Origin of the sequence: Pseudomonas sp. FP2338 (assembly GCF_030687515.1) — a bacterium.
Classification (GTDB): Bacteria; Pseudomonadota; Gammaproteobacteria; order Pseudomonadales; family Pseudomonadaceae; genus Aquipseudomonas; species Aquipseudomonas salomonii.
Genome location: NZ_CP117436.1, coordinates 1,903,097 through 2,130,522, shown reverse-complemented (window position 1 = coordinate 2,130,522; position 227,426 = coordinate 1,903,097). Strand labels below are relative to the sequence as shown.

204 protein-coding genes, 8 tRNA genes and 7 pseudogenes (2 of these 219 running past the window's edge) are annotated in these 227,426 nt (G+C 60.6%); 95 read left to right on the top strand and 124 right to left on the bottom strand.

Going from position 1 to position 227,426, the window contains the following annotated elements:
• The 6 genes and pseudogenes from kdpA to PSH96_RS29545 all read left to right on the top strand — a co-directional run.
• A protein-coding gene (gene kdpA / locus PSH96_RS09765) for a potassium-transporting ATPase subunit KdpA (protein ID WP_305458846.1) crosses the window boundary here: on the top strand, positions 1 to 987 show its 3' portion. It extends 720 nt beyond the left edge of the window; only the last 987 of its 1,707 coding nucleotides appear in the window; its start codon lies beyond the left edge, outside the window; the stop codon is at positions 985 to 987.
• Positions 988 to 997: 10 nt separating this feature from the next.
• Entirely contained in the window at positions 998 to 1,645 is a 648-nt protein-coding gene (gene kdpC, locus PSH96_RS09760) for a K(+)-transporting ATPase subunit C (protein WP_305458844.1), read from the top strand.
• A gap of 12 nt (positions 1,646 to 1,657) precedes the next feature.
• Positions 1,658 to 3,727: a potassium-transporting ATPase subunit KdpB gene (gene kdpB / locus PSH96_RS09755; RefSeq protein ID WP_305458842.1), complete on the top strand. Its 2,070-nt coding sequence runs from the start codon at positions 1,658 to 1,660 to the stop codon at positions 3,725 to 3,727.
• 132 nt (positions 3,728 to 3,859) lie between these two features.
• On the top strand, positions 3,860 to 6,511 hold the full coding sequence (locus PSH96_RS09750; protein ID WP_305458840.1) for a sensor histidine kinase KdpD: 2,652 nt from the start codon (positions 3,860 to 3,862) through the stop codon (positions 6,509 to 6,511).
• The gene (locus PSH96_RS09745) at positions 6,508 to 7,200 is read left to right on the top strand and encodes a response regulator (RefSeq protein ID WP_305458838.1); all 693 of its coding nucleotides are present in this window, start codon (positions 6,508 to 6,510) and stop codon (positions 7,198 to 7,200) included. Before PSH96_RS09750 ends, PSH96_RS09745 begins: the two co-directional genes overlap by 4 nt.
• A gap of 520 nt (positions 7,201 to 7,720) precedes the next feature.
• Positions 7,721 to 8,767: pseudogene (locus tag PSH96_RS29545) on the top strand (M10 family metallopeptidase C-terminal domain-containing protein).
• Positions 8,768 to 8,927: 160 nt separating this feature from the next.
• Here the strand turns inward: PSH96_RS29545 and PSH96_RS09735 are convergent.
• Both PSH96_RS09735 and PSH96_RS09730 read right to left on the bottom strand, forming a co-directional pair.
• A tRNA-Asp gene (locus PSH96_RS09735) sits at positions 8,928 to 9,004 on the bottom strand.
• A gap of 19 nt (positions 9,005 to 9,023) precedes the next feature.
• A tRNA-Val gene (locus PSH96_RS09730) sits at positions 9,024 to 9,099 on the bottom strand.
• A 200-nt stretch (positions 9,100 to 9,299) separates the two neighbouring features.
• Between PSH96_RS09730 and PSH96_RS09725 the strand changes: the two genes are divergently transcribed.
• From PSH96_RS09725 to PSH96_RS09715, 3 genes are all read left to right on the top strand, one after another.
• Complete coding sequence (locus PSH96_RS09725; protein ID WP_305458836.1) at positions 9,300 to 9,818, top strand: sigma-70 family RNA polymerase sigma factor; 519 nt, start codon at positions 9,300 to 9,302, stop codon at positions 9,816 to 9,818.
• A 7-nt stretch (positions 9,819 to 9,825) separates the two neighbouring features.
• Positions 9,826 to 10,809, top strand: a complete 984-nt coding sequence (locus tag PSH96_RS09720; protein ID WP_305458834.1) for a FecR family protein — start codon at positions 9,826 to 9,828, stop codon at positions 10,807 to 10,809.
• A gap of 78 nt (positions 10,810 to 10,887) precedes the next feature.
• Complete coding sequence (locus PSH96_RS09715; protein WP_305458832.1) at positions 10,888 to 13,320, top strand: TonB-dependent siderophore receptor; 2,433 nt, start codon at positions 10,888 to 10,890, stop codon at positions 13,318 to 13,320.
• A gap of 142 nt (positions 13,321 to 13,462) precedes the next feature.
• Here PSH96_RS09715 and PSH96_RS09710 read toward each other — a convergent pair.
• A tRNA-Asp gene (locus PSH96_RS09710) sits at positions 13,463 to 13,539 on the bottom strand.
• Between the two features lie 19 nt (positions 13,540 to 13,558).
• Positions 13,559 to 13,634 (bottom strand) — tRNA-Val (locus tag PSH96_RS09705).
• Between the two features lie 159 nt (positions 13,635 to 13,793).
• Between PSH96_RS09705 and rdgC the strand changes: the two genes are divergently transcribed.
• The 3 genes from rdgC (at position 13,794) to sugE (ending at position 16,267) form a co-directional block, all read left to right on the top strand.
• Positions 13,794 to 14,714, top strand: a complete 921-nt coding sequence (gene rdgC, locus PSH96_RS09700) for a recombination-associated protein RdgC (protein ID WP_003172886.1) — start codon at positions 13,794 to 13,796, stop codon at positions 14,712 to 14,714.
• Positions 14,715 to 14,880: 166 nt separating this feature from the next.
• Positions 14,881 to 15,840, top strand: a complete 960-nt coding sequence (locus tag PSH96_RS09695; protein WP_305458830.1) for a bile acid:sodium symporter family protein — start codon at positions 14,881 to 14,883, stop codon at positions 15,838 to 15,840.
• Between the two features lie 112 nt (positions 15,841 to 15,952).
• A complete protein-coding gene (sugE, locus tag PSH96_RS09690; protein WP_016970241.1) occupies positions 15,953 to 16,267 on the top strand; it encodes a quaternary ammonium compound efflux SMR transporter SugE in 315 nt (104 codons plus the stop codon).
• 107 nt (positions 16,268 to 16,374) lie between these two features.
• Here sugE and PSH96_RS09685 read toward each other — a convergent pair whose 3' ends face one another.
• The 3 genes from PSH96_RS09685 to PSH96_RS09675 all read right to left on the bottom strand — a co-directional run bounded on the left by PSH96_RS09685 (position 16,375) and on the right by PSH96_RS09675 (position 20,778).
• Complete coding sequence (locus PSH96_RS09685) at positions 16,375 to 18,249, bottom strand: MFS transporter (RefSeq protein WP_305458828.1); 1,875 nt, start codon at positions 18,247 to 18,249, stop codon at positions 16,375 to 16,377.
• 65 nt (positions 18,250 to 18,314) lie between these two features.
• Positions 18,315 to 19,478: a TDT family transporter gene (locus PSH96_RS09680; RefSeq protein WP_305458826.1), complete on the bottom strand. Its 1,164-nt coding sequence runs from the start codon at positions 19,476 to 19,478 to the stop codon at positions 18,315 to 18,317.
• Positions 19,479 to 19,587: 109 nt separating this feature from the next.
• The gene (locus tag PSH96_RS09675; protein WP_305458824.1) at positions 19,588 to 20,778 is read right to left on the bottom strand and encodes an MFS transporter; all 1,191 of its coding nucleotides are present in this window, start codon (positions 20,776 to 20,778) and stop codon (positions 19,588 to 19,590) included.
• A 91-nt stretch (positions 20,779 to 20,869) separates the two neighbouring features.
• Here PSH96_RS09675 and PSH96_RS09670 point away from each other — a divergent pair, with 91 nt between their 5' ends.
• Positions 20,870 to 21,409: a TetR/AcrR family transcriptional regulator gene (locus PSH96_RS09670; RefSeq protein ID WP_305458822.1), complete on the top strand. Its 540-nt coding sequence runs from the start codon at positions 20,870 to 20,872 to the stop codon at positions 21,407 to 21,409.
• 133 nt (positions 21,410 to 21,542) lie between these two features.
• Here PSH96_RS09670 and PSH96_RS09665 read toward each other — a convergent pair whose 3' ends face one another.
• The 4 genes from PSH96_RS09665 to PSH96_RS09650 form a co-directional block, all read right to left on the bottom strand.
• Positions 21,543 to 22,322 carry an ABC transporter permease gene (locus tag PSH96_RS09665; protein ID WP_058420148.1) on the bottom strand — a complete coding sequence of 260 codons (780 nt, stop codon included), beginning with the start codon at positions 22,320 to 22,322 and terminating at the stop codon, positions 21,543 to 21,545.
• The gene (locus tag PSH96_RS09660; protein ID WP_056859647.1) at positions 22,319 to 23,251 is read right to left on the bottom strand and encodes an ABC transporter ATP-binding protein; all 933 of its coding nucleotides are present in this window, start codon (positions 23,249 to 23,251) and stop codon (positions 22,319 to 22,321) included. Before PSH96_RS09660 ends, PSH96_RS09665 begins: the two co-directional genes overlap by 4 nt.
• 134 nt (positions 23,252 to 23,385) lie before the next feature.
• Entirely contained in the window at positions 23,386 to 24,003 is a 618-nt protein-coding gene (locus PSH96_RS09655) for a glutathione S-transferase (protein WP_305458820.1), read from the bottom strand.
• A 56-nt stretch (positions 24,004 to 24,059) separates the two neighbouring features.
• Positions 24,060 to 24,731, bottom strand: a complete 672-nt coding sequence (locus tag PSH96_RS09650) for a transglutaminase family protein (protein ID WP_305458818.1) — start codon at positions 24,729 to 24,731, stop codon at positions 24,060 to 24,062.
• 178 nt (positions 24,732 to 24,909) lie between these two features.
• Between PSH96_RS09650 and PSH96_RS09645 the strand changes: the two genes are divergently transcribed.
• Both PSH96_RS09645 and PSH96_RS09640 read left to right on the top strand, forming a co-directional pair.
• Positions 24,910 to 27,357 (top strand): acyl-CoA dehydrogenase, encoded by a 2,448-nt coding sequence (locus tag PSH96_RS09645; protein WP_305458816.1) that lies wholly within the window; start codon positions 24,910 to 24,912, stop codon positions 27,355 to 27,357.
• 75 nt (positions 27,358 to 27,432) lie between these two features.
• The gene (locus tag PSH96_RS09640) at positions 27,433 to 27,840 is read left to right on the top strand and encodes a PA2817 family protein (RefSeq protein WP_305458814.1); all 408 of its coding nucleotides are present in this window, start codon (positions 27,433 to 27,435) and stop codon (positions 27,838 to 27,840) included.
• 111 nt (positions 27,841 to 27,951) lie between these two features.
• Here PSH96_RS09640 and PSH96_RS09635 read toward each other — a convergent pair whose 3' ends face one another.
• Positions 27,952 to 28,884 carry a LysR family transcriptional regulator gene (locus PSH96_RS09635; protein WP_305458812.1) on the bottom strand — a complete coding sequence of 311 codons (933 nt, stop codon included), beginning with the start codon at positions 28,882 to 28,884 and terminating at the stop codon, positions 27,952 to 27,954.
• Between the two features lie 89 nt (positions 28,885 to 28,973).
• On the opposite strand from PSH96_RS09635, the gene PSH96_RS09630 reads away from it, so the two are divergent.
• A complete protein-coding gene (locus PSH96_RS09630; RefSeq protein WP_305458810.1) occupies positions 28,974 to 29,600 on the top strand; it encodes an alanyl-tRNA editing protein in 627 nt (208 codons plus the stop codon).
• On the opposite strand, the gene PSH96_RS09625 is transcribed toward PSH96_RS09630, so the two are convergent.
• Together PSH96_RS09625 and PSH96_RS09620 are read right to left on the bottom strand one after the other, a co-directional pair.
• Positions 29,597 to 31,171 (bottom strand): alkaline phosphatase, encoded by a 1,575-nt coding sequence (locus PSH96_RS09625; RefSeq protein WP_305458808.1) that lies wholly within the window; start codon positions 31,169 to 31,171, stop codon positions 29,597 to 29,599. The two genes, PSH96_RS09630 and PSH96_RS09625, sit on opposite strands and share 4 nt — an antisense overlap.
• Complete coding sequence (locus tag PSH96_RS09620; protein WP_305458806.1) at positions 31,168 to 31,722, bottom strand: GNAT family N-acetyltransferase; 555 nt, start codon at positions 31,720 to 31,722, stop codon at positions 31,168 to 31,170. Before PSH96_RS09620 ends, PSH96_RS09625 begins: the two co-directional genes overlap by 4 nt.
• A gap of 190 nt (positions 31,723 to 31,912) precedes the next feature.
• Here PSH96_RS09620 and PSH96_RS09615 point away from each other — a divergent pair, with 190 nt between their 5' ends.
• The 6 genes from PSH96_RS09615 (at position 31,913) to PSH96_RS09590 (ending at position 39,331) form a co-directional block, all read left to right on the top strand.
• Positions 31,913 to 32,320 carry a biopolymer transporter ExbD gene (locus PSH96_RS09615; RefSeq protein WP_056859640.1) on the top strand — a complete coding sequence of 136 codons (408 nt, stop codon included), beginning with the start codon at positions 31,913 to 31,915 and terminating at the stop codon, positions 32,318 to 32,320.
• A gap of 2 nt (positions 32,321 to 32,322) precedes the next feature.
• Positions 32,323 to 33,066, top strand: a complete 744-nt coding sequence (locus PSH96_RS09610; RefSeq protein WP_305458804.1) for an energy transducer TonB — start codon at positions 32,323 to 32,325, stop codon at positions 33,064 to 33,066.
• 23 nt (positions 33,067 to 33,089) lie between these two features.
• Positions 33,090 to 35,375: a TonB-dependent receptor gene (locus PSH96_RS09605; protein WP_305458802.1), complete on the top strand. Its 2,286-nt coding sequence runs from the start codon at positions 33,090 to 33,092 to the stop codon at positions 35,373 to 35,375.
• 25 nt (positions 35,376 to 35,400) lie between these two features.
• Complete coding sequence (locus tag PSH96_RS09600) at positions 35,401 to 36,048, top strand: MotA/TolQ/ExbB proton channel family protein (RefSeq protein ID WP_069788768.1); 648 nt, start codon at positions 35,401 to 35,403, stop codon at positions 36,046 to 36,048.
• Positions 36,049 to 36,103: 55 nt separating this feature from the next.
• A complete protein-coding gene (locus PSH96_RS09595) occupies positions 36,104 to 37,321 on the top strand; it encodes a phospholipase D-like domain-containing protein (protein ID WP_305458800.1) in 1,218 nt (405 codons plus the stop codon).
• A 270-nt stretch (positions 37,322 to 37,591) separates the two neighbouring features.
• Positions 37,592 to 39,331, top strand: coding sequence for a dipeptidase (locus tag PSH96_RS09590; protein WP_305458798.1), 1,740 nt, complete (start codon positions 37,592 to 37,594; stop codon positions 39,329 to 39,331).
• A gap of 72 nt (positions 39,332 to 39,403) precedes the next feature.
• On the opposite strand, the gene PSH96_RS09585 is transcribed toward PSH96_RS09590, so the two are convergent.
• The 7 genes from PSH96_RS09585 to PSH96_RS09555 all read right to left on the bottom strand — a co-directional run bounded on the left by PSH96_RS09585 (position 39,404) and on the right by PSH96_RS09555 (position 53,111).
• On the bottom strand, positions 39,404 to 39,952 hold the full coding sequence (locus PSH96_RS09585) for a hypothetical protein (RefSeq protein ID WP_305458796.1): 549 nt from the start codon (positions 39,950 to 39,952) through the stop codon (positions 39,404 to 39,406).
• A gap of 20 nt (positions 39,953 to 39,972) precedes the next feature.
• The gene (locus tag PSH96_RS09580; RefSeq protein WP_123718011.1) at positions 39,973 to 40,227 is read right to left on the bottom strand and encodes a hypothetical protein; all 255 of its coding nucleotides are present in this window, start codon (positions 40,225 to 40,227) and stop codon (positions 39,973 to 39,975) included.
• Positions 40,228 to 40,289: 62 nt separating this feature from the next.
• Complete coding sequence (locus PSH96_RS09575) at positions 40,290 to 40,604, bottom strand: hypothetical protein (RefSeq protein ID WP_123718010.1); 315 nt, start codon at positions 40,602 to 40,604, stop codon at positions 40,290 to 40,292.
• An 11-nt stretch (positions 40,605 to 40,615) separates the two neighbouring features.
• A complete protein-coding gene (locus PSH96_RS09570) occupies positions 40,616 to 48,850 on the bottom strand; it encodes a hemagglutinin repeat-containing protein (protein ID WP_305458792.1) in 8,235 nt (2,744 codons plus the stop codon).
• 42 nt (positions 48,851 to 48,892) lie between these two features.
• A complete protein-coding gene (locus PSH96_RS09565; RefSeq protein WP_305458790.1) occupies positions 48,893 to 49,399 on the bottom strand; it encodes a toxin-activating lysine-acyltransferase in 507 nt (168 codons plus the stop codon).
• Positions 49,400 to 49,408: 9 nt separating this feature from the next.
• Positions 49,409 to 51,187, bottom strand: coding sequence for a ShlB/FhaC/HecB family hemolysin secretion/activation protein (locus tag PSH96_RS09560; RefSeq protein WP_305458788.1), 1,779 nt, complete (start codon positions 51,185 to 51,187; stop codon positions 49,409 to 49,411).
• A gap of 262 nt (positions 51,188 to 51,449) precedes the next feature.
• Positions 51,450 to 53,111, bottom strand: coding sequence for an NAD(P)H dependent flavin oxidoreductase family protein (locus tag PSH96_RS09555; protein WP_305458786.1), 1,662 nt, complete (start codon positions 53,109 to 53,111; stop codon positions 51,450 to 51,452).
• 77 nt (positions 53,112 to 53,188) lie between these two features.
• On the opposite strand from PSH96_RS09555, the gene PSH96_RS09550 reads away from it, so the two are divergent.
• The 3 genes from PSH96_RS09550 to PSH96_RS09540 all read left to right on the top strand — a co-directional run bounded on the left by PSH96_RS09550 (position 53,189) and on the right by PSH96_RS09540 (position 56,695).
• On the top strand, positions 53,189 to 54,670 hold the full coding sequence (locus tag PSH96_RS09550) for a PLP-dependent aminotransferase family protein (protein ID WP_305458785.1): 1,482 nt from the start codon (positions 53,189 to 53,191) through the stop codon (positions 54,668 to 54,670).
• Positions 54,671 to 55,550: 880 nt separating this feature from the next.
• Positions 55,551 to 55,844 (top strand): transposase, encoded by a 294-nt coding sequence (locus PSH96_RS09545; RefSeq protein ID WP_167657087.1) that lies wholly within the window; start codon positions 55,551 to 55,553, stop codon positions 55,842 to 55,844.
• On the top strand, positions 55,841 to 56,695 hold the full coding sequence (locus tag PSH96_RS09540) for an IS3 family transposase (RefSeq protein ID WP_305460022.1): 855 nt from the start codon (positions 55,841 to 55,843) through the stop codon (positions 56,693 to 56,695). The genes PSH96_RS09545 and PSH96_RS09540 overlap by 4 nt, the downstream gene beginning before the upstream one ends.
• A gap of 174 nt (positions 56,696 to 56,869) precedes the next feature.
• On the opposite strand, the gene PSH96_RS09535 is transcribed toward PSH96_RS09540, so the two are convergent.
• Complete coding sequence (locus PSH96_RS09535) at positions 56,870 to 57,121, bottom strand: hypothetical protein (protein WP_017136288.1); 252 nt, start codon at positions 57,119 to 57,121, stop codon at positions 56,870 to 56,872.
• A gap of 55 nt (positions 57,122 to 57,176) precedes the next feature.
• The gene (locus tag PSH96_RS09530) at positions 57,177 to 58,280 is read right to left on the bottom strand and encodes a polyamine ABC transporter substrate-binding protein (protein ID WP_305458781.1); all 1,104 of its coding nucleotides are present in this window, start codon (positions 58,278 to 58,280) and stop codon (positions 57,177 to 57,179) included.
• Between the two features lie 138 nt (positions 58,281 to 58,418).
• Between PSH96_RS09530 and PSH96_RS09525 the strand changes: the two genes are divergently transcribed.
• On the top strand, positions 58,419 to 59,210 hold the full coding sequence (locus tag PSH96_RS09525) for a response regulator transcription factor (protein WP_305458779.1): 792 nt from the start codon (positions 58,419 to 58,421) through the stop codon (positions 59,208 to 59,210).
• 116 nt (positions 59,211 to 59,326) lie between these two features.
• Positions 59,327 to 61,546, top strand: coding sequence for a hypothetical protein (locus PSH96_RS09520; protein ID WP_305458777.1), 2,220 nt, complete (start codon positions 59,327 to 59,329; stop codon positions 61,544 to 61,546).
• Here the strand turns inward: PSH96_RS09520 and gltS are convergent.
• Positions 61,503 to 62,714, bottom strand: coding sequence for a sodium/glutamate symporter (gene gltS / locus PSH96_RS09515; protein ID WP_305458775.1), 1,212 nt, complete (start codon positions 62,712 to 62,714; stop codon positions 61,503 to 61,505). The two genes, PSH96_RS09520 and gltS, sit on opposite strands and share 44 nt — an antisense overlap.
• A gap of 133 nt (positions 62,715 to 62,847) precedes the next feature.
• Here gltS and PSH96_RS09510 point away from each other — a divergent pair, with 133 nt between their 5' ends.
• Positions 62,848 to 63,054, top strand: coding sequence for a hypothetical protein (locus PSH96_RS09510; RefSeq protein WP_370694382.1), 207 nt, complete (start codon positions 62,848 to 62,850; stop codon positions 63,052 to 63,054).
• Positions 63,055 to 63,220: 166 nt separating this feature from the next.
• On the opposite strand, the gene PSH96_RS09505 is transcribed toward PSH96_RS09510, so the two are convergent.
• The 4 genes from PSH96_RS09505 to PSH96_RS09490 all read right to left on the bottom strand — a co-directional run bounded on the left by PSH96_RS09505 (position 63,221) and on the right by PSH96_RS09490 (position 63,637).
• Positions 63,221 to 63,296: transfer RNA gene (locus PSH96_RS09505), tRNA-Gly, on the bottom strand.
• Positions 63,297 to 63,300: 4 nt separating this feature from the next.
• Positions 63,301 to 63,376, bottom strand: a tRNA-Glu gene (locus tag PSH96_RS09500).
• A gap of 105 nt (positions 63,377 to 63,481) precedes the next feature.
• Positions 63,482 to 63,557, bottom strand: a tRNA-Gly gene (locus PSH96_RS09495).
• 4 nt (positions 63,558 to 63,561) lie between these two features.
• Positions 63,562 to 63,637: transfer RNA gene (locus PSH96_RS09490), tRNA-Glu, on the bottom strand.
• 383 nt (positions 63,638 to 64,020) lie between these two features.
• Here PSH96_RS09490 and PSH96_RS09485 point away from each other — a divergent pair.
• Together PSH96_RS09485 and PSH96_RS09480 are read left to right on the top strand one after the other, a co-directional pair.
• Entirely contained in the window at positions 64,021 to 64,779 is a 759-nt protein-coding gene (locus PSH96_RS09485) for a hypothetical protein (protein ID WP_305458773.1), read from the top strand.
• A gap of 1,042 nt (positions 64,780 to 65,821) precedes the next feature.
• On the top strand, positions 65,822 to 66,634 hold the full coding sequence (locus PSH96_RS09480) for an alpha/beta fold hydrolase (RefSeq protein WP_305458771.1): 813 nt from the start codon (positions 65,822 to 65,824) through the stop codon (positions 66,632 to 66,634).
• 27 nt (positions 66,635 to 66,661) lie between these two features.
• On the opposite strand, the gene PSH96_RS29540 is transcribed toward PSH96_RS09480, so the two are convergent.
• From PSH96_RS29540 to PSH96_RS09465, 4 genes and pseudogenes are all read right to left on the bottom strand, one after another.
• Positions 66,662 to 67,366 (bottom strand): methyl-accepting chemotaxis protein, encoded by a 705-nt coding sequence (locus PSH96_RS29540; RefSeq protein ID WP_370694357.1) that lies wholly within the window; start codon positions 67,364 to 67,366, stop codon positions 66,662 to 66,664.
• Positions 67,367 to 67,567: 201 nt separating this feature from the next.
• Positions 67,568 to 67,747: pseudogene (locus PSH96_RS29535) on the bottom strand (HAMP domain-containing protein); the annotation flags it as partial.
• Between the two features lie 996 nt (positions 67,748 to 68,743).
• Positions 68,744 to 70,156 (bottom strand): PLP-dependent aminotransferase family protein, encoded by a 1,413-nt coding sequence (locus tag PSH96_RS09470; RefSeq protein ID WP_305458767.1) that lies wholly within the window; start codon positions 70,154 to 70,156, stop codon positions 68,744 to 68,746.
• A 203-nt stretch (positions 70,157 to 70,359) separates the two neighbouring features.
• The gene (locus PSH96_RS09465; RefSeq protein WP_305458765.1) at positions 70,360 to 71,121 is read right to left on the bottom strand and encodes an SDR family oxidoreductase; all 762 of its coding nucleotides are present in this window, start codon (positions 71,119 to 71,121) and stop codon (positions 70,360 to 70,362) included.
• 228 nt (positions 71,122 to 71,349) lie between these two features.
• Here PSH96_RS09465 and PSH96_RS09460 point away from each other — a divergent pair, with 228 nt between their 5' ends.
• Positions 71,350 to 72,357 carry an NADP-dependent oxidoreductase gene (locus tag PSH96_RS09460; RefSeq protein ID WP_058421410.1) on the top strand — a complete coding sequence of 336 codons (1,008 nt, stop codon included), beginning with the start codon at positions 71,350 to 71,352 and terminating at the stop codon, positions 72,355 to 72,357.
• Between the two features lie 123 nt (positions 72,358 to 72,480).
• Here the strand turns inward: PSH96_RS09460 and pyrF are convergent, their stop codons facing one another.
• Positions 72,481 to 73,179 (bottom strand): orotidine-5'-phosphate decarboxylase, encoded by a 699-nt coding sequence (gene pyrF, locus PSH96_RS09455; RefSeq protein WP_056859708.1) that lies wholly within the window; start codon positions 73,177 to 73,179, stop codon positions 72,481 to 72,483.
• A 261-nt stretch (positions 73,180 to 73,440) separates the two neighbouring features.
• Here pyrF and PSH96_RS09450 point away from each other — a divergent pair, with 261 nt between their 5' ends.
• Positions 73,441 to 74,205, top strand: coding sequence for a response regulator (locus tag PSH96_RS09450; RefSeq protein WP_056859738.1), 765 nt, complete (start codon positions 73,441 to 73,443; stop codon positions 74,203 to 74,205).
• Complete coding sequence (locus PSH96_RS09445; protein WP_305458761.1) at positions 74,205 to 75,239, top strand: HAMP domain-containing sensor histidine kinase; 1,035 nt, start codon at positions 74,205 to 74,207, stop codon at positions 75,237 to 75,239. The genes PSH96_RS09450 and PSH96_RS09445 overlap by 1 nt, the downstream gene beginning before the upstream one ends.
• Here PSH96_RS09445 and PSH96_RS09440 read toward each other — a convergent pair.
• From PSH96_RS09440 to PSH96_RS09400, 9 genes are all read right to left on the bottom strand, one after another.
• Positions 75,236 to 76,297, bottom strand: coding sequence for an AI-2E family transporter (locus tag PSH96_RS09440; protein WP_056859710.1), 1,062 nt, complete (start codon positions 76,295 to 76,297; stop codon positions 75,236 to 75,238). The two genes, PSH96_RS09445 and PSH96_RS09440, sit on opposite strands and share 4 nt — an antisense overlap.
• Positions 76,298 to 76,370: 73 nt before the next feature.
• A complete protein-coding gene (locus PSH96_RS09435) occupies positions 76,371 to 77,189 on the bottom strand; it encodes a DUF4892 domain-containing protein (protein ID WP_305458758.1) in 819 nt (272 codons plus the stop codon).
• Positions 77,190 to 77,291: 102 nt separating this feature from the next.
• Positions 77,292 to 78,146: an alpha/beta fold hydrolase gene (locus tag PSH96_RS09430; RefSeq protein WP_305458756.1), complete on the bottom strand. Its 855-nt coding sequence runs from the start codon at positions 78,144 to 78,146 to the stop codon at positions 77,292 to 77,294.
• Entirely contained in the window at positions 78,143 to 78,946 is an 804-nt protein-coding gene (locus tag PSH96_RS09425) for an alpha/beta fold hydrolase (RefSeq protein ID WP_065929511.1), read from the bottom strand. Before PSH96_RS09425 ends, PSH96_RS09430 begins: the two co-directional genes overlap by 4 nt.
• Positions 78,947 to 79,043: 97 nt before the next feature.
• Entirely contained in the window at positions 79,044 to 79,487 is a 444-nt protein-coding gene (locus tag PSH96_RS09420) for a hotdog fold thioesterase (RefSeq protein WP_169985755.1), read from the bottom strand.
• 30 nt (positions 79,488 to 79,517) lie between these two features.
• The gene (locus tag PSH96_RS09415) at positions 79,518 to 81,167 is read right to left on the bottom strand and encodes an AMP-binding protein (RefSeq protein WP_305458753.1); all 1,650 of its coding nucleotides are present in this window, start codon (positions 81,165 to 81,167) and stop codon (positions 79,518 to 79,520) included.
• A gap of 85 nt (positions 81,168 to 81,252) precedes the next feature.
• On the bottom strand, positions 81,253 to 81,702 hold the full coding sequence (gene sixA / locus PSH96_RS09410; protein WP_305458751.1) for a phosphohistidine phosphatase SixA: 450 nt from the start codon (positions 81,700 to 81,702) through the stop codon (positions 81,253 to 81,255).
• Complete coding sequence (locus PSH96_RS09405) at positions 81,699 to 82,046, bottom strand: DUF4389 domain-containing protein (protein WP_058421405.1); 348 nt, start codon at positions 82,044 to 82,046, stop codon at positions 81,699 to 81,701. Before PSH96_RS09405 ends, sixA begins: the two co-directional genes overlap by 4 nt.
• 11 nt (positions 82,047 to 82,057) lie before the next feature.
• The gene (locus PSH96_RS09400) at positions 82,058 to 83,083 is read right to left on the bottom strand and encodes an NAD(P)H-dependent glycerol-3-phosphate dehydrogenase (protein WP_200434258.1); all 1,026 of its coding nucleotides are present in this window, start codon (positions 83,081 to 83,083) and stop codon (positions 82,058 to 82,060) included.
• A 193-nt stretch (positions 83,084 to 83,276) separates the two neighbouring features.
• Here PSH96_RS09400 and PSH96_RS09395 point away from each other — a divergent pair, with 193 nt between their 5' ends.
• From PSH96_RS09395 to fabB, 5 genes are all read left to right on the top strand, one after another.
• Positions 83,277 to 85,397, top strand: coding sequence for a TonB-dependent receptor plug domain-containing protein (locus PSH96_RS09395; RefSeq protein ID WP_370694330.1), 2,121 nt, complete (start codon positions 83,277 to 83,279; stop codon positions 85,395 to 85,397).
• A gap of 1 nt (position 85,398) precedes the next feature.
• Positions 85,399 to 86,328, top strand: a complete 930-nt coding sequence (locus tag PSH96_RS09390) for an ABC transporter substrate-binding protein (RefSeq protein ID WP_305458747.1) — start codon at positions 85,399 to 85,401, stop codon at positions 86,326 to 86,328.
• Positions 86,325 to 88,226, top strand: a complete 1,902-nt coding sequence (locus tag PSH96_RS09385; protein ID WP_305458745.1) for an ATP-binding protein — start codon at positions 86,325 to 86,327, stop codon at positions 88,224 to 88,226. Before PSH96_RS09390 ends, PSH96_RS09385 begins: the two co-directional genes overlap by 4 nt.
• 249 nt (positions 88,227 to 88,475) lie before the next feature.
• A complete protein-coding gene (gene fabA / locus PSH96_RS09380) occupies positions 88,476 to 88,991 on the top strand; it encodes a 3-hydroxyacyl-[acyl-carrier-protein] dehydratase FabA (protein ID WP_003210552.1) in 516 nt (171 codons plus the stop codon).
• An 11-nt stretch (positions 88,992 to 89,002) separates the two neighbouring features.
• On the top strand, positions 89,003 to 90,223 hold the full coding sequence (gene fabB / locus PSH96_RS09375) for a beta-ketoacyl-ACP synthase I (RefSeq protein WP_012723103.1): 1,221 nt from the start codon (positions 89,003 to 89,005) through the stop codon (positions 90,221 to 90,223).
• Between the two features lie 177 nt (positions 90,224 to 90,400).
• Here fabB and PSH96_RS29530 read toward each other — a convergent pair.
• Together PSH96_RS29530 and PSH96_RS29525 are read right to left on the bottom strand one after the other, a co-directional pair.
• Positions 90,401 to 90,997, bottom strand: a pseudogene (locus PSH96_RS29530) (methyl-accepting chemotaxis protein); the annotation flags it as partial.
• Positions 90,998 to 91,303: 306 nt separating this feature from the next.
• A pseudogene (locus PSH96_RS29525) lies at positions 91,304 to 91,963 on the bottom strand (MCP four helix bundle domain-containing protein); the annotation flags it as partial.
• Between the two features lie 268 nt (positions 91,964 to 92,231).
• Between PSH96_RS29525 and PSH96_RS09365 the strand changes: the two are divergent.
• Together PSH96_RS09365 and PSH96_RS09360 are read left to right on the top strand one after the other, a co-directional pair.
• Positions 92,232 to 92,648 carry an OsmC family protein gene (locus tag PSH96_RS09365; RefSeq protein WP_305458734.1) on the top strand — a complete coding sequence of 139 codons (417 nt, stop codon included), beginning with the start codon at positions 92,232 to 92,234 and terminating at the stop codon, positions 92,646 to 92,648.
• A 64-nt stretch (positions 92,649 to 92,712) separates the two neighbouring features.
• Positions 92,713 to 93,579, top strand: a complete 867-nt coding sequence (locus PSH96_RS09360; protein WP_305458733.1) for a pirin family protein — start codon at positions 92,713 to 92,715, stop codon at positions 93,577 to 93,579.
• A gap of 99 nt (positions 93,580 to 93,678) precedes the next feature.
• Here PSH96_RS09360 and PSH96_RS09355 read toward each other — a convergent pair whose 3' ends face one another.
• The 4 genes from PSH96_RS09355 to PSH96_RS09340 all read right to left on the bottom strand — a co-directional run bounded on the left by PSH96_RS09355 (position 93,679) and on the right by PSH96_RS09340 (position 97,393).
• Positions 93,679 to 94,407 (bottom strand): dienelactone hydrolase family protein, encoded by a 729-nt coding sequence (locus PSH96_RS09355; RefSeq protein WP_305458732.1) that lies wholly within the window; start codon positions 94,405 to 94,407, stop codon positions 93,679 to 93,681.
• 66 nt (positions 94,408 to 94,473) lie between these two features.
• On the bottom strand, positions 94,474 to 96,378 hold the full coding sequence (gene htpG, locus PSH96_RS09350) for a molecular chaperone HtpG (RefSeq protein WP_305458731.1): 1,905 nt from the start codon (positions 96,376 to 96,378) through the stop codon (positions 94,474 to 94,476).
• Between the two features lie 89 nt (positions 96,379 to 96,467).
• The gene (locus PSH96_RS09345) at positions 96,468 to 96,920 is read right to left on the bottom strand and encodes a PaaI family thioesterase (protein WP_056859726.1); all 453 of its coding nucleotides are present in this window, start codon (positions 96,918 to 96,920) and stop codon (positions 96,468 to 96,470) included.
• On the bottom strand, positions 96,917 to 97,393 hold the full coding sequence (locus tag PSH96_RS09340) for a PaaI family thioesterase (RefSeq protein WP_305458730.1): 477 nt from the start codon (positions 97,391 to 97,393) through the stop codon (positions 96,917 to 96,919). Before PSH96_RS09340 ends, PSH96_RS09345 begins: the two co-directional genes overlap by 4 nt.
• Positions 97,394 to 97,550: 157 nt before the next feature.
• On the opposite strand from PSH96_RS09340, the gene PSH96_RS09335 reads away from it, so the two are divergent.
• Complete coding sequence (locus PSH96_RS09335) at positions 97,551 to 97,808, top strand: hypothetical protein (RefSeq protein ID WP_056859728.1); 258 nt, start codon at positions 97,551 to 97,553, stop codon at positions 97,806 to 97,808.
• 96 nt (positions 97,809 to 97,904) lie between these two features.
• Here PSH96_RS09335 and PSH96_RS09330 read toward each other — a convergent pair whose 3' ends face one another.
• The 11 genes from PSH96_RS09330 to sdhC form a co-directional block, all read right to left on the bottom strand.
• Complete coding sequence (locus tag PSH96_RS09330) at positions 97,905 to 98,645, bottom strand: DUF599 domain-containing protein (RefSeq protein WP_305458729.1); 741 nt, start codon at positions 98,643 to 98,645, stop codon at positions 97,905 to 97,907.
• A gap of 233 nt (positions 98,646 to 98,878) precedes the next feature.
• The gene (brnQ, locus tag PSH96_RS09325; protein ID WP_305458728.1) at positions 98,879 to 100,192 is read right to left on the bottom strand and encodes a branched-chain amino acid transport system II carrier protein; all 1,314 of its coding nucleotides are present in this window, start codon (positions 100,190 to 100,192) and stop codon (positions 98,879 to 98,881) included.
• A gap of 426 nt (positions 100,193 to 100,618) precedes the next feature.
• A complete protein-coding gene (sucD, locus tag PSH96_RS09320; RefSeq protein WP_056859731.1) occupies positions 100,619 to 101,500 on the bottom strand; it encodes a succinate--CoA ligase subunit alpha in 882 nt (293 codons plus the stop codon).
• On the bottom strand, positions 101,500 to 102,666 hold the full coding sequence (gene sucC, locus PSH96_RS09315; protein ID WP_003210567.1) for an ADP-forming succinate--CoA ligase subunit beta: 1,167 nt from the start codon (positions 102,664 to 102,666) through the stop codon (positions 101,500 to 101,502). The genes sucD and sucC overlap by 1 nt, the downstream gene beginning before the upstream one ends.
• A gap of 204 nt (positions 102,667 to 102,870) precedes the next feature.
• On the bottom strand, positions 102,871 to 104,307 hold the full coding sequence (lpdA, locus tag PSH96_RS09310) for a dihydrolipoyl dehydrogenase (protein WP_056859732.1): 1,437 nt from the start codon (positions 104,305 to 104,307) through the stop codon (positions 102,871 to 102,873).
• Positions 104,308 to 104,406: 99 nt separating this feature from the next.
• Positions 104,407 to 105,636, bottom strand: coding sequence for a 2-oxoglutarate dehydrogenase complex dihydrolipoyllysine-residue succinyltransferase (gene odhB / locus PSH96_RS09305; protein WP_305458727.1), 1,230 nt, complete (start codon positions 105,634 to 105,636; stop codon positions 104,407 to 104,409).
• Positions 105,637 to 105,680: 44 nt separating this feature from the next.
• Positions 105,681 to 108,512, bottom strand: coding sequence for a 2-oxoglutarate dehydrogenase E1 component (locus tag PSH96_RS09300; protein ID WP_017134445.1), 2,832 nt, complete (start codon positions 108,510 to 108,512; stop codon positions 105,681 to 105,683).
• A gap of 261 nt (positions 108,513 to 108,773) precedes the next feature.
• Entirely contained in the window at positions 108,774 to 109,478 is a 705-nt protein-coding gene (locus PSH96_RS09295) for a succinate dehydrogenase iron-sulfur subunit (RefSeq protein ID WP_003172807.1), read from the bottom strand.
• An 11-nt stretch (positions 109,479 to 109,489) separates the two neighbouring features.
• A complete protein-coding gene (gene sdhA, locus PSH96_RS09290) occupies positions 109,490 to 111,262 on the bottom strand; it encodes a succinate dehydrogenase flavoprotein subunit (RefSeq protein ID WP_017134444.1) in 1,773 nt (590 codons plus the stop codon).
• 3 nt (positions 111,263 to 111,265) lie between these two features.
• The gene (gene sdhD / locus PSH96_RS09285; RefSeq protein WP_003172805.1) at positions 111,266 to 111,634 is read right to left on the bottom strand and encodes a succinate dehydrogenase, hydrophobic membrane anchor protein; all 369 of its coding nucleotides are present in this window, start codon (positions 111,632 to 111,634) and stop codon (positions 111,266 to 111,268) included.
• Positions 111,628 to 112,002, bottom strand: a complete 375-nt coding sequence (sdhC, locus tag PSH96_RS09280) for a succinate dehydrogenase, cytochrome b556 subunit (RefSeq protein WP_016979564.1) — start codon at positions 112,000 to 112,002, stop codon at positions 111,628 to 111,630. Before sdhC ends, sdhD begins: the two co-directional genes overlap by 7 nt.
• Before the next feature lie 364 nt (positions 112,003 to 112,366).
• Between sdhC and gltA the strand changes: the two genes are divergently transcribed.
• Entirely contained in the window at positions 112,367 to 113,656 is a 1,290-nt protein-coding gene (gene gltA, locus PSH96_RS09275; RefSeq protein ID WP_003210575.1) for a citrate synthase, read from the top strand.
• A gap of 160 nt (positions 113,657 to 113,816) precedes the next feature.
• On the opposite strand, the gene PSH96_RS09270 is transcribed toward gltA, so the two are convergent.
• From PSH96_RS09270 to PSH96_RS09260, 3 genes are all read right to left on the bottom strand, one after another.
• Entirely contained in the window at positions 113,817 to 115,475 is a 1,659-nt protein-coding gene (locus PSH96_RS09270; RefSeq protein ID WP_219268143.1) for a cation acetate symporter, read from the bottom strand.
• The gene (locus PSH96_RS09265) at positions 115,472 to 115,783 is read right to left on the bottom strand and encodes a DUF485 domain-containing protein (RefSeq protein WP_110624991.1); all 312 of its coding nucleotides are present in this window, start codon (positions 115,781 to 115,783) and stop codon (positions 115,472 to 115,474) included. The genes PSH96_RS09270 and PSH96_RS09265 overlap by 4 nt, the downstream gene beginning before the upstream one ends.
• Positions 115,784 to 116,107: 324 nt before the next feature.
• Positions 116,108 to 116,959, bottom strand: coding sequence for a glycine betaine ABC transporter substrate-binding protein (locus PSH96_RS09260; protein WP_056859736.1), 852 nt, complete (start codon positions 116,957 to 116,959; stop codon positions 116,108 to 116,110).
• A 332-nt stretch (positions 116,960 to 117,291) separates the two neighbouring features.
• Between PSH96_RS09260 and PSH96_RS09255 the strand changes: the two genes are divergently transcribed.
• On the top strand, positions 117,292 to 118,845 hold the full coding sequence (locus tag PSH96_RS09255; protein ID WP_305458726.1) for a glycosyl hydrolase family 17 protein: 1,554 nt from the start codon (positions 117,292 to 117,294) through the stop codon (positions 118,843 to 118,845).
• Between the two features lie 117 nt (positions 118,846 to 118,962).
• Here the strand turns inward: PSH96_RS09255 and PSH96_RS09250 are convergent, their stop codons facing one another.
• On the bottom strand, positions 118,963 to 119,334 hold the full coding sequence (locus tag PSH96_RS09250; RefSeq protein ID WP_305458725.1) for a hypothetical protein: 372 nt from the start codon (positions 119,332 to 119,334) through the stop codon (positions 118,963 to 118,965).
• Between the two features lie 235 nt (positions 119,335 to 119,569).
• Between PSH96_RS09250 and PSH96_RS09245 the strand changes: the two genes are divergently transcribed.
• Positions 119,570 to 120,868, top strand: a complete 1,299-nt coding sequence (locus PSH96_RS09245) for a serine/threonine protein kinase (protein ID WP_056857108.1) — start codon at positions 119,570 to 119,572, stop codon at positions 120,866 to 120,868.
• The gene (locus PSH96_RS09240) at positions 120,861 to 121,649 is read left to right on the top strand and encodes a VacJ family lipoprotein (RefSeq protein ID WP_056857109.1); all 789 of its coding nucleotides are present in this window, start codon (positions 120,861 to 120,863) and stop codon (positions 121,647 to 121,649) included. Before PSH96_RS09245 ends, PSH96_RS09240 begins: the two co-directional genes overlap by 8 nt.
• A 60-nt stretch (positions 121,650 to 121,709) precedes the next feature.
• On the opposite strand, the gene PSH96_RS09235 is transcribed toward PSH96_RS09240, so the two are convergent.
• Positions 121,710 to 122,615: a DUF808 domain-containing protein gene (locus tag PSH96_RS09235; protein ID WP_305458724.1), complete on the bottom strand. Its 906-nt coding sequence runs from the start codon at positions 122,613 to 122,615 to the stop codon at positions 121,710 to 121,712.
• 133 nt (positions 122,616 to 122,748) lie between these two features.
• Between PSH96_RS09235 and PSH96_RS09230 the strand changes: the two genes are divergently transcribed.
• Positions 122,749 to 123,354 (top strand): TetR/AcrR family transcriptional regulator, encoded by a 606-nt coding sequence (locus PSH96_RS09230; protein ID WP_056857111.1) that lies wholly within the window; start codon positions 122,749 to 122,751, stop codon positions 123,352 to 123,354.
• Between the two features lie 135 nt (positions 123,355 to 123,489).
• On the opposite strand, the gene PSH96_RS09225 is transcribed toward PSH96_RS09230, so the two are convergent.
• Positions 123,490 to 124,625 (bottom strand): IS3 family transposase gene (locus PSH96_RS09225; RefSeq protein WP_370694308.1). Its coding sequence is split into 2 segments (ribosomal slippage): positions 123,490 to 124,376 and positions 124,376 to 124,625, totalling 1,137 coding nucleotides; the frame shifts between segments, so codons are not numbered across the junction.
• A gap of 180 nt (positions 124,626 to 124,805) precedes the next feature.
• Between PSH96_RS09225 and PSH96_RS09220 the strand changes: the two genes are divergently transcribed.
• Complete coding sequence (locus PSH96_RS09220; protein WP_305458723.1) at positions 124,806 to 125,264, top strand: transposase; 459 nt, start codon at positions 124,806 to 124,808, stop codon at positions 125,262 to 125,264.
• A 124-nt stretch (positions 125,265 to 125,388) separates the two neighbouring features.
• Here the strand turns inward: PSH96_RS09220 and PSH96_RS09215 are convergent, their stop codons facing one another.
• Positions 125,389 to 125,829: a heme-binding protein gene (locus PSH96_RS09215; RefSeq protein WP_056857113.1), complete on the bottom strand. Its 441-nt coding sequence runs from the start codon at positions 125,827 to 125,829 to the stop codon at positions 125,389 to 125,391.
• A 256-nt stretch (positions 125,830 to 126,085) separates the two neighbouring features.
• Between PSH96_RS09215 and gcl the strand changes: the two genes are divergently transcribed.
• From gcl to PSH96_RS09175, 8 genes are all read left to right on the top strand, one after another.
• Entirely contained in the window at positions 126,086 to 127,861 is a 1,776-nt protein-coding gene (gene gcl / locus PSH96_RS09210) for a glyoxylate carboligase (protein WP_017136240.1), read from the top strand.
• 10 nt (positions 127,862 to 127,871) lie between these two features.
• Positions 127,872 to 128,654, top strand: a complete 783-nt coding sequence (hyi, locus tag PSH96_RS09205) for a hydroxypyruvate isomerase (protein WP_056857114.1) — start codon at positions 127,872 to 127,874, stop codon at positions 128,652 to 128,654.
• Between the two features lie 171 nt (positions 128,655 to 128,825).
• Positions 128,826 to 129,716 (top strand): 2-hydroxy-3-oxopropionate reductase, encoded by an 891-nt coding sequence (locus PSH96_RS09200; RefSeq protein WP_056857631.1) that lies wholly within the window; start codon positions 128,826 to 128,828, stop codon positions 129,714 to 129,716.
• A gap of 168 nt (positions 129,717 to 129,884) precedes the next feature.
• A complete protein-coding gene (locus tag PSH96_RS09195; protein WP_305458722.1) occupies positions 129,885 to 131,165 on the top strand; it encodes a glycerate kinase in 1,281 nt (426 codons plus the stop codon).
• Complete coding sequence (gene pyk / locus PSH96_RS09190) at positions 131,155 to 132,570, top strand: pyruvate kinase (protein ID WP_305458721.1); 1,416 nt, start codon at positions 131,155 to 131,157, stop codon at positions 132,568 to 132,570. The genes PSH96_RS09195 and pyk overlap by 11 nt, the downstream gene beginning before the upstream one ends.
• Before the next feature lie 129 nt (positions 132,571 to 132,699).
• Positions 132,700 to 133,572: an urea transporter gene (locus tag PSH96_RS09185; protein WP_305458720.1), complete on the top strand. Its 873-nt coding sequence runs from the start codon at positions 132,700 to 132,702 to the stop codon at positions 133,570 to 133,572.
• 31 nt (positions 133,573 to 133,603) lie between these two features.
• Entirely contained in the window at positions 133,604 to 134,428 is an 825-nt protein-coding gene (locus PSH96_RS09180) for an ion transporter (RefSeq protein ID WP_305458719.1), read from the top strand.
• 95 nt (positions 134,429 to 134,523) lie between these two features.
• The gene (locus tag PSH96_RS09175; protein ID WP_236371744.1) at positions 134,524 to 135,528 is read left to right on the top strand and encodes a sulfate ABC transporter substrate-binding protein; all 1,005 of its coding nucleotides are present in this window, start codon (positions 134,524 to 134,526) and stop codon (positions 135,526 to 135,528) included.
• A gap of 146 nt (positions 135,529 to 135,674) precedes the next feature.
• Here PSH96_RS09175 and PSH96_RS09170 read toward each other — a convergent pair whose 3' ends face one another.
• On the bottom strand, positions 135,675 to 136,289 hold the full coding sequence (locus PSH96_RS09170) for a DUF5666 domain-containing protein (RefSeq protein WP_138816051.1): 615 nt from the start codon (positions 136,287 to 136,289) through the stop codon (positions 135,675 to 135,677).
• Between the two features lie 178 nt (positions 136,290 to 136,467).
• On the opposite strand from PSH96_RS09170, the gene PSH96_RS09165 reads away from it, so the two are divergent.
• Positions 136,468 to 137,664: an MFS transporter gene (locus PSH96_RS09165; protein WP_305458718.1), complete on the top strand. Its 1,197-nt coding sequence runs from the start codon at positions 136,468 to 136,470 to the stop codon at positions 137,662 to 137,664.
• On the opposite strand, the gene PSH96_RS09160 is transcribed toward PSH96_RS09165, so the two are convergent.
• The 3 genes from PSH96_RS09160 to PSH96_RS09150 form a co-directional block, all read right to left on the bottom strand.
• On the bottom strand, positions 137,661 to 138,065 hold the full coding sequence (locus PSH96_RS09160; protein ID WP_305458717.1) for a type II toxin-antitoxin system HicB family antitoxin: 405 nt from the start codon (positions 138,063 to 138,065) through the stop codon (positions 137,661 to 137,663). The two genes, PSH96_RS09165 and PSH96_RS09160, sit on opposite strands and share 4 nt — an antisense overlap.
• An 11-nt stretch (positions 138,066 to 138,076) precedes the next feature.
• Positions 138,077 to 138,265, bottom strand: coding sequence for a type II toxin-antitoxin system HicA family toxin (locus PSH96_RS09155; RefSeq protein ID WP_305458716.1), 189 nt, complete (start codon positions 138,263 to 138,265; stop codon positions 138,077 to 138,079).
• Between the two features lie 115 nt (positions 138,266 to 138,380).
• Positions 138,381 to 139,502: a cytochrome P450 gene (locus PSH96_RS09150; RefSeq protein WP_305458715.1), complete on the bottom strand. Its 1,122-nt coding sequence runs from the start codon at positions 139,500 to 139,502 to the stop codon at positions 138,381 to 138,383.
• Between the two features lie 74 nt (positions 139,503 to 139,576).
• Between PSH96_RS09150 and PSH96_RS09145 the strand changes: the two genes are divergently transcribed.
• Entirely contained in the window at positions 139,577 to 140,272 is a 696-nt protein-coding gene (locus tag PSH96_RS09145; protein ID WP_305458714.1) for a helix-turn-helix transcriptional regulator, read from the top strand.
• A gap of 767 nt (positions 140,273 to 141,039) precedes the next feature.
• Here the strand turns inward: PSH96_RS09145 and phnP are convergent.
• The 13 genes and pseudogenes from phnP to ccmA all read right to left on the bottom strand — a co-directional run bounded on the left by phnP (position 141,040) and on the right by ccmA (position 150,862).
• Positions 141,040 to 141,789, bottom strand: a complete 750-nt coding sequence (gene phnP / locus PSH96_RS09140; protein WP_305458713.1) for a phosphonate metabolism protein PhnP — start codon at positions 141,787 to 141,789, stop codon at positions 141,040 to 141,042.
• A complete protein-coding gene (gene phnN, locus PSH96_RS09135; RefSeq protein WP_305458712.1) occupies positions 141,780 to 142,352 on the bottom strand; it encodes a phosphonate metabolism protein/1,5-bisphosphokinase (PRPP-forming) PhnN in 573 nt (190 codons plus the stop codon). The genes phnP and phnN overlap by 10 nt, the downstream gene beginning before the upstream one ends.
• A pseudogene (locus tag PSH96_RS09130) lies at positions 142,352 to 142,759 on the bottom strand (amidohydrolase family protein); the annotation flags it as partial. The gene phnN and the pseudogene PSH96_RS09130, both read right to left, overlap by 1 nt.
• Before the next feature lie 748 nt (positions 142,760 to 143,507).
• The gene (locus PSH96_RS09125; RefSeq protein WP_056857144.1) at positions 143,508 to 143,900 is read right to left on the bottom strand and encodes a hypothetical protein; all 393 of its coding nucleotides are present in this window, start codon (positions 143,898 to 143,900) and stop codon (positions 143,508 to 143,510) included.
• A gap of 15 nt (positions 143,901 to 143,915) precedes the next feature.
• Positions 143,916 to 145,100, bottom strand: coding sequence for a c-type cytochrome biogenesis protein CcmI (gene ccmI, locus PSH96_RS09120; RefSeq protein WP_305458711.1), 1,185 nt, complete (start codon positions 145,098 to 145,100; stop codon positions 143,916 to 143,918).
• Positions 145,093 to 145,566: a cytochrome c-type biogenesis protein gene (locus PSH96_RS09115; protein ID WP_017136200.1), complete on the bottom strand. Its 474-nt coding sequence runs from the start codon at positions 145,564 to 145,566 to the stop codon at positions 145,093 to 145,095. Before PSH96_RS09115 ends, ccmI begins: the two co-directional genes overlap by 8 nt.
• Positions 145,563 to 146,099, bottom strand: coding sequence for a DsbE family thiol:disulfide interchange protein (locus PSH96_RS09110; protein ID WP_219268110.1), 537 nt, complete (start codon positions 146,097 to 146,099; stop codon positions 145,563 to 145,565). The genes PSH96_RS09115 and PSH96_RS09110 overlap by 4 nt, the downstream gene beginning before the upstream one ends.
• A complete protein-coding gene (locus PSH96_RS09105; protein WP_305458710.1) occupies positions 146,096 to 148,084 on the bottom strand; it encodes a heme lyase CcmF/NrfE family subunit in 1,989 nt (662 codons plus the stop codon). The genes PSH96_RS09110 and PSH96_RS09105 overlap by 4 nt, the downstream gene beginning before the upstream one ends.
• Before the next feature lie 3 nt (positions 148,085 to 148,087).
• Positions 148,088 to 148,543 (bottom strand): cytochrome c maturation protein CcmE, encoded by a 456-nt coding sequence (gene ccmE / locus PSH96_RS09100; RefSeq protein ID WP_305458709.1) that lies wholly within the window; start codon positions 148,541 to 148,543, stop codon positions 148,088 to 148,090.
• Positions 148,540 to 148,716 carry a heme exporter protein CcmD gene (ccmD, locus tag PSH96_RS09095; protein ID WP_017136196.1) on the bottom strand — a complete coding sequence of 59 codons (177 nt, stop codon included), beginning with the start codon at positions 148,714 to 148,716 and terminating at the stop codon, positions 148,540 to 148,542. The genes ccmE and ccmD overlap by 4 nt, the downstream gene beginning before the upstream one ends.
• Complete coding sequence (locus PSH96_RS09090; protein WP_305458708.1) at positions 148,713 to 149,468, bottom strand: heme ABC transporter permease; 756 nt, start codon at positions 149,466 to 149,468, stop codon at positions 148,713 to 148,715. The genes ccmD and PSH96_RS09090 overlap by 4 nt, the downstream gene beginning before the upstream one ends.
• A gap of 93 nt (positions 149,469 to 149,561) precedes the next feature.
• A complete protein-coding gene (ccmB, locus tag PSH96_RS09085; RefSeq protein WP_014717701.1) occupies positions 149,562 to 150,230 on the bottom strand; it encodes a heme exporter protein CcmB in 669 nt (222 codons plus the stop codon).
• On the bottom strand, positions 150,227 to 150,862 hold the full coding sequence (ccmA, locus tag PSH96_RS09080) for a cytochrome c biogenesis heme-transporting ATPase CcmA (RefSeq protein ID WP_138451781.1): 636 nt from the start codon (positions 150,860 to 150,862) through the stop codon (positions 150,227 to 150,229). Before ccmA ends, ccmB begins: the two co-directional genes overlap by 4 nt.
• A gap of 200 nt (positions 150,863 to 151,062) precedes the next feature.
• Here ccmA and PSH96_RS09075 point away from each other — a divergent pair, with 200 nt between their 5' ends.
• Both PSH96_RS09075 and PSH96_RS09070 read left to right on the top strand, forming a co-directional pair.
• Complete coding sequence (locus PSH96_RS09075) at positions 151,063 to 152,640, top strand: flagellar hook-length control protein FliK (RefSeq protein WP_305458707.1); 1,578 nt, start codon at positions 151,063 to 151,065, stop codon at positions 152,638 to 152,640.
• Entirely contained in the window at positions 152,637 to 152,966 is a 330-nt protein-coding gene (locus PSH96_RS09070; protein ID WP_305458706.1) for an EscU/YscU/HrcU family type III secretion system export apparatus switch protein, read from the top strand. The genes PSH96_RS09075 and PSH96_RS09070 overlap by 4 nt, the downstream gene beginning before the upstream one ends.
• Positions 152,967 to 153,095: 129 nt before the next feature.
• Here the strand turns inward: PSH96_RS09070 and glp are convergent, their stop codons facing one another.
• Both glp and moaB read right to left on the bottom strand, forming a co-directional pair.
• Positions 153,096 to 154,283: a gephyrin-like molybdotransferase Glp gene (gene glp / locus PSH96_RS09065; RefSeq protein ID WP_305460018.1), complete on the bottom strand. Its 1,188-nt coding sequence runs from the start codon at positions 154,281 to 154,283 to the stop codon at positions 153,096 to 153,098.
• A 58-nt stretch (positions 154,284 to 154,341) separates the two neighbouring features.
• Positions 154,342 to 154,881 (bottom strand): molybdenum cofactor biosynthesis protein B, encoded by a 540-nt coding sequence (gene moaB, locus PSH96_RS09060; RefSeq protein ID WP_056857153.1) that lies wholly within the window; start codon positions 154,879 to 154,881, stop codon positions 154,342 to 154,344.
• Between the two features lie 76 nt (positions 154,882 to 154,957).
• Between moaB and mobA the strand changes: the two genes are divergently transcribed.
• On the top strand, positions 154,958 to 155,560 hold the full coding sequence (gene mobA / locus PSH96_RS09055; RefSeq protein WP_305458705.1) for a molybdenum cofactor guanylyltransferase MobA: 603 nt from the start codon (positions 154,958 to 154,960) through the stop codon (positions 155,558 to 155,560).
• A 79-nt stretch (positions 155,561 to 155,639) separates the two neighbouring features.
• The gene (locus PSH96_RS09050) at positions 155,640 to 155,861 is read left to right on the top strand and encodes a YgdI/YgdR family lipoprotein (protein ID WP_017136187.1); all 222 of its coding nucleotides are present in this window, start codon (positions 155,640 to 155,642) and stop codon (positions 155,859 to 155,861) included.
• A gap of 56 nt (positions 155,862 to 155,917) precedes the next feature.
• On the opposite strand, the gene PSH96_RS09045 is transcribed toward PSH96_RS09050, so the two are convergent.
• From PSH96_RS09045 to PSH96_RS09035, 3 genes are all read right to left on the bottom strand, one after another.
• The gene (locus tag PSH96_RS09045; RefSeq protein WP_305458704.1) at positions 155,918 to 156,808 is read right to left on the bottom strand and encodes a pseudouridine synthase; all 891 of its coding nucleotides are present in this window, start codon (positions 156,806 to 156,808) and stop codon (positions 155,918 to 155,920) included.
• 71 nt (positions 156,809 to 156,879) lie between these two features.
• A complete protein-coding gene (locus PSH96_RS09040) occupies positions 156,880 to 157,215 on the bottom strand; it encodes a hypothetical protein (protein WP_003189932.1) in 336 nt (111 codons plus the stop codon).
• 118 nt (positions 157,216 to 157,333) lie between these two features.
• Positions 157,334 to 158,245 carry a LysR family transcriptional regulator gene (locus PSH96_RS09035; protein ID WP_305458703.1) on the bottom strand — a complete coding sequence of 304 codons (912 nt, stop codon included), beginning with the start codon at positions 158,243 to 158,245 and terminating at the stop codon, positions 157,334 to 157,336.
• A 166-nt stretch (positions 158,246 to 158,411) separates the two neighbouring features.
• On the opposite strand from PSH96_RS09035, the gene lysA reads away from it, so the two are divergent.
• On the top strand, positions 158,412 to 159,743 hold the full coding sequence (gene lysA, locus PSH96_RS09030; RefSeq protein WP_305458702.1) for a diaminopimelate decarboxylase: 1,332 nt from the start codon (positions 158,412 to 158,414) through the stop codon (positions 159,741 to 159,743).
• A 40-nt stretch (positions 159,744 to 159,783) separates the two neighbouring features.
• Here lysA and PSH96_RS09025 read toward each other — a convergent pair whose 3' ends face one another.
• Both PSH96_RS09025 and PSH96_RS09020 read right to left on the bottom strand, forming a co-directional pair.
• Positions 159,784 to 160,020, bottom strand: coding sequence for a glutaredoxin family protein (locus PSH96_RS09025; RefSeq protein WP_056857158.1), 237 nt, complete (start codon positions 160,018 to 160,020; stop codon positions 159,784 to 159,786).
• 89 nt (positions 160,021 to 160,109) lie between these two features.
• A complete protein-coding gene (locus PSH96_RS09020; protein ID WP_058422871.1) occupies positions 160,110 to 161,318 on the bottom strand; it encodes an ammonium transporter in 1,209 nt (402 codons plus the stop codon).
• A gap of 374 nt (positions 161,319 to 161,692) precedes the next feature.
• Here PSH96_RS09020 and PSH96_RS09015 point away from each other — a divergent pair, with 374 nt between their 5' ends.
• The 8 genes from PSH96_RS09015 to PSH96_RS08980 all read left to right on the top strand — a co-directional run bounded on the left by PSH96_RS09015 (position 161,693) and on the right by PSH96_RS08980 (position 170,479).
• Positions 161,693 to 162,007 carry a YqjD family protein gene (locus PSH96_RS09015; RefSeq protein ID WP_056857159.1) on the top strand — a complete coding sequence of 105 codons (315 nt, stop codon included), beginning with the start codon at positions 161,693 to 161,695 and terminating at the stop codon, positions 162,005 to 162,007.
• A 5-nt stretch (positions 162,008 to 162,012) separates the two neighbouring features.
• Complete coding sequence (locus PSH96_RS09010; protein WP_017136181.1) at positions 162,013 to 162,402, top strand: phage holin family protein; 390 nt, start codon at positions 162,013 to 162,015, stop codon at positions 162,400 to 162,402.
• Positions 162,399 to 162,731, top strand: coding sequence for a hypothetical protein (locus PSH96_RS09005; RefSeq protein ID WP_017136180.1), 333 nt, complete (start codon positions 162,399 to 162,401; stop codon positions 162,729 to 162,731). Before PSH96_RS09010 ends, PSH96_RS09005 begins: the two co-directional genes overlap by 4 nt.
• A gap of 93 nt (positions 162,732 to 162,824) precedes the next feature.
• On the top strand, positions 162,825 to 163,988 hold the full coding sequence (locus tag PSH96_RS09000) for an EAL domain-containing protein (protein WP_305458701.1): 1,164 nt from the start codon (positions 162,825 to 162,827) through the stop codon (positions 163,986 to 163,988).
• 71 nt (positions 163,989 to 164,059) lie between these two features.
• Positions 164,060 to 165,391, top strand: a complete 1,332-nt coding sequence (locus PSH96_RS08995) for a deoxyguanosinetriphosphate triphosphohydrolase (RefSeq protein ID WP_056857161.1) — start codon at positions 164,060 to 164,062, stop codon at positions 165,389 to 165,391.
• A 165-nt stretch (positions 165,392 to 165,556) separates the two neighbouring features.
• Positions 165,557 to 165,952, top strand: a complete 396-nt coding sequence (locus tag PSH96_RS08990; RefSeq protein WP_305458700.1) for a response regulator — start codon at positions 165,557 to 165,559, stop codon at positions 165,950 to 165,952.
• 256 nt (positions 165,953 to 166,208) lie between these two features.
• Positions 166,209 to 166,835 (top strand): response regulator transcription factor, encoded by a 627-nt coding sequence (locus PSH96_RS08985; protein ID WP_056857163.1) that lies wholly within the window; start codon positions 166,209 to 166,211, stop codon positions 166,833 to 166,835.
• 8 nt (positions 166,836 to 166,843) lie between these two features.
• On the top strand, positions 166,844 to 170,479 hold the full coding sequence (locus PSH96_RS08980; protein ID WP_305458699.1) for a transporter substrate-binding domain-containing protein: 3,636 nt from the start codon (positions 166,844 to 166,846) through the stop codon (positions 170,477 to 170,479).
• A gap of 25 nt (positions 170,480 to 170,504) precedes the next feature.
• On the opposite strand, the gene PSH96_RS08975 is transcribed toward PSH96_RS08980, so the two are convergent.
• Together PSH96_RS08975 and PSH96_RS08970 are read right to left on the bottom strand one after the other, a co-directional pair.
• Entirely contained in the window at positions 170,505 to 170,987 is a 483-nt protein-coding gene (locus tag PSH96_RS08975) for a GAF domain-containing protein (RefSeq protein WP_138816082.1), read from the bottom strand.
• Positions 170,984 to 171,874 (bottom strand): ATP-binding protein, encoded by an 891-nt coding sequence (locus PSH96_RS08970; protein WP_138816083.1) that lies wholly within the window; start codon positions 171,872 to 171,874, stop codon positions 170,984 to 170,986. Before PSH96_RS08970 ends, PSH96_RS08975 begins: the two co-directional genes overlap by 4 nt.
• A gap of 163 nt (positions 171,875 to 172,037) precedes the next feature.
• Between PSH96_RS08970 and PSH96_RS08965 the strand changes: the two genes are divergently transcribed.
• Positions 172,038 to 174,347, top strand: coding sequence for a response regulator (locus PSH96_RS08965; RefSeq protein WP_305458698.1), 2,310 nt, complete (start codon positions 172,038 to 172,040; stop codon positions 174,345 to 174,347).
• On the opposite strand, the gene PSH96_RS08960 is transcribed toward PSH96_RS08965, so the two are convergent.
• From PSH96_RS08960 to msrB, 3 genes are all read right to left on the bottom strand, one after another.
• On the bottom strand, positions 174,301 to 174,792 hold the full coding sequence (locus PSH96_RS08960) for a MarR family winged helix-turn-helix transcriptional regulator (protein WP_305458697.1): 492 nt from the start codon (positions 174,790 to 174,792) through the stop codon (positions 174,301 to 174,303). The two genes, PSH96_RS08965 and PSH96_RS08960, sit on opposite strands and share 47 nt — an antisense overlap.
• Positions 174,789 to 175,274 (bottom strand): glutathione peroxidase, encoded by a 486-nt coding sequence (locus PSH96_RS08955; protein WP_065912391.1) that lies wholly within the window; start codon positions 175,272 to 175,274, stop codon positions 174,789 to 174,791. The genes PSH96_RS08960 and PSH96_RS08955 overlap by 4 nt, the downstream gene beginning before the upstream one ends.
• A 192-nt stretch (positions 175,275 to 175,466) precedes the next feature.
• Positions 175,467 to 175,868, bottom strand: a complete 402-nt coding sequence (msrB, locus tag PSH96_RS08950) for a peptide-methionine (R)-S-oxide reductase MsrB (RefSeq protein WP_305458696.1) — start codon at positions 175,866 to 175,868, stop codon at positions 175,467 to 175,469.
• A 202-nt stretch (positions 175,869 to 176,070) separates the two neighbouring features.
• On the opposite strand from msrB, the gene PSH96_RS08945 reads away from it, so the two are divergent.
• A complete protein-coding gene (locus tag PSH96_RS08945; RefSeq protein WP_017136168.1) occupies positions 176,071 to 177,282 on the top strand; it encodes a pyridoxal phosphate-dependent aminotransferase in 1,212 nt (403 codons plus the stop codon).
• 305 nt (positions 177,283 to 177,587) lie between these two features.
• A complete protein-coding gene (gene htpX, locus PSH96_RS08940; RefSeq protein ID WP_056857171.1) occupies positions 177,588 to 178,475 on the top strand; it encodes a protease HtpX in 888 nt (295 codons plus the stop codon).
• Positions 178,476 to 178,646: 171 nt separating this feature from the next.
• Here htpX and PSH96_RS08935 read toward each other — a convergent pair whose 3' ends face one another.
• Positions 178,647 to 179,303 (bottom strand): thiopurine S-methyltransferase, encoded by a 657-nt coding sequence (locus tag PSH96_RS08935; RefSeq protein WP_305458695.1) that lies wholly within the window; start codon positions 179,301 to 179,303, stop codon positions 178,647 to 178,649.
• Positions 179,304 to 179,406: 103 nt separating this feature from the next.
• Between PSH96_RS08935 and PSH96_RS08930 the strand changes: the two genes are divergently transcribed.
• Entirely contained in the window at positions 179,407 to 180,174 is a 768-nt protein-coding gene (locus tag PSH96_RS08930; protein ID WP_305458694.1) for a class III extradiol ring-cleavage dioxygenase, read from the top strand.
• Positions 180,175 to 180,369: 195 nt separating this feature from the next.
• Here PSH96_RS08930 and PSH96_RS08925 read toward each other — a convergent pair whose 3' ends face one another.
• On the bottom strand, positions 180,370 to 182,043 hold the full coding sequence (locus PSH96_RS08925) for a DEAD/DEAH box helicase (protein ID WP_017136163.1): 1,674 nt from the start codon (positions 182,041 to 182,043) through the stop codon (positions 180,370 to 180,372).
• 424 nt (positions 182,044 to 182,467) lie between these two features.
• Between PSH96_RS08925 and PSH96_RS08920 the strand changes: the two genes are divergently transcribed.
• Positions 182,468 to 183,259 carry a crotonase/enoyl-CoA hydratase family protein gene (locus PSH96_RS08920; protein WP_305458693.1) on the top strand — a complete coding sequence of 264 codons (792 nt, stop codon included), beginning with the start codon at positions 182,468 to 182,470 and terminating at the stop codon, positions 183,257 to 183,259.
• 133 nt (positions 183,260 to 183,392) lie between these two features.
• Here the strand turns inward: PSH96_RS08920 and PSH96_RS08915 are convergent, their stop codons facing one another.
• Complete coding sequence (locus PSH96_RS08915) at positions 183,393 to 184,148, bottom strand: spermidine synthase (RefSeq protein WP_069788700.1); 756 nt, start codon at positions 184,146 to 184,148, stop codon at positions 183,393 to 183,395.
• Positions 184,149 to 184,272: 124 nt separating this feature from the next.
• Between PSH96_RS08915 and PSH96_RS08910 the strand changes: the two genes are divergently transcribed.
• A complete protein-coding gene (locus PSH96_RS08910) occupies positions 184,273 to 185,619 on the top strand; it encodes a class II 3-deoxy-7-phosphoheptulonate synthase (RefSeq protein WP_017136160.1) in 1,347 nt (448 codons plus the stop codon).
• Between the two features lie 96 nt (positions 185,620 to 185,715).
• Here the strand turns inward: PSH96_RS08910 and PSH96_RS08905 are convergent, their stop codons facing one another.
• Complete coding sequence (locus PSH96_RS08905; RefSeq protein WP_305458692.1) at positions 185,716 to 186,945, bottom strand: winged helix-turn-helix domain-containing protein; 1,230 nt, start codon at positions 186,943 to 186,945, stop codon at positions 185,716 to 185,718.
• 45 nt (positions 186,946 to 186,990) lie between these two features.
• Positions 186,991 to 187,197, bottom strand: a complete 207-nt coding sequence (locus PSH96_RS08900) for a DUF1127 domain-containing protein (protein WP_305458691.1) — start codon at positions 187,195 to 187,197, stop codon at positions 186,991 to 186,993.
• 70 nt (positions 187,198 to 187,267) lie between these two features.
• On the opposite strand from PSH96_RS08900, the gene PSH96_RS08895 reads away from it, so the two are divergent.
• Positions 187,268 to 188,149, top strand: a complete 882-nt coding sequence (locus PSH96_RS08895) for a LysR substrate-binding domain-containing protein (protein WP_305458690.1) — start codon at positions 187,268 to 187,270, stop codon at positions 188,147 to 188,149.
• Here PSH96_RS08895 and PSH96_RS08890 read toward each other — a convergent pair.
• On the bottom strand, positions 188,139 to 188,888 hold the full coding sequence (locus tag PSH96_RS08890; RefSeq protein WP_305458689.1) for a sulfite exporter TauE/SafE family protein: 750 nt from the start codon (positions 188,886 to 188,888) through the stop codon (positions 188,139 to 188,141). The genes PSH96_RS08895 and PSH96_RS08890 overlap by 11 nt on opposite strands.
• Before the next feature lie 108 nt (positions 188,889 to 188,996).
• On the opposite strand from PSH96_RS08890, the gene PSH96_RS08885 reads away from it, so the two are divergent.
• From PSH96_RS08885 to PSH96_RS08870, 4 genes are all read left to right on the top strand, one after another.
• Positions 188,997 to 189,947: a LysR family transcriptional regulator gene (locus PSH96_RS08885; protein WP_056857181.1), complete on the top strand. Its 951-nt coding sequence runs from the start codon at positions 188,997 to 188,999 to the stop codon at positions 189,945 to 189,947.
• A 79-nt stretch (positions 189,948 to 190,026) separates the two neighbouring features.
• Positions 190,027 to 190,479 carry a MarR family winged helix-turn-helix transcriptional regulator gene (locus PSH96_RS08880; protein WP_305458688.1) on the top strand — a complete coding sequence of 151 codons (453 nt, stop codon included), beginning with the start codon at positions 190,027 to 190,029 and terminating at the stop codon, positions 190,477 to 190,479.
• Positions 190,480 to 190,593: 114 nt separating this feature from the next.
• Positions 190,594 to 191,729, top strand: a protein-coding gene (locus tag PSH96_RS08875; RefSeq protein WP_370694308.1) for an IS3 family transposase whose coding sequence is annotated in 2 segments (ribosomal slippage) — positions 190,594 to 190,843 and positions 190,843 to 191,729 — 1,137 coding nt in all. Because the reading frame shifts where the segments join, the coding sequence is not laid out codon by codon here.
• A 244-nt stretch (positions 191,730 to 191,973) separates the two neighbouring features.
• Entirely contained in the window at positions 191,974 to 192,393 is a 420-nt protein-coding gene (locus PSH96_RS08870) for an organic hydroperoxide resistance protein (RefSeq protein WP_056857183.1), read from the top strand.
• Positions 192,394 to 192,460: 67 nt separating this feature from the next.
• On the opposite strand, the gene PSH96_RS08865 is transcribed toward PSH96_RS08870, so the two are convergent.
• Together PSH96_RS08865 and earP are read right to left on the bottom strand one after the other, a co-directional pair.
• Positions 192,461 to 193,033, bottom strand: coding sequence for an elongation factor P (locus PSH96_RS08865; RefSeq protein WP_003218698.1), 573 nt, complete (start codon positions 193,031 to 193,033; stop codon positions 192,461 to 192,463).
• A 49-nt stretch (positions 193,034 to 193,082) separates the two neighbouring features.
• Positions 193,083 to 194,216 (bottom strand): elongation factor P maturation arginine rhamnosyltransferase EarP, encoded by a 1,134-nt coding sequence (gene earP / locus PSH96_RS08860; RefSeq protein ID WP_305458687.1) that lies wholly within the window; start codon positions 194,214 to 194,216, stop codon positions 193,083 to 193,085.
• 132 nt (positions 194,217 to 194,348) lie between these two features.
• On the opposite strand from earP, the gene PSH96_RS08855 reads away from it, so the two are divergent.
• Both PSH96_RS08855 and PSH96_RS08850 read left to right on the top strand, forming a co-directional pair.
• A complete protein-coding gene (locus PSH96_RS08855) occupies positions 194,349 to 194,729 on the top strand; it encodes a hypothetical protein (protein ID WP_305458686.1) in 381 nt (126 codons plus the stop codon).
• Between the two features lie 12 nt (positions 194,730 to 194,741).
• On the top strand, positions 194,742 to 195,224 hold the full coding sequence (locus PSH96_RS08850; RefSeq protein ID WP_200432779.1) for a GreA/GreB family elongation factor: 483 nt from the start codon (positions 194,742 to 194,744) through the stop codon (positions 195,222 to 195,224).
• 119 nt (positions 195,225 to 195,343) lie between these two features.
• Here PSH96_RS08850 and cysB read toward each other — a convergent pair whose 3' ends face one another.
• The 5 genes from cysB to PSH96_RS08825 all read right to left on the bottom strand — a co-directional run bounded on the left by cysB (position 195,344) and on the right by PSH96_RS08825 (position 199,241).
• Positions 195,344 to 196,318 carry an HTH-type transcriptional regulator CysB gene (gene cysB / locus PSH96_RS08845; RefSeq protein ID WP_003189876.1) on the bottom strand — a complete coding sequence of 325 codons (975 nt, stop codon included), beginning with the start codon at positions 196,316 to 196,318 and terminating at the stop codon, positions 195,344 to 195,346.
• A 103-nt stretch (positions 196,319 to 196,421) separates the two neighbouring features.
• On the bottom strand, positions 196,422 to 196,922 hold the full coding sequence (locus tag PSH96_RS08840) for a universal stress protein (RefSeq protein WP_305458685.1): 501 nt from the start codon (positions 196,920 to 196,922) through the stop codon (positions 196,422 to 196,424).
• A 48-nt stretch (positions 196,923 to 196,970) separates the two neighbouring features.
• Positions 196,971 to 197,888, bottom strand: a complete 918-nt coding sequence (locus tag PSH96_RS08835) for a 5'-nucleotidase (protein ID WP_056857188.1) — start codon at positions 197,886 to 197,888, stop codon at positions 196,971 to 196,973.
• Positions 197,889 to 197,904: 16 nt separating this feature from the next.
• Positions 197,905 to 198,858, bottom strand: coding sequence for a putative 2-dehydropantoate 2-reductase (locus PSH96_RS08830; protein WP_305458684.1), 954 nt, complete (start codon positions 198,856 to 198,858; stop codon positions 197,905 to 197,907).
• The gene (locus tag PSH96_RS08825; protein WP_065929723.1) at positions 198,855 to 199,241 is read right to left on the bottom strand and encodes a co-chaperone YbbN; all 387 of its coding nucleotides are present in this window, start codon (positions 199,239 to 199,241) and stop codon (positions 198,855 to 198,857) included. The genes PSH96_RS08830 and PSH96_RS08825 overlap by 4 nt, the downstream gene beginning before the upstream one ends.
• Between PSH96_RS08825 and PSH96_RS08820 the strand changes: the two genes are divergently transcribed.
• Positions 199,240 to 199,674, top strand: a complete 435-nt coding sequence (locus tag PSH96_RS08820) for a PilZ domain-containing protein (RefSeq protein WP_058422834.1) — start codon at positions 199,240 to 199,242, stop codon at positions 199,672 to 199,674. The two genes, PSH96_RS08825 and PSH96_RS08820, sit on opposite strands and share 2 nt — an antisense overlap.
• Before the next feature lie 130 nt (positions 199,675 to 199,804).
• A complete protein-coding gene (locus PSH96_RS08815; protein WP_017136144.1) occupies positions 199,805 to 200,881 on the top strand; it encodes a 3-deoxy-7-phosphoheptulonate synthase in 1,077 nt (358 codons plus the stop codon).
• A 149-nt stretch (positions 200,882 to 201,030) separates the two neighbouring features.
• Here the strand turns inward: PSH96_RS08815 and PSH96_RS08810 are convergent, their stop codons facing one another.
• On the bottom strand, positions 201,031 to 201,312 hold the full coding sequence (locus PSH96_RS08810) for a GNAT family N-acetyltransferase (RefSeq protein WP_003189869.1): 282 nt from the start codon (positions 201,310 to 201,312) through the stop codon (positions 201,031 to 201,033).
• Between the two features lie 622 nt (positions 201,313 to 201,934).
• Between PSH96_RS08810 and oprI the strand changes: the two genes are divergently transcribed.
• A complete protein-coding gene (oprI, locus tag PSH96_RS08805) occupies positions 201,935 to 202,186 on the top strand; it encodes an outer membrane lipoprotei OprI (RefSeq protein ID WP_003172710.1) in 252 nt (83 codons plus the stop codon).
• Between the two features lie 135 nt (positions 202,187 to 202,321).
• Here the strand turns inward: oprI and PSH96_RS08800 are convergent, their stop codons facing one another.
• From PSH96_RS08800 to PSH96_RS08790, 3 genes are all read right to left on the bottom strand, one after another.
• Positions 202,322 to 203,293: a L,D-transpeptidase family protein gene (locus tag PSH96_RS08800; RefSeq protein ID WP_219268071.1), complete on the bottom strand. Its 972-nt coding sequence runs from the start codon at positions 203,291 to 203,293 to the stop codon at positions 202,322 to 202,324.
• Between the two features lie 84 nt (positions 203,294 to 203,377).
• Positions 203,378 to 203,668 carry a hypothetical protein gene (locus PSH96_RS08795; protein ID WP_017136142.1) on the bottom strand — a complete coding sequence of 97 codons (291 nt, stop codon included), beginning with the start codon at positions 203,666 to 203,668 and terminating at the stop codon, positions 203,378 to 203,380.
• Positions 203,669 to 203,726: 58 nt separating this feature from the next.
• Positions 203,727 to 204,332 carry an arylesterase gene (locus tag PSH96_RS08790; protein WP_305458683.1) on the bottom strand — a complete coding sequence of 202 codons (606 nt, stop codon included), beginning with the start codon at positions 204,330 to 204,332 and terminating at the stop codon, positions 203,727 to 203,729.
• A gap of 10 nt (positions 204,333 to 204,342) precedes the next feature.
• On the opposite strand from PSH96_RS08790, the gene PSH96_RS08785 reads away from it, so the two are divergent.
• The gene (locus PSH96_RS08785) at positions 204,343 to 205,026 is read left to right on the top strand and encodes an ABC transporter ATP-binding protein (RefSeq protein ID WP_058422833.1); all 684 of its coding nucleotides are present in this window, start codon (positions 204,343 to 204,345) and stop codon (positions 205,024 to 205,026) included.
• The gene (locus PSH96_RS08780) at positions 205,026 to 207,536 is read left to right on the top strand and encodes an ABC transporter permease (protein ID WP_305458682.1); all 2,511 of its coding nucleotides are present in this window, start codon (positions 205,026 to 205,028) and stop codon (positions 207,534 to 207,536) included. The genes PSH96_RS08785 and PSH96_RS08780 overlap by 1 nt, the downstream gene beginning before the upstream one ends.
• A gap of 43 nt (positions 207,537 to 207,579) precedes the next feature.
• Here PSH96_RS08780 and greB read toward each other — a convergent pair whose 3' ends face one another.
• Both greB and PSH96_RS08770 read right to left on the bottom strand, forming a co-directional pair.
• A complete protein-coding gene (gene greB / locus PSH96_RS08775) occupies positions 207,580 to 208,053 on the bottom strand; it encodes a transcription elongation factor GreB (RefSeq protein ID WP_083360479.1) in 474 nt (157 codons plus the stop codon).
• A 126-nt stretch (positions 208,054 to 208,179) separates the two neighbouring features.
• Entirely contained in the window at positions 208,180 to 209,244 is a 1,065-nt protein-coding gene (locus PSH96_RS08770) for a hypothetical protein (RefSeq protein WP_305458681.1), read from the bottom strand.
• A gap of 238 nt (positions 209,245 to 209,482) precedes the next feature.
• On the opposite strand from PSH96_RS08770, the gene PSH96_RS08765 reads away from it, so the two are divergent.
• The 3 genes and pseudogenes from PSH96_RS08765 to PSH96_RS08755 all read left to right on the top strand — a co-directional run bounded on the left by PSH96_RS08765 (position 209,483) and on the right by PSH96_RS08755 (position 212,870).
• Positions 209,483 to 210,409 carry an ABC transporter ATP-binding protein gene (locus tag PSH96_RS08765; RefSeq protein WP_305460016.1) on the top strand — a complete coding sequence of 309 codons (927 nt, stop codon included), beginning with the start codon at positions 209,483 to 209,485 and terminating at the stop codon, positions 210,407 to 210,409.
• Positions 210,406 to 211,131 (top strand): ABC-2 transporter permease, encoded by a 726-nt coding sequence (locus PSH96_RS08760; RefSeq protein WP_305458680.1) that lies wholly within the window; start codon positions 210,406 to 210,408, stop codon positions 211,129 to 211,131. Before PSH96_RS08765 ends, PSH96_RS08760 begins: the two co-directional genes overlap by 4 nt.
• Positions 211,132 to 211,146: 15 nt before the next feature.
• Positions 211,147 to 212,870: pseudogene (locus PSH96_RS08755) on the top strand (Gldg family protein).
• Positions 212,871 to 212,877: 7 nt separating this feature from the next.
• Here the strand turns inward: PSH96_RS08755 and PSH96_RS08750 are convergent.
• From PSH96_RS08750 to PSH96_RS08740, 3 genes are all read right to left on the bottom strand, one after another.
• On the bottom strand, positions 212,878 to 213,186 hold the full coding sequence (locus PSH96_RS08750) for a hypothetical protein (protein ID WP_056857201.1): 309 nt from the start codon (positions 213,184 to 213,186) through the stop codon (positions 212,878 to 212,880).
• Between the two features lie 260 nt (positions 213,187 to 213,446).
• Entirely contained in the window at positions 213,447 to 213,881 is a 435-nt protein-coding gene (locus tag PSH96_RS08745) for a DoxX family protein (protein ID WP_056857202.1), read from the bottom strand.
• A gap of 103 nt (positions 213,882 to 213,984) precedes the next feature.
• Positions 213,985 to 215,406 (bottom strand): transglycosylase SLT domain-containing protein, encoded by a 1,422-nt coding sequence (locus PSH96_RS08740; RefSeq protein ID WP_305458679.1) that lies wholly within the window; start codon positions 215,404 to 215,406, stop codon positions 213,985 to 213,987.
• A gap of 236 nt (positions 215,407 to 215,642) precedes the next feature.
• Between PSH96_RS08740 and PSH96_RS08735 the strand changes: the two genes are divergently transcribed.
• From PSH96_RS08735 to PSH96_RS08725, 3 genes and pseudogenes are all read left to right on the top strand, one after another.
• Positions 215,643 to 216,449: a TatD family hydrolase gene (locus PSH96_RS08735; RefSeq protein ID WP_305458678.1), complete on the top strand. Its 807-nt coding sequence runs from the start codon at positions 215,643 to 215,645 to the stop codon at positions 216,447 to 216,449.
• A gap of 96 nt (positions 216,450 to 216,545) precedes the next feature.
• Entirely contained in the window at positions 216,546 to 218,027 is a 1,482-nt protein-coding gene (locus PSH96_RS08730) for a methyl-accepting chemotaxis protein (RefSeq protein WP_305458677.1), read from the top strand.
• Between the two features lie 109 nt (positions 218,028 to 218,136).
• Positions 218,137 to 218,385: pseudogene (locus PSH96_RS08725) on the top strand (terminase); the annotation flags it as partial.
• 5 nt (positions 218,386 to 218,390) lie between these two features.
• Here the strand turns inward: PSH96_RS08725 and PSH96_RS08720 are convergent.
• From PSH96_RS08720 to PSH96_RS08710, 3 genes are all read right to left on the bottom strand, one after another.
• Positions 218,391 to 219,188 carry an acyl-CoA thioesterase II gene (locus PSH96_RS08720; protein WP_305458676.1) on the bottom strand — a complete coding sequence of 266 codons (798 nt, stop codon included), beginning with the start codon at positions 219,186 to 219,188 and terminating at the stop codon, positions 218,391 to 218,393.
• Between the two features lie 89 nt (positions 219,189 to 219,277).
• Positions 219,278 to 220,039 carry a CHAD domain-containing protein gene (locus PSH96_RS08715; protein WP_305458675.1) on the bottom strand — a complete coding sequence of 254 codons (762 nt, stop codon included), beginning with the start codon at positions 220,037 to 220,039 and terminating at the stop codon, positions 219,278 to 219,280.
• 42 nt (positions 220,040 to 220,081) lie between these two features.
• A complete protein-coding gene (locus tag PSH96_RS08710) occupies positions 220,082 to 220,360 on the bottom strand; it encodes a hypothetical protein (RefSeq protein WP_010176194.1) in 279 nt (92 codons plus the stop codon).
• A 237-nt stretch (positions 220,361 to 220,597) separates the two neighbouring features.
• Here PSH96_RS08710 and PSH96_RS08705 point away from each other — a divergent pair, with 237 nt between their 5' ends.
• Positions 220,598 to 221,635 carry a patatin-like phospholipase family protein gene (locus tag PSH96_RS08705; protein ID WP_099549110.1) on the top strand — a complete coding sequence of 346 codons (1,038 nt, stop codon included), beginning with the start codon at positions 220,598 to 220,600 and terminating at the stop codon, positions 221,633 to 221,635.
• Positions 221,636 to 221,767: 132 nt separating this feature from the next.
• On the opposite strand, the gene PSH96_RS08700 is transcribed toward PSH96_RS08705, so the two are convergent.
• From PSH96_RS08700 to kdpB (PSH96_RS08685), 4 genes are all read right to left on the bottom strand, one after another.
• Positions 221,768 to 222,457, bottom strand: a complete 690-nt coding sequence (locus tag PSH96_RS08700) for a response regulator (protein ID WP_053255124.1) — start codon at positions 222,455 to 222,457, stop codon at positions 221,768 to 221,770.
• Between the two features lie 37 nt (positions 222,458 to 222,494).
• Positions 222,495 to 225,146 (bottom strand): sensor histidine kinase KdpD, encoded by a 2,652-nt coding sequence (locus tag PSH96_RS08695; RefSeq protein WP_305458674.1) that lies wholly within the window; start codon positions 225,144 to 225,146, stop codon positions 222,495 to 222,497.
• 137 nt (positions 225,147 to 225,283) lie between these two features.
• Positions 225,284 to 225,829 carry a potassium-transporting ATPase subunit KdpC gene (gene kdpC / locus PSH96_RS08690; RefSeq protein ID WP_305458673.1) on the bottom strand — a complete coding sequence of 182 codons (546 nt, stop codon included), beginning with the start codon at positions 225,827 to 225,829 and terminating at the stop codon, positions 225,284 to 225,286.
• Between the two features lie 138 nt (positions 225,830 to 225,967).
• Positions 225,968 to 227,426, bottom strand: the 3' portion of a protein-coding gene (kdpB, locus tag PSH96_RS08685) for a potassium-transporting ATPase subunit KdpB (protein ID WP_370694329.1). The gene runs 599 nt beyond the window's last position; 1,459 of the gene's 2,058 nt are visible here — the last part of the coding sequence; the start codon falls outside the window, past its right edge — the gene reads right to left on this strand; it ends in the stop codon at positions 225,968 to 225,970.

Below are 227,426 nucleotides of genomic sequence, written 5' to 3'. Positions count from 1 at the left end.
TTCGAAAACCCGACGCCGCTGACCAACATTTTGCACATCCTCAGCATGTTGCTGATCCCGTCAGCGCTGACCTACACCTTCGGCAGCATGCTGCTGCAACGTCGCCAGGGCTGGGTGTTCTTCGGCACGTTTCTGGTGATGTTCATCGGCTTCCTCGCGCTGGTGTATGGCGCCGAGCAAACCGGCAACCCGCTGCTGACCCAGGCCGGCGCCAACCAGACGCTGTCGATTGAGCAAAGTGGCGGCAACATGGAAGGCAAGGAACTGCGCTTCGGCATCGCCGACAGCAGCTTGTTTATCGCCACCACCACCGCCGCCACTACCGGCTCGGTGAATGCCATGCACGACTCGCTGACGCCCATGGGCGGCTTCGTGCCACTGGCGCAGATGATGCTCAACTGCGTGTTCGGTGGTGACGGCGTGGGCTTTATCAACCTGATCCAGTACGCGCTGCTCACGGTGTTCCTGGTGGGCATGATGATCGGCCGCAGCCCGGAATTTCTCGGCAAGAAAATCGAGGCCCGCGAGATGAAACTGGTGATGCTCTCAGTGCTCGCGCACCCCATCAGCATCCTCGGTTTCACCGCCCTCGCCGCCCTGTGGCCGGACACCCTGGCCAGCCTCAACAACCTGGGCCCCCACGGTTTCAGCGAGGTGCTCTACGCGTACACCTCCGGCACTGCCAACAACGGTTCGGCGTTCGCCGGGCTGAATGCCAACACGCCGTTTTTCAACACCACCATTGGTCTTGCGATGTTGATCGGGCGCTTCTTCACGATGCTGCCGATGCTCGCCGTGGCCGGCTCCCTGGCGATGAAAAAAACCGTGCCGGCCGGCGCCGGCACCATCCCCACTGCCACCCCGCTGTTCATGTTGCTGGTGGTGTTCGTGGTGCTGGTGGTCGGAGGCCTGACCTTCTTGCCCGCGCTCGCGCTTGGCCCGCTGGTGGAGCAACTGCAGTTGCTGTCCGGCCAGACCTACAACTAAGGACATGTTGATGACCACTCAATCGATCTTCAAAGGGCTGCTGCGCCCGGTGCTGGTGTCGGCGGTGTTTTTCATGCTGCTGACCGGGCTGGCTTACCCGGCGTTCACCACCGCGGCCGCGCAATTGCTGTTCCCGTTTCAGGCCCAGGGCTCGCTGATTGAACGCGACGGGTTGGTGATTGGCTCTGCGCTGATCGGCCAGGATTTCACCAAGCCCGCGTACTTCCATGGGCGCCCAAGCATGACCCTCGGCGCCGACCCGCAAGACCCGAGCAAAAGCGTTTCGCAGCCATACAACGCAGGTTCCAGCGGCGCCAGCAACCTGGGCCCGACCAGCCAGAAACTGGTGGACCAGGTGGCGGCACGCGCCAAGGCCTATCGCCAGGACAACGGCCTGGCCGCCGATGCCCCGGTGCCGGTGGACGCGGTCACCGCGTCCGCGTCGGGCCTCGACCCGCACATCTCGGTAGCCAACGCCCGTCTGCAACTGGCGCGGGTCGCACGATTGCGGCATATCCCCGAAACCGACCTGCTGCAACTGCTCAACGACCACACCGCCGCACGCACCCTCGGCCTGCTCGGCGAGCCACGGGTGAATGTGCTGCAACTCAACTTGGCGCTGGATGCACGTCAGCCCTCTATTGCGGTCAGTGAGTAAGAGATTGCCCTCATGAAGAATGCTCGTTTACCCCTGTTTGACCGACGCATCGTGCTGACTGCCGGCGTTGATGCGTTGAAGAAACTGCTGCCCCAGGCCCAATGGAAAAACCCGGTGATGTTCGTGGTGTACCTGGGCAGCATCCTCACTACTTTGCTGTGGTTCCAATCCCTGGGTGGCCAGGGTGAAGCGCCCAGCGGTTTTATCCTCAGCATCACCTTGTGGTTGTGGTTCACCGTGCTGTTCGCCAACTTCGCCGAAGCCCTGGCCGAAGGCCGCAGCCGCGCCCAGGCCGCAAGCCTGCGCGGCATGAAACGCCAGACCCTGGCCAAACTGCTGCAGCAACCGCGCCACGGCGCGGCCTGGCTACCGCTGGAAGCCAGCCTGCTGCGCAAAGACAACGTGGTGTTGATCGAAGCCGGCGACCTGGTGCCGCTGGACGGCGTGGTGATTGAAGGCGTGGCCTCGGTGGATGAGAGCGCGATCACTGGCGAATCGGCGCCGGTGATTCGCGAGGCCGGTGGCGACTTTTCCTCGGTCACCGGCGGCACGCGGGTGCTGTCGGACTGGCTGGTGGTGCGCATCAGCGTCAACCCCGGCGAGTCGTTCCTGGACCGCATGATCTCGATGGTCGAATCGGCCAAACGCCAGAAGACGCCGAATGAAGTCGCGCTGACGATTCTGCTGGTGGGCCTCACGCTGCTGTTCCTGCTGGTGATCGCCACGCTGAGCCCCTACTCGATCTTCGCCGTGGCCATGAGCGGCAGCGGCAGCGTGATCAGCGCCACGGTGTTGGTGGCGTTGCTGGTGTGCCTGATCCCCACCACCATCGGCGGCCTGCTCTCGGCCATCGGCGTGGCAGGCATGAGCCGCATGATGTCGGCCAATGTGATTGCCACCTCCGGCCGTGCCGTCGAGGCGGCGGGTGATGTCGACGTGTTGCTGTTGGACAAGACCGGCACCATCACTTTGGGCAATCGCCAGGCCAGCAGCTTTCTGCCGGCTCCGGGCGTGAAGGAAGCCGAGCTGGCGGACGCCGCGCAGCTTGCCTCACTGGCGGATGAAACCCCGGAAGGCCGCAGCATTGTGGTGCTGGCCAAGCAGAAATTCGATATCCGCGCGCGGGACATCAACGCCCTCGGCGCACGCTTTGTGCACTTCACCGCGCAAACCCGCATGAGCGGCGTCGACCTGGCCGAAGGCCGCGCCATTCGCAAGGGCGCGTCGGATGCGATTCGCAGCCATATCGAAGCCTTGGGCGGGAGTTTCCCGGCGGCGTTGCAGGCCAAAGTCGATGAAGTGTCGCGGCGCGGCAGCACGCCGCTGGTGGTCAGCGACGGTGCCAAGGCCCTGGGCGTGGTTGAGCTGAAAGACGTGGTGAAAGGCGGCATCAAGGAGCGCTTCGCCGAGTTGCGGCGCATGGGCATCAAGACCGTGATGATCACCGGCGACAATCGCCTGACCGCCGCTGCGATTGCGGTGGAAGCCGGGGTGGATGACTTCCTCGCCGAGGCCCGTCCGGAAGACAAGCTGCAACTGATCCGCGACTACCAGGCCCAGGGCAAGCTGGTGGCCATGACCGGCGACGGCACCAACGACGCGCCGGCGCTGGCCCAGGCCGACGTGGCCGTGGCGATGAACAGCGGCACCCAGGCCGCCAAAGAAGCCGGCAACATGGTTGACCTCGACAGCAACCCGACCAAGCTGATCGAAGTGGTCGAGGTCGGCAAACAGATGCTGATGACCCGCGGCGCCCTCACCACGTTCAGCGTGGCCAATGACGTGGCGAAGTACTTCGCAATCATCCCGGCGGCGTTTGTCGCCACCTACCCACAGCTCGGCGCCTTGAACGTGATGCACCTGAGCAGCCCCAACTCGGCGATTTTGAGCGCGGTGATTTTCAACGCGCTGATCATTGTCGCGTTGATTCCGCTGGCGTTGCGCGGCGTGACTTACCGGGCCATCGGCGCGGCGGCGTTGCTCAATCGCAACCTGTTGATCTATGGCCTGGGCGGTGTGTTGGTGCCGTTTGCGGGGATCAAGGTGATCGACATGCTGCTGAGCGGATTGGGCCTGGTGTAGCACCCTAAACCCAATGTGGGAGCTGGCTTGCCTGCGATAACGGTGGGTCAGCCAGGAAGTTTCAACTGACACACCGCCATCGCAGGCAAGCCAGCTCCCACAGTTAATTGTGTTGTATTGATCAGGAAGACTATGCCCGCACTCACTGACAAACGCCCCGACCCCGATGCCCTATTGGCCCGGGTACAGCTGGAAGAACAGGCCGCCTTGCGCGGCAAATTGCGTATCTACTTCGGCTCAAACGCCGGGGTGGGCAAGACCTGTGCGATGCTCGCTGCGGCGCAACGCGAAGTCGCGTTGGGCCGTGACGTGCTCGCTGGCGTCGTGGAAACCCATGGCCGCGCGGAGACCGCCGCGCTGCTCGACGGCCTCGAACAACTGCCCCGCGCCGCCCTGCTGCACCGCGACTTCGCGCTCAGCGAATTCGACCTCGACGCCGCTTTGCACAGGCGCCCTGCCGTGGTGCTGGTGGACGAACTGGCCCACAGCAACGTGCCCGGCTCGCGTCACCCCAAACGCTGGCAAGATGTAGAGGAATTGCTCAGCGCCGGGATCGACGTGTGGACCAGCCTCAACGTCCAGCATCTGGAAAGCCTGAATGATCTGGTCAGTGAAATCATCGGCATCCGCGTGCGCGAAACCGTCCCCGATCACGTCTTCGATAACGCCCACGAAGTGGTGGTGATCGACTTGCCGCCCGATGATCTGCTGCAACGCCTCAAGGACGGCAAGGTCTACCTCGGCCCACACGCCGAACGGGCCTCAAAACATTTCTTCCGCAAGGGCAACCTGCTGGCCTTGCGTGAACTGACGCTGCGGCGCACAGCAGACCGGGTCGACACGCAAATGCGCGTCTACCGCCGCGAACAGTCGATAAAGGCCTTATGGCCGGCGCGCGAACGGCTGCTGGTCGGTGTGGCGGGCGACGCGGGCGATGAGCGCCTGGTGCGCGAAGCTGCACGCCTGGCGCAAAAACTCGAAGCGGACTGGATCGTGGTGCATGTAGCATCAGCTCAGGGCCGCGGCGCCAAGCGCTATCTGAGCGCCATGAAAACCCTGACCCTGGCCAGCGAGTTTGGCGCCGACACGGCAACGCTGCCGGGCATGGACGTCGCCGACGCGCTGGTCGCCTGTGCCCGCGAGCACAACGCCAATCGCCTGGTGCTCGGTCACCATCCGCGCCAGGCGTGGCGGTTCTGGCATCAGTCGGTCAGTGACCGGATCAGCCGCCATCACCCGCAGATTGATCAGATCGTGATAGCCCACGGAGCAGTGCCGGGGCCTGCGCCTGTGATCGAAAAACCGACGCCTGCACCGGGCAGAGCCCTGGCCTATCTGTGGGCCACACTCGCCTGTTTCGCCGCCAGCGCCATTGCGGCATTGCTGCTGCAGGTGTTCGACCTGGCCAACGTCGTCATGCTGTTTTTGCTCACCGTGGTGCTGGTGGCCCTGCGTTACGGACGCGGCCCGGGCGTCTGGGCCGCGATGCTGGCGGTGCTGTGTTTCGACTTCTTTTTCGTGCAGCCGCGCTACTCGTTTACCGTCACTGACACCCAGTATTTCTTCACCTTTGCGCTGATGCTCGGCATCGCCCTGATCACCGGGCAACTCACCGCACGCCTGCGCCACGAAGCACGTACCGCCGCCGCGCGCGAACGGCGCGCCACCTCATTGGCGCGACTGGCTCGCGACCTGTCGGCCGCGCTGACCGTGGAGCAAATCAGTGAAGTCGCGCTGCGCACCTTCAGCGGTGTATTCGAAGCACGCGTCGGCCTGGCGCTGCCGGACGCCGCCGATGGCGTGCACAGCGTCGGCGCGGGCGGGTTGCCGATTGACGAGAGCATCGCCCAATGGACCTACGACCACGGCCAGGCCGCCGGCCACGGCACCGACACCTTGTCGGCGGCCAAAGGGTGCTACTTGCCGCTCAAGGCGCCGATGCGCGTGCGCGGCGTGCTTGTGCTGGAATTGGCCCAGAGCGAACGCTTGAGCGACCCGCAGGAACGCCGTCTGTTGGAAGCCTGCATGAGCCAGCTGGCGATTGCGCTGGAGCGCGTGCACTTCGTCGAAGTCGCGCAAAGCACGCTGGTGCAGATGGAAGGCGAGAAGATGCGCAACACCTTGCTCGCGGCAATATCCCACGACCTGCGCACCCCGTTGACCACCCTGATCGGTGCCGCCGACACCGCCCTGCCCCACGCCCCACCCGGCCCGCTGACCGAGTTGCTGCACGGCATCCATGAACAGGCCACCTCAATGCAGCGGCTGATCGAAAACCTGCTGGACATGGCGCGCATGCAGGAGCGCGGCGTGCGCCTGAACCGGCAGTGGCATTCGCTGGAAGAAGTCGTCGGCAGCGCACTGCGCCAGCTACGTGAACCCCTGGCGCGACACGGCGTGCACACCGCGCTGGACCCGCGCTTGCCGCTGGTGGAAATTGACGCGCTGTTGATCGAACGGGTGCTGGTCAACCTGTTGGACAACGCCGCCAAGTACACCCCGCCAGGCAGCAGCATTACCGTCGCCGCCCGTTCCACGGCGGGCGCCATTGTGCTGGACGTCAGCGACAACGGCCCGGGTCGGGCCCCCGCCAACCTGTTCGAACCCTTCACGCGCGGCCAGCAGGAATCCTCCGTCGCCGGCATCGGCCTGGGCCTGGCACTGGCCAAACGCATCGTCGAAGCCCACGGCGGGCACATCGAAGCCAACGCCGTTGAGGCGTGCGGCATGCACTTCATCATCACTTTACCGGCGGGCACACCCCCGTCCATGGAAGCCTTATGAGCACCGCACGCATTTTGATTGTTGAAGACGAAGCCAATATCCGCCGCTTCGTCGGGATCGCCCTGCAAGATGAAGGTTTTCAGGTGTTCGAGGCCGACAGCGTCAAGCGCGCGCTGATCCATGCGGCCAGCCGTCAACCGGACCTGGTGATCGTCGATCTCGGCCTGCCGGATGGCGATGGCAAACACTTGATCAGCGAACTGCGCGGTTGGTTGGCGGTACCGATTCTGGTGTTGTCGGCGCGTGATCGCGAAGAAGAGAAAGTCGCCGCCCTCGACGCCGGCGCCGATGATTACCTGACCAAGCCGTTTGGTGTGCCCGAGCTGCTCGCACGCATCCGCGCCCAACTGCGCAGGCACGGGCAGACCGGCACCGTGGCAGCCACCAGCAAGGTCGCGTTTGGCGAGATTGAAATCGACCTGTCGACCCACGAGGTATGGCGCCAGGGCCAGCCTGTGCATCTCACGCCCATCGAGTACCGCCTGCTCTGCGCGATGATTCGCGGCCAGAGCCGGGTGCTGACCCATCGGCAATTATTGCTGGAAGTGTGGGGCCTGGATTACGTGGACCGCGCCCACTATTTACGGGTGCACATGGCGCACTTACGGCAAAAGCTGGAAGCGAACCCGGCGCAGCCGCAGCATTTTATTACCGAATTACAGGTGGGGTATCGGTTGATGGGGCTATGAGGAGGTGCAAGCCTGCGCAGGACTTTAACTTTCAATGGCTACTATGAACACGTCAAGCTGAACATAGGAATAACGCCCAATCAGCAGTCTATCGCCAAGTAATTTATTTCGAAAGCACACAACTTTAATCAAGAAATACTTTATTACTCGAGCACCCTTTCATTGTGCAGCGGTTATTTTATATAACTCTGGCCACCTTGAGTTTAATTGATATAAACCCGCGTAGGATAATGACCATGATTGTTGCCACCTCAGCTTCTGTTCCTCTCGCCGCCCCCCCCAACCTGCTAATTCGTCGCCCACCCCAGCTGACACTAATACACCCGCAGCCGCCGACACTTACTACAACGGTGTCGATAACCTGGGCCGCAACCCCGTGCGCTGGATCGACAAGGATGGGAATGGAAAAATAGATATCGAAGTGGATTTTTCCGCAGGCCCTGGCAAGTATTTCAGGAAACTGGGTTTAACAGGATACTCGCAGCTAAGTCCCGAACAAAAGCGAGAACTCCTCGATCAAATGGCGGACCTCAGCTTCGATACAAACCTGGTTTTTCATGAAAAAGGCGCCATAAAGAACCCGGACGGGAAGATAAATTTTGGTAACTATGCTCCCGTGCCATCAAATGGAAAAAACCTGGTACAAGTCAATTTTCCAGACAACACGTCAGACCCACAGAATCCTGACAAGGCAGACGAGCCTGCGGAAGCCTATGTCAGGGGCGATGCCAGCCACTTAAAGGCCAACGCGCGTAATCGGGGTGGTAACGTGCTTGCTCACGCCTTGCTGCATGCGCTGGGTTTGTCTCATACGAACCCTGAGGATAAGAGCAATAGACCCGCGAGTGCCACAGACTCTCTCGGCTACAGTCTTCTCAGTACCCAGTCGGAAACTACAACGGGCCATGATTTTAAAGGCCACTATGTCACACGTGCGCAAATGCATGATCTAGGCTTACTGACTCAACGCTACGGACATAACAGTCAGTACAGTAACGAAACCACTCACGTGGAATACGATTTGAACGGGTTGGACGACGATGACGCGCCCGTCACAGCAAGTATTTCAAGTGTCCGCGCACACGAAACGCTCAATATCGAAGATGACACCCATGATCAAAATATCAACTTGAACCACGGCACGTTCTCCAGCATTGCAGGATTCAAGAATAATATTTCTATTTTGCGAGGCACGCACGTTGAGGACGTTCTAACAGGTTCCGGCACTAATACTGTCATCGCGAACTTCAAGGCCAATAAAATCACCTTGGGCAGTGGTGCCAACACGGTCACGTTCACTAACTCATAGGACTCTACGCCGAAAGAAACCGACCACCTTGTTGGCTTTAAAAGCGGCATCGACAAAATCGATATCAGCGGCTTTTCTCAGAAAACCAATGAAGGCACCTTTCTGGAGGGGAGCCCTCACCTGGATACCCATACGGCACCGGATGGTAAGACCTACGTGAGATATTGGACGTACTTTGATGGTAAAGGTCTTTCAGAGCCCGATTTCTTGTTACGTGCAGATGGAATAAAAATGAGTGACATCATCACACGCACGTAACGTTTTGCAGCGCAGGCGCTGACTTTGAAGTCACCGGCTTACCCTCTGAAGGGAATGGTTAGATGCCGCACCGCGACCTGAATGCTGGGCAAAAAAAAGCCCGCTCAATGAGCGGGCTTCTTGTGGTGACCTGGCGTTCAGTGTTCCAGGTTACCGAATATGGCGCAGCGGACGGGACTCGAACCCGCGACCCCCGGCGTGACAGGCCGGTATTCTAACCGACTGAACTACCGCTGCGCGTAACACTTGAAACGAATGGTGGGTGATGACGGGATCGAACCGCCGACATTCTGCTTGTAAGGCAGACGCTCTCCCAGCTGAGCTAATCACCCTTCGCTTCGGTGTGGGCGGCATAATACACCAAAAATCTGCAATGTCTTGATTTAAATGCAATTTATTTAAAATATTTTCTCCAACGCCCTCCGCGCCCCGAAAAACGGGGCCTCAAGCCCCCAAATGCGAGTCTATTGCGTTTATACGCTGCTTGGCGGCACAATTAAAAACCATTCTCAATAACACCTGAGCCGCGCCTATGTCTGTGGGTGAACCGCCATTCCAACGGGAAATAACCCTGCTTTACAGTGAGCATAACGGCTGGCTGCTCAGTTGGTTGCGGCGCAAACTCGGTTGCCGCCAGAACGCAGCCGATCTGGCGCAGGACACTTTTGCGCGGATTCTCAATGCCCGTGAATCCGTGGCAAGCATTCGTGAGCCGCGTGCTTATTTAAGTACCACGGCTCGACGCCTGCTGATCGATCAGGCGCGGCGTAAACAGATTGAGCAGGCTTACCTGCAAGAGTTGGCGCTAACGGTAGACGCGTTGGAGGGGTTTCAGTCGCCGGAGCAAATCCACACGACCCTCGAAGCGCTCGAGCACATCGCATTTATTCTGGAAGGCATGCACGAATACTCGCGACAAGCGTTTGTGCTGTATTACCTGGAAGAAATGACCCAGCAACAAATCGCTCGGCAGCTCAAGCTGTCGGAACGCACCGTGCGCAAATACCTGATCCAGGCACTGGTGCACTGCAGCCATAGCATGGACACCTGACCCGAGCATGCCTGACACCCACCAACAGATCGAAGAACAAGCCGCTCAATGGCTGCTGCGCCTGCACGAAGGTGAGGTGAGCCAAGCTCAGCGCTTGGCGTTCGAGTGCTGGAAACAACAAGGGCCACAGTACGCCGCGGCCGCTGCGCGCATGGAGGCCGTGATTGCCCGGATGCAGGCCCTGCGTGCGGAAAAATCACCGGCGCGGGCGGCACTCAACGCGGCATTTGCTCAACGAAAACCGCGGCGCGGCAAAAACGCGGTACGCGCCCTGCTGCTCGCGTGCAGCCTGGCGATTCCTGCGGCGGCGCTGCTCGTCAGCCCTTATCCGCAACGGTGGATGGCCGATGTGCGTAACGGCCCCGGCCAGTGGCAAAGCCTGCAGCTGGCGGACGGCTCGACACTCACCCTGAACGGCATCAGCGCGGCGAACGTGCATTTCGATCAGCAGCAACGTCGGATTGAACTGCTGCAAGGCGAGATCCTGGTGGAAGTCGCCCATGACAGCGCACGGCCCTTTATCGTGCAGACCCCGCAAGGCACGCTGCGTGCGCTGGGGACGCGGTTTGTGGTCAAGCGCGAGGGTGACGTGACCGTACTGAGCATGTTGCAGTCGCGCGTGGCGGCGCACAGCACGAATGCCCAGGAGACCGTGGAAGTGGACGCCGGCTCGCAGGCGCTGATGAGCTCGAACGAAGTGCGCCTGAACGGCCGTATCGACCCGGCCAGCGTCAACGAAGCCTGGCGTCGCCATCAGTTGGTGGTGGAAAACCGGCCGTTGCCCGAAGTACTGGATGAAATCGCCCGCCATCGAGCCGGCTTTCTGCAATTTGATCGCGCCGCCCTGCAACACCTGCGGGTATCGGCGGTCGTTCCGCTGGATGACAGCGATCAAGCCCTGCAATTGCTCGCGCAGACCTTGCCGATCAAGGTTCGCCACTACACTGCGTGGCTGATGGTCGTGAGCCCTGAAACAGCGCCCAATAAATAATTATTCGCATTTGCTTCCGGTTTTTTCGGGGTTGCCCGTCAAGCAAGGTAATTCGACACGTAAAGGATTGCCCTGACCATGCACACCCCTTCTAACCCACGCGGGCGCTTTGGCCTGCTGAAAAGTGCGCCGCTGTCCCTGGCGATATTTGCCGCGTCCACCCTGAGTACTCACCTGGCACAGGCGGACACGGTCAACGTCGCCGCCCAAGCCTACGACATTCCCGCCGGGCCGCTGGGCACTTCGCTCAACCGCTTTGCCCAGCAAGCCGCCGTGGCGATTGTGTTCCAGCCCCAGGCACTCGAAGGCCTGCAAAGCCCCGGGTTGAAGGGCACCTTTGCCACCCAGGACGGCTTTGATCGATTGCTGCAAGGCAGTGGCTATCGTGCCGTTAAAGGTGCGCAGGGGTACGCGCTGCAGGCCATTGCGACGGCCAGCAGCGGCACCATGGAGCTAGGCCCCACTGAAGTCACCGCCACCCAGTTGGGTAATGTCACCGAAGGCACCGGCTCCTACACGCCCGGCACGATCGCCACCTCGACGCGGTTGATACTGACGCCCAAACAGACCCCGCAATCGGTGAGCGTGGTCACCCGTCAACACATGGATGACTTTGGCCTGAACAACGTCGACGACGTGATGCGCCATACCCCAGGCATCACCGTGTCGGCCTTCGACACCGAGCGCAGCAACTATTACGCGCGCGGCTTTTCGATCAATAACTTCCAGTACGACGGCATTCCTTCGACCGCGCGCAACGTCGCCTACTCGGCGGGCAACACCCTCAGCGACATGGCGATCTACGACCGCGTAGAAGTGCTCAAAGGCGCCACCGGCCTGCTCACCGGCGCCGGCTCACTGGGAGCGACGATCAACCTGGTGCGCAAGAAACCCACCGCCGATTTCCAGGGCCACGCCACGCTCGGGGCCGGCTCATGGGACAACTACCGCAGCGAACTGGACGTGAGCGGCCCAATGACCGACAGCGGCAATGTGCGCGGCCGAGCGGTTGCGGCCTATCAAGACAAGCGCTCGTTCATGGACCGCTACTCGCGCAAGAGCCCGACGTACTACGGCATCATGGAGTTCGACCTGTCACCCGACACCTTGCTGACCGTGGGCGGCGATTATCAGGACACGTTGCCCACCGCCTCGTCGTGGTCCGGCAGCTTTCCGCTGATCAACTCCCAAGGCGAACGCAACAGCGTCAAGCGCTCGTTCAACAACGCCGCCAACTGGAGCAGTTGGGAGCAATACACCCGCACCGTGTTCGCCATGCTGGAACATGACCTGGGTGATGGCTGGGTCGGCAAGCTGCAACTCGATCACAAGATCAATGGCTACCACGCGCTGATGGGCTCGATCCAGGGTGACCAGCCACAGCCCGACGGCACGGCCAACCTCACCTCCGGCAAATACACCGGTGACACCGTCAGCGACTCGGCCGACCTGTATGTGAGCGGCCCGTTCAGCCTCGGCGGTCGCGAGCATGAGTTGGTACTGGGCGGCTCCATCAGCGCATCGGAGTGGAAAGGCAAGGGTTACTGGAACCTGGCCCCCAATACCGTCGACTTCAACCACTGGCGCGGCCACGCCAAGATCCCGGATTGGGGCAGCGCACAATCACTGATCGACGACACCGTGCGCCAGACCGGCGCCTACGTGACTACACGATTGAACCTCGCCGACGACCTCAAGCTGCTGTTGGGCGGGCGCGTGGTCAACTACCAAGTCACCGGCAACAACCCGAGCTACCGCGAGTCCGGACGATTCGTGCCGTATGTGGGCGCCATTTATGACCTGAACGACACCTACTCGGTCTACGCCAGCTACACCGATATTTTCATGCCGCAGGAAAACTACAACCGCGACCGCGAGAACAAACTGCTTGAACCGGACGAGGGTCAGAACTGGGAATTTGGCCTGAAAGCCGACTTCCTCGACGGCCGCCTCAACGCCAGCGCCGCTTACTTTGAAATCCACGAATCCAACCGCGCGCTCTCCGACGACGAGTACAACAACCAGACGCCGATACCGTCCAACTACGCTTATAAAAGCAGCAAGGCGGTGACCAAGGGCTACGAAGTGGAAGTGTCCGGCGAGATTGCGCCAGGCTGGCAGTTGCAGGCCGGGTACACCCACAAGGTCGTGCGCGATGACAAGGACGTGAAGATCTCCACCTTCGAGCCCGAGGACCAGGTCAAGCTGTACACCACCTATAAACTCAAGGGCGACCTGGACAAGCTCACCGTCGGCGGCGGCGTGCGCTGGCAGAGCGTGGGCTGGCAGGATATCTACAACAACCCGCACAAGGGTTATGAAGAGTTCTCCCAGGACGCTTATTGGCTGGTGGACCTGATGACCCGCTACCAGGTCACCAAGAACCTGTCGGCGACGCTGAACCTCAACAATATCTTCGACAAGTCCTACTACACCAATATCGGTTTCTATAACTCCGCCGCGTATGGCGAGCCGCGCAACGTGATGGTCACCACACGCTGGGATTTCTGATCAGCCCATAAAAAAACGCCGCCGATCATCGGAAATGATCGGCGGCGTTTTTCGGTTTTACAAACCCCGGACAGCAAAAAGCCCGCTCATTGAGCGGGCTTTCTGTGGTGACCTGGCGTTCAGTGTTCCAGGTTACCGAATATGGCGCAGCGGACGGGACTCGAACCCGCGACCCCCGGCGTGACAGGCCGGTATTCTAACCGACTGAACTACCGCTGCGCGTAACACTTGAAACGAATGGTGGGTGATGACGGGATCGAACCGCCGACATTCTGCTTGTAAGGCAGACGCTCTCCCAGCTGAGCTAATCACCCTTCGCTTCGGTGTGGCGCGCATTCTACGGAGCGACCCTACGTCTGGCAAGCACTTTCTTAAATCTTTTTTTTGAGGCCTTCCAATGGCTTAGGCAGGGTTGGCCTCAGCCCTGATCAAGACAATAATGCCCCCCTTTGTATAAAGGAGAGACTCACCCCATGTGGTTCAAGAACCTGCTTATCTATCGCCTGACCCAAGATCTGCCTGTTGATGCCGAGGCGTTGGAAGCGGCCATGGCCACCAAACTGGCGCGCCCGTGTGCAAGCCAGGAGTTGACCACTTACGGTTTCGTCGCGCCTTTTGGTAAAGGTGAAGACGCTCCCCTGGTGCATGTCAGCGGTGACTTCCTGCTGATCGCTGCACGCAAGGAAGAACGCATCCTGCCGGGTAGCGTAGTGCGTGACGCGCTTAAAGAGAAAGTCGAAGAGATCGAGGCCGAGCAAATGCGCAAGGTCTATAAGAAGGAACGCGACCAGATCAAGGATGAAATCATTCAGGCCTTCCTGCCGCGTGCCTTCATCCGTCGCTCGTCGACTTTCGCCGCCATTGCGCCGAAACAGGGCCTCATCCTGGTCAACTCGGCCAGCCCCAAGCGCGCCGAAGACCTGCTGTCGACCCTGCGTGAAGTGATCGGCACCCTGCCGGTACGCCCGCTGACGGTTAAAACCGCACCAACGGCGATCATGACCGACTGGGTCACCACGCAGAAGCCAGCCGATGACTTCTTCGTCCTCGACGAATGCGAACTGCGCGACACCCACGAAGACGGCGGCATCGTGCGCTGCAAGCGCCAGGACCTGACCGGCGAAGAGATCCAGTTGCACCTGACCACCGGCAAAGTCGTGACGCAATTGTCCCTGGCCTGGCAGGACAAGTTGTCCTTCATGCTCGACGACAAAATGACCGTCAAGCGTTTGAAGTTCGAAGACCTGTTGCAAGACCAGGCTGAACAGGACGGCGGCGACGAGGCATTGGGCCAACTGGATGCCAGCTTTACCCTGATGATGCTGACGTTTGGCGAGTTCCTGCCGGCGTTGGTTGAAGCACTGGGCGGCGAAGAGACCCCGCAGGGCATCTAAGCAACACCCGCCATAAAGGGAGCACAGTCAGTGTGGGAGCTGGCTTGCCTGCGATGCAGACACCTCGGTCTATCAGTCATACCGAGTTGATGCTATCGCAGGCAAGCCAGCTCCCACATTTGATTACATTTGCACTTCCGAAATCTGATAACAAGGACATCCCCCCATGCGTGCACTCGCCGCCTTGAGCCGCTTCGTCGGCAATACCTTCGCCTACTGGGTGTTGATTTTCGCGGTGCTCGCCTTCCTTGAGCCCGGCTGGTTCATCGGCCTCAAGGGCGCCATCGTGCCGCTGCTGGGCCTGGTGATGTTCGGCATGGGGCTGACCTTGAAACTTGAAGACTTCGCCGAAGTCGCCCGCCATCCCTGGCGTGTGGCTCTGGGTGTAGTCGCGCATTTTGTGATCATGCCGGGCGTGGCCTGGCTGCTGTGCCAGGCGTTCCACCTGCCGCCGGAAATTGCCGTCGGCGTGATCCTGGTCGGGTGCTGCCCAAGCGGCACGTCGTCCAACGTCATGACCTGGCTGGCCCGGGGCGACCTGGCGCTGTCGGTGGCCATCGCTGCCGTCACCACCCTCCTCGCCCCACTGCTGACGCCCGCGTTGATCTGGCTGCTGGCCTCGGCCTGGCTGCCGGTGTCGTTCATGGAGTTGTTCTGGTCGATCCTGCAAGTGGTGTTACTGCCGATCGTGCTGGGCGTGGTGGCGCAGCGTGTGCTGGGTGAGCGCGTCCGCCATGCGGTAGACGTGCTGCCGTTGGTGTCGGTGGTGAGCATTGTGATCATCGTCGCTGCAGTGGTTGCGGCGAGCCAAGCGAAGATCGCCGAGTCCGGCCTGCTGATCATGGCCGTGGTGATGCTGCACAACAGCTTCGGTTATCTGCTCGGTTACTTCACCGGCCGCCTGTTCAAACTGCCGTTGGCGCAGCGTAAATCCTTGGCGCTGGAAGTGGGCATGCAGAACTCCGGGCTGGGCGCCGCGTTGGCCAGTGCGCACTTTTCGCCGTTGGCGGCGGTGCCGAGCGCGCTGTTCAGCGTGTGGCACAATATTTCCGGTGCACTGCTGTCGACGTACTTTCGCAGAATGAGCGAGAAGCAAGACCGCCGCGCCCTGGAGCGCGCGCCGTAAACTTGATCGTCCGATCAATTTTCGGCACTCTATCAAGCTTCGCGAGGACGACCTCGCGACGCTCTCAAGCGCTTAATCCGGGGACGACCCCAGCTATAAAGGGGAGATCAACATGTCCTGGATCATTCTGTTTTTTGCCGGGCTGTTCGAGGTCGGCTGGGCGGTCGGCCTGAAGTACACCGACGGTTTCAGCAAGCCGCTGCCGACTGCCCTGACGATTGCCGCCATGGCCATCAGCCTCGGCCTGCTGGGCCTGGCCATGAAGGAGCTGCCGTTGGGCACCGCCTATGCCATCTGGACCGGTGTGGGTGCGGTGGGCACGGTGATCGCCGGGATTATTCTGTTTGGCGAGTCCATGGCGTTGTTTCGTTTGGCGAGTGTGGCGTTGATTATTTGCGGGTTGGTTGGGCTCAAGATCAGCACTTAGGTCACTACCGTTATCGCAGGCAAGCCAGCTCCCATATTGGACTGTGTTCACCGTTCAAAGGTGGGAGCTGGCTTGCCTGCGATGAGGCCCTTACGGCCAGCAAATAACTACCTGACACTCCCGCGCAACACGCCTACCCGCACCTGTAACTGCTCAGGCGTCGCGGCCTCCAGTGCAACCGGCTCCCCCGCCACCAGCACCACCCGCGACCAGATCCGATGAAAGATCCCCTTGTTCGGATCGCGACTGAAAAAGCTCCCCCACAACCCTTGCAGCGCCATCGGAATCACCGGCACCGGGGTCTCCTCCAGAATCCGCGTCAACCCGCCACGGAACTCATTCATCTCGCCATTGGCGGTCAGCTTGCCTTCCGGGAAGATACACACCAATTCCCCTTCCTTCAGGTACTGGGCAATCCGTGTGAAGGCCTTTTCGTAGATCTGGATATCTTCGTGACGCCCGGCAATCGGAATCGCCCCGGCCGTACGGAAAACAAAGTTGAGCACGGGCAAACGGTAGATCTTGTAGTACATGACAAAGCGAATCGGCCGACGCACCGCGCCGCCAATCAACAGTGCATCGACAAATGACACGTGGTTGCACACCAGCAACGCCGCGCCTTCATCGGGAATGCGTTCCAGGTTGCGATGCTCCACGCGGTACATGGAATGGCTGAGCAGCCAGATCATGAAACGCATGGTGAACTCGGGGACGATTTTGAAGATGTAGGTGTTGACCGCAATGTTGAGCAGCGACACCACTAGGAACAACTCAGGGATCGACAGCTTGGCCACGCTCAGCAGCAGGATCGAGACGATGGCCGAGACCACCATGAACAACGCATTGAGAATATTGTTGGCCGCGATAACCCGCGCGCGCTCGTTCTCGGCCGTGCGCGACTGGATCAGCGCGTAGAGCGGCACGATATAGAAGCCGCCGAACACACCCAGGCCAAGGATATCGAACAACACCCACCACGCCTGACCGTAGCTGAGTACCGCCAGCCAGCTATGTTCCTCGGCCGATTGCGGGAAACCGCCCGAGTGCCACCACAGCAGCAGGCCGAACACCGTCAGGCCAAACGAGCCAAACGGCACCAGGCCGATCTCGACCTTACGCCCGGAGAGCTTTTCACAGAGCATCGAACCGACGGCGATGCCCACCGAAAACACCGTAAGGATCAGCGTCACCACAGTTTCATCGCCGTACAACCATTCCTTGGCGTAGGCCGGGATCTGCGTCAGGTAGATCGCACCGACAAACCAGAACCACGAGTTGCCGACAATCGAGCGCGACACTGCCGGGGTCTGCCCCAGGCCCAGGCGCAAGGTCGCCCAGGATTGGCTGAAGATATTCCAGTTCAGCCGCAGCTGCGGCGTGGACGCCGCCGCCCGCGGAATGCTGCGGCTGGCCAGGTAGCCGAGCACCGCCACGCCGACAATCGCCACCGCCACCAGGGGCGCGTAATTGCTCGACGACATGATGATTCCGGCGCCAATGGTGCCGGCCAGGATCGCCAGAAACGTGCCCATTTCCACCAGCCCGTTGCCGCCCACCAGCTCATCGTCGTGCAGCGCCTGGGGCATGATCGAGTACTTCACCGGGCCGAACAGCGCCGAATGCGTGCCCATGGCAAACAGCGCCAGCAGCATCAGCTCCAGGTGGTTGAACAGAAAGCCGGTGGCGCCCACGGCCATGATCACGATCTCGCCGATCTTGATCGCGCGGATCAGCGCGTCCTTGTTGAATTTCTCGCCAAACTGCCCGGCCAGCGCCGAGAACAGGAAGAACGGCAGGATAAACAACAAGGCGCACAGGTTGACCCAGATGGAGCGGTCGCCCTCGATGGTGAGCTTGTAGAGAATCGCCAGGATCAGCGATTGCTTGAAGATATTGTCGTTGAACGCGCCCAGTAACTGGGTGATGAAAAACGGCAAAAAGCGCCGTGTGCGCAGCAAGGTGAATTGTGAGGGGTGGCTCATCGTCCGTGTTCCTGCGTGGCCTGAAGGCGTGTAGTTTCTCAGGCCACGACTTTACCTAATCGCGCTTACTTATTCCCTAGTCCTGCAATGCATGGCGAAACAAAAAGCTCACCTTTATAGGCACCCTGCACGGTGCGCTTGGCCACGATCAGCCACATCAGCGCCAATGCCAGCACCAGCACGCTGCCAAAGATACTGAAAAAGCTCAGGTGCAGCAGGCTCGCCAGCTTCAGCGTGGCCAACGCGTAAACCCCCAACGGGAAGGTAAACCCCCACCAGCCGAGGTTGAACGGAATGCCGGCACGCAGGTAACGCAGGGTGATCAGCACCGCGATCAGCATCCACCACAAACCGAAGCCCCACAGGGTGATGCCCGCCACCACGCCCAGGCCATTGGCCATTTCGCCCACACCCGGCAACCCATTGGCGGCGAAGATCGCCGGTGCGTCACCGCCCAACAGCAACATGCCCAGCGCACCGGTGCCGATGGGGCCAAGAGCCAGCCAGCTCGACGCGGCCATATTGGCAGGCGGCAGTTTATGCAGGGCCATGCGCAACATCAGGATGGTCAGGATGCTGAACGCCACCGGCAGGGAAAACGCCCACAACACGTAGCTGGTCACCAGCATCACCAGTTGCGCCTGGGCGTCGGCCAGGTGCGGCGCCAGCAGGCCACCGCTGGCGGCGGCGACTTCGGCGGCAACCACCGGCAACAGCCAGACGGCGGTCATCTGGTCGATGCTGTGTTCCTGGCGGGTGAACATCATGAACGGGATCAGCACGCCGCAGGCCAGGGCCATCGCCACGTCCAACCACCATAAGGCTTCAGCCAGCGGGATCACTTCGCTGCCCCAGCGCGGCAGGCCAAACAGCAGCAAGCCGTTGAGAATGGTGGCCAGGCCCATGGGAATGGTGCCGAAAAACATCGAGACGGTGGAATGCCCGAAGATGCGTCGCGCTTCGTGGAAGAACATCACCCAACGTGCCGCGTACAACAGGCTGAACAGCACAAACAGGCCAATGGTGAACAGCCACAGCCCTTCGGCAATGACGTGCAAACCGGGCAGGCTGAATGGCAGTTGCGCCAGGGCCAGGGCCAGCACGCCGGTGCCCATGGTCGCAGCGAACCAGTTGGGGGTGAACTGGCGAATCACTTCCCGTGGGCGGGTCAGGTGGCTCAAGGGTTTGTAGCTTGGGGCTTTGCAGCTGGGAGTCGTCGAGCAGGTCATGATGGCAATCCTCTTCCTCGCATGAGGTTGAAGCCATCATAGAACCTGATCGAATATCTATATAACGGGTAATATCTCTATCTGTTATCTACTTTACCAATATACGGCATCACTCTATCGCCGCCTTGGCCCGGATCGAGTCCTGCAGAACCAAACCGGCCAACGCACTCAGGGCCAGCACTATCAGCGCGGCCCCATAACCTTCCGTGGTGACGATAAGGCCGTAAACATGGCACAGGTAACCCGCCAACAACGCCGGCAGACAGAACGCCAAGTAGCTCAACACATAGAACGCCGACATCAAACCGGCCCGTTCATGGGGCAACGCCAGCCCGACGATACTGCGCACACTGCCCATGAAGCCGCCGCCAAAACCAAAACCGGCAATCACACTGGCGACAAAGAACAGCCACAAAATACCCATGTGCACGGCCACCAGCAGCAACGCGACGCCCACCGCCAACAGCCCGGCCGACAGCCGCATGATTTTATCGGCCGGGCGCTCGCGCACGCTGTAGATCATCACCGCACCACTCAAGGTCACGACCGCTACGAGGCCGCCGCCGATCAGGTGCGACGTGGAACCGGTGGCAGCCTTGACCAGCGACGGCGCCAGGGATGAGAAGAACCCGCCCAGCGCCCACACCGCCACATTCAGCGGCATCACCAGCCATAAGGCCCGGCGCGCTTGGTGCGGTACATGCAGGGTCGGCGCCAGCGACTTCAAGGCACCCGGAATACGGCTGACGGTTTCCGCCAAGCGCCACACATACGCGGCCTGCAACACCATCAACCCCAACAGCGTGAAGTAAATCAATTGGGTAGGACGCGGCGCGAACTCGACCAACAGGCCGCTGCCCAGCCCGCCACTGGCCATGCCCAACAGGGGCGCCAGGCTATTGAGCATCGGGCCACGCACGCGGTCAGTGTCGAGCAAAGTCGCACTCAGCACCGCCGTGGCCATGCCGGTGGCGAAACCTTGCAGCGCACGAGCGGCAATCAGGTGCGCGGTGCTGTCGGCGTTGATAAACAACAGCATCGCCACAATATTGAGCAGTAATGCGACGAAAATCACCGGCTTGCGCCCCAGATGATCCGACAGTGAACCCACGGTCAGCAACGCCGCCAGCAGGCTGACGGCGTACACGCCGAAAATCACCGTGAGCATCGCTGCGGAGAAGTGCAGGTTTTCCTGGTAAACCTGATACAGCGGCGTCGGCGCGCTGGACGCGGCGAGGAAGGTCAACACGGTGATGACCAGGAACGCCAGGCTGGACCGTTGAGAAATAACGCGAGACATGGGCACACTCCGCTAAAGCTAATACTTTGCTTTTGCGTAGTGTGCTACCGGCGCGCGCTTAAAGCAAATTCTTTGTGTTAAGGTTTTACGCATGGCGATAAAAGAAGGCCTTCGCCCGGGAGGCCGCAGTGCCCGGGTTCAAGAATCAGTGCATTCGGCAGTGCGTGAACTGTTGGAAGCCCATGAGCGCTCCAGCGTTACCGTGCCGATGATTGCGACGCGCGCGGGCGTCACGCCCTCGACCATCTATCGGCGCTGGGGCGACTTATCAGTGCTGTTGGCCGATGTGGCCCTGGCCCGCATGCGCCCCGACAGCGAGCCGGCCAATACCGGCAGCCTGCGCGGCGACCTGCAGGCCTGGGCTGAGCAATACCTGGATGAAATGAACTCGGAACCGGGGCGCAACATGATGCGTGACCTGCAGAGCATGATCACACCGGGTTATTGCGTGAGCATTCTGAGTGGGCAGTTTCAGACGATTATCGACCGTTACCCACAGAGTACGCCGCCGAGCGTGGACCATTTGATCAACCTGCTGGCGGCGCCGACGGTGTTTCGCATTTTGTTCTCGACCGAGCCACTGACGGTGCAAGAGCTGCATGCCTTGTTAGAACTGGCGCTGAAAAAATAAAGGCCTTACACAAAACCAAATGTGGGAGCGGGCTTGCTCGCGAAGGCGGTGTGTCAGTCAACAAATCAGTCGACTGGCATATCGCATTCGCGAGCAAGCCCGCTCCCACATTTTGAACGCGTATGACTGCTGCTTAGGTACGCATCCCGCGCCCACTCACCAGCAACCGAGCACAACCGACATACAGCACCACGGTCGCCACCAGCATAAAGGTGATCGCCACGCTGATCTTGATATCCGACACGCCCAAAATCCCGTAACGGAAGGCGTTAACCATGTGCAACACCGGGTTGGCCAGCGACACGGTCTGCCAGAACGGCGGCAGCAAGGTAATGGAGTAGAACACCCCGCCCAGGTAGGTCAGTGGCGTCAGCACGAACGTCGGGATGATCGAAATATCATCGAAGTTGCGTGCAAACACGGCGTTGATAAAGCCCAGCAGCGAGAAGATCGTCGCCGTCAGTACCACCACCAGAATGGTGACACCCAGGTGGTGCACCTGCAGGTGGGTGAAGAACAGCGACAGCAAGGTCACGATCACCCCGACCATCAAGCCGCGCAGCACGCCGCCCAGGGTGTAGCCGATCAGGATGGTGTGCGGCGACACCGGTGACACCATCAGTTCTTCGATCGAGCGCTGAAACTTGCTGCCGAAAAAGCTCGAGACCACGTTGCCGTAGGAGTTGGTGATCACCGACATCATGATCAGGCCCGGCACGATGTACTCCATGTAGGTGAAGCCACCCATGTCGCCAATCTGGCGGCCGATCAGGTTACCGAAAATCACGAAGTACAAGACCATGGTGATCGCCGGCGGCAGCAGGGTCTGTGGCCAGATCCGGGTAAAGCGCTTCACTTCGCGATAAACGATGGTCTGCAGCGCGACGAGGTTGGGTTGCAGTTCGGAACTCATACCGCCACCTTCGCCAGATTTTTCTCCACCAGGGACACAAACAACTCCTCAAGGCGATTGGTTTTGTTACGCAGGCTCAGTACTTCGATGCTCTGGGCCGCCAACTGGGTGAACAACGCGGTGATGCCCATGGCCTTGTCCACCTGCACTTCCAGGGTGTGGCCATCCACCAGACGGCTTGGGTAGCCGAGCAGTTGCGGCGCCACCGACAGGTTGTTTTTCAGGTCGAGCAGGAAGGTCTCCACATGCAACTGGCCCAGCAGGTTGCGCATGCTGGTGTTCTCGACAATGGTGCCGTGGTCGATGATGCCGATGTTGCGGCACAGCTGCTCAGCCTCTTCCAGGTAATGGGTGGTGAGGATGATGGTGATGCCCTTCTCGTTCAGCTCGGTGAGGAAGGTCCACATCGAACGGCGCAGCTCGATGTCCACACCTGCGGTCGGCTCATCGAGGATCAGCAGGCGCGGTTCATGCACCAGCGCGCGAGCGATCATCAGGCGGCGCTTCATGCCTCCCGACAACGAACGCGACGGCACGTCACGCTTGTCCCACAAGCCCAACTGAGTCAGGTACTGCTCGGCACGCTCCTTGGCGATTTTCGCTGGGATGCCGTAGTAACCAGCTTGGGTCACGACGATGTCGAAGGTCTTTTCAAACTGGTTGAAGTTGAATTCCTGGGGCACCACGCCGATGGAGCGCTTGAGCGCCGCCGGGGATTTGTCCAGGTCATGGCCAAAGATATTCACCGAGCCGCTGGTTTTGTTGACCAGGGTGGAGAGGATGCCAATGGTGGTGGATTTGCCGGCACCGTTGGGGCCGAGCAAGGCGAAGAAGTCACCTTCGGCAACGTCCAGATCGATACCACTCAGGGCCTGGAAACCGTTGCCGTAGGTTTTGGTTAGCTGCCGGATGGACAGAGCGGAACTCATATCGGATTACGCACCAGAGAAGGGAATAGAAAGAGTAGATAAGCGCGCAGCGCACGTAGTTCAACGGCGGCGCATGACAAGCATGGTGCTTGCCCGCGCCGCACAAGTACAGTCACCTGTATTAATAGTCAGTATTAAGTCAACGCGGTCATCACGGCCTTGCGGTAGGCCGGGCGGTCTTTGAGACGCTGGTACCAGGCCTCTAGATGGGGCATTGCCGGGCGTTCGATGGGCATCTCGAACCAGGCGTAGGCAAAGCAACCCAAGGGGATATCGCCCATGCCGAAACGCTCGCCGGACAGGTAGGGTTGCTTGGCGAGGGCCTGGTCGACGGTGTTAAGCGCATCGATACAGGCTTGGCGCCCGGCATTGATGCTGTCCCAGTTCTGTTTTTCTGCCGGGGTGCGCAGGATGCCCCAAAACACCGCCTTGAACGGATCGGCGAGTGTGGACGTGGTCCAGTCCATCCACTTCTCGGCGCTGGCACGGGCTTGCAGGTCATTCGGGTAAAAATCCGACGCGTTCTTGGCGCACAGATAACGCACGATGGTGTTGGATTCCCACAACACAAAGTTGCCATCTTCGATCATCGGCACCCGGCCATTGGGGTTCAACGCCCGGTATTGCGGGGTGTCGACCACACCAAAAGCTCCGCCCGCATCAATTGCCTCATAGTCCAGGCCGAGTTCCTCGGCGCACCACAGTGCCTTCCTGACGTTTGATGAATTTTTACGACCCCAGATTTTCAGCATGACCGCGCCTTATCGTTGATGAACATGGCTTGATGAACGCAGCAGCATACGCCGGTTCACGCGCGGCTTAAATCGCTCTGCATGTCGCCCTGCATGTCCTTGAGCAAGAGCGGCATGTCGTCGGCAAACAGGTGCGGGTAACACTGCTGAATATGCGCGAAGAAAAACGCTTCGGGCACATCGCTGAACTGCCCGTGGTCCAGCACATATTCCATCGAGCGCCGGCCTTGGCGATTGAAGGCGTGAAACACGCTGTCGTTGACCCCATCGAACTCCAACGGCGGCACATCGAACAACTCGCACAGTTGGCTGTTGAACGCTGGCGTGGCCTTGACCCAGCGTCCGTGCAGGTACAACTCGGTATAGCCGTGCATGGCGAACACATCACTTTTGAGCAGCGCAAGCAGGCGCGGTGTCGATAAATGATTGCGCACATCCGCCAGGCCAATGCGCGCCGGGATCCCGCAATGACGGGCACAGGCGGCCAATAAGGTGGCCTTGGGCACGCAATAACTCTCGCCGGTGGCCAGGGCGAAGCTGGCACTGAGGGTGTTCGGATCACGGCTGAAGGTGTACGGGTTGTAGCGAATCGCCTCACGCACGGCCAAGTAGAGACTGACCGCCTGGTCACTTAAATCCGGGCGGGTTCCGCGATGTTTTTCGGCGAACTCCACCACCGCAGGGTGGTCACTATCGATGAAGCGGCTGGGATTCAAGTACGTATCCATGAGCTTTATCTCCAAGGCAAGCCTTGAGTCTAACGACAGGTCGGCCATAGAGATAACGACGATTCGGCCAAATGTCGGCGTGCGCCAGCACAACTCGTTACACCCTCGCCACCGCGCTTTTTCGGATGCCGACTAAGCTCCATGGTGGTTTCGCCCTTGGTTTCACGGAGGATTGAATATGCTGTTGTTGTGGATACTGGTTCTGGTGGTCGGCATTGCCTACCTGGCACACCGCCGCACCGCGCCCCTGCCCGCGCTGGGCGTGGTCGCCGTCTACCTGCTGGCGATGGGCGCCTGGAGCCATGCACCGGGTTGGCTGCTGGTCATCTTCTGGGTGCTGATCGCCGCCGTGGCCGTGCCCCTGTTGCTGCCCGACCTGCGTCGCCAATACTTCACCAAGCCGCTGTTCAGCTGGTTCCAGAAAGTCCTGCCGCCGATGTCCGAGACCGAGCGCGACGCCATCGATGCCGGCACCGTGTGGTGGGACGGCGAACTGTTCAGCGGCCGCCCCGATTGGGACAAGTTGCTGGCCTATCCCAAGGCGCAACTGACCGAAGAAGAACAAGCGTTTATCGACGGCCCTACCGAAGAGCTCTGCGCGATGGTCAGTGACTGGGAAATCGGCCAGGCCATGGACCTGCCGCCCGCCGCCTGGGAGCACATCAAGACCCATGGTTTCTTCGCGCTGATCATCCCCAAGGAATATGGCGGCAAGGGCTTCTCGGCCTATGCTCACTCCCAGGTCGCGATGAAACTCGCCACCCGCAGCGGCGACCTCGCCTCCACCGTGATGGTCCCCAACTCCCTCGGCCCAGCCGAGCTGCTGCTGCATTACGGCACCGACGAACAACGCAACCACTACCTGCCGCGCCTGGCCCGTGGTGACGACATCCCGTGCTTCGCGCTTACCGGCCCACTCGCGGGCTCCGACGCTGGCGCCATGCCCGACACCGGCGTGATCTGCAAAGGTGAATGGGAAGGCAAGGAAACTCTAGGCCTGCGCCTGAACTGGGAAAAACGCTACATCACCCTTGGCCCGGTCGCGACCCTGCTGGGTCTGGCCTTCAAGGCCCATGACCCGGACCACTTGTTGGGTGAGGAAGAAGACCTGGGCATCAGCCTGGCGCTGATCCCCACCGACACGCCCGGCGTCGAAATCGGCCGTCGCCACCTGCCGCTGGGCGCCGCGTTCATGAACGGCCCCAACTCCGGCAAGGACGTGTTCATCCCTCTGGAGTTCCTTATCGGTGGCCAGGAGATGCTCGGCAAGGGCTGGATGATGCTGATGAACTGCCTGTCGGTCGGCCGTTCGATCTCCCTGCCTGCGGTCGGCACCGGCGCGGCCAAGTTCACCAGTCTGGTGACCGGCCAGTACGCCCAGGTGCGCGAGCAGTTCAACGTGCCGCTGTCGGCCTTTGAAGGTATCCAGGAAGCCCTGGCGCGCATCGGCGGCAACGCCTGGCTGATGGACAGCGCGCGCATGCTCACCGCCAATGCCGTCGACCTGGGCGAAAAACCCTCGGTGTTGTCGGCGATCCTCAAGTACCACCTCACCGAGCGCGGCCGCGAATGCATCAGCCACGCTATGGATGTGCATGGCGGCAAGGGCATTATCATGGGCCCCAACAATTACCTGGGCCGCAACTGGCAAGGCGCGCCGATCTTCATCACGGTCGAAGGCGCGAATATCCTGTCGCGCAACCTGATGATCTTTGGCCAGGGCGCAATCCGCTGCCATCCGTTTGTGCTCAAGGAGATGGCGCTGGCCGGCCGTGAAGACCATGACCAGGCGCTCAAGGAGTTTGATGGCCTGCTGATGCAACATATCGGCTTCGCCGTCAGTAACGCTGCCAGCACGTTGGTGTTGAACCTCGGCTTCGGGCACTTTGAAAAAGCCCCGGGAAACCGTTTGAGCCAAGGTTATTTCCGTGCATTGAACCGTCAGGCTGCCGCGTTCGCCCTGCTCGCCGACCTCAGCATGATGTTGCTGGGTGGCGAGCTGAAACGCCGCGAACGCCTGTCGGCGCGCCTGGGTGATGTGCTGAGCCATATGTACCTGGCCTCGGCGGCGCTCAAGCGTTATCACGACCTGGACTCGCCGGATCACCTGGAGCCGCTGTTCGCCTGGGCCATGGAAGAAAGCCTCGGTGAGTCGGAACGTGCCCTGGATGAATTGCTGAGCAACTTCCCGAACAAGGTCCTCGGTTGCCTGCTGCGGGTGATCGTGTTCCCGTTCGGCCGTCGTCATACCGGGCCGTCCGATGCGCTGGACGCCGAAGTGGCTGCGGTGATTGGCCGTGCCAAGGGCGACCCGACCCTGGAAGAGTTGCTGGCGGGTTGCTATCGCCCGCAATCGGCAGAAGACCCGGTGGGTGCCCTGCAACATGCCTACGACCTGCTGGGTGCCAGCCACCCCTTGCAGAAAAAACTCCACACGGCGCTCAAAAGCGGCCAGGTCAAACCGGCCGCCGGCGAACACGCCATCGACGCGGCGTTGCACGCGGGCGTGTTGCAACCGGCCGAAGCGCAAACCCTGCGCGACGCCGAAGCCGCGCGCCGCAAGGTGATCGATGTGGATGATTTCAGCAAGGAAGAACTGACCCAGGCCGAGGGTAAAATCCGCTGAGTCAGGCGGTCATATAAAAACGGGCGCGTGAGCTATATACTCTCGCGCCCGTTTTTGCTTTAGAGGACTTATCTCGTGTCCAACGTCGTTGCCGATCATCTCGTCTTGCTCGACCACTTGCGCAGCATCCTGGTTGCCGTCGGCGAAGCCGAACAGGTGCCCGAGGAAAGCCATACCCTGTTCCTGGAGCGCTTCGACGAATTGCGCGCCCTGCTGCCGATCGACCCGATCGAAAGCCAGTACCTGGGCCAGGACCTGATGAGCCAGGTCATCCTGCGTTACCCGCAAATCGCCCACTTGGTGCCTCGCGACCTGCTGTGGTTCTTCGGCGGTGATTGCCTGCACTTTATGCCCGATGAAGAACTGGACCTGTACCAGGCCCTGGAAGAACGTCGCTTTGAAGCCGAACAGAACGATGAGCCGTTCGACTGGAACCAGGAAAAGCAACTGCTGGCCATGCCGTTGGATCAGAGCAAGCACTGATTTTAAATGTGGGAGCTGGCTTGCCTGCGATGCAGGCGACTCGGTCTGTCAGTTAAACCGAGGCGATACCATCGCAGGCAAGCCAGCTCCCCCATAAGCCAGCGCCCACAATCAGCGGCGGCGCAATGTCGGCTCCTTCGCCATACACTCCACCAGATAATCAATAAACACCCGCAACTTCGGGGGCAGATACCGCGTGGGCGAATGCAGCAACCACGCCTCGCCATGGTAGGACGCAATAAAATCCCACTCGGGCAATACCTGCACCAGGTTCCCCGCCTCCAAGGCGTGGCGTGCCGTGAAGTACGGCAAGCTGCCGATCCCCACATGCTGCAACACCGCATCCAGGCGCACGCCGGTGTGGTTCGCGGCGTAGCGCCCGCGCACGCCCACGGTCACCGCCTTGGCGCCCTGACGAAACTTCCAGCGTGAGTCCCCCGGCGTTTCCCCCAAGTAAATGCAGCTGTGCTCCAGCAAATCATGGGGATGTTCAGGCATACCCTGCGCGGCCAGGTACTGCGGCGTGGCACACAGCAAGTGCTCGATGGGCAACAGTTGGCGGCCGACCAAACCCGGCGGCGGGCTGTCGGTGATGCGGATGCTGAGGTCGACATTGTCGTCGATCAGGTCCACATGCCGGTCTTCCAGGATCAACTGCACATCCACTTTGGGGTAGCGCCGCAAGAACTCCGGCATATGCGGGTGCACCACAAACCGGCCCACCGCCTTGGGCACGCTGACCCGCACCAGGCCTTCGGCTTCATGGGTGAACTGGCCGCTGATTTCCATTACCGAGCGCGCCGCATTGACCATCTCCTGGCAACGCTTGAACACTTCTTCGCCGCCCTCGCTCAAGCGCAATTTACGCGTGGTGCGTTGCAGCAAGCGAGTGGCCAGAGCCTGTTCGAGGCGCGAGATACTGCGGCTCACCGCCGAGGGCGAAACGCTCAGCTGTCGCGCCGCTTCGGAGAAACTGCCGGTCTCCACGACTTTGACGAAAATCGCCATTTCACCCAGCAGTGGCAAGGGAAGATTGATGCTCATCACGCACAGGTCCATTGATAATTGAACGGATTATCACCCATCTGCGCACTATTTATACTGCCCGCAGAACCCTGATGCGGATGTAAATGATGACCGAGCGCCTGTTTTTCACCCACGACCACCTGACCGCCGAGCTTGAAGTGCTGAGCTGCACACCCCACGAAGGCCTGTTCGCGGTCACCCTGCAATCGACGATTTTTCATCCCCAAGGCGGCGGGCAACCCTTTGATACCGGTTGGCTGGGCGACAGCCAGGTGCTGCGCGTGACCCAGGAGGCTGACCGTGTGGTGCATTACGTGGACCAGCCTGTGCAGCCCGGCCCGATCAGCGCACGGGTCGACGAACAACGCCGCGCCCTGTACACGCGCCTGCATTCGGCCGGGCACCTGATCGGCAATGCGGGAGAAAGCTTCGGTTGGATGCCGATCAAAGCCCACCACTGGCCGGGCGAGTGCAAAATCACCTTTATCCGTGGCGAAATGGCCCAGGCCATCGACGCCGAGGCGATCCAGCAACAGGTCAACCAATGGATCGCCGCCGACTACCCGCGCCATATGACCCTGGAAGACGGCGCCCGCGAAGTGGGTTTCGGCGAACTGCCCGCCTACGCCTGCGGCGGCACCCATGTGCAAGCGTTGAGCGAACTGGGCCAGGTGACCATCCTGGCCTTGTCGGAGAAAAAAGGCGCGCTGTCGGTGCGTTATAGCCTCGACTAAACAGCAATCGCCCCCGCCCGCCCCGGCTCCACCACAAACGACTTGAGGGTCGACACCGTGGCGTTGGGATCGCGCGGGTCAGTTATCACCCGAAAGTTCGTCAGCATCTTCTGAGCCGCAAGCTCTACCGACACATACCCACGCTGGCGGCTGTCGAAAAACTTCACATGCGGATTAAGCGGCAGGATCTTGCTGAACGCCTCAAAGGGCGGGCCATCAGAGGTCACCGAACTGCCGACAAACTCAGTGGCGATCACTGGCGAATCCGGGTTGTTGGCATCGGCATGCAGGTCGGTGGTCCAGAACGAGTGGATATCACCGCCCCAGAACACCGGGTTGCTGACCTTGTGACGCTCGATGGACGCGAGCATGCGTGAACGGTTGGCCACGTAGCCGTCCCAACCATCAGTCCAATGGCCTACCTTGTGGCTGGTCAGGTCGCGCTGGAGCAAAGGCGCCACCAGCAAGTCCTGGGCGATCACATTCCACTGTGCTTTTGATTGGGCGAACCCCTGGTCCAGCCAGGCCTCCTGTTGCCAGCCGAGCATGGTGCGACCGAGGTCGCGCAGGTCGCTGCAAGTGTTGGCGGCGATATGCCCCTGATGGCTGCCGTTGGCCTGGATGCAGGGTTGCTCGGAGCGATACTGGCGCCCATCCAACACGTGAAAACGCGCCAGTCGGCCATAGTCCAGCCGCCGATAAATGCGCATGTCCGGCCCCTTCGGCACGCTACTGGCGCGCAGTGGCATGTGCTCGTAAAACGCCTGGTACGCCGCCGCCCGTTGCTGGAGAAATTGCGCCACGGGAATCTTCGGGTCCTGGGACCAGCGGTTGGCGTAGTCATTCTGCACTTCGTGGTCATCCCAGGTTGCCACGCTGGGCGCTGCGGCGTGCAGGGCTTGCAGGTCCGGATCGGTTTTGTACAGCGCGTAGCGGTTGCGGTAGTCGCTCAAGCTCACCGCGTTGCCGCTGCCGTGGGGCCGAAAGACTTTCCCCGAGTCGGCGGCGTAAGAGCTGTCGTAGATGTAGTCCCCGAGAAAAAACACCAGGTCGGGTTGCTCTGCGGCTAAATGGCGATAGGCGCTGAAGTAACCGCGCTCCCAATGCGAGCAGGACACAAACCCCAGCCGAGCCGAGGCCATCGCCTGCCAAGGTGGCGTGGTACGTGCCTGGCCCACCGGGCTCTGGGCGCCGAGGCCTTCGAACTGGTACCAATACGGCCGGCCCGCCGCAAGCCCGGCCACTTCAATATGCACCGAATGGGCGAATCGCTCGGTCGCCAAGACTTCGCCCTGCTTCACGATGCGCGTCATCGCCGCATCACTGGCCACCCGCCAGCGCACCGGCACCGCGCGCTTCAGCCCACCGCTGCCATCGGCTGCATTGAACAACGGCGCCAGGCGCGTCCAGATCACAAAACCATCCGGCAGCGGGTCGCCCGAGGCCACGCCGAGGGTGAACGGGTACTCCACCCCGGCACTGCGCGCAAACGGGCTGAGAATTGAAAACGCGGTAGCGACCGCCAGCCCGGTAAGGACTCGCCGCCTGCCGTGGTCCACTGCCTCACTCACAACGCGCGCTCCCAGTCCTCACGCACGGTGGCAAAGCCCAGCAGGTCTTCGTACACGCCATTTTTGAGAAACGCCTGACGCAGGCAGCCTTCATAGCGCAGGCCGATTTTCTGCATGACCCGCGCCGATTCCTTGTTGCGGCCAAAGCATTGGCTGCCTACCCGCTGCAGCCCAAGCTCGGTGAAGCCAAAGCCCATCATCGCGCTCGCCGCCTCAGCGGCATACCCCAGGTTACGAGCATGCGCCGCGACCCAGCCGCCCAAATGCCCTGCGTGATGACGAGCGTTAAGGCGCAGGCTGACTATGCCAACCAACTCACCGGTTTCACGCACATGCATTCCCAGGTTCAACACCTCGCCCGCCCGATATTTGTCGGCGGCCGCGGCGATAAAACCCTGCGCAGTTTCCAAGGTATAGGGCGACGGAATGTTGGCCGTGTTGTCAGCAATCTTCGGCCCATTGGCGAGCATGAAAAGCACCTCGGCCTGGTCCATTTCCAGTGCGCGCAATAGCAGTCGCGGGGTCGACAATTGAGGCAGTGCAGTGGGCATACGCGGCAGCTCTTCAAGTAAATTCTTCCAGAGTGTACTGCCTTCGTGTCAATTGCATTACGTCATCAAAGTGCCCGGTTAAAACTCTGAAAGACGCGTTCTAGAGCCTTTAAAACGTCAATTAAAGTTAACCATTCGGTCATTTTTGGTTGTTAGCGTGTCGCCCCTAATTCAACGACGGGGTAACAGAATGAGAACCTGGGATGAACCCAAGAAACGCAAGGCACACATTGAGTTGATCCCCATGATCGACGTGATGATGTTCCTCCTGGTGTTTTTCGTACTGGTGAGTTTGAACGTGATTCCGGCGCTCGGCATGAAGACCCAATTGCCCAGCGCCAGCAGTTCGCAACAACTCAAACCGCAGAATAAATTCATTCTGACCCTGGGCCTGCAAGGCCAGCTGCAACTCGACGGCAAGGACCTCACGGTCGACGCTCTGGTGCCGACGCTTAAGGCCGCAGAAAAGCCTGATACCAAGTCGACCATCATCGTCAACAGCGACAAAGGTGTGGAGGTTTCGCGCCTGGTGGAAGTCATGGACACCCTGCGCCTGGGTGGCTTTACCTCCGTGTCCATTGCCACACGTAAGTCTTGATCATGTATGTACTGTTTCGTGCGCGTCAGCTGCTGGGCAGTGTCCCGGCCCTGATCGCCCTGGTGCTGATTGCACTGGGTATCCAGTCCCAACCGTTGAAAATCCAGCCGCAGTACGACGAGTCGGCGGTCGAGCTGGCCCTGGTCGAGCCGGAGCCTGAAGTGGTTCCCGAGCCTGTGGTCGAGCAAGAGCCGCCACCGCCGGTGATCGAGGACGAAGAGGCCGAACCCGCCCCGCCGCCGCCACCGCCCAAGCCCTTGCCAAAACCTGAACCCAAGCCCAAGCCGGTGCCTAAACCCAAGCCCGTGGTGGCCGCCAAACCGACGCCCACGCCAGCGCCAGTCGCACCCGTCGCACCCGTCGCGGCCAAGCCGGTACAGGCCGCCGTTGCGCCGACACCTGCGCCGCCCGCGCCACCGGCACCGCCCAAAGTGGATGGCCAGGCACTGGAAGGCGGTTACCTCAAGGGGCTGCGCAACGAGCTGGACACGTACAAGCAATACCCCACCGGGCGCCAGGCGTCCCTCGAACGCCCCAGTGGCGAGGTGGTGGTGTGGTTGATGGTGGATCGGCAAGGCCGCGTCCTTGATGCCGGGATCCAGACCCCGGCGCCGAGCATGCTGCTCAATCGGGCCGCTACCAATAGCCTGCGCCGCATCAAGCAGGTCAAGCCGTTCCCCGAACAAGCCTTCGGTGGACGTAACGAACAACGCTTCACCGCCACCTTCAACTACAGCGTGCAATAAGCACCGACACCAGGACGACAGTGATGAGGTTCACACGTATTCATCTGGCACTCGTTGCCGCGACGAGCATGACCCACGCAGTGGTCATGGCAGCTACCAACGACAGTGACGTCGGCACGATCGGAGTTCAGGGAGGCAAGGCGACCGCGGGGGGCGGTTACATGGTCCAGGAAGAGAGCGCCAAGGGCCGCTCGACCATCACCAAGGAGGCGCTGGACAAGCAAACCGCCACCGGCAACGCCATCGACAAGCTCAAGTACACGCCGGGCCTGAACATCTCCAGTGAGGACAACACCGGTCTGTCGGGCTTTCGCTTCACTATGCGCGGCATGAACTCAGACCAGGTCGGTATGTCGGTGGATGGCATGCCGATCAATGACTCCGGCAACTACGCGCTGTATTCCAACTTGTTGGGCGATCCGGAAAACATCGACCAGATCTTCGTCACCCAGGGCTCGTCGGAAGCCGACGGCCCGCACATCGGTTCCAGCGGCGGCAACATCGGTATCGTGACGATTCGACCGACCAAGGAAACCGGTGCGTTCGTCAAACAAGTGGTGGGCAGCAACGCCACCCGCAAGACCTTCGCGCGCCTGAACACCGGTGAAGTCAACGGCCTCTCCAACTGGCTGTCGGCCTCCCACACCGAAGGCCAGATGTGGCGCGGCTCGGGCGCGGTGCGTGCGGACAAGGTGGAGTGGAACAGCTTTTTCGACGCCGGCAACGGCAACACCGCCAACCTGATCCTCAAGTACCACGAGCAGGACAACAACAGTTACAGCCAGCTGACCAAGGCGCAGTTCCAGCAGTTCGGCCGCAAGTATGACCCGTACCCGGCCAAGCCGGCGCTGGGCTCCAACGGCAAGATCAGCAGCTACTACGACCTGGCACAGAACCCGTTCCAGACCTTCACCGCCGTGCTCAACACCCAGTACAAGCTGAGCGATAACCTGTCGCTCTCGGTGATCCCGTATTACTACTACGGCAACGGCAGTGGCGTGGGCTCCTCCGCCTATGCGCTCAACAGCGGCTCCAACAAAGGCGGCGTATTCGACCTCGGCAACCTGCCGACGCAGGCCCAATACAATGCCGACGGCTCCGCGACGACGGGCGTCTACTACCGCCCTTCGCGCACCCAGACCTGGCGCCCGGGCATCACCACCAAGCTGAACTGGGACCTGGGCGACCACAGCCTGCAATTCGGCTACTGGTACGAACGCGCCCGCCAAAGCCAGACCCAACCGTTCATTGCCCTCAAGAACAGCGGCAAGCCCAGCGACACCTGGCCGGACGCCAGCTCCGTGGTCGACGCCAACGGCAACACCGTACAAGGTCGCGACCGCTACACCGTGACACCGGCGCAAAAAGTCTGGGCCCAGGACACGTGGTACATCAACTCGGACTGGACCCTGATCGCCGGCCTTGCCTACATGAATGTCGAGCGTGAGGGCACCAACCACGGCAGCCTCACTGAGCAACCGGGCAAGGCCAACCAGACCTACAACAAGTTGCTGCCCAACGCTGGTCTGAAATACCAGCTCGACGAGCGTGACCAGTTGTTCTACAGCCTGTCGCGCAACATGCGTATCCCGCAGAACTACGTGCTGTACGACAAAGGCGTGGGCTCGCTGGATTCCAAGCCGGAACTGAGCTGGAACCAGGAACTGGGCTGGCGTTACACCGGCGAAGACATGACCCTCGCCGCCACCCTGTTCTACATGCAGTTCAAGAACCGCCAGCTCACGTCCCTGGACAGCAACGGCGATTCGGCCGACATCAACGCCGGCACCGTGATCAACAAAGGCCTGGAACTGGAGTGGAGCGGCAAGTTGCCGCACAACTTCAACTACTACACCTCCTACACCTACACCAGCTCCAAGCAGCAGGATGACCTGACCGTCTTCAGCGCCGGCAAACCGATCGTATTGCCCACCAGCGGCAAGCAGTTCGCCAACGTGCCGACCAACATGCTGGCGGCCAACATCGGCTATGACAACGGGCGCTTCTACGGCACCTTCGGCGGCAAGTTCACCAGCAAGCTCTACGGCGACCTGACCAACGACGAGGCCATCTCGGCGCGCACGGTTTTCAACCTCGGCGCCGGTATCTACCTGCCCGTGGACAAGAAAGTGGTCAAGGACGCCACCCTGCGCCTGAACGTCGACAACCTGTTTGACAAGAAGTACCTGGACGGCGTGTACACCACCAAGACCAACGCGGCGAGCTACAGCGGTTTCCGCGATGGCGACCCGGCCTACATCGTCGGCCTGGACCGTACCGTCACGGTTTCCCTGGAAGCGAATTTCTGATTAATCACCTGAGAGGAACACACTCATGGACATGGACCTGCTGCACCAAATCACCTTCTATGTGATGTACGCCGCGATGGCGATCGCGATCTTCATCACCATCGAACGGGGCATCTACTTTGCCTACGTGCGCCGCCAGGCCCGCGCCCTGACCGACGTGCTCGGCGCCAACGTACACAGCGAACGCGACCTGCCGCAAAGCCTCACCCGCCGCGACAGCCTGCCCCTGAACATGGTGCTGCCGATCCTGGCGCAGAAGGCCTCCAACGGCTCGCGCAAGGACCTGGACGATGAAATCGAAACCCAGTACCTCAAGACCCGTGCGCCGCTGTCGCGCAGCCTGTGGATCATCGAGACCATCACCACCGCCGCGCCATTGCTGGGCCTGCTGGGCACCATCCTCGGCATCATCGACACCTTCAAGGCGCTGGCCAGTGCCGGCGTGTCCGACCCGGGCCAGATCTCCGGTGGTATCGGCACGGCCTTGTTCGCCACCGGCCTGGGTATCGCCATTGCGCTGTTCTGCGTGGTGTTCCACAACTTCTTCCAGGACAGCCTGGAGCGCATCAACGACCAGCTGAAAATCCTGCTGATTCGCGCGGCGACCGGCGCCCGTGTTCAGGGTGAAGTGCCGCACCTGGTGCCGACGCCGTTGCACACCCGCACGGCATGACCTTCAGGGCGGGCGCGTGATGCGCCCGCCTTTCTTTTTGCCCGATGAGACGCTTATGTCCCTCTCGATGAAGTTGCGTATCGCAGGCCTGACCGGCCTTCTGTTGAGTCCGCTTGCCCAGGCGGACTTTTCAATTCCAGGGTTTGAACTGGTACACACCGTGCCGGTGGACACCGCGCTGGGCACTGACGACCTGCGCCAGCCGGGGCCAGTGTGGATCGAGTTGTTTGATGGCGCCAAAAGCAGCATTGATATCGGCCAGTTCTACGCGGCCGACCATCCCGGTTCGGTGATGGACAAGGTGATCGAGCACCTGGAAGCTGCCGGCAAACGGGGTGTGAAGATTCGCTTTCTGCTGGAGGAAAAAGGCATTCGCTTATCGCAGGCGTCTACGCTGGAACGCCTGCGCGCGATTCCCAACCTGACCTTTCGCGTGTTGGCCTATGGGCAGTTGAGCGGCGGGATCATCCACGCCAAATACATGGTGGTGGATGGCAAGCAGGCGTTTGTCGGCAGTCAGAATTTCGATTGGCGCTCGCTGGAGCATATCCATGAAACCGGGCTGCGCATCAGCGATGCCAGCGTAGTCAGCCAGGTGCAGGCGATCTTCAACCAGGACTGGCAAGCCCAGGCCGCCTTGGCGGATAAGCAACCGGTGCCACTGCCCGCTGCGGGCCAGGCGCCTGCGCGCACCGGCAACTACCTGGTGGCCAGCCCGCAACGCTACAACCCGCCCGGCGTGGGCGACTCACAACTGGAACTGCCGCGCCTGCTGAGCGAAGCCAAGAAAGAAGTGCGCGTGCAATTGCTCGACTATGCACCGCTGTCCTACGGGCCGGATAAAACCCGCCCCTACTACGCAGTGATCGACAACGCCGTGCGCACCGCCGCTGCTCGGGGTGTGTCGGTCAAGCTGATGGTGTCCAACTGGAACACCGACAAGCTGGAACTGCCCTACCTCAAAAGCCTGGCCGTGCTGCCTAACGTCGAGGTCAAGATCGTCACCTTGCCCACAGCCAAACAAGGGTTTATTCCCTATGCGCGGGTGATCCACAGCAAGACTATGGAGATCGACGGGCAAGTGGCCTGGGTAGGCACCAGCAATTGGCTGGGCGGGTATCTGGATAACTCGCGCAATTTGGAGGTGGTGATGCATGACGCGGCGATGGCCAAGCGCATCGGGCAGTTGCACGAGCAGTTGTGGGATGGGCCGTATGCCAAGGCATTGGACGTGATGGCGCAGTATCCGGAGCCGCATCCGGGTAAGCCTTGAGCGCCCGTTACTTCACTGTAATCCCCTGTGTGTGGGAGCTGGCTTGCCTGCGATGGCGGACTGTCAGTCGACAACTTCATTGCTGATCCACCGCTATCGCAGGCAAGCCAGCTCCCACATTTGGTTACTGGGCATCCCTGATACTTGAGTAGGATATTTCCCTCACCGAGGCTCCCTACCCCGGCCTTGGTGATGGTAGTGTGTGGAAATGTTTCTGACAGATCGATCAGAAACCTCTTACTCACTGCCTGCAAAGGAATGCTTCTAACCATGCACTTTCCACTCAAGAAACGGGTGGCTGCCACCCTGTTCGCCGCCAGCTTCGTGGCCGTCGCCACGCCTGCGTCCGCTACTATCAGCGTCGAACAAAGCACAGCCATCATCAAGCACTTTGGCGAAACCCCGGCCACCGATTTCCGTGGTTTCCTCGCCACTCTGGCCAAGAGCGACCTGGCAAAAACCGACGACGTCGGCCCGGCCATCGAAACCTTCCTCGCCAACAAAACCCTGAGCGCCGACCAGCAGAACGAAATCAATCGCTTGCTGGGGATTTACACCCGCGTGAAGTACGGCAAGGCCGCCCTGGAAACCCTGCGCGAGCTGGTCGAAATCCCGACGTTCAACATCGACGGCCTGCCGCAGTACAAGAACCCGGAATTCCTCAAGATCGCCGATAAGATCCAGGGCCTGGCCAAAGCCTTCAACCTGAACTTCCGTAACGTCGACAACCGCGTCTACGAAATCTCCCTGCAAGGCAGCGGCGATGAAGTCGTCGGCATTCACGCCCACGCCGACGTGGTGCCGGTGACCCCGGAAAACTGGGTGCTCAAGGACGGCACCCAACTTGACCCGTTCAAAGTCACCCTGATCGGCGACCGCATGTACGGCCGTGGCACCGAGGATGACAAGAACGGCATCGTAGTAACGATGTATGCGATGAAGGTCATCAAGGAAGAAAAACTGCCACTGGCGCGCAACTTCAAGCTGCTGGTGGACACCACCGAGGAAACGTCCGGGGACGCCATCCCGTACTACTTCGAGCGTAACCCTACGCCGCACTACAACCTGGCGCTCGATGGCGGCTACCCGGTGGTGATTGCCGAGAAAGGCTACGGCACCGTCATGGCAAGCTTCCCGGTACGCAAAGGTGACGGCAAAGGCGCAGAAATCATCTCGATGACCGGCGGCGCGGCCACCAATCAGATTCCTTCCGTGTCAGTGGCTACTTTAGTCAGTGATAAACCCGCCGAGCTGGCGGCCAGCCTGCAACACGCCGGCGATGAATATGCCAGGCAGCACGGTGGCGACTTCACAGTGGCGGCCAAGGTGGTGGGCACAGAGGTCAAGCTGACGGTCACCGGTGTATCCGCGCACTCGTCCAAGCCGGAAACCGGCGTCAACCCGGTCGCACGCATGCTGGAGCTGATCCACAGCGTCGACGGCAAGATCGCCCTCAGCCACAACCACATCACCGACGCTGCGCAGTACGCCGCCGACAACTGGGGCCTGGATTACCTGGGCGGCAAGCTGGGCGTGGGCTTCTCCGATGCGTTCATGGGGCCGCTGACCACTTCGCTGACCTTTGTCGGCCAAGACGCCAACGCCTTCAAGCTCGCGGTGAACCTGCGCATTCCCAAGGGCAAGTCGCCGGAAAAACTCAAGGCAGAGATCGAAGAGAAAATCAGCGCCTGGGACAAGCGCACCCAGGTGGCCATGAGCGTCACCTACTCGGTAGCCGAGCCGATGTACCGCAACCCGGAAGGTGAGTGGGTCAAAGCGCTGTTGGCCGTGGCCAGCGAAAACCTCGGCATGGAGCACAAATTCGGCGCCTCAGCCGGTGCGACCTCCGTGCATGAGCTGCCCAATGGCGTGCAATTCGGCCTGGCGAAGCCGGGCGTGAAGTACACCGGGCACACCGACGGTGAATTCAAGACCGTCGAGCAGTTCCTGCTGGACCTGCAGATCGTCACGGAAATGATCGGCCGTGTGGGGCAACTGCCGAAGCTCTGACAGGCAAAGGTATAAACCACAACGCCGATCAATCGTGATCGGCGTTGTGGTTAACCAAGTCTTGCTTGCGGCCTAAAACATATCCATCGCATTGCACAGCTTGGCCTTCTGCACCGCCACATTCTCCGGTTTCCCCGTCGGGTTCAGGCGCTGCAACGCAATCAGGCACTGGCCACCGTCCAGCAGGATCAGTTCGTAATCTTGCCCGGCCTTGGGGGTGAAGTGAAAGCTCTGCCTGCAGCTATAGGAGTTGCCGCCAGAAACATAACCCTCACTCTGGAAGTTCATGGCAAAAGGCTTGTTCGCCGGCACCTTCAGTTCGCTACGCGCCGAGCCTTGCGCCTCCACCCGGCGGTTGCTCTCGGGCATGCCCAGGCTGCGGCCATTATTCTGCCCCGCAAAGCCGGACTCGGACACGGCCATCACCCCGGCGCCAGGCACACGCCAGTCGATGCAGTCACGGCCCGGCACGCCGCGCGCCATGCCATTGGTGATCACACGCAAGCGTGCGGTATCCCCGGATGTGGGTTCAACATAGGCCGTATTGTAAGCACGGATATTGGAAATATTGCCGCAGCCACTCACGGCCAGGGCCAGGCCTGCGATCAGAAACGCTCTCATGGAAATCCTTTTTTTGAGGCTTAACGGCAGTGATAAGGGCTTTCGCTGCGCAGTTCCTCGCCGGTGCGGGCATCGCGAATGATGACCGTCGCCCCCGGCGCATTGAGGCAGAACGCATTGCGTATGGGGTAAATGTTATGGCCCTCGGCGGTGAAGGTGCCAAGCTTGGTCAACGGGGCGCCGGAGGCGTCCTGAGCCGTCACGGTGTATTCACCCGACATGGTCAGACAGCCGCTCAGTAACAGCGCCAAGGTGGCGCAGATTGCATATTTCACAGGTGATGTCCCTATCGTGTTGAGTGACGAGCCCTCAAAAAGAAGGCGGTTTTTTTGTGGTTTCATTGCGCCGACTCGCAGGCCTTCAACGGCTCCTTGGGGTGCAATGCACAGATATCGAAACCGTCACGCCGGGTGTAACCCGCGCGCTTCATGCACACAAATCGCTGGGCCATCTCCTGGAAGCTGGCCTTGGGATCAATGCCGGAACCATTCTTTTCACCACACGCCAACATGGACGCAACCACATCCTGGTGGCTGGCGCCGGGCTTCTCCCACAAGTCGGCATCGGCCGTGGGGGGCTGGAATGGCTTGCTAAAGCAAGCGCTGACAAAAGGTGCAATCAACACAATTAACGCCAGACGTTTAAGCTGCATCCTGAATTTCCTTATTTGCGCGGGCTCACCGGCACCAGCACGGGCCGACCCTCGGGCCAGTATCGTGTGCAGGCATTTGGGCCATAGGCGTAACAGCTGTGCATTGTCGTCTCGCCCTTCAATACGTTGATAAGCTCTTTGAACAGGCTACTGCCCTGGGGTATCACCCCGCCGGTGCCTGGGTTATTGCCCATGATGATCCACCTACCTACCGGGTCGTAGTTATGGACCTCGTACTTGAGGACCAGGTTCGCCCGTTCGACGGGGTCGGTGACGGCTGCGCGATTTTGCAAATAGGCCAGCTGTTCATCGGCGCGGTAGACATTGAATGCACCGCCAAAGTCATACACCGTGGTTTTTCTAAGCATGCCTTGGGCATCCGGTAGATTGGCAATGGAATCTCGCGAGTTGCCGCCGGTCATGGTGCCGCGACTGTGCTCGGTCAGGTGCAAACCGGTGGCACCGTACTTTATCTGTAGCTCCCGGGTGGCGGCGGTGTAATTGGTCAAGCCCCAGAAGTCGTTGTCCATTGCCTTCTGATAGCCGGCCACCAGCAGTTCCGACATGGCATTACCCGCCGTCGGAAACCATAGGAAATATTGGGGCCCGGTAGCATCGGGGTCTCGGTGTTGAGCGGCGTATTTCGCCGCGGCTTTTGCGTCGTTGAAAATACCATTGAGGGCCACGTTAACGACGTTGTTAGCGTCGGCTTGCAGGTTATCCCGCTCGGCGCCCACCACCTCTCGGAACAAGGGTTTATCGTCCGGGCCTTCTTTGACATTGCCTTGCTCATCCATGTCCAGCACAAACATCTGGTCGGGTTTTCTGAACATGGTCTGGTACGCATCATCGGTAAACTGCACCCCTTGGCGATAGGCCTCATTCTTGATCGACTGCTCCGCCTCGGCGGTACGCTGCAGTTTGTCCAGGTCCTGGCGCCCGGCGCCGACATGGGAATGGGCAGTGTCACGGTTAAGGCTGGCCACCGTCTGGCTGGCATCACGGCCGGTCAATTGCTGCTGGCGGTAGGCATCGGTAATGAGGATATTGCCGGCACTCACCGCGCTTCGCGTGTTGCCCTCGGACGAGTCCGAAGCCTTGCCTGCATCCAGGTAGTTGCTGAACAAGGCCTTGCTGGCGCCGTACATGCCCTGGCCGACAAAGTCGCTGCTGAGGGTGAGCCCGCTGCTGTCGGCGCTGGCCTTGGCGCTGTTGTGCAAGTCAGCGGTGGTCAATGAGCCGGTACTCAAGCTGTTCTTGCCATCGTCAATCGCCTTGTCGTTGCTGGCGATCACGCCGCCCACCAAGTGGGTGTTGCCCTTGACCCGGATATCAAAACCACCGTCGCCGGCCCGAATGCCGCTCTGCTCAGTGACGCTTTCAAAGTTGGATTTCTGAATGCCTTTGTTCTGACTCAACGTGAAGCTCGATGAGCCGATGCAAAATGGCGGCACGCAAATACTCACGCCCACGCCCAGGCTAGTCTGTTTGGCCTTGTAGGTACTGGTGTCCTGCAGGCTTTCGACGCTGAAATCACCGCCCACATCGGCCGTGACTTGCTTGCCGCCCACCACTGCGCCCTTGAGTCGGGTATCGCCACCGGAATCGAGCGAGACCTTATTACCGGCGTCCACATGGGTATTGCTCCAGACCACATCATCGCCATCGGCCTTGCCACGGCTCTGGGACGCCCCGGCGTTAAAGCTGATGCCGGTGGTCTCGCTGCCGATGGCAATACCGATCCCGAGGCTGGCGTTGCTGCCCTTTTCGGTCGTGCGCTGTTGCACCGTGTTTTGCGCGGCCAGCAAGGCAATAGCGCCGTCGGCCTTGAGGTTAACGTCATGGCCGGCGGTGATCTGGCTGCCCTGTACGGTCAGGTTGCTGTTCTTGCCGGCGCCGGCCGCGGTAATGTTGACATCACCACCGGCCAACACCGACGAGCTGGCGGCCGAATTGGAGGTCTGCTCGGTTTTACTTTCCTTCTTGCTGGAGCCGGCCGAAATGCTGATATTGATGCCGCCGGCCATGGACGGGTCCTTGTCATACTGGATATAGCCGTTGCCCGCCCCCATCAGGGTATTGACCAGCGCCAGGGTTTTGAGGCGGCCATCATCGGTGCGGTCAGACGCGGTTTTCATGCGCTGGGCGGTCTGCACGGCTTCGATCACCGGGTTGGTCACGGTAATCGTGAGGCCGCCTTGCTTGAACTTGGTCTCCTGGGTGATGTGCTGCTGGTCACGGGCCTCAAGGATATCGACCAAGCGCGCGGCAATGTTCACATCGCCCTTGGGCGCCGTCACTTGGCTGCCGACCTGGCGGTAGGCATTGCCGGCCAGGATACTCACGTTGCCATCGGTGGCGCCGATGGTGCTGGCCGCCGCCGTTTCACTGTCGGTACGGTTTTGGTCGCTGCGCTGCTGGCTGCCGATGGTCACCGCGATGGCGCCACCGCTGAACAGCCCGCTTTGCTTGACCTGCTTGAAGTGCTGTTCGCTGAGCTGGTCGGTGGCGGCCACCACATTCACATCGTGCCCGGCCACCAGGGTGGTGCCACTGGTGGAGACCACGTTACTGCCGCGCACATTCAAGTCATTGTCGGCCTTGACCCACGCGGTCTCGCCACTGAGGGTGGTGGCCTGGGCGCGGGTTTCACTCACGGTGTCGCGGGTTGTGGTGGTCTTGCTGGAGAACAGGCTGTTACTGCCGGTGACCTTATGGGCCTCGTCGACAAAGTTGTAGCTCTGGCTGGTGCTTAAATTGACGTCGCGGCCGGTCGAAACGGTGACCCCGCCCTGCTCGCTGACGACCTTGGCGCCTCGGGCATTGAGGTCATTGTCCGCGATCAGGCGTACCTCGCCCTCACCCTGGATAACACTGCCGACATCGGTGCGGCTCGCGTCCTTGCGCCAGTTACTGGCGTTCCATTGCACGCTTTGTTCACGGCTCTGGGTCACCGTGCCCAGGTTGATATCGTGGCCAGCAACCACCGTGGTCTTGCCGTCCTTGCCGGAACTGACGATCTGCGCCGCACTCAGGTTGATATCGCGCGCCGCGTTCACCACCAGTTCGCCCTTGGCATCGGAGACAAACAACCCGGCAACCCGCGAAACACCCGTGGCGGTGCCCTGGGCACTTTCGGTGTTGCGCGTAGTGGACACCAGGTTGATATCGCGACCGGCAACCGTATTCAAGCGCGTGGTGGCATCGATCAACCCGCCGAGGTTGTTCAAGTCAGTGCGGGCCTTGACCTCCACCTCGCCACCGGACAGGCGCCCGCCCAGGTTCTGCAGGTTGTCGGCGGAAATCGCCAGTACACTGCGCCCGGCGATCGTGCCGCGGTTAACCAGGTCGCCTTGTAGCTTGAGGTCGACGACGTTGCCCGCCATCAGTGCACCGGAGCCGTCCAGGTCGCCGTCGCGCACCCGCACATACACCTGCGGCACCAACGCCTGGGTCACGCTGCCGTCGGCAAGGGTCACGTCCTTCTTGACCAGCCAGACGACATCGCTGGTCAACTGGGCCATTTGCTCAGGGCTGAGCGCCACCCCCGGCACCAGGTTCCACTTGCCGGCGTAGGTCAGCGCACTGTCGAGCAACGCGCGGTACTGGGTTTCATCATTGGCGTAGCCGTCGAGGAAGCGTCTGCCGGTGAGTTGGGCGATCTGTTCGCGGATCAGTTTTTGCTCATAGAAACCATCACCCAGCCGCGTAAGGGTCAGGCCCGGATCCAGTTGCAGCCGGTCCAGCATGTAGCTGGAAGACAGCCAGGAACGATAACTGGTGAACCGTGGGTCGCTCTCCACCAGATAGTTGGGGTTGGCCTGGGGGTTGAGGTGGAACAGGCTGTTGTCCGGCACCTGCACATTAAGCCCGCCGGTACGGATTGACTCACCCACGCCTCCCGCCGCCGTCGCTTGCAACGCCGCCACTTCCAGCACCGGGCCAGGCGCTCGGCCATTGCCCACATTGACCTTGGCCGCACTGGCACCGCCGGCAGCCTGATCGACGCTGCTGGTCAGGCGCGTGCCAAGTTGCAAACCGCTGCCGGTAGGGGTGGTGTTTTGCAGGTACTGGGTTGGCCGCAGGAAAATATCCGTGACGCTGGCGGCCGGGTTGTAGGCGGCTGTCGAACGGCCCTGACGGTCACGGCCCTTGCGATGGATACGATACAAATGGCTGAACGTGCCACTGTCCGTCACCGTCTGCTGCCCGGTGACTTCGGTGTTGTTGAGCTGTCCGATAGTGCCCACCAACGTGCCGCCGGCGATGATTCGGCTCTTGTCGTTCAACACCGAATTGGCAGTCAACAGCATTGAGCCGCCGGAAAGGATTTCACCCGGGTCCGAGGTGAGGATCTGGGTTTGAGTGGTGGTGCGGGTGTAGTCGTAGCGGTTGTAGTTATCGGACACGCCCTCGGGGCTGACCAAGTGGCTGACTTCGTTGTTGTAGAGTGAGATCTGATCCGGGCGATAGCGATTGGCAGAGCCGGTGTGCTGGAACTCCTGAACGCCTTCGCGGCTGACCTCCACCACTTGCGTGCTGAAGTGCTCGTTGGTATTGCGCAACTCGGCACTGTTGAGGCTCAGCCCACCGAGTGCTTCGATGCTTGCGCTGGCGTTACGCACCAGCCCGGCCTGGCCGGTGGCCTGGCCCTGGGCATCCAGCGCGCCGCCGATCAACAGGTCACCGGCACTGAAAAGCATGGCGTGCTCACGGTTGACCAGCGTGCCGACGCCAATGTCCAGGCGTTCGCGCGCGGCGATCACGGCCGCGCGTGCATCTTCCACATCATTGGTCAATTGCCCCGCCGCAATGGATACGTGATCACCATAAATACGGCCGCTGCCAAGGTTGTTGAGCACCTGGGTATTGATCCGGGTGATCTGGGCATCGATCAAACCACGGTTGTTCAGGGTATCTCCCACATCGAGGGTCACTTGCGCGGCACTGATCTCGCCATTGGCGCGGTTTTCAACCCCATCGCTCGATACCCGCAATTGCTTGCCGGCCTGAACGCCACCCTGGTTGTCGAGCGTGCCTTGCAGGCTTAGCTCAAGATTACCGTTGGCTTGCACTTTGCCGGTATTGACCAACCCCGAAGCCAGGTTGAGGCTGATATCGCCCAGGCTCAACACGCGGCCATCGCCACTGAGGCGGGCGCTGGTCAGGCCGAGCCGTTCTCCGGCGATCACTGTGCCCGCACTGTTGAGCAGCGCTTGGTCGGCGCGGATCGATACTTGCTTGCTCGACGAGATCAGGCCCGCGCTGTTATCCAACTGCCCGGTAGTGTTGACGCTCAGCAACTGGTCGGCACGCAGGGCGCCCGAGCGGTTAAGCAACTGCGCCAGGTTCAGGGCCAACGACTGCCCCTCCACGCCCTGGTTGCTGCCTTGGGTCTGCTGGTTATCCAACTGCCCTGCATCGACCGTCAAGGTGCCCCCGGCACGCAGCAGACCGCCGACGTTATCGAGGCGACCGCTGCCGATGTCCAGCCGCGCGTTACCCAGGCTCTGCAACTGGCCACTGCGATTGCTCAGGCCGCCCGCCGTCAGCAGCAGGCTCTTCTCACTGCTGAGTACACCGGCGTCGAGGTTATCGACCTGCGCGGCATGGATCGCCACGTCGCCTTTGCTGCCGATAAAGCCGGCGCTGTTATTCAGGTTGCCGGTGCGCAGCGTGATATCGGCCTGCCCGAGGATGCCATTGGCGCTGCCCGAATCGGTGTTGGTCAACGTTTGCCCGTGGGTGTCGAGTGTGATCGCACCGTTACCCTGGATAAGCCCGGCCTGGTTCTTCAGCTCACCACTGCGCAGGTCCACGGTGCCGCTGCCGATAATGGCGCCGCGCTGGTTTGACAGGCCTTGCCCGGCACTGTCGAGCAACAGGGCCGCGCCACTGATCAACCCATCGTCGTTGTTCAGGCCCAGGCTGCTAATCGTCACGCCTTGCTGGGCCTGCACCACACCGCCGATGTTATCAAACGCGCCCTGGCTCACCGTCAGCACCAGCGGCCCGCCGACCGAACCCACGGTGCCCTGCCGGTTACTCAGTGCGTCGACGCTGACACTGAGTGCGCCAATGGCCGCCAGCGTGCCGTGGTCATTGTTCACCTGCGCGCCGGACAGCGTGAGGCTGTCGCCTGCTGTGATCTTGCCTTGCGCGTTGAGCAACTGCCCGGTACTCAACTGTGCGCCCTTGGCGGCGGCCAGGGTGCCTGCACTGTTGTCCAACAGCGTATGCGCGGCGACCTTGAGGTTACCGGCCACCGCCGCCTGAACCGTGCCGCCTTGATTGAGCAAGCGATCAGCCGTCAGGCTGATATCACTGTCACTGGCCACTGTGGCGCCGGTGTTGTCCAGCAGGCCCTGGGTGTTGATGCGCAACGTGCCCGCGCCGGTCTGCAGGATGTTGCCCTGGCGGTTGGACAGTTGGTTGGCGTCGATTTGAATCTGCCGGGCCACGGTGGTGGCGCCGTCCAGTACCGCGTCGGCGACGGTGACTTGCAGTAGACCATTGCTCTGCAGGCTGCCTTGGCCCCCCGTGAGCGACTGGCCCTGTAGGGTCAAGGTGCCCGCTCCGGCGTGTTCGATCCGGCCCTTGGCATTGGACAGGGCCGCACCCGACAGGCTCACGTCGGTCGCGTTACTGGCAATGCGCCCGTCGGCATTATCGAGGCTGCCGGTTACGGCGATCACGGTGGTGCCCTTGCCCACCTGTACGATTTCACCTTGATGGTTGGACAGGCTGCCGGCCGCCAGATGAATGCCTTCAGCATTGACCTTGGCGTTGTCGGTGGTCAGCGCCTGCTGTACCGACGTGTTCAACGTTGCCGTGGCATCCAATGCCGCACCGCTCAAGTCAGCGCCACCCGCGCGGGCAGTGAGCGTGACATTGCGCCCGGCGGTCTCACTCGCCTTGAGGTCGAGGCTCGCCGCGTCCAGGCGCAGATCGCCGGCGGCAATGGCCGAACCTTGATGCTTGAGGGTCTGGCTGGCACTGACGTGCAGCGCACCATTGCCGCTGACCTTGCCGTCGGCCGCCACGCCGGCCCCCAGCACAGATTTGCTGGCGTTGTTAATGGTACGTGCCGTCAGCGCCAAGTCCTGCTGCGCCGCGACCACGCCCTGGTTGTTGATATCGCCACCACTGGTCAACGTCGCAGCGCCTTTGCTGTACAGCGAGCCGCTGTTGTCGATGCCCAACTGGCTGTGCACCTGCAGGTTCTGGCTGCTGCTGATTTGCCCGCTGTTGCCCAGCCGGCCATCGGCGCTGATGACCACGTCGCCGGCACTGGAACCGATTTGCCCGGCGTTACGCACGCCCAGACCGGCTTCGGTGCCCACCAGCTTGATCTTACCGGCGTACATGCCGCCCAATTGCGCCACATCGATCGCGACCTGGGGCTTGTCGCCGGCACCGTTGATGGCCGTCGCCTGGGTGTTGTCGGCATTCACCTGATTGGCGCCAGTGGTGACCCGCAGGTCCTTGGCCCAGACCCCGGCGTTGACCTCGACCGACCGCGCGATCACATCGGTAAAGTCGGTCTGTGAGGCGTCCAGGCCCTTGCCGGAGATCACCACCTTGCCGCTTTCGACCCGATAACCTTGCAGTTGGCCGTCCTGCATTTGCGCACTGCCACTGGTCAAGGTGGCGCGGTTGGCGTTGATAAAACCACACCCGTCACAGGCGATACCCGACGGGTTGGCGATCACCACCTGGGCACGGTCGCCGGCCACTTCGATGTAACCGCGCAGTTGGCTGGGGTTGCTGCTGTTGACCTCATTGAGGATCACCCGCGCCGTGCCGCCGGCCAGGTGTGCATTGCCCTCGATCCAGCCACCGAGTTGAGTCTGGGTATTGGTGCGCGCGTTATTGAGGATCGCACCTTGGGCATTGACGTCGAATTGGCTGTAGGTGTTACGCGACACCCCCGCCGCACTCGGGGCCTGGATGTTGACTTGGGGCACACCATTGGCAGCATTGATGATCACCGGCTGCTGGCCGACGGGAGCGCCACGGTCGGCGACGATGTCGCCCCAGGCCAGGGGTGAAGCCAGCGTGATCAAGCCCAGTGCCGCCATCAACGCAAACCGCAGGGGGCGCAAGGTCAATTCAGCGCTCAAGACCACTGGGGCGACGCCTGCGCCACGACCTGAGGCTTTTTTGCTCCCCAACACGTTTTCGGCCACTACCATCAGCAGGCCACGGGCTTTATTGAAAACGATCCTGTAGAGGTTTTTGTTCATGACGATCCCTGTGTCTTGAAAAGCGTAAAAACGTGACGAGCACTACGGATGGCGAGCAATCGCTGGAACAGGCGGCGGCGTGCGCGCCAGGCCGGCACCTTGAAAGCGCTTGATTCGCAACCCGCGCTCATTACCCCGGTGGTAAAGCGCGCTGAAGCGGCTGTCGGCAAATAAATGGCGCTGTACCAAGCGTGCGAGGCGTGCGCTGTGGCCAAACGGCGCGACCCAGTCCAGGAACCACAAGCGTTCGCCGCTGTTCCAGTCGGGTGCGGGCAGGCTGATGGCCGGGTTTTGCAGGTAGCGCTGTTCAGCGTCGGCGCTGAACCAGGCCCAGGCGGCATAAAACACCGGGCGCCCGTGTTCGTAGCCAACGATGAACTGGCGGTTGGCAATTGCCGGCAATAGCAGCGCGTTCAGTGTGTGCAACGGCACATCGCGATGGTTCGCCGAGTGCATCCACAGCCACACGGCAGCGCCCAGTGCCTGAGACTCGTTCCAGGGTTCCTCACTGAACGCCGGAACCATCAGCTCAAGATTATCGAGTTGCATGGCAAGCCCTCACATGGCCCACGTCAGGCTAAAGCCTGCGGTGGTGTTGGCTGTCTCGAAACCCTTGGGCTTGCTGATCGGCTGGCCGACAAATACGTCGTAGGACACTTGCCGGTAACCACCGCGCAACCCCACGACATAGCCGGCCAAATGATCGCCGATCAAGTAGCGGCTCGAAGTGCCGCCGACCTTGCCGTAGTCAACCCCCAGGTAAGTTTCCTGGCCGGTGTTGCCCAGCGCCAGGCCGAGGTCGTTGCGTACCAGCCACCCGCGGTCGGCGGATAAAATGTTCTCACCGTCAAACCCGCGCACGCTATAGCGCCCGCCGATGGAAAAACGGTCCTGGGGCACCAACGCGGTACGGTTCCACTGCGCACGCCAGGCGGCGGTGTAGCGCAGGCGCTGCGTGGCGAGGTTGAACGGTACCGAAAACTGCGCGTCGGCATTGATAATCTGCGAGCGCGACGTGCCTTCGTCAAACGCCTCCTCGGGCGCGGCGATGGCGTTGCGCGCGCCGGTCCCACGACGGTAGCTGGCGCCCAGATCGAGGGTCGCGGTACCGATGAACTCGCGGTGACTCAGCCCCAACGCCCAACCGGCCATGCGCCGGCGCTGAATCTCGATTTCGGTGTCGTCGATGTAGTTTTGCGAGGTGCGGGTCCAGCCACTGAGTTTGAGCGTGGTTTTGCGCACGGCATCGCGATACAGCAAGCGCGAGGCACTGATTTCGTTGTTTTTGCTTTCACCGGTGTATTGGTAGGTCTGGTTGGCCCCGGCGACTGTCTGGTGATAGTCATATTCGCTGGAGGTAATGCCGAATAACCAATAACCGTAGGGCACGGAGTAATGCAGGGTATGGCCCTTGGAGCCACGACTGCCCGAATCGCCACCGCCCAGATCGTGGTTGAAGCTGGCATAGAACAAGTCGTTCAGGCTCAGCAGATTGTCCAATGACACTGAGGTCGACCCCAGGTATTTGCCGGTGGCATCGGTCCCCGAATCATCGACCGACACGCTCAAGCGCACAGGAAGCGCCTGCTTCCAGGCGATGACCAAATCACTGTCACCCGGCTTTGCGTCCATCCCCTGGGCGGCGGCGATTTGAATATCCGCCTCTGCCGTCGGCACGCGCTTGAAGTTTTCCAGCGCTTGCTCAAGGTCGCGCAGGTTGAGCAGATCACCGGCGCTGGCAGGCACGGCGTTCCAGGCATTGGCCCGGGTGGAGGTGCCTTCGGCGAAGCGAATCGAATGAATGCGTCCGGGAATCAAGGTCAGTTGCAGCACGCCGCTGTTCAAGTCCTGGGGCGGCGCAAGCACGCGCGTGGTGACAAACCCGCGCTCGATAATCGCATTCTGGATACGCTTCATCGTCAGGTTGATGCCCTGGGCACCGAGGCATTGGCCGGTGGCGGGATCATGCTTGGGGTCGGCGCTGCGCAGCGCCCATTGAAAATCATCCGCCAACTCGCCGTTCAAGGCGATCTTGCGGATCAGGAAACAGGGCGTTTCGCGTTTCTCAAGCAAAGACCCCTTGGAGGACGACGGCGGTAACTCAAGGCGCACGTCCGGCGCCGGCTCCAGTTGTTCACGCAATGCGCGCTCGCGGTCTTGTTGCAGCAACAACTGCTGCGCAGGTACGGGAGGGTCAGCGGCGTGCGCGGCGCAGCTGCCGAGCGCTGCCAACAGCAACACTGCCATCGAATGATGAGACGGTGCCAGGTTTTTAACGGGCAAGTACAACGTGCAAAAACGGGCCAGAGGCTCCCCTGGCCGGAAAAACACTTCCATTTCGCGTCCCTGTGAAATTTTCCTGCCGGCGCATCAAACACCAGAACGGCACTTGAGCAGCAGGAATCGCCTTGATGGCCAATGGCTGTATGAGCGGACAACGTTCACAAAGTTCACGCAAAACCGGGAAATGTCCTACAAAAAACAACTATTACTTCAAGGGCGACAGTCGGCTTTTTAGCTGCGCCCGCTCTAGCTCAGGCCGTTGCGGCCAGAGCCTGGCATTGCAGCCCGCGGCAGTGGCGGGCTGCACTTTAGCCCTTCAAGCCTGCAGCATCAGGATATCTTCAAAGAACCCGCCGACCGGCTCGGTGGGGTGGCAGAGCTGGATCTCCAACACCCACACCATTTCACTTGGCGTGATCTCAAGCGCGGCCAGTTCCTGGTTGCCGAACAAGGCGTGGGGGAAATCCGCAATACGGTGGCCTGCCAGGTTACGGGACAGCCGCCAGCCCTTGGAAACGGCCCGCGCCTCGGCAAAGTCATACAGCTCACAGCCGGTCATGCCACGCTTCCACGCCTCGCGGGTTTCATCGAAGACTTCATGCACAGCCTTGAAGCAATCGTGGTGCAGCGCTGACGCGCCGAAGACGAAGGTGTCGCCATAGTCACCCTCGTAGCCGTCCCACACTGGGCCGAGGTCGACCACCACGATATCGCTGGCACGCAGCGTGCGCAGGGGGTCAATGCCTTCTCTCGGCGGGCGAACCGTGTCGTCGCCAAACCGGATGTACGTCGGGTGCCAGGTGTGGGAGGCGCCCATGGCCTGCAATTGCTCGGCGGCCATGTCGAGGGCTTCTCCGGTGGTCATGCCGACTTTGAGCTGGCTGGCAATCGCCGCCAGGGCGCGGATGGTTTTTTCACGGGCGGCGAGCATGCCGTCCAGCGAATACCTCGGGCCGACCTTTTCCCAGGTGTCATCCAGAGTCTTGAGCAGCGTGTCGGCGCTCGACTGGCCACTGGGCACAAAGGCTTCGGCGATAAAACGATGGCTGGGCAGACCCGCTTCCAGGCACTCGGCACGCGTCTGGCTGATCATGCCGCCGTTACCGCAGGCATACACCTGCGCCGCTTCCCAGTGGTGCCCGTGGCTTAGCGCGACTTCCTGCACCTTGCCCTGGGCAGCCAATACCGGGTGCCAGTGAAAACGCGGGTGGTCAAGGACCGCCTGGTCCAGGCATGCGCGGTCGTAAAAATCGGTTGCCTGCGCGCCGCCCCAGTAAAACGTCACCTCCACATCCCGCTTCAAGGCAGTCAGCAGGATCGGCTTGATACCCGCGTAGCCGGTGCCGGTGGCGAACAGCACGACTGGCGCAGCGTCATCGTCCTGCCAGGTGCAGGCACCAAAAGGCCCTTCCAGTTGCAACAGATCGCCGGCCTCCAGGCCGCCCAGCAGGGTCTCGGAAAACAGCCCGCCGGTCACCCGGCGAATCTGAAACACCAGGCGCCCATCGCCTTCGGCCGGCAGGTTGGCGATCGAGAAGCACCGCGAATCGCCATCGACCAGGCGGAACTTGAGGTACTGGCCCGCCCGCACGGCCAACGGCATATCCGGCATCAGCACCAACTCGATGATGTCGGCGCTCAATGCGCGCTTGCTCAGCACCGTGGCCTCGACGACCAGCGCGGGTGTGTCCAGCGACCAGCCGGGAATTTCCAGGCGCATGTCGGCGCAGGCATGGCTTTGGCACAGCAGCATTTCATTGGCCGCCAACGGGTAGCTGGGCGCGGGTGCGCCTGAGGCCAGTTGCTTGGCGCGGTATTCACCTTGGGTGACCACCACCTTGCACGACCCACAGGCACCGCGTCGGCACGAGAACGGCACCGACAAACCGCTGGCGAGCATGGCGTCCAGCAGCAGCTCGTCGCCGGCTTCAAAGGTTTTCCCCGAGGGAGAGAGTTCGATTACATGGCGTGTGTTCATAAAGACCTCGGAGTGAGTGAGGTCTGATTGTTGCGCTAGACTAGGCCCATTAAAACCTCCAGTTTTGGATACTTCAGATGGTCCAGATGCGTAAATGGCGCCCCTTGCTCAAGCTTGATGACGGCACAAGCCAAGCCTCCTATCGCAAGATTGCCGAAGGCCTCGTCGCGGCCATCCTCGAAGGGCGGCTGCCGCCCGGCACATTGCTGCCGGGTACGCGGGAGATGGCGCAGTTGCTCGACGTCAACCGCAAGACCGTGATCCTGGCCTATGAAGAAGCCCTGACCAAAGGCTGGCTGATCAGCGAGCCGCGGCGCGGGACGTTCGTCAATGCGCAGCTGGCACCCAAGCCCGCACCCAGTCACGCCAAGCCGTCCTTCGCCCCGGCGCTGGTACCGCAGGCGGTCGTGCCCTACTTCAGCCAGAACGCCCAGGTGATTGCCCTGGAGCATCGGCATGACGCGCTGTTTTTCGATAACGGCGCGTGCGATCACCGCTTGTTGCCGCAAGCTGTGCTGCATCGCTACTACCGCAACGCCTTGCGCAGCAGCTTTACCACCAACACGGTGCGCTACGGCAGCGAAGGCACCGGCTATTACCTGCGCTGCGCGTTGGCCGACATGTTGCGCAACAATCGCGGGCTGATGATCAGCGCCGAGAATATCTGCCTGACGCCAGGCACCCAAGTGTCGCTGTACCTCACGGCCAGCCTGCTGATCCAACCCGGTGACGTGGTGTTGGTGGAGCGCCTGAGTTACCCGCCGGCGTGGGAGATTTTTCGCAAACTCGGCGCGCGCTTGATTACCGTCGACATGGACGATGAAGGCTGCCGCACCGACCATATCGAGCAACTCTGCCAAGCGCATAAAGTGCGCATGATCTACCTCACGCCGCACCATCAATTCCCCACCACCGTGAGCCTGCATGCGGCACGTCGGCAACAGTTGCTGGCGTTGGCGGCGCTGCATGATTTTTGTGTGATCGAAGAAGACTACGACCACGAGTATCACTTCAACGGGCGGCCCTACTTGCCACTGGCCAGTGACAGCGCGCAACGCCATGTGATCTATATCGGCTCGTTATCCAAGGCATTGGGATCGACATTTCGCTGCAGCTATGTGGTGGCGCCGGCCAATGTGATTGAAGTGCTGCAAAAGAGCACCGCACTGGTGGTGGGCGACACCGACGCCGTCGCGCAAAAGATGTTGGCGGACTTGATCAACGAGGGTGAATTAAAGAAGCACTTGCGCCGTGTTTCGAAAGAATACGCCGCGCGGCGGGAAGTGTTGCAAAGCTGCCTGCACGAGGCGTTCGGCGAGCGTGTCCAGGTGCGCACACCGGAAGGCGGGCTGGCGCTCTGGGTGCGTTTCCAGGATGAGACCGATGTTGATCGGTTAGTGGAGAATGCCCTGGGCCAGGGCGTTGTGGTGCGCAGTGCGCGTCAGTTTTCGCCCGAGGGCTTGTCGGAAAATGCGTTGCGCCTGGGGTTTGCCTCGCTCAATCGGGATGAGATACGCCAAGGTACATTGCGCTTGGCGCGGGCCATGAAGATGTGTTGAACACAGGCCGAACGCTATGTGTGGGGGGGTGGGTTGTTGAGTACATATCCGTTACTGCGGTAACGGCGGCTTAGGGTTCCGCTCTTACAGCGGCTCACTTTTTGAAGGACCGGAATGCCGGCCCAGCAAAAAGTAAGCAAAAAGTCCTCGCCCCAACACTCGGTGCCTCGCTGTGGCTCGGCATGCCCGCAATCCGCCAGGGATTTGGGGGGCCGCCGCCACGCGCCATCCATGGCGCGGGGCGGCTAAACCGGCATCCCTGCCGGTTTACCCCCCAAATCACTGTCGAATTGCGGCCATCGTGTTTGACGGGGCGATTTCAGATCAAGATCAAGATCAAAAGCGCAGATCAAAAGACCGCTGACTTCGTCATCGAAAAGGATGTAAGGGCCAGAGCAACAGCAAAGCAACAGCGGAGCCATATTCGGTCAAAGGTGGGAGCTGGCTTGCCTGCGATGGCATCAACCGGTTGTACCTGATGTACCGAGGTGTCTGCATCGCAGGCAAGCCAGCTCCCACATTTAGACCCAGTTGCATCAGGTAGATAGGCTTTTGCTTGGCACTTGATCTGGCTCTTGCTTCAACCACTCAGGTCGGCTTTCAGGCCGCCGTGCTGTAGATCTTGATCTTGATCTGAGGCGCCCCGTTAACCACGATGGCCGAACGCAGGCTTGAATCCGTGGGTAACCCGGCAGGACGCCGGGTTAGCCGCGCTGGGCCAAGGATGGCCCATCGCGGCGGCCCACGGATTCAAGCCGGAGTGCGGGCACACCGAGCCACAGCGAGGTGCCAAGTGGTGGGGCGAAGACCTTTTGGTGGACTTGTTCCCTCGCAGCGGACGCCAAGAAGCGATATTTTAATCGCAATCTTGGAGGCACTTATGGCACAGCAAACTCGCCGCAGTTACACCGATGACTTCAAAGCTCAGGCAGTGACACTCGCTGAAAGCATTGGTCGAGGAGAAGCTGCCCGACAGTTGGATATCTCGGTCAAAACCTTAGGTAATTGGCTGGACGCCGCACGCAACGGGCGTCCTCTCAGTTCTCCTGCCCGGCATCCGGTCTCTGACCTGGAAAGTGAGCTGGCTCGGCTTCGAGCTGAAAATGCCACGCTCAAAATGGAGCGAGAAATCCTAAAAAAAGCGACGGCGTTCTTTGCCAGAGAGTCCAACTGAGATACGCCTTCGTCGCCCGTGAACGGACTCACTTTCCAGTCAGGCTGTTATGTCGAGTGATGGAGGTCTCGGTGTCGGGCTTTCACGGCTATTTGAAGCGTCAGAAACGTCCTGATCCAGATGCGGCGATTCGCTTGGAAATTCGTGCGATTCATCGGGCAAGCCGAGGCACTTATGGGCGCCCACGCATGGTTAAGGCGCTTCATAACCGTTCGTACGCGATAGGGCACAAGCGAGTAGCTCGTCTGATGAGAGAGGAGCTGCGAGGAAAAATCAAAGCCCGGTTCAAACACTCGATGGATAACCGGTATATCCAACCCATTTCTGACAACGTGTTGAAACGACGTTTTTCCGTGACAAGCCCGGCACCCGCCTGGGTGGGGGATATCACATATATTTCGACTCGCCAGGGTTGGTTGTACTTGGCTGTGGTGTTGAGTATCCAGACCCGGCAGGTGCTGGGTTACAGCCTGTCGGATCGTATGCCCGAGGGTTTGGTACAACAGGCGTTCATGAACGCCTGGACCAGAGCGCCAGTTGATCACGGTGTAATTTTTCACTCTGATCGAGGCCGACAATACACCGGTAGCGGTTTTCGTAGCATGATCGCGGAAAGAGGCTTCGTGCAAAGCATGAGCCGTAAGGGGAATTGCTGGGATAACGCCGTGGCAGAGAGCTTTTTTGCCACACTCAAGAAGGAGGAAGCCATCGGTGTGTATCCCAGCAAAGCACAGGCCCATGCATCAATCGCAAGCTACATCCATGGGTTTTACAACGCGGCACGGCTGCACTCGGCGCTGGGATACAGCTCACCTAATGACTACGCAAAGCAACTGAAGCAAACTGCTTAACACTCGCTTCATGGCGTACGTTTTGAGGGAACAAGTCCATGGTTACTTTTGTGTCTTTACAAAAGTGACCCGCTGTAAGAGCGGAACCATAGGCCGCCGTTACCGCAGCAATGGATATACACTCAAAACCAACGCCCCTAAGACCGCCTCAAAAGACCTTGAAAAGCAAAGCACTCAAAGAGGCAGCATCAAACGAGACCGCTCTTGTACCCGCGCCAACTCGGGAAACTCCAGCAGCAACGCCCGGTTGCCCCTGCCGATATGCTCCATGACCGCCCGTGTAACATGTTCACGCACCATCCCGGTCGAGACGTAATACATGGCCCAGGCTTGCTCCGGCGTACAGTGACCGATCTGCTCCTCGATCTCCTTGTACGCCTGGTAGTCGTCCGATTTCACGTCGCACGGGTCATCACGTCGGGCCATGATTTATCTCCCTCTCTGGGATCTCTGCGAAAGCTCCAGGGCCTTACTCAGCCCGTCACGTACCGCTCTTGACCTTGGTCCACACACGCGTGCGGATACGCTCGAGTTTCAACGGCAACGGCTCAAGCGGCACCAGCGTGGCGATAGTGGCTTTGGACGGATAAATCCACGGGTTATCGCGCAACTTCTGCTCAACCAGCGCGGTGGCGTCCTTGTTGGCATTCGGGTACAGCGTGTGGTTGGAGCTCTTGGCAATCACCTCGGGCTCAAGCATGTAATTGATAAACGCCAAGCCGGCCTTGGCGTTGGGCGCATCCTTGAGCAACACAAAGTTTTCCGACCAGACCAGCCCGCCCTCGCGCGGCAAGCTGTAGGCAATCTTGCGGCCAGTGTGGTTTTTCTCATTGATGGCCTGGGCCGTCAGCGCCCCGCTCGCCCAGCCCACGACCACGCAGATATTGCCATCGGCAAAGTCGGCGTCGGTTCTGGAGGAGTCGAAATAGAGAACGTAAGGGCGGATTTTCAGCAGCAACGCCTGGGCCTTCTGGTAGTCCTCGGGGTTCTGGCTGTTGCTCGGCAGGCCAAGGTAATGCAAGGCGATGGAGATGATTTCACTCGGCGAGTCGAGCATCGCCACGCCGCAGGACTTGAGCTTGCTGATGTTTTCTTCTTTGAAGATCAAGTCCCAGCTGTCCACCGGGGCGTTATCACCCAGTGCCGCCTTGACCTTATCCACGTCATAGCCGATGCCGGTGGTGCCCCACAGGTACGGAATCGCGTATTTGTTGCCCGGGTCGTTCGTGGCGAGCAACGCCAGCATTTCCGGGTCGATATGCCCGTAGTTGCTCAGTTGGCTGCGGTCCAGCGGGGCCAGCACGCCCGCCTGGATCAGGCTTGGCAACACGTTGGAGGTGGCGACGACGACGTCATACCCGGTGCGCCCGGCCATGGCCTTGCTTTGCATGACCTCGGCACTGTCGAAGGTATCGATGTGCATCTTGGTGCCGGTTTTTTGCTCGAATGCCTTCGGCGTTTCTGGTGCGATCAACCCGAACCAGTTGTACAGGTTAACCCGGGGTTCTGCCGCCGCTGCTGGCGTGTTGGCCCCCACACAGACAAGCGAGGCTAAAAAAAGGGCTCGCAAATATGATTTATTCATATAACTATCCTTGTCAAAAACGACAGGCCTTCATGGCCATCAACGCTGGTGGGTGAATATACCCGGCGTCGTCGAATAGTAAATACCTACAAATACTTAGCTCAGCCCCATGAGTCCCTAACCCAAAAGGGGTAGTCCATGTCACTCGACCTTCACAACCTCGCCTGGCACCGGTCGGCCGGCAAGCTGATCATGGAGCTGAACCGCCCAGCTTTCTGGAGCTCGCTGGTCCGCGTCTTGAATGAGTATGTGCAGATCGACAATTGGGTGGTCCTGGTGTTCAGCAACCAGCAAGTCAACGTCGTCAGCGTGACCGAGGTAGCGGATGCCGACGAAGTCGACGCCCTGACGCAACTGTATGTAAAAGGCCTTTACCTGCTGGACCCGTTTTACATTGCCAACCGTGAAAACCCGCAGAGTGGTTTCTTCCACCTGTCAGACATCGCCCCCGAACACTTCCTGACCACCGAGTACTACCATCAGTATTTCGCCCGGTACGTGTCCGTCGATGAGGTGCAGTACAACGTCCAGCTCGACGCGGATCGAACCCTGTGTATTTCATTTGGCAGTAACACGCGCTACACCCCGGAACAGATCACCACCCTGGATATCATCAAGCCCTGGGTCATGGCGTTAATGCATCAACGCATGTGCTTTGAAGTGGATGAGGAAAAAAACCTTAGTGAGCCGCCGCCCTGGTCCGAAGCCATTGCGCAATTGGGCACGCAGATCACCACGCGCGAGAAGGACGTGCTCAAGTTGCTGCTCAGTGGTTTCTCCAATAAAGAAATCGCCGGCAAACTGGCGCTGTCGACCGAAACCATCAAAGTGCACCGGCGCAATATTTACAACAAGCTCAACATCAAGTCGCAGTCCGAACTGTTTTCGCGTTTTTTCATGCCCAAACAGGACGTTTACACCCTGAATTAGACGAACGACCACCCACCCTGCCTAGAAGCCCTCAACGGTGACCTAGCCGTTCGGTCAGTTACTGCGCTTTGCACCTTTGCGTACTCTTTCCCTTGATTTCCATCGGAGGAGTCGTGATGCCCTTGATCAGCGATGTAGAACACGCTTGCACACGTCTGGCCCCGGCAGGATGGCGTGACCTGCTGATGCATCACGGCCTGGACATCACCTCGACAAGCCTGCGTGAAGAACTCGCCAGGCCTCTGCAGATTGATCGCACCCAAGCAGGCTTTGAGGATTTTTCCGGCGATGCCACACGCGGCATAGAGCCTGGGCGCCCAGCCGACAGCCTGTTGTTTCATGCATTCGCCTCGCCCAATGTGGTCACCGGGGTCAACGGTGAAACGCTCACGGCCTTCCCCACAGCCGCTGAAATCGAGCACATCCTCAATTATGTCTACGGCGCCACTCCCCCGACCCTGGCGGCTTTGCAGCAACGAGCCGGTGAGGCGCCACTGGCGATTGCAGTGTTTGCCTATGAATACCGGCCCTACGCCGAAACCGTGCATAGCCGCCAGGCGGACCTGTGTTTTTCACGCACCGGGGTGGCCCGGGTCGGTACAGCGAACGCACTGTATAACCCGCAGCAACGAGGCTTTCTGCCCTTTGTCGAAGGCCAGCCGAATCAGATGCGGGTGATACCGGCGCGTTACGGCGCGTTCATCGCTGCCCGGCACACCGGCCAACCGGCGCAGTTTGGCCCAATGGATGCTCAACCTATCGATGAGGATCTGGAGTTCTGGGTGCCCCTGCACAAAGTGTTCGATGGCCATGAATGCCTGGCCGGGATGGACCTGACCGTGCAGCTGGAAAACCATCAGATCAATGAAAAAATCGCACAGATCCATCGGCGCTTTCCCGATACCGGCTGGCAAGAGCCTGACATTCTCAACGCGCCTTTCGTCATCACCGAGGGCTTGTGCCATTGGGCGAATACTGATGAATTCGCGCCGGGGCTGTTGATGCCCGACGCCAAAGACGCGCTGGTGGAACTGGCTTATTACCAAGACCGTCCGCTGTCGTTCATGATGCCCCCAAATACCGGCGGGTTGGTGCATGGGCGCCATCATTTGCGCGACGACGGTTCGATCGAAGATCTCAACCAGCGTGAGGATGTCGACGCCATCGTCAAGGCGGGCGGCTACCGAGCCCTGCATTATCAGGATGCCATGGCCGACGGCTGGGTACGTGCCCAATGCCCTGCCCTGGAACTGGCAAGCATTGCCGCCTACTCCATCATCGGTGCGCCGGATTTTTTTCCGTTGTGCGGGCAGCGGGAACTCAAGCGATGGTCCAGTGACCCTGGCGTTTTCCCTTGCCCTGCGCCGCCCTGTCCAGAGGTTTGGCATACGCGAGTGAACCCACTGTCCGACGTGCGTTTTTTTATCAATCAAGCCCTTGCCGGTGGGTACTTCGCCCCTGAAGACCGTGGCGTCACCGCCATCGTCTCCCACCCACAGTTTTCCACAACACCTGGCTCGGCCCTGCCTGTGCAGCATGCTCAACGGCAATCCTGGTTGCCGGATTTCGCCAGCGGGGTCTTTGGGCCGGGCTGGGAAGTGGGCCGGGGCCTGGTCGACGCGCCGTTTACGAACATGCTGTGCGGTTATCAGTTAGCCAGCCCGTTTACTGAGGATGCACGTATCTGTGCGGCACTCGGCTCGTACTGGCCGGGGGCGGCGCCTGACTCCACCCGCAGCTTTGAACCGCGCAATGTTTCCGCCACGGTCATTCCGCTGACAGACAGCGAAATCGGCCTGGGCGACAGCCCTGCCTGGGATGGTCGCGCCGGTCCCACCTTGATTGAATCCCAGGGGCGCCCAGTGGTGCAGTACGGTGCTTATGAATACAGCGACTACACGCAGGCCGCATTGGAGGGGCAACTGTCGCTGGCCATCATCGGGCAGACCAGTACCGCGCAGTACCACCAGAGAGTGCTGGGGATGCGCCGTGCTTATGAGGCCGTAGGTGCCGGGTCAGACAAAGAACAACGAAAACGCTGGCCGTTGCTGTCGTATTTTCGGGTGCAATTGCCGGATAAAGCTTTCGAAGTTGCGCAGCAAGAGGCCGGATTGCAACTCTCGGGGGAGGTGCATTTTTACACGCTGTACAAACATGGCGCGATAATCACCCCCACGCATAACTTCAAACTTCGCCACGTGCAACTAGAACAGGTAATCGACCTGTACATGAGCCACGACGCCGTACTGATTCGTCAGGACGGCGCCGCTTGGCGACCATTCGAAGGCACCCTCAGCCCGCCGCCCCCAGAAACGGCAGCGCCAGGTACAGCTTGATCACCACCGCGTTGGTAATGTCGATAAAGAACGCCCCCACCATCGGCACCACCAGAAACGCAATCGGCGACGGCCCGAAGCGCTGCGTGACCGCCTGCATATTGGCGATGGCGGTCGGCGTGGCACCCAAGCCAAAACCGCAGTGCCCCGCCGCCAGTACTGCCGCGTCATAGTTGCGGCCCATGACCCGGAACGTCACGAAGATCGCGAACAGGGCCATCAACAACGCCTGGGCCGCCAACAAAATCACAATCGGCAAGGCCAGCGCCGCCAGGTCCCAGAGTTTGAGCGACATCAGCGCAATCGCCAGGAACAACGACAAGCTGACATTACCCAGCAGCGACACTTCACGCTCAAACACCCGATGCCAGCCCAGCGCCGACAAGCCGTTTCGCAACACCACGCCCACAAACAGCACGCATACAAACGTCGGCAACTCGAAAGCCGTACCCTTAATAAAGCCATACAGGAATGTGCCGACCTGCAAGCTGATCGCCAATAACGCCAGGGTCTCGATAAACGAAAACGAGGTGATCATGCGTTCCCGGTTGGGCTGCTCAAAGCCTTTGGGCTGAGGCGGTAGCGCCCGTTCAACACCAGGCACCTGCACACGCTTGATCAGCAAACGTGCAACCGGACCACCAATCAGCCCACCCAGTACCAAGCCAAACGTCGCCGAGGCAATCGCCAGTTCGGACGCCGAAGCCACGCCATATTTTTCGCTGAACACCGCGCCCCAGGCCGCGCCGGTGCCGTGCCCGCCGGACAGGGTGACGGAGCCTGCCAACAGCCCCATCAACGGGTCGAGCCCCAGTGCGTTGGCCAGGGCAAGACCCATGGCATTTTGCACCACCAGCAGGGCCGTCACGACCAGCAGGAAGATGCCGAGGATGCGCCCGCCTTTCTTCAGGCTGGCAAAGTCCGCATTCAGGCCGATGGTGGCAAAGAACGCCAGCATCAAGGGGGCCTGCAATGAAGCGTCGAATCGAACTTCGACATCCGTCAATGCGCGCAGCAACAGCAGCAGCGCAGCCACCAACAAGCCGCCGACCACCGGCTCCGGAATGCTGTAGGCGCGTAAAAAGCCGATGCGGGCGACCAGCCAACGCCCCAACAGCAACACCAGAGAGGCGGCCACCAGGGTTGAATAAAAATCGAGTTGGAACATCTGGGCAGTTCTCCGACGTGAACAGGCACTCTGGGCTGGCCAGAGTAGAGACAGCAGACCCGGTACACACCCACCCGCGATTAAATTCAGACTATTCCCACACACTTAACAACAAGACCTACACAGTTGAGATGTGTCACTCGCTGCAAAACCTTTAGAAAAACTAAAAGTGATGGAACCGGGGGATTTTTTGTCGCCGGCAGAGCCGCTCTTGACCGGCCTGCTGCTGGACAGCCTGGGCTGGAACTATGTATTCATTTTCCTGGCCATTGGCTCTTTCACCAGCTTCGTGCTCTTGCTGACCATTGCCGAGCCTATTCCCCACCCAGCACACGCCTAGTACTGTCACCAGGCGCCACGCAAAGCAATCACTGCGAGCAGCACTGGCGACGCAGAGCGTATATCAATCGGCAAAAAGCTGTAGTTGGGCCTGTTACTGACCCGGCTGATTAAATTCAGCGCAAACAAAAACGCCGATCATTGATGATCGGCGTTTTCGTTGAATATGGAGCGGGAAACGAGACTCGAACTCGCGACCCCGACCTTGGCAAGGTCGTGCTCTACCAACTGAGCTATTCCCGCAAAATGGCGTCCCCTAGGGGACTCGAACCCCTGTTACCGCCGTGAAAGGGCGGTGTCCTAGGCCACTAGACGAAGGGGACACACAACTGAAACACATGGTGTGTGTTTCAGTGCCCAGAGGTTAAATCCGAAGATTATGCCCTGGTTTCACTCAATGCCGCCCGAGGGCCACATTGCTTGTAAATTGGAGCGGGAAACGAGACTCGAACTCGCGACCCCGACCTTGGCAAGGTCGTGCTCTACCAACTGAGCTATTCCCGCATATTGGCGTCCCCTAGGGGACTCGAACCCCTGTTACCGCCGTGAAAGGGCGGTGTCCTAGGCCACTAGACGAAGGGGACACACGTACAACATTCACTCCCTACCGCGTTTCGCTGTGTGCTTTACGCTGTAAGTGGCGCGCATTCTATGGATGGATTGAAAGGTCGTCAACCCCCAAGGATAAATTTATTTAAATCAATGACTTCGACCTGCTTTCCAGGCCTTTGCGGGCATTCTGCCCGTGGGGGCTTTGACGCCTATATTCTGGCGCCCGACAAGACGCTATAGTTCGCCCGAGTAAATGATGGCAATGTGCATCTATGCAAGGAGCCCGCTCTGTCACGCTTACCTATATAGAAGAAACTACCTGGGCAACTGGTCGAACAGCCCTATCCGCCGGATGGTCCAGTCACTACACTCCACAGCAAACCCTATAAAAGAGGTCACACCGGTGACACCACTCATGATCACCCTGCTGGTAATAGCCGGGATCGTAATACTGATCGCCATTGGCTACATGAACCACGTGGTGGAAAACAACAAACTGGAAAAAAAACGTACCGAGATCGAGCTCAATGATCGGCTGCGTCGGTGCGGTGAAATCACCGAGACCTTTCCTGGCCAATTGATGACCCCGGCGCTCAAGCTGCTGCTCACCCGCCTTGAGCTCAACGTCAACCAGCGCCTGTTGCACCTCAACAAGTCCAGTGCAGCACTCAAGGCGCGTATCACTGAGTTGAATGCGCTGATCGCCCAGGGCGAATCGATTCCGGTGACCAACCCACCGGCGCCGATCCAGACCGAAGCCAAGGCCAAGGACGTGCGCTTCCTCCTCGAAGCCCTGCATGGTCAAGTGACCCGTGCGGCTCAGGATGGTTTTCTACCGACCAACGAGGCCAAGCACTGGATCAAGGAAATTCGCCATATCCTGGTGCTGCTGCACATCGAGTTCTTCAACAACCTCGGCCAGCACGCCCTGCAACAGAACCAACCCGGCCAGGCACGCCTGGCATTCGAGCGCGGCGTGCAGTACCTGCGCAAACAGCCGGAGCCAGCGCTCTACAGCGCGCAGCTGCATTTGCTCGAAAGCCAACTGGCCCGCGCCAATTCCACGGTATTGACCAACAGCAAGCCGGCTGAAGATGAGGTCAACGAGTTGACTGAAGGGCTTAAAGTTGTGGATGCCGATGCGGAGTGGAAAAAGAAAGCTATTTACGATTGATCGTTGGGGGGCGCGCGCGGTGGATGGGTGGGTTGGGTACATATCCGTTGCTGCGGTAACGGCTACTTAGGGTTGGGTACATATCCGTTGCTGCGGTAACGGCTACTTAGGGTTCCGCCCTTACAGCGGGTCACTTTTGGCAAACGCCCCAAAAGTAACCAAAAGGTCTGTGCCCCACCACTCGGCACCTCGCTAATGCTCGGTGTGCCCGCACTCCGGCTTGAATCCGTGGGCCGCCGCGATGGGCCATCCTTGGCCCAGCGCGGCTAACCCGGCGTCCTGCCGGGTTACCCACGGATTCAAGCCTGCGTTCGGCCATCGTGGTTGACGGGGCGCCTCAGATCAAAATCAAGATCAAGATCTACAGCACGGCGGCCTGAAAGCCGACCTGAGTGGTTAGATCAAAAGCGAAAAGCGAAAAGCGGATTTGCATCCACTGAAGAACTGCTTTTCTGTGGGAGCTGGCTTGCCTGCGATGCAGGCACCTCGGTGTGTCAGGCACACCGAGTTGATGCCATCGCAGGCAAGCCAGCTCCCACAGTTGACCGAGTATGGCTCTGCTGTTGCTGTTGCTGTTGCTCTGGCCCTTACATCCTTTTCGATGACGAAGTCAGCGGTCTTTTGATCTGCGCTTTTGATCGTGATCTTGATCTGAAATCGCCCCGTCAAACACGATGGCCGGAATTCGACAGTGATTTGGGGGGTAAACCGGCAGGGATGCCGGTTTAGCCGCCCCGCGCCATGGATGGCGCGTGGCGGCGGCCCCCCAAATCAGTGTCGGATTGCGGGCATGCCGAGCCACAGCGAGGCACCGAGTGTTGGGGCGAAGACCTTTTGGTTACTTTTGGGGCGTTTGCCAAAAGTGACCCGCTGTAAGAGCGGAACCCTAGGCCGCCGTTACCTAAATAACGGATATTCACCCAACCCACCACGCCACGCCACGCCACCACGCCACCACAAAATGCCATCACTTTGCACCTATCCCCCCGCCCCCGACTAGCGTAAAAAAGTGCCCCTAACTCCGTGAAGTCAGAGGCCCGCTATGCCTGTCGCCGTCATTGATGGACAACCACTGCACTACGTCGACCAGGGCACCGGCCCGGTCGTTCTGCTGGGCTCAAGCTACCTGTGGGACCGCCACATGTGGGCGCCGCAAATCGAAGCCCTGTCGCAACAGTACCGCGTGATCGTCCCCGAGTTGTGGGGCCATGGTGAATCCGGCCCGCTGCCGGCCCAAACCCAGTCCCTCGACGACCTGGCGCGCCAGACCCTGGCCCTGCTGGACCAGCTGGACATCGCACAGATCAACCTGGTGGGCCTGTCGGTAGGCGGCATGTGGGGCGCGCGCCTGGCGCTGCTGGCGCCGCAGCGCATCAACAGCCTGGTGCTGATGGACACCTACCTCGGTGCCGAGCCCGAGGCCACGCGCGCGTATTACTTTTCGCTGTTCAAGATGATCGAAGACGCCGGCGCCATTCCTGAGCCGCTACTGGATGTGGTCGCGCCGATCTTCTTCCGGCCAGGCATCGATCGCGAATCTGCGCTGTACCAGGATTTTCGCCAGTCGCTGCGGGCTTTCTCCAAGGAGCGCCTGCTGCACAGCATCGTGCCATTGGGCCGTCAGATCTTCAGCCGCGCCGATATCCTCGACCAACTGCACCGCCTGGACACCGACACCACTCTGATCATGTGCGGTGAGCAGGACAAACCTCGCCCACCCGCCGAATCCAAGGAAATGGCCGAGCTGATCGGTTGCAGCCTGACCCTGATTCCAGACGCCGGGCATATCTCCAGCCGCGAAAACCCGGACTTCGTCAACGAAGCCCTGCTGACCTTCCTCGCCAACAACGCCTGATCGCACGGTTCCGCCTTTGCTCATGGATCAAAGGCGGAAGTGCCCCACCATACCCTTGAGCTCCGCCCCCAACTGCGCCAGCTGAATGCTCGACGCGGCGTTGCCTTGCATGCTCAGCGCCGATTGGTCGGCACTCGCGCGGATACTGGTGACACTGCGATTAATCTCTTCGGCCACCGAGCTTTGCTCCTCGGCGGCGGCGGCAATCTGCTGGTTCATCTGCTGGATCAGGGACACGGCAGCGGCGATGCTGCCCAGCGCGCTCTCGGTTTCCAGCGCATCGCTGACGGCCAGCTTCACCAGCTCGCCGCTTTGCTGCATCTGCTGCACCGACGACTGCGCGGCACTGCGCAAGGTGCTCACCAACCGCTCGATCTCCTCGGTCGATTGCTGAGTACGCTTGGCCAGCGCCCTCACCTCATCGGCCACCACTGCAAACCCTCGGCCTTGCTCGCCGGCACGGGCGGCTTCAATGGCGGCGTTAAGGGCCAGCAGGTTGGTCTGCTCGGCGACACTTTTGATCACCCCCAACACCGTGCCGATGTGCTGGATTTCGGCACTGAGGCTGTCGATGCTGGCGCTGGCGCTAGTGCTGGAGGACGCCAGCAACTCAATGCGTTGCAGGCTCTGACGCACCACCTGCTGGCCGCTGTCGACCTTGGCATCGGCGGTCTGCGCCGCTTGCGCAGCTTCTTCGGCGTTACGCGCCACGTCATGCACCGTGGCGGTCATCTGGTTCATCGCCGTGGCGACCTGTTCGGTCTCCTCCTTCTGGCTGCTGACCTCTAGATTGGTTTGTTCAGTGACGCTGGAGAGTGATTGTGCAGAGCTGGCCAATTGCTCGATGCCGGCCTGCAAGCCGCTGACCATCTGGCTCAAGCCAGTGCCCATCTGCTGCATCGCTTGCATGAGCTGGCCGATCTCATCACGGCGACTGACCTCCATGCGCCCACTCAGGTCTCCGGCGGCAATCTGCTGGGCCACGGCAATTACACTGCGCAGCGGCGCCACGATCAGGCGGGTAATCAGCCAGGCGGCAATCAGCCCCACCAACAACGCCAACGCCGAGGAGCCGATGATCAGCAGCGTGCTTTTCTTCAATTGCGCCTGCATCGACTGATCTTCGGCGGCATACGCCTGGTTGACCCGGCTGACCACCTGGTCGGCGCGGTCATGCAATTGCTTGTAGACGATTTTTTCCTGAGCCAGCAAACCGGTGTACTCACCGAGTTTTTCGCTGAAGGCGGCAATATGCCCGGACACCTCATTGAGCACGGTCTGGAAACCCGCGTCCTTGACCGCGGTTTTCAACTGCTCGACCTGCGCCAGGGCCTGGTCGGCCTGTTCGATCTTGCCCTGCTCGGCGTTGTCTGCATCGGCCTTGCGGCTCTGGTCCAGGCGCACCCGCGCCTCGTTCATGGCTTGCAACATCAACCGCGACACCTGGCTGACCTGCCCGGCCTGCTCGATAAACTCGGCGCCCTCTTTGCCTTGGCTTTCCTTGAGGCCATAGGCGCCATCGTCGGCCAGGCCGGCTTGCAGCACATCGAGGTTATTGGCCACGCTGGAGACCGACCAACTGGCCATCTCCAGCGCCAGGTCCTTGGTCTGGGTCAACTCGACAAATTCGTCGAACGCCTGGCGATACGCGGTCAACGCCTGTTCAACGTCGCCCATCACCGGCACATTGGCGGCGGACTGGGCCTTGAGCGAGGCCGCCAGGGCAGCCAGGGCATCGACGCTTTCATGCAAGGCATCGACGGCTTTGGGGTCGGCATGCAACGCGTAGTCCTGCTCGATCAGGCGCACCTTGAGCAAGCCGCTGTTGAGCGAAGACATCGCATTGAGGCCTTCGAAACGCTGGCCAACGGTTTGCAGCGACCACACGCCAATGGCCGCCACCAGCGCCGTCAGCAGCAGCACCAGGGAGAAGCCCAAGCCCAGTTTTTTTGCCATACCGAGGTTGGCGAAACGTCGTTGCACGGCCGAAATCATTGCACTTGAATCCTCTTGCACGGGCAGCTGCCAGCAAGCCTGGTTGCCATGCAGCGAGATTCGCAACGAGACGCCATTGGCACAAGACGTTGGCGCCACAATAATGGCAAAAAGCTACATGCTCGTCGTTTTCAGAATGGTCGAGGTCGATCTGGCAGGCCCCATGGCGCGGAACAACGCCAACGCCCGCTGATCAGCAGCATAGGCCACATTGATGCGCAGCCAGTCACTGTGCTCGCCGCGGGGAGTGAACAGCGCCCCGCCCGACAGCAAGACGCCAAGCCTGCGCGCGCACGCTTGCAACCGGGAATGATCGCCCAGACCCGGCCGCGCCCACACGAACATACCGCCGGCAGGCACGGCAAACACCTGCCATTCCTCATCCTCCAGCACCTCCAGAGTGGCTGCCATTTGCGCATTCAAACGCTTGCGCAGGCGTTGCACCCACTTGCGGTAAGTGCCATTGGCCAACAGCGTGGCGACCACTGTTTCGGCAAACCGTGACGTGCCGATACCGGTCAGGGTCTTGAGGCTGGCCATACGCGCAACGATGGCCGTGTCGGCACTGACGTAGCCCACGCGCAAGGCACTGCTCAGGGTCTTGGAAAAGCTTGAAACATAGATCACCCGGTCATCATGGGGTAACGCCGACAGCCGTGTGCAACTGGCGTGCTGCAGGTCACCGAAAACGTCCTCTTCAATGATCAGGAAGCCATCACGGTGCGAAAGCTCCAGCAACCGCTCGGCCACGGCGCGGCACAAGCTGGTGCCCGTGGGGTTGTGGTACAGGCAGTTGATGAACAGGCACTTGGGGCGATGGCGCAGCAGCAGTTGCTCGAGCACCGGCATGTCCGGGCCGCCCACGGTGCGCGGAACTTCCAGCAACGTGACACCATGGCGCTCCAACTGTCGATAGAGGTTGGCATAGCCTGGCGTCTCAACCACCACCGTATCGCCGGCCTTGAGCAGCGAGCGTATCAGCAGGTCCTGCGCATGGCTGGCACCATGGGTGGTCAGGATGCGATCCAGGCAGGTGGCAACCTTTATATGGGTCAGCCGCTTGAGCAGTTGCTCGCGCAATGCCGGCAAGCCCAGTGGCGTGCTGTAGTTAAAGAGGCCAGCCGTGTCGGTGCGGCTGATTTCCCGTATCGCGTAGCACAGGTCATCGCTTTCACGCCAGGTGTCCGGCAGCCAGCCGCAACCCAGATTCAACTCGCCCAACGGGCCATCGACATAGTCGCCCCAACCCAGCTCTGCCCCCTCATACCAGTGGCTTTCAAGGCAAACAGGCGGCTGGGCGACCACAAATCCCGAGCCTTGCCTGGATGCCAGTAAACCCTGGGCGACCATTCGCTCGAAAGCCTCTATCACGCTGGACTGGCTGAGCAGGTTGTCGAGGGCCAGTTGCCGGATGGACGGCAAGCGCGTACCGGGGCTCGCGCCGCTCTTGCGTATCCATTGCGCCACCGCGCTGACGATTTGCTGCACCACCGGTACAAGGGCTTGTCGATCGATCCCTAAATCCATGAGCCACTCACTTCAACTGTCTGTTATTCAACCCCAAACAGTTAAGCACAGAAGCTCGCTCAAACCGGTCGTAGACTCTTATTAAAGTATTGATTTTATTGACTTATTTACCTTCTGATACACATTCTGACGAGGCCTTGTGCCAGCCATGGAAACGCCCCACAGCGGCCCCATCCTTTTCGAAGAGTGCATGGCATTGAGTCCTAGATAGCCGTTGCGCCACCATCCACCGCCAACGCTTGCCCGGTGGTAAACGCCGCCCCATCGCTGCACAGGTACAGCACGGCACTGGCGATTTCCTCGACCTTGCCAATGCGCCCGACCGGGTGCATGGCGGCGGCGAACTCGGCTTTGCGCGGATCTGCTTCATAGGCACGGCGGAACATGTCGGTGTCGATCACCGCAGGGCACACCGCATTCACGCGGATTTTCTTCTTCGCATATTCGATCGCGGCCGATTTGGTCAGGCCGATCACGGCATGCTTGGACGCCGCATAAATGCTCATCTTCGGCGCAGCGCCCAACCCGGCGACCGAGGCAGTATTGACGATCGCACCGCCACCCTGGGCCAGCAACAGCGGCAGTTGATACTTCATGCACAACCATACGCCCTTGACGTTGACGCCCATGATTGCATCGAACTCATCCAGGCTGCCGTCGGCCAGCTTGCCCTTCTCGATCTCGATGCCGGCGTTGTTGAAGGCATAGTCCAGGCGCCCATAGGCGGCGATGGTCTGTGCCATCAATTGCTGCACATCGGCGTCCAGCGTGACATTGCAGCGCACGAACAGCGCTTCTGCGCCTGTTTGTTGAATCAACGCAACCGTGCCCTCGCCGCCCGCCACATCCAGGTCGGCTACCACTACTTTCAAGCCTTCTGCGGCAAATGCCAGCGCGGTGGCGCGGCCAATACCGGCGGCGGCGCCGGTCACCAGGGCGACCTGGCCGGAAAACGTCATGCTCATGGGGGATGTCCTATGCAAGAAATGGCCGTGGGCCGAGTCTAGCCAAGCGCATGGCGGGCGCGTCAGCACTATCATATGGCCGGTTGGGGTCGCATGAATGGCAGTGATAAGACGCCCAGGCCAACTATCAGCCCGACCTATCGGCGGGCATTCGCACTCACCCTTAACCTTGCCCCCAAGCCGCTGAAGGTCTATCACTCAAGGCTCACTTTTTGAAGAGTCCCAGCCATGACTGCCCAGACCAACCGCCAATTCCTGCTCGCCAAACGCCCGGTCGGTGCGGCCACGCGGGAGACCTTTACCTACCAGGAAGTGCCGGTGGGCACGCCAGCGGACGGGCAAGTGCTGGTGCGCAATGAATACCTGTCCCTGGACCCGGCCATGCGTGGCTGGATGAACGAGGGTAAATCCTACATTCCACCGGTCGGCATCGGCGAAGTCATGCGGGCGCTGGGCGTGGGCAAGGTGATTGCCTCGAACAACCCGAAATTCGCGGTGGGTGATTATGTGAACGGCGCGCTGGGCGTGCAGGATTATTTCCTGGGCGAGCCGCGCGGCTTTTATAAGGTCGACCCAACACTGGCGCCGCTGCCGCGCTACCTGTCAGCACTGGGCATGACCGGCATGACCGCCTACTTCGCCCTGCTCGACACCGGCGCGCCAAAGGCCGGCGAAACGGTGGTGATCTCCGGCGCCGCCGGTGCGGTAGGCAGCATTGCCGGGCAGATTGCCAAGCTCAAGGGCTGCCGCGTGGTGGGCATTGCCGGGGGCGCCGACAAGTGCAAATTCCTCATTGATGAACTGGGCTTTGACGCAGCCATCGACTACAAAAGCGAAGACGTGCCCGCCGCCCTCAAGCGCGAGTGCCCCAAAGGCGTGGATGTGTATTTTGATAACGTTGGCGGCGACATTCTCGACGCCGTGCTCAGCCGCCTGGCCTTGAAGGCGCGGGTGGTGATCTGCGGCGCAATCAGCCAGTACAACAATAAAGAGGCGGTGAAAGGCCCGGCCAACTATTTGTCGTTGCTGGTCAATCGTGCGCGCATGGAAGGGTTCGTGGTGATGGACCACGCCGCGAACTTTGCCGCCGCCGGGCAGGAAATGGCCGGCTGGATGGCCCAGGGCAAGCTCAAGAGCAAGGAAGATATTGTCGAGGGGCTGGAGACGTTCCCGGAGACGTTGATGAAGCTGTTCAACGGCGAAAACTTTGGGAAGTTGGTGCTTAAAGTCAGCTGACCCACCGCAGAACCTGGTGTGAGCACTGTCAATGTGGGAGCTGGCTTGCCTGCGATAGCATCAACTCGGTATGGCTGAAAGACCGAGTTGCCCGCATCGCAGGCAAGCCAGCTCCCACAGGTATCAGGCGATTTCGGCGACGACTGCCGCCAGTGCCTTCGCCGGATCCGCCGCCTGGCTGATCGGGCGACCGATCACCAGGTAGTCCGAGCCTGCATCCAGGGCCTGACGCGGCGTCAGGATACGACGCTGGTCATCCTGGGCGCTGCCTGCCGGACGAATCCCCGGGGTCACCAGTTGCAGCGACGGGTGCGCGGTCTTCAGCGCCTGGGCCTCCAGGGCCGAACAGACCAGGCCATCCAGGCCAGCCTTCTGCGCCAATGCCGCCAGGCGCAGGACCTGCTCCTGCGGCTCGATGTCCAGGCCGATGCCGGCCAGGTCTTCGCGCTCCATGCTGGTCAGCACGGTCACACCGATCAGCAAGGGTTTCGGGCCGCTGCGCTGCTCGAGCACTTCGCGGCAGGCGTTCATCATGCGCAGGCCGCCGGAGCAGTGCACGTTGACCATCCACACGCCCATTTCGGCGGCGGCTTTAACCGCCATGGCCGTAGTGTTGGGGATGTCATGGAATTTCAGATCGAGGAATACTTCGAAGCCTTTGTCACGCAGAGTGCCGACGATTTCGGCGGCGCAGCTGGTGAACAGTTCCTTGCCGACCTTGACCCGGCAAAGCGTGGGGTCCAACTGGTCAGCCAGCTTCAGTGCGGCGTCACGAGTGGGGTAATCCAGGGCGACGATGATAGGAGTCTGGCAGACGGACATTGGAATGGGCTCTCAGGCAAGTCGAAATCGGCGCGGATTGTAGCGCAAGCGGCGCCGTTGCGGGATCCGATGATCGGTAAAATGCTGATCAAGCGCGTATAACCAGGGATTTCGAGTCATTGTGTCAAGACCGATACATTCCCGACATGCCCTCAACACGCCCCGCGACTAGCCTCGCGCACATGACCGCTCGCCCGGCACTTCCAGCCATGGAACCGGGCGCCTATGCTCAATGCAACAACCCAGGCAGATGATCGCACTATGCATACCCCTACCGTCTCTGTAAACGAAGAGCAAAAAGGCGCGGTGATCGCCGAAGACAAGCGGTGGAACACCCGCGCGCTGATCGTCGATGACGACCTGCCGATCCGCGAACTGCTGATCGACTACCTGGCCCGCTTCAATATTCTCGCCACCGGCGTCACCGACGGCACGGCCATGCGCACCGCCATGCAAGCCGAAACCTTTGATGTAGTCGTACTCGACCTGATGCTGCCGGGCGAAGATGGCCTGTCGCTGTGCCGTTGGTTGCGCACTGAGTCGGACATCCCGATTTTGATGCTCACCGCACGCTGCGAACCCACCGACCGCATCATCGGCCTGGAACTGGGCGCCGATGACTATATGTCCAAACCGTTCGAACCGCGCGAGCTGGTGGCGCGAATCCAGACCATCCTGCGCCGGGTGCGCGATGACCGCACCGAGCAGCGCGCCAATATCCGCTTCGACAACTGGCGCCTCAACAGCGTACTGCGCCAATTGGTGGCCGACGATGGCCTGGTGGTGCCGCTGTCCAACGCGGAATTTCGCCTGCTGTGGGTGTTCATCGAGCGCCCGCGCCGTGTGCTGAGCCGCGAACAATTGCTGGATGCTGCCCGTGGCCGCTCCATCGAAGCCTTTGACCGCAGCATCGATCTGCTCGTGTCACGCCTGCGCCAGAAGCTTGGGGATGACCCGAAAGCCCCGCAACTGATCAAGACCGTGCGCGGCGAAGGTTACCTGTTCGACGCCCGGGATATCGGTTGATGCGCGCCACCTTCAATACGCTGTTTGGCAGGCTGTTCGGCGTATTGCTGGTGGCCATTGTGCTCGCTCATGTGCTGGCGATCTTCTGGTTCCGCCACTACGGCCCGCCGCCACCGCCGCCCCAGGAAACCTTTGTCGAGCAACCGGACGGCACAATGAAGCCATTGGCTCGCCATCATCGGCCCTGGTACGGCGGCCCCGTGGTGCCGCTGACCTTTCAGTTTATCTCGCTGATCATCGCTGCCTGGTACGGCGCCAAACTGCTGAGCCGGCCGATCCAGCGCCTGAGTGCAGCCGCCGAACGCTTGAGCCTTGACCTCGACAGCCCGCCGCTCAATGAGTCCGGGCCACGGGAAGCGCGCCAGGCTGCATCGACCTTCAACCTGATGCAAAAGCGCATCCGCGAGCAAGTCAGCCAGCGCGCGCGCATGCTCGGCGCCGTCTCCCATGATCTGCGTACGCCGCTGTCACGCCTCAAGCTGCGCCTGGAGCAAATCGAAGACACCAAGCTGCAAGGCCAGATGCGCCAGGACCTGGACGACATGATCGGCATGCTCGACGCCACCTTGAGCTACCTGCACGAACAGCGCACCAGCGAGACCCGGCACTGGCTCGACGTGCAGGCGCTGGTCGAGTCCCTCAGCGAAAACGCCCAGGACCAAGGCTCGGACGTGCAGTTCTGCGGCACTTGCGCGCCGTTGCAGGTGCAACCGATGGCACTGCGTTCGTGCCTCAACAACCTGATCGACAACGCCCTGCGGTACGCCGGTACGGCGCGTATTGAGCTGGAGGACAGCCGGGGCGCCCTGGTGATCCGCGTGATCGACCATGGGCCGGGAATCGCGGCGGATAAACGCGAGGCGGTGTTCGAACCGTTCTTTCGCCTCGAAGGCTCACGCAACCGCAACTCCGGTGGCGTTGGCCTGGGCATGACAATTTCCAAGGAAGCCGTGGAGCGCCTCGGCGGCCACCTGAGCCTGGAGGAAACCCCAGGCGGTGGCCTGACGGCCGTGATGTACTTACCGAGGGCCTAAAGCGCTTTATCTTCGCGACGTTCCTGGGACTGGGTCGCGCTCCAATCCGTCAGCAGGCTGTAGGCCACCGCCAACAAGGTCGGGCCGATAAACAGGCCGATAAAGCCAAACGCAATCAAGCCGCCAAACACGCCCAACAGCACGATCACCAGCGGCAGGTTGCCGCCTCGGCTGATCAGGTACGGCTTGAGCACGTTGTCCACGCCACTGATGATGAACGTGCCCCAGACACCGAGAAACACCGCATAGGTATAGTCGCCCTTCCATGCCAGCCAGGCCGTGGCGGGAATCCACACCAGCGGCGGGCCCATGGGGATCAGGCTGAGCAGGAAGGTGACGATGCCCAGCACCAGCGCGCCCGGCACGCCGGCAATCAGGAAGCCAATCAGCGCCAGCAGGGCCTGGGCTGCCGCCGTGCCAATCACGCCGTTAACCACCCGCTGCACAGTGCCGGCCACCAGTTCGATGTAGTAACCGGCACGCTCGCCGATCAGGCGCTCCAGCAACCGATGGGCAAACATCGCCAGCCGTGGCCCATCACGGTAAAAGAAGAACACGAAGACCAGGCTCAGGGTCAGCTCGAGAATACCGCCGCCAATTTGCGCACTGCGCGCCAACAGCCAGTTGCCCACCTGCCCCAGGTACGGCTTGATGCTGACCATCAGCGCTGCACCCTGTTGGTCGATGCTGTCCCAGGTCGCCACCAGCCGCTCGCCAACAAAGGGGATCGAGTTCAGCCAGGCAGGTGCGGCGGGCAAGCCGTCAACCTGGATATCCTTGATCAGGCCCACCGCATCGCGTACATGGTCGGCCAGGTTGAACCCCAGCCACACCAGCGGCACCGCCACCAGCAACATCCAGCCCAACGTGAGGATGCCCGCCGCCAGGGATTCGCGGCCACCCAGCCAGCGCGTGAGCAAACGCATCAGCGGCCAGCTGGCAAACGCCAGCACCGCGCCCCAGAACAGCGCCGACCAGAACGGCGCCATTACCCAGAAGCTGGCACCAAACAACACCAGCAGCAGGATTTGCACCAGTAGGCGATCGTTATTGAGCATCGGGTATCTCGAGAATAAGGCTGTAGGAAGAGAGCTTAGGCGAACGGCACGGGTCCGTCCGCCTTGATAAGGGTCAGCGTATCAGATGCAGGTGCAAACCCTTAGCGTCGCCGCTACCGGTTTCCAGGCGGGCGGCCCGCACGCCGCTGTCGATCAGGCCCTGGCGCCAGGCTTCGGCGGTCGGCCCGGTGAGGCTCACGCGCAAGGTGGCGTCGAGGTTCAAGCCACGGGAAATCAAGGTCAGCCAGGTGGCGTCAGGCGCGTTGCCAAGTGCCGGAAAGTCCAGCTCGCCGGTGCTTTTAAGCTCGCGCAGCAAGGTCGCCGAGGTGGGCAGCAAGTCGCCCAATGGCGCGCCAGCGTCCAGTTGTTCTACATGCAGATAAGCACGGCGGTTGCCGCGCGTAATGCCATACAGTGCCACCAACGAGTGGTCCTGCGGGGCGGCCAGGCGCAACAGCAGGTATTCCTGCTGGCCGTCGGCGCCGACCAGCTTGGCGTTGCCGAACACTTCATTGGCCCACAGGCTGCTTTCGCCGCAATCACGCGCCTGGCACCAGAACAACAGCTGCGCGCCCTTGGCCTGCAACGCTTCACGCGTCGCGGTAAAGGCGGCGCTGGACGTGTGCTCGGCGGGCAGTTCATAGGTGATGGCAGTGGTTTGGCCGCGCGCCGTGGCCTGGCCTTCGTAGCGCAGCTGGCCGCTGATCTTGCGGATCGCGCCCATGGGGTAGATGCGCTCTTTTTCTTCAGCGGGGCGGTAATCGACGATTTGCGCATCGACCTGACGGGCCACGGCCGGCAGATCCTGGCTGCCTGGCACATCGGCGGCGAACACCAGAGGGCTCAAACAGCACAGCCCTAGGGCACGGAGACATTCTTTACGCAGGCTCATCGGATGAGTGAGCCCTGGCCATCGAAGTGCACAGCAGTGTTGAGTTCGTACATGGTTGACTCCCTTTCAATCCGCCCAGCCTCGGCAGTTGACCCCGCCAAGTCAAGGCGTGGAGAAGAACCGATTGAAACAGTCTGCAACAAGGATCGCGCCGGGCTCATCATTAAGGTGTAAATGATGGCCGCCCGGCAGCGTGTTCACCGTAAAAGGTAGCTGAGAAAGCAATTCGGAATGTTTCGCCAACATGCCGTCAGCCGCGACGACCAACTGTGTAGGGCAACCCACGCGCCGCACGAAAGCCATCGCCTGCTCATCGGTCAGGCGCATCGGCGATGCCAGGGTCAAGCGCGCGTCGGTGCGCCAGGTGTAGCCGCCCGGCACGGGCATCAAACCGCGCTGGGCCAGCAGTTCGGCGGCTTCACGGCTGACCGCCACCACGCCTTTCATGCGCGCTTGCACCGCGAGGTCCAAGGTGCTGTAGACCGGTTTGCGCTTGTCTTGCAGCCTCAATTGCGCCTGCAACGCCATGCCGAGGCGCTCGGCAGCGTTCTCGCCAGCGGCGGTCGGCGGGATCACGCCGTCGATCAACCCCAGGTGGGTGACACGTTCCGGCGACGCCCCGGCCAGCACCAGGGAAACGATGGCGCCCAGGGAATGGCCAAGTAATGCAAAACGTTTCCAGCCCAGTTGTTCAGCCACTTGCAGCACATCGAACACGTAATCCCACAAGGCATAACCGGCCCCGGCAGGCCGATGGGCCGAGTGCCCGTGCCCGGCCATGTCCAGCGCAACGATGCGCAACCCCTCAAGCTTGGGCGCCAGCCGCGCAAAGCTGTTGGCGTTGTCCAGCCAGCCATGCAAAGCGATCACCGGCAGGCCGTCTTCGGGCCCGAACAGATGCGCGGCCAATTCGATATGCGGCAGGCTCAGGCGCACTTCTTCGACCGGGTTGCTCATGCGCAGCTGCGCTCGCGGGCTTGCCAGCGGGAAAACAGGTTCTTGATCAACGTCGCGGTGTCCTGGGGGCGTTCGAGGGGGAACATATGGCCGCCGGGCATGGTGAGCATTTCGCCCATGGGCAGGCGGTCGACACCACTGGCATGGTGACGCATCACCACCCGGCTCTGGCGACCGCGCACCACCGCCAGCGGCACCTTCAATTGGCGAACCTGGCCTGGGCTGGTGTGGGGCACGCCTCGGTAGATACTGATCTCGGTGGCCGGATCAAAGCGCAAGCGCAGACGATCGCCCACCTGTTGCAGGCCGTGTTGCAGGTACGCGTCAAAGCACTCCGGATCGAAACCGCGAAACAGCGTCTTGCCGGCAAAGTAGCTGCGTGCGGCAGCCAGGTCACTGAATTCTTCACGTCGACCCAAGGTGCGCCCGGCCGGGGTCAGGCGGTCGATAAAACCAAAGCGCTTGGCGGCGCGAATCACCCAGCGGTCAGCGCGGGTCAACACCGGCGAATCGAGCATCACCACGCCACGGTACAACTGCGGGCAGCGCATGGCGGCGTGCAAGTGCAGTACGCCGCCCAAGGAATGGCCCACGCCCCACACCGGCTCCGGTTGCTGTTCCAGGTGGTGGATCAGCTCGTCCACCAGGTTCTGCCAGTTGTCATCCACCGGAAACCTGGGGTCGTGACCGTGCTGCGGCAAATGCGCCACCGCGTATTCCGGGGCCAGGGCGGCAAACAACTTGCCGTAAGTGGCCGAAGGAAAACCATTGGCATGGGCAAAAAACACGTGCTGCGACATACAGGATCCATCTACGAGAACAGAAGTGAATTGTCACCAGCCTTTAACCGCACAGCAATGACCGTAACCGCCAGGAATGATGACACTCACGCCACGCCTATCGTGCCGGCGGGTTCTCGCCCAACGGCACCACGGCCATGGTCAGGCGCGACACGCAGCTGGCCTTGCCATCGTCGCTGGTCAAGCGAATGTCCCACACCTGGGTAGTACGGCCGATATGAATCGCCCGCGCCACCGCCGTCACCCGTCCGCTGCGCACACCACGCAAGTGGTTGGCGTTGACCTCAAGGCCCACGCAATAGAACTTGCTGGCATCAATGCACAGGTAAGCCGCCATGGAACCGACGCTTTCGGCCAGCACCACCGACGCGCCACCGTGCAGCAGGCCATACGGCTGGTGAGTGCGATGGTCGACCACCATGCTCGCGGTCAGCGACTCGTCGTCGAAGCTTTCGAAACGGATATCCAGCAATTCACCGATGGTGTTTTTCTGGATGGCGTTGAGTTGCTCGATATTCGGTTGGGTGCGCCACAAGCTCATGAAATTGTCCTTATTGGTTTTATTACGACCCTAATCCTGCCACACAATCGGCTCGCTGCGTTCGCTCCAGGCCGAAAACTGTGCGCCGTAAGTCGACTCGATCACGTTGCGTTTTATCTTCAAGGTCGGCGTCAGAAAGCCGTTCTCTACCGCCCAACTGTCTTTGACCACCACCAGTTGGCGCAACCGCTCGTGCTTGTCCAGCGCACCGTTGACCTGTTCCAGCCAGCGTTCCAGGCTGCTGCGCAGTGCCTGTCGGTCCTGGCTGCCGGCCGACAACACGCACAAGCCCATCGGCGCCAGCAAGCCATCGCCGACCACGCACACCTGTTCGATGCGTGCGTGTTCAGCCAGGCGGTTTTCGATCGGCGCCGGGGCCACGTACTTGCCCTTGCTGGTCTTGAAAATCTCCTTGAGCCGCCCGGTCAGGCGCAGGCGGCCGTCGGCATCCTGCTCGCCCTTGTCGCCGGTGCGCAGGAAGCCATCCTCGGTGAGGGTTTCGGCGGTTTTCTGCGGGTCCTTGAAGTACCCAAGCATGGTCGCGCCGCTGCGCACCTGCACTTCGCCCATCGGGTCGATGCGCACCTCGACACCGGGACACGGCAAGCCGATCCAGCCGAGCGTCTGCTGGCCAGGGCGGCACACATGGGAATAACCGCAGCTTTCGGTCATGCCATACACCTCCAACACATCCAGGCCCAGGCGTTGATACCAGCGCAGCAGGGCCTCGGGCACTGGGGCGGCGCCGGACAGCGCGATGCGCAACGCGTCCAGTCCCAGCCCGGCCAACACTTTGTGGCCGACGCGCTTGCCGATAAAAGGCAGGCGCAACAGGGTATCGAGGCGTTTTTCCGGGATTTTGGCGTAGACGCCCATCTGGAACTTGGTCCAGATACGCGGGACGCCGAACAAGGCCGTGGGGCGCGCCCGGCGCAGGTCGGTCAGGAAGGTGTCGAGGCTTTCGGCGAAAAACACGGTTTGCCCGGTATAGATCGCCGCCAGCTCGACAAACATGCGCTCTGCCACGTGGCACAACGGCAGGTAGGACAGCAGCCGGTCGTCCTCGTCCAAGCCAAATATCTGCGTGCCGCGCGTGGCGGCAAACCCCAAGGCGCCGAAGGTTTGCATCACGCCTTTGGGCAAGCCGGTGGTGCCGGAGGTGTAAACAATGGTGGCCAGGCTCGCGGCCTCTGGCAAAGGGTTGTCCTGAATCGGTGAACTGGCCTGCAGGTCTGCCCAGCTGAAATCAAAGTCGCCGGCCGGGCACAACGGCAGGCTGATGGTCGGCAACCCGGCCGGGATGCCGGGCGCCATGGCGGGCCAATCATCCAGCTTGCCGATCAACACCAGCGCCGCCTCCGAATGCGTGAGCACATGGTTGACGGAGTCCGCCGTGAGGTTGGGGTACAACGGCACCGACACATGCCCGGCCATCCAGATCGCCAGGTCGGCAATGATCCAGTGCGCGCAGTTTTTCGAGATCAGGGCAATGTGCGAGCCCTGGGGCAATGCTCGGGCGCGCAGCCAATGCGCGGCGCAACGGGCCTGATGGCCGACATCGCCCCAGGTGAGCGTCTGCACCTCGCCGCCGCCAATGGGTTGCACCAGGAGAGGTTTGCGCGGGTGTCGCGCTTCACGTTCGAAGAAGACCTGCAACGGCAAACGAAAAGCGACAGGCATGGGACGCGCTCCCTTGTGATCCGATGATAGCCAACCAAGCACTTGCTTGGTTGAATATATAGCACACAAAAAGAAGCGATCCAGCTTATGGGTTTTTTACGTTGACCAGGCTCATCAGCCCTGCCAGCGGAAAATCGCCTTCCAGCTCCGCCAGGCTGGCGGTGTGCATCGGCTCTGGCTGGCGCTGGTGACCATGCTGCAAAAAGCTGATCAGGCTGCCCACCAAGGGTTGGTGGCTGACCAGCAGCACGTTGTCATCGGTGTCGAGCTTTTCCAGCACTTGCAGCGGGTTGCCCTCAGGCGTCAACCACGGCACCGTGCGGACCTGCGGCTCGAAACCCAGCGCCTCACGCACCAACTGCGCGGTCTGCTGCGCCCGCACATAGGGGCTGGCGATAATGGCACTGATGGGCTGGCCAATCAGGTGCGCGGCGCTGCGCAACACTTCGCCACGGCCATGCTCGGTGAGGTTGCGCTCGGCGTCGGTGCGCGCATGCCCTTCGGCTTCACCGTGACGCAAAATCCATAGCTTCACAGCTTTGGCTCCTCATCACGCACCGGGTGCGGCGCCGGCGGCACGCTGTGGGCGGCTTCGCCTTCGGGTGCACGTGGGGTTGGCCAATCGGCGAACGGCCAGGGTTTCTGTTCAGTATGAAAGCTGCCAAAACGGCCGATCTGCGCCAGGAACTGGCTGAGGCTGTCGCCAAAGTTCATCAGGCCCAGGTTCGGTGCGCCGTAGATCAGGCGATAAATCAGCTGCACCACCACCAGCGCACCGAGCAGGAACTGCGCCACTTGCCACACCAGGGCAAACACCAGCATCCACAGGATACGCAGCAGGATGGACTCGTATTTTGGGGTGTCTTTCGGATCGTTCATGTGCGCGTTCCTCAGTTGAAACCACTGGTGGAAATAAAGTCGACGTCGGTTTTGGGCTCGGCGCGCATCAGCAGCTCGATCACCTGGTTCAAGGTGCGCCCTTCAAACAGGATCGCGTGCAGCCCGGCGACCAGCGGCATGTACACACCCACTTCCTGGGCCTTGGCCTTCAGCACCTTGAGGGTGTTGACGCCTTCGGCGACTTCGCCCAGGCGCGTGACCGCGTCTTCCAGGCTCAGGCCCTGACCGAGGGCGAACCCGACCTGGTAGTTGCGGCTTTTGGGCGACGAGCAGGTGACGATCAAGTCGCCTACGCCGGCCAGCCCGAGGAAGGTCATCGGGTTGGCGCCCTGGTTCACCGCAAAACGGGTCATTTCCGCCAGCGCGCGGGTGATCAGCATGCTCTTGGTGTTCTCGCCCATGCCCAAGGCCACGGCCATGCCGGCGATGATCGCATAGACGTTTTTCAGCGCCCCGCCCAGCTCGACGCCAAAGCGGTCGCCACTGGCGTAGACGCGGAAGGTACGGCCATGCAGCACGGCCTGGACACGTTCGCACAGTGCCTCGTCTTCGCTGGCCACCACCGTGGCGGTCAGCGCGTGCTCGGCGACTTCCCGTGCCAGGTTCGGCCCGGACAGCACGCCGATGCGCGCCTGCGGGGCGATCTCGGCGAGGATTTCGCTCATCAGCTTGAAGGTGTGCGCCTCAATGCCTTTGGTCAGGCTGACCAGCAGCTTGCCGGCCAGACGCTCGGCGTGGGGTGCCAACACCGAGCGCAAGGCGCTGGAAGGCAGCGCGACGAAGCACAGGTCACAGTCGGTCAGCGTCGCCAACAGGTCGGTGACCGGCTCCACTGCCGGATGAATCTTGATGCCTTTAAGGTAACGGGGGTTTTCCCGATGCACGCGGATGGCCTCGGCCTGCTCGGGATCGCGCATCCACTGGCGCACCGCGTGGCCGTTCTCAGCCAGCAGGTTAGCCACGGCGGTACCAAAACTTCCGCCTCCCAGGACCGCAATAGGGCGCTGTTCAGTCATATGCAATCCGTTAATCCTTACATGGCGATGGCGGCATTATACGGGGCGACCCGCTTGCGGCCAGCCCCCGCGTCAATTCGTGCGCTTGTCGGAAAATGCCACACTTGTGTGAAGTAATTGCAAGTCCCACGACTGGCAAATGGCCCCACCTCAGTTAACATGGGCGGCTATCCGTAATTATCAAGGCCGTGCCGTGTATCTGGGCCCTCCTCCTCGCTCATCTCTGTTGCTGATGTTGCTGTGCAGCACACCTGCGCTGGCTGATGACCTGTTTCTCGACAGCCAGCCGCTGCCGCAAGTGTTGACCGCCACACGCCTCAAGCAATCGGCCGCGGCCGTGCCCGGCAGCATGACGGTGATCGACAGCGAGCTGATCAAGGCCAGCGGCGCACGCGACATCGCCGAGCTGCTGCGGCTGGTGCCGGGGATGATGGTCGGCTACACCACCGGCAACCAGGCCGCGGTGAACTACCACGGCACCAGCGCCAGCGACGCGCGGCGCATGCAGGTGTTGATCGACGGGCGCTCGGTGTACCGCGCGGGCCTTGCCACCGTGGACTGGAGCGACATCCCGGTGGCCATGGAAGATATCGAGCGCATCGAGGTATTCCGTGGCCCCAACACCGTCAGCTACGGCGCCAACGCGCTGATGGCGGTGGTCAATATCCTCACGCGCTCACCGGCCAACAGCCACGGTTCGCGAATTAAAGTCATCCGTGGCCAGCGCGGCATCAACGACTACTACGCCAGCCAGGGCGTGGGTTGGGAAACCGGTGACTTGCGCCTGTCCTTGTCCGGTCAGCAGGACGATGGCTTTGACAGCGATGCCGTCGGCGCCGACCGCCGTGACAGCCGCCGCCTCAACCGCTTCAGCCTGGCGGTGAGTCAGACGCTGAACGCGCAACAGAGCCTCGACTGGCAATTTGACGCTAAGGAAGGCACCAACCAGCGTCCTTATACCTACACGCCGGTGTTTGCCGGGATTACCGAAGGCGGCACCAATTCCGATGCCGTCGCCAAGGACTATGCCGGGTCGTTGCGCTGGAACTTCGACTTCAACCCCGAGCACAGCCTGTACATTCAAGGCTCGGCCCAGCAATGGGACCGACAGCAGGTCTGGAAAGCCTGTGATGCCAAGGTTTCGTTCAGCCCGGAGCTGACGCGGTTGTGGCAACTGAACCCCAACTATGCCGAACAGCTGGCCCGGCACATGAACAGTTACAAACCAGACAGCCTACCGCCTGGCAGTAGCACTGAGCAGGGCCTGGCCAAGCAAGTCCTGGAACAGTGGCGCGACGGCGCCAACCAGAGTGTTTGCGGTGATATCGACCAGAGCACCCGAGAAAGCCGCTACGATTTGGAGATTCAGGACACCCTGAGCCTGTCCGATAGCCTGCGCCTGGTCAGCGGCATGAACTACCGTTACGACCGCGCCGACTCCGATACCTACTTCAACGGCACCCTCGACGACACCACCTGGCGCTTGTTCGGCCACCTGGAATGGCGTGCCAGCGAACACTGGCTGCTGCAAGGCGGCGCCATGTACGAAGACACCCACCTGAGCGGCAACTCGCTGACGCCGCGGGTGGCGGTCAACTACCTGATCAACCCGCGCCACGGCCTGCGGGCGGTGTACTCCGAGGCGATTCGCTCGCCCGACATGTTCGAAAACAACGTCAACTGGAGCTACCGCGTCACCAATTTGAGCTCCCCGACCTACGGGCAGAACTCCGGGCAATATTTTGTGGTAACGCGGGGCCCCGGCAACCTCGATAAAGAGTTGATGCGTTCACGAGAGCTGGGCTACAACGGCTTCTTTGCCGACTTCGGGTTGAATGTCGACGTGAAACTGTTCTACGACGAAATCACCGAGATGATCAGCTCGCCGCTGCGCAACAACCAATACATTGCCAGCAACGCCAACAGCGCACGGTTCACCGGCGCCGAATCGCAGTTCGACTGGCGCATGAGCAATACCGACCGCCTGCGCCTGACCTATGCTTACGTCGACGCCGCTTCCAGCAACCCGCTGGACAAGGCGCAAACCGCGCGCAACAGCGGCTCGGCCGGTTGGCTGCGCGAGTGGGGCCACGGCTGGTCCAGTGCGCTGTTCTACTATGGCGACGATGCGCTCAACCAATATCGCTTCGAACGGGTCGACCTGCGGGTGGCCAAGCGCATTGCCCTGGGCAAAGCCAATGTGGAGCTGGCCGGCATGTTGCAACAACGCCTCGATAACCAGCCCACCACCTGGGCCGATAACAACTACGACAGTCGCCATGTCCTCTATTTCAGCGCGGAGCTGGAATTCTGACATGGGCGCTCAGTCACGGATGACCCCCTACTTTATCTTTCGGCTCTGGCGCCGTGCCTTGCTGCTGGTGTGCCTGTTACTGACAGCACCGGCGTGGAGCGCCGATATCCTGTTGACCGCCGCCGAAGACGGTGCCGGCGTTCAGGCATTTACCCAAGCCCTGGCCCGGCAGCGCCCCGAAGACCAGGTGAGCTTTGTCCCGCTCAAAGACTTGCCCGCGCCCAGCCAGTTGCCGCCCGGCACGCGCCTGATCCTGCTGGACCTGCCCGGCCTCGACTGGCGCCTGCAGGATAACCAGGGCCCGCCGACCCTGGTGTTGCGTATCAGCCGCCTGCAGGCACGCCAGCGCCTGGGCACCACCCACCCGGCAAAAATCAGCCTGTTGTGGAGCGACCCGCCGCTGGCGCGCCAACTCAAGCTGATCGCCAACATCCTGCCGCAGGCCCAACGCATCGGTGTGCTTTATGGCAGCGACAGTGAGTTCCTGCTGCCGGAGCTGCGCGAGTACGCAGCGCCCATGGGCCTGCAGATCGTGCCGCAGCGCTGGGACAACATCAGCGACAGCCGCCCGCTGCAAAACCTGCTCAAGAACAGTGACGTGCTGCTCGGCCTCGACGACCCGCAGTTGTACAACCCGAAAACCGTGAAGAACCTGTTACTCAGCAGCTACGCCCAGCAACTGCCGCTGGTGGGCCCCAACGCCGGGTTCGTCAAGGCCGGCAGCCTGGCCAGCACCTACAGCGACCAGGCCGACTGGCTGGATGTACTCGACCGGCTGCTGGATCACCCGCCAGCCAACTGGCCACGCAGCGTGTACCCGCAACACTTCAAAGTCGTGGGCAACCCGCAAGTCGCGCGCTCACTGGGAATCGAACAGGTGGACGAAGCCGCCGTCGCCGCCCGCCTGGCCGAAGGAGAAAAACGCCCATGACCTTGCGTCGTCGCTGGGACATCAACACCCGCACCCAGCTCATCACCCTGGGCCCGGCGCTGTTGCTGACCCTGCTGTTGATCAGCTTCTTTACCTTCGTGCGGATCCAGGACCTGCGCCAGGAACTCGACCACACCGGCCAGTTGATCGCCAACCAACTGGCCCCGGCCACCGAGTACGGGGTGATTTCCGGCAACAACGATGTGCTCGAAAGCCTGCTGCGTGCCACGCTGGCCACCCCGCATGTGCGCTTCCTCGAGATTCAGGACAGCACCGAGAACATCCTGGTGTATGTCGAGCAACCTTCGGAGAAACACGACCGTTCGCTGTCGGTGAAAGTGTTCCAGGCACCCATCCGCTTGCAGCATATCCAGCTGGGCAATGACTTTTTCCAGGACAACCTCAACGAACCCAAGGCGCCGCGTGCCGATTATCTGGGCCGGGTGATCGTCGGCATGTCCAACGACGCCTTCAGCCAGCGCCAGCAGGAGATTCTGTTCAAGGCCGGCATCCTCGCACTGTTCGCCCTGCTGTTTACCTTCCTGCTCGCCCGGCGCCTGGCCGCCAGCCTGTCGCAGCCGATCAGCGCCATGGGCCACGCGGTAAAAGCCATCCAGCAAGGCGACTACAAGACACCGCTGCCGATTGTCGATGATTCGGAGCTGGGCGACTTGTCGCGGCACATCAACAACCTCGCCGAAGGCCTTAACCAGGCCAGCCGCGAACAGCAGCAGGCCATGGCCCAGTTGATTCAGACCCGCGAAGAAGCCGAACGGGCCAACAACGCCAAGTCGGACTTCCTGGCGATGATGAGCCACGAGCTGCGCACGCCCATGAACGGCGTGCTGGGCATGCTGCAACTGCTGGAAACCACCGAGATGACCGAGGAGCAGACCGAGTACGCGGCGCTGGCGTCGGAGTCCACCGAGCACCTGCTTAAAGTTATCAACGACATTCTCGACTTCTCACGCATCGAACGCGCCGCGCTGGAGCTGGAACATATCCCCTTCAACCTCGCCGACCTGATCAACAGTTGTGCCCAGGCCTTCCAGCACAGCGCACAGCAGCGCGGGTTGAGCCTGGAGTTGCCGATTCCGCCGGGCATGGACGCCTTGCGCGTGCAGGGTGACCCGACCCGTATCCGCCAAATCCTGGTGAACCTGATCGGTAACGCGCTCAAATTCACCGAGCACGGCAGCGTCACCGTCGAGCCCCATTGGCAGACCCTCGACCATGAACTGGTGTGGTTCACCTGCACGGTGCGCGACAGTGGCATCGGGATCTCCGCCGAACGCCTGGAGCTGATGTTCGATGCGTTCCAGCAGGCTGACAGTTCCATTTCCAGACGTTACGGCGGCACCGGCCTGGGCCTGCCCATTGCGCGCACGCTGGCCGAACGTATGGGCGGCACGCTGCGCGCGCAAAGCCAGGAAGGCCGTGGCTCAGTGTTTACTCTGGAAATCCCACTGGCCATCGACCAGCACAGCCTGCCGGCGATCGCCCTGGACGCCGAGGGCAAGGCCAGCGCGGGTGATGGCCGCCATGTGTTGCTCGTGGAGGACAACCCGGTCAACCGCACCGTGGTCGAAGCCATGTTGCGCAGCCTGGGGTTTGAAGTGAGCCTGGCCATCGATGGCGCCGAGGCGATCCGCAGTGCCGAGAGCCTGATTTTTACCGCGATCCTGATGGATTGCCGCCTGCCGTTGATCGACGGCTACGAAGCCACCCGCCAGATTCGCCAACTGCCCGGCTGCGCCGACCTGCCGATTATCGCGCTGACGGCCAACGCCTTGCAGGGTGATCGCGAAGCCTGTCTGGCAGCCGGAATGAACGATTACCTGGCCAAGCCGTTCAAACGCACGGATTTGCAGCAAATACTGCAGCGCTGGGTGCAATAGCGCGGCGCCATCAACCAACTGCGACTGGCGTGAAAGACGAAAGTGCGGCAGTCTTAGGCACCCAAACGGGCCGATAAACAGGCTCGGTTTAAAATTTCAGTGAACAAGTGTACATTGAGTGCCTTGACGCTGTGACTTTCACTACAACGCAATAGTCTATGTGTAGGCTGCCGATATGAGGCATGAACGCTTCATTCGGTTCGGGAAGATTTACCCTGCCCTGCCGCATGGGATTATTGAGGAGCTCGCATGACCAAACAAAACGCCTTTACTCGGGAAGACCTGCTGCGCTGCAGTCGCGGTGAGCTGTTCGGCCCAGGTAACGCGCAACTGCCCGCCCCGAACATGCTGATGGTGGATCGCATCACCCATATCAGCGAAGAGGGTGGCAAGTACGGCAAAGGTGAATTGGTCGCCGAGCTGGATATCACCCCTGACCTGTGGTTCTTCGCCTGCCATTTCGAAGGCGACCCTGTGATGCCGGGCTGCCTGGGCCTTGATGCCATGTGGCAACTGGTCGGTTTCTACCTGGGCTGGCAAGGCCTGCCAGGTCGCGGTCGTGCCCTGGGTTCGGGCGAAGTGAAGTTCTTTGGCCAGGTCCTGCCGACCGCCAAGAAAGTCACCTACAACATTCAAATCAAGCGCGTCCTCAAGGGCAAGCTGAACCTCGCTATCGCCGACGGTTCGGTGACTGTCGACGGTCGCGAGATCTATACTGCCGAAGGCCTTCGGGTCGGCGTATTCACTTCCACTGACAACTTTTAAGGGTTATCCGCATGCGCCGCGTCGTTATCACTGGTCTGGGTATTGTTTCTTGCCTGGGCAATGACAAAGAGACCGTCACCGCTAACCTGCGTGCAAGTCGCCCTGGCATCCGCTTCAACCCGGAATATGCCGAAATGGGTCTGCGTAGCCAGGTTTCCGGCTCCATTGACCTGCCCCTCGAAGAACTGATTGATCGCAAGATCTATCGCTTCGTCGGCCACGCTGCCGCCTACGCCTACCTGGCCATGAAAGACGCCATCGCCGACTCAGGCCTGAGCGAAGACCAGGTTTCGAACGTACGCACCGGCCTGATCGCCGGCTCCGGCGGCGCATCGACCCTCAACCAGATGGAAGCGCTGGACATCCTGCGCGAAAAAGGCGTGAAGCGCGTTGGCCCGTACCGTGTCACACGGACCATGGGCAGTACCGTTTCGGCCTGCCTGGCCACGCCGTTCGCCATCAAGGGCGTGAACTACTCGATCTCCTCCGCGTGCGCCACCAGTGCGCATTGCATCGGTACTGCCGTTGAGCAGATCCAGCTGGGCAAGCAGGACATCGTCTTCGCCGGCGGCGGCGAAGAAGAACATTGGAGCCAGTCGTTCCTGTTCGACGCCATGGGCGCGCTGTCCACCCAGTACAACGAAACCCCGGAAAAGGCCTCCCGCGCCTACGACGCCAAGCGTGACGGTTTCGTCATCGCCGGCGGTGGCGGCATGGTAGTGGTCGAGGAGCTGGAACACGCTCTGGCCCGTGGCGCAAAAATCTACGCGGAAATCGTCGGCTACGGCGCTACGTCCGACGGCTACGACATGGTTGCGCCAAGCGGCGAAGGCGCCATCCGTTGCATGCAGATGGCCATGTCCACCGTGGACACCCCAATCGACTACCTGAACACCCACGGCACTTCGACTCCGGTCGGCGATGCCAAGGAAATGGAAGGTGTGCGTGCGGTATTCGGCGACAAGGCACCGGCCATCAGCTCTACCAAGAGCCTGTCGGGTCACTCCCTGGGCGCCGCCGGCGTTCACGAAGCGATCTACTGCCTGCTGATGATGGAAGGCAACTTCATGGCCGGCTCGGCCAACATCGACGAGATCGACCCGGTCGTCGCCGATATGCCGATCCTGACCAAGACCGTTGAAAACGCCAAGATCGACACCGTGATGAGCAACAGCTTCGGCTTCGGTGGCACCAACGCTACCCTGGTACTGAAACGCTGGCAGGGCAAGTAAGCCCCGCAGGTTGATCACCTGAAAAAGCCCCGACTGGTTCGGGGCTTTTTTGTGGGCAATGGAATGAGACCGAGTCGCCTTGATCGCAGGCAAGCCCACCCCCCACATTTGATGGTGTTCGCCATTCAACATGTGGGAGCTGGCTTGCCTGCGATAGCATCACCCAGGTCTCACGCCCTACACCGAAAACCGCGCCACCATGGTATTCAGGTCCACCGCCAACCGCGACAACTCCTGGCTCGCCGCACTGGTCTGGTTAGCCCCCGTCGACGTCTGATGCGCCAGATCGCGAATATTCATCAAATTGCGATCCACCTCCCGCGCCACCGCCGCCTGCTGCTCCGACGCGCTGGCAATCACCAGGTTGCGCTCGTTGATCAAGGTAAAGGCCGACGCAATCTCCTCCAACGCCGTGCCCGCCGACTTGGCAATATCCAGCGTAGAGCGCGCCCGGGTGTTGCTCTGCTGCATTGAACTGACGGCCTGATCGGTGCCTTGCTGGATCCCGCTGATCATCAACTCGATTTCCTGGGTCGACTGCTGCGTGCGATGGGCCAAGGCTCGCACCTCATCGGCCACCACCGCAAAGCCACGCCCGGCGTCGCCTGCACGCGCCGCCTCAATCGCGGCATTCAGCGCGAGCAAATTGGTCTGCTCGGCAATCGAGCGAATCACATCCAGCACCTTGCTGATGCCATAGACCTTCTGCGCCAGGTCCTCTACCTGAGTGGCGTTGGAGGTGACGTCATCGGCCAGCGCTTCAATCGACACCACGGTCTGATGCACCTGCTCACGCCCACGCTGGGCAATGCGGTCAGACTCGCGGGACGCCTGGGACGTGGCGACCGCATTGCTCGCCACCTCCTCCACCGCAGCGGTCATCTGGTTGACCGCCGTGGCCGCCTGTTCGATTTCCTGGTTCTGTTGGTGCAAGCCACGGGTCGCATCTTCAGTCACACAGCTGAGCTCTTCAGAAGCCGAAGCCAATTGGTTCGAAGACTCGGCAATCCGTCGGATGGTGTCGCGCAGGTTCGCCTGCATACCCTTGAGCGCCTGCTGCAAGCGCGCGGGCTCATCGTTGCCGGTTACGTTGATGTCACCGGTGAGGTCGCCGCCCGCCACGCCCTGGGCGACCTTCAGCGACTGCGCCAACGGCAGCACGATACTGCGGGTGAGCCAGACCGCCAGGCCGATGGTGATCAATGCGGTAAGCACTATCATGGTGACCACCCACGTGCGCGATTGCGTGAATACGCTCTGCGCCAGGTTCGCGGCCTGGTTGGCACTGGCCTTGTTCAAGGTCACCAGGTCGTGCAAGGTCGCGGCCAACTCATCGGCCAGTTGATTCATCTCACCGTTGACGATCCTGATCGCGTCTTCCAGCTGATTGGCCTTGGAAAACCCCATCACCTGCTCCTGGCGTTGCAGGTATTGCTGCTCCTGGGCCTTGAAGCGATCAAACAGCGCACGCTCTTCGGGCAGTACCATCAGCCCTTCGTAGAGCGTCTGCGCCCGGTGCAGGCCGTTTTTCAGGTCAGTGAGTTTCTGCTCGTTCTGCGCCAGCGCCTGCGGGTCACGGTTGACCAGCAAACGCAGGGTGAGCGCACGCACCCGCAGCAGGTCCTGGGCCATCTCCCCCACCGCCATCACGCTGGGCAACCAATTGTTCTCTACCTGATCGGACTGTTGGCGCATATTGGCCATTTGCAGCAGGGCAAAACCGCCCAGGGCAAACACCATCAATGCCAGCACGCCAAAGCCCAAACCGGCGCGCGGGGCGATATTCAAACTACGGATACTCATGCCTGGATTCCTTCCGAATGCGCTGCATCCACCTGCAGCAGGTCTCCTGAAAGGTATCGGCCCGTTGTCCCGTTTGCGTAAGACGAAAACGCGATATCAACGCGCATTGCAATCGCGCGAGCTGCCAGTGCAAAAAACGCGGAACACTGAAGTGCCAGCATGCTCTATAACTGCATGACCTTTTCCTGCCCTTGTGAGGTTTGCCATGCCTGTTACCGTCAATACCCTGAACCACGATAACTTTCGCCACAGCGTGAACATCAACAACCACGAGCTGTTCACCGACCTGCCCAAAAGCCTCGGCGGTGACGATTCGGCGCCCTCGCCCCACGACTATTTCGACGCTGCCCTGGCCTCGTGCAAGGCGCTGACCGTGAAGCTCTACGCCCAGAAAAAAGACATCCCGCTCACCGGCGTCACCGTGGAAGTCGCCCACGACAGCTCCGAGGAGCAAAAAGGCAAGTACAAACTCAACGTCAAGCTGACGCTCAAGGGCGTACTCACCGATGAGCAGCGCGACATCCTGCATCACGTGGCCGATCGCTGCCCAGTACACAAGCTGATGACCACCGCCGAAGTCACCATCGAGACCAAACTGTCCGAAGGCGCCTTCAGCCAGTAGCGCCAACCTCCCGTCGAGCGGGTTATGCTCAGTAGCACCTAACCCGCTCAGACAGGGACGCCCCATGACCACCCTCACCGTGATCCGCCCGCGCGCCGAAGACGTCGAAGGCCAGCCGATCCTGCGACCGCTGCCGTCACGCGAATGCCGCAGCGTCGGGCCTTTTGTGTTTTTCGACCACATGTTGCTGACCCGTTATGCGCCCGGCACCGGCATGAATATTCGCCAGCACCCGCATATCGGGCTGTCCACCCTCACCTATCTGTTCGAAGGCGCCTTGCAGCACAAGGACAGCCTGGGCTCGGACCAGGTGGTCCAAGCCGGTGACGTCAGTTGGATGACCGCCGGCAGCGCAATTGCCCACGTCGAACGCACGCCCGATGCCATCAAGGCCAGCGGCTTCAGCCTGCATGGCCTGCAAGTGTGGCTGGCCTCGCCCAAAGACCACGAAACCGGTCCGGGCCACTACAGCCATCATCCGGCGGCGAGCCTGCCGGTGAGCGACAACCTGGGCGTGCAGATTCGCCTGATCGCAGGCTCGGGCTTCTGCCTTAAATCGCCGGTGCCGGTGCTGTCACCCACGCTGTATGCCGAAGTGCAGATGCAGACGGCCACCACCTTGCTGATCCCGGATGAGCATGAAGAACGGGCGGTGTATGTGCTGGACGGCGATGCGCAGTTGGACGGTGAGGCAGTCGAGGCGCATAGCCTGGTGGTGTTGCCGAGCGGGCAGGCGATGACCTTGTTTGCTGAAAGCGATTGCCACGTGGTGGTGTTCGGCGGCGCGCCCCTGGATGGGCCACGGCGGATCAACTGGAATTTTGTCGCAAGCGATCCGGCAGTGATTGAACAAGCCAGGCAGCGTTGGGCGGCCGGGGACTGGCCGACGGTGCCGGGTGAGTCTGAAAGGATTGAGTTGCCTGTCAGATAGCTATCGCAGGCAAGCCAGCTCCCACCTGTCGATTGTTTTCACAATTCAAAGTGTGGGAGCTGGCTTGCCTGCGATGAGGCCGGAACAGGCGCTAAAGCTTTAGCCCTTGAACACTTCGTCCAGCAGGTTATGCATCGACTGGAACGCCCGTTTGGCCGTCTTTGCGTCGTACATCATCTTGCCCGGCACATTGGCGTGCGGGTCAGTAAAGGAATGCACCGCGCCGCCGTAGCTCAGCAACTGCCAATCCACACCGGCGGCGTTCATTTCTTGCTCAAACGCCGGCAGTTGCTCTTTCGGCACCAACGGATCGGACGCGCCGTGCAGCACCAGCACCGAACCCTTGACGTGCTTGGCACCTGCCGGGTTTTGTGTGTCGATCGTGCCGTGGAACGACACAGCAGCCTTCAACGGCGCACCGGTACGTGCCAGCTCCAGCGAGCAGAAACCACCAAAGCAGAAACCGAAGGTCGCAAGCTTCGAGGTATCAACGGCCGCTTCGGTCTGGCTTTGCAGTTGCTCAAAGGCCGCCTGCATGCGCTTGAGCAGCGCCGGGTTATCGTTCTTCAACGGCATCATCGCAGCGCCGGCTTCATCGCCATTCGTCGGGCGCACGGTTTGCCCGTACAGGTCGGCGATCAGCACCACGTAGCCTTGGCTGGCCACGCTTTTGGCGATTTCCTCGGCACCCGCACTCACACCCATCCAGTTCGGCGCCATCAGCAGGCCCGGCAACGGGCCGTTGTGGCTGGCGTCGAACGCCAGGCGGCTTTCATAGGACTGGCCATCAATCTGATAGACCACGGAACGTACAGTGACTTGGCTCATCATTTACTCCAGTTGAGGTGCGTTAGAACGAAAAAACCCGCCGAAGCGGGTTTTTCTACAACGGTGTTAAACCGACAGTTCAACCAACAGCTTGTTCAAGCGGCGCACATACGCGGCCGGATCTTTAAGGCTGTCACCGGCGGCCAGGGCTGCCTGGTCGAAGAGAATGTGCGACAGGTCGCCAAAACGCTCTTCACTCTGCTCGCCATCGAGTTTCTCGATCAGCGGGTGAGCCGGGTTGAATTCGAAGATCGGCTTGGAGTCCGGCACCTTCTGACCGCTGGCTTCAAGGATCTGACGCATTTGCATGCCCAGGTCCTGCTCGCCGATGGCCAGAATCGCCGGGGAATCGGTCAGACGGTGGGAAACCCGGACTTCGCTGACGGCATCGCCCAAAGCAGTCTTGATTCGCTCAACCAGGCCTTCTTTAGCCTTGGCGACTTCTTCGGCTTCCTTCTTCTCTTCTTCGGAGTCCAGGTTACCCAGGTCCAGGTCACCACGGGCCACGTCGACGAAGGTCTTGCCGTCGAACTCGCTGAGGTAGCTCATCAGCCACTCGTCGATACGGTCGGTCAACAGCAGCACTTCGATGCCTTTCTTGCGGAAGACTTCCAGGTGCGGGCTGTTCTTGACCTGCGCGTAGGTTTCGCCGGTCAGGTAGTAGATCTTGTCCTGACCTTCCTTGGCGCGTGCCAGGTACTCGGCCAGCGACACAACCTGCTCGCCGTCGTCACCCTGAGTCGAGGCAAAACGCAGCAGGCCGGCAATTTTTTCCTTGTTGGCGAAATCTTCCGCCGGGCCTTCTTTCATGACCTGGCCGAAGTTTTTCCAGAAGCCCTTGTATTGCTCAGGCTCGTTCTTCGCCAGTTTTTCCAGCATGTCGAGCACGCGCTTGGTCAGCGCCGACTTCATGGAGTCGATGATCGGGTCTTTCTGCAGGATTTCCCGCGACACGTTCAGCGACAGGTCGTTGGAGTCGACCACACCCTTGATGAAGCGCAGGTACAGCGGCAGGAAGGATTCTGCCTGGTCCATCACGAACACGCGCTGCACGTACAGCTTCAGGCCTTTCGGCGCTTCACGCTGGTACAGGTCGAACGGAGCGCGGGCCGGCACGTAGAGCAGCGAGCTGTATTCCAGCTTGCCTTCGACCTTGTTATGGCTCCAGCTCAGCGGGTTTTCGTAGTCGTGAGCGATGTGCTTGTAGAACTCCTGGTATTCCTCGTCTTTGACTTCAGTACGAGGGCGGGTCCACAAGGCGCTGGCACGGTTGACCACTTCCCATTCCTGGGCAGGTTTTTCTTCGCCCTCGACAGCCGCTTGTTCTTTCGGCAGTTCGATGGGCAAAGCGATGTGGTCGGAATATTTCTTGATGATATTGCGCAGGCGGTAGCCGTCGGCGAACTCATCTTCAGCCGCTTTGAGGTGCAGCACGATACGCGTACCGCGGTCAGCCTTGTCGACAGTGGCGATTTCGAACTCGCCCTCGCCTTTGGAGGCCCAGTGCACGCCTTCGCTGGCGTCAAGGCCGGCGCGGCGGCTGAATACTTCAACCTTGTCGGCGACGATGAAGGCCGAATAGAAGCCCACGCCGAACTGGCCGATCAGGTGCGAATCTTTCTTCTGGTGGCCCGACAGGTTCTTCATGAAGTCTGCGGTGCCGGATTTGGCGATAGTACCCAGATGAGTAATCGCGTCTTCGCGGCTCATGCCGATGCCGTTGTCTTCGAGGGTGACGGTCTTGGCGTCCTTGTCGAAGCTCACACGGATTTTCAGTTCAGCGCCACCTTCCAGCAACTCAGGCTTGGAGAGGGCTTCGAAACGTAATTTGTCGACAGCGTCAGAGGCGTTCGAGATCAATTCGCGAAGGAAGATTTCCTTGTTGGAATACAGCGAATGGATCATGAGGTGCAGCAGTTGCTTCACCTCGGTCTGGAAGCCCAGGGTTTCCTTTTGAGTTTCCACACTCATGGTCATCAAACTCCAATTGGATGGCAGTGGCCGCGCCCGAAAGGGTTGGCGGCGGGTTGTCATCAAAGTTGGGGGCTAAGACCAGGATTTCAAGGGCGCACCCATTCCTCAATTTTGAAATGGGCGCGGGCGGTGGCAATCGGCTCGGCGGCGGTGCTTTGCCAGGCGGTGACCGCCACATTCGCCACCCGCCGGCCCTGGCGCCACACCTGGCATTTGGCGTAGGTGTCGCGAAACTGCCCGGCGCGCAGGTAATCCAGGGAAAAATCGATGATTTTCGGCAAGCCCGGCGCGCCGGTAAATACCAGCAAATGTAACGCCGCCGACAGTTCCATAAAACCTGCGATCACGCCACCGTGCAGCGCCGGTAATATCGGGTTACCAATATTGTCCTTGTTGGCCGGCAGGCGAAACAGCAGTTCATCCCCCAGCCTTGAGCATTCAATGCCGATCAGCTTGGCGTAGGGCACCAGATTGAGCAGCGCCTCATAGTCACCACGCTCATGGGCCTGTTCGAGGCGGGTCTTGAATCGGTGCGTCATGCCTGGTCTCCCTTGATGGTGCTACCCAGTCCTTGCGCGCCTTTGAGGCGCTTGCCCATGCGCATGAAGGTGCCCACCACGTGGGCGATGGGCTGTTGCGGGTCATCCTGGTAGGCGAACCCACGGGTGAAGATCACGTCGGTGGTCACCCGGTAGCATTGTGCAAAGCCATACACCGGCTTATGCGGCTCGGCGGGATGCATATAGTCGACGCGCAAATCCAGGGTCGGGCACACCTCGAACTCCGGCAGCACGCACAGCGTGGCCAAGCCGCAGGCAGTGTCCATCAATGAGGTCAGCGCGCCGCCGTGAATCACGCCGGTCTGAGGGTCGCCGACGATATGCGGGCCGTAAGGCAGGGCCAGCGTCATGCCCTCCTGCCTGGCGGCATGGACAATGATGCCCAGCACCTGGCAATGGCGCAGGGCCGAAACAAAGCGCGTGGCACGCTCTAACAGGGGGTTTTCGGTCATGTGTGCAGACTCTTATTAGTGTCGGTTTACGCAGTATGGGGTTAGGGCTAAAAGTTCCTTGGCGGTGGTGTTTTATATATCTTTGAAACAAAAGGAACTAATGCTGGCCGTCTAAGCTCGAAAGGCCAGTAGATATATCCATAAGGAGAAACACCCCATGCGCAAGACTTTAGCTATTTCCATGATGTTGGCCGCTGCCCTCGGTCTCGCTGCCTGCGATAAGAAATCCGAAGACAAAGCCCAAGATGCTCAATCGCATGCTGAGCAAGCTCAGAAAGACATGGCCAAAGCACAGGATAAAGTGAACGACGCTGCAAAAGAAAACGCCGATGCTGCAAAAGCTCAGGCTGATGCGAACGCTGAAAAAGCGAAAGAAGACGGCACCGCTACTCCAACAGCACCTGCCAAGCCTTAATAGCCTGGTCTTTGCTGCAAAAAGAAAGCCCGCTTATAGAGCGGGCTTTTCTTTGTCTGCGTTTTTATAAAACCGCACTAACACCGGTGCTTCCAGTTAAGACACGGCGTCTTTAGCCGGCTCCGCCACTGGCATATCGGTCGGCGTGTAGACCATCACCTGCAGTACGTCGGAATGAAACTCGCGGCGATACAGCACCAGCACCACCCCGCTGCTCATCAGCATGAACAACCAGGGGCTGACAAACCAGGCCAGCATGGTCATGCCGAAGTAATACGCACGCAGGCCAAAGTTGAATTGGTTGGCCGCCATCGAAATCACTCGCGCCGCCCGCAGGGCAAACGCCTTGCGCTCCTGCTCCGACACATGCCGCTCACCGATCATCGGCGCCGAGCCCACCAGCACGGCGGCAAAATTGTATTGGCGCATGCACCAACTGAACGTGAAGAACGCGTAGACGAACACCAGCGCCAGGCACAGCAGCTTGATTTCCGACATGCCCTGGGACACTTGCTGCACCATGGGAATGTCTGCCAGCAAGGATACCGCCCGCTCAGATGCGCCCAGCACGGTAAGAATACCGGCGAGGATTATCAGTGTGCTGGAGGCAAAGAACGAGGCATTGCGCTCCAGGTTGCCGATCACGCTGGCGTCGGCAATACGGTTATCACGCAGCAGCATGCGGCGCATCCAGTCTTCGCGATACAGATGCAGCACGCTGGCCAGGCATGCGGTGTCACGGGCTTTCCAGCTGGCATAACGGGTGTAACCGCCCCAGCACAGGGCAAACCAGAAGGCGGCCAGCAGGTGGATTTGGTTGGTTTCGATGAACGACATGCGCGGGCCTTGTATGCGATGGATGAAGACGAACACGGTTAAAAAGGTGGGAGCTGGCTTGCCTGCGATTGCGGTGGATCAGGCGACACAGCAGTGACTGAACCAACGCCATCGCAGGCAAGCCCGCTCCCACACGGACCGTATTCCACACTTTAGAGGTTGTGGTCTTGCAGGCATAAAAAATGCCCCGTATCGATTGATACGGGGCATTTCCGTGAAGCGTGCAGCGCGGGTCAGGCGATGGCTTCGCTACGCTTGCCGAGCATACGGTCGACCACTACCGCCACGACCAGCGTCATCACCGACGGCACCAGCCACGCCAAACCTTGCTCGCTCAGCGGCAGGTGCGCCAACTGTGCAGGCATCCAATCGGCCAAGCCAGCGCCTTTAAGCGCATCGATGCAACCAAAGATGAACGACACCAGCATCACCGGGCCAACAATACGGCCCTGCTCCTGCCAGAAGTCTTTGCAGAAGCTCAGGGCCACCAGCACGATGCACGGCGGGTAGATCGCGGTGAGTACCGGGATCGAGAAGGCAATCAGCTTGGTCAGGCCCAGGTTGGACACGAACAGCGAGAACAGCGCCAGGATCACCACCAGCGTCTTGTAGGACAGTGGCAGGACCTTGCTGAAGTACTCGGCGCAGGCACAGGTCAGGCCCACGGCAGTGACCAGGCACGCCAGGGAGATCAGCACCGCAAGGAAGCCACTGCCCAGGGAGCCGAACGTGTGTTGCACGTAGGCGTGCAGCACTGCAGCGCCATTGCTGGCACCGGCCGCCACGGCATGGCTGCCCGAACCCAGGCGGAACAGGCTGATGTACACCAGCGCCAGGCCCACGCCGGCAATCAGCCCGGCGATGATCGCGTAACGGGTAATCAGCGTGGGCGACTCAACACCACGGGAACGAATTGCGTTGACGATAACGATGCCGAATACCAGCGCGCCGAGGGTGTCCATGGTCAGGTAACCATTGATAAACCCCTGGGAGAACGGTGCAGCGACGTATTCCGGGGTGGCGACACCGACATCACCGGCCGGCAAGGCAAACGCGGCGATGCCCAGCACGGCCAGGGCGATGATCTTCAACGGTGCAAGGAAACGCCCTACGGTGTCCAGCAGACGCCCTGGGTACAGGGAAATGAAGAACACCAGCAGGAAGTACACCGAGCTGTAGAGGAACAGTGCCAGCGGGCTTTCGCCGGTCAGCGGCGCCAGGCCCACTTCAAACGAAACGGTCGCGGTACGCGGGGTGGCGAACAGCGGGCCTACCGCCAGGTACGCTGCCGCCGCCAGCAGGCCACCGGCGATCTTGCCGATCGGGCTGCTCAACGCGTCCATGCCGCCGCCGACTTTGGCCAGGGCAATCACGGTAACCACCGGCAAACCGACCGCGGTGATCAGGAAGCCCAGCGCTGCCATCCAGACGTGCGGCCCGGACTGCAAACCAACGATAGGCGGGAAGATGATGTTACCGGCGCCCACGAACAGGGCAAACGTCATAAAGCCTAACGCCAGGATGTCCTGGCTTTTCAACACTTTCATTTCAGGAAATACCACACTACTGAATCGGAATTTAGAGAGGGATTCCCTGTGGATGAGGGAACTGCTGCCGGCCCTGATGGGGACCGACCGGTCTAGCGCGCGGCTTCCTTTTGGGAGGCGGACGCATAAAGAGGCGGCTAGAGTACAGAATTAAGCCGACAAACGCACTGTTGCGGGGCGGACTGTCCGATAAGCGACATTCAAATGTCGCCTTTTCATACTTAATCTGGCAATGCCGCCCCTGTGGGAGCTGGCTTGCCTGCGATGCAGACACCTCGGTGCATCAGCCAAAATGAGTCGATGCCATCGCAGGCAAACAGCTCCCACAGGGAACCGGGTACATTTGCCAAAATGGAGATACCCAGAATGCACAAAGGCCACCCGAAGGTGGCCTTTGTGTGGTGAAGCGTCAGCTAAGCGCGAGGCTTACTTGACAGCCCAACCGGTCAGCTCGGACAAAGCCTTGCCGATGTCTGCCAGCGAACGCACGGTTTTAACGCCTGCGTCTTCCAGGGCAGCAAACTTCTCGTCTGCAGTGCCCTTGCCGCCGGAGATGATTGCGCCAGCATGGCCCATGCGCTTGCCCGCAGGGGCAGTCACACCAGCGATGTAGGAAACAACCGGCTTGGTCACGTTGGCCTTGATGTAGGCAGCGGCTTCTTCTTCAGCCGAACCGCCGATCTCACCGATCATTACGATCGCTTCGGTCTTCGGGTCTTCCTGGAACAGCTTCAGGATGTCGATGAAGTTGGAGCCTGGGATCGGGTCACCGCCGATGCCGACGCAAGTCGACTGACCGAAACCGGCGTCAGTGGTCTGCTTCACAGCTTCGTAGGTCAGGGTGCCGGAACGCGAAACGATACCGACTTTGCCTGGCAAGTGAATGTGACCTGGCATGATGCCGATCTTGCATTCGCCTGGGGTGATCACGCCTGGGCAGTTAGGGCCGATCAGGACTACGCCCAGCTCGTCGCACTTAACTTTAGCGTCCAGCATGTCCAGGGTAGGAATGCCTTCGGTGATGCAAACGATCAGCTTGATGCCGCCGAATGCCGCTTCCAGGATGGAGTCCTTGCAGAAAGGAGCTGGAACGTAGATCACACTGGCGGTGGCGCCAGTGGCAGCTACAGCATCTTTCACGGTGTTGAACACTGGCAGGCCCAGGTGCTCGGTGCCGCCTTTGCCCGGCGTTACGCCGCCAACCATCTTGGTGCCGTATTCGATCGCTTGCTGGGTGTGGAAACTACCTTGCGAACCGGTAATACCCTGGCAGATAACTTTGGTGTCTTTATTGATCAGGACGCTCATTATTTGCCCTCCGCAGCTTTGACAACTTGTTGAGCAGCGTCGGTCAGGCTGGTAGCCGCGATGATGTTCAAACCGCTTTCTGCCAGTACTTTAGCGCCCAGTTCAGCGTTGTTACCTTCAAGGCGAACAACAACCGGGATTTTAACGCCGACTTCTTTCACTGCACCGATGATGCCTTCGGCAATCATGTCGCAACGAACGATGCCGCCGAAAATGTTGACCAATACTGCGGCGACGTTGGAGTCGGACAGGATGATCTTGAAGGCTTCAGTCACGCGTTCTTTGGTAGCACCACCGCCTACGTCGAGGAAGTTGGCTGGTTTGCCGCCATGCAGGTTGACGATGTCCATGGTACCCATGGCCAGGCCAGCACCGTTGACCATGCAACCGATGTTACCTTCCAGGGCTACGTAGTTCAGTTCGAACTTGGCAGCGTGCGCTTCGCGCGGATCGTCTTGCGACGGATCGTGGAAAGTCTTCAGCTTAGGCTGACGGTACATGGCGTTGGCGTCGATGTTGATCTTGGCGTCGAGGCAGTGCAGATCGCCGTCAGCCTTGATCACCAGCGGGTTCACTTCCAGCAGGGCCAGATCGTGATCCTGGAACAGTTTGGCCAGACCTACGAAGATCTTGGCGAACTGGGCAACTTGCTTGCCTTCCAGGCCCAGCTGGAAAGCCAGCTCGCGACCCTGGAATGGCTGAGCGCCAACCAGTGGATCGATAGTGGCTTTCAGAATTTTTTCTGGGGTTTCTTCGGCGATCTTCTCAATGTCCACGCCACCTTCGGTGGAGGCCATGAACACGATGCGACGGCTCGAACGGTCAACGACAGCGCCCAGGTACAGCTCTTTAGCGATATCAGTGCACGATTCAACCAGGATCTTGGTGACTGGCTGGCCATTGGCATCAGTCTGGTAAGTCACCAGACGCTTGCCCAGCCACTGCTGTGCGAAGGCCTTGGCGTCTTCTTTGCTGCGAACCAGCTTAACGCCGCCCGCTTTACCGCGACCACCAGCGTGGACCTGGGCTTTGACAACCCATTCGGTACCACCGATTTTGTCGCAAGCTTCTGCTGCTGCTTCCGGGGTGTCTACTGCGTAACCCTTGGATACTGGCAGGCCGTATTCAGCGAACAGCTGCTTACCCTGATACTCGTGAAGATTCATGCTTTTTACCGTCTTCGTTAGGTACTGCGCATTCGGCGCTGCGCTCATTATGAGTGCCGCGCCACCTGTGACTGCTGCTTGCACAACTTGCTGGGCTTAACACCCGTAAAGCTGTGCAAGGCTGCGTCCAGCGGATATTCCGCGGTGAGTCTTGCGCGCAAGGCTCACGACGGGCAACTCCGCCGTGGTTTCTTATTATCTCGCTTAGCGCTTCTTGCGGTTGGCGATGTGGATGGCGCCGCCATTCACAGCCAACGCTGCTTCGTGCAACGCTTCGGACAGGGTCGGATGGGAGAAGACCATCATGCCCAGGTCTTCGGCACTGGTGCCGAATTCCATGCCGATCGCGCCTTGCTGAACCAGTTCTGCAGCGCTCGGGCCAATCACGTGGACGCCCAATACGCGGTCAGTCTTGGCATCAGCGATGACTTTGACAAAACCACCGGTGTCGTTAGCTGCCATGGCACGGCCAGAAGCGGCAAACGGGAAGGTGCCGACGTTAACTTCAACGCCTTCAGCTTTCAACTGCTGTTCGTTTTTACCGACCCATGCAATTTCCGGGTGGGTGTAGATAACCGATGGGATCAGGTCGTAGTTCATCTGGGTTTTGTGACCCTTGATGCGCTCGACAACCATGATGCCTTCTTCGGAAGCCTTGTGCGCCAGCATCATGCCGCGCACCACGTCGCCGATGGCGTACACGCCTGGCACGGTGGTAGCGCAGTGATCGTCAACGTGGATGAAACCACGCTCGTCGATGTTCACGCCGCTGTCGGAAGCCAGCAGGTCGGTGGTCACTGGACGGCGACCCACGGCTACGATCAGCTTGTCGAAGGTGATGGTCTGCTCGCCTTCTTTATCGGTGTAGGTCACAACGACTTCTTCGCCGTTGACCTTGGAACCGGTAACACGGGCGCCCAGCTTGATGTCCAGACCTTGTTTGGTCAGGGTTTTCAACGCTTCTTTGGACACTGCGGTGTCGGCAGCCAGCAGGAACGTGTCCAGGGCTTCCAGCACAGTCACTTCAGAACCCAGGCGCGACCATACCGAACCCAGTTCCAGGCCGATTACGCCAGCGCCGATCACGCCCAGACGCTTAGGAACCGATTGGAATTCCAGGGCGCCGGTCGAATCAACGATCACGTTCTGGTCAACTGGAGCAGGCGGAATGTCGATTGGACGCGAACCTGGTGCCAGGATCACGTTTTCGGCTTCGATGACTTCAACCGAACCGTCCGGCTTGGTGATTTCAACTTTCTTGCCGGCCAGCAGCTTGCCGTGGCCTTGCAGGGAAGTGACGCCGTTGGCCTTGAACAAGGTGGCAACGCCGGAAGTCAGGCCTTTAACGATGTTGGCTTTACGGCCGACCATTGCTGGCACGTCCATGGTCACGCCAGCATGGTTGATGCCATGGATCGCGAAACCGTCCTGGGCTTCGTGGAATTTCCAGGAGCTGTCCAGCAGCGCCTTGGAAGGAATGCAACCAACGTTCAGGCAAGTACCGCCCAGCGCCAGTTTGCCTTCCTTGTCGGTGTATTTTTCGATGCAAGCAGTCGAGAGGCCCAGTTGTGCGGCCTTGATGGCGGCAACGTAGCCGCCAGGACCGGCACCAATCACTACAACGTCAAATTTCTGTGTCATGAAAATAGATCCTCTATTTGCGACAAGCTTTTAGCCCCACGCTGCAAACCAAGCTGCTTGTTCCTACAGCTTGCAGCTCGCAACGTGAGGCTGCTTCTATCAGATATCCAGCAGCAGACGAGCCGGGTCTTCCAGCAGGTTCTTGATGGTTACCAGGAAAGTCACGGCTTCTTTACCATCGATCAGGCGGTGATCGTACGACAGCGCCAGGTACATCATCGGGCGGATCACGACTTGGCCGTTGATGGCCATCGGACGCTGGATGATGTTGTGCATGCCCAGGATCGCAGCTTGCGGCGGGTTGACGATCGGGGTCGACATCATCGAACCGAAGGTACCACCGTTGGTGATGGTGAAGGTACCGCCGGTCATCTCGTCGATGGTCAGCTTGCCGTCACGGGCTTTCTTGCCGAAGCCGGCGATGCCGCCTTCGATTTCAGCCAGGCTCATCAGCTCGGCGTTACGCAGAACCGGCACTACCAGGCCACGGTCGCTGGACACGGCAACGCCGACGTCTGCATAGCCGTGGTAAACGATGTCGCTGCCGTCGATGGAAGCGTTGACTGCCGGGAAGCGTTTCAGCGCTTCGGTGGCCGCTTTCACGAAGAACGACATGAAGCCCAGGCGCACGCCATTGTGGGACTTCTCGAACAGATCCTTGTACTTCGAACGCAGGGCCATGACTTCGGTCATGTCGACTTCGTTGAAGGTGGTCAGCATCGCCATGTTCGACTGTGCTTCAACCAGACGCTTGGCCACGGTGGCACGTACACGAGTCATCGGTACGCGCTTCTCGGTGCGGTCGCCAGCAGCGAACACAGGCGCAGCGGCAGCAGGTGCTGCAGCCTTGGCCGGTGCGGCAGCCGGAGCGTTTTTCTTGGCTTCAACAGCCGCAACCACGTCTTCCTTGGTTACGCGGCCGTCTTTGCCGGTGCCCTTGAGGGACGCCAGGTTGATGCCATTTTCTTCAGCCAGCTGACGCGCAGCCGGTGCAGCGATCGGGTCTTCACCACCTGCAGCCGGAGCGGCAGCGGCAGCGGCAGGCGCGGCAGCTGGAGCTGGAGCAGCAGCAGCGGCCGGAGCAGCAGCGCCGCCCGCTTCGATCGAGCCCAGGATCTGGTTCGACAGGACGGTAGCGCCCTCTTCAGCCACGATCGCGCCCAGCACGCCGTCAGCTTCGGCCAACACTTCCAGAACGACTTTGTCGGTCTCGATGTCGACGATCAGGTCGTCACGCTTTACAGCGTCGCCTGGTTTCTTGTGCCAGGTGGCAACGGTGCCATCGGCAACCGATTCCGGGAATGACGGGGCTTTGATTTCGATAGCCATTATCTGTGGGTCCTTAAAATTCGGTTTCAGTCAGCGCGAAGGCGTTAAACAGTGAAAGCATCTTGCAGCAGTTTTTCCTGCTGCTCGGCGTGCATCGACGCATAACCACACGCAGGTGCAGCAGAAGCATCACGACCGGCGTACTCCAGGCCCAGGCCTGTTTTGTGGTTACCGATGCTGCGACGCAAATGATGCTGGCTGCTGTACCACGCGCCCTGGTTCATCGGTTCTTCCTGGCACCACACCGCATGGGTGAGGTTGGTGTAAGGCGCGATGGCCTCCATCAGGTCGTCTTCCGGGAACGGGTAAAGCTGCTCGATACGCACGATGGCGATGTCTTCGCGGCCTTCGGCACGGCGTTTTTCCAGCAAGTCGTAGTAAACCTTGCCGCTGCACAGGACCAGGCGAGTGACCTTGGCAGCGTCCAGGGTGTCGATTTCTGGAATCACGGTCTGGAACGAACCGTCGGCCAGATCTTCCAGGGTCGAGATGGCCAATTTGTGACGCAACAGCGATTTCGGGGTCAGCACTACCAGCGGCTTGCGCAGCGGGCGGATCACCTGGCGACGCAGCAAGTGGTAGATCTGGGCCGGCGTAGTCGGCACGCACACCTGAATGTTGTGCTCGGCGCACAGCTGCAGGTAACGCTCCAGACGGGCCGAGGAGTGCTCCGGACCCTGACCTTCATAACCGTGTGGCAGCAGCATGGTCAGACCGCACAGACGGCCCCACTTGTGCTCGCCGCTGGTGATGAACTGGTCGATAACCACCTGGGCACCGTTGGCGAAGTCGCCGAACTGGGCTTCCCAGATCACCAGTGCGTTTGGCGTGGTGGTGGAGTAGCCGTATTCGAACGCCAGTACGGCTTCTTCGGACAGGAACGAGTCGTACAGGTCGAAACGTGGCTGGCCTTCGTACAGGTGTTGCAGCGGTACGTAGGTGGTCGCGTCTTTCTGGTTGTGCAGGACCGCGTGACGGTGCGAGAACGTACCACGGCCGATGTCCTGGCCGGTCATGCGGATCGGGTGACCTTCGAACGCCAGGGTCGCGTACGCCATGGTTTCGGCGTAACCCCAGTTGATCGGCAGGCCGCCGGCTTGCATCTTCTGACGGTCTTCGTAGATCTTCGCAACCTGGCGCTGCACCACGAAACCATCTGGAATTTCCAGCAGTTTGGCGGACAGTTCCTGCAGGGTCTTGAGGTCGAACGAGGTGTCGTGACGCGCCGTCCAGGCGTGGCCCAGGTACGGGCGCCAGTCCACGAACAGCTCTTTGTTCGGCTCTTTAACCAGGCTTTTTACTACATGCAGGCCGTTGTCCAGCGCGTTGCGGTATTCATCGACTTTCGCCTGAACACGCGCATCGTCAACCACACCGGCCGTAATCAGGCTGTCGGCGTACAGTTCACGGGTGGTGCGCTGCTTGGTGATCTGCTGGTACATCAACGGCTGGGTGCCGCTCGGCTCATCCGCTTCGTTGTGACCGCGACGGCGGTAGCACACCAGGTCGATGACCACATCACGCTTGAACTGCATGCGGTAGTCGATGGCGAGCTGGGTCACGAACAACACGGCTTCCGGATCATCACCATTCACATGGAGGATCGGCGCCTGGATCATCTTGGCAACGTCGGTCGCGTACTCGGTCGAGCGCGCGTCGAGCGGGTTGCTGATGGTGAAACCGACCTGGTTGTTGATGACGATGTGAACCGTACCGCCGGTCTTGAAGCCGCGGGTCTGCGACATCTGGAACGTTTCCAGGACCACGCCTTGACCGGCGAATGCCGCGTCACCGTGGATGGAAATCGGCAGGACTTTCTCACCGGTGGAATCGTTACGACGATCCTGGCGGGCACGCACCGAACCCTCGACCACCGGAGAAACGATTTCCAGGTGGGACGGGTTGAAGGCCATGGCCAGGTGAACTTCACCGCCGGTGGTCATTACGTTGGACGAGAAGCCCTGGTGGTATTTAACGTCACCGGAACCCAGCTCGACCTTCTTCTTGCCTTCGAACTCGTCGAACAGTTCACGCGGGTTCTTGCCGAAGGTGTTGACCAACACGTTCAGGCGACCACGGTGAGCCATGCCGATCACGATTTCCTTGGTGCCGTAGGAACCGGAACGCTGGATCAGCTCGTCGAGCATTGGAATCAGGCTTTCGCCGCCTTCCAGGCCGAAACGCTTGGTGCCCGGGTATTTGGTACCCAGGTATTTCTCGAGGCCTTCGGCCGCGGTCACGCGCTCCAGCAAGTGGCTGCGCACGTCGGCGGACAATACCGGACGGCCACGCACACCTTCCAGACGATGCTGGAACCAGTGGCGCTGCTCGGAATCGGTGATGTGCGTGAATTCAGCGCCGATGGTGCGGCAATATGTCTGCTGCAACGCTTCGTGAATTTCGCGTAGGCTCGCTTCCTCTTTGCCGATGAACAGGTCGCCGGCACGGAAGGTCGTATCAAGATCGGCATTGGTCAAGCCGTAATGATTGATCGACAGGTCAGCAGGTGCAGGACGCTTCCAGAGCCCCAGCGGGTCAAGCTGGGCCGCCTGGTGGCCACGCATCCGGTAAGCCTGGATCAGTCGCAATACTTCAACTTGCTTCTTCTCATGCTCGCTGCTCACGCTACCGGCGGAAACCGGTTGGGCGCGGCGCTGGTTCTTTGCCAGCAGCACAAATTGATCGCGAATTGTTGCGTGCGATACATCGGTGGCAGCGTTGCCGTCTGAAGACAACGTCTGAAATTTGGTGCGCCATTCTTCTGGCACAGCGTTAGGGTCGTGCAGGTAGAGCTCATAAAGCTCTTCCACATAGGCAGCGTTACCACCTGAAAGATAGCCGCTGTTCCACATGCGCTGCATCACGCTTTCTTGCATGCTTGGTCACCCTCGATTTGGGGACACCACCGGCGAAAACACCGAGTTTGCTTGCAAAAGGCCAAGTGCAGCGACCAAAACAAGCCACTTAGGATCACGCTGATAGTTCGGGTACCAACCCGAATGCCCCTGCTTGTCTCATTTCTTCAAAATAAGAGCTGCGGCTTTGTAAGTCGCTGCTCAAGTTAAAACTACGGCGCCGGTTGAAGCCTGCGCCGTAGCATTTACGGGCACAACGGTCCTGCCTTGCTACAACGTCGCTTACACGCCGCTTTGCAGCAGCATGTTACGGATGTGACCAATGGCCTTAGTCGGGTTCAGGCCTTTGGGACATACGTTGACGCAGTTCATGATCCCGCGGCAGCGGAAGACGCTGAACGGGTCATCCAGTGAAGCCAGACGCTCGGACGTCTTGGTGTCACGGCTGTCTGCCAGGAAGCGGTACGCTTGCAGCAGAGCAGCTGGACCCAGGAACTTGTCCGGGTTCCACCAGAAGGACGGGCACGAGGTCGAGCAGCAAGCGCACAGGATGCACTCGTACAGACCGTCGAGCTTTTCACGCTCTTCAGGGGACTGCAGACGTTCGATGGCCGGAGCCGGCGTGTCGTTCTGCAGGAACGGCTTAACTTTCTCGTATTGCTTGTAGAAGATGCTCATATCGACGACCAGGTCACGAATAACCGGCAAACCTGGCAGTGGACGAACGATCAGCTTGTTACCTTTAACAACAGCGGACAGCGGCGTGATGCACGCCAGGCCGTTCTTGCCGTTGATGTTCATGCCGTCGGAGCCACAAACGCCCTCACGGCAAGAGCGACGGTAGGAAAAACCTTCGTCCTGCTCTTTGATCAGTGCCAGTACATCCAGCACCATCAGGTCTTTACCACCGGTATCGACCTGAAATTCCTGCATGAACGGCGCGGCGTCCTGATCAGGGTTGTAACGGTAAACACTGACTTTCAACATGGCAGCCACCCTTAGTAAGTCCGAATCTTCGGTTCAAACGTCGGCACCGTCTTCGGCGAGAAGTTCACGGCACGTTTGGTTACGCGCTTGTCACCCGGGAAGTACAGGGTGTGGCACAACCAGTTTTCGTCGTCGCGATCTTCAAAGTCTTCACGGGCGTGGGCACCACGGGATTCTTTACGAACCTCGGCGGCGATCGCAGTGGCTTCAGCCACTTCCAGCAGGTTTTGCAGCTCAAGGGCTTCGATACGAGCGGTGTTGAACGCCTGGCTCTTATCGTTGATCTTGACGTTGGCGATGCGCGTGCGCAGGTCGGCCAGCTGGGCAATACCCTTCTGCATGTATTCGCCGGTACGGAATACACCGAAGTAGTTCTGCATGCAGCTTTGCAGCTCGCGACGCAGGGTAGCCACGTCTTCGCCATCGGTACGCTCGTTCAGAGCGTTCAGGCGCGCCAGGGCGGCCTCGATGTTGGCGTCGGTGGCGTCATCGTATTCGATGCCGTCGGTCAGGGCTTTTTCCAGGTGCAGGCCGGCAGCGCGACCGAATACCACCAGGTCGAGCAGCGAGTTGCCGCCCAGGCGGTTGGCACCGTGTACCGATACGCAGGCCACTTCGCCTACGGCGAACAGACCATGGATGATCTCGTCCACGCCTTCGGCGTTCTGGGTGATCGCCTGGCCATGAATGTTGGTCGGCACGCCGCCCATCATGTAGTGGCAAGTCGGAACAACCGGCACCGGAGCAACCACCGGGTCAACGTGCGCAAAGGTCTTGGACAGTTCGCAGATGCCTGGCAGGCGGCTGTGCAGCACTTCTTCACCGAGGTGATCGAGTTTCAGCAGTACGTGGTCGCCATTCGGGCCACAGCCGTTACCGGCGATGATTTCCTTAACCATCGAACGGGCCACAACGTCACGACCGGCAAGGTCTTTGGCGTTCGGAGCATAACGCTCCATGAAACGCTCGCCATGCTTGTTGATCAGGTAACCACCTTCACCACGGCAACCTTCTGTAACCAGTACACCGGCGCCGGCGATGCCGGTTGGGTGGAACTGCCACATTTCGATGTCTTGTACCGGCACGCCAGCACGCAGAGCCATGCCGACGCCGTCACCGGTGTTGATCAGGGCATTGGTGGTCGACGCGTAGATACGACCTGCACCGCCGGTCGCCAGCACAGTAGCCTTGGCGCGGATGTAAGTGGTTTCACCGGTTTCGATGCAGATGGCGATCACACCAACGAAGGCGCCGTCGGCGTTCTTCACCAGGTCAACCGCGTAGTACTCGTTCAGGAACGTGGTACCGGCTTTCAGGTTGCCCTGATACAGGGTGTGCAACAGCGCGTGACCGGTACGGTCGGAAGCGGCGCACGTACGGGCAGCCTGCCCACCTTTACCGTAATCCTTCGACTGGCCGCCGAATGGACGCTGGTAGATACGACCTTGCTCGGTACGCGAGAACGGCAGACCCATGTGGTCCAGCTCGAACACGGCGGCCGGGCCTTCCTGACACATGTACTCGATAGCGTCCTGGTCACCGATGTAGTCGGAACCCTTGACGGTATCGTACATGTGCCAGCGCCAGTCATCGTTCGGGTCGGCGGAAGCGATGGCGCAGGTGATGCCACCCTGGGCCGATACGGTGTGGGACCGCGTTGGGAACACCTTGGTGATCACGGCAGTCTTGTGACCACCCTGGGCCAGCTGCAGCGCTGCGCGCATGCCGGCACCGCCGCCACCAATAATGATGGCGTCGAAGGAAATAGTTGGAATGTTAGCCATGAATCAGATACCCCAAAGAATCTGCACACCCCAGACGAAGTAAGCGAACATCGCGACGCCGCAGACTGCCTGGAAGAGAAAACGGACTGCAGTCGCGGATTTGCCCAGCGCCATTGGCGTGAGGTAGTCGGTCGCGATGGTCCACATGCCGACCCAGGCGTGAGCGCCCAGGGCTACAAGGGCCAGCAGGCTGAAGATTCGCATCGCATTGTGGGAAAACAGGCCATGCCATTGCTCATAGCCGATGCCCGGGTTTGCGACGAGGTATCCGATCAGGAAAATGAAATAAGCCGCGAGAACGACCGCAGACACACGCTGTGCCATCCAGTCATAGAGGCCCGAACGCGAAAGGTTCGTAACGCTGGTTACCATATCCAAACTCCTGCCAGAACGATCAGCACCACGGAAATGGCGATGATGATTTTCGAGCCCAGGCGGCCGCCTTCGAGCGTCTCACCGATACCCGCATCCATGATCAAGTGGCGCACACCGGCTACCAGGTGATACAGCAGAGCGGACAGGAGGCCCCATGCTACGAACTTGGCCAGCGGGCTGGTCAAGCATGCCTTCACCTCGGCGTATCCTTCCTCGGAACCCAGGGATTTGCTCAATGCATAAAGCATGATGCCCAAGCCCAGGAACAGGATGATGCCGGAAACACGGTGCAGGAACGACGTAACGCCGGTGATGGGGAGTTTGATGGTCCTTAGGTCTAGGTTTACAGGTCGTTGGCTATTCACGGCTTTTTTTCACACTGAAGAGCCCCTAACAATCAGGGCAAAGTTGTTGGGGAGTGCACTGGTCAGGTAAGCACCACCCAGGGAGTGCGACCCCCAATGAAAGCAAGCCCAAAAGCCCTTGGCGGTCGGTGGCCGAGTATAGACAGTTAGGTTACTAATGACAACGCGCACTCCTCACCCTAATAGCTGATTGCGCTGGCGGTATAAAAGGCGTAAATGGCAGTCAATTTCGACGAAAAAGTATGGTTAAAGCCTTCTGGAGCAAGACTTTAGGCAAATTGACATCTGGATTTATATCAATATAGTGGTGCGGGCCCTGCGTGGGGGGTCTGTCTGATGATTTGAAGCATAAATAGGAGGCCACATGGCTGACAAAAAAGCGCAGTTGATCATCGAGGGCGCAGCCCCCGTCGAGCTGCCCATTTTAACCGGCACCGTTGGTCCCGATGTTATCGACGTACGGGGCCTGACGGCCACGGGCCGTTTCACATTCGACCCAGGCTTCATGTCGACCGCCTCTTGCGAGTCGAAGATCACCTACATCGATGGTGACAATGGTATTTTGCTGCACCGCGGCTACCCGATCGAACAGCTGGCTGAACAGTCGGACTACCTGGAAACCTGCTACCTGCTGCTAAATGGCGAATTGCCAACAGCCGAGCAGAAAGCCCAGTTCGTCAGCACCGTGAAGAACCACACCATGGTTCACGAGCAGTTGAAGACCTTCTTCAACGGCTTCCGTCGCGACGCCCACCCGATGGCCGTCATGTGCGGTGTAGTCGGCGCCCTGTCGGCCTTCTATCACGACTCCCTGGACATCAATAACCCGCAGCATCGCGAAATTTCCGCGATCCGCCTGGTTGCCAAGATGCCCACCCTGGCCGCAATGGTTTACAAGTACTCCATGGGTCAACCCATGATGTACCCGCGCAACGACCTGACGTACGCGGAAAACTTCCTGCACATGATGTTCAACACCCCGTGCGAGATCAAACCGATCAGCCCGGTGCTGGCCGCCGCGATGGACAAGATCTTCATCCTCCACGCCGACCACGAACAGAACGCCTCCACCTCTACCGTACGCCTGGCCGGTTCTTCGGGTGCCAACCCGTTCGCCTGTATCGCCGCCGGTATCGCCGCACTGTGGGGCCCTGCCCACGGCGGTGCGAACGAAGCCGTATTGACCATGCTGGATGAAATCGGCGATGTCTCGAACATCGACAAGTTCATCGCCAAGGCCAAGGACAAGAACGATCCGTTCAAGCTGATGGGCTTCGGTCACCGCGTTTACAAGAACCGTGACCCACGCGCCACCGTAATGAAAAAGACCTGCGACGAAGTGTTGAAGGAACTGGGCATCAAGAACGATCCGCAACTCGAACTGGCCATGCGCCTGGAAGAGATCGCCTTGACCGACCCGTACTTCATCGAACGCTCGCTGTACCCGAACGTCGACTTCTACTCGGGGATCATCCTCAAGGCGATCGGCATTCCAACCAGCATGTTCACCGTGATCTTCGCCCTGGCACGTACTGTCGGCTGGATCTCGCACTGGAAAGAAATGCTCTCCAGCCCGTACAAGATTGGCCGTCCGCGCCAGCTGTACACCGGCTACGAGTCGCGTGATATCACCAAACTGGAAGATCGCAAGTAAGCATCTAACTATTTGGTCTTAAAAACGGCCTCCTTTCACAAGGAGGCCGTTTTTATTTGTGCAGGAATTGAGAAACAGTTTTGTGATATCCACCCACAATAAAAGCAAAAAAATGCCCCGATCTCACGACCGGGGCATTTTTTTGTAGCCGTTACAAATCTTAGTGGTTAACCGCCCCACTTGCCCCCAGGCCAGTCTGTGAACGCACAAACTGCGGGAAGTACAGGGCACGCTCTTTCTCTGCCGCCGCCGACTTGTCGGTGATCGAGAAGAACCAGATGCCGACGAACGCAATGATCATCGAGAACAGCGCCGGGTATTCGTAAGGGAAGATGGCTTTTTCATGGTGCAGGATCGACACCCAGATGGTCGGGCCCAGGATCATCAGGCCGACGGCACTGATCAAGCCCAGCCAGCCGCCAATCATGGCGCCACGGGTGGTGAGGTTTTTCCAGTACATGGAAAGCAGCAGTACCGGGAAGTTACAGCTGGCAGCAATCGAGAATGCCAGGCCGACCATGAACGCAATGTTCTGGCTTTCGAACAGGATACCCAGGCCGATCGCCAACACGCCCAACGCCACGGTGGTGATCTTCGACACGCGAATCTCATCTTTCTCGTTGGCCTTGCCCTTCTTGATCACACTGGCGTACAGGTCATGGGACACCGCCGAAGCACCGGCCAGGGTCAAACCGGCAACCACGGCCAGGATGGTGGCAAACGCCACAGCCGAGATGAAGCCCAGGAAAATGCTGCCACCCACCGCGTTGGCCAGGTGCACCGCCGCCATGTTGTTACCGCCCAGCAAGGCGCCTGCAGCATCCTTGAACGCCGGGTTGGTGCTCACCAGCAGGATCGCGCCAAAGCCGATGATGAACGTGAGGATATAGAAGTAACCAATGAAGCCGGTGGCATACAACACGCTCTTACGTGCTTCCTTGGCGTCGCTGACGGTGAAGAATCGCATCAGGATGTGCGGCAGGCCGGCAGTACCGAACATCAGTGCCAGGCCCAGCGAGAATGCCGAGATCGGATCTTTCACCAGGCCGCCGGGGCTCATGATCGCCTCACCTTTAGGGTGAACCTTGATCGCCTCGGAAAACAGCATGTTGAAGTCGAAGTTGACGTGCTTCATCACCATCAGCGCCATGAACGAAGCACCGGACAGCAACAGCACCGCCTTGATGATCTGCACCCAAGTGGTCGCCAACATGCCGCCGAACAGCACGTACATGCACATCAGGATACCCACCAGGATCACCGCGACGTGGTAGTCCAGGCCGAACAGCAGCTGGATCAGCTTGCCCGCCCCCACCATCTGCGCGATCAGGTAGAACGCCACCACCACCAGCGAACCACAAGCCGACAGGCTGCGGATCTGGGTTTGCCCGAGGCGATAGGACGCCACGTCGGCAAAGGTGTACTTGCCCAGGTTACGCAGGCGCTCGGCGATCAGGAACAGAATGATCGGCCAGCCCACCAGAAAGCCGATCGAGTAGATCAGGCCATCGTAGCCGGAGGTGAACACCAGCGCGGAAATCCCCAGGAAGGACGCCGCCGACATATAGTCACCGGCAATCGCCAGGCCGTTCTGGAAACCGGTGATCTTGCCGCCAGCCGCATAGTAGTCGGCCGCCGACTTGTTGCGCTTGGATGCCCAGTAAGTGATGCACAGGGTGGCGCCGACAAACGCGACAAACATCACGATGGCGGACACGTTCAGCGGTTGCTTGTGCACTTCCCCGGTCAATGCATCCGCCGCCCAAACGGCCGGAGCAAACAGCGAAGCGCCGAATATAGCCAATAGACGCCGGATCATTGCGCAGCCTCCTTGAGAATCGCATTGTTCAGGTCGTCAAATTCGCCATTGGCCCGACGCACATAGATCGCGGTCAGGATGAAAGCGGACACAATCAGCCCGACGCCCAAGGGAATACCCCAGGTAATCGAAGACCCAGGGCTGAGCTTGGCGCCCAGCACTTGTGGCCCGTAGGCAATCAACAGGATGAAAGCGGAGTAAAGCCCTAGCATGATCGCCGAGAGAATCCAGGCGAACCTTTCCCTTTTCCTGACCAGCTCCTTGAAACGCGGGCTGTTTTGAATCGAGAGGTAAATGCTGTCGTTCATTGTTTTTATCCTCGCAGCACAGCTTTTTATTATTTTGGAACATATCCACTGTATGCGGCTGCGGAACAGGTTCCAGACGACCTTAGTAGTAGATCGAGATGGCCACTTAGCAAGTTTTACAGTCAACAAATAAACAGCAGCCTGAATACAGGCAAAAAAATGTGGGAGCGGGCCTGCTGTGGCGAGCAAGCTTGCTTGCGCTGGGATGCGAAGCGCCCCCAAAAAACCGGAGACTGCTGCGCAGTCAGCGGGAGCAAGCTCCCTCGCCACAGCAAGCCCGCTCCCACATCAGGGTTGTGGTGGGGCTTCTAAAGCGCTAGTGCTTTATTTGGCGGTCCACTCGGCCACACGCTCAGGGTGCTTGGCGACCCAATCCTTGGCCGCGGCATCAGGCTTGGCGCCCTCTTGGATTGCGAGCATGACTTCGCCGATTTCGTCCTTGGAGGCCCACTGGAATTTCTTCAGGAAAGCGGCGACTTCCGGCGCTTTCTTCTCCAGGCCCTTGCTGCCGATGCTGTTGACGGTCTCAGCAGCACCATAAATCCCTTTTGGGTCGTCGAGGAAACGCAGTTTCCACTTGGCAAACATCCAGTGCGGCACCCAGCCGGTCACGGCAATGGATTCCTGCTTGTCTTCGGCACGGGTCAGTTCGGCGATCATCGCCGCACCCGAGCTGGCTTGCAGTTTATAGTCCAGGCCATAGGCCTTGATCGCTTCGTCGGTCTTGAGCATCACGCCTGAGCCGGCGTCGATACCGACGATCTTGTTCTTGAAGGTGGTGTCGGTCTTGAGGTCTTCGATGGACTTGGCCTTGACGTACTCCGGCACGATCAAGCCAATCTTCGCGTCCTTGAAGTTGGGGCCGTAGTCGACCACCTTGTCCTTGTTCTTGGTCCAATACTCACCGTGGGTCACAGGTAGCCAGGCGGACAGCATGGCGTCGAGTTTGCCGGTGGCCACGCCCTGCCACATGATCCCGGTGGCGACAGCCTGCAGTTTCACGTCATAACCGAGCTTTTGCTTGATCACCTCGGCCGCCACATGGGTGGTGGCAACGCTGTCGGACCAGCCATCTACATAGCCGATGCTCAGGGTTTTGCTGTCGGCGCTGGCCAGTGTGGAGCCCATCGCAACTACCAGAGTGGCAGCTGCGCCCAAGAGTCGTCGCATCTTCATAATACTTCCCCGAAAGTGCTGCGCCCGACGGATGCCGAGCGACGTCAACCTGTTGTTATAGGGTGCATCGCGCCCCCTTCACGCGCGTCGATCACGGTGGTGCCCCGCCAGTGGAGTGCTGACACTTGGATCATCAACCTGCCGGGGCCTTGGACCTGCTCTGTCAGCGACCTCGGGTAAGCAAGAAACGACATCACATCGCCAGCAGGGCAGTTCCTAGGACTTGGCGTCAATTTCCCGCCCGAACTTTGCATGTCTAAATTATGCAGCCCCACTGGTACGGGCCAAATCCGGGTAAGATGCGCGCCTTTGCTCCCCCAGATAAGCTGACCATGCCCGCGACTGCCCGCTTCCCTGCCCTGCCCTATTTCTGCGCCTTGATCCTCGGCGTGCTTGCCCTTGTCGGCTACTGGTACGGCCTCGGCCGGCCGGTGGTGCTGCCGGATGTGGCCAGTGCCAGCCACAAGATGCAATGCGCGTCCTACACGCCGTTCGACAAGGACCAGTCGCCGTTCGACCAGCCGTTCAAACTGCGCCCCGAGCGCATGGACGCTGACCTGGCACTGCTGGCCACCCGTTTTGAATGCATCCGTACTTACTCCATGACCGGCCTGGAAGCCCTGCCGGGCATGGCGCGCAAGCATGGCTTGAAGTTGATGGCCGGCGCCTGGGTCAGCAGTGACCCGGTGGCCACCGAAAAAGAAATCAAAGAACTGATTGCTGCTGCCAATGCCAACCCCGATGTGGTCACTTCGGTGATCGTCGGTAACGAGGCCCTGCTGCGCAAGGAAGTCACCGCCAAGCAGTTGGTGACGCTGATCAATCAGGTCAAAAGCCAGATCAAGCAGCCGGTCACTTATGCCGATGTGTGGGAATTCTGGCTGCAGCACCCGGAAATCGCCCCGGCGGTGGATTTCCTGACCATTCACCTGCTGCCGTACTGGGAAGATGACCCGTCGGGCATCGATCAAGCCCTCAAGCATGTGGGTGATGTGCGCCAGACCTTCGGCAACAAATTCGCGCCTAAAGATGTGCTGATCGGCGAGACCGGCTGGCCCAGCGAAGGCCGCCAGCGCGAAACCGCGGTGCCAAGCCGGGTCAACGAGGCCAAGTTCATGCGCGGTTTTGTGGCCATGGCCGAAGCCAATGGCTGGCGCTACAACCTGATCGAAGCGTTTGACCAACCCTGGAAACGCGCCAGCGAAGGTGCCGTCGGTGGTTACTGGGGCTTGTTTGATGCCGATCGCCAGGACAAGGGTATTCTTGCCGGGCCAGTGAGCAATGTGCCGTATTGGCCGCTGTGGCTGGGCGTCGGCGGCCTGATCCTGCTGGGCACCCTGGCGCTGGGTGGCCGGGTGCGCAGCACGCGTGCCGCGCTGTTGCTGCCACTGCTCGGTGCAGTGGCGGCCTGCTCCATCGGCACCTGGGCTGAACTGACCCGCGTCACAGCGCGCTTCAACGATGAATGGGTGTGGGCAGGCTTGCTGGTGATGCTGAACCTGCTCGTGCTGGCCCATGCTGCACTGGCGCTGAGTGCCCGGGAAGGCTGGCGTGAACGGAGCTTCAACTGGCTGGAACAACGCGCCGGCTGGCTGGTGGCAATCGCCGGGTTCGCAGGGGCGGTGATGATGCTGGCGCTGGTATTCGACCCGCGCTATCGCAGCTTCCCGAGTGCGGCGCTGGTGTTGCCGGCTCTGGTTTACCTGGTACGCCCGGTCACCGGGCCACGCCGGGAGATTGCGCTGCTGGCGTTCATTATCGGTGCCGGTGTTGCGCCGCAGCTGTATCGCGAAGGGTTGCTGAACCAGCAGGCGTGGGGTTGGGCGGTGGTCAGCGTGCTGATGGTTGTAGCCTTGTGGCGTTGCTTGCGGGTGCGCAAGGGCTAAACAGCAGTGGCGAGGGAGCTTGCTCCCGCTGGAGTGCGCAGCGCTCCCGCTTTTTTGGGGCCGCTTCGCGCCCCAGCGGGAGCAAGCTCCCTCGCCACAAAAGCGCCCTTATACGGGTTAATCAGTAACCCGAGGCTTCCTGACCAATCGCAACCCCGCAATCACCACCGCAAACACCGCAAACGTGGTGTTATACAACGCCAGCGCCGGCAGCCCGAACACCATCCCCAGCACCGCCAACCCCCAGCCGACGCGGCCCGGCACAAAAAACGCCAGCACCGACGTCACCAACGCCGCCCAGCCCAACACCTTGAAGTGAATCATCAGCCCCAGGTTCGAGCGCAGCTGGCATTCCCAGCGGCTGGCCTCATCGACGCAGACCCCCACCCACTGGCCGTCTTCCATAAAACCGTAACGGGCGCCATAACTGGCGGCCAGCCATAACGGCAAGGCGATAAGCAGCAGAATAAGTGGCAAACGACGGGACATGGCGAACTCCGATAGGCAAAAACGGCGCTCAGCTTAATCCCACGGCGGCCGTTAGCAAGGTGTGTACGCAGATAACTGTTCATCAAGGCGCTGCAAAGTGTATCTTCTCGCTACTATTACCCCCGATTCCGTGGTTTTTTCCGACTTTTAGTGCCGAGGGCTGGCACTTCGGTGGCAACGCGGTGGTCATAGCCTGCGAACTTCATTCAGCACGTTTCCTCTTAGGGATTAAGTCATGCTCCGTTCCTTGCGCTGCGCTGCCTTGCTGGGCAGCCTATTTTTGAGTGCGTCAGCACTGGCCGTCGATGTCGACCAGGCCACTTATGGCTTCCCTTTGACGAACCCGTTCGAGGCGACCATTGCCACCACCCCGCCGGACCTGCGGCCCAAATTGCCCAGCAACGACGAGATCAACCAGTCCGATTACACCCTCAATATGCGCCCAGAGCGTGAGTTCAGCCTGCCGGACAACTTCTGGGCAGTGAAGAAACTCACCTACCGCATCGCCAAACAGGACCGTGCCGCGCCGCTGATCTTCCTGATCGCAGGCACGGGCGCCCGGTTTGACAGCAGCATCAACGAATACCTGAAAAAGCTCTATTACCAGGCCGGCTACCACGTGGTGCAGCTGTCATCGCCCACCAGCTTCGACTTCATCAGCGCCGCCTCGCGCTTCGCCACGCCGGGTATCACCCAGGAAGACGCCGAAGACATGTACCGCGTGATGCAAGCGGTGCGCGCGCAGAACGCCTCGCTGCCGGTGACCGACTACTACCTCACCGGCTACAGCCTCGGCGCCCTGGATGCAGCGTTTGTCAGCAAGCTCGACGAGACCCGTCGCAGCTTCAACTTCAAGAAAGTGCTGCTGCTCAACCCGCCGGTCAACCTCTACACCTCGATCACCAACCTCGACAAACTAGTGCAAACCGAGGTCAAGGGCATCAACAACACCACTACCTTCTATGAGCTGGTGCTGGCCAAACTAACGCGCTACTTCCAGCAAAAGGGCTACATCGACCTCAATGACGCCCTGCTCTACGACTTCCAGAACTCCAAGCAGCACCTGACCAACGAACAGATGGCCATGCTGATCGGCACCTCGTTCCGCTTCTCGGCGGCCGACATTGCCTTTACTTCGGACCTGATCAACCGCCGTGGCCTGATCATCCCGCCGAAATACCCGATCACCGAAGGCACCAGCCTCACGCCGTTCCTCAAGCGTGCACTGCAATGCGACTTCGACTGCTACCTCACCGAACAAGTGATCCCGATGTGGCGCGCCCGCTCCGACGGCGGCAGCCTGCTGCAACTGGTTGACCAGGTCAGCCTGTACGCACTCAAGGACTACCTGCACGACAGCCCGAAAATCGCGGTCATGCACAACGCCGACGACGTGATCCTCGGCCCTGGCGACCTCGGTTTCCTGCGTAAAACCTTCGGCGATCGCTTGACCGTCTACCCGCTGGGCGGCCATTGCGGCAACCTTAATTACCGCGTCAACGCCGACGCCATGCTGGAGTTCTTCCGTGGCTAAATATCTTTTGCTGCTCGCCGCGCTGATGTGCGCAGGCGTCGCCAATGCCGACAACAGCAAGGCCCACGAGCCGGTCAAGGTTGACTCCGATGGCTTCAAGGAGCCGTTGACCAAACTCAAGTTCAACCCAGGCCTGGACCAACGTGAGTTCGAGCGTTCATCGCTGACGGCACTTAACGTCTATGACCCACTGGAGTCGTGGAACCGTCGCGTCTACCACTTCAACTACCGCTTCGACCAATGGGTGTTCCTGCCCGTGGTCAATGGCTACACCTACGTCACCCCAAGCTTCCTGCGCACCGGCGTGAGCAACTTCTTCAACAACTTGGGCGATGTGCCCAACCTGTTGAACAGCCTGCTGCAACTCAAGGGCCACCGCTCCCTGGAAACCACCGGGCGCCTGCTGCTCAACACCACCATCGGCATCGCCGGCCTGTGGGACCCGGCCACCGCCATGGGCCTGCCGCGCCAGAGCGAAGACTTCGGCCAGACCCTGGGTTTCTACGGCGTGCCGGGCGGCGCCTACCTGGTGCTGCCGATCTTCGGCCCCTCGAACCTGCGTGACACTACCGGCCTGATCGTCGACTACGGCGCCGAGACCGAGATCAACTTCCTCAACGTCTCCAAAGTCAGCGAAAACCACCCGGAGATCTGGGCCCTGCGCGCCGTCGACAAGCGCTACCAGACCAGCTTCCGCTACGGCCAGATGAACTCGCCGTTTGAGTATGAGAAGGTGCGCTACATCTATACCGAATCGCGCAAGTTGCAGATTGCCGAATAAACCGGGCGACACAAAAAAGGCCATTCGAATGAATGGCCTTTTTTATTGCGTGTAATTTCTTCAAGCCTTGAGGGTTTTCCACGCCTTGCCGACCACGCTCACCACCGCCAAGACAACAGCCCCCGCAATAATCCCGGCCATCGCATTGAGCAACGTCGGCATCAACCACGCCAGCCCGCCAATGTTCTGACTGACACGCTCGATCCAGTGATGCACCGCTGGCACGCCGTGAGTGAGAATGCCGCCGCCGACCATAAACATTGCCGCTGTGCCGATCACCGACAGGCTTTTCATCATGTAAGGCGCGGCGCGCAAGATCGCCCCACCGATACTGCGCGCCGCCTGGCCGGGCTTTTGCGTCAGCCACAGGCCCAGGTCATCGAGCTTGACGATACCGGCCACCAGCCCGTACACGCCGATGGTCATGACGATGGCAATGCCCGACAGCACCACCACCTGCTGCATCAAAGGCGCATCCGCGACGGTGCCCAGGGTGATGGCGATGATCTCGGCCGAGAGGATGAAATCGGTGCGAATTGCACCTTTGATCTTGTCCTTCTCAAATGCCACCAGGTCAGTCGCCGGATCAGCCACGGCTTCAACCAGGTGGGCCTGCTCTTCGGTGCGTTTATGCAAAAAGGTATGCGCAAGCTTCTCAAAGCCTTCAAAACACAAATAGGCGCCGCCGAGCATCAACAGCGGCGTGACCGCCCACGGCGCAAAGGCGCTGATCAGCAATGCCGCCGGCACCAGGATCAGTTTGTTGACAAACGACCCCTTGGCCACCGCCCACACCACAGGGATTTCCCGCTCGGCGCGCACGCCGGAAACCTGCTGGGCGTTGAGTGCCAAGTCATCGCCCAGCACGCCGGCGGTCTTCTTGGCGGCCATTTTGGTCATCAGCGCAACGTCATCGAGTACGGCGGCGATATCGTCGATCAATACCAACAAGCTGCTTCCTGCCATGAATCGGGCTTCCATAAGAATGAGAAAGGCCGAGCATAGCGCGGCGCAAAGCTTTACGGGCGCATTCTTGAGGCTCGCGGATAGCCGGTGCTACCATGCACAACCGCCGATCTGGCAAGGAAACTCCTGGTTTATGAGCACCATTCGCGAGCGCAACAAAGAAAAGATCCTGCGGGCGGCAAGCGAGGAGTTTGCCGACAAGGGCTTCGCCGCGACCAAAACCAGCGACATCGCCGCCAAGGCCGGGCTGCCCAAGCCCAACGTCTATTACTACTTCAGGTCCAAGGACAACCTCTACCGCGAGGTGCTCGAGAGCATTATCGAGCCGATTCTGGCCGCCTCCACACCATTCAACCCCGAGGGCGAGCCGGCGGTGGTGCTGAGCAATTACATCCGCTCGAAAATCCGCATCTCCCGCGACCTGCCCTTTGCCTCCAAGGTGTTTGCCAGCGAAATCATGCACGGCGCCCCGCACCTGAGCCCCGAGCAGATCGAACAGCTCAACGCCCAGGCCAAGCACAACATCAACTGCATCCAGAGCTGGGTAGATCGCGGCCTGATCGCCAACATTGACCCCAATCACCTGATGTTCAGCATCTGGGCGGCGACGCAAACGTATGCTGATTTTGACTGGCAGATATCGGCGGTCACCGGCAAGGCCAAGCTGGACGAGGCAGATTATGAGGCGGCGGCGCAGACGATTATTCGGTTGGTGTTGAAGGGGTGTGAGTTGGGCTGATGGACCGAGGTGAGGCTATCGCAGGCAAGCCAGCTCCCACACTTTTCCGGGTCGTACACAAATTGTATGAACACCTCTAACTCCCTGTGGGAGCGGGCTTGAACTGGTCAAGTAATCTTGGACACCATTTAAGGTTCACGCCGCCAGTCTCTCCCTGACGACCGGCGACCGGTAATCGTTGTAACTGTGAGGCCTGGAGATGTTGTAGCGAGAGACATAGCGCTGCACATCTGCCCGGGCCTCATGCTCTGATTCATAGCCCGTCTCAGGCACCCATTCTGATTTCAAACTTCCGAAGAAGCGCTCCATCGGAGCGTTATCCCAGCATTCGCCTTTACGACTCATGCTTTGCCGTAGCTCATGTTCCAGCAGCTCATTCCTGAACTTATGGCTCGTGTACTGACAACCTTGGTCTGAGTGAAACAGCACGTCTTTAGGGCGGCCTCTAAGCTCAACTGCCATCCGCAAAGCCTCGCAGGTCAGCGTGGCATCGGAAATCATAGAAAACGACCAACCCACGACCCGACGAGCAAACAAATCCAGAACTGCGGCGAAATACAGCCACCGCTTCCCGACTTTGATGTACGTCACGTCTCCACACCACACCTGGTTAACCGCCGTCACATCAAACTTGCGCTTGAGCACATGCGGGGCCACTAACGCTTCCACGCCGGGCGATTTGTACTTGTGACGTCGGCGCTGACGGCTGGCGATCCCCGCTTCGCGCATCAAACTGCGAGCCAAGTACCGCCCGATGCGATGCCCTTTCTCTTGCAGCTCCTTCGCCAAAGTTCTCGCTCCCGCAGAAGCCCGCGATGCCTTGTGATGCCTGACCAGCGCGGCCTTGAGCTTCTCCCGCTCAGGATTTGCTCTGCCTTGGCGCTGACGCCAAGCGTAAAAGCTACTTCTGTTGACGCCGAACGCCCGGCAACACCTGTTGACGCCGTACTGCTCGTCCAGCTCATCGATCAGCGTGAATGATCTTTGGCGTCCAAAAGCAGGAGAGCACTGGCCTTTTTTAGGATTTCGATGTCCAGGTCTTTCTCCCGAAGCAACGCTTTGAGCCTCTGAATCTCTCGTTGATCGGCAGTAATCGCCTTGGCGCCTACCGGCGTCGAGCCTAATCGCTCTTTACGCACCTGATCCACCCAGCGGCGCAAGGCTGTAGGGCCAATATCCAAACTGGCGCACACCTCGGGAACCTGCAGCCCTTCATCCAGCACCATGCTGGCAGCTTTGAGCTTGAACTCACTCGAATAAGATTTGCGCATATCCAAACACCTCAGATTTGGGCGCCATCATAGCGCCCGATTGAAGTGTCCAAAATCATTAGGCCAGTTCAGCTTGCCCGCGATAGCGCCCTTCCAGACACATCCTGCCAAAAGCCTGCCGATCAAACTTCTCCACCCACATCTAGCCTCTCAGAACCCCACCTGAAGAGAGGCCATGGAATGCCTGAACTCCCCGCTTCAAAGCGACTGCGCGTCGGTCGCTATGATGAACCCAACCGTATCTACCTGCTCACCACCAACACACTTGATCGCGAGCCAATATTCCAGAATTTCAGGCTGGGACGACTGGTTGTCCAACAATTTAGAATTGCCCAAAACCTGGGCCTCGCCACATCCCTGGCCTGGGTGGTCATGCCTGATCACTTCCACTGGCTTATCTCACTGGAAAAAGGCTCTCTTGCCGACCTGATGCGTCGCGTGAAATCCAAAAGCACCCGCGTCGTGAATGCTGTAGCCGGTCGTCAAGGTCGCCTCTGGCAACCTGGCTTTCACGATCATGCCGTGCGCCGAGAGGAAAGCCTGGAAGGTATAGCTCGCTACATTGTGGCCAACCCCTTGAGAGCCGGGCTGGTGAAGAAGTTTGGCGACTATCCGCTGTGGGATGCCATTTGGCTTTGACTCAATACCGAGTCGTCTGCATCGCAGGCAAGCCAGCTCCCACACTTGACTGTATTTCACAGGTGGAACTCGGTCAGTGTGGGAGCTGGCTTGCCTGCGATGAGGCCCTAGTAGTCTAAGGCGATCAAGCCGAAACCCCCGCATCCGCCAACAACCCCACCCCCTCAATCGCCGTAATCGCACACTGCTCATCGATATCCGAGGTATCGCCGCTGATCCCGATCGCCCCCAGCACCAGCCCGTCATGATTGCGAATCAACACCCCACCCGGCGCGGGCACCACGCTGCCCTGCCCCAGGCTGTTCAACGCGGCAATAAACGCCGGGCGCTGTTGGGCGTCCAGCGCCAACAAGCGTGAGCCCTTGCCCAGCGCAATCGCGCCCCAGGCCTTGCCGATGGCGATTTGTGGGCGCAACAGGCTGGCGCCGTCTTCGCGTTGCAGGGTGATCAAGTGGCCGCCGCTGTCGAGCACCGCAATGGTCAGCGGCGCAGCCGAAATCGTGCGGCCTGCGGTGAGGGCCTGGCTGGCGAGTTGGGTGGCGAGTTTCAAGGTTAAAGCGCTCATGGTGCCGTCCTTCTTTTTTTATTGGGAATGCGGTGGAGGTCTGTTTGATCAGATGCTCGATCAAACAAATAGAACACAATGATATTTAATTTTGTATACAATATTTTCGCACAAAGGCTCCATACGTCGAAAAAAGTGCTTCCGACGAACGCCAGGGCCACTTTGCAAAATGCATTGACCTGCGCAGCTCGCCGTGAATACACTTTGTACAGACACCACTTGTATACAATTACAAAACGCAAGAGGCACCAAAACCATGAGCAAAATGAGAGCAATCGAAGCCGCCGTCCTGGTCATGCGCCGTGAAGGCGTGGACACCGCCTTCGGTATCCCGGGCGCCGCGATCAACCCGCTGTATTCGGCCTTGCAGAAGGTCGGTGGCATCGATCACGTCCTTGCTCGCCACGTTGAAGGCGCCTCGCACATGGCCGAGGGCTACACCCGCACCAAGGCCGGCAATATCGGCGTGTGCATCGGCACCTCCGGCCCGGCGGGCACCGACATGGTCACCGGCCTGTACAGCGCCTCGGCCGACTCGATCCCGATTCTGTGCATCACCGGCCAGGCGCCGCGTGCCCGCATGCACAAGGAAGACTTCCAGGCCGTCGACATCACCAGCATCGTCAAGCCGGTGACCAAGTGGGCGACCACCGTGCTGGAGCCCGGCCAAGTGCCCTACGCGTTCCAGAAAGCCTTCTATGAAATGCGCTCCGGCCGCCCTGGCCCGGTGCTGATCGACCTGCCGTTCGACGTGCAGATGGCCGAGATCGAATTCGATATCGACGCCTACCAGCCACTGCCGCTGGCCAAGCCACTGGCTACGCGCATCCAGGTGGAAAAAGCCCTGGCCCTGTTGGATGCGGCCGAACGCCCCTTGCTGGTCAGCGGTGGCGGCGTGATCAATGCCGATGCCAGCGAGTTGCTGGTGGAGTTTGCTGAACTCACCGGCATCCCGGTGATCCCGACCCTGATGGGCTGGGGCACGATCCCGGACGATCACCCGCTGATGGTCGGCATGGTCGGCCTGCAAACCTCTCACCGTTATGGCAACGCGACGATGCTCAAGTCGGACGTGGTGCTGGGCATCGGTAACCGTTGGGCCAACCGCCACACCGGTTCGGTGGAGGTGTACACCGAAGGCCGCAAGTTCATCCACGTCGACATCGAACCGACGCAGATTGGCCGCGTGTTCACACCGGATCTGGGCATCGTTTCCGACGCTGGTTCCGCGCTGACGATGTTCATTGAAGTGGCCCGCGAGTGGAAAGCCGCCGGCAAGCTCAAGGACCGCAGCGCCTGGCTGCATGACTGCCAGCAGCGCAAGGCCACCCTGCACCGCAAGACCCACTTCGACAACGTGCCGGTCAAGCCGCAACGCGTGTACGAAGAGATGAACCAGGTGTTCGGCAAAGACACCTGCTACGTCAGCACCATCGGCCTGTCGCAGATTGCCGGCGCGCAATTTCTGCACGTGTACAAGCCACGTCACTGGATCAACTGCGGCCAGGCCGGCCCCTTGGGCTGGACCATTCCGGCGGCACTCGGGGTGGTCAAGGCCGACCCGAGCCGCAAAGTAGTGGCGCTGTCGGGCGACTATGACTTCCAGTTCATGATCGAAGAGCTGGCGGTGGGTGCGCAGTTCAAGCTGCCGTATATCCATGTGGTGGTGAACAACTCCTACCTGGGCCTGATTCGCCAGGCCCAGCGCGGGTTTGAGATGGACTACTGCGTGCAGCTGTCCTTCGACAACCTCAACGCGCCGGAACTCAACGGGTATGGCGTCGACCACGTGGCTGTCGCCGAAGGCCTGGGTTGCAAGGCCTTGCGCGTATTCGAGCCGGGCCAGATCCAGCCGGCGTTGCGCAAGGCGCAGGAAATGATCGAAGAATTCAAGGTTCCGGTGATTGTTGAGATTATTCTGGAGCGCGTGACCAATATTTCCATGGGCACCGAGATCAACGCCGTCAACGAATTCGAAGATCTGGCCCTGGTCGGCAACGATGCGCCGACTGCCATTTCCCTGCTCGATTAAGGAGAACCCTATGCCGCGTTTTGCCGCCAACCTGTCCATGCTGTTTACCGAGCAGGACTTTCTCGCTCGTTTCAAAGCGGCCGCCGATGCCGGCTTCCAGGGTGTGGAATACCTGTTCCCGTACGAGTTCAGCTCCGCCGAGATCAAGGCGCAGCTGGATGCCAACGGCCTGACCCAAGTGCTGTTCAACCTGCCGGCCGGTGACTGGGCCAAGGGTGAGCGCGGCCTGGCGTGCCACCCGGACCGGGTCGAGGAGTTCCGCGCCGGGGTCAAGCTGGCCATCGCCTACGCCCAGGTGCTGGGCAATACCCAGATCAACTGCCTGGCCGGGATTCGCCCTGCCGGCGTGGATGATGAAACCGTGGAAAAAACCTTTGTCGCCAACCTCAAGTACGCCGCCGACAAGCTGCAAGCGGCAGGCATCAAGTTGGTGATGGAGATGATCAACACCCGCGACATCCCGGGTTTCTACCTGAACAACACGGCGCAGGCCCTGTCGATTCGCGAGCAGGTGGGCAGCGCCAACCTGTTCCTGCAATACGACATCTACCACATGCAAATCATGGAAGGCGACCTGGCCCGGACCATGGCGGCGCACCTGGGTGAGATCAACCACATCCAGCTGGCTGACAACCCAGGGCGTAACGAGCCGGGGACCGGGGAGATCAACTATCGCTTCCTGTTCGAGCATCTGGATCGGATTGGTTACGCCGGTTGGGTCGGCTGCGAGTACAAGCCGCTGACCACCACCGAAGCGGGACTGGGTTGGCTCAAAACCCATAACGCCATCTAACTGACACAACACAAAAGAAGGTGGGAGCTGGCTTGCCTGCGATGCAGACATCGGGGTGTATCAGGCAAAACCGGGTGATGCCATCGCAGGCAAGCCCGCTCCCACAGTGGATCTTCAGTGTTTGGCGGACCGTGTCCGCCCTGCACATAGAATAAAAAGAGGATGTTGATCATGGCTAAAATCGGATTTATCGGCACCGGCATCATGGGCCAACCCATGGCCGCCAACCTGCAAAAGGCCGGTCACCAACTGTTCCTGTCCGAGCATCACGGCAAGGCGCCCGAAGCCCTGATCGCGGCGGGTGCCGTGGCCCTGGCCAACCCGCAGCAAGTCGCCCAGGAAGCCGAGTTCATCATTGTGATGGTGCCCGACACCCCACAGGTGGATGACGTGCTGTTCCGCGCGGATGGCGTTGCCGCCGGCCTGTCGCCGAACAAAGTGGTGATCGACATGAGTTCGATCTCGCCCACCGCCACCAAGGCGTTCGCCGCCAAGATCAACCAGACCGGCGCGCAATACCTCGACGCGCCGGTGTCCGGCGGTGAGGTCGGCGCCAAGGCCGGCACCCTGAGCATCATGATCGGCGGCGAGCCGCAGACGTTCGAACGTGCCCTGCCGTTGTTCCAGGCCATGGGCAAGAACATCACCCTGGTCGGCGGCAACGGCGATGGCCAGACCGCCAAGGTGGCGAATCAGATCATCGTCGCGCTGAACATCCAGGCGGTGGCCGAAGCGCTGCTGTTCGCTTCCAAAAACGGCGCCGACCCGGCCAAGGTGCGTGAAGCGCTGATGGGTGGGTTTGCTTCGTCGAAGATCCTGGAAGTGCATGGCGAGCGCATGATCAAGGGCACCTTTGATCCGGGCTTCCGCATCAACCTGCACCAGAAAGACCTCAACCTGGCACTGGCCGGGGCCAAGGAGCTGGGGATCAACCTGCCGAACACGGCCGGTACGCAGCAGGTGTTCAGCACGTGCACGGCGATTGGTGGCGGTAACTGGGACCACTCGGCGCTGATCAAGGGCCTGGAACACATGGCGAATTTTTCGATTCGCGATAAGTAATTCAATTTGAAATGCAGGCCAATGTGGGAGCTGGCTTGCCTGCGATAGCGGTCTTTCAGTTAGACATTCATTGCCTGGTACACCGCTATCGCAGGCAAGCCAGCTCCCACATTTTGATCCCGTTTCAAGTCTTAACGCTAATAACAAAAAATCCCCGGGAGCCCGCTTATGTCGGTCGATCCGCAACACCTGCTTCGCGAGCTGTTTGCCACAGCCATCGACGCCGCCCACCCCCGGCAAGTCCTTGAACCTTATCTGCCCGCCGACCGCAGCGGCCGTGTGATCGTGATCGGCGCCGGCAAAGCCGCTGCCGCCATGGCGCTGGTGGTCGAAAACTGCTGGCAGGGCGAAGTCTCGGGCCTGGTGGTCACCCGTTACGGCCACGGCGCGCCGTGCAAAAAAATCGAAGTGGTCGAAGCCGCGCACCCGGTGCCCGATGCGGCCGGGCTTGCCGTCGCCAAGCGCGTGCTGGAACTGATCAGCAACCTCACCGAAGACGATCGCGTAATCTTCCTGCTCTCCGGCGGCGGCTCAGCCTTGCTGGCCCTGCCCGCCGAAGGCATTACCCTGGCCGACAAACAAACCCTCAATAAAGCCCTGCTCAAATCCGGCGCGACCATTGGCGAGATGAATTGCGTGCGCAAGCACCTCTCGGCCATCAAGGGCGGCCGGTTGGCCAAGGCCGCATGGCCGGCGACGGTGTACACCTACGCCATCTCCGATGTGCCGGGCGACCAGGCCACCGTCATCGCCTCTGGCCCCACCGTCGGCGACCCGAGCACCTCGCAGCAAGCCCTGGCGATTCTCAAGCGCTACGGCATTGAGGCGCCGGCGTCGGTGCGCAACTGGTTGCAGAACCCCGCCTCGGAAACCGTAAAACCCGGCGACCCGGTGCTCGCGCGCAGCCACTTCCAATTGATCGCCCGCCCGCAACAGTCGCTGGAAGCGGTGGCGGTAAAAGTCCGCCAGGCCGGGTTCAGCCCGTTGATCCTTGGCGATCTGGAAGGCGAAGCGCGGGACGTAGCCAAGGTACACGCCGGTATCGCCCGGCAAATCGTGCAGCACGGCCAGCCATTGGCGGCGCCGTGCGTGATTCTCTCGGGCGGTGAAACCACCGTCACCGTGCGCGGCAATGGCCGTGGCGGGCGCAATGCCGAATTCCTGCTGAGCCTGACCGACAGCCTCAAGGGTTTGCCCGGCGTCTACGCGCTGGCCGGTGACACCGACGGCATCGACGGCTCCGAAGACAACGCCGGCGCAATCATGACCCCGTGCAGCTACCGCCGCGCCGAAGCCCTGGGCCTTAGCGCCAGCGACGAGCTGGACAACAACAATGGCTATGGCTACTTCGCCGCGCTCGACGGTTTGATCGTCACCGAGCCGACCCGCACCAATGTCAATGACTTGCGCGCCATCCTGATTCTTGAGACTGCCAAACATGACGCCTGACAAGAAAGTCAAAATCCTCGCCACCCTCGGCCCGGCCACCGACGGCATCGATGACATCCGCGAGCTGGTGGAAGCCGGGGTGAATATCTTCCGGCTTAACTTCAGCCACGGCGAGCATGCCGATCACGCCCAGCGTTACCAATGGATTCGCCAGGTGGAGCGCCAGCTCAATTATCCGCTGGGCATCCTCATGGACCTGCAAGGGCCGAAACTGCGGGTCGGGCGTTTTGCCGAGGGCAAAGTACAACTGGTGCGCGGCCAGGCCTTGCGCCTGGACCTGGACCCGACGCCGGGCGATCAACGCCGGGTCAACCTGCCTCACCCGGAAATTATCGCAGCGCTTGAGCCAGGCATGGACTTGCTGCTGGACGACGGCAAACTGCGCCTGCGCGTGATCACCAAACACGTCGACGCCCTCGACACCACCGTGCTCAATGGTGGCGAGTTGTCCGACCGTAAAGGCGTGAATGTGCCACAAGCGCTGTTGGAGCTCAGCCCGTTGACCGCCAAGGACCGCCGCGACCTGAGCTTCGGCCTGGAGCTGGGCGTGGACTGGGTGGCGCTGTCGTTTGTGCAGCGCCCGGAAGATATCCGCGAAGCCCGCGAACTGATCGGCGACAAGGCCTTCCTGATGGCCAAGATCGAAAAACCCTCAGCTGTAATGCGCTTGCGGGAAATTGCCGAACTGAGCGACGCGATCATGGTGGCCAGAGGCGACCTGGGCGTGGAAGTGCCCGCCGAAAGCGTGCCGCAGATCCAGAAAGACATCATCAGCACCTGCCGCCAGTTGGGTAAACCGGTGGTAGTGGCCACGCAGATGCTCGAATCCATGCGCTTCTCGCCGGCACCGACCCGCGCCGAAGTGACCGACGTGGCCAACGCCGTGGCTGAAGGCGCGGACGCGGTGATGCTCTCGGCCGAAACCGCCTCGGGCGAGTACCCGCTGGAAGCCGTGCAGATGATGAGCAAGATCATCCGCCAAGTGGAAAACGGCCCGGATTACCAGACGCAACTGGACGTGAGCCGGCCCAAGGCGGATGCCACGGTGTCGGATGCGATCAGTTGCGCGATCCGGCGCATCAGCAGCATTTTGCCGGTGGCGGTGCTGGTGAACTACAGCGAGTCCGGCAGCTCCAGCCTGCGCGCGGCGCGGGAACGGCCAGTGGCGCCGATCCTCAACCTCACGCCGAACCTGTCTACGGCGCGGCGTTTGAGTGTGGCCTGGGGCGTGCACTCGGTGGTCAATGACCGGCTGCGCCAGGTCGATGAGGTGTGTTCCACGGCGCTGGAAATTGCCCAGGCGCAAGGCATGGCACAGCGCGGAGACACCCTGGTGATTACGGCGGGGGTGCCGTTTGGACAGCCGGGGTCGACGAACTCGTTGCGTATCGAGACTCTGATCTAACCCCCTGTGGCGAGAGAGCTTGCTCACGTTGGACGGCGTAGCCGGCCCATCTTTTGGGGCCGCTTCGCAGCCCAGCGGGAGCAAGCTCCCTCGCCACAGGGTTGGTGTTCACCTGCAGAAACTCAATTCATGCACAACCCAACCTGCCCCGACTGGGCCGAAGCCCTGCTCAACGGCTTCAGCCAGATATTCCTGCAACGCCAGCCGCTGTGTGGCTTGCTGTGCCTGTTGGCCATCCTGATCGGCGCCCCGGCCTTGCTCGGCGGGGCGTTGCTGGGTGGCCTCGCCGGCTTGCTCACGGCTCAACGCCGGGGCTACCCCAAGGCCGAACGCCAGGCTGGCTTGTACAGCTACAACGGCGTGCTGCTGGGTGTGTTGATCAGCCAGCACTTCGCCTGGTCGGCGTTGCTGCCGCCGTTGATTCTGGCGTGCGGCGGCCTGAGTGCGATGCTCACGCGGCTATGGTTGAAACATGCCCGTCACCCGGATGACTTGTCTGCGTACACCGCGCCCTTTGTCGGCCTGGCCTGGCTGCTGATCGGCAGCGTGCCTCAGCCTGCGTTCGCGCTGGTCGAGCCCGACATTCTGTCTGTAGTCAGTGCGCCCTTTACCGGCCTTGCGCAAGTCATGCTGCTGGACCAGCCCCTGGCCGGCGCCTTGATTGCGCTCGGTCTGTTGCTGGCCCACCGTCGCGCCGCGCTGTGGGCGCTGATCGGCGCCGTGGCCGGCGTGCTGATGGCTTTACTGATGGACGAGCCCGCCAGCGCCTTGCTCGGCTTGCACAGCTACAACCCGGCCCTGGCGGCATTGGCCTTGAGCCAATCACGCCGCCAGCCGTGGCTGCCACTGCTGGGCATCCTGCTGGCGCTCGTGCTCACGCCCGGTTTTGCCGCCCTGCACCTGCCTGCGCTGACTGCGCCGTTTATCCTCGCCTGCTGGCTGGTGCGCGCCACGCAGCGGATGTTCAAAGCCCGCGTGGACAGCCCGTTCGAATCCCCCTAGGCTTGCTCGATATTCGATTCAGGCAGGTTTTATGGACAGCAACAGCGACTGGCGTCAGCGCCTCTATGTGATGGTATTCCAAAGCGACACCGCAGCCGGGCGGCGCTTTGACGGCATTCTGCTACTGATCATTCTCTCCAGCATTGTCATTGTGATGCTCGACAGCATCGACAAAATCCACCAGAACTACGCCAATGTGCTGGCCTACATCGAATGGGGCTTCACGCTGATCTTCGCGATCGAGTACGGCTTGCGGCTGTACTGCTCGCCCAAACCGTTGCGCTATGCCTTCAGCTTTTATGGCTTGGTGGACTTGCTGGCCATCGTGCCCGGCATCCTCGCGCTGTATTACAGCGACGCCCAATACCTGCTGATTATCCGCATCATTCGGATGCTGCGGATTTTCCGCGTGCTCAAGCTCAGCCCGTACCTCAAGCAAGCCAACTACTTGATGGCGGCGCTGCGCGGCAGCAAACAGAAGATCGTGGTGTTCCTGGTCAGCGTGTGCACCCTGGTCACGGTTTTCGGCACCCTGATGTATGTGATTGAAGGCCCGGAGCACGGGTTCACCAGCATTCCCAAGGGCATCTACTGGGCGATCGTGACCCTCACCACCGTAGGCTTTGGCGATATCGTGCCGAAGACGCCGCTGGGCCAGGTGATTTCGTCGCTGGTGATGATCACCGGTTACTCGATCATCGCCGTGCCCACCGGGATTTTTACCGCTGAACTGGCCAGCGCCATGCGCGGTGAACAACTGGAACACGATTGCCCGGTGTGCAAGAAAAACAGCCACGAGCCCAACGCGGCGTTTTGCTCGCGCTGTGGCAGTAACCTGTTTCATAAAGTGGAATAAGCACAGTACGTTTTAATCTTTAAACGCCTATGCAGGCCCGGCTATAGTTGCTGGCAAATTGCCCCACTCTTCTCTCGAACAACAAGGAATGAGCAGTGAAAAAAATCCTCAGCGCCTCTCTTCTGGCCGCGGGCCTGGCCCTGGCCGGTGCCGTGCAAGCCGCACCGGTCACACTGCTTAATGTCTCCTACGACGTGATGCGCGACTTCTACAAGGATTACAACGCCGCCTTCCAGAAGCACTGGGAAACCGAGCATCCGAACGACAAACTGACCCTGCAGATGTCTTTCGGCGGTTCCAGCAAACAAGCGCGCTCGGTGATCGACGGCCTGCCGGCTGATGTGATCACCATGAACATGGCCACCGACATCAATGCCCTGGCGGATAACGGCAAACTGGTGCCGGACAACTGGGTCACGCGCCTGCCGAACAACAGCGCGCCGTTCACCTCCGCCACCGTGTTTATCGTGCGCAAGGGCAACCCCAAAGCCCTGAAGGACTGGCCCGACCTGCTCAAAGATGGCGTGCAAGTGATCGTGCCCAACCCGAAAACCTCGGGTAACGGCCGCTACACCTACCTGTCGGCCTGGGGTTATGTGCTGAAAAACGGCGGTGATGAAGACAAGGCCAAGAAGTTCGTCGGCGAGTTGTTCAAACACGCGCCAGTGCTGGACACCGGCGGCCGTGCCGCCACCACCACGTTCATGACCAACCAGATCGGCGATGTGCTGGTGACCTTTGAGAACGAAGCGGAAATGATCGCCCGTGAATTCGGCCGTGATCAGTTCGAAGTGATCTACCCAAGCGTTTCCGCCGAAGCTGAACCGCCGGTGTCGGTGGTCGACAAAGTGGTCGACAAGAAAGGCACCCGCGTCGCAGCCGAGGACTACCTGAAATACCTGTGGTCGCCGGAAGGCCAGGAAATTGCCGCCAACAACTACCTGCGCCCACGTGATCCGAAAGTGCTCGCCAAGTACACCGACCGTTTCCCGAAAGTCGACTTCCTGTCGGTGGAGAAGACCTTTGGTGACTGGCGCACCGTGCAGAAGACCCACTTCAATGATGGTGGGGTTTTTGACCAGATCTATTCGGGTCAATAACTGAAGGCACGCGGTAAAAAAATGTGGGAGCTGGCTTGCCTGCGATGCAATCACCTCGGTGTGTCAGTTACACCGAGGTGATTGCATCGCAGGCAAGCCAGCTCCCACACAAGCCAGCTCCCACATTTTGAATCTGTGTTTGGCGGTTACATCGGCGGTGTAACCCCATCCTTGCCGGCCGAGATCGCCTGGGCCGTAATGGTCCCATCCGCGCCCTGCGCCGCAAACAACACCACCTTCACGCCCGCCTTGAGCAAGCTGCGATCCCCCGGCTCCAGGTTCACGATCGGCACATCCTCCGGCACCACAATCTTCTGCTCGCCGCCTTTGTACTTCACGGTCAGGGTGCGCCCGTTGCTGACCACCAGGTCGCCCACCGTGCCGTTGGTCATGCTGCTGCCTTCTTTCAAATCGAACGCGCGGTGCCCGTCTCCTGTGCCGGCCATGGCCGGTGGGAATACGTGGACTTCCAGCGCAGTCAGGGTGCCATCGGCGTTCGGCATGGCGGCCGAGCCGATGTAGCTGCCGGGTTTGATCTCATCGATCTTGGCCAGGGTGACGGCGCGTACCTGGGTGGCCGGCGTGAGATGCACCACCACCTCTTCGCCACTGTTGACCTTGACGTGCATCGCGTCGCCGTCCATCGCAGTAATGGCGCCGCGTACGCCAACCCGTGGGGCCTCGGCGGCGTTGGCCAGCCCAATGGCCATGGCCGCAGCCAGGGTGGAGGCCAGGAGCATCTTGTTCAGCGTGATTTTCATCGCAATGGATTTCCTGTTTCGACAGTTATGTCTGAATGTATCATTGGCGTTCGACCCAAAAGTTAACGATTCAGTCATTAATTTGCGGCATGAGTGATATCAATGCGCGCGCTCTACACCGGCGCTGGCGTTGTCTTTATTCTCGCACGCCACCTTCCTTCGCTTTAACGAGAAAACCATGACGGCTACCTCACACGCTTCAAGCACCATGACCCGAGGCATGGTGATGCTGTTTGCGTTCTGTTGCGGCGCCATTGTTGCCAACATCTACTACGCCCAACCGATCATCGAGCTGATCGCGCCGGACATCGGCCTGACCCCGGCACTGGCGAGCCTGATCGTCTCACTCACGCAAATCGGCTATGCCCTGGGCCTGTTCTTTCTGGTGCCCCTGGGCGACCTGCTGGAAAACCGCAAGCTGATGATCATCACCAACCTGGTGGCCATCGCCAGCCTACTGGGTGCAGCGTTTGCCGAGCAGCCGAATGTGTTCCTGCTTGTGTCGTTGCTGATCGGATTCAGTTCCGTGTCGGTGCAGATTCTTATCCCGCTGGCCGCGCACCTGGCGCCCGCCGAGTCCCGGGGCCGCGTGGTCGGCAGCATCATGGGCGGCCTGTTGCTGGGCATCCTGCTGGCGCGGCCGGTGTCCAGCCTGGTGGCGGACCACTTTGGCTGGCGTGCAATGTTCATGGCGGCGGCCGCGGTGATGGTGTTTATCAGTGCCGTGCTGATGCTGACTATCCCCAAGCGCCAGCCCGACCACAGCGCCAGCTATGGCCAACTGCTGGGGTCGCTGGGCACCTTGCTGCGCAAGCAACCGGTGCTGCGTCAGCGGGCTTTCTACCAGGGCTGCATGTTCGCCGCTTTCAGCCTGTTCTGGACCGCTGCCCCGTTGGAGCTGGCGCGTAACCATGGCCTGAGCCAAAGCGAAATCGCCCTGTTTGCCCTGGTCGGCGCCCTGGGTGCCATCGCCGCACCTATCGCCGGGCGCCTGGCGGATGCCGGGCACACGCACCGCGCCTCACTGCTGGCCATGGTGTTTGCCGCGTTGAGTTTTCTGCCAGCGTTGGTGCACCCGTTGTACAGCGTGATCGGCCTGGCGGTGACCGGCGTGGTCCTGGACTTCTGTGTGCAGATGAACATGGTGCTCGGCCAACGCGCCGTCTACGCCCTCGACGCCAACAGTCGCAGCCGCCTGAACGCGCTGTACATGACCAGCATCTTCATCGGCGGCGCTTTCGGCTCGGCGATTGCCAGCAGCGTGTATGAACACGGCGGCTGGCTGGGCGTGATGCTGGTGGGCAGTGCGTTCCCGCTGGTGGCGTTGTTGCGGTTCCTGAGCGCTTCGCGCCAGGCCGAGGTGGCTACCGCTTAAGAACGCACCAACTTCTCCAACGCCGCATCCGCCAGAAACGACGAGCGGCTTTTGACCTTGTGCTCGCGCACATAGCGGTCGATGCGCTGAATGACATAACCGGGCAAGGTCACATTGACCTTTTCGGTCTTGCCCAGATAGGGCGAGATATCCAACTCCAGCATCCCCCAGCCCATGCCTGCGTAATCTTCGTGGGCATGGTGGTTGGCCACTGACGTCGGCATCGGAATCACCCCGCCTTCGGCCGCGATCTCTTGCAGCAGGATGTGGGCGATTTCTACCGCTGCGTTATACGCCTCTTCGAAACTGTCCCCGGCGGTGACCGCGCCTGGAATATCGGGGATCTGAAGACCGGTGGCGGTGAAGTCATCGCCCCATTCGATACACATTGGGTATTGCATGCATGCTCTCCCTAAAACTGAAACAGCCCGGCGCGCTTTCTGATGCTGCGGACCGTGCCCATAGGCAGGTCCTTTTTGGGATGAGGCACCGGGATCGTGTACGGGTTATAGCGGTGGGTAAAAACATGATGACTGCCCGTGACCCGATCCAGCACCCAACCCGCCTCTTGCAGCTCCTTGATCAATAACCTGCTTTGCACCCCAGCCTCCTTGGCTTGGCCCGAATAAAAGTAACCCTAGAGTTATCTTTACTCAAGCGCCGTTTTTGTTAGTCGGACTGCCGGGTGTTTTACTGAATATTGAAATGCAGAAGGGTTACTGGCTTAGCGCCGCAGCGCTGAACCTGGGGATACGGCCGTTAAGCGACGGCCAGTAGCTGAACCGGCCAGCGTCCGCCAGCAAGGCAGGCTGATGACGCAACAAACCCAGCACCGCTTGCGCGGCGATCGTCAACGCCATCTGTTGGCCTGGGCACTGATGGCGCCCGATACCAAAGCTGAACAGGCGCCGTTGCGTGCGCTCCAACAGGAAGCTATCAGGATTGGGGTTGACCTCAGCGTCCCGATTGGCCGACGCCAGCAGAACTAAAACACTCTCTCCCGCCGCCAACACCCGGTTGCCGATGGTGCAGCGCGCCGCCACGAATCGCCGTGTGTTTTGCACCGGTGAATCGTAACGAGCCACCTCCTCCACCAGCGCCGTGGCGAGGGCTGGTGTGCGCACAATCTGCGCCACCCGCTCAGGTTGGCGCGCGAGCATCACCAGTGAGTTGCCGATCAACCCGGCGCTGGCTTCGCAGGTCTGCGACAACAGGCCGATCAGATTGGCCGTCAATACCTGCGCATTCTCCCAGTTGCCACTGCGGATATGGGCCAGCAGCGCTGTTTCTTCCAACACCGCACAAAACATCTGCTGCAACTGCGACGCGCCGGTCTGCGCATTGCACAACTGCGCTTCAGTGCTCAGCGGTGAAAGGCCGGCGACAAACTCCCGCGTTAGCCCGGCGACACACGCCAGCTGTGGCGCCGTGCATCCCAGCAGCGACGCGACTACCGAGACGGGCAAGGTAAACATCAGCGCATCCAGGCTCTGCACGCTGTCGATCAACCAAGCGACCCGTTCAGCGATGGTCGACGCCTCCACCGCCGCCAACGCGGGTTCAATCGCCGCCCGCGGGCATCGATGCGCCGGGCCTTCGTTCATGCGCATCCACCGCGCAAAAACCTGTCCTGCCGCGCCCTGTGCAATCGCCTTGGGCACCGGCTCATGCAACGGGCGTACGCGACAATCCGGGTGTGTCAGCACCGCCTCTACCGTCTTGGCGCGGCTGGCGACCCACAGGCCCAGCTCGACATCGAACATCAGCTCTTCATGGCGCCGCAGGCTTGCGTAATACGGATAGGGATCAACATGGGTAGCGGCTTGCAGCGGTGTCATCCGGGACGTCCTGTGCTTGAAGAGGCGTTACTATCAACTCTCCCACGCGGCAATGATTCGTTCAGGAACGAAATATGAACGCCTTTGATGATGACGCGGCACTCTCACAAATCGCCGGTGCAATAGCAGAGCCTGCGCGCACAAAAATGCTCTGCGCCTTGATGGATGGCCATGCGCGCACCAGCACCGAGATGGCCGTGATTGCCGGCGTCAGCACCTCGACGGCCAGCGCCCACTTGGCCAGGCTCAAGGACGATGGCCTGCTCACGCTGCACACCCAGGGCCGCCACCGTTACTACAGCCTCGCCGGCGCGCACGTGGCCCAGGCCATCGAAGGGTTGATGGTGATCAGCCGCAACACCGCCCAGGCATTTGTCCCCAGCACGCCCAACCGCCTGCAGCTCGCACGCACCTGCTACGACCACATGGCCGGGACGCTGGCGGTGCAACTGCACGACCATTTCATCGCATGTGGTTGGCTGATTGGCGACGGCACCTACACACTGACGGCGCCCGGCGAAACCGCGATGATCGCGTTGGGGCTGGATCTGCCTGCGTTGCGCGCGCAGCGTCGGCGTTTCGCTTGTGCCTGCCTGGACTGGAGCATGCGCCGCCCGCATTTGGCTGGGGCATTAGGCGCAGCGGTTTTGCAGTGCGTGATTCGTCGTGGGTGGGTCACCCAGGATCTGGACAGCCGCGCGCTGGGCGTCACGGCCAAGGGGCGCAAGGTGTTTGCAGCGCGCTTTGGAATACACACTGCCGGACAATAAAGACCAAAGGTGGGAGCGGGCTTGCTCGCGAATGCGGTGGGTCAGTCAACTCATCTGTCACTGACACACCGCATTCGCGAGCAAGCCCGCTCCCACAGTTGACCGCATGCAGTTTTGAATATGAGGTCGGCTGCGGATTTGCATGCACCGAAGAACTGCTTTTCTGTGGGAGCTGGCTTGCCTGCGATGCAGATACCTCGGTACATCAGGCACACCGAGTTGATGCCATCGCAGGCAAGCCAGCTCCCACCTTTGACCGAGTATGGCTCTGCTGTTGCTGTTGCTGTTGCTGTTGCTGTTGCTGTTGATCTGGCCCTTACATCCTTTTCGCTGACGAAGTCAGCGGTCTTTTGATCTGGCGCTTGTGATCTTGATCTTGATCTGAAATCGCCCCGTCAAACACGACGGCCGCAATTCGACAGTGATTTGGGGGGTAAACCGGCAGGGATGCCGGTTTAGCCGCGCTGGGCCAAGGATGGCCCAGCGCGGCGGCCCCCCAAATCACTGGCGGATTGCGGGCATGCCGAGCCATAGCGAGGCACCGAGTGTTGGGGCGAGGACCTTTTGGTTACTTTTGCGTCCTTGCAAAAGTGACCCGCTGTAAGAGCGGAACCATAGGCCGCCGTTACCTAAATAACGGATATGTACACCACCGAAGAACGCCCAGCGCAGCAATACCCATGCTGCGATGCAGACACCTCGGTATACCTGATGTACTGCGGTGTCTGCATCGCAGGCAAGCCAGCTCCCACAGGGTTATGCGGGGTTCAAATAATCCGGCCATCCCAGCCCACCGTCACATGCCGTGGCAACTCGCGTCGGTGCTCCAGCAACCAGGCATCCAACGTATGCCCTACATGGGTCAGCACGCCCAATTTCGCCCCCGTCTGCCCAATGCTCTGCAACGCCAGCGTCAGGTCATTGTGATTACGCGGCGCTTGCGGCTGCGGCGGCATGGAGCAATCAAGTACCAACACGTCCAACGGCTCCCGTTGCAACCAGGCCCGCGTGGCCGGCGGCAAGCCCACCGTGTCGGTGAGGTAGGCGATGCGCCGCCCCTCGCCTTCCAGCAGATAACCCAAGGTCAGCTTTGAATGCTGCAACGGCAATGCAGTGACGCTCAACTCGCCAAACGTGCGTGTTTCAAACTCGGTAAACGGCTGGCTGAAATCGAGAATGCCCGGATGCTTGTAAAGGTCGGATAAACCCTCCGGGTCGGCGGGGCCGTGTACCGGAATGATCAAGCCCTGGCCCCAGCGCAGGTGCAACAAACCCTGAGCGTGATCGGCGTGATAGTGGGTCTGCAAAATCCCGTTGAAGCTGCGCGGCGGGAAGCGTTCACAGAGGTCGGGCAAGCCGCTGTCGATCAACCAGCGCTGGTCGCCGCACTCGATCAACGCGCTGCACGGGCGGCGGCGCAGGCTGGCATCGGTGCGCGCCAAACCGCACGCCGCGCACTCGCAGCCATACACCGGAACTTGCCGCGCGTCACCAGTGCCCAGCAAGGTCAGGCGCATGCGGGATGCCCGTGATCGAGACAGCAGAGCAAACGCTCGACGGTGTTTTCCAGCGGGCCGGAATTGTCGAGCACGAACAAGCCGGCGCCATTGCCCGCGATCAAATCGGCGGTGAACCGCGCATTGCGCGCCAGGCGTTCCTCGATATCGGCCTGGGACTCGCGCCCGCGCGCCGTCAGGCGCTGGCGCAACACGGCCTGATCCACCGTCAACAGCAGCACCAGCAAGCTCGGATAGCGCTCACGGGTTTGCGCCAAGTGCGCACGCGAGCCATTGACCAGCACATCGTCCCCTGCCGCCAGCCATTCGTCGATGGCCTTGGGAATGCCATACGACAAGCCATTGGCCTGCCAGCTGAGGGCAAACGCGCCCTCGGCCAGCAGCGCGGCGAACTGTTCCGGGCTCACCCCTTGCGCGGCCTCGCCCACCGCTTCCGGCGAACGGGTGATCACGCGGCGCACAATGCGGCAGCCGCGCTCGGCCAAGCGCGGGCGTGCGGCATCCAGCAGGCTGTCCTTGCCCGAACCGGATGGCCCGATGAGATAGATCAACCTGCCTGCCATCAAAACACCCTCTTCGCCTGTCGCCAGACTTGTTGCACCACAGCAAGCCCCTCGCAGCGGCGGGCCTGCACCAAATCCGCTCGCAGGCCTAGCGCAATTTCACCGCGATCCGCCAGGCCCGCCGCTTGCGCAGGCGCCAGGCTGATCATCTTGACGGCCCGCGACAGGTCGCCGCCATCCTGTTGATCGGCCAGCACAAAGGCCGCCTGCAACAGGCTGGCCGGGTAGTAATCACTGGAAAGTATATCCAGCAATCCCTCGACAGCCAGGCCGGCGGCGGCCACATTACCCGAGTGCGACCCGCCGCGCACCACGTTCGGCGCGCCCATCAGCACTTTCATGTTCAGTGCCTGGCAGCCCTTGGCCGCCTCCAGCGTGGTGGGGAATTCGGCGATGGTCATGCCATAGCCGATCGTTCCCACGCGTGGGAATGCCGCCTGGGACGCTCTGCGTCCCGAATCAGGCAAAGGGTTGCGCAACGGTGACGCAGAGCGTCACGGGATGTATTCCTTTGCTGCGCATGGGAACGATCGGTAAACAAGACTTTCCCTACGCCCATTCATTTAACCGCTCTGCATTATGTGGACCGAGCCGTACGCAGGAGGGCCAAGCCCTGCCGGGTTTCCCATTGCCCGGTCGACCAACCTGCGTATAGCTCACCCTCTTTAGCTGCCCTCTTTTTAGGACATGCCCTACAAAGTTTTCGGGTTGCGTCCGAGCAAAGCCCACCGCTAACCTTCTCGAGTCGTTGCAAAATCAACGACTGTTGGTGGATCAAGCGCTGAATCGGGAGTGCCCCGTCGCTTGATAGCGCGGTGAACCCCTGTGGGAGCTGGCTTGCCTGCGATGGCGGTGTGTCAGCTACCCATCTGCCAACTGCCCCTCCGCCATCGCAGGCAAGCCAGCTCCCACAAGGGGATTGCGTTTGCATTCCTTTGCTGCGCGTAGGAACGATCAAACTGACGTAAGCATCAGGCCGAATGAAGATCGAAATGTGGGAGCGGGCTTGCTCGCGAATGCGGTGCATCAGCCAGCATTTTCAGTGACTGACACGCCGCTTTCGCGAGCAAGCCCGCTCCCACAGTTGATCTTCAGTGTTTGGAAGGATGTATTTCAAAGGTATGAAAAAGGCGACCTTTCAAAGGTCGCCTTTTGTTATTGCGCGTACTGCTTGCTCAACCCCGGCGGCACGCCGTGCACATCGGTGTCTTCCCACGGCCCGTTCGGGCTGATGGAGCGGCTCCAGCCGTTGCTCCAGCGGTAGTAGGTGCGCTGGCGGTAGAAGGTGTCGGGCTGTTCATCCAGCACATACACCTGCATCTTGCCGTCCCAGTGGCTGGCAGCCCCAGGCGGCGGGGCGAAGGTTGGTGATTTGCTTGGCACTGGTTTCGGCGGCGGCGTTACCGGGCCGGACGGCTTGGTGCCCGGCTGGGTCGCTGGCCCTGACGGCGGGATGGTCGGGCCGGTGGGCGCGGGAGGCCGGTGGACCGCACAAGCGCTCAAGCCGAGTACCAGGCTGAGCAGGGTGATGCGTGCAAATGCGGTCATAGGCGTTTCCTCGAATTATTTGTCCGGAGTGTCGATGGTCAGCTGCTGCAGCGCAGTGGTGCTGCTGGCCAAGGGTTGGCTGCGGCCGATCCACTCGCCAGTGGTCGGCTGACCGGCCCGGGATATGCGCGCAACCAGTTGGACTTCGGGGAAGTTCGACAGTTTCAACTGCGGCATCATTGCGTCCGCATCGCCCAGCTCGACGGTAACCGGCAGTTCAGCCACGGTGACGCGCTTGGCTGCCAGCGGAGCCGGTGGGCCGTTTACCGCACGGGCGAAGATAAACACGCTGTCGGTGGGCAGGGCTTTGGCCTTCACCTCCGGTGCCAGGTCCACGCGGACTTTCATCACCGTTTTTGCCGCAACGGTACCGCCGCTTTCCTTGAGCTTCTCGGCCGCGCGGTCAATGCCACCTTGCAGCGCGACACGGGAGTTGTCTTCCGGTGGCAACTGGGCCAACAGGCGGTTCCAGTAGTCGATGGCTTCCTGATAACGCTGGCCTTCAAAGGCGGCGATACCCAACAGGCCGAGGCTGGTGACTTCCTTGGGGTCGAGCTTCAAGGCTTCATCGGTCAGCGCCTGCACCTTGGGCGACCATTGTTTGTTGTCGGCAAAGTACTGCGCCTGCGCCCACTGGCCGAGCAGTTCGGGCTGGCGACCGGCGAGTGCGACGGTGCGTTCGAAGATCTTGGCGGCATCGGCCGAACGGTCCTGAGCCATGTAGGCGCGGCCGAGGAAGTACAAGCCTTCCGCCGAGTCCGGCTGAGCGGCGGCGGCGCGCTCCAGGCGGCGGGTCATGTCTTGCATCGACACCGGCGGCTGGGAGAATTCGCGGGTCAGTTCGACCTTGTCACTCGCCCCGTAATGCAGGTACAGCGCAACGCCCAGGACCGGCACGAGAAACGCCGCCAACAACGGCAGTGGTTTGCCCAGGCGCGATTCACGCGGCTTTTCCACACCTTCAGTATCAGCCAGCAACTCGCGCGCAGCCTCGGCACGGCCGGTGTCGAGCTGGGCGGCATTCAGCACGCCTTCGTCCTGCTGCACTTGCAGCTCGGCCACGCGTTCTTGATAAAGCGCCACGTTCAGTGCGGTGCGATCCTCTTCACGCTGGGCACGGCGGCCGCGCAGTACAGGGATCAACAGGAAACTCAGGGCAATCAGGAGCAGCAACCCTGCTGCTAGCCAAAAATCAATCATCAGTCTTGGTGTCCAGCAATTGGTCGAGGCGTTTGCGTTCATCCGGGGAGAGCGCATCGGAACCATCAGTCGGCGCGGCGCGACGGCGGCGCACGATCACGGCCATCACCACCACACCGGCCAGCAACAGCCCGGCGGGGCCGAACCAGAGCAGCGCAGTCTTGCCGGTGAGGGCCGGTTTGTAGCGCACGAAATCACCGTAGCGGTCTACCATGAAGTCGATGATCTGCTGGTTGTCCTTGCCCTCCCCCAGCATGCGGAAGATCTCTTTGCGCAGGTCGGCGGCGATCGGGGCGTTGGAGTCGGCGATGTCCTGGTTCTGGCACTTGGGGCAGCGCAGTTCCTTGGTCAGTTCGCGGAAACGCTCGCGGTCACCGTCCTTGGCGAACTCGTAGGTGTCGATGGCCGCATGGGCGACGCCAACCAGTCCAAGTGCCAACACAGCAGCGGCTAACAGACGCTTCATGGCTTGGCCTCATCGACCAGTGCCTGGTACTTGGCGGCCAGTTGCTCGCGCCAGACCACTTCGTCGATCACGCCGACATACTTGTCGCGGATCACGCCCTTGGCATCGATAAAGAAGGTTTCCGGAGCGCCGTACACACCGAGGTTGAGGCCCAGGTTGCCGTCCTCATCGCGGATATCCAGCTGGTACGGGTTGTGGAACTCGGCCAGCCACTTCAAGGCCGCCGCATTGTCGTCCTTGTAGTTGATGCCGTAGATCACCACGCCCTGTTCGGCCAGTTTGTTCAGCACCGGGTGCTCGACGCGGCAGGAGATGCACCAGGTGCCCCACACGTTGACCAGCGCCGGTTTGCCCAGCAGGTCGGCCTGGGTCAGGGTTTTATCGCCCTGCACCGTCGGCAGGCTGAACGCCGGGAAGGGTTTGCCGATCATCGCCGAAGGCAACTCGGCCGGGTCCAGATACAGGCCACGATACAAAAACACCGCCATCACCAAAAAGGCCGCCAGCGGCAACACCATCAACCAACGCTTCATGCCGCCGCTCCTTGCAGGCCGAGGGCTTCACGCACGCGGCTTTTGACCTTGACCCGATAACGCCGATCCAGCGCGGCCAGCAACCCGCCGAAACCGGTGAGCAAACCGCCGAACCAGATCCAGCGTACGAACGGTTTCACATGCACGCGTACCGCCCAGGCGCCGTCGCCCAAGGGTTCACCCAGCGCCACATACAGGTCGCGGGTGAAACCGGCGTCGATACCGGCTTCAGTCATCATCGAGCTTTGCACGGTGTACAGGCGTTTTTCCGGGTGCAGCACCGCCACTTCCTTGCCGTTGCGCACCACACGCACAGTGCCTTTGTCGGACGTGAAGTTCGGGCCTTCAAAGTGCCTGGCGCCTTCGAAGATAAAGTGGTAACCGGCCAGGTCCATGGACTCACCCGGCGCCAGGCGCAGGTCGCGCTCGGCGCTGTTCTGGCTGGACAGCACCACTCCGAGGGCGCACACGGCGATGCCGATGTGGGCGACCTGCATGCCCCAGTAGCTGCGGGTCAGCGTCGGCAGACCTTTGATCAGGCCTTTGTGACGGGTCTTGTCGAAAATGTCGCGCACGCCGGCCAGCAATACCCAGGCAGCCAGCAGGAAGGTGGCGAGCACCGCCCAGTTGAAGTCGCCATAAGCGAAACCAGCGATCACCGCCAAAGCCACACTGCCGAGCAGCACCGGCATCAACATGCCGGCCAGCCATTTCACCGGTGTGTCTTTCCAGCGCACCAGCACACCAATGGCCATGACCACCATCAACAGACCCATCAACGGGATAAACAACGCGTTGAAGTACGGCGGGCCGACGGACAGCTTGGCGCCGCTCAAAGCGTCCAGCACCAAGGGGTACAAGGTGCCGAGCAGGATCATCGACGCGGCCACCACCAGCACCAGGTTATTGCCCAGCAGCAGGGTTTCACGCGACCACAGGTTGAAGCCGACCTGGCTCTTGACCACCGGCGCACGCAACGCAAACAGGGTCAGCGAGCCGCCGACCACAAACAGCAGGAAGATCAGGATGAATACGCCGCGCTCCGGGTCGGACGCAAACGCATGCACCGACGTCAACACGCCCGAACGCACCAGGAAAGTACCCAGCAGGCTGAGGGAAAACGCGGCGATGGCCAGCAGAACCGTCCAGCTTTTGAACACGCCGCGTTTTTCGGTGACCGCCAGCGAGTGAATCAGCGCGGTGCCGACCAACCAGGGCATGAAGGAAGCATTTTCCACCGGGTCCCAGAACCACCAGCCGCCCCAGCCAAGTTCGTAGTAAGCCCACCACGAACCGAGGGTGATACCGATACCGAGGAACGCCCAGGCGACGATGGTCCACGGCCGCGACCAGCGCGCCCAGGCCGCATCGAGGCGCCCGCCGAGCAAGGCGGCGATGGCGAACGCAAAGGCCACGGAGAAACCCACGTAGCCCATATAAAGCATCGGCGGGTGCACAATCAGGCCGATGTCTTGCAGCAACGGGTTGAGGTCATGCCCGTTCGCCGGGATCTGCGGCAGGATGCGCGTGAACGGGTTGGAGGTCATGATCAAAAACAGCAGGAAGCCGATGCTGATCATGCCCATCACCGCCAATACGCGGGCCAGCATGACTTGCGGCAGTTGGCGCGAGAATACCGACACGGCAAAGGTCCAGCCGCCGAGGATCAAGGCCCACAGCAGCAACGAACCTTCGTGGGCGCCCCACACGGCGCTGAACTTGTAGTACCACGGCAAGGCGCTGTTGGAGTTATTGGCGACATAGGCGACGGAAAAGTCGTCGGTCATGAAGGCGTAGGTCAGGCAGCCGAATGCGAACACCAGGAACGCGAACTGGCCCCAGGCCGCCGGCTGCGCCAGGCTCATCCACAGGCGGTCGCCGCGCCAGGCGCCGAGCAACGGCACCACGGCCTGGACAATGGCAAAGCACAGGGCGAGGATCATCGCCAACTGGCCCAGCTCCGGAATAAACAGTGCGGACGTCATGGCTTAGCCCTCCTTGGCAGGCGTTGGCGCGGATTGGCCGCTGTCTTTCAGGGCCTTGGTGACTTCCGGCGGCATGTATTTCTCATCGTGCTTGGCCAGCACTTCATCGGCCACCACCACGCCGTCGGCGTTGAGCTTGCCCAGGGCGACGATGCCCTGGCCTTCACGGAACAGGTCCGGGAGGATGCCGCGATAGGTGATGGTCACGGCTTTGTTGAAGTCGGTGACCACGAAGGTCACGTCGAGGGAATCTCCGGAACGCTTCAAGGAGCCCTTCTCGACCATGCCGCCGGCGCGGATGCGCGTGTCGACTGGCGCTTCGCCATTGGCGATTTGGGTCGGGGTGTAGAACAGGTTGATGTTCTGCTGCAAGGCGCTCAGGGCCAGGGTCACGGCAATGCCGACGCCGGCCATGATGGCGAGGATGATCAACAGACGCTTTCTACGCAGCGGATTCACTTATCGGTCTCCCGGCGCAAACGACGCGCCTCTTGTTGCAGGTAACGCTTGCGGGCCAGGATCGGCGCGGCGACGTTGAGGGCCAGCACCGCCAGGCAGATGCCATAGGCCGTCCAGACATACAGGCCGTGATGGCCCATGGCGAGAAACTCACTGAACGAGTTGAAGTTCATCCGCGCGCTCCCAGGCTGTTTTGCACTTGGGCCTTGACCCAACTGGTGCGGGCTTCACGCTTGAGCACTTCGAGTCGCATGCGCATCAGCAATACGGCGCCAAAGAAGCAGTAGAACCCCAGCACCATCAGCAGCAGCGGCGCCCACATTTCCACGGGCATCGCCGGTTTTTCGGTGAGGGTGAAGGTGGCGCCCTGGTGCAGGGTGTTCCACCACTGCACCGAGTATTTGATGATCGGGATGTTGATCACGCCGACAATCGCCAGCACCGCGCAGGCCTTGGCGGCGCTGTCGCGGTTGCTGATGGCATTGCCCAGGGCGATAAGGCCGAAGTACAGGAACAACAGGATCAGCATGGAGGTGAGCCGCGCGTCCCACACCCACCACGAACCCCAGGTGGGTTTGCCCCAGATCGCGCCGGTGACCAGCGCCACGGCGGTCATCCACGCGCCGATGGGCGCGGCGCATTGCAGGGCGACGTCGGCCAGTTTCATCTTCCACACCAGGCCGACGATGCCGCACACGGCCAGCATCACGTAGCAGGACTGCGCCAGCATGGCGGCGGGCACGTGGATATAGATGATGCGAAAGCTGTTGCCTTGCTGGTAGTCCGGCGGCGCGAAGGCCAGGCCCCAGACCAGGCCGATGCCGATCAGCAAAATGGCGGCGACGCTCAACCACGGCAGCAATTTGCCGCTGATGCCGTAAAACCATTTGGGCGAGCCGAGCTTGTGAAACCAGGTCCAGTTCATTGCTGTTTCCATCACGGTGGCTGTGCGTCATTGCGCAAAGCTCAGGGTCTTTCTTATGTTGAAGAGCTGATTATGTCGCTTAACCAGACCTCATTATTCGCCGACGCTGATCTTCAGGCCAGCCGCTATAGCAAAGGGTGTCAGGGTTACCGCCAAGGCGGTCAGGCTGCCAAGCCACAGCAGGTAACCGGTCGCCGGCATGCCCATGAGCGCGGCCTGCAAGGCGCCGCTGCCCAGGATCAACACCGGGATGTACAAAGGCAGAATCAGCAGGGCCAGCAACAGGCCACCCCGCTTCAAACCGACGGTCAACGCTGCGCCCACCGCCCCCAACAGGCTGAGCACCGGCGTACCGAGTAACAAGGACAGGAGCAACACCGGCAGGCACTCGACGGGCAAGCCGAGCATCATCGCCAGCAGCGGCGAGAGCAATACTAGCGCCAAGCCGGAAAAAACCCAGTGTGCCAGCACCTTGGCCAGTACCAGAAGTGGCAAGGGGTGCGACGAAAGGACCCACTGTTCGAGGGAACCGTCTTCGAAATCACTGCGAAACAGCCCGTCCAGCGAGAGCAGCACCGATAAAAGCGCGGCCACCCACACCAATCCCGGGGACAAGGTTTGCAACAGTTTAGTCTCGGGGCCGACCGCCAGCGGGAACAACGCGATGACGATGGCGAAGAACACCAAGGGGTTGGCCAATTCGGCCGGGCGGCGGCACAACAGGCGGGCTTCGCGGGCGACTAACAGCGCGAACACACTCATGCCGACCACCGCCCTAAATCCAGGTCGCGGTAACCGGCGGGCCTGCGCGCCAGCGTGTGGTGGGTGGTGAGCAGCACCAGGCCGCCCTGCTCGCAGTGTTGGGCCAAGTGTTCTTCGAGCTGGGCGACGCCTTGCTTGTCGAGCGCGGTGAAAGGCTCATCGAGAATCCACAGCGGCGGGCCTGGCAGATACAAACGCGCCAGCGCCACGCGGCGTTGCTGGCCGGCGGACAAGGTGTGGCAAGGCACGTCTTCAAAACCCTTGAGGCCGACCGCGGCCAGTGCCTGCCAGATGGCATCGCGGGGCGCCGGATGATGCAGGGCGCTGAGCCAGCTGAGGTTTTCTTCCGGCGTGAGCACGTCCTTGATGCCGGCGGCGTGGCCGATCCAGATCAGGTTGCGCGCAAGCTCGGTGCGTTGCTCGTTAAGGGGCTTGCCGTTAAGTCGAACCTCACCGGCCGTCGGCTGCATCAAACCGGCCAGCAGGCGCAGCAAACTGGTCTTGCCGCTGCCGTTGGGGCCGCTGATCTGCACCATGTCGCCGCCCGCCAGCCGCAGTTCGAGGTGCTCGAACAGCAGGCGCAGGTCGCGTTCACAGGCAAGCGCTACGGCTTCTAGAAGAGGGCTGGTCAAAAGATCGCGGGCCTTTACGGTTCAAGTCGGCGGTGCAGCGGCCGTTATAGAGAAATGCACAATAACGGCTTTGGCGACCGATTTTAGAGAGCTGGATCAAATAGTTGTGAGGTTTTTACCGCTCTCTTTGCAGACGGGCGGCATTATACATGTGATGCCCTACTCTAAAGAGGGCAATTTCCCCAGAGACGACGCGCACGATGACCGGTGAGATCAACCTTCCTACGCTGCCGCCAGCACCGACGCCCGGGCCTGCCCCGCTGCCGCCGACCGGCGAGTTGTTGAAACTGCTGGAGCCGCAGACCGGCCTGATCGACCCTGGGAAAACCGCCAACGCCGAGGTGATTGCACTTAAACAAGGCGGTGACGCGTTTCAGCTGTTGCTCAAGTTGACCCTTGAAGGCGGCCGCCAGACCTTGGTGCAGGCGAGCAGTGCCCAGCCGTTGCCGCTGGGCAGCAACGTGGCGGTGAGCCAGACGCCGACCGGCAACCTGAGCATCACTTTGCAGCAAGCCTTGAGCGCCAATGTGGCCGCACTGACGCGCATCGACACCACGCAAATGCCGGTGGGCACGCTGTTGCAGGCCAAGGTGCTGACCACCCAAATGCTGCCGCAAGGCACGGCGCAACCGGCGATTTATCGCTCACTGGTCAGTGTGCTCAATAACGCCCTGGCCGGCACCACACTGAGCCTGGAAAGCCCGCAACCGCTGCGGGTCGGCAGCTTGCTCAGCGCCGTGGTGCAGAATGCGCAAACCCTGAATTTCGTGCCGCTAAGCGGTCTCAAGGATCAGTTGGCCGTGGCGCAACAGCTGTCGACCCAGCAAAGTCGCCAAGGCTCGCTGGATGTACTGTTCACCGCGCTGCAAAGCCTGCCTGCCGACGACACCACCTCCAGCGACCTGCGCGCCGCCGCCGCGCGCTTGCTCAACGCCCTGCCCGACCTGGCGCAAGTCAGCAACCCCAAGGTACTGGCGCAGCTGGTACAGAGTAGCGGCGTGTTTCTTGAGGCCAAATTGCTCGCCGGGCAAGACCCGCAAATTCCGCCTCTGGACATGAAGGGCGCGCTGCTGCGCCTGGTTGCCGATTTGCTGCCGACCCTGCCCGCCGCGACGAATCTGAACGCCATCCTCGCCGCCAATACCCTGGCCCAGGTACTGCCCAATTTCGTGCGTAACCCGCTCAGCACACTCGGCCAGATCGGCGCCCGACAAGCCCCGGCGGGCTTTCCGCTGCCGGACCGGCTGATGGCGAAACTGGCAGGCGAAGGCGACCTGGAAAACCTGCTGCGTCTGGCCGCCGGGGCGATTTCCCGGCTGCAAAGCCATCAGCTGTCGAGCCTGGAGCAAACCGGCACCACCGCCGATGGCCGGCTGCAAACCACCTGGCAGCTGGAAATCCCCATGCGCACCTTGCAGGACATTGTGCCGTTGCAGGTCAAGTTCCAGCGTGAAGAACCGCCGCCGGACAAGGACCAACCGGAGCGCAAGGACAAGAAAGACCCCAAGCAAATGCTCTGGCGCGTCGAGCTGGCCTTCGACATGGAGCCACTGGGCCCGTTGCAGGTGCAGGCGCAACTGACCCAGGGCAAATTGTCCAGTCAGCTGTGGGCCTCGCGCGCGTTCACCGCCAGCCTGATCGAAAGCCATTTGGGCAGTTTGCGCGAGCGCCTGGTGACTTCGGGTATCAATGTCGGCGACCTGGACTGCCACCTCGGCACCCCGCCACGCGGGCCACGAACCGGATTGGAGCAACGCTGGGTGGATGAAACCGCATGAAAAACCCGACCCCGCCGCGCCAGGCGATTGCCCTCAAGTATGACGGCCAGCAAGCGCCAACCCTGGCGGCCAAGGGCGACGATGCCTTGGCCGAAGCCATTTTGAAGTTGGCGCGGGAAAATGAAGTGCCGATCTATGAGAATGCCGAGCTGGTGAAACTGCTGGCGCGCATGGAGTTGGGCGACAGCATCCCGGAGGAGTTGTACCGCACGGTGGCCGAGATTATTGCGTTCGCGTGGACGCTCAAGGGCAAATTCCCGGTGGGCTATGACCCGAATGCCGAGCCGGTGGAGCGGGATGTGACTGAGCGCGGAGATGATTACTGAGTGTTATCAGATGTACACAAATCAAATGTGGGAGCGGGCTTGCTCGCGAAGGCGCTGTGTCAGTCACCCCATGTGTGACTGATGTACCGCCTTCGCGAGCAAGCCCGCTCCCACATTGTTGAACGCTGTCTAGTTCAGGACTTCACTCAAGGGAATGAAATTGACGCGGTCGCCAATATCGAGTGTCGTACCCTCCAACACCTCCACAAACCCTTCGGCCCACGCCGCGCTGCGCAGCACGCCGGAGCTCTGGTTGCGGTAGATAATCGCCCGGCCCTGCTCGAGACGCCCGCGCAGGTACTCGCGACGGTTACCCGGCTGAGGCCATACGAACCCCACCGGCACTTCGAAACGCAGCGGCGCCACGTCCTGCACGCCTTGGCGGCGCAGCAGATAAGGCCGGGCCAGCAGTGCAAAGGTCACCAGCGTCGAGGCCGGGTTGCCGGGCAGGCCGATCACCGGCACACCGCGAAAGTGCCCGAAGGTCAGCGGTTTGCCTGGTTTGATCGCAAGTTTCCACAGCGCCAGTTCGCCCTCTTCGCGCAGGGCGATGCCGAGAAAATCCGCCTCGCCGACCGAGACACCGCCGGTGGACAGGATCAGGTCGACACTGCCCAGGCTTGCCAGGCGTGTGCGGGTCTTTTCCAGATCATCCGGTAGAATCCCGGCATCGATCACTTCACAGCCCATGCGTGCAAGCCATGAGCACAACACACGCCGGTTACTGTTGTAGATCTGCCCCGGCCCCAGCGGCAGGCCGGGTTCGATCAGTTCGTCGCCGGTGGACAGCACGGCCACACGCACCCGGCGCACCACACTCAAACAGTCATGCCCGAGGGAGGCAGCCAGGCCCAGTTCAATCGGGCCCAGGCGAGTGCCGGCGTTTAACACCAACTCACCGACCGTGGTTTCCTGGCCCTGGGGGCGAATGTTCTGGCCGGCCCGCAAACGCTCGGTGAAGCTCACGCGGTCGTCGGCGTGGACCACGGCGTTTTCCTGCATCTCCACGCAATCGGCGCCTTCAGGTACCGGCGCGCCGGTAAAGATGCGCGCGCAGGTGCCGGCGGCGAGTGGCTGCGGCGCCTGGCCGGCGAAGATGCGCTGGCTCACGGGCAGCGGCTCGCCGGTCCAGTCGGCCAGGCGCAGGGCGTAACCGTCCATGGCGCTATTCGGCCAGGGCGGCAGGTCGAGCGTGGAGATCAGGTCTTGCGCCAGCACGCGGCCATCGCAATCGGCCAGGGGCAGTACTTGCGGCTCACGGATCGGCGTGGCGTCGGCCATGTCCAGCAGCTGGCGTAGCGCGTCTTCTACCGGCATCAGGGCGCCAGTCTTGCCGGGCTTATCCAAGGGCTTATGCAAAGGCTTATCCAAGGGCTTACCCACGGGATTCGCAGGGTTCGGCCTGCTTCAGGTGCGGCACAAAGTTGCACGGGCGGTGGCGGTTATCCAGTTGCTCGGCAAGGATGCCATCCCAACCGGTGCGCACCGCGTTGGTCGAACCCGGCAGGCAGCAGACCAGCGTGCCGTTGGCCAGGCCGGCCAGCGCGCGTGATTGCACGGTGGAGGTGCCGATGTCGGCCACGGAGATCTGGCGGAACAGCTCGCCAAAACCGTCGACCTGCTTGTCCAGCAGGCAACTGACGGCTTCGGGCGTGCTGTCGCGGCCAGTGAAGCCGGTGCCGCCGGTGATCAGCACCACTTGCACCACGTCTTCGGCGATCCAGTGGGCGACCTGGGCGCGAATTTTGTACAGGTCGTCCTTGAGCAGCACACGCTCGGCCAGGTTGTGGCCGGCGGCGGTCAGGCGATCGACGAACACCTGGCCGGAGGTGTCGGTGTCCAGGGTGCGGGTGTCGCTGACGGTCAGCACAGCGATATTGAGGGGTACGAAAGGCGCATCAGCCTTGGCTTTCATGGCTCGGTCCGGTTGTCGAATGAACAGCCCGATGTTATATCACAGGCCCCTATTTGCCTGCCGCAGCGGAACCACCATGTCGCTTGATTCTTCGCCCCTGCCCTGTTCGATCCTGCTGCTGGCCGGTGGCCGTGGCCAACGCATGGGCGGCCAGGACAAAGGCCTGCTGCCCTGGCACGGCCAGCCGTTGGTTGCCCATTTGCAGCGCCTGACCCGCCCACTCACCGATGACTTGATCATTTCGTGCAACCGCAACCATGAGCAGTACGCGCCGTATGCCGACCAGTTGGTGAGCGACGACAGCCCGGACTTCCCCGGCCCGCTGGCGGGCATCCGCGCGGGGCTGGCCGCCGCGCAGCATGCGCATGTGCTGATACTGCCGTGTGACGTACCCAACATCGACGTAGGACTGTTGGACGATTTGTGTGAGGCGGCACGCCGCAACCCGCAGCTGCCGGTGATGGTACGCCATGGCGCGTTCTGGGAACCCTTGATCTGTATCATCCCCACCCACCTCAAAACCGCGGTACAACAGGCATGGGACGCCGGTGAGCGCAGCCCGCGCAAGATCTTCGTGCAGCTGGGCGCAGTGGGCCTGGAATGCCCCGCCGATGACCCACGCCTGGCCAACTTGAATACACCCGAGCTGTTGCACCCTGGGTCCGGCGTGTCAGAATGAACCTCGCACAAGGAACTTTGTCGACGCCATGCGCGTCACAAGGTCAGCTATTTAAAAGAATTCTCTTGGAGACAAACTCATGACTCAACGGACCATCGCCGCTCTCATGCTTGCACTGGGCCTCGCCACTCTCGCCGGTTGCGCTTCGCCTACAGTGATCACCCTGAATGACGGTCGCGAAATCCAGGCCGTCGACACCCCTAAATACGACAAGGCTTCGGGCTTCTACGAGTTCGAACAACTTGACGGCAAGCAGACCCGTATCAACAAGGATCAGGTTCGCACCGTTAAAGACCTGTAAGTCTTAAGCGTTTGCCCACAAGGCCCGCCATGTGCGGGCCTTGTTGTTTCTGGCGGTTACCAGTCGAGGGTGATGCGGCTGCGAAAGTCGCGTTGTTCACCGGTCACCGGGTCGATAAAGCGCACGCCCTGAGCCAGCAGTTTGAGCGGGTTGGCGTAGTCGTCCTCGGCATCCTTGAGCACCTCGGGGTAGAACGGGTCGTTGCAGATACTCGCCCCCAGCGCCGTCATGTGTACCCGCAGCTGGTGCTTCTTGCCGGTCACGGGGAACAGGCCGTAGCGCCACAAATCGCCATTTTTCTCGCGCACCTCCACCGCCGTTTCGGTGTTGCTGGCGCCCGGCCCTTCCTGCATGCGAAAGAACGGCTGGCCATCGACCAGGCGACTTTTATGCACCAGCGGAAAGGTCAGGTCGGGTAAGGCCGGGGCAATGGCTTCGTAGAATTTATCGATTCGCCGTGTGGGAAACAGCTGCTGATACGCCGACCGGGTTTGCGGGTTGGCCGAGAACAGCACCAGCCCCGCCGTGTGCCGATCAATGCGATGCAAGGGCACCAACGCGGGGTTGTCCAGGCGACGAATCAGGCGGCGCAACAGGGTTTGCTCAACGTATTCGCCGGCCGGGGTCACCGGCAGAAAGTGTGGCTTGTCGGCCACCACCAAGTGCTCATCGGCATACAGGATAGTTTCCTGAACCGGGATCACCTTCTCATTCGGCACTTCGCGAAAATAGTAAATGCACAGGCCTTCCTTGTAGGCGAGGTCCAGGCTGATTGGCTGGCCATTGATGTCCAAGACACGACCACGGGCGACGCGGTCCAGCCAGTGTTCACGGCTGATCGCCGGAAAGTGCTCGCACAGGCAATCGAGCACCGTCGCCCAGGGGCCGGGTGGCAGGTACAACGTGCTGGCTTGATGCTGGGACGCAGAGAAAGCGGATGTGGACATGCAATGCTCGAAACCTGGATAAACCGGCAGGCATTATCCCGCATGGAACGCGATTGGGCCTAGGGCGGATCTCAGGCCTTGGCCAATTGCGCTCGCAACACCGGCGAGGCGCTGGCAGCCTCGGTAAATTCCTTGAGCCAACGCAACACGTCCACCGCTTCCCAGCGGCCGGGATCGTAGAGCGCGTACAGCAAGCCCTGGTAACCCACCACGTCCAGCTGCTTGTGGTAACCGGCGCGCTGGAACAACGCCTCGATCTCGGCAAAGCAGGTATTGAAATGCACTTTGTTAAACGGCGTCTTGCCTTCCGTGACCAGGCCGTCGAGGCGCAGCTCGTTCACCGCGTCGCGCACGACGTCGGCGGACATGCGATTGACGCTGCTTTTCAGTTGTTCAACATTCACCACGGGCGTTCCCTCTATTCAATCACTGTACAAACATACAGTAACGTAATATTCGGAAACTCGCCATCGCGAAAACGCGCCCGGGCGATCAAGAGCACTCGTGCACGACCAGTGGGTCTGCTCAGAGGTTCTGCAACTGAGCACTTATGCGCTGACAATTGCTGCGCAGCACATCCACAAAGTGGAGGACGCTGGACGATTCGGGGCGGTGCAACGGCCGTACGACACTCACACAGTAAGAAATCGAATGGGAAAAACGCCTTATCTGCAAACCTCTGCCCACATAGTCCAGCGCGGTGAGCGGATTGACGATTGCAACGCCGACACCCAGGTTGACGGTCGCGCACACAGCGCTGGCGTTATGCGTTTCGACCACCAGCCGTCTTTCAATGCCCGCCTGGTGAAAGATCGCGTCGGTTTTGATCCTGTAAGGGTCATCAGCCGCCAGGTAAACAAAATTTTGCCCATTGAAATCCTCTGGTGTGAGGACGGCTTTTGCATTGAGCGCATGGTGAGAGGGCAAGACACACACAACATCAAGGTTTAACAAGGTTTCGCTGTGGGTTCCAGGTGGCGTCTCAAGGGTTTCAGTCAGCCCCAAATGATAGCGCTGAGCCGTCAGTGACTCTTCCAAGGCGGGAGATTCCTGCGGCGTAACATTGATGCTGACACCCGGGAATTTAATACAAAAATCCTGGCAGACCTGCGGCAGCAAGGCATTCGAAAACGCCGGCTGGCAGGTCAGCGAAATTTGCCCATGGCGAAAGTGCCGGATCGCCTCAGCGGCGTTCTTGACGCGCGCCAGGCCCACATAGCTGCGCTGAACTTCATCGAAAAGCATAAGGCCATGCTCGGTGGGAATCAGTTTTGCGCCCGCGCGTTTGAACAAGGTCAACTGGGTCAAGGTTTCAAACCGACTCAGCTCGCGGCTGATAGTGGGCTGCGAGGTATGCAGGAGAGCAGCGGCAGCGGTTGCACTGCCGGTGGTCATGACCGCCCAGAACACCTCCACATGGCGAAAACTGAAATTCATGAGCAAACCCACGCGCTGAATTGAATGGGGCGAACCATATCAGAAATGAATAGATGGCCATCATTTTGATATTTTTTCTTTATTTTTTCGCCATGCACACTTGCATCGTCTGCGCTGAGAAAGTTGTCAGTGCGTTTAGTTGGCGTCATCCAATCGAGGTAAGAAGATGGACCATTTTAATTTTATCAACGGCCATTTACATGCAGAACAAGTGGATGTACGTGCCATTGTCGAACAGCACGGCAGCCCTGTTTATCTCTATTCAGCACAGTCGCTGAAAAATCACTATGCCGTACTCCAAAACGCATTTTCTGCACTGTCGCCTTTGATTTGTTTCTCGGTTAAAAGCTGCAGCAATCTCAGCGTCCTCAAGGTGCTGGTCGATCAAGGTTCCGGCCTCGACGTGGTCAGTGGCGGTGAACTGTACCGCGCACTGATGGCAGGCGTGACTGCAGACAAGATAGTGTTCGCGGGTGTCGGCAAGTCCCATGAAGAAATCAGATATGCCGTTGACGTGGGCGTATTCCTTTTTAATGTGGAGTCCGAGGCAGAGCTGCTGCGCCTGGATGCGGTCGCGTCGGCGGCCGGCAAGCGGGTAAAGGTGGCCATTCGGGTCAATCCGGATGTGGCGGATGCCGGCACCCATGAGAAAACGGCCACCGGCGGCCGCCAGACAAAATTTGGCATACCGATTGAACGTGCCTATGAACTGTTTACCCCAAAGCGTTACGCGAGCGTCGATGTCGTTGGCATTCATATTCATCTCGGGTCCCCGATCCCGTCGGCCCACACTTACTTGTCTGCCATCGACAAGATTGAAGATATGGTCAACCGGCTTCAGGCCGCTGACTGCCCGATTGAGTTCATCAATATCGGCGGAGGTTTTCCAGCGCAATACGGCAACGAAAGCAATCCCGTCTGTTCATTGACTGAAACGGGAGCGCTTATTTGTGAGCGTCTGCAAGAACTGAAACGTCGTGGTCTGCGCTTCATCATTGAGCCGGGCCGTTCGATCAGCGCGAACGCGGGCGTTTTACTCACCACGGTCGAGTACATCAAACAAGGCTGGGACCGCAAGATTGCGATTGTTGATGCGGGTATGAATGTTCTGCTGCGCCCCACTTTATACGGCGCGAATCACGTCATCTGGCCAACCCGATTTGGCGACTTTTCTGGCCATTGGACGGCATTGAGCGAGAGCGTCCGTATGGCGGGAGGCGCCCCCCTGGAAGAAATCGACATTGTTGGCCCCATTTGTGAAACCGGCGATCACTTCGCATTAGGTCGGCCTTTGCCCGCCTTGGAAGACGCAAGCTTATTGGCGATTTTCTCATGTGGCGCTTATGGGATGAGCATGGCCAGCCAATACAACTCCCGAGGGCGCCCGCCAGAAGTGCTGGTGGAGGGAGCACACGCCACATTGATACGGCGGCGCGAATCCCACGATGACTTGATCGCGCATGAGCGCTGCGGTCTGGAGAACACTCAAGGCGCTTGAACAACCAAAGCCTGGTGGTCGGCAAGCCGCCGGGCTCGCGCTACTTAAGAAAGTTGACCACCTGTTCGGTCTCGAACGGCCAATCCAGCTCCGCCCCGGTATCCAGGCGCCGAAGCACCGGGATGCGCAGCCCGTAGACTTCGGTGAGATCGGCAGGGTCGGTGATATCGACCAACTCCACCAGCAACCCGTGCTCGACGAGCGGCATGATTTCGTCTTCGGCAACCTCACAAAGATGGCAACCCAGGGTGCCGAACAACTGGCATTCAGGCAGCATGGCGAATGGACCCGATCAAAAACAGGCAATCATTCTAAGCCCACCCACCCGACTGTGGCGAGCGGGCCAGCCGGTTGCCAGGCAGCCGATCAATCCTGGCTGACCGCTCCAATCTTGTGGATCGACAAATCCGCCCCGTAATACTCCTGCTCCTGACTCAGGCGTAGCCCGTGCACGCGCTTGATCACGCCGTACACCAGCAAGCCGCCGCCCAGCGCCACGGCCACGCCCAGTGCAGTGCCGATCAACTGGCTGATCAGGCTGACGCCGCCCAAGCCACCGAGTGCGGTCTGGCCAAAGATGCCGCAGGCGATGCCGCCCCACACGCCGCACAGGCCATGCAGCGGCCATACGCCCAGCACGTCGTCGATCTTCCAGCGATCCTGGGCGGCGATAAAGCACCACACGAACAAACCACCGGCGATCACGCCCGTGACCAGCGCGCCCACCGGGTGCATCAGGTCGGAGCCGGCACAAATCGCCACCAGCCCGGCCAGCGGGCCGTTGTGCAGGAAGCCTGGGTCGTTGCGGCCGATCACCAAGGCCGCGACCGTGCCGCCGACCATCGCCATCAGTGAGTTGACGGCGACGAGGCCGCTGACACCGTTGAGAGTTTGCGCGCTCATCACGTTAAAGCCGAACCAGCCGACGATCAGAATCCACGAACCCAACGCCAAGAACGGAATGCTCGAAGGCGCAAACGCGACCAGCCGCCCTTCTCTGTAGCGCCCATTGCGCGGGCCCAACAGCAACACCGCCGCCAGCGCCAGCCAGCCGCCCATGGCGTGCACCACCACCGAGCCGGCAAAGTCATGGAAGCTGGCGCCAAAGCGCGCGAGCAACCAGGCTTGCAGGCCGAAATTGCCGTTCCACACCATGCCTTCGAAAAACGGGTAGATAAACGCCACGATCAGCGCGGTGGCACACAATTGCGGGGCGAATTTGGCGCGCTCGGCAATGCCGCCGGAAATGATCGCCGGGATCGCTGCGGCGAAGGTCAACAGAAAGAAGAACTTCACCAGGCCATAGCCGTGGTCGGCGCTGATCACCGCGGCCGGCTGCATAAAGCTCACACCGTAGGAGATCCAATAGCCTATAAAGAAATAAGCCAGGGTCGAGATCGCGAAGTCACTGAGGATTTTTGACAGGGCGTTGACCTGGTTTTTCTGGCGCACGGTGCCGACTTCCAGGAACGCGAAGCCGGCGTGCATGGCCAGGACCATGACCGCACCGATCAGGATAAACAGGGTGTTGGAGCTGTGGACAAGGGTGTCCACTGCGCTTTGCAAATTTTCCATGGAGGTTGGCAGGCCTGCATTCAAGGCAAAAAGCACCAAAGCGGTTCAAGCCAGGGTTGCGCGCACTAAATTGGCACCACCGGCCCCGCCCCTCTTGAGGAGGCGTGAACCGCTTTAGCGCAGCGATCAACACAACGGGCCGTTGCCGACAGGGTTTTTCCGCGAGTTTGTGTGATTTAGGGTAAGGTTTTTCCAGGCATTGGCCTCGATCCGCCCTGACTCGGCGCAAGCCCCAGGGCCTGCGCACCAAGGCAAAGCAAAAGCTGTACCAGACAATTGAAGTGAACCTTCACCGAAGTCGGTGACTCGAAAACTCATCTACACAAACCACGCACGCTCAAGACATACAGAATCAGCCAATCACGGAGATACCCATGGCCAGAAGAACTGCTCAGACTGCTCAAGAAATACTGATGGCGGATTTCCAAACCCTGGTCAGCGACACCGAAAAGTTGCTCGACGACACCGCCGTACTCGCCGGTGACCAGGCCGATGAGCTGCGCAGCAAGATTCACGAAAGCCTGCTCAAAGCCCGTGAAACCCTGCAACTGACCGAAGATTCCCTGCGTGAACGCGGCCAGGCGGCGGTCACGGCCACCGAAGATTACGTGCAGGCCAACCCTTGGCAGTCGGTGGGCATTGCCGCCGGCGTGGGCTTCCTGATCGGTCTGCTGGCTACAAGGCGCTAACTATCATGTCTATCGGCGAAACCGGCTCGTCCACGGGCACAAGTTCCACTTCACGACGCCTGGGCGCAGCCGTTCTGGGCTTGCTGCACAGCCACGTCGAATTATTTGGCATCGAGCTGCAGGAACAGAAGGCCCGCACCGTGAGCCTGCTGTTGTTTGCAGGCTTGGCGTTGGTGTTTGCCCTGTTATTGCTGGTGGGGTTGTCGACGCTGGTGATGATCCTGGTGTGGGACACCGGTTACCGCCTGACCGGGATCATTTGCCTCTGCGTGTTCTACAGCCTGGCTGCGGCCTTCTGTGGGGTGCGTTTGAAAGCGGCGGTGTTCGATGAGTCCACGCCCTTCCACGCCACCCTCGAAGAGCTGGCCAATGATCGGGAGCGCCTGCTGCCATGAGCATGACTGAAATCCCGCAAAACACCTCGCGCCGGGAAATGCGCAAGGCGTTGATTCGCCTGCGCATGGAAATGCATCGCCAGGAGATCCGTCACGAGTCCCAACAACTGATGGCGCCGCTGAACAAAATGCGCGATATGCGCCACAACTGGCAAGACAGCCTGGGCATCAAGCACGCGCCGCTGTGGGGCGTGGCGGCGGTGACCCTGATGGGCTTTTTTACCGGCAAGGGCGCCAAGGGCGGCGGCATCAGCAGCCTGACGCGCCTGGTGCGACTGGGTGCCGGTTTGATCCCGCTGATCAAATTGGCCATGCAGCGTAAAGGCTGAAGCTGGCTGGCTGCATTCTTGCAAACAGAATCGGCCCGGCCCTCGTCATTGAGGGCCGGGCCTTTTTTTCGCCAGCTCTCTTAAGGAGGCCCCGTGATCGACGGGCAACCGCTCGCCTGCTTCCAACCCTTCATCGATACCGCCACCGGGCGCATTGCCGGCGTCGAAGCCCTGGGCCGCCTGCGTCAAGCCGATGGTCACTTGCAGTCGGTAGGCCCGCTGTTTGCCGACCCGCGCACACCGGGCGTGGCCCTGCGCCGCCTGGACCGGCAGATCCGCGAAAACGCCTTGAGCCGCCTGCATGAAGCACCCGTCGACTGGTTTCTGAGCTTGAACATCTCACCCCGCTGGATCAACCGCCTGCGCCCTGGCCAAGCCTTGCCCAGCCTGAAACAAGTGCAGGCCCACCACGTCGATCCGCGGCGCATTGTGTTTGAAATCACCGAACTGGGCGGCGACATCCAGCGCCTGGCCGAGGTGGTGGCACGCTACCGAGAGGCCGGCGCACGCATCGCCATTGATGACTTCGGTGCGGGCTATTCGCAACTCGACCGCGTACTGGCGCTGCAGCCGGATATTCTCAAGCTCGACATGCGCCTGTTCCAGGAAGCCGCTAAAGGCGGGCCGAGCAGTGACGTGGTGCGGGCGCTGGCGCAAATGGCCGAAAAAACCGGCTGCTGGATCATCGCCGAGGGCGTGGAAACCGAGGCGCAACTGAATTTTGCCCTGGAGTGCGGCGCGCGTTATGTGCAGGGCTATCTGTTTGCCCAGGCCCAACTGGACTGGTTTGCGGCCGATGCATTCGTCGCGCGCTTTGCCCAACTGCGCAGGGTTTACGTACAGCACAAACTCGCCGAGCGTGGCCGTGTGATGCAGTTGCGCGTGCAATTGGCCGAGCTGATGAGCATCCTGCAACGCTGGGCCCAGGCCCGCGCGCCGCTCGATCAACTGCCCCAATTGCCGGACTTTCCATGGCTGCTGCGCTTTTACCAGTGCGACCGCCATGGCACCCAGCTGACGCCCAACTTCGAGTGGCGCCAGGATGCCTGGCAGGCCGACAGCCACTACCTGGGCCACAACTGGTCATGGCGGCCGTATTTCTATTACCTGCTCGCCGAAGGCTGGGAGGAGCGGCGCCTGACCCTGTCGTCGACCTACCGCGACGCCACCACCAACCAGTATTGCCTCACCGCCGGACAGTTCTTCGATAACGGTCAGCGCTTGCTGTTAATCGATATCGATGCGGCCGGCCTGTAGATTTTTGCTTGCCGATGCCGCGCTGAACCGGGAAGCTGGGAGGGTCATTCACCGCACGGAGAGTAACCGCCTTGGATTGGCCCACCCTGCTTACCCGCGAACGTCTTGGAAAACCCCTGCACAGCCCGGAAGAACTCGGCCGTAGCCCGTTCCACAAAGACCACGACCGGATTATTTTCTCCGGCGCGTTCCGCCGCCTGGGCCGCAAGACCCAGGTGCACCCGGTGTCCAGTAACGACCATATCCATACACGCCTGACCCACTCCCTGGAAGTCAGCTGCGTCGGCCGCTCCCTTGGCATGCGCGTCGGCGAAACCCTGCGCAGCGCCCTGCCCGACTGGTGCGAGCCAAGCGACCTGGGCATGGTGGTGCAATCGGCTTGCCTGGCCCATGACATCGGCAACCCGCCGTTCGGGCACTCGGGTGAAGATGCCATTCGCCACTGGTTCCAACAGGCGGCCGGACGCGGCTGGCTGGATGACATGAGCACGGCCGAGCGCAATGACTTCCTCAATTTCGAAGGTAACGCCCAAGGTTTCCGGGTGCTCACCCAGCTGGAATACCATCAGTTCGACGGCGGCACACGCCTGACCTACGCCACCCTCGGCACTTACCTGAAGTACCCCTGGACCGCCCGCCACGCGGATTCGTTGGGCTACAAGAAGCACAAGTTCGGCTGTTATCAGAGCGAGTTGCCGATCCTTGAGCAGATCGCCCACAAGCTCGGCCTGCCGCAATTGGAAGAGCAACGCTGGGCGCGTCATCCGCTGGTCTACCTGATGGAGGCGGCCGACGATATCTGCTACGCCTTGATCGATCTCGAAGACGGCCTGGAAATGGAGCTGCTCGACTATGCCGAAGTCGAGTCGCTGCTGCTCGACCTGGTGGGTGACGATTTGCCCCAGACCTATCGGCAACTGGGCCCGCAGGATTCACGTCGGCGCAAGCTGGCGATATTGCGCGGCAAGGCCATCGAGCACCTGACCAATGCGGCCGCACGCGCCTTCGTCGAGCAGCAGGACGCCTTGCTCGCCGGCACGCTGCCAGGCGACCTGGTGGAACACATGCACGGCCCGGCCAAGCGCTGTGTACTGGACGCCAAGGACATGGCGCGCAAGAAAATCTTCCAGGACAAGCGCAAGACCCTGCACGAAATCGGCGCCTACACCACCCTGGAAATCCTGCTGAACGCCTTTTGCGGTGCCGCCCTGGAGCAGCATGGCGGGCGCACGCCGTCGTTCAAGAACCGGCGCATCCTCGACTTGCTGGGCAACAGCGCGCCGAACCCAGCGTGGTCGCTGCACGCTTCGTTTCTGCGCATGATCGACTTTATCGCCGGCATGACCGACAGCTACGCCACCGAAATGGCCCGGGAGATGACCGGGCGCTCCAGCCCACAATAAAACGTTGATCTCGCCGCCTGCGTCTCGTACAGACTTTACCTACGACGGGAACAGAGCGGCCTGATCGAATTCGCACATCGGCTCGAGGAATAATCGCGCAGGCTTCTTGCGAACCTGACACACAATTCCTACGTCACGCCCCTCTGACTGAGCCATGTGCCTTCTATGCCCATACCCTGTCTTCGAATCCTATTGGTGGAGGATCATCCCTTTCAGCTCCTGGCCACTCAGTGCCTGCTCAAGAGCTTCGGTTTCGAGCAATTGACCCTTGCGGAAAATGCCGAACAGGCGATCCGCTCGATGTCCTGCGCCACCCGCCCCTTTGACTTGATGCTGTGCGATCAATGCCTGCCTGACCTGCCTGGGCTGGAACTGGTAGACATTGCCCATCGCGGACACTTCATCACCGGCGCCATCTTATTGAGCAGCCTGCCAGCAACAGAATTGTCCAACCTGACACGCCAGGCCCGGCAGCGCGGTTTGCCTCTGCTGGGTTACTTATTGAAGCCGCTGAATAAAGAGGCGCTGGCAGAATTGATTGCGCCACTGTCTTCGATATAAATGTAGGACTATAAACACTGTTCACGGGTCAATTATCGCTGCAATACCCTCGTTGAATCCCTGACACCGCTTCAGGGCTGACTGATTCGACTATTGCTTACATCCGACGACGCAAAGCCTTATCGAACGGTAGGTCATTACCTTTTATTATGTAGGAATTCTCCTGTTTTATATCTACTCCCCCCAACGTTCATCCTCCTCCCTCATCTTCTGAGCTAATGTGCCCGCTTTATTTGCACTTGCATGGAATATGATTATGAACACGGTTTTTATCATTGATGACCATCCGGTTATCCGGCTGGCCATTCGCATGTTGCTGGAACACGAGGGTTATAAAATCGTTGGCGAAACGGACAACGGGTGTGACGCGATACAGATGGTTCGCGAATGCCTGCCCGACCTGATCATTCTGGACATCAGTATTCCCAAACTCGACGGCCTCGAAGTGCTCTGCCGATTCAACGCGATGAACACCTCGATGAAAACCCTGATCCTGACGGCCCAGAGCCCGACGTTGTTTGCCACGCGCTGCATGCGCTCGGGTGCAGACGGCTATGTGTGCAAGGAAGGCGACCTGAGCGAATTGCTGAGCGCCATTCGTGCGGTGCTGTCGGGTTACAACTACTTCCCCAGCCAGGCACTCAATTCCAATGGCGTCGACAGCAAGGACGCACTGGAACTTGAACTGTTCAAGGCCGTGAACGACCGCGAACTGATGGTATTGCAACTTTTCGCACAAGGTCGTACGAACAAAGAAATCGCCAAAGGTATGTTTCTAAGTAACAAGACAGTAAGCACTTACAAAAAAAGGCTGATGCAAAAACTTAAAGCCAAGTCCTTGGTAGAACTTATCGAGATGGCAAAACGAAACGCGCTAGTGTGAGAAAGCGGATGCCCAGGCGTATAAAGGACTATCTGATTATATTATTGGCCGGCATGTGCTTGAGCACTACCGTGCCCGCAGCCCATCAAATCGGACCGAAACACTTCACCTTATTGAGCCGCGCGGGTACCGTTCAACTCGATACTCAACTGGATAAAACCCAGCGCCAGTGGCTACTGTACAAACGCGAGCTGGTACTGGGCACCTCGGCACCCGACTATCCGCCCTTCGACCTCACCTCCAGCGGTCGCGACTATGAGGGCCTGACCGCCGATTACGCAGGGCTGCTGGCCAAAGCCATGGCCTTGCCCGTCAAGGTGTTGCGCTATCCGACCCGAGACGCCGCGATCCATGCGCTTGAGACCGGGGAGATCGACCTGCTGGGCTCTTCCAACGGCTTTGAGGCTGCCAACCCCAAGCTCATGCTGTCGCAGCCGTATGCGGTGGACCAGCCCGTACTGGTGACCCGCGAAGGTGAAACCCGCAGTTTGAGCGATGGCCTGGCCGGCCTGCGCTTGAGCCTTGTCTATCACTACCTGCCGTTGAGCGAAGTGGAAAAGTTGTACCCGCAGGCGGATATCCGCGCGTTTCCCTCTTATCAGAACGCACTCAATGCCGTGGCTTTCGATCAGGCGGACGTGTTCCTGGGGGACACTATTTCCACCCATTACATGATCAACAAGGGCTACCTGAAAAACATCCACATGGCCAACTTCGGCAAGCATGAAGCCTATGGGTTCAGCTTCGCCTTGCGCCACGATCAGGACGTTCTACTGAGCATCGTCGATGCGGTGCTGGCGGCCGTCCCCATTAATGAGCGTGACAGCATCGCCAAGCGTTGGAGCGCCGGCAGCGACATCCTGCTGACCGACAAGAAACTGCAACTGACCCAGCGTGAAGAGCGCTGGCTCAAAGAACACCCGGTGGTCAAAGTCGTGGTCAATGAGACGTTCGCGCCGTTGACGTTCTTCGATGCCGACGGCAACTTTCGCGGTATTACCGCCGACCTGCTGGAATTGATCCGCCTGCGCACCGGCCTGCGTTTTGAAATCCAGCGCAGTCGCGAAGTCAGCACCATGATCGAGCAGCTCACCACGGGTAAAGCCGATGTCATCGGGGCCATCGTCCCCAGCGCCGAACGCGAGGCTCAGCTCAACTTCAGCCGCCCTTACCTGGAAAACTCCTACGTTCTGCTGACCCGCAAGGAGCCCGACGCGGCCGCAAACCTGGAGCAGATGGCAGGCAAGCGCTTGGCAATCACCCTGGGCAACCCGCTGGAGAAAACCTTGCAAGAGGACTTCCCACAGATTCGCCTGGTGGAAGTCAGTGATACCTTCAAGGCTTCGGAAATGCTGGCCCAAGGCAGTGTGGACGGCGCGGTGAACTCGTTGGTCATCGCCAACTATTTCCTGGCCTCCCAGGTGTTCCAGGACAAATTGCAGATCAGCGCCAGCATCGGCACACTGCCCGCGACCTTCGCGCTGGCCACGCCACGCGGTGCCGTTGAACTGAGCTCAATCCTGGACAAGGCGCTGCTGAGCATTGCCCCGGACGAAATGGGCGTGATCAACAGCCGCTGGCGCGGTTACACGCCGGCCTCCGACAGTTACTGGCGCAATTACCACCAACTGATTGCGCAAATCATCGTTGGCACCGGGTTGCTGCTGCTGATTTCCCTGACCTGGAACGCCTACATGCGCCGCCAGATCAAGCATCGCAAAATGGCCGAGCGCGCCCTCAATGACCAGTTCGAGTTCATGCGCGCACTGGTCAATGAAACACCGCACCCGATCTATGTGCGCGACCGCAAGGGCCTGTTGCAGACCTGCAATGACAGCTACCTGCAAGTGTTCGGGGTCAAACGCGAAGAGGTGATCGGCAAGAGTGTGGTGCAAATGGACATGGCGCTGGCCCCTGAGGCCGCGCAGTACCATGCCGACTACCAACGGGTAGTGGTGGAAGGCACTCCGTTGATCCTCGATCGCACCCTGCACATTCACGGCAAAAAACTCACGATATACCACTGGATCCTGCCCTATCGCGACTCGGACGGCGAAGTGCAGGGCATCATCGGCGGCTGGATCGATATCAGTGACCGGCGCCAACTGTTCGACGAGTTGCGCACCGCCAAGGAACGCGCCGACGAGGCCAACCGGGCCAAAAGCACCTTCCTCGCCACCATGAGCCATGAAATCCGCACGCCGATGAATGCCGTGATCGGGATGCTCGAGCTGACCCTCAAGCGCGCCGATCAGGGCCATCTCGACCGCCCGGCGATCGAAGTAGCCTATAACTCGGCCAAGGACCTGCTGGAGCTGATCGGCGATATCCTCGACATTGCACGCATCGAATCCGGCCGCCTGAGCCTGGCTCCCGAGCGCGTGAACCTGCGCGAAGTGATCGAGTCGGTGGTGCGCGTCTTCGACGGCCTGGCCCGCCAGAAAACCCTCAGCCTGCTGCTCGAATTCGACACCCACCTCGATAACACCGCCGTGCTGATCGACCCGCTGCGCTTCAAGCAGGTGCTGTCCAACCTGGTCAGCAACGCGATCAAGTTCACCGAGCGTGGGCAGGTGAAGATCAAGGTGCAGGTGCAAGCCACCGAACAGCCCCACGAGGTGCAGATGAAGCTGGTGGTCGAGGACACCGGCATCGGCATCAGCCGCGACGACCAATTGCGCCTGTTCGAACCCTTTGCCCAGGCGGACAACTCCGGGCACCTGGCCAGGAGCGGAGCGGGCCTGGGGCTGGTGATCTGTCGCAGCCTGTGCGAGATGATGGGTGGGCAACTGAGCCTGAGCAGCGTGCCCATGGTGGGCACTCAAGTACAGGTCAGCCTGAGGATGACCTGCCTCAAGCCCATTGAAGCGCTGGACGAGCTCAAGTCCCAGGCGCCGACAGCCGCGGCGGTGCTCAATGTGCTGGTGGTGGACGACCACCCGGCGAACCGTTTGCTGATGTGCCAGCAATTGGGTTACCTGGGGCACCAGTTCACGGCGGCCCAACATGGCGCCGCCGGGTTTCAAGCCTGGCGCCAGGAGCACTTCGATCTGGTGATTGCCGACTGCAACATGCCCGTGATGAATGGCTATGAGTTGAGCCGTTCGATCCGTGAATACGAGCAGCGAGAGCAACAGCTGCCCTGCGTGATCCTCGGTTTCACCGCCAATGCACAACCCGAAGAAAAACTTCGCTGTGCGCAAGCGGGCATGAATGACTGCCTGTTCAAGCCCATCAGCCTCACGGCACTGGAGCAGCATCTGGCGCAGATCAAACCGCAATCCAGCGGCCAGCAGCTGGAACTTGAGTGCCTGGACGCACTGACCGGCGGCGACCCGCAATTGAGCCGACGTTTGCTGGCGGAACTGTTGAGCAGCAGCCGTCAGGACCGCGACGACCTGGTGGCCTTGATGGCCCGCCAAGCGGCGCCCCAGGCGATCATTGAGCAAGCCCACAAGATCAAGGGCGCCGCGCGTATCGTCCAGGCAAGTGCATTGGCGGCGCAATGCGAAGCACTGGAGCAGGCCTGTGCCCGCAATGAAGCGCGCGCCACGCTGGACGTAGGGGTCAAGGCCCTGGAAAAACTCATGCTGGAGCTGGAGAGGACGCTGCAGGTGCAGCTCCATAAGCTGGGCAGTCAATAACGGCGAGCCGCCCTCTCCTGCTGGATCAGCAGTCGGTCAACCGCAGGAAAATCGCCGCCAACTGCTCGATGCCTGCCTGGTCCTGCTCGCTGAAACGGGCCAGCGACGGGCTGTCCAGATCCAGCACACCCACCAGCAGGCCATCCTTGACCAATGGCACCACCAGTTCGCTGTTGGAAGCGCTGTCACAGGCAATATGGCCCGGGAACGCATGCACATCTTCCACCCGCTGGGTTTGGCGCGATGCCGCCGCCGCGCCGCAGACGCCACGCCCGAAGGGGATACGCACGCAAGCGATCTGGCCCTGGAACGGGCCAAGCACCAGTTCTTCATTGCGGTTGAGGTAAAAGCCCGCCCAGTTCAAGTCGTCCAACTGGTTGAACAGGAACGCCGAGAACTGCGCACTGTTGGCGATAAAGTCACGCTCATCGGCGAGCAGCGATTCCAGCTGCGCGCAGAGCATGGCATAGCCGTCCAGGCCGGTGCCGGCCTGTTGTAAATCGATCATGGTTGACGCTCCAACAACTTGAGACCCACCCAGTAACGGGCGAATTGATACGCGCACCGGCCGTTGCGGTTGCCACGCCCGGTGGCCCAGCGCACGGCCAGGATGTCGAGGGCTTCATCACGCTGCCACTGCAAGCCGGCCTTGCTGGCCAGTTCGCCGATCCAGTGTTCGACCACGTCCAGGAAGTGTTCCTGGCTGAACGGGTAGAACGACAGCCACAGGCCAAAACGGTCGGACAAGGCAATCTTGTCTTCCACTGCCTCACTGGGGTGCAACTCACCGTCCACGCGCTTCCAATTGTCATTGTCGCTCTGGTTTTCCGGCACCAGGTGACGACGGTTGGAAGTGGCATACAGCAAGACGTTTTCCGGCGCTTGCTCAAGAGAGCCGTCCAGCACGCTCTTGAGTACGCGGTAATCACCCTCACCCGCTTCGAAAGACAGGTCGTCACAGAACAGGATGAACCGCTGCGGCAGCTTGAGCAGTTGCTCGACCACGCGCGGCAGGTCAGCCAGGTGGTCGCGCTCGATTTCAATCAGGCGCAAACCGGCCTTGGCATGCTGGGCCAGCAAGGCGCGCACCATGGAGGATTTGCCGGTGCCGCGCGAGCCCCACAGCAACGCATGGTTGGCGGGCAGGCCATCAAGAAATTGCTGAGTGTTGCGAGCCAGTTGCTCACGTTGCTTGTCCACGCCGATCAGGTCGGACAGGCGCATGTCCAGGCTCACTTCCAACGGCAGCAAAAAGCCGCTGCGGCCTTCGCGCTGCCAACGGGCGGCGAGGCAATTATTCCAGTCGATGGCTTGACGCGGTGCCGGTAACAACGGTTCCAGGCGAGCCAGAACCGCATCGGCCCGCTCAAGAAAGGCATTCAATCGAGAGTCCACGATTATTCCTCTGGCAAGTTCTTGCAAAAGATGGCGTATTGGCAACCCTGTGGCAGACCCCACGAGGCTGCGTATAAAACGATTCATGCCGGCCGAGCCAAAGCCTGTGGATGTTCAGCTATGCTTGCCGGGCGAAGGGAAACGTGAAGTGGTTCAACACTCGATGGATATCAAGTTCGCCCACCGCTTGTCTTATAAACAAGCTCGATTGACTGTGCTGGTCGGTTTCGTCTTGGGAACCTTGCTCAGCCTGATCCAAATCGGCATTGATTATGCCAGCGAAGACGCCTCGATCAACCGTGAAATACGCTCACTGATCGAAATCAGCCATAACCCTGCTTCACGTATCGCCTACAACATTGACGCCGAACTCGCCCAGGAACTGGCCCTGGGCCTGTTGCACTCGCCGGCCATCACCCACGCGCAACTGGTCGATAACAATGGCGTGGTGCTGGCCGACGTGAATCGGCCGCGCAAAGAGAGCGCGTACCGGCCCATCAGTGACTTCCTGTTTGGCGCCAACCGCCTGTTTGAAGACCGACTGTTCCTGAGCCACATGCCTAATGACTCCCTCGGCGTGCTGCGCCTGGACGTCGACACCTACGCCTTTGGCAGCCGTTTCCTGCACCGTGCCGAGATCACCCTGCTCAACGGGTTCGCCCGCAGCCTGCTGCTCACAGGCATTCTGCTGGGCCTGTTCTACGTGATGCTGACCCAGCCGCTGGTGCGCATCATCCGTGCGCTGAGCACCAGCAAGCAGGCCCGCCTGGATTGCCCGCCGGGTCACGAGAACGATGAAATCGGCGTGCTGGTGAACGTCGCCAACCAGCAATTCGAAAACATGCAGACCGAAATCCAGCAACGGCGCCATGCCGAGGACCGCCTCACTGAATACCTGGGCCAACTGGAAGATATCGTCTCGGCACGCACCCTGGAGCTCAAGGCCAGCAACCAGCGCTTGAGCCAATCCAACGATGAGCTCGAAGCCGCCAAATTGACCGCCCTGGCCATGGCCCAGGCGCGCGCCGCGTTCCTGGCCAATATGAGCCATGAGATCCGCACGCCGCTCAATGGTTTGCTGGGCATGATCGCGCTGTCGCTGGACAGCCCGCTGAACGCCGAACAACGCCAGCAACTGTCCATCGCCCACGATTCGGGCAAGGTGTTGGTGGAACTGCTCAACGACATCCTCGACCTGTCGAAATTCGACGCCGGCCAGTTGGAGCTCGAACGCATCACGTTCGACCTCGGCTCATTGGTGGAAGACACCGCCAACCTGCTGTCGCAGAACGCGGCGCCGAGTGTCGAGTTGACCTGCCTGATCGACCCGCTGTTTGCGGCGCAAGTGATTGGCGACCCGACACGGGTACGGCAAATCGTCAGCAACCTGCTGTCCAATGCCTTGAAGTTCACCCGCTTCGGCCGCGTGGACGTGCGCCTCAGTGCCGAGGATGACCGGGTAAAAATCGAAGTCTGTGACACCGGCATCGGCATTGCCCAGGAAGCGCAGGTGAAGATATTCCAGCCGTTTACCCAGGCAGGTGCGGGTATCACACGCCAGTTCGGCGGCACCGGGCTGGGGCTGGCATTGACGCATAACCTGTGCGAAGCGATGAAGGGCCGCTTGAGCATCAGCTCGGAAGTCGGCTTTGGCAGCCAGTTCTGCGCCGACCTGCCACTGCCCACACATTTGCCGGCCGCACGCCAAGCGCCACTCGCGGGCGAAGTCATCGCTATCACCAACGCCGGCAGTGGCCTGGCGGAATTGCTCGGCACCTTGCTGCCGGCTTGGGGGTTGGCGCTGCGCTGCTATTCCCAGGACGAAGACTTGACCGGGCTGCGCCCCGACCTGCTGATTACCGATTGCCCGGAGTGCCTGTTCCGCCTGCGCCCAGGTATCAGCGCGCCGATCCTGCTGGTGACGGCCTATGGCAACTTCATGCCCAGCGAAGAAGTCGCGGCCCTGATGCCGCTGCAGCAACAGGCACGCCCGTTGAGTCGCAATGCGCTGTACCAGATTCTGCAGCGCAACCTGCGCAGCGAAGCGCAACTGATCCTCGACCCCGTCCAGATGGACGCCGCGCCCCTGGCACATCGCGCGCGCATCCTGCTGGTGGAGGACAATCCGGTCAATCAACTGGTGGCCAAGGGCATGCTCAGCAAGCTCGGCTGCGAAGTGATCGTGGCGGCCCATGGCGGCGAAGCGCTCAAATTGCTGGAAGAACAGCGCTTCGACATGGTGTTGATGGACTGCAATATGCCGGTGATGGACGGCTACGAAGCCAGCCGGCAGATTCGTCGCAGCGGGCGCTGGCCGGACCTGCCTATTGTCGCCCTGACCGCCAACGCCCTGGCGGAAGAGCGCGAACGCTGCCGGGCGGCCGGAATGGATGACTACCTGGCCAAACCGTTTCGCCGCGAAGAGCTCAAGGCCCTGCTGGACCTGTGGGTGCGGAACTCGACAAGCCTTTGATCTGAGCCAGCAACTCGTCCAAACCCTTGCGCAAGACGTCGGCCTGGTTCAGGTCGACGCCGCTGTCGCACAGCAGCCGGGTTTTCAAGGCATGGGCCTGGTCGCGCAACTGCACGCCCGCGGGGCTCAGGCTCAGGTGCACCTCGCGCTCATCCAGCGCGCTGCGCCGACGCTGCACCAACGCCAACTGCTCCAGGCGCTTGAGCAGCGGCGTCAGCGTGCCCGAGTCGAGCATCAGGCGCTCGCCCAGGGCTTTGACCGTGGGTTGCGCCGGGGTCGCGGCGTGCCACTCCCACAACACCAGCATCACCAGATATTGCGGGTAGGTCAGGCCCAACGGGTCGAGCATCGGCTTGTAAGCCCGCGTCACCGCGCGGGACGCGGCATAGAGCTTGAAGCACAGCTGGTCGTCCAGGGCCAGGGACACACGGGGCACGTCGGTCATTTGAGCAGGGCTTCGATCTCTTGGGTCAGGGCTTCGGGCTTGGTGGTCGGGGCAAAACGCTTGACCAGCTTGCCATCACGGCCGATCAGGAACTTGGTGAAGTTCCACTTGATGCGTTGGGAGCCCAGCAGCCCCGGCGCTTGTTTTTTCAGTTGCACGAACAGAGGGTGGGCGTCGCTGCCATTCACGTCGATCTTCTTGAACAGCGGGAAGCTGACGCCGAAGTTCAGCTCGCAGAACTCGGAAATCGCCCCTTCGTTGCCAGGTTCCTGTTTGCCGAACTGATTGCAGGGAAAGCCCAGCACCACCAGACCTTGGTCCTTGTACTGCTGCCACACCTGCTCCAGGCCCTTGTACTGCGGGGTGAAGCCACATTTGCTGGCGGTGTTGACCACCAAAATGGCCTTGCCGGCAAAGTCGGCCAAGGTCTTTTGCTCACCCTTGATGGTGGTGCACGGGATGCTCAGCAGGTTGTCGCTCATGGCAGCGCCTCGGATACGGGGAAAGAACTGCAAAGATAGTAGGCAATTCAATTGTGTGCAATTTAATTGACCGACCTAACACCTGATACGAATGTGGGAGCGGGCTTGCTCGCGAATGCAGTGTGTCAGTCTCCTGATACATTGACTGACACACTGCATTCGCGAGCAAGCCCGCTCCCACATTGGAGGGTGCTATCGGCCCTGGCGTGGAACCAGGTCCAGGCACACCGAGTTGATGCAGTAACGCAGGCCGGTTGGCGGCGGGCCATCCGGGAACACATGCCCCAGGTGCGCGTCGCACTTGGCGCAGGTGACTTCGGTGCGGATCATGCCGTGGCTGACGTCACGGATCTCGATCATCGCGCTGTCGGCAATCGGTGCGTAGAAGCTCGGCCAGCCGCAGCCGGAATCAAACTTGGTGGTGGAATCGAACAGCGGCTCATTGCAGCAAATGCAGTGGTACACACCATCAGTCTTGGTGCCATTGTATTTGCCGCTGAAAGGTCGCTCGGTGCCTTTGAGACGGCACACGTTGTACTGCTCCGGATCGAGCATCGCCTTCCATTCTTCAACGGTTTTCTGCAACTTATCCATCGGTACACCTCGGCAACTGAAAAACCCTGATCTGTGTCTTTTCCATGGATCAGGCGGCACGTATGATTGCGCCTCTTCAAAACGCCAGTCTGGCACCCGCGCTACCGGCATTCAAACGTATTTATGGGTGCGGGCCCCGCAGGTTTCGCAGTACGGTAGTGTCCACGCCGTCTGGATCGTTCATTTTCAGGATCACATCGCCATGCAGGTCAGCAAATCGAACAAGCTCGCCAACGTCTGCTACGACATTCGCGGCCCAGTGCTCAAGCACGCCAAACGCCTGGAAGAGGAAGGCCATCGCATCCTCAAGCTGAACATTGGCAACCCGGCGCCCTTTGGTTTCGAAGCGCCGGACGAAATCCTCCAGGACGTGATCCGCAACCTGCCGACCGCCCAGGGCTACAGCGACTCCAAAGGCCTGTTCAGCGCGCGTAAAGCCGTGATGCAGTACTACCAGCAAAAGCAGGTGGAAGGTGTCGGCATCGAAGACATCTACCTGGGCAACGGCGTGTCCGAGCTGATCGTGATGTCCATGCAGGCCTTGCTCAACAATGGCGATGAAGTGCTGGTGCCGGCGCCCGACTACCCGCTGTGGACCGCTGCCGTGACCCTGGCCGGCGGCCACCCGGTGCACTACCTGTGCGATGAAGGCGCGGACTGGTTCCCGGACTTGGCCGACATCAAGGCCAAGATCACCCCGAACACCAAGGCCCTTGTGATCATCAACCCGAACAACCCCACCGGCGCCGTGTATTCCAAAGAAGTACTGCTGGGCATGCTCGAACTGGCGCGCCAGCACAATCTGGTGGTGTTCTCCGACGAGATCTACGACAAGATCCTCTACGACGACGCCGTGCACATCTGCACCGGCTCCCTCGCGCCGGACCTGCTGTGCCTGACCTTCAACGGCCTGTCCAAGTCTTACCGGGTGGCGGGTTTCCGCTCCGGCTGGATCGCCATCTCGGGCCCCAAGCACAACGCCCAGAGCTACATCGAAGGCATCGACATGCTGGCCAATATGCGCCTGTGCGCCAACGTGCCGAGCCAGCATGCGATCCAGACCGCCCTCGGCGGCTACCAGAGCATCAACGACCTGGTCTTGCCCCAGGGCCGTCTATTGGAACAACGCAACCGCACCTGGGAACTGCTCAACGCGATCCCGGGCGTCAGCTGCGTGAAACCCATGGGCGCACTGTATGCCTTCCCGCGCATCGACCCGAAAGTCTGCCCGATTCTCAACGACGAGAAATTCGTGCTCGACCTGCTGCTGTCGGAAAAGCTGCTGGTGGTGCAGGGAACGGCGTTCAACTGGCCGTGGCCGGATCACTTCCGCGTGGTGACCTTGCCGCGTGTGGATGATCTGGATATGGCCATTGGTCGCATCGGCAACTTCCTCAAGTCCTATCGCCAGTAATGTAAAAGTCGCTGTACGACCGCCATTGGGTCGTACAGCGAGTATCTGGCAACACTTCTCTAGCCTGCCTCCCCTCCTCGCTTGCCGCTGCACACCACGGACCGGTCAGCCCCTTGTAATTAAAGGGCGCCAAGGCATGAGCGGGGTGATCAGGGGTCACTTTTCAGGTCAGAATTTCCCTTCAGGGCTCTACATTGATGCTGTAGGACACAGTTTGAAATAGTCGCTCGGTTGAATCACCCCAGGCCGCACCTTATATACCCCGCAGTACGCGACATATTAAGCATGAGGAGAACTCTACAACCATGATGCGCATCCTGCTGTTCTTGGCCACTAACCTGGCGGTCGTGCTGATTGCCAGCATCACCCTGAGCCTTTTCGGCTTCAACGGGTTCATGGCGGCCAACGGGGTTGATCTGAACCTCAATCAGCTGCTGGTTTTCTGTGCGGTCTTTGGTTTTGCCGGCTCGCTGTTTTCGCTGTTCATCTCCAAATGGATGGCGAAGATGAGCACCAGCACCCAGGTCATCACCCAGCCACGCACCCGGCATGAGCAATGGTTGCTGCAAACCGTTGAGCAACTGTCCCGCGAGGCCGGCATCAAGATGCCCGAGGTCGGGATCTTCCCCGCCTATGAAGCCAACGCCTTCGCCACCGGCTGGAACAAGAACGACGCGCTTGTTGCGGTGAGCCAGGGCATGCTCGAACGCTTCTCCTACGACGAAGTGAAGGCCGTGCTGGCCCACGAGATCGGCCACGTGGCCAATGGCGACATGGTCACCCTGGCGCTGGTACAAGGCGTGGTGAACACCTTCGTGATGTTCTTCGCACGGATCATCGGCAACTTTGTCGACAAGGTGATCTTCAAGAACGAAGAAGGCCGCGGTATCGCTTACTTCGTGGCGACTATCTTTGCCGAAGTGGTACTGGGCTTCCTGGCCAGTGCAATCACCATGTGGTTCTCGCGCAGACGCGAGTTCCGCGCAGACGAAGCCGGCGCCCGCCTGGCCGGCACCGGGGCGATGATCGCAGCGCTGCAACACTTGCGCTCGGAACAGGGCCTGCCGGTACACATGCCCGACAGCCTGACCGCGTTTGGCATCAACGGTGGCATCAAGCAAGGCTTTGCCCGCTTCTTCATGAGCCACCCGCCGCTGGAGGAGCGTATTGACGCGCTGCGTCGTCGGGGCTGATAGCTCAACGGTGATAGCTCAGCAGTGAAGGCTTTGCAGTGACACAGAAAGGGGCGATTTGATCGCCCCTTTTTTGTGGGTGCTGATAACGCCATCGCGGGCAAGCCCGGCTCCCACAGTGGAACGCGTTCACTGTGGGAGCCGGGCTTGCCCGCGATGGCGATGGCTGGGTCAACGCATAGTCAGCTGATACACACGCTCATCAAGCCGCGTGACGCCATCCTGCATAGCCTTCCAGCTCTCACTCAGGATGTCTCGCTCCTCCAATATCTCCAAGCTCCAACGCAAACCCAGCAATACCCTGACTTCTTCGTCAGTCACCGCAAACGGCGGTCCCGCCTTCTGCGTCTGATCGTAGTCCAGGGTGATCAGCAGCCCCTTGCAACCAGGGCGCACAAGCGTATTCAGATGCTCCGCATATTGCGCCCGCATCAGCGGCGGCAGAGCGATCAACGCCGCGCGGTCATAGAGTGCAGTGCAATCGCTCACCGCCTCGGCGTCGATGGCGAAGAAGTCGCCGCACCACACCTCGATCAAGCCGGACACATACACCTTGAATGCGCCTTGCTGGCGGATATGCGGCGTCAACGATTGCTCATCGAAGAAGGCTTCAACCGCCTGCTCCGACAGTTCGACGCCCATTACGCGATACCCAAGGCTTTCGAGCCAGATCAAATCCAGGCTCTTGCCACACAACGGCACCAGCACTTTTGCGCCATCCGGCAGTGTCAGTTTCGGCCAATGCCGTTGCAGGTAAGGGTTGACGTCAGGCTGGTGAAAGCCAATCTGATTGCGCGCCCAGCGCTCTTGCCAAAACTTAGGCTCCATAAATCACCCTGAAAATTCGATCAAAAGGCGCTAAAACTTATATTAGATTTAGATCAATGATCTGATTGAAGATGGGCCTATGTTAACCCTCAGGACCCGACTTATGCTCCCCAGCCTGTTTATCTCCCACGGCTCGCCCATGCTTGCTCTGCAACCCGGTGCCAGTGGCCCGGCGCTGAACCGTTTGGCGGCCGAACTGCCAAGGCCAAAGGCGATTGTGGTGGTATCGGCGCATTGGGAAAGCCAAGAATTACTCGTCACTGGCAGCGCCGCCCCAGAAACCTGGCACGACTTCGGTGGCTTCCCTGCCGAACTGTTTGCCGTGCAGTACCCGGCACCGGGCAACCCGCAGCTGGCCGCGCAGATCGTCGAGCTGTTGCAAGCCGATGGCCTGGATGCGCAACTCGATGCGCGTCGCCCCTTCGACCACGGCACCTGGGTGCCGCTGTCACTGATGTACCCGGCGGCGGATATTCCGGTGGTGCAGGTGTCCTTGCCCAGCCGCATGGGTCCAGCGCTGCAAACCCGAGTCGGGCATGCCCTGGCGAGCTTGCGTGAACAGGGTGTGCTGTTGATCGGCTCCGGCAGCATCACTCATAACCTGGGTGAGCTGAACTGGCGTGCCGGACCCGAGAGCATCGAGCCCTGGGCACGGGATTTTCGTGATTGGGTGGTGGATAAACTTGCCGCCAACGATGAAGCGGCCCTGCACGACTACCGCCGCCAGGCGCCACACGCCGTGCGCAGCCATCCCAGCGATGAGCACTTGTTGCCGTTGTACTTTGCACGGGGCGCTGGAGGGGATTTCAGTGTGGCGCATCAGGGGTTCACCCTGGGCGCACTGGGCATGGACATCTATCGCTTTGGCTGACGCAGATCTAAAAGTGGGAGCTGGCTTGCCTGCGATGCAGACACCTCGGTCTATCAGTGGCACACAGTTGACGCTATCGCAGGCAAGCCAGCTCCCACATTTGATCGGGTGCTGATCCGAAAGAAATGCCAGGCAAAAAAAATCCCCGAACCAGTCGGGGATTTTTTATGTGCGATCAATCAGCCCAAAGGCGGATCAATCTTCGCGGTAGCGACGCAGCTTCAGCTGCTTACCGGCAACGCGAGTGTCTTTCAACTTGGCCAGCAGTTTTTCCAGGCCGTCTTCCGGCAGCTCCACCAGGGAGAAGCTGTCACGCACCTGGATGCGACCGATGGCTTCACGCGCCAGGCCACCCTCGTTGAGGATAGCGCCCAGCAGGTTCTTGGCGGCGATACCGTCACGCGCGCCCAGCGCGGTACGGCAACGAGCACGGCCTTCAGCCAATGGAACCGGAGCGCGACGCTCACGATCACCACGGTCCGGACGGTCGCCAGTACGCTCTGGACGATCACCGCGTGGCGCGTTGTTCGGTACCAGTGGGCGTTCTTTCTCGATCGCTGCCAGGGTCAGGGCCTGACCGTTGGTGGCTTTGCGCAGCAGAGCTGCAGCCAGGGCACGTGGGGTGCAACCGATATCGGCAGTCAGGCGGTCCAGCAGGTCGCCGTGGGTCGATTCAGCGTCAGCCACCAGCGGCGACAGGCTGTTGGTCAGTTTCTTGATGCGCGCATCGAGAACGGCCTGGGCATCCGGCAGGCGGACTTCGGCAACTTTCTGACCGGTTACACGCTCGATCACTTGCAGCATGCGGCGCTCACGTGGAGTCACCAGCAACAATGCACGACCTTCGCGACCCGCACGGCCGGTACGGCCGATACGGTGAACGTAGGACTCTGGATCGTAAGGCATGTCAACGTTGAACACGTGGGTGATACGTGGAACGTCGAGGCCACGGGCGGCAACGTCGGTCGCCACAACGATGTCCAGACGGCCATCCTTGAGGGAATCGATCACGCGCTCACGTTGGTTCTGGGCAATGTCACCGTTCAGCGCAGCGGCTTTGTAGCCTTTGGCTTCCAGGGCGCTGGCCAGGTCCAGGGTCGCTTGCTTGGTGCGCACGAACATGATCAGGGCGTCGAAGTCTTCGACTTCCAGCAGGCTCAATACAGCCGAGGTCTTCTGGTCAGCGTGAACCAACAGGTGAGCCTGTTCGATCGCGGTAACGGTCTGAGTCTTGGTCTGGATCTTCACGTGTTGCGGATCGCGCAGGTGGCGTTCGGCAATGGCACGGATCGACTGTGGCAGGGTGGCCGAGAACAGCACGGTCTGACGGGTCGGTGGCAGCGCTTTAAAGATGACTTCCAGGTCATCCATGAAGCCCAGCTTCAACATTTCGTCAGCTTCGTCCAGAACCAGGTGGTTCACGGTCGACAGCACTTTCTCGTCACGACGCAGGTGGTCGCACAGACGGCCCGGGGTGGCGACAACGATCTGTGCGCCGTTACGGATTGCTTTCAGTTGTGGGCCCATAGGCGCGCCGCCGTAAACGGCCACAACGGTTACGCCTGGCATTTGCTTGGCGTAGGTTTCAAAAGCGGTTGCTACTTGCAGCGCCAACTCACGGGTTGGCGCCAGGATCAGGGCTTGCGGCTCGCGCTTGGCAGGATCGATACAGTGCAGGATAGGCAGGGCGAACGCGGCGGTTTTACCGGTACCGGTTTGCGCCTGGCCAATCATGTCTTGGCCGGCCATGATGATCGGGATCGATTGCTGCTGAATAGCCGAAGGTTCTTCGTAGCCGGTCGCGATGACGGCAGCAAGAATGTTCGGGTTAAGATTAAAAGCGGCGAAGCCGCCGGTTTCCTGGGTCATGGGTCTGCCTCTAAGTGCATCCGCAAAGACCCATGCTCCAAAGCTGCGCATGCCGTGTTGAGACTCAAGAGTCGCCCTGGCTGCTTTGTCGGCGGGGATTTGCGAAAACGAATGAATGAAAAAGATTCGTCAAGGGAGAGTCCGCTGTGCGGACGTGCAGCCGAAGCTGACTTCGGGGAATTGCGCTACCTAAACGCGGCCCGGTTAAAGGCCGGCGCGCACTATACCGGAAATAGCTGAAAAAGGGAGCTTTTTTTATCCGAAAGTGCCGATATACCGCGCTGCGTCACAGCCTTTGCGTATACCCGCACCAAGGTCTATTTTTCAAAGGCCCGGCCCTGTTGGTCACAACACTTAAACGGTTCACCTGTGCATCAAGACCCATAGGTCTGAAAACCTACCCAAGCCCCCGAGGCCACCCCCGATGAATCAAGTCAGCAGCAGTCGCGTCAGCCGTGAATTACAGGGTCATGTCCTGCTGTTGGGGCTGGATCGAGTAGCCAAGCGTAACGCCTTTGACCTGGACCTGCTCAATGAGCTGAGCCTGGCCTATGGCGAATTTGATCGAAACGACGACGCTCGGGTGGCCGTGGTATTTGCCCACGGCGAGCATTTTACCGCCGGGCTGGACCTGGCCAATGTCAGTGGCGTGATGTCGGGAGGCTGGCAACCCCCCTTGGGCGGGTGCGATCCGTGGGGCGTGTTTGCCGGCCCGCGCGTCAATAAACCGGTGATCGTCGCGGCCCAGGGTTACTGCCTGACCATCGGCATCGAGTTGATGCTGGCGGCGGATATCAACCTCTGTGCCAGCAACACGCGCTTTGCCCAGATGGAAGTGCAGCGCGGGATCTTCCCGTTCGGCGGCGCGACCCTGCGCTTTCATCAGATTGCCGGCTGGGGCAACGCCATGCGCTGGCTGCTGACCGGCGATGAATTCGACGCCCATGAGGCGCTGCGGCTGGGGCTGGTACAGGAAGTGATGGCCAGTGAAGACCTGCTGCCGCGCGCCATCGAACTGGCCAGCCGCATTGCCCGCCAGGCGCCGCTGGGCGTGCAGGCAACGTTGATGTCGGCGCGTCAGGCGCGCATGGAAGGTGAAGCCGTGGCAGCGGCCGAGTTGCAGGCGGTGGTGGAGAAATTGTTGAACAGTGAGGATGCCAAAGAGGGCGTGCGGGCCATGGTTGAGAAGCGGCCGGGGGTGTTCAAGGGGATTTGAATACCCTGGAATAGCTGTCTACAGGAATGGCCTCTTCGCGAGCAAGCCCGCTCCCACATTCGACTGCATTCCAAAGGATGTATGCGTACAAATGTGGGAGCGGGCTTGCTCGCGAAGAGGCCGGAACAGGCAACTAAGTCGCCGGCCGAATCGCCTTGATCAGCGCCTGCAACGAATACCCCAACCGCGGCGCCAAGGCCTCGGCGCGCGCTGTGAGGGCACCCAGATCCAATTCCTGATCCAGCTCCGAAGGCACCAGCAAAATCACATTGCCCTCCTTCACCGGCAGTTCCCAGTAATGCCGGTGATACAACCCGCGCAACAACGCCGCGCCCAATGGTTTACCGTCATCGGTCGCCCACTGGTTGATCACCAGCCAGCCGCCGGGGTTGAGTTTTTTCTGGCAGTTTTCCAGGAAGGTCCAGGCCAGGTGCCCGACGCCTGGGCCGACATCGGTATACAGGTCGACAAAGATCAGGTCGGCCGACTCGGCAGTATCGAGCAATTGCAGCGCGTCACCAATGCGGATGTACAAGCGCGGGTCGTCATCCAGCCCCAGATACTCGATGGCCAGGCGCGGCACATCGGGGCGTAGTTCAATGGCCTCGACGTCTTCCAGCGGCAGGAACTTGAGGCACGCCTGGGTCAGCGTGCCGGCGCCCAGGCCGAGGAACAGCGCGCTCTCCGGTTGCTCATGGCACAACGCGCCAATCAACATCGCACGGGTGTAGTCGTACTCCAGCCAGCTCGGGTCGGCGGTAAACACGCAGCTTTGCTCGATGGCATCGCCAAACTCGAGAAAACGGTAATCGGCCACTTCGAGCACACGGATCATGCCGAAATCATCATGGACTTCGGCCAGCAGGCGCTCGACACGCTCCTCGCTCATCACTACTCCTAATGGGTTTACCGCACGGCAAAGGCGCGATTGTCGGCCAAGCGGCGGCAACAGGTCACGCACTAATTGCTGCTAACATTGGCGCCCGACCGTCAATCAACCTATCGAGTTCATGATGAGCCAACCCTGGAGCCCCGACAGCTGGCGCGCCCTGCCGATCCAGCAACAACCCCAGTACCCGGACGCTGCGCACTTGCTGCAAGTGGAGCAAAGCCTGGCCAGCTACCCGCCACTGGTGTTTGCCGGGGAAGCCCGCGAATTGCGCCGCCAGTTTGCCGAAGTGACCCAGGGCCGCGCCTTCCTGTTGCAGGGTGGCGACTGCGCCGAGAGCTTTGCCGAGTTTTCTGCGGCAAAAATCCGCGACACCTTCAAAGTGCTGTTGCAGATGGCGATTGTGATGACCTTCGCCGCCGGTTGCCCGGTGGTCAAGGTCGGGCGCATGGCCGGCCAGTTCGCCAAGCCGCGCTCGGCCAACGATGAAACCATCGACGGCGTCACCCTGCCCGCCTACCGGGGCGACATCGTCAACGGCATCGGCTTCGACGAAAAAAGCCGCGTGCCGGACCCGGACCGTCTGCTGCAGTCTTACCACCAGTCCACTGCCACCCTGAATTTGCTGCGTGCGTTTGCCCAGGGCGGGTTTGCCGACCTGCACCAGGTGCACAAGTGGAACCTGGACTTTATCGCCAACTCCGCACTGGCCGAAAAATACAGCCAACTGGCCGACCGCATCGACGAAACCCTGGCGTTCATGCGCGCCTGCGGCATGGACAGCTCGCCGCAACTGCGCGAAACCAGTTTTTTCACCGCCCACGAAGCGCTGCTGTTGAACTATGAACAGGCCTTCGTGCGCCGCGACAGCCTGACCAACGACTACTACGACTGCTCGGCCCATATGCTCTGGATCGGCGACCGCACCCGTCAGCTGGACGGCGCCCACGTCGAGTTCCTGCGCGGGGTCAACAACCCGATCGGGGTCAAGGTCGGCCCAAGCATGAAGCCTGAGGACCTGATCCGCCTGATCGACATCCTCAACCCGGACAACGACCCAGGCCGCCTCAACCTGATCGCGCGCATGGGCGCCGGCAAGGTCGGCGACCACCTGCCCAACCTGATTCGTGCGGTGCAGCGCGAGGGCAAGCAGGTGCTGTGGAGTTCGGACCCGATGCACGGCAACACCATCAAGGCCAGCAGTGGCTACAAGACCCGCGACTTTGCGCAGATTCTTGGCGAGGTGAAGGAGTTCTTCCAGGTGCACCAGGCCGAAGGCAGCTATGCCGGCGGGATTCATATCGAGATGACCGGGCAGAACGTCACCGAATGCATCGGCGGCGCGCGGCCGATTACCGAAGATGGTTTGTCGGACCGTTATCACACCCACTGTGACCCACGGATGAATGCCGATCAGTCGCTGGAATTGGCGTTTCTGATTGCCGAGACGTTGAAGCAAGTCAAACGCTGAGATTTTAGTTGCTTGGGCCGACGCCATCGCGGGCAAGCCCGCTCCCACATTTGGAATGCACTCCCCTGTGGGAGCGGGCTTGCCCGCGATGGCGTACTAAAGTTCAACACCCAAGCTGAGCATCGCCACCCGAAGCCGCGCCGCACTCGGCCGCTGGCAATTGAGCTGCACCTGCTCCAACCCCAGCCAGGCCGCCATCTGCCGCAGATTCAGGGCCAACGCCTGCATCCCTTCCTCATCCAGCCCCGGCTCCTCCTCATGCACCGCGTGCACCGCCAGGCGCCCACTGGCGCGCTCAGCGCGCAGGTCAACCCGTGCGGCGATCCGTTCGTTGTGCAAAAACGGCAGCACGTAGTAGCCATACACCCGCTTGTGTTGCGGGGTGTAGATCTCCAGCCGGTAACGAAAATCAAACAAACGCTCGGTGCGGCTGCGCTCCCAGATCAATGAATCGAACGGCGAGAGCAAGGCGCTTGCGGGCACTTTGCGCGGCACTTTGGGTTCAGGCAGGCAGTACGCCGGCTGCTTCCAGCCTTGCACCTGGCACAGCTGCAACTGCCCATCCTCGACCAACTCGGCCAGGCGGCCACGGCTGTCGGCGGGGTCGAGGCGGAAATAGTCGCGCAAGTCTTTTTCGGTGGCGACGCCCAATGCGGTCGCGCTGTGCAGCAGCAAGCCGCGCTGAGCTTCGGCTTCGCTCACCGACGCTTGAAGAATGTCGGCAGGAATGACCCGTTCCGGCAAATCATAGAGCCGCTCAAAACCGCGCCGCTCCGCGACGGTGACCAAACCGGCAGCGAACAGCCATTCCAGTGCGTGTTTTTCCTCACTCCAATCCCACCAAGGGCCGGCACGCTCCTCGCGGGTCGACAAGCTGCCCGCGCCCAATGCGCCCTGCTGCTCGACGGTGTGCAGCACGCGCTGAATGGTGGCCTGCTGCTCACGCCCAAAGCGCGCCATCTGCGAATAGATGCCCTGCCCCAACTTCGCCCGCTCCATGCGCCAGCGCATCAACGGGTACAGCGCCATGGGCAGCAAAGAGGCCTCGTGGCCCCAATACTCAAACAACGAGCGGCGCCGGCCCTGGCTCCAGGCAGCGTGTTCAAGGATCAACGGGGAGTAATGGCCCAGGCGCGAAAACAGCGGCAGGTAATGGGAACGCACCACGGCGTTGACCGAATCGATCTGCAATACACCCAACCGCTCAATCAAACGGTTGAGGTGCGCAGCCTTGATCAATGCTGGCGCCTGGCGCCCGGAAAAACCCTGGGCCGCGAGCGCCATGCGGCGTACTTGCTTGAGGGAAAAGGACAGGTCGGCGGGCATGGGTCTCTCCGTGTGGGCTCGCCGACCACCCTACTGCATCCTGGGTCATTTTCGCAGCGGGTCTTGCCAGAAATGCAGGTGACGCTCCTGCTCGACATCGCCGCGATTGAGCCCGATGTCCTTGAGCGCTTCATCGCTCAAGCTTGCCAGGGTATGACGTTCTTCATGCAGCGCCTGCCAACGCGCGACCGTGCGCAACAGCCCGGAAAACGGGCGTTTGCCCAGCAACACAAAACCTTTCTGACCTTTCATCTTCTCGCCCTCCAGTGGGGATGGCGCAAGTGTGTGCCTGGCCTTATGATCAATCCAACGAATGTTTCTTATGCAATACATCTCGGAGATTGATCAATTGTCCGGCTACCCAAGCATCGACACCGACGTGCTGCGCACCTTCGTCGCCATTGCCGACCAGGGCGGCTTTACCCGCGCCGGCGAGTTGGTCAACCGCACGCAATCGGCAGTGAGCATGCAGATGAAGCGGCTGGAAGAAGACGTGCTGCAACGCAAGCTGTTCGAGCGTGATGGCCGACAAGTCAGGCTCACGCCGGAAGGCGAGGTATTACTGGGTTATGCACGGCGCATCCTGAAACTGCACAGTGAAGTGTTCAACACCCTGCGCGAGCCGCATATGGTGGGATTGGTGCGCATCGGTACGCCGGATGACTACGTAATGCGCTTTCTGCCGGGCATTCTCAAACAGTTTTCCAAGGCCTACCCGCTGATCCAGATCGAGATGCACTGTGAGTCGTCATCGGTGTTGATGCAACGCAGAGACTTGGCGCTGACCGTCATCAGCCGCGAGCCCGGCAAAGAAATCGGCGAGTTGCTGCGTACCGAGCGCATGGTGTGGGCGGCGGCGCCGTGCTTCTGCGTGGACGAGCACGAGGCACTGCCCCTGGCCGGTTCCGGTACTGACTGCCTCTACTACCAGTGGACTCGCGCAGCGCTGGATGCGGCCGGGCGTGAATATCGCATGGCCTACCACAGCTCTAATGTGGCGGCGATCCAGGCGGTGGTTAACGCGGGCCTGGCCGTGATGGTGTGCATGGAAAGCCTGGTGACCGACGACTTACGAGTCCTGAGCAGTGACGAAGGCTTCCCGCCACTGCCCTCGATGAACCTGCACTTGTTGCGCAACCCGGCGATGACCTCGCCGATCACCGAATGCCTGGCGGAATACATCGTCGAAGGCTTCAGACTTTAAAGGTCAACATCACCGCACACACCGCCAGGAAGGCGCAGAACAGCCCGCGCAACACACGCTCGGGCAGCGCATGGGCGACTTTCACGCCCCAACTGATGCTCAGCAGGCCGCCCACCGCCAACGGCACGCCGATCACCCAGTTCACCTCATGGTGCCAGGCGTAGGTGACCAGCGTCACGCTGGTGCTGGGCAATGCCAGGGCCAGTGACAGGCCTTGCGCAACCACTTGGGTGGTGCCGAACAGACTGGTCAGCACCGGCGTGGCAACCACCGCGCCGCCCACGCCGAACAAGCCGCCCATGGAACCGGACGCGGCACCCAGCACGCCAAGCCATGGCCAGGAATAACGCATTTGCGCGGTCGGCGGCGCGTTGCGGGTAAACAGGCGCAGCAGGTTGTACGCCGCCAGCGTCAGCAAGAACGCGATGAAGCCGATGCGCATGGCCCCGGCGTCCAGGCCCACCGCCCAGATCGAACCCAGCCAGGCAAAGCTGAAGCCCATGACCCCCAGCGGCAATGCGTGGCGCAATTCAATCCGGTTGCGCTGGTGGTAACGCCACAAGGCCAGCATCACGTTGGGCACGACCATCACCAAGGCCGTGCCTTGGGCAATCTGTTGATCCAGACCGAACAACACGCCCAGTACCGGAATTGCTATCAGCCCGCCACCAATGCCAAACAGGCCGCCGACCGTGCCGAGCGCCGCGCCCAATACCAGATACATCGCCAAATCCACCACAGCTCACCACTCCAGATGCCCAGGCCTTGCATGCTACGCAGTCGGCTCTAGCGCGGAAACGCACAGCAACGCACAATGGCTGTGCCAATCTCGCATAAGCACACGCCCATGAACCCCAACACCCTGACCGAGCAACTGAGCCTGTTTCTGGATGTATTGGAGGCCGGCAGCTTTTCCGCCGCCGCGCGCCGCCATCCACTGACACCTTCGGCGGTGGCGCGGCGCATCGACAGCCTGGAAAGCTCGGTGGGCAGCCGCCTGTTCCAGCGCAGCACCCACGCGGTGGTGCCTACGCCGGCGGGCCTGGCCTTCGCCGAGCGGGCGCGGCGGATCGTCAGCGAATTGCAACTGGCCCGCGCCGAAGCCGTGTCCCTGAGCCATGCGCCGGAAGGCTTGATCCGGGTCGACGCCCCCGCCGCCTTTGGTCGACGGCACTTGGCGCCGGTGATTGCCGACTTTTTGAATGTGTACCCTGGGCTCGACGTGCACCTGCACTTGATCGACAGCTTTGTCGATATGCAGGGTGCGCACCTGGGCAAAGTCGATCTGGTGCTGCGCGCCGGGCATATCGTTGACACGCGCCTAGTGGCCACGCCCCTGGCGAGCATTGTGCGCATCGCCTGCGCCAGCCCGGCGTACCTCAAAAGCCATGGCACGCCCAGCCACCCACGCGAACTGAGCGAGCACGATGGCCTGGACTGGGACGGCCTGGCGCCGATGTTCGCCTGGCGCTTCGAACTGGATGGGCGCCGCACCCTCTACCGGCCGCGGCGTATCCGCATGAGCGCCAACAATGCCGAAGCCCTGCTGTCTGGCGCCCTGGCCGGGCTGGGCATTGCCCACCTGCCCACGTGGCTCGCCAGCGAATACCTGGTGCGCGGCGAGCTGCTGCCGCTGTTTTGCGAAAACGGACTGCCCAGCCCGGAAACCGCCGGCATCTACGCGTTGCGCCTGGAACAGCAACCCAATGCGCGCAGCCGCTTGCTGCTGGAATACCTCAAATCGCGTTTCAGCCCCGTGCCGCCATGGGATCTGGCGCTGCAAAGCGGCTTGGTCTGACCGATGCGCCAGAATTATCTGGCGCATTAAAGGTTTGCCCGCTAGATTCCTGGGCAGACACGCTTTTTAAGGCATCACCATGAGTAAAAATCCCAACCCGTGCGAAAACCTGATGCTGGATAACCAGCTGTGTTTCGCCCTGCACTCCACGTCGCTGCTGATGACCAAAGTCTACAAGCCGCTGCTGCAGGCCCTCGGCCTGACCTACCCGCAATACCTGGCCATGATGGTGCTGTGGGAAGAGGACGGCTTGACCGTCGGCGAAATCAGCCACCGCCTGCTCACCGACCCGGGCTCCCTCACGCCATTGCTCAAGCGCCTGGAAGCCGAAGGCCTGCTCAGCCGCACCCGCAAGCGCGAAGATGAACGGGTGGTAGTGGTGGAACTGACCGAAGCGGGACGTGCCCTGCAAGAAAAGGCGATGGGGATTCCGCAATGCATTCTGGGGGCGAGCGGTATGCAGCTTGAGCAGTTGCGCAAGCTGCAGGCGGATCTGATTGCGTTGCGTAGTCATTTGCAGAACGCGGTCTGACGCGATTTTCCAAACACTTAAAATTTAAATGTGGGAGCGGGCTTGAACTGGCCTAATGATTTTGGACACTTCAATCGGGCGCTATGATGGCGCCCAAATCTGAGGTGTTTGGATATGCGCAAATCTTATTCGAGTGAGTTCAAGCTCAAAGCTGCCAGCATGGTGCTGGATGAAGGGCTGCAGGTTCCCGAGGTGTGCGCCAGTTTGGATATTGGCCCTACAGCCTTGCGCCGCTGGGTGGATCAGGTGCGTAAAGAGCGATTAGGCTCGACGCCGGTAGGCGCCAAGGCGATTACTGCCGATCAACGAGAGATTCAGAGGCTCAAAGCGTTGCTTCGGGAGAAAGACCTGGACATCGAAATCCTAAAAAAGGCCAGTGCTCTCCTGCTTTTGGACGCCAAAGATCATTCACGCTGATCGATGAGCTGGACGAGCAGTACGGCGTCAACAGGTGTTGCCGGGCGTTCGGCGTCAACAGAAGTAGCTTTTACGCTTGGCGTCAGCGCCAAGGCAGAGCAAATCCTGAGCGGGAGAAGCTCAAGGCCGCGCTGGTCAGGCATCACAAGGCATCGCGGGCTTCTGCGGGAGCGAGAACTTTGGCGAAGGAGCTGCAAGAGAAAGGGCATCGCATCGGGCGGTACTTGGCTCGCAGTTTGATGCGCGAAGCGGGGATCGCCAGCCGTCAGCGCCGACGTCACAAGTACAAATCGCCCGGCGTGGAAGCGTTAGTGGCCCCGCATGTGCTCAAGCGCAAGTTTGATGTGACGGCGGTTAACCAGGTGTGGTGTGGAGACGTGACGTACATCAAAGTCGGGAAGCGGTGGCTGTATTTCGCCGCAGTTCTGGATTTGTTTGCTCGTCGGGTCGTGGGTTGGTCGTTTTCTATGATTTCCGATGCCACGCTGACCTGCGAGGCTTTGCGGATGGCAGTTGAGCTTAGAGGCCGCCCTAAAGACGTGCTGTTTCACTCAGACCAAGGTTGTCAGTACACGAGCCATAAGTTCAGGAATGAGCTGCTGGAACATGAGCTACGGCAAAGCATGAGTCGTAAAGGCGAATGCTGGGATAACGCTCCGATGGAGCGCTTCTTCGGAAGTTTGAAATCAGAATGGGTGCCTGAGACGGGCTATGAATCAGAGCATGAGGCCCGGGCAGATGTGCAGCGCTATGTCTCTCGCTACAACATCTCCAGGCCTCACAGTTACAACGATTACCGGTCGCCGGTCGTCAGGGAGAGACTGGCGGCGTGAACCTTAAATGGTGTCCAAGATTACTTGACCAGTTCAGCTTGCCCGCGATAGCGGTGGATCAGTTACCACATCTGGCGACTGACACACCGCATTCGCGAGCAAGCCCGCTCCCACATTGGGTCTGATTAGAACTGAAGATATTGTGTAAATTTATCTTGCGCACTAAATATTAGCGCTATATATTTACCTCACCAACTACTTAGTGCGCAAACATTTAGCACTAACTACTCAAGAGGACGACACCATGCAAACGCTCTATACCGCAGTAGCCACCGCCACCGGCGGCCGTGATGGTCGCGCTGTTTCCAGCGACAACATCCTCGACGTCAAACTCTCCACGCCCAAAGAACTGGGCGGCGCTGGCGGCCAGGCCACCAACCCGGAGCAACTGTTTGCCGCCGGCTACTCGGCCTGCTTTATCGGCGCGCTGAAATTCGTCGCCAGCCAGACAAAACGCAAAATCCCGGATGACGCTTCGATCACCGCCCACGTCGGCATCGGTCAAATCCCCGGCGGTTTCGGTCTGGATATCGACCTGCACATCAGCCTGCCGGGCCTGGCACAAGACGAGGCGCAAAGCCTGGTCGACGCTGCGCACCAGGTCTGCCCGTACTCCAACGCTACCCGTGGCAACGTCGATGTGCGCCTGCACGTGACGGTCTGATTAACAGACGCGCACAAAAAAGCCCGACGTTAGGTCGGGCTTTTTGCGTCGTACGGTTTGGCCAGAATTACTTCTTGGCGCGACCTTTGTACGAACCACCTTCACGGGTGTCGATCTCGATCAGGTCGTCGATTTCGATGAAATCAGCAACCTGCAGCTCGGTACCGTTAGCCAGTTTGGCAGGTTTCATTACCTTGCCCGAAGTGTCGCCGCGAGCGGAACCTTCGGTGTAGGCAACTTTACGCACGATGGTGGTCGGCAGCTCTACGGAAACCAGACGGTCTTCGAAGAAGATCGCTTCGCAGACGTCTTCCATGCCTTCTTCCACGAACGGCAGAACGGCTTCGATATCTTCAGCGTTCAGCTCGTACATGGTGTAGTCGGTGGTGTCCATGAACGTGTAGGTGTCGCCGCTGATGAAGGACAGGGTCGCTTCTTTGCGGTCGAGGATCACGTCGTCCAGTTTGTCATCGGCGCTGTAGACGATCTCGGTCTTGTAACCGGTCAGCAGGTTCTTCAGCTTGGTCTTCATGATTGCGCTGTTACGACCAGACTTGGTGAACTCAGCTTTCTGAACCAGCCAAGGGTCGTTTTCGAGACGGATCACTGTACCGGGTTTCAGTTCTTTACCAGTTTTCATTGCATATATCCGAAATTTGGATGGGATTTACAAAATTCAAGGTGGCGTATCATATCCAACTTTCATAAAACTGTACCAGCGCCGTCGCAAGATCGGCCTGCAAGCCCTGTTCCAGACACCAGGTTTGCGCGTGCAGGTGTACCTCCGGCCAGTGTTCCATGAGCATTTTCCACGCTTGAGCCATATCGCCATCAGCGTTCCAGGCTTGCCACAGGGTCACCACTGCGACCTTGGCGGCGGGCGACAACGCGGCGGTGTACAGCGCCAGGAAAGCATCCAGCTTGTCCAGATGGATGTCTTCGTCCTGGCGGTAGATGTGCCACAGCAACGGCCGCCCGGCCCACTGGGCACGCACGAACGAGTCTTCGCCGCGCACGGCGTTGAAGTCGCAGCACCACAGCAGGCGGTCGTATTGCTCCTGGCGCACGAACGGCAGCACCTGCACGGTCAGCGCCTCGCGTTGATGCACATCGCCCACCGCCAGCGCCTCGACACCGAGCCAGCGCTGCACGTCGCCGAGGATGCGGCCTTCCGGCACCAGCAGATGAGTGGCATGCCCATCCGTCGCCAACACCTCCAGCCAGCTGGCGAGCCCGGCGTTTTCATAGGCAAACAACGAAATCAGCCGCGCACCGGCTGCCGGAACGACGCCTATGGACTGTAGGAATTGTTGTTGCGCTGCGCCGTCTTGCTGAAATGCCTGACGCTGTTCCAACAACCCGCTTTCACGTAAAAGCCCGCCCGTGCCCGGACGAAACCCCGGAAAGAAGAAGTACTTCTGCACGCCCTTGAACTTCACCGACGGCAGGCGATGGCAACCCACCACCCAATCTTCGGCGCTGAGGTAATCCAGGTTCATCCACAACGGCGTGCGTTCGCACGCGGCCATGGCTTCCATATAATCGGGCGGCAACTGGCAAGCGAATGCGGCGATCACCACGTCGGCAGGTTGCGTCTGCGGCCAGTCGGCCGGCCAGTGACGCACGTCAACGCCCTCCTGCCATTGCTGATCAAGCTGCACATCGATTTCGGGGCACATGCGCTCGAAGGCGCGCAGGTCGTCGACCCACAAGCGCACTTCGCACCCGTGCTCCACCACCAACTGCCGGGCCAGGCGCCAGGTCACGCCGATGTCGCCGTAGTTGTCGACGACGCTGCAAAAAATATCCCAGCGGGCTTTCATTCCGGGCTCCAACCTTCAAAGGTTCGATTGTCCGCATAAATGCGCCGATGCAGAAGGCTTGATCGCGATTATTCTGCACAGTGGCTGTGCGACAATCGCCGCCACGCCGTCAATGCCTGCCAGGAGGCCAACATGTCTGAACGTCCGTTGTCGCTGTTCAAGCTCAGTGCTGCCGTGGCCTTTGGCCTGTGGCTGGGGTTTATCGCCATTGTGCTGACCACCTGGCTGGCCTCGCGCTACCTGTTCCCGCAAAGCCTCGCCCCCGTGGCTCAAGCGGTTCAACAAGCCGTTCAACAGATCGGAAAACCGGCCGCAGTGGCGCCGGAGCCGGCGAACCGTATGTTCGAGCAGTACACCGAGAACCTGCGCAAGCAGGAACAGCAACAAACCCTGGACCAGGCGCGCAACAATGCGCGCAACCTGTCCAACCCCAAATGCCAGTTCTGGCTGCAACAAGACCAGAACGCGCCCAATGAAAAGAGCAAGGCGAATGTCCTGCAATTTTGCGAATGACCCAGCACACCCATGAATAAACATGCCGTTCACCAGTTGATCCTGGAAAAGCTCAGCGTCGACCTCGACATCGCCCAGCGTGCCGCGCAGACCGCCTACGAAACCGCGACCCACGAAGAAAACATCGCGGAGAACAAATACGACACCTTGGGGCTGGAAGCTTCCTACCTCGCAGCCGGGCAGGCCAAACGCGTCGAAGAGATCAAGCAAGCGCTGGCGTTGTGCCAGAACCTGCAACTACGCGCCTACGATGATCAACGCGGGATAGAGGTCGGCACGCTACTGGGCCTGGAGGACGAGAACGGCCGCCAGCAGTGGCTGTTCCTGGCGCCGGATGCAGCCGGCTTGAAAGTCGATGTGGTGGGCCAGCCGGTGACCGTCATCACCCCGCGCTCGCCCCTGGGCAAAAGCCTGCTGGGCAAGTTCGAGGGTGATGAGGTGGAGATTCTGGTGGCGGGCGCCCGGCAGCACTTTACGGTTACCGAGGCCAAATAAACCACTCCTGTGGCGAGGGAGCTTGCTCCCGCTCGGGTGCGCAGCGCCCGCAAGCTTTTTGGGGCCGCTACGCAGCCCAGCGGGAGCAAGCTCCCTCGCCACACTTGCAATAATCAATATCAGTGGACGGGCAATTCAACCCCGTCAAACAGCTCTTCCAGTTCCTGCTTGTTATGGCACTGGATCGCCTTGGCCATGACTTCACGGGTCAGGTGCGGCGCAAACTTCTCGATGAAGTCGCACATGAAACCCCGCAGAAAGGTGCCACGGCGGAAGCCGATCTTGGTCACGCTGGACTCGAACAATTCGCTGGCGTCGAGTACCACCAGGTCTTTATCGAGGTTGGTGTCGACCGCCATCTTGGCGACGATGCCCACGCCCAGGCCCAGGCGTACGTAGGTCTTGATCACGTCGGCGTCGGCGGCAGTGAACACCACTTTCGGCGTGAGACCGCGATGGCTGAAGGCTTCATCGAGCTTGGAACGGCCGGTAAAACCGAACACGTAAGTGACGATCGGGTATTCAGCCAAGGCTTCGAGGGTCAGTTTAGGCAGCTTGGCCAACGGGTGGCCCTGGGGCACGACCACGCAACGGTTCCAGCGGTAGCACGGCATCATCACCAGGTCGCCGAACAGCTCGAGGGCTTCGGTGGCGATGGCAAAATCGACGGTGCCGTCAGCGGCCATCTCGGCGATCTGCATCGGCGAACCCTGGTGCATGTGCAGGGCCACATCGGGGTATTGCTTGATGAAATCGCGGATCACCGGCGGCAAGGCATAACGCGCCTGGGTGTGGGTGGTGGCGATCGACAGGGTGCCTTTCTTCTCGTTGGAGAATTCCTGGGCGATCTGCTTGATGCTTTCGACTTTGCGCAGGATCTCGCCGGCGGTGGTGATGATGCGCTCACCGGCCGGGGTGACTCGGGTCAGGTGCTTGCCGCTGCGCGCGAACACTTCGACGCCCAGCTCGTCTTCGAGCAGGCGGATCTGCTTGCTGATACCGGGTTGCGAGGTGTAAAGGCTTTGAGCGGTAGCGGAAACGTTGAGGTCGTGGTGCGCCACTTCCCAGATGTAGCGCAGTTGTTGAAGCTTCATATATGTCCCTCAAAGCGGATAGACGCCACGGGTATCAGCGACGGTATATAACTATATTAAAGGTCAGACAGATAAATCTAGAACTTTTTATCGTTTTTACCAATCACGCGTCATCACTGCGTCGACGCTGCAGCGACGGCACCATGTAAACCGGCACTGTGGCCAGTTGCAGCACCCGCGCCGCCGTGCGCCCAAGCGGTGTGGCGGCCGCGGTTGCGTGGCTATGACTACCTACGATCAACAGGTCCACGGAAAGTTTACGCAGCTCATCGAGAATCACCTCGCACGGGTCCCCCTGGATCACGCGCACCGAGCGAATCAACTGCAGGTCTTGCTCGCCCTCCCCCAACTCCTCGCGGAAACTGTCGAGCACCCGTTGCTCGATGGTCGCCATCACCGTGTTCAGGCCCTGGCTCTGCCATTCACTCAGGGCCTTCTCATCAAGGTAGCTTTGCAACACCGATTCGGCGAACAACCCGATCGGCTCAACCACATGGATCACATACAAATCCGCCTTGAACGTTCGGGCCAGCGCCAGCGCATGTTGCATGACATACGGCGCATACAGACCGAGGTCTGTGGCATACAGCATCGAACGAATCATAGAACCTCCTGGACTGCCAGGATGGCGGGGATTGATTGAGCTTAGCAGTTAGTGCTCGCTCTGGATTTTCAACTCATTGCTGATGCCATGGGGCACATGCCCGGTGGTCACCACCTCCCTGGCTTTCTCACAATGACCGGCCTGGTCATCGAAAAACACATCGGCGGCGAACGCTTCCAAAAACGCGGATTTCTCCAGGCCGCCAAGGAACAGCGACTCATCCAGGCGGATGTCCCATTCGCGCAAGGTGCGAATCACCCGCTCATGGGACGGCGCCGAACGCGCAGTGACCAGGGCGGTGCGGATCGGGCAGGCGTCGTCCGCAAACTCGCGCTGCAACAGGTTGAGCGCTGCCAGGAAGCCCTTGAACGGGCCGCCGTGCAAAGGCTCGCGTGCCGACTCGCGCTCACTGGCATGAAACGCCGCTATCCCGCCGGTTTGATACACCCGCTCGGATTCATCGGAAAACAGCACCGCATCGCCGTCAAATGCGATGCGCAGTTCTTCACTCGATGCCCGGCGTGCGCCGCCGGACAGAATCGTCGCCGCAGCGAAACCAGCGTCCAGAGCGCTGCGCACATCTTCAGCATGGGTCGATAAAAACAGATGGCAACCAAACGCGGCCAAATAAGGATAGGGACTACGCCCACCGACGAAAGCGGCGCGGGAAATATCCAGGCCGTAATGCTGGATCGAGTTGAACACGCGCAAACCGGTGTCGGCACTGTTGCGTGACACCAACACCACTTCGACGCGGGCACGCCCGAGGCTGGCGTTGAGGCTCAGGAGCTTCTTGACCAACGGGAAGGCGTCGCCGGGTTCGAGGGTTTCTTCCTCGTGTTCGATCTGGTATTTGCGATACGCCTCCACCCCTTCGGTCAGGTAGACCTTGTGGCTGTCGCTCAGGTCGAACAGTGCCCGCGACGAAATCGCCAGCACCAGTTTGTCGCCCAATCCCTTCGCCATGGTGTTTCTCCCCAATTCAGCGATTGCGCCGATCAATAAAACTCAAGGCCTGGTAGAGCGCCTGCATGCGCGGCAATTCGCAGCCCGCCGCTTTGGCAGCGGCCAATGGCCGAGCGTAGATCGCTGCCAGTTCCAGTGGGCGTTTGTGCACGTGGTCGTGGTACATGCTGGGCAGGTAGTCAGCCATAGTGTCGGTCATGGTGAGCATTTGCTCGACGTAACTGCCGGGAATTTCATGGCCGCAGGCGTGGGCGCCCTTCACCACTTCAGTCATCAGGGCCTGGATCAGTTCGCGGCTGGACTCATCGGCCATCATCGCGCTGGTGCCGGTGCCCAGCAACACCGAGAGGCCATTGAACGGCACATTCCAGACCAATTTATGCCACCGCGCCTGGTGCACATTGGCCATGGCCTGGGACTCGATGCCGGCCTGGTGAAACAGCGCGGCGCCCTCCTCGACAATGGCTTTCTGCTGCGCCTCATCATCGGCCGCCGTGCCACTGTGATAGCCAAGATTCACACGGCCCAGCGCCTGATGCTCGACGACACCCGGCCCGGAACGATGCACGCCGATGTAACACAGGCCGCCCAACAGGTGCAGCGACGATGGCAGGTGTTCGCGCAGGCTGTCTTCAACGTCGAGGCCGTTTTGCAGGAGTACCACCTTGGCGCCCGGTGCGGCAACCTGGGCAAGGGTCGGGGCCAGATCCACGTTGCCGGTGGATTTGGTGCCGACCAGCAGCCAATCGCACGCCGGCATATCGGCCGCCTGGGCATAAGCCTGCACCGGGTGCAGGTGCAGCTTGCCGTGCAAGGTACTGTTGAGGTGCAGGCCGTGCTCGGCAACCGCCGCGTATTCGCTGCGCAACAGAAAGTGCACATCGAACCCGGCACGCGCCAGCATCAGGCCGTAGAAACCACCGATGGCGCCGGTGCCGATAATGCCGATGCGGGGCGACTGTGGTGTCATGGCAGATCCTCTGGAGTACGGGTAAGTGCTTGATTAATCGCGTCCGCAAGCTCGGGTTGGGTAAGACGCGTGTGTAATTGCCCAAGGAATTGACCCTCGCACACGAGGAACAACGCAGGCAAATGAAAGATCTGGTAGCGCTCGACCGCACCGCCGTTGTGCCCGGCATCCACCCAGCACACGCGCTCAACCGGCAACCTCCAGCCGGGCAGTTGCTGGCGTGCCCAACGGCAACTGGAACAGCCTGCGCTGGTAAACACCAGCAGCGAAATACCTGGCAATCCCAGCAATTGCTGGTCAATATCCAGGTCGGTCAATTCCAGTTCCTTCACTATACTGCTGCCACTGCCGTCAATTGGACGGTGCTCGGAGTCCGTGTACATGGGTCGTTTTTTACCTCACCCTGATGATGTCGCTGTCGAGTTAATCCAACGTCCCGCCCCCGCTCTTCCCCGCCAACGCCTGCACACTATCGGCCTGGGCGGCGTCGCCTGCAATTGCCCGCGTGCCTGGCGCCAGGGCACGGCGGTTGATCTGCGTATCCCGTCACTGGGCGCCAGCGCCCGTTATCCGGGCTATGTAGCCTGGTGTCGCAAAGTCGAAAATGGCTACCGTATCGGCATTTCCTTTACCGATGAACATGCCTTGTTCGGGGCGCGCATGGGCGAGCAAGTGTGCCAGATCGAACGCTACTGCCGCCTGCACGAAGACGCCGAGCCAACCCCTGCCCAGCTTGAGACCATGGCCCGTGAGTGGGTTTCGCGCCATGCCAGTGAGTTCGCCCACGACACCTTTGTGGCGCCGGTGCTGGATTAAAGCCGGCTTTGCCCATTGTCGCGGCCCCGTATTACGCGCTAAGGTTCCTCCCCCCTGCATTCAAATCATGCTGTGCCCGCCGCACGGGGATAGCTGGCGGCCGGCACCCGTGACCCTGGCGAGTAACACGATGGCTGATTTACCGATCAATGACCTTAACGTCGAATCCAACGAGACCCTGATCACCCCTGATCAGCTCAAGCGCGAAATCCCTTTGAGCGATGCTGCGCTGCAGACCGTGACCAAGGGCCGCGAAGTCATTCGTGACATTCTCGACGGCACCGACCACCGCCTTTTTGTAGTGATCGGCCCCTGCTCGATCCATGACCTCAAGGCCGCCCACGAATACGCCGAGCGCCTTAAAGTGCTGGCGGCTGAAGTGTCCGACACCTTGTACCTGGTGATGCGCGTCTATTTCGAGAAACCACGCACCACCGTCGGCTGGAAAGGTTTGATCAACGACCCGTACCTGGACGACTCGTTCAAGATTCAGGACGGCTTGCATATCGGTCGTCAATTGCTGCTGGACCTGGCCGAAATGGGCCTGCCGACCGCGACCGAAGCGCTGGACCCGATCTCCCCGCAGTACCTGCAGGACCTGATCAGCTGGTCGGCCATCGGCGCACGCACCACCGAGTCCCAGACCCACCGCGAAATGGCGTCCGGTCTGTCGTCGGCCGTGGGCTTCAAGAACGGCACCGATGGCGGCCTGACGGTTGCGATCAACGCCCTGCAATCGGTGTCCAGCCCGCACCGCTTCCTGGGTATCAACCAGGAAGGTGGCGTGTCCATCGTCACCACCAAGGGCAACGCCTATGGCCACGTGGTATTGCGCGGCGGCAACGGCAAGCCCAACTATGATTCGGTCAGCGTGGCGCTGTGCGAACAGGCGCTGAACAAGGCCAGGATCAAGCCGAATATCATGGTCGACTGCAGCCACGCCAACTCCAACAAGGACCCGGCCCTGCAACCCCTGGTGATGGAAAACGTCGCCAACCAGATTCTCGAAGGCAACCAGTCGATTATCGGTTTGATGGTCGAAAGCCATTTGAACTGGGGCTGCCAGTCGATTCCAAAAGACCTGGCCGACTTGCAGTACGGCGTGTCGATCACCGATGCCTGCATCGACTGGTCCGCCACCGAAACCACCCTGCGCAGCATGCATGCCAAGCTCAAGGACGTGTTGCCCAAGCGCAAACGCACCTGACCTTAAACTGCGCACACAAAAACGCCGGGCTTAGCCCGGCGTTTTTTTTCGTTGCTGTTGATCGTTGCTTTTGATCGTTGCCATGTTCTGCGTGGGGTTCTGCGTGGGAATGCAGCCATGGACGCTGCGCGTCCCGCCTGCCTCAATATTCAGAGCTTCGCGGCATGGCGCTGGTGGCGCTCCATGTAGCGCTCTACGTAAGAGCACGAAGGAATCACGGTGTACCCGGCCTCTTCGGCGAACTTCAACGCTTCCTCGGTCAACGCAGCAGCAATGCCGCGCCCGCGCAATGCGTTGGGCACGAAAGTGCGATAGATGTCCAGGGTCTGTTTGCCCAGGTCCATATAGGTCAGATAGGCACGATGACCGTCCACATTGGTCTCGAACTGATGACCAGCCTGGTCATGGTGGATGGACAACGCCTCGCTCATCACTACTCCTCGCGGGTCTTGGATTTCGACCCCTACCTTACCGATGTTTTTCCGGCGAAGGAACATCTACGCCACCCCGTGCCGGTTTCGACAACGAGAAAACCTATAGCGCTCACAACCAGCACGTAGAGAATAGTAGGCACCAATGCTGCAATAGCTCAAGGCGCACTCGTCATCCCTTGCCGCTGGCGGTTACAGAAAGGGCTTCGATCAATCGATGATCGATAGCCTGAACATTGCCGGCAGTTGAAGCTTGAGACGAACTGCCGCTCTTAAAGTCACCTCTAGATGCGCCTACATGCGCAAAAGATGCCGGGCCAGGCAAAGACCCACTGAAAAAAAGTGTCATCGTAGATATATAAATTTACACCCGCTTACCCAGCGGGATACAGGCTGGCCGGACCTCTCAGCTTGGATCCAGTTCCCGCCGAAATGAAAATTTCTGGGCAGTTTTTATACAAACCTCCAAAAGATTAGCCAAAATAGATACGGCACAAGAATTTTTTTTGCTTCTTGCGCTACGTCAGTTTACTTACTACAAGTAATGAGTAGTATGTACGCCGGCTATCAGCTCACCCTGAGAAAGTAGCCATTTAATAGAAAGTCCTTGAAGGGGAACACGATGAACAACGTTCTGAAATTCTCTGCTCTGGCTCTGGCCGCAGTTCTGGCTACCGGTTGCAGCAGCGTCTCCAAAGAAACCGAAGCTCGTCTGACTGCAACTGAAGACGCAGCAGCTCGCTCCCAGGCTCGTGCAGACGAAGCCTACCGTAAAGCTGATGAAGCGCTGGCTGCTGCTCAAAAAGCACAACAGACTGCTGACGAAGCTAACGAGCGCGCTCTGCGCATGCTTGAAAAAGCAAGCCGCAAGTAATAATCCTTCGGGGTTGTTATCAAGCCGATCCATTCTTGGATCGGCTTTTTTATTGCCCGGCATTCAGCCCTGAATCCGGCGCAATAAAAAGCCCGCCATAGCGCAAGGCCTGGGCGGGCTTGTGATCGAACAGGCTTATTGCTGCAGATCGACTGGCGTGCTCGACACCACCGGCGTGTTGGCACCCGGTACGCCAATCTCGGTGGGCAGGCCATCTTCGGCGGCCACCACGTCACGCACCTGATCCCAATTGACGCGCAAGTTGTTGGCCAGGTCTTCGCGCTTGAGCAAGGCATTGATAACGGCGGTGTGCTTGTCGACTACCGAAGGCGTGCCATCGTCGTTCAACGGCGTATGCGCCTCAAGATAGACCTTGCCGCCACTGCTGCCGAACTTGTAGGCATCGTTGATGATGCGCACCGATGTGCCGACCGGCACCATGTCGGCCATCTCCAGCACGTTATTGTTGAACATGCGGAAGCAGCCGTGGCTTGTACGCGTGCCGATACCAAATTTCATGTTCGAACCGTGGATCAGGTAACCCGGCGTGCCCAAGGTGAACTTGAATGGCCCCAGCGGGTTATCCGGCCCGGCCGGCACCACATTGGGCAGCGGGTCGCCATTGGCGGCATGCTCGGCTTTGATGGACGCTGGCGGGGTCCAGGTCGGGTTGGGGATCTTGCCGGTGATGGTGGTGTGCGCGACCGGCGAACCCCAGCCCTCACGGCCAATGCCCAACGGGAAGGTGTACACCACGTTCTGGCCCTTTGGATAGTAATAGAGCCGGTATTCCGCCAGGTTGATCACGATACCTTCGCGCGGGCCGGGCGGCAGGATGAACCGCGTGGGCAGCACTATCTCGGTGCCCGCACCCGGCAACCAGGCATCCACGCCGGGGTTGGCCGCGACCATTTCCGAATAGCCCAGGTCATAGGTAGTGCCCAGGTCGGCGAAGGTGTCTTCGTACTTGGCCTTGATCACCTGGACCTGACCGACGATGTCTTCACCCGGCGGCGGCAAGGGCAACTGCAAGGCTGACGCCGAACCGGCTGCACACAGGGCAGCAAGAGACAGGCAGCAGGTAACGACGGAAAGGCGCGACAACATCCGGAAAATCCTTCGCAGAACGACGGGTAGGAAAACACTGATTGTATACGTGAAGCGCGATCCAGGCATCACCCTGCCCCGCTGCTACTCGAAGCGCAGCTCCGGCCAGATCAGCGGCGTGCCACGCTTTTGCGATTCGAGAATCGCCCGGCACAGCGGGCACAGGCGCTGGTCCTGAAAAATAGCACGATCCACCGATGACCAGCGCGGTTGCGCCGGCAATAACGTGCCGCAGAGCGTGCGGTCGATCGAGCCGCCCAGCTCCAGCTGACGCGCAACCAGATGCACCCGGACTTCCTGGCAGGCGAACAGATCCAGCTGCTCGTCAGGCTCGATCAGTTGGTAGTTGAACAGGGACCAGGCAGGGCGCGACATCGGGGGCTCCAGATCGGGGGGGCGCCACCTTAGCCGAAAGCCTGCCGGTAGAAAAGCGTCATAGCAGCGGTTTTAGCGTCGGCCAGACATTTTCCAGCAACTTGCCCTGTGCACCGACTGCCGGGTGAACCAGGTCGGCTTGCATCAACTCGGGATGACCGCCCACGCCTTCAAGGAAAAACGGCACCAACGGAATGTTTTTTTCCTTGGCCAACGCACCGTAGACCTCAGCAAACGCCGTGGTGTATTTCGGGCCGTAGTTCGGCGGTAACTGCATCCCCAGCAACAGCACCTTGGCGCCACCGGCCTTGGACTGGTCAATCATCGACGCAAGATTTTGTTTCAATTGCGCTGGCGGCTGCCCACGCAGACCGTCATTGCCGCCCAACTCGAGAATCACCACATCCGGTTTATGCTCTGCAAGCGCCGCCGGCAGCCGCGCCAGGCCTCCGGCACTGGTGTCGCCGCTGATGGAGGCGTTGACCACTTTATCGTCGAAACCTTCGCTCTTGAGCCGTTGTCCCAGCAACGCTACCCACCCTTTGCTGGTATCCAGCCCGAAACCGGCACTGATACTATCGCCAACGATCAGGACTGTACCCGCCGCTGCGTTCTGGGCCATGCACATCAAGGCCAGGCCAGCACTCAAAAACCACATTCGCATCGGATTCTCCATGGGCGCAAGCATTCTCACCGCGCGGAACCTTAGCAAAGTGGTTCCCAGCGCGGAAGGTGAACTGACTATCCTGCACGAACTGAGCCTGGAACTGAACAAGGGCGATAGCCTGGCTATCGTCGGCAGCTCGGGTTCCGGCAAATCCACCCTCCTCGGCCTGCTGGCCGGCCTCGATCTGCCCAGCAGCGGTGAAGTCACCCTGGCCGGGCAAGCCTTGAGCACCCTCGACGAAGACCAGCGCGCGCGCATACGCGCCGAGCACGTGGGGTTTGTCTTCCAGTCATTCCAACTGCTCGACAGCCTCAACGCGCTGGAAAACGTCATGTTGCCGCTGGAACTGGACGGCCGCAAAGACGCCCGCGAACGCGCCACCCACCTGCTGCAGCGGGTGGGCCTGGGCCAACGCCTGACCCACTCGCCGCGCCAGCTTTCCGGTGGCGAGCAACAGCGTGTCGCCATCGCCCGGGCCTTCGCTGCCGAACCGGATGTGCTGTTTGCCGATGAACCCACCGGCAACCTCGACAGCCACACCGGCGAGCGCATCAGCGACCTGCTGTTCGAACTCAACAAAGAAAGCGGCACGACCCTGGTGCTGGTCACCCACGACGAGCGCCTGGCCCACCGTTGCCGACGCCTGATCCGCCTTGAAGCCGGCCTGATGGTCGCGCCCCTGGAGCCTTGATGGCACGTTTGCCGCTGTTGCGCCTGTTCAGCCTTGCCATGCGTCAATTGTTGCGCGACGCCCGCGCCGGCGAATTGCGCGTGTTATTTTTTGCCCTGCTGGTGGCGGTTACGGCCAGCACCGCCATCGGCTACTTCGGTGCACGCCTGAACGGCGCCATGCTGTTGCGGGCCACCGAATTCCTCGGTGCCGACCTGGTGCTTGAAGGCAGCTCGCCGGCCCGGCCCGAGCAAATCAGGTCAGGGACGGAGCTGGGCCTGGATCACGCGCGCATTGTTGAGTTCTCCAGCGTTATCGCTACCGATAATGGCATCCAGCTCTCCAGCATCAAGGCGGTCAACGAGCAGTACCCGTTGCGCGGCGAACTCAAAAGCGCCACGCAGCCGTTCGGCGCAGAAACGGCGGGAGGCGGCCCCAAACCCGGCGAAGCCTGGATAGAGGCCCGGCTGCTGACCGCGCTGGACCTCAAAGTCGGCGACAGCATCGACGTGGGCATGAAAACCCTGCGCCTGACGCATATCCTGACCTACGAGCCCGACCGCGCCGGTAACTTCTACAGCCTCACGCCGCGCGTGATGATCAACCTCGCCGACCTGGATGCCACCGGCGTGGTGCAACCCGGCAGCCGCGTGAGCTATCGCGAACTATGGCGTGCGCCCCAGGGCAGCACGGCGCTGCAAACCTATCGCGACCTGGTCAAGCCGGGCCTTGCCGCCAACCAGCGCCTGCAGGATTCGCGTGACGGCAACCAGCAGATCGGCGGCGCCCTGGGCAAGGCCGAGCGTTACCTGAACATGGCCAGCCTGGTGGCAGTGCTGCTGGCCGGCGTGGCCGTGGCGCTGTCGGCCAACCGCTTCGCCAGCCGCCGTTTCGACGCCAGCGCACTGTTGCGCTGCCTTGGCTTGTCACGCCGCGAAACGATGCTGCTGTTCAGCCTGCAATTGAGCGTACTGGGCCTGTTGGCCAGCCTCACCGGCGCCGTGCTCGGCTGGTTGGCGCAATTTGGCCTGTTCTATTTCCTGCATGACTTGCTGCCGGCCGACGTGCCGCCCGGCGGGCTATTGCCGGCAGTGGCGGGCATCGGCACCGGGCTGGTCGCCCTCGCCGGCTTCGCGTTGCCGCCACTGGCAGCGTTGGGCCGGGTGCCGCCGCTGCGGGTACTACGACGCGACATGCTGCCGATCCCTTCCAGCACCTGGATGGTCTATGGCGCTGCGTTGTTCGCCCTTGGCCTGATCATGTGGCGCCTGAGCCTCGACCTGGTACTGACCTTCGCATTGCTCGGCGGTGGCGTGATGGCGGCGCTGATTCTGGGTGGTTTACTGCTGTTGTTATTGCAAAGCCTGCGTCGTTTATTGGCCCGCGCCTCCCTGCCCTGGCGCCTGGGTTTGGGCCAGTTGCTGCGCCATCCATTGGCAGCGGCCGGGCAGTCCCTGGCGTTTGGCTTGATCCTGTTGTCCATGGGCTTGATCGCCCTGCTGCGCGGCGAATTGCTCGACACCTGGCAAAACCAGCTACCCAAGGACGCCCCCAACTATTTCGCCCTGAACATCCTGCCGGCCGACAAAGACGCTTTTGGCGCCCGCCTGCTGGAGTTGCAAGCGCAAGCGGCGCCGCTGTACCCGGTGGTGCCGGGCCGCTTGATCAGCATCAATGGCGAGCCGGTGCAGGAGATTGTCAGCAAGGATTCCAGCGGTGACCGCGCCGTACAGCGTGACCTGAGCCTGACCTGGGCGGCCGACCTGCCACCGGGCAACCTCCTCACCGCAGGCGCTTGGTGGTCACAGCAACCGGGCGATGGCATCCCAGGGGTGTCGGTAGAAGCCAAGGTCGCTGAAAGCCTGAAGCTGAAGCTCGATGACCACTTGGTGTTCACCGTCGGTGGCGAGAACCGCGAAGCACGGGTCACGAGCCTGCGGACCATCAACTGGGACAACTTCCAGCCCAACTTCTTCATGATTTTCCAGCCGGGCACTCTGAAGGACCTGCCCGCCACTTACCTGACCAGCTTCTACCTGGCGCCGGGGCATGACCAGCAGATCGTCGACCTGTCCCGTGCCTTCCCGGCCGTGACCATCCTGCAGGTCGAAGCCTTGCTGGAGCAGTTGCGCAGCATCCTCGCCCAGGTGACCCTGGCGGTGGAGTACGTGTTGCTGTTTGTGCTGGCGGCGGGCATGGCCGTGTTGTTTTCGGGCCTGCAGGCCACCCTGGATGAGCGGATTCGCCAAGGCGCGCTATTGCGTGCCCTAGGGGCCGAGCGCAAGTTGCTGGTCAAGGCGCGGCGCATCGAATTCGGCTTGCTCGGCGCGGTCAGTGGCCTGCTGGCAGCCTTGGGCACCGAGTTGGTGACCTGGGTGCTGTACCGCTACGCCTTTGACCTGGCCTGGCATCCGCATGCGTGGCTGCTGCTGCTGCCGGTGATCGGCGCCGTGCTCATCGGTGGCGCCGGCGTCTTCGGTACACGGCGCGCGCTGAATGCCAGCCCATTGACGGTGTTGCGCGAAGGTTGAAACCAGCGATGGCCGGCACGCCCGACGGCGTGCCGGCCAGCGTTTATTTCACATACTCGATACCGGTAATCCACCAGCACACCTCGCCGGTCGGCGTCTGCACAATGGCTTCATCGTCGACCTCCTTGCGCAGCAGCGCCCGTGCCATGGGTGAGTCGATGGAGATGTAATCCATGCGCTCATAAATTTCGTCATAGCCAACGATACGAAACCGCTTGGTCTCGCCCTGCTCATTTTCGATATCGACCCAGGCGCCGAAAAACACCTTGCCCTCCTGCTCGGGCATGTACTCCACCACCCGCATATCTTCCAGGCGCTTGCGCAGGTAACGCACCCGCCGATCAATCTCACGCAGCAATTTCTTGTTGTATTGGTAATCCGCGTTCTCGCTGCGATCTCCGAGAGACGCCGCCCAGGTCACCTTGCGCGTGGTATCCGGGCGTTTTTCACGCCACAGGTAATCCAGCTCTTTTTTCAGCGCCTCATGACCTTCTTTGGTAATCAGCTTGGTACTCAAACGCGTGCATCCCCAGACAATGTCCAATGGTGCCGATACGCCAAGGCAGCATGCCCTGGCGCCGGCCGGCTGGGGTTGATGATAAATGAACCCTGAAAAGTAGCCAGACCGCAGAACACATCGGCTTCACGCGTGACCATCCAATGCTTGATCCAGCTCCAGCAGCACACCTTGCAGACGCTCGCGTATCCCTGATACATGCGAAAGCGCCAGCGTCAACTTCTCAGCCTTCTGGCCAACCTCAAGGTTTCGCGCCTGCAACTGCATTGTGTGCTGCTGCAACTCTCGGCTCTTTTCCTCCAACTCGCATTGCTCCTGTTCGAGTCGGGTTTGCCACTGCTCAAGCATCTGCTCTCGCTCGATTGTCGCTTGCTGCTGCTGCGACAGCTCTTGGGCGACTTTGGCCAGGCTGGTCAGCGTGCTGTCGACCTTGAGCAACGAGGCATGCTCCATCTGGGGGGCAGGTGGGCGCGGTGCAGGCGCAGCCGGCTCAACCTGAACCGGGGGCGCACTGAGCTCGACCGGAACCAGTTCCGGTTTTGGTTCCGCCTTTGGTTCTGGTTCTGGCTTTGGTTCTGGCTCCAATGCCTGCTCCTGAGCAATCGCGACGGGTGCGTCCAGCGGTTGTGCCTTGAACGGCTCGGAAACCGGAGGCTCAGCGGCGTTGGCTGGGTTCGTGGGCCTGGGCGGGGAAATCATCTGCGATGAGAAGCGAATCGAAGGCACGATCAACGAAGCACTTTCGATGGCCGGCAGTGCGGGCGCAGACATGCCCAGAGTAATAACCTTCATGACCAGGGCCTTCTTGATGATCATTGAATGATGATCTTCCGGTCTGGCGGGCGGCAACTTGCAGCCCTTCAAATCAATAAAATGGAAAGGGATCGAGGATTCGCTAACAGTGCCGGTCCTGGTTCCGGATGCTGCCGCCGCCATCAGGATTTGCTTGAACACTTGCATGGCAACTTGCAGATCTTCCTTGGACTCGACCCCACTCAGGAAATACCGCTCGAGTTTCTTGCGGAGCGCCGCGATATAGACCCTGGAGTTACCAGGCTCGGTCTCTTCATCCAGGCTATAGACGAGAAAGTTTGAATCGGTCTGTGCAACGGCAAATCCGCAAAGTAATGCACCGTTGATCGGCGTGTCCTGACCGCTGCGTTCAAGAACAAGCGTGCGAAGAAGCATCATGATATTCAGGCCTTATTGCGAAAGAGTAAACCTTATATGAACGCCAGATAACCACCTGGCCGTTAACAAGCCTCGGAACAACGCAATTGTTTCAGCAAGTTATCCGATTCGGCGTAGGAATTATCTGATAAGCATGTCCCCTTGTTCCCAAGTCCAATGATTAAACGTATCTTTCTCGGCGCTTACCGTGCATGACGGTACAAGTTCCTACGCCTCGCAAAACTTATTCGGTAAAAAGATGCTCGAGATAAGCAGCCTGACAAAGCGTTTGGGTAAAAGAAACATCATCACCAATGTCTCATTTTGTGCCCAACGCCAGGAATGCATAGGCCTGTTCGGGGAGAATGGCGCAGGCAAGACCACTCTACTGAACGTGATAGCCGGGCTCGCCAAACCTTCTGCGGGGCATGTGACTGTCCAGGGCTTCGACACTCAGACGCAGCCACTGCAGGCGCAACAAAACCTTGGTTATCAGCTCCAGGGCGGCCTCAGCCATCAGACACTGTCGGTCAAAGGCGTGCTTAATTTCATTGCCGCCGTTCGCGGCTTCAGCGGTGCCGAAAAACGTAGCCGTGTCGATCGGGCCGCCATGCGCCTGGAGCTGTCACGGGTGCTCGATACACCGATTGCTGCGCTTTCGATCGGCTTGAAACGCAGAGTAGCCATCGCCCAGGCGATCCTGCACGGCCCCGGTCTGCTGTTGCTGGATGAGCCGACCGAGGGGCTCACACCGGATCAACTGCTCAGGTTCAAGACACTTATCCAGGCGCTGACCGAAGACATGGCCGTCATCATTGCCTCCCGGCACTGCGACCAGCTGTCCGGCCTTTGCACGCGCGCCCTGGTTATTGCCGGCGGGCACCTTGTGTCAGATACCCCACTGCCCGACTTGCAGCGCAACTCCCGGCATTACCGAGCCGTCACGCTGGCCGCAGAAACACCCCTGGATTTACTCGCCCTTGCCGTATTACCCGGCGTGGCAGGTATAGAAGAGGATCGGCATGCACCCGGCACCGTGACCGTCCTGGCCATGCCCGGACACGCCATCTACCCCCATATCAACGCACTTATCGCCAGCCGCGGCTGGAACATAACGTCACTGAATCTGGAGCCAGGTCGCCTGAACGAAGTCGTTCAGCATCTGAGCCACGAGGTCACCCTTTGAAACTGCTGCCTGTCATTTTCAAGCGCCAACTCGCCAGTTATGCCTGTACACCCAGCACGTACCTGGGTATTGCCGCGTTTCTGGTGTTGTGCGCCACCCTGGGGGTGTATACAAACAAGTGGCTGGAACAGGACAGCGGCGACCTGCAGGTGTTTTTCCAATTGCACCCTTGGCTCTACCTGCTGCTGATTCCCATGTTGTCGACACACTTGTGGTCGGACGAACACCACGCCGGCATGCGCGACATGCTGAAAACCCTGCCTATCACCGGCGCAGAGCGGGTTATCGGAAAGTTTCTGGCTGCGTGGGTCGTGTGCGGTATCGCATTGTTGCTGATGTTCCCACTGGTGATCCTCGCCAACTACCACGGCACCGCCGACAACCGTGTTATCGCTTCACAGTTTCTAGCCAGTTGGTTGCTGGCTGGCGCCTATCTTTCTGTCGGATGTTTTACTTCTACCCTGACTCATCAACGTTTGGCTGTGTTCCTTATAACGGTGCTGATGTTACTGGCAGCCAGCGGACTTTCATCGGTTCTCGACGCACTTGAGCATCAGGCGCCGATCTGGGTCGTAGACAGCCTGGTCTCGATTAATCCGATTTCGCGCTTCGGTGCTATCGACAACGGCAAACTGACACTGCATGACGGCTTGTACTACATCAGCATGATCCTTGCCTTTCTCTCGGCATCCACAGTCACGCTCAATTACAAAACCCGTTGAGAAGGAAAGCAAACGATGCGTTCCACTCTGAGTACAGGTATGACGCTGCTGGTCATATTGCTGCTTTTCCTTGCATTTAATCTCGCCTGGGTCGGCAAACTACCGAATATCCGCTGGGACTTCTCACAGCAGAAAATCCACACTTTATCGTCACCTGCGCGACAACTGCTTGCCACGCTGGAACACCCATTGGATCTGTATTACTTCAACTCAAGTAATGACGCGAGAAGAAGCCAGGCAATAAACCGCTATGGCAAACGAGTGGAAGATTTACTCAAAGAGTTCGAAAAAGCGTCAAAGGGCATGATTAACCTGCATGTTATAGATCCGACACCTTATTCAGAGGATGCCTACAAGGCCAGCCTGTTCGGATTGGACGACACGCAAGGCTTTCTCGGCCTCATAGGCACCCGCGCAGGCCAGCCCGCACAACGCATCAAAGTACTGCGCCCGGATGACGAGCCCTTGCTTGAGTACGAAATCAGCCATCTGATCCACCAACTGATGCACCCCGAGCCCCCCACCGTCGGCGTATTGACGGGGTTGGCATTGAACGCGTCTGGCGAACAAGTGCTGGCACAAATGCATCAGCATTTCGATTTGATAGGCCTGGCATCAAGCACCCCGACAGTGCCCGAATCGATCCAAACCCTGATGGTTGTACACCCGCGCGCCCTGCCGGAACAAACCCTGTATGCGATTGACCAGTTTGTATTGAGGGGTGGCAAACTGATGCTCTTTATTGACCCGGTGAGCGAGGCCGAGACAAACGCCAAGCCCACCGACACAAAGCTGGACGGGCTATTGGCGGCTTGGGGCATTCAGATGCCGGCGGACAAACTGTTGATCGATCACGCTTTTGGTTCAGGCGCGCCAGCAGTACGGCACCCGGCCAGGCTGAACCTGCCTCGGCGCGCGATGGCCGCCAACGACGTGAGTGTCTGGAAACTGGATACGGTCATCGTATCGAGCAGCGGTGCGCTGTCGCGCGTGAGAAAAAGCCGCACCACGCTCACGCCTCTGTTGCAGAGTTCCAGGCGCTCAACCCTGCTGGACTCAGGCCGCTTTGCAGCAACGTCTGCAGCCGACTTACTGGCTGAAGGGATACCGGCTGCCACGCAACCCCACATGATCGCGGCGCGCCTTGAAGGCCCCGCCTACTCGGCCTTTCCAGATGGCGTTGACAAACAAGGTGCCGGTCTGCAAAAAGCTGCGCATATCGAGGTGGTGGTAGTCGCCGATACCGATTTGCTGATGGACGCTGTGATCGGCTCTGCGCCCAATAGCAACGTGATGTTTGTCTTGAATACCCTGGATAACCTTGCGGCTCCCGACGTGCTCGCAAACATTCAACCGCGTACCAGGGTCAGCGATTCTCCCCACGCACTGGAGCAACTGCGCGAGGCTGCAGAGCGCGGGCTTATGCGCAAAAGGCCGGCGAACTGCAAAGGCGGCTTGAGCACACCGAGCAGGAATGGCAGCGCTTGAATCCACCGAGTATCGGCTTCGGCACCCGCGCGGTGGGTACGACTATCCAATTGCAGGCGCTCAACAAGGAACGCCTGCGCCTGCCCATGGAGTTGCAGGCACTCAAGGTCGAGGCGTATGCATCCGTGAATCAAGTGGAGCGCAATCTCAAGTTATTGATGATCGGCGCGGTGCCGTTGCCGTTATGCCTGATCGCCTGTGCAGTGTTCCTCTACCACCGGCGTCGTCGATCGGCGGCTGTCGTTCACTGATCAGCCGTCAACGACGTGCAATCAACCCTTGCCGGGCGATGCGCGTCAGTTGGCGGATCACCTCCTCGGCATCGCCCGCACTGGGCGCCTGGATAACGGCAAGATCAAAGCTGTTGCTGGCAAAACGTGCCAGGGAATCGCCATCTTCCACAAACTGGATCAGAAACGCTGAAGGCCGCCCTGTGCGGCGCGGCCAACCGTCGAGGTAACGCAACAAGGTCGGCTGATGCTTGCCACCCAGCAGGATCTTGGGGTTGCGTTGAGTCAGGTCCGCAGTGATCGGGGCCAGGCGTATGAGGGGGCGTAGTGCATTCATCGTGTCGTGTCTCTGCCTCAAAAGTCTGCGGGCAGGTGAGAGGCAACACCGAACCAGCGCTTTAGCGGTATTTCGAAACCTGACTCGTGATGAGTGCATGCTTCTGTCGGGCTGCATTGAGTCCCAGTGGCGCCCCGCAATTAGCTGTTTAAATCGGCGCATGAGCAGCATCCTAGAGAAGCCGGTGGGGCGATGTCAAGAATCCCGAGCAATGAAAAAGCCCGCTCATGGCGGGCTTTTTCAGGGGGTTACGCGACTGATCAGTGGGCGATGGCACGGTCGACGGACAGTTTGCCGGCGCCTTCGAACAACACCGCCAGCGCACCGCCGAGCAAGGCCAAGGCGAACTCATAACCGTTGTTGGCCATGAACAGGCCGTTATGGATATGCACCGAGAAGATCGCCACCAGCGACAGGAAGGCCAGGCCCAACGCCGCTGGGCGCGCCAGCAAGCCGATGATCAGGGCCAGGCCGGCGAAGAATTCTGTACCGCCGGACAACACCGCCATCAGCGTGCCAGGGGTCAGGCCGAGGCTTTCCATGTACTGCGCAGTACCGGCCAAACCGCCGCCGCCAAACCAGCCAAACAGTTTTTGCGAACCGTGGGCGGCGAAAACGATGCCGACAAAAATTCGCAGGATGGTCAGGCCGTAACCGGCGCGAGTGGACAGAATGCGAGTGATCAGTGGGCTCATGGTGAGAATCCTTTTCAAAGTAGGGGTTGGTTGGCCGCTATATTAATCGGATCAGACAATGATAAAAGCGCAAAAATCGCCTAATACTTATCGATAAAACCGATTATTTTCGTGAGGCAATTTTCGGCGCCGACGGCTCCAGGGAGTCACGCTCCCGATCAAACGCCAAGTAATACTTGTTCACGCTATTAACATAGCTGACGCCGCCCATTCCCACCTGCTCCATGGCAATACGCTCGACCTGGAAGAACCACTGATTGGGGTTCAAGCCCCGCCGGCGAGCCTCTGCACGCATACCCTGGACCCGCTCCGGCCCCATGTTATAAGCCGCCAACACAAAGGCCATACGCTCGCGCTCGTTGAGTTTGGGGCTGGCGAAGAACTTGCGGCGGATCATCGCCAGGTAGCGCGCACCGGCCTGCACATTGCTGTCCAGGCTCTCGATATTGTTCACCCCCACCCGCTGCGCCGCCGATGGCGTGATCTGCATCAGGCCGGTAGGCCCGCCGCTGTTACGCGCGCCAGGGTCCAGGGCGGATTCCTTGAACGCCAGCGCGGCCAGGTTCAGCCAGTCCATGCCCTGCTCACGGGCGTGCTTTTGCAGCACTGGACGCAGTTTCTCCAGACGCTGGCGGTCGGCGCGGGCCAGCGGATTGCGCACCTGGTAGAGACGTCGATAAATACGCTGGAACGCCACGTCCTGGTCGGACGGCGTGCGATAAGTCTTGAGAAAGCGATCGATACTGGACCGCAGCATCGAGGCATCCTGGCGCACAAACCAGTATTCATCGCCCGGTTCGCTGATGACCACCTGCCGATCAAAACGTAACTTGGGCAGGATTTTCGACCAGCGCTCGGCAATCGGTTTTTCGACGATGGTGAGGTGGAAGATCCCGGCCTGGACCATCTCCAATACGTCCTCCACGGCCAGCGTCGGATCAACCCACTCCACCTTCACGGGCGGGCGCTTGTGCAGCGCCAGTTGCTGGTTGACCTGACTGATCGCATCCGCCGCCGCACTGCCGGTGGTCAACGCCAGGGTGCGCCCGGACAATTGCTCCAGCTTGGTAAACCGTCGCTCTCCCTTCACGCCCACCAGCCATAGCGGCACACCACTGGCAATCGGGTCGCTGGTGCTGATCTTGTGCGTAGCCTTCACATCAAGCAATTCACCCGGCGCCACCAAGTCGCCTTCGCCACGGGCCAACGCGCCAAGCAATTGGTCCTTGGCCTTGGGAATGATCTTGAGGTTGATGGCTTCCCCATCCCGGGCGTGGCCGTTCAGGTATTGCTCGAAGGCTCGCAGACGATGATATTCGACTCCGATTGCCTGGCCCTGGACCTCACCGGAACTGTTACGGCTCTGGTTGACCAGCACACGCAGCGTGCGGCTGGAACGAATCTGCGCCAAATCACGGACCTTGCCGGGCTTGGTCACCTCCAGTGGCCCGTCGAGACGCGCGACCGCCGCCGTGGGCAGCAGTAACGTGAGGCACAACATAAGCAACGCCGAGGGTCGGATCATCCGCTCTCCGGAAAGAATACTGGCCAGCCCTCTCGTGAAAGACGAGAAGCTGGAGGTCAGAAACAGAGCGCTTCAAGCGCTGGCAAGGCACGCAACGGTGGCGTCGGGGCAGGCGATGGGCCAGCCACAATGTCACTTGCGACGTTCAAAGACAGCTATAACGCGTTGTAGTTCTTAGTTTTTCTTATAAATCTACAGCTCTGATATGCTTTCCGGCCGCAGGCGGAGCTAGCACCATGCAACTCATTGATATCGGCGTCAACCTGACCAACCCCAGTTTCGACGAGAGGCACCAGGCCGTTCTCGACCGAGCCTATGCCGCCGGCGTGCAACAATTGGTGCTCACCGGCACCAGCGTCGACGGCAGCGAACAGGCTCTGGAACTGTGCGTAAAACTCGATGAAAGCGGCCAACGCCTGTTCAGCACCGCCGGCATTCACCCGCACTCGGCCAGTGACTGGCACGGCGACAGCGCCCAGCGTTTACGCGGGTTGCTCAGCGAGAGCCGCGTGCGCGCGGTGGGCGAATGCGGGCTGGACTTCAACCGCGACTTTTCCCCGCGCCCGCAGCAGGAAAAAGTCCTCGAAGAGCACCTGGCACTGGCGGTCGAGCTGAAATTGCCGGTGTTCCTGCACGAACGTGACGCCAACCAGCGCCTGCTGGAGATTCTCAAGGATTACCGCGATCACCTGACCGCCGCCGTGGTGCATTGCTTTACCGGCGAACAACAGGCGCTGTTCAGCTACCTCGACCTCGACTTGCATATCGGCATCACTGGCTGGATCTGCGACGAGCGCCGTGGAACGCACCTGCATCCGCTGGTCAGGGAAATTCCCCGTGGCCGCCTGATGCTGGAAAGCGATGCGCCGTACTTGCTACCGCGCACCTTGCGGCCCAAGCCGAAAAATGGCCGCAATGAGCCGGCTTATTTACCCGAAGTGCTGCGTGAAGTGGCACTGCATCGCAATGAAACACTGGAGGACCTGGCCGAACACAGCACCGCCTGCGCCCGTGCTTTTTTTGGGTTGCCCCAAGTGGATTGATGCGGCGCATTGACCCATGTCAAAAACGCTTTCCTGAGTAGCGGCACAATAATGGCACCTTGCCAATGCTGTTTCCGCTATCAGAGAAAACCTTCCATGGGTGCCTGGCTTAGCAATATCTCGCTGAAATACAAATTCTGGGCCGTGAATGCGGTCGCCTTCATCACCACCCTGCTGCTGGTGCTGTATGCCGTGCAGCTCGAGCAACAGGCCCGCAGCGATGCGTCCCGGGCCTCGGCGCAGGCCCAGGCGCGACTACTCGGTGCCTGGCCGGCCAACACCCCATTACCCAAAGATGAACATTGGCTGACCTTTGCCCGCGGCCAAACCCCATCGCTGGCTGATCAGGATCTGTCCGCCTTGAGTACCGCCAGCGGTTGGGTCGAACTCAATCACATGCCCTTGTTCGGGGAAAACCCACTGATCGGTGCCGAAGTCCTCACACGGGCCGATGGCCAACAGATCGCTGTGCTGGCCTACGGCCGCAGCCTCAGCCAAGTCTTCGGCGAACGCTTTGCCAACTACGCCGTGGCCGTGTTGATCCTGATGCTGGCGATGCTCGGGGCCTCACAGTTGCTGATCCGCTTCCTGCTCAGCCAACTCAACACCCTCAAGGACGTGATGCTGCACGTGGAGAAGACCGGCGACCTGTCGGCCCGCGTGCCCCTGGCGTGCAAGGACGAGGTGGGCCAGATGGCCAGCGCCTTCAACGCCATGCAAGCCGGTTATCAGCGCGTGGTCAGTACCGTGGCGCGCACCGCCCAGCAACTCGACGATGGCGCCGCACGCCTGGCCAGCAGCATGAACGAGGTGCAGCACGGCATGCTCGGCCAGCAAAGCGAAACCGACCAGGCGGCCACCGCCATCAATGAGATGACCGCCACCGTCTACCATATCGCCCAGCATGCCGGCGCGACCCGCGACCTGTCCCAGACCGCCGACACCCTCGCCGGCAGCGGCCAGGAAGTAGTCACCCGGGTGCAACGCTCTATCGCAGGCCTGTCCACCGGCGTGCAGCAGACGGCCGAAATGATCCAGAAACTCGCCGAAGACAGTCAGAAAATCAACGGGGTGGTCGGCGTGATCCACAGCATCGCCGAACAAACCAACCTGCTCGCCCTCAACGCCGCCATCGAAGCCGCCCGCGCCGGCGAAATGGGCCGTGGTTTTGCCGTGGTCGCCGACGAAGTACGCAACCTGGCCAAGCGCGTGCAAAGCTCCACCGATGAAATCACCCGCATGGTCTCGGCGCTGCAAGCCGGCACCCGCGACGCGGTGGACTTCATGCAGGAAAGCTCGTTCAAGGCCGACGACTGTGTGCAACAAGCCCAGGATGCCGGTGCCGCACTGGCCGAAATCACCAGTGCCGTGGCCCAGATGCGCGAGAGCAACACCCAGATTGCCGTGGCCGCCGAACAGCAGAGCCATGTTGCCGAAGAGATGAACCGCGCGGTGGTGAGCATTCGCGATGTGACCGAGAACACCGTGCAGCAGACGGTGGAGTCGGCCACCACCAGCAATGAGCTGGCGACGTTGGCCGGGGAATTGAGCAAGGCGATCGGGCAATTGAAGCTATAAGCCAAACAAGGCTGGCTATGACCTCCATAGCGAGCCTTGATTCGCCGTCCCAGGTGCCTGCGACCTAAACTTTGTCCATGTTGTTTCAACGGACAGAGGATTGATCATCATGGGCAAACGTCACCCCAACTTCCCCGCCTGGCAATGGCGCACTCAGCCACAGGCTCACCAGCACCCCACCAACCTGGGCCTGCAACTGCTTGCCGTGCCTTTGCTGATCATTGGTTTTCTGTTGATGGTGTCAGGCGTGTTCAGCTTCAGCCTGGCCAGTTTTGCCATCGGCGTCGTCGGTCTGTTGGCGGGCGTGGCGCTGCAACGCCACGGCCGCACGCTGGAAGCCCAGGGCAGCCAGCACTTCTGAGGCTAGGCGAAGACCACCACGGTCTGGCGGCTGATGGCGATCAACTCGCCGCTCGGGCTCCACAGCGCGGCAGCGGCATGGCCGTAGCCGTCGCGGGCGTGCTCGATGTTGACGTAGTACTGGCACCAGTCGAGGGTGGTCAGGTTTTGCAGCGGCTGGATGAACTCAATGGTCCAGGTCAAGGTGCTGCCCGGCGCGGGCTTGGTCAGGTGCGGCAGCAAGGCCGGTGGCCAGGCGTCGACCAGAGCAAGAATATGCGACTCGGTCAGCGGTTCTTCCTTCACGTCCCCACGCAAACGCACCCAACCGCCCATGTCGCGGGATTTAGTACCGGTAAATGGCAGGCCGCCGACACTCCAACGCATCGCCAAGTGGCGCATGAATTCGGGGGTAACCCCCTTGATATAGGGCAGTTCCTGGCACTCATCCCAGTGCTTGAACACCGGCGGCGGCTCGCTCGCCACCTCAATGACCGACTCGCGGGCTGCGCCAAAGCTGGCTTGCACCAAGGTCGCCACTTCGCCGTTTTGCACCACACGCCCGAGTAACTGGCTGACCGCCTTGCCTTCGCGCAGCACTTCGACTTGATAACTGGCAGGTACATCCGGCGCGACCGGGCCGACAAAGGTCACGGCCAGTGAGCGCAAAGGGCGATCTGCCGGCACCTGGGCGCGCAGTGCTTCATATTGCAACGCGGCAACCAGGCCACCAAAGGTCGCGCGGCCTTGGGCCCATTCGGCGGGGATGGTGACGTCCAACGGGTTGCTACGGGCAGCGTCGAGCAAATCACTAAAGCGCATGGCGACCTCACATCAAGAAATCCGATAAGGGATCTTAACCATCGCGCCGGTGAGGTACAGCGCCTATTCCGGCCAAAAGCCGGACCGGCTTAGAAACAATCCGCGCTGAGTTTGTCCAGCACTCGATCTGCCTGGCTTTCCGCCTTGGTCATGGTGCGATGCCACACAGGCACGCAGGGCTGCAAATCCGCTTGGTGCCCGGCCTGGGCCAGCCACTGCCAGCAGTCGTGCCAATCACCCAGGGCACCTTGAGCTTGTTTGAGTCGCGACACGGCTTTGGCAGGCAGCTTGTCCAGTTCGGGGTAGGCTTCGGCCGCGTAGCGCACGCGCTTGATCAGCAGGCGCAGACGGTGGCGGTCATGAGCCGGGTCTTTGAGGGCGTCATCGAGCTTCTGCCATTGCTTGGCCAAGCGCTTTTCGATGCGCGGGCGCAGGCCTTTGAGCAGTTTCTGGTGTTGGGAGGCGCGGATAAAACGCGGGAAGGCATCCAGTATCAGCAGCAAATGCGCGAGCTCCGGGCTTTGCGCCACCTGGCGATAAGCATCGGCCTGCAAGCGCAGGCGCCGGTCGGCCGCCGCGTGATAGCCGTGCTGGTGCAGGTATGCCGCCAGCACCTCGCGGTCACGCAGCGGCGTGGTCAATTGGCCGACCGTGCTGGCGGCCAATTCAAGCTGCTCGACACCCGGCAGCCCGCGCAAGGGGCGCAACAAACTGCGCAGGCGTCGCACGGTGGTGCGCAGGTCGTGCAAGGCTTCATCGTCGGTGACGGCGGCAAGGCGAGCCTGGCAGCTCAGTAACCCTACTTCCAGGCCAATGACCTGAGCGACTAACTGATCAACCAGCGCTGACATCCCTTCCCCCTTAACGATGAAACCCTAGGTACCGCTGACCGATCAACGCCCGGCGCGCGACTCACGAATGTAGAAGCGCGCTTTCTCGGCCTTGTTGGAACAGCCTTCAAACGCTTCGAATTGCTGCTGGGTCTTGGCGCCGGTCAACAGCGACAAAGCCTTAGAGTAGCTCACGGTGCCGGCAAAGCCTTCGGCCTTGGCCAAATCCAACTCGTGCCAGGCCGCATCCAATTGCGTGCCACAGCTGTCGCGGTATGCGGTTTTGCCGGCACAACCGGCCAGGGCCAACACGATCACAGGCACACACATCCAGGCTTTCATCAATGACACCTCAAATATAGAAAAACAGTCGTAGGCTGTAGACGTTGCCTCCAAGGAAAAGTGCCTTGTGGGCCGCCTGAAATCAGAAGTGTCCATTCAAACGTGCTTTCAGAAGTGCCTGCCCGGAAATGCCTACCGCCAGAGCATACCCGAGCGTTATGGCTATTCTGGAAAAATATTTTGATGCCCTCGGCCGGTAAGCGCATTGTGGGCCACTGTTTTACGAAGGATCAGCTCATGAAAAAACGTGTTGCCTTGGTGCTCGGTTCCGGCGGCGCCCGCGGTTACGCCCACATCGGCGTGATCGAGGAAATCGAACGGCGCGGCTACGACATCGCCTGTATCGCCGGCTGCTCCATGGGCGCCGTGGTCGGCGGGATCTACGCCGCCGGCAAGCTCGACGAATACCGCAACTGGATCGAGAGCCTCGACTACCTGGACGTGCTGCGCCTGGTGGACGTGAGCTTTCGCCTGGGGGCGATTCGTGGCGAAAAAGTCTTCGGGCAAATCCGCAAAATCGTCGGCGAGATCAATATCGAAGAACTGCGCATTCCCTACACCGCCGTGGCCACTGACCTGACCAACCAACAGGAAATCTGGTTCCAGGAAGGCTGCCTGCACCAGGCCATGCGCGCTTCGGCGGCGATTCCCAGCCTGTTCACGCCGGTGATGCAAGGCAACCGCATGCTGGTGGACGGCGGCCTGCTCAACCCGCTGCCGATCGTGCCGGTGGTGTCGAGCCATTGCGACTTGATCATCGCGGTCAACCTCAACGCCACCAACCAGAAGCACTACCACCTGCCGGTGATCCAGCGCCCGCCTGCGTTCAAAAGCCGCTTCAACAGCCTGGCCAAATCACTGGGTTCGCACCTGCCGTTTCGGCGCAAACAGGCCGAGCAATTGATGAAGCTGGAGCAGGAAGCCTTGCAGTCCCAGGCTGCCGAAATCAACCCGTGGCTGGAGTCGGCCGAACCCGAAGCCCAGCAACCTGCGGCGGCCCCGGAAAAACAAGGTGCGCCGAAGTCTGCCACCGGCTCGTTCATCATCGATAACGTCGGGCCGGCGTCACTGCTGGACCTGATCAACCAGAGTTTCGAAGTGATGCAGACCTCGTTGGCGCAGTACAAGATCGCCGGTTACCCGCCGGACGTGCTGATCAACGTGCCGAAGCGGGTGTGTCGGTTTTTCGAGTTTTACAAGGCGCCGGAGTTGATCGCGTTGGGGCGGGAAATTGCCAGTGATACCTTGGACAAGTATGAGAGTGAACAGGGTTGAAAGTGTGGGTGTGGCTGATGGCCTCTTCGCGAGCAAGCCCGCTCCCACATTTATCGGCATTCCAAAGGTGGAACGCTATCGAATGTGGGAGCGGGCTTGCTCGCGAAGGCGCCGGTTCAGGCACCGTTAAATTCAGGCATTCAACAACCGATACCCCACACCCGCCTCGGTCACGATAAACCGTGGCTGCGTCGGATCATCCGCCAGTTTCTGACGCAGATGGCCCACCACGATGCGCAGGTAATGGCTGTCTTCGGTATGGGTCGGCCCCCAGATATCCTTAAGCAATTGCTGCTGGGTGATCACCCGCCCCGGATGCCGTGCCAGTTGCGCCAGCACTGCGTATTCCTTGCGGGTCAAGGCCACCTCGACACCGTCCAGCAGCACCCGGCGATAGGCCAGGTCCACCGTCAACGGGCCGAAACTCAGCGCCGCTTCCTGAGCCTCTCCGGCTGGCGCCTGGCGCAACAGGGCGCGTACACGGGCAAGAAACTCCTGGATGCCAAAGGGCTTGGTCACGTAGTCATTGGCGCCGCTGTCCAGGGCTTCGACTTTTTGCACTTCACTGGCGCGCACCGACAGCACCAATACCGGCACCGTCGACCACTCGCGAAACTCGCGCAACACTTGCTGGCCGTCCATGTCGGGCAGGCCAAGGTCGAGCACCAGCAAGTCCGGTTTGCTCAATGCCGCTTGGGCCAGGCCTTCGTTGCCGGTGCCGGCCTCGATCACCTTGTAGCCCTGGGAGGCCAGGCTGATACGCAGGAATTTGCGGATCTGCGGTTCGTCATCAATGACTAAAATCGTCGCGGTCTGGCTCATGGTGTCCAATCAAAATCCGTGGAGAAAAGAGGGTAGCTCAAGGCTCGCGCTCCGGGCCAGGTTGCGTCGGTAACGGCAGGAACAAGCTGATGCAGGTGCCGTGCCCTTCTATACCATCCTCGACGCGGATATGCCCGCCGTGTGCGCCCACCATGCCCTGGCAGATCGCCAGGCCAAGGCCTGTGCCCTGCCCGCCGCGATCACCACGGGCGGCGGTGTAGAACATATCGAAAATCTTCGCACGCTCGTCCTCGGGGATCCCCGGCCCCTCGTCGGCCACTGCAAAAAACAGCTGCTCATCCGCCACGCCGGCACTCACCTGCAACCGGCCGTGGGGCGGTGAAAACCGCGCGGCGTTTTCCAGCACATTGACCAAGGCCTGCTCGATCAACGCCGCGTGTACATACAGCAGCGGCAGCTGCGCCGGCACGTCGGTGTGTACCTGCAACGGCGCCAGCACTGCGCGCAAACGGCCCAGGGCGCTGCCGACGATATCACCCGGCGACACCCAGTCGCGCGCCAGTTTCAGCGCGCCGTGGCCCAGGCGTGTCATGTCCAGCAGGTTCTGGATATAGCGGTCCAGGCGCTCGGCTTCATCGCGGGTGCCTTCCAGCAATTCGCGGCGGTCTTCCAGCGGGATGGCTTCGCCGAGCGCCAGCAGGCTGTCGATGCTGCCGCGCATCGAGGTCAACGGCGTGCGCAAATCGTGGGACACAGAGGCCAGCAAGGCGCTGCGCAGCTGTTCGGTTTCGCCGTGCAGGCGCGCCGATTCCAGCTCCTGCGCCAGTTGCGCGCGCGCCAGAGCCTGGGCCAATGGCTGGCTCAATGCGGTGAGCAGACGACGGCGTTGGCCGCTCAATTCCAGGCCAGGTTTCGGGCTGACGCCAAGCAAACCCAACGGCCCCTCCTCCCCCGACAGCGGCCACCACCACCAACGCCCAAACGGCAAGGTGCCGGTGCCCATGCCAGCCGGTTGATCATGCTGCCAGGCCCAATCGGCGGCAGCTCGCTCGGCTTCGGTAAGGTTAAGCGCGGCGCCGGTTTCAACTTTCCAGCCGCCCTGGCCGTCGCGGTTCAGCAGACACAGGTCCAGATCACTCCAGCCTTGCAGATGATGGGCCGCCGCACTGATCACCGCCTGGCGATCAGTGGCCGCCGTGAGCTTGCGCGACAGGTCGAGCAGTTCGCTGGTTTCTTCCTGGGTGTCGCGCAAGGCCTGCAACTGCCGACGCTGACGCGCCGCGAGGTTGCCGGTCAACGCCGCCATCAGTAAGAAAAACAACAGGGTCAGCACGTCTTCTTCGCGCTGGATGGAAAAGGAGAAATTCGGCGGAATAAACAGAAAATCATAAGTCAGGAACGACAGCGCCGCGCACACCAGCGACGGTCCCAGGCTGCTGCGCACGCCGACCAGCAGCACTGCGGCGAGAAACACCAACGAGATATTCGGCAGCGGCAACACACTGGCTACCGCCCAGGCCAACGCAGCTGCGACGATGGTCGCAACCACCGCCAGGCCATAGTCGAACCACACCAGCCCGCGTACATCCGGCAGGCGCGGGGGCGCGGGCATGTCGTCGCTGTCGAGCACGTTAATCTCCAAACCCCGCGCATTGCGCAGCAAGCGTGCCGCCAAGCCACCCCCGAACAACCTGCGCCGCCAGCGCATCCGCGACTGCCCCACCAGTACCAGGCTGGCGCGACGTTCGGCGGCATGCTGGATCAGCGTCTTGGCCACTTCACCGGCGCGCAGCAACACCACTTCGCCGCCCAGCCGTTCGGCCAGTTGCTGGGCATTTTGCAGGCGCAGGCGCGATTGCTCATCGCGCGCGCGGCCGTTATCGATATGCACCAGGCTCCACGGCAAATGCCGGCGCTGGGCCACGCGGCTGGCGTGACGCACCAGGCGTTCGGCCTGCGCATCACCATCTACGCCCACCAGCAAACGCCCGCGCACCGCCGGGGCAGCCTGGCCAAGCTGGCGGTAGCCTTGGGCCAAATCGTCATCGACATGGGCAGCGGCGGTTTGCATGGCCAACTCGCGCAAGGCCATCAGGTTGGTCTGGGTGAAGAATGCGTCGATGGCGGCGCGAGCCTGTTCCGGCACATACACCTTGCCGTCGCGCAGGCGCTCCAGCAGCTCGCGGGACGGCAGGTCGATCAGCAGCAGTTCGTCGGCCTCTTGCAGCACCCAGTCCGGCAGGGTTTCACGCACGTGCACGCCGGTGATGCCGCGCACCTGATCGTTCAAACTTTCCAGGTGCTGGACGTTGACCGTGGTGAACACGTTGATGCCGGCGGCGAGCAGTTCCTGGATGTCTTGCCAGCGTTTTTCATGGCGGCTGCCGGGGGCGTTGCTGTGGGCCAGCTCATCCACCAGCACCAGCTTGGGCTTGGCGGCGAGCAGGCCGTCGAGGTCCATTTCTTCGAGCATCACGCCACGGTATTCGCTGCGCAGCAAGGGTTGCTGCGGCAGGCCGCTGAGCAAGGCCTCGGTCTCGGCGCGGCCGTGGGTTTCCACCACGCCTGCGATCAGGCGCACACCCTGGCGCAGTTGGGTGTGGGCGGCCTGGAGCATGGCGTAGGTCTTGCCCACACCGGGCGCGGCGCCGAGGAAGACTTTGAGCCGGCCACGGCCGTCCCGTGGCAGATCGGCTAACAGGGCATCGGCGCGGCCGGAGTCGCTCATGCTTTGGAGTTCCTTCAGGTATTCAGGTCACTGAAGATCCGATGTGGGAGCGGGCTTGCTCGCGAATGCGGTCTGTCAGTAACAGATTAGTTGACTGTTACACCGCATTCGCGAGCAAGCCCGCTCCCACAAGGGGATCAGAGTTTTTCCAGCGCCATGTTCAGCGCCAGCACATTCACCACCGGCGGCCCCACCAGCGGGCTTTCGATGTGCTCATCGAGCAAGCGCTGCAGTGTAGACACCGGCACATTTCGCGCCGCCGCCACTCGCGCCAGTTGATAGGCAATCGCCGCCGGTGGCAAGTGTGGATCAAGGCCGCTGCCGGAGGTCGTCAGGGAGGCCAAAGGCACCGGCCCCTGGCCTGGCATCAGCTGTTTACTGGCGTCGTCAAAAATGCGCGTGGCCAACGCCGGGTTGCTGGGGCCCAGGTTGCTGGCGCTGCTGGAGACCGTGGCAAACGCGCCGGCCGATGGCCGTGGGTGGAACCAGCTGTCACCGGTAAAATCCTGGGCGATCAGGCTGGAACCGCGCACTTTGCCCTCGGTGTCACGCACCAGGCTGCCGTTGGCCTGGTCCGGGAACGCAACTTGGGCGACGCCGGTGACGACCAATGGGTAGGCGACGCCGGTGATCAGGGTCATGAGGACCAGCAGGCTCAGGGCCGGGCGGATCATGTTAGTCATCTTGAAATCCTCAATAATCGAGTAACCACTGTGGCGAGGGAGCTTGCTCCCGTTCGGCTGCGTAGCGGCCGTAGAATCCGGGACCGCTACGCGTTCCAGCGGGAGCAAGCTCCCTCGCCACAAAAAAGTGCGATCCAGTTACACCAGGTGCAGCGCGGTCAGGAGCATGTCGATCGCCTTGATGCCCACGAACGGCACCAAAAGCCCGCCCAGGCCGTAGATCAGCAGGTTGCGGCGCAGCAACGCCGCCGCACTCGCCGCCTGTACGCGCACACCGCGCAGTGCCAGGGGAATCAACACCACAATGATCAGCGCGTTGAAGACGATGGCCGAGAGAATCGCGCTCTGCGGGCTCTGCAAATGCATCACGTTGAGCACGCCCAGTTGCGGGTAGATCGAGGCAAACAGCGCCGGCAAAATCGCGAAGTATTTGGCCACGTCGTTGGCGATGGAAAAGGTCGTCAACGCGCCGCGTGTCACCAGCAGTTCCTTGCCGATCTGCACCACGTCCAGCAGCTTGGTCGGGTCGCTGTCGAGGTCGACCATGTTCGCCGCTTCGCGAGCAGCCTGGGTGCCATCGTTCATCGCCATGCCGACGTCGGCCTGGGCCAGCGCCGGGGCGTCGTTGGCGCCGTCGCCGCACATGGCAACCAGGCGACCGTCGTTCTGCTCGTGACGAATGCGTGCGAGTTTTTTCTCTGGCGTGGCTTCGGCCAGCACGTCGTCCACACCGGCTTCTGCGGCAATCGCGGCGGCGGTCAGCGGGTTGTCGCCGGTGACCATCACGGTGCGAATCCCCAGCTTGCGCAGTTCGGCAAAACGTTCGCGGATGCCGGGCTTGACCACGTCCTTGAGGTGGATCGCGCCGAGCAGTTTGCCGTCGGCGCATACCAGCAATGGCGTGCCGCCACTTTGGGCGATCTTGTCGATTTCCCGCGAGAGTGCCGGTTGCAGGTCACGGCGTTGTTGGCCGATAAACGCCAGCAGGGAATCGACCGCGCCTTTGCGGAACACACGGCCCTGGTAGTCGACACCGGACAAGCGCGTTTCGGCACTGAACGGCACGGAGGTCAGCTCATCCAGGGTTGGCTCGGCCTGAGGGTGCAGAGTGCGCAGGTATTCGACGATGGATTTGCCTTCCGCCGTGTCGTCCGCGAGGGACGCGAGCAGCGCGCCTTCAGCCAGGTCGCGACCGCTGACGCCTGGCGCTGCGATCACGGCGGCACAGCGACGGTTGCCGAAGGTGATGGTGCCGGTCTTGTCCAGCAGCAGCACATGTACGTCACCCGCCGCTTCCACCGCACGCCCGGATTTGGCGATGACGTTGAGGCGTACCAGGCGATCCATACCGGCGATACCGATGGCCGACAACAGGCCGCCGATGGTGGTCGGAATCAGCGTCACCAGCAGCGCGACCAGGAACACCAGCGGCAAGCTGCCATTGGCGAAGTGGGCGAACGGCTGCAGGGTGACCACCACCAGCAGGAAGATCAGCGTAAGGCCGATCAGCAGGATATCCAGCGCAACCTCGTTGGGGGTTTTCTGGCGTTTGGCGCCTTCCACCAAAGCGATCATGCGGTCCAGGGTGGACTCACCG

What these genes read in the sequence shown, in the direction of transcription:
- kdpC (WP_305458844.1), top strand. Translation starts at nt 998, where the DNA reads ATGACCACTCAATCGATCTTCAAAGGGCTGCTGCGCCCGGTGCTGGTG.
- kdpB (WP_305458842.1), top strand. Translation starts at nt 1,658, where the DNA reads ATGAAGAATGCTCGTTTACCCCTGTTTGACCGACGCATCGTGCTGACT.
- PSH96_RS09750 (WP_305458840.1), top strand. Translation starts at nt 3,860, where the DNA reads ATGCCCGCACTCACTGACAAACGCCCCGACCCCGATGCCCTATTGGCC.
- PSH96_RS09745 (WP_305458838.1), top strand. Translation starts at nt 6,508, where the DNA reads ATGAGCACCGCACGCATTTTGATTGTTGAAGACGAAGCCAATATCCGC.
- PSH96_RS09725 (WP_305458836.1), top strand. Translation starts at nt 9,300, where the DNA reads ATGTCTGTGGGTGAACCGCCATTCCAACGGGAAATAACCCTGCTTTAC.
- PSH96_RS09720 (WP_305458834.1), top strand. Translation starts at nt 9,826, where the DNA reads ATGCCTGACACCCACCAACAGATCGAAGAACAAGCCGCTCAATGGCTG.
- PSH96_RS09715 (WP_305458832.1), top strand. Translation starts at nt 10,888, where the DNA reads ATGCACACCCCTTCTAACCCACGCGGGCGCTTTGGCCTGCTGAAAAGT.
- rdgC (WP_003172886.1), top strand. Translation starts at nt 13,794, where the DNA reads ATGTGGTTCAAGAACCTGCTTATCTATCGCCTGACCCAAGATCTGCCT.
- PSH96_RS09695 (WP_305458830.1), top strand. Translation starts at nt 14,881, where the DNA reads ATGCGTGCACTCGCCGCCTTGAGCCGCTTCGTCGGCAATACCTTCGCC.
- sugE (WP_016970241.1), top strand. Translation starts at nt 15,953, where the DNA reads ATGTCCTGGATCATTCTGTTTTTTGCCGGGCTGTTCGAGGTCGGCTGG.
- PSH96_RS09685 (WP_305458828.1), bottom strand. Translation starts at nt 18,249, where the DNA reads ATGAGCCACCCCTCACAATTCACCTTGCTGCGCACACGGCGCTTTTTG.
- PSH96_RS09680 (WP_305458826.1), bottom strand. Translation starts at nt 19,478, where the DNA reads ATGACCTGCTCGACGACTCCCAGCTGCAAAGCCCCAAGCTACAAACCC.
- PSH96_RS09675 (WP_305458824.1), bottom strand. Translation starts at nt 20,778, where the DNA reads ATGTCTCGCGTTATTTCTCAACGGTCCAGCCTGGCGTTCCTGGTCATC.
- PSH96_RS09670 (WP_305458822.1), top strand. Translation starts at nt 20,870, where the DNA reads ATGGCGATAAAAGAAGGCCTTCGCCCGGGAGGCCGCAGTGCCCGGGTT.
- PSH96_RS09665 (WP_058420148.1), bottom strand. Translation starts at nt 22,322, where the DNA reads ATGAGTTCCGAACTGCAACCCAACCTCGTCGCGCTGCAGACCATCGTT.
- PSH96_RS09660 (WP_056859647.1), bottom strand. Translation starts at nt 23,251, where the DNA reads ATGAGTTCCGCTCTGTCCATCCGGCAGCTAACCAAAACCTACGGCAAC.
- PSH96_RS09655 (WP_305458820.1), bottom strand. Translation starts at nt 24,003, where the DNA reads ATGCTGAAAATCTGGGGTCGTAAAAATTCATCAAACGTCAGGAAGGCA.
- PSH96_RS09650 (WP_305458818.1), bottom strand. Translation starts at nt 24,731, where the DNA reads ATGGATACGTACTTGAATCCCAGCCGCTTCATCGATAGTGACCACCCT.
- PSH96_RS09645 (WP_305458816.1), top strand. Translation starts at nt 24,910, where the DNA reads ATGCTGTTGTTGTGGATACTGGTTCTGGTGGTCGGCATTGCCTACCTG.
- PSH96_RS09635 (WP_305458812.1), bottom strand. Translation starts at nt 28,884, where the DNA reads ATGAGCATCAATCTTCCCTTGCCACTGCTGGGTGAAATGGCGATTTTC.
- PSH96_RS09630 (WP_305458810.1), top strand. Translation starts at nt 28,974, where the DNA reads ATGACCGAGCGCCTGTTTTTCACCCACGACCACCTGACCGCCGAGCTT.
- PSH96_RS09620 (WP_305458806.1), bottom strand. Translation starts at nt 31,722, where the DNA reads ATGCCCACTGCACTGCCTCAATTGTCGACCCCGCGACTGCTATTGCGC.
- PSH96_RS09615 (WP_056859640.1), top strand. Translation starts at nt 31,913, where the DNA reads ATGAGAACCTGGGATGAACCCAAGAAACGCAAGGCACACATTGAGTTG.
- PSH96_RS09610 (WP_305458804.1), top strand. Translation starts at nt 32,323, where the DNA reads ATGTATGTACTGTTTCGTGCGCGTCAGCTGCTGGGCAGTGTCCCGGCC.
- PSH96_RS09605 (WP_305458802.1), top strand. Translation starts at nt 33,090, where the DNA reads ATGAGGTTCACACGTATTCATCTGGCACTCGTTGCCGCGACGAGCATG.
- PSH96_RS09600 (WP_069788768.1), top strand. Translation starts at nt 35,401, where the DNA reads ATGGACATGGACCTGCTGCACCAAATCACCTTCTATGTGATGTACGCC.
- PSH96_RS09595 (WP_305458800.1), top strand. Translation starts at nt 36,104, where the DNA reads ATGTCCCTCTCGATGAAGTTGCGTATCGCAGGCCTGACCGGCCTTCTG.
- PSH96_RS09590 (WP_305458798.1), top strand. Translation starts at nt 37,592, where the DNA reads ATGCACTTTCCACTCAAGAAACGGGTGGCTGCCACCCTGTTCGCCGCC.
- PSH96_RS09585 (WP_305458796.1), bottom strand. Translation starts at nt 39,952, where the DNA reads ATGAGAGCGTTTCTGATCGCAGGCCTGGCCCTGGCCGTGAGTGGCTGC.
- PSH96_RS09575 (WP_123718010.1), bottom strand. Translation starts at nt 40,604, where the DNA reads ATGCAGCTTAAACGTCTGGCGTTAATTGTGTTGATTGCACCTTTTGTC.
- PSH96_RS09570 (WP_305458792.1), bottom strand. Translation starts at nt 48,850, where the DNA reads ATGAACAAAAACCTCTACAGGATCGTTTTCAATAAAGCCCGTGGCCTG.
- PSH96_RS09565 (WP_305458790.1), bottom strand. Translation starts at nt 49,399, where the DNA reads ATGCAACTCGATAATCTTGAGCTGATGGTTCCGGCGTTCAGTGAGGAA.
- PSH96_RS09560 (WP_305458788.1), bottom strand. Translation starts at nt 51,187, where the DNA reads ATGGAAGTGTTTTTCCGGCCAGGGGAGCCTCTGGCCCGTTTTTGCACG.
- PSH96_RS09555 (WP_305458786.1), bottom strand. Translation starts at nt 53,111, where the DNA reads ATGAACACACGCCATGTAATCGAACTCTCTCCCTCGGGGAAAACCTTT.
- PSH96_RS09550 (WP_305458785.1), top strand. Translation starts at nt 53,189, where the DNA reads ATGGTCCAGATGCGTAAATGGCGCCCCTTGCTCAAGCTTGATGACGGC.
- PSH96_RS09545 (WP_167657087.1), top strand. Translation starts at nt 55,551, where the DNA reads ATGGCACAGCAAACTCGCCGCAGTTACACCGATGACTTCAAAGCTCAG.
- PSH96_RS09535 (WP_017136288.1), bottom strand. Translation starts at nt 57,121, where the DNA reads ATGGCCCGACGTGATGACCCGTGCGACGTGAAATCGGACGACTACCAG.
- PSH96_RS09530 (WP_305458781.1), bottom strand. Translation starts at nt 58,280, where the DNA reads ATGAATAAATCATATTTGCGAGCCCTTTTTTTAGCCTCGCTTGTCTGT.
- PSH96_RS09525 (WP_305458779.1), top strand. Translation starts at nt 58,419, where the DNA reads ATGTCACTCGACCTTCACAACCTCGCCTGGCACCGGTCGGCCGGCAAG.
- PSH96_RS09520 (WP_305458777.1), top strand. Translation starts at nt 59,327, where the DNA reads ATGCCCTTGATCAGCGATGTAGAACACGCTTGCACACGTCTGGCCCCG.
- gltS (WP_305458775.1), bottom strand. Translation starts at nt 62,714, where the DNA reads ATGTTCCAACTCGATTTTTATTCAACCCTGGTGGCCGCCTCTCTGGTG.
- PSH96_RS09485 (WP_305458773.1), top strand. Translation starts at nt 64,021, where the DNA reads ATGATCACCCTGCTGGTAATAGCCGGGATCGTAATACTGATCGCCATT.
- PSH96_RS09480 (WP_305458771.1), top strand. Translation starts at nt 65,822, where the DNA reads ATGCCTGTCGCCGTCATTGATGGACAACCACTGCACTACGTCGACCAG.
- PSH96_RS29540 (WP_370694357.1), bottom strand. Translation starts at nt 67,366, where the DNA reads ATGACCGCCACGGTGCATGACGTGGCGCGTAACGCCGAAGAAGCTGCG.
- PSH96_RS09470 (WP_305458767.1), bottom strand. Translation starts at nt 70,156, where the DNA reads ATGGATTTAGGGATCGATCGACAAGCCCTTGTACCGGTGGTGCAGCAA.
- PSH96_RS09465 (WP_305458765.1), bottom strand. Translation starts at nt 71,121, where the DNA reads ATGAGCATGACGTTTTCCGGCCAGGTCGCCCTGGTGACCGGCGCCGCC.
- PSH96_RS09460 (WP_058421410.1), top strand. Translation starts at nt 71,350, where the DNA reads ATGACTGCCCAGACCAACCGCCAATTCCTGCTCGCCAAACGCCCGGTC.
- pyrF (WP_056859708.1), bottom strand. Translation starts at nt 73,179, where the DNA reads ATGTCCGTCTGCCAGACTCCTATCATCGTCGCCCTGGATTACCCCACT.
- PSH96_RS09450 (WP_056859738.1), top strand. Translation starts at nt 73,441, where the DNA reads ATGCATACCCCTACCGTCTCTGTAAACGAAGAGCAAAAAGGCGCGGTG.
- PSH96_RS09445 (WP_305458761.1), top strand. Translation starts at nt 74,205, where the DNA reads ATGCGCGCCACCTTCAATACGCTGTTTGGCAGGCTGTTCGGCGTATTG.
- PSH96_RS09440 (WP_056859710.1), bottom strand. Translation starts at nt 76,297, where the DNA reads ATGCTCAATAACGATCGCCTACTGGTGCAAATCCTGCTGCTGGTGTTG.
- PSH96_RS09435 (WP_305458758.1), bottom strand. Translation starts at nt 77,189, where the DNA reads ATGAGCCTGCGTAAAGAATGTCTCCGTGCCCTAGGGCTGTGCTGTTTG.
- PSH96_RS09430 (WP_305458756.1), bottom strand. Translation starts at nt 78,146, where the DNA reads ATGAGCAACCCGGTCGAAGAAGTGCGCCTGAGCCTGCCGCATATCGAA.
- PSH96_RS09425 (WP_065929511.1), bottom strand. Translation starts at nt 78,946, where the DNA reads ATGTCGCAGCACGTGTTTTTTGCCCATGCCAATGGTTTTCCTTCGGCC.
- PSH96_RS09420 (WP_169985755.1), bottom strand. Translation starts at nt 79,487, where the DNA reads ATGAGCTTGTGGCGCACCCAACCGAATATCGAGCAACTCAACGCCATC.
- PSH96_RS09415 (WP_305458753.1), bottom strand. Translation starts at nt 81,167, where the DNA reads ATGCCTGTCGCTTTTCGTTTGCCGTTGCAGGTCTTCTTCGAACGTGAA.
- PSH96_RS09405 (WP_058421405.1), bottom strand. Translation starts at nt 82,046, where the DNA reads ATGAACGATCCGAAAGACACCCCAAAATACGAGTCCATCCTGCTGCGT.
- PSH96_RS09400 (WP_200434258.1), bottom strand. Translation starts at nt 83,083, where the DNA reads ATGACTGAACAGCGCCCTATTGCGGTCCTGGGAGGCGGAAGTTTTGGT.
- PSH96_RS09390 (WP_305458747.1), top strand. Translation starts at nt 85,399, where the DNA reads ATGGGCGCTCAGTCACGGATGACCCCCTACTTTATCTTTCGGCTCTGG.
- PSH96_RS09385 (WP_305458745.1), top strand. Translation starts at nt 86,325, where the DNA reads ATGACCTTGCGTCGTCGCTGGGACATCAACACCCGCACCCAGCTCATC.
- fabA (WP_003210552.1), top strand. Translation starts at nt 88,476, where the DNA reads ATGACCAAACAAAACGCCTTTACTCGGGAAGACCTGCTGCGCTGCAGT.
- fabB (WP_012723103.1), top strand. Translation starts at nt 89,003, where the DNA reads ATGCGCCGCGTCGTTATCACTGGTCTGGGTATTGTTTCTTGCCTGGGC.
- PSH96_RS09365 (WP_305458734.1), top strand. Translation starts at nt 92,232, where the DNA reads ATGCCTGTTACCGTCAATACCCTGAACCACGATAACTTTCGCCACAGC.
- PSH96_RS09360 (WP_305458733.1), top strand. Translation starts at nt 92,713, where the DNA reads ATGACCACCCTCACCGTGATCCGCCCGCGCGCCGAAGACGTCGAAGGC.
- PSH96_RS09355 (WP_305458732.1), bottom strand. Translation starts at nt 94,407, where the DNA reads ATGAGCCAAGTCACTGTACGTTCCGTGGTCTATCAGATTGATGGCCAG.
- htpG (WP_305458731.1), bottom strand. Translation starts at nt 96,378, where the DNA reads ATGAGTGTGGAAACTCAAAAGGAAACCCTGGGCTTCCAGACCGAGGTG.
- PSH96_RS09345 (WP_056859726.1), bottom strand. Translation starts at nt 96,920, where the DNA reads ATGACGCACCGATTCAAGACCCGCCTCGAACAGGCCCATGAGCGTGGT.
- PSH96_RS09340 (WP_305458730.1), bottom strand. Translation starts at nt 97,393, where the DNA reads ATGACCGAAAACCCCCTGTTAGAGCGTGCCACGCGCTTTGTTTCGGCC.
- PSH96_RS09335 (WP_056859728.1), top strand. Translation starts at nt 97,551, where the DNA reads ATGCGCAAGACTTTAGCTATTTCCATGATGTTGGCCGCTGCCCTCGGT.
- PSH96_RS09330 (WP_305458729.1), bottom strand. Translation starts at nt 98,645, where the DNA reads ATGTCGTTCATCGAAACCAACCAAATCCACCTGCTGGCCGCCTTCTGG.
- brnQ (WP_305458728.1), bottom strand. Translation starts at nt 100,192, where the DNA reads ATGAAAGTGTTGAAAAGCCAGGACATCCTGGCGTTAGGCTTTATGACG.
- sucD (WP_056859731.1), bottom strand. Translation starts at nt 101,500, where the DNA reads ATGAGCGTCCTGATCAATAAAGACACCAAAGTTATCTGCCAGGGTATT.
- sucC (WP_003210567.1), bottom strand. Translation starts at nt 102,666, where the DNA reads ATGAATCTTCACGAGTATCAGGGTAAGCAGCTGTTCGCTGAATACGGC.
- lpdA (WP_056859732.1), bottom strand. Translation starts at nt 104,307, where the DNA reads ATGACACAGAAATTTGACGTTGTAGTGATTGGTGCCGGTCCTGGCGGC.
- odhB (WP_305458727.1), bottom strand. Translation starts at nt 105,636, where the DNA reads ATGGCTATCGAAATCAAAGCCCCGTCATTCCCGGAATCGGTTGCCGAT.
- PSH96_RS09300 (WP_017134445.1), bottom strand. Translation starts at nt 108,512, where the DNA reads ATGCAAGAAAGCGTGATGCAGCGCATGTGGAACAGCGGCTATCTTTCA.
- PSH96_RS09295 (WP_003172807.1), bottom strand. Translation starts at nt 109,478, where the DNA reads ATGTTGAAAGTCAGTGTTTACCGTTACAACCCTGATCAGGACGCCGCG.
- sdhA (WP_017134444.1), bottom strand. Translation starts at nt 111,262, where the DNA reads ATGGCTAACATTCCAACTATTTCCTTCGACGCCATCATTATTGGTGGC.
- sdhD (WP_003172805.1), bottom strand. Translation starts at nt 111,634, where the DNA reads ATGGTAACCAGCGTTACGAACCTTTCGCGTTCGGGCCTCTATGACTGG.
- gltA (WP_003210575.1), top strand. Translation starts at nt 112,367, where the DNA reads ATGGCTGACAAAAAAGCGCAGTTGATCATCGAGGGCGCAGCCCCCGTC.
- PSH96_RS09270 (WP_219268143.1), bottom strand. Translation starts at nt 115,475, where the DNA reads ATGATCCGGCGTCTATTGGCTATATTCGGCGCTTCGCTGTTTGCTCCG.
- PSH96_RS09265 (WP_110624991.1), bottom strand. Translation starts at nt 115,783, where the DNA reads ATGAACGACAGCATTTACCTCTCGATTCAAAACAGCCCGCGTTTCAAG.
- PSH96_RS09260 (WP_056859736.1), bottom strand. Translation starts at nt 116,959, where the DNA reads ATGAAGATGCGACGACTCTTGGGCGCAGCTGCCACTCTGGTAGTTGCG.
- PSH96_RS09255 (WP_305458726.1), top strand. Translation starts at nt 117,292, where the DNA reads ATGCCCGCGACTGCCCGCTTCCCTGCCCTGCCCTATTTCTGCGCCTTG.
- PSH96_RS09250 (WP_305458725.1), bottom strand. Translation starts at nt 119,334, where the DNA reads ATGTCCCGTCGTTTGCCACTTATTCTGCTGCTTATCGCCTTGCCGTTA.
- PSH96_RS09245 (WP_056857108.1), top strand. Translation starts at nt 119,570, where the DNA reads ATGCTCCGTTCCTTGCGCTGCGCTGCCTTGCTGGGCAGCCTATTTTTG.
- PSH96_RS09235 (WP_305458724.1), bottom strand. Translation starts at nt 122,615, where the DNA reads ATGGCAGGAAGCAGCTTGTTGGTATTGATCGACGATATCGCCGCCGTA.
- PSH96_RS09230 (WP_056857111.1), top strand. Translation starts at nt 122,749, where the DNA reads ATGAGCACCATTCGCGAGCGCAACAAAGAAAAGATCCTGCGGGCGGCA.
- PSH96_RS09220 (WP_305458723.1), top strand. Translation starts at nt 124,806, where the DNA reads ATGCCTGAACTCCCCGCTTCAAAGCGACTGCGCGTCGGTCGCTATGAT.
- PSH96_RS09215 (WP_056857113.1), bottom strand. Translation starts at nt 125,829, where the DNA reads ATGAGCGCTTTAACCTTGAAACTCGCCACCCAACTCGCCAGCCAGGCC.
- gcl (WP_017136240.1), top strand. Translation starts at nt 126,086, where the DNA reads ATGAGCAAAATGAGAGCAATCGAAGCCGCCGTCCTGGTCATGCGCCGT.
- hyi (WP_056857114.1), top strand. Translation starts at nt 127,872, where the DNA reads ATGCCGCGTTTTGCCGCCAACCTGTCCATGCTGTTTACCGAGCAGGAC.
- PSH96_RS09200 (WP_056857631.1), top strand. Translation starts at nt 128,826, where the DNA reads ATGGCTAAAATCGGATTTATCGGCACCGGCATCATGGGCCAACCCATG.
- PSH96_RS09195 (WP_305458722.1), top strand. Translation starts at nt 129,885, where the DNA reads ATGTCGGTCGATCCGCAACACCTGCTTCGCGAGCTGTTTGCCACAGCC.
- pyk (WP_305458721.1), top strand. Translation starts at nt 131,155, where the DNA reads ATGACGCCTGACAAGAAAGTCAAAATCCTCGCCACCCTCGGCCCGGCC.
- PSH96_RS09185 (WP_305458720.1), top strand. Translation starts at nt 132,700, where the DNA reads ATGCACAACCCAACCTGCCCCGACTGGGCCGAAGCCCTGCTCAACGGC.
- PSH96_RS09180 (WP_305458719.1), top strand. Translation starts at nt 133,604, where the DNA reads ATGGACAGCAACAGCGACTGGCGTCAGCGCCTCTATGTGATGGTATTC.
- PSH96_RS09170 (WP_138816051.1), bottom strand. Translation starts at nt 136,289, where the DNA reads ATGAAAATCACGCTGAACAAGATGCTCCTGGCCTCCACCCTGGCTGCG.
- PSH96_RS09165 (WP_305458718.1), top strand. Translation starts at nt 136,468, where the DNA reads ATGACGGCTACCTCACACGCTTCAAGCACCATGACCCGAGGCATGGTG.
- PSH96_RS09160 (WP_305458717.1), bottom strand. Translation starts at nt 138,065, where the DNA reads ATGCAATACCCAATGTGTATCGAATGGGGCGATGACTTCACCGCCACC.
- PSH96_RS09150 (WP_305458715.1), bottom strand. Translation starts at nt 139,502, where the DNA reads ATGACACCGCTGCAAGCCGCTACCCATGTTGATCCCTATCCGTATTAC.
- PSH96_RS09145 (WP_305458714.1), top strand. Translation starts at nt 139,577, where the DNA reads ATGAACGCCTTTGATGATGACGCGGCACTCTCACAAATCGCCGGTGCA.
- phnP (WP_305458713.1), bottom strand. Translation starts at nt 141,789, where the DNA reads ATGCGCCTGACCTTGCTGGGCACTGGTGACGCGCGGCAAGTTCCGGTG.
- phnN (WP_305458712.1), bottom strand. Translation starts at nt 142,352, where the DNA reads ATGGCAGGCAGGTTGATCTATCTCATCGGGCCATCCGGTTCGGGCAAG.
- PSH96_RS09125 (WP_056857144.1), bottom strand. Translation starts at nt 143,900, where the DNA reads ATGACCGCATTTGCACGCATCACCCTGCTCAGCCTGGTACTCGGCTTG.
- ccmI (WP_305458711.1), bottom strand. Translation starts at nt 145,100, where the DNA reads ATGATTGATTTTTGGCTAGCAGCAGGGTTGCTGCTCCTGATTGCCCTG.
- PSH96_RS09115 (WP_017136200.1), bottom strand. Translation starts at nt 145,566, where the DNA reads ATGAAGCGTCTGTTAGCCGCTGCTGTGTTGGCACTTGGACTGGTTGGC.
- PSH96_RS09110 (WP_219268110.1), bottom strand. Translation starts at nt 146,099, where the DNA reads ATGAAGCGTTGGTTGATGGTGTTGCCGCTGGCGGCCTTTTTGGTGATG.
- PSH96_RS09105 (WP_305458710.1), bottom strand. Translation starts at nt 148,084, where the DNA reads ATGACGTCCGCACTGTTTATTCCGGAGCTGGGCCAGTTGGCGATGATC.
- ccmD (WP_017136196.1), bottom strand. Translation starts at nt 148,716, where the DNA reads ATGAACTTCAACTCGTTCAGTGAGTTTCTCGCCATGGGCCATCACGGC.
- PSH96_RS09090 (WP_305458708.1), bottom strand. Translation starts at nt 149,468, where the DNA reads ATGAACTGGACCTGGTTTCACAAGCTCGGCTCGCCCAAATGGTTTTAC.
- ccmB (WP_014717701.1), bottom strand. Translation starts at nt 150,230, where the DNA reads ATGAGTGTGTTCGCGCTGTTAGTCGCCCGCGAAGCCCGCCTGTTGTGC.
- PSH96_RS09075 (WP_305458707.1), top strand. Translation starts at nt 151,063, where the DNA reads ATGACCGGTGAGATCAACCTTCCTACGCTGCCGCCAGCACCGACGCCC.
- PSH96_RS09070 (WP_305458706.1), top strand. Translation starts at nt 152,637, where the DNA reads ATGAAAAACCCGACCCCGCCGCGCCAGGCGATTGCCCTCAAGTATGAC.
- glp (WP_305460018.1), bottom strand. Translation starts at nt 154,283, where the DNA reads ATGCCGGTAGAAGACGCGCTACGCCAGCTGCTGGACATGGCCGACGCC.
- moaB (WP_056857153.1), bottom strand. Translation starts at nt 154,881, where the DNA reads ATGAAAGCCAAGGCTGATGCGCCTTTCGTACCCCTCAATATCGCTGTG.
- mobA (WP_305458705.1), top strand. Translation starts at nt 154,958, where the DNA reads ATGTCGCTTGATTCTTCGCCCCTGCCCTGTTCGATCCTGCTGCTGGCC.
- PSH96_RS09050 (WP_017136187.1), top strand. Translation starts at nt 155,640, where the DNA reads ATGACTCAACGGACCATCGCCGCTCTCATGCTTGCACTGGGCCTCGCC.
- PSH96_RS09045 (WP_305458704.1), bottom strand. Translation starts at nt 156,808, where the DNA reads ATGTCCACATCCGCTTTCTCTGCGTCCCAGCATCAAGCCAGCACGTTG.
- PSH96_RS09035 (WP_305458703.1), bottom strand. Translation starts at nt 158,245, where the DNA reads ATGAATTTCAGTTTTCGCCATGTGGAGGTGTTCTGGGCGGTCATGACC.
- lysA (WP_305458702.1), top strand. Translation starts at nt 158,412, where the DNA reads ATGGACCATTTTAATTTTATCAACGGCCATTTACATGCAGAACAAGTG.
- PSH96_RS09025 (WP_056857158.1), bottom strand. Translation starts at nt 160,020, where the DNA reads ATGCTGCCTGAATGCCAGTTGTTCGGCACCCTGGGTTGCCATCTTTGT.
- PSH96_RS09020 (WP_058422871.1), bottom strand. Translation starts at nt 161,318, where the DNA reads ATGGAAAATTTGCAAAGCGCAGTGGACACCCTTGTCCACAGCTCCAAC.
- PSH96_RS09015 (WP_056857159.1), top strand. Translation starts at nt 161,693, where the DNA reads ATGGCCAGAAGAACTGCTCAGACTGCTCAAGAAATACTGATGGCGGAT.
- PSH96_RS09010 (WP_017136181.1), top strand. Translation starts at nt 162,013, where the DNA reads ATGTCTATCGGCGAAACCGGCTCGTCCACGGGCACAAGTTCCACTTCA.
- PSH96_RS09005 (WP_017136180.1), top strand. Translation starts at nt 162,399, where the DNA reads ATGAGCATGACTGAAATCCCGCAAAACACCTCGCGCCGGGAAATGCGC.
- PSH96_RS08990 (WP_305458700.1), top strand. Translation starts at nt 165,557, where the DNA reads ATGCCCATACCCTGTCTTCGAATCCTATTGGTGGAGGATCATCCCTTT.
- PSH96_RS08985 (WP_056857163.1), top strand. Translation starts at nt 166,209, where the DNA reads ATGAACACGGTTTTTATCATTGATGACCATCCGGTTATCCGGCTGGCC.
- PSH96_RS08980 (WP_305458699.1), top strand. Translation starts at nt 166,844, where the DNA reads ATGCCCAGGCGTATAAAGGACTATCTGATTATATTATTGGCCGGCATG.
- PSH96_RS08975 (WP_138816082.1), bottom strand. Translation starts at nt 170,987, where the DNA reads ATGATCGATTTACAACAGGCCGGCACCGGCCTGGACGGCTATGCCATG.
- PSH96_RS08965 (WP_305458698.1), top strand. Translation starts at nt 172,038, where the DNA reads ATGGATATCAAGTTCGCCCACCGCTTGTCTTATAAACAAGCTCGATTG.
- PSH96_RS08960 (WP_305458697.1), bottom strand. Translation starts at nt 174,792, where the DNA reads ATGACCGACGTGCCCCGTGTGTCCCTGGCCCTGGACGACCAGCTGTGC.
- PSH96_RS08955 (WP_065912391.1), bottom strand. Translation starts at nt 175,274, where the DNA reads ATGAGCGACAACCTGCTGAGCATCCCGTGCACCACCATCAAGGGTGAG.
- msrB (WP_305458696.1), bottom strand. Translation starts at nt 175,868, where the DNA reads ATGGATAAGTTGCAGAAAACCGTTGAAGAATGGAAGGCGATGCTCGAT.
- PSH96_RS08945 (WP_017136168.1), top strand. Translation starts at nt 176,071, where the DNA reads ATGCAGGTCAGCAAATCGAACAAGCTCGCCAACGTCTGCTACGACATT.
- htpX (WP_056857171.1), top strand. Translation starts at nt 177,588, where the DNA reads ATGATGCGCATCCTGCTGTTCTTGGCCACTAACCTGGCGGTCGTGCTG.
- PSH96_RS08935 (WP_305458695.1), bottom strand. Translation starts at nt 179,303, where the DNA reads ATGGAGCCTAAGTTTTGGCAAGAGCGCTGGGCGCGCAATCAGATTGGC.
- PSH96_RS08930 (WP_305458694.1), top strand. Translation starts at nt 179,407, where the DNA reads ATGCTCCCCAGCCTGTTTATCTCCCACGGCTCGCCCATGCTTGCTCTG.
- PSH96_RS08925 (WP_017136163.1), bottom strand. Translation starts at nt 182,043, where the DNA reads ATGACCCAGGAAACCGGCGGCTTCGCCGCTTTTAATCTTAACCCGAAC.
- PSH96_RS08920 (WP_305458693.1), top strand. Translation starts at nt 182,468, where the DNA reads ATGAATCAAGTCAGCAGCAGTCGCGTCAGCCGTGAATTACAGGGTCAT.
- PSH96_RS08915 (WP_069788700.1), bottom strand. Translation starts at nt 184,148, where the DNA reads ATGAGCGAGGAGCGTGTCGAGCGCCTGCTGGCCGAAGTCCATGATGAT.
- PSH96_RS08910 (WP_017136160.1), top strand. Translation starts at nt 184,273, where the DNA reads ATGAGCCAACCCTGGAGCCCCGACAGCTGGCGCGCCCTGCCGATCCAG.
- PSH96_RS08905 (WP_305458692.1), bottom strand. Translation starts at nt 186,945, where the DNA reads ATGCCCGCCGACCTGTCCTTTTCCCTCAAGCAAGTACGCCGCATGGCG.
- PSH96_RS08900 (WP_305458691.1), bottom strand. Translation starts at nt 187,197, where the DNA reads ATGAAAGGTCAGAAAGGTTTTGTGTTGCTGGGCAAACGCCCGTTTTCC.
- PSH96_RS08895 (WP_305458690.1), top strand. Translation starts at nt 187,268, where the DNA reads ATGCAATACATCTCGGAGATTGATCAATTGTCCGGCTACCCAAGCATC.
- PSH96_RS08885 (WP_056857181.1), top strand. Translation starts at nt 188,997, where the DNA reads ATGAACCCCAACACCCTGACCGAGCAACTGAGCCTGTTTCTGGATGTA.
- PSH96_RS08880 (WP_305458688.1), top strand. Translation starts at nt 190,027, where the DNA reads ATGAGTAAAAATCCCAACCCGTGCGAAAACCTGATGCTGGATAACCAG.
- PSH96_RS08870 (WP_056857183.1), top strand. Translation starts at nt 191,974, where the DNA reads ATGCAAACGCTCTATACCGCAGTAGCCACCGCCACCGGCGGCCGTGAT.
- PSH96_RS08865 (WP_003218698.1), bottom strand. Translation starts at nt 193,033, where the DNA reads ATGAAAACTGGTAAAGAACTGAAACCCGGTACAGTGATCCGTCTCGAA.
- earP (WP_305458687.1), bottom strand. Translation starts at nt 194,216, where the DNA reads ATGAAAGCCCGCTGGGATATTTTTTGCAGCGTCGTCGACAACTACGGC.
- PSH96_RS08855 (WP_305458686.1), top strand. Translation starts at nt 194,349, where the DNA reads ATGTCTGAACGTCCGTTGTCGCTGTTCAAGCTCAGTGCTGCCGTGGCC.
- PSH96_RS08850 (WP_200432779.1), top strand. Translation starts at nt 194,742, where the DNA reads ATGAATAAACATGCCGTTCACCAGTTGATCCTGGAAAAGCTCAGCGTC.
- cysB (WP_003189876.1), bottom strand. Translation starts at nt 196,318, where the DNA reads ATGAAGCTTCAACAACTGCGCTACATCTGGGAAGTGGCGCACCACGAC.
- PSH96_RS08840 (WP_305458685.1), bottom strand. Translation starts at nt 196,922, where the DNA reads ATGATTCGTTCGATGCTGTATGCCACAGACCTCGGTCTGTATGCGCCG.
- PSH96_RS08835 (WP_056857188.1), bottom strand. Translation starts at nt 197,888, where the DNA reads ATGGCGAAGGGATTGGGCGACAAACTGGTGCTGGCGATTTCGTCGCGG.
- PSH96_RS08830 (WP_305458684.1), bottom strand. Translation starts at nt 198,858, where the DNA reads ATGACACCACAGTCGCCCCGCATCGGCATTATCGGCACCGGCGCCATC.
- PSH96_RS08820 (WP_058422834.1), top strand. Translation starts at nt 199,240, where the DNA reads ATGGGTCGTTTTTTACCTCACCCTGATGATGTCGCTGTCGAGTTAATC.
- PSH96_RS08825 (WP_065929723.1), bottom strand. Translation starts at nt 199,241, where the DNA reads ATGTACACGGACTCCGAGCACCGTCCAATTGACGGCAGTGGCAGCAGT.
- PSH96_RS08815 (WP_017136144.1), top strand. Translation starts at nt 199,805, where the DNA reads ATGGCTGATTTACCGATCAATGACCTTAACGTCGAATCCAACGAGACC.
- PSH96_RS08810 (WP_003189869.1), bottom strand. Translation starts at nt 201,312, where the DNA reads ATGAGCGAGGCGTTGTCCATCCACCATGACCAGGCTGGTCATCAGTTC.
- oprI (WP_003172710.1), top strand. Translation starts at nt 201,935, where the DNA reads ATGAACAACGTTCTGAAATTCTCTGCTCTGGCTCTGGCCGCAGTTCTG.
- PSH96_RS08800 (WP_219268071.1), bottom strand. Translation starts at nt 203,293, where the DNA reads ATGTTGTCGCGCCTTTCCGTCGTTACCTGCTGCCTGTCTCTTGCTGCC.
- PSH96_RS08795 (WP_017136142.1), bottom strand. Translation starts at nt 203,668, where the DNA reads ATGTCGCGCCCTGCCTGGTCCCTGTTCAACTACCAACTGATCGAGCCT.
- PSH96_RS08790 (WP_305458683.1), bottom strand. Translation starts at nt 204,332, where the DNA reads ATGCGAATGTGGTTTTTGAGTGCTGGCCTGGCCTTGATGTGCATGGCC.
- PSH96_RS08785 (WP_058422833.1), top strand. Translation starts at nt 204,343, where the DNA reads ATGGGCGCAAGCATTCTCACCGCGCGGAACCTTAGCAAAGTGGTTCCC.
- PSH96_RS08780 (WP_305458682.1), top strand. Translation starts at nt 205,026, where the DNA reads ATGGCACGTTTGCCGCTGTTGCGCCTGTTCAGCCTTGCCATGCGTCAA.
- PSH96_RS08770 (WP_305458681.1), bottom strand. Translation starts at nt 209,244, where the DNA reads ATGATGCTTCTTCGCACGCTTGTTCTTGAACGCAGCGGTCAGGACACG.
- PSH96_RS08765 (WP_305460016.1), top strand. Translation starts at nt 209,483, where the DNA reads ATGCTCGAGATAAGCAGCCTGACAAAGCGTTTGGGTAAAAGAAACATC.
- PSH96_RS08750 (WP_056857201.1), bottom strand. Translation starts at nt 213,186, where the DNA reads ATGAATGCACTACGCCCCCTCATACGCCTGGCCCCGATCACTGCGGAC.
- PSH96_RS08745 (WP_056857202.1), bottom strand. Translation starts at nt 213,881, where the DNA reads ATGAGCCCACTGATCACTCGCATTCTGTCCACTCGCGCCGGTTACGGC.
- PSH96_RS08740 (WP_305458679.1), bottom strand. Translation starts at nt 215,406, where the DNA reads ATGATCCGACCCTCGGCGTTGCTTATGTTGTGCCTCACGTTACTGCTG.
- PSH96_RS08735 (WP_305458678.1), top strand. Translation starts at nt 215,643, where the DNA reads ATGCAACTCATTGATATCGGCGTCAACCTGACCAACCCCAGTTTCGAC.
- PSH96_RS08730 (WP_305458677.1), top strand. Translation starts at nt 216,546, where the DNA reads ATGGGTGCCTGGCTTAGCAATATCTCGCTGAAATACAAATTCTGGGCC.
- PSH96_RS08720 (WP_305458676.1), bottom strand. Translation starts at nt 219,188, where the DNA reads ATGCGCTTTAGTGATTTGCTCGACGCTGCCCGTAGCAACCCGTTGGAC.
- PSH96_RS08715 (WP_305458675.1), bottom strand. Translation starts at nt 220,039, where the DNA reads ATGTCAGCGCTGGTTGATCAGTTAGTCGCTCAGGTCATTGGCCTGGAA.
- PSH96_RS08710 (WP_010176194.1), bottom strand. Translation starts at nt 220,360, where the DNA reads ATGAAAGCCTGGATGTGTGTGCCTGTGATCGTGTTGGCCCTGGCCGGT.
- PSH96_RS08705 (WP_099549110.1), top strand. Translation starts at nt 220,598, where the DNA reads ATGAAAAAACGTGTTGCCTTGGTGCTCGGTTCCGGCGGCGCCCGCGGT.
- PSH96_RS08700 (WP_053255124.1), bottom strand. Translation starts at nt 222,457, where the DNA reads ATGAGCCAGACCGCGACGATTTTAGTCATTGATGACGAACCGCAGATC.
- PSH96_RS08695 (WP_305458674.1), bottom strand. Translation starts at nt 225,146, where the DNA reads ATGAGCGACTCCGGCCGCGCCGATGCCCTGTTAGCCGATCTGCCACGG.
- kdpC (WP_305458673.1), bottom strand. Translation starts at nt 225,829, where the DNA reads ATGACTAACATGATCCGCCCGGCCCTGAGCCTGCTGGTCCTCATGACC.